Below are 230686 nucleotides of genomic sequence, written 5' to 3' on the forward strand. Positions count from 1 at the left end.
GGCAATTTTGACTGGGAAGCATACGCAGATAAGTTCCCGGGACTTACGACTCCGGACGAGACCTATCACGGAATCGTTTATACCCGGAAATTTGGCAAAGGCGCCTACATCACCAAGGCAACCGCTCAGCTGATGCGGGATCTTGGATCCATCCAGTCTCCCCAGAACGCATTTTTGCTTAACCTCGGTCTGGAAACCCTTCATCTGCGGATGGAACGCCATTGTCAGAATGCCAGAAAAGCTGCCGAATATCTGAAGAACCACGAAAAGGTAGCCTGGGTCGAGTGCCCGTCGCTTCCGGGAGATAAATATTATGAGCTGGCACAGAAATATATGCCGGACGGTACCTGCGGAGTCATTACTTTTGGACTCAAAGGCGGAAGAGAAGCTGCTGTCCGCATGATGGACAGCTTAAAGATGATCGCGATCGTAACACATGTGGCGGATGCCAGAAGCTGTGTCCTGCATCCGGCAAGTCACACGCACCGTCAGATGAACGACCAGGAGCTTATGGAAGCCGGCGTACGTCCGGATCTGATCCGTTTCAGCGTAGGGATCGAAAACATCGAAGATATCATCGAAGATCTGAAACAGGCATTGGAAGAGGTATAAAATCATCCAAACACCTCCATACTAAGAAAAAAGTATGGAGGTGTTTTTGTGGAAAAAAACGAAACAGACGAGCAGATCCGGGAAACCGGGAGCCTGGACCTTGGCAGCGAAACCGGGCGCCACAGGATCCGTCTGCTAACCATTATCGGCGAGATCGAAGGCCATGAGACCGTATCCGGCAATACCAAGGCCACAAAATACGAACATCTTTTGCCAATGCTTGCGGAAATTGAAGACAGTGACCAGATCGACGGACTTTTAATTCTGTTGAACACCCTGGGCGGCGATATTGAAGCAGGGCTTTCGATTGCTGAAATGATCGCTTCCTTAAGTAAACCGACGGTTTCTCTGGTCCTTGGCGGCAGCCATTCCATTGGCGGCCCGCTGGCAGTATCTGCAAAGTATTCATTCATCGTGCCAAGCGGCACCATGATCATTCACCCGGTCCGGTCCAGTGGAATGTTTATCGGAGTCGCTCAAAGCCTGCGGAACATGATCCGCACACAGGACCGTATCACACGTTTTTTATCCGAACATTCCCGGATGACTCAGAAACGCATCGAAGAACTGATGCTTAATCCCAAAGAGCTTGTAAAAGATGTAGGAACCATGCTGGAAGGACCGGAGGCTGTCAGGGAAGGATTGATCGACGAAGTCGGCGGCCTTAGCAATGCTTTGCATAAACTGCACGAAATGATAGAGAAAGAGCATCAGAAAAAGTGTAAAAATATGTAATGACATGCCTTTTCAAAAATGATATACTAATATATAGTATTGCCAATTGTAAGGGGGAACTGATCCATGGCTTCTAAATCTAAAAAGAGAAGAAGCAGACAGACATCCAAACAGAAACAGACCTTTTTAAAAGATGAGATCATAATCTGGCTGACGTTAGCCATCAGCATTCTGATGTTAGTCAGTCTTTTTGGATTCGGAGGATTCATAGGGGAGGGATTTTCCGACATCCTGTTTCTGATATTTGGAATCGCCGCATATGTGATTCCGTTTTTATTGTTTGGCGGAGTTACATTTCTCATATCAAACAAAGAAAACCATCAGGCGCATGTAAAAGCAGCTGCATGGGTGGTGCTGTTGGTTCTTGTATGTACGTTCCTGCAGCTGATCCATCAAAAGGGAGGATTTCTCGGAAGCCTCCTTGCGGATATTCTGACTCCTGCCATCGGCGTGGCAGGTACATACGTTGTGATCCTTATCCTGATGATCATCTGTATTGTGATCATCACCGGGAAATCCGTACTTAATGGCGTGAGAGCCAAAGGCGGAAAAGCATACGACAAAGCCAGACAAGACGCGGTAAGGCTCAAAGAACGCACCCAGTCTATGAAGATACCGCAATCCGCTGCAAAGACACAGAACCGCAGAAAAAACCGCAGGGACCATTATGTAGAAGGCGTGTCTTTTGACACTACGCTTTCTAAAAAATCACCGGAAGTACGGGAACTGACTCCCGGCAGCGAAGAGAAAAAGACGCAGGACTTCCCCATATACAGAGGTCTGGACGACAACCTTGTGAAAACGGAGGAAATAGCAGAAGAGACCCCGTCAAAAGGAACAGAAGCGCGTACAGAGGATGCTCCTGCTGTTGAGGAACCGGGAGGAAAGAAAAAGAAACTGACTGCGCGGGAAATCGAAAACGAGACCCTGGCTGTTACCCGGGCGGCAGCCGAGCCCAGAAAATCTGCGGCAAAAGCTTACCGGTATCCGCCCATCTCTCTCTTAAAAAAAGGCGGCTCCCACAGCGGTGAATCGGATGCTTCCTTAAGGGAAACCGCCAGAAAACTTCAGCAGACGCTTCAAAATTTCGGCGTTCAGGTGACCGTTACCAATGTAAGCTGCGGCCCCTCTGTCACCCGGTATGAACTGCAGCCGGAAATGGGTGTAAAAGTCAGCAAGATCGTAGGTCTGGCAGATGACATCAAATTAAATCTTGCAGCTGCTGACATCCGGATTGAAGCGCCGATCCCCGGGAAAGCGGCGGTTGGTATTGAAGTGCCCAATAAAGAGAATTCTCCGGTCATGCTCCGTGATCTGTTGGAATCTTCTGAATTTAAAAACAGTGTTTCCAGAGTGTCTTTTGCTGTAGGAAAGGATATTGGCGGTAAAGTCGTAGTGGCAGATATTGCAAAGATGCCGCATGTTCTTATTGCCGGAGCCACCGGTTCCGGTAAATCCGTCTGCATCAATACGCTGATCATGAGTATTTTGTACAAAGCAACTCCCCAGGAGGTGAAGCTGATCATGATCGACCCCAAGGTGGTAGAACTTAGCGTATATAACGGAATCCCGCATCTGATGATTCCGGTCGTGACCGATCCGAAAAAAGCGGCGGGCGCTCTGAACTGGGCAGTGGCAGAAATGACAAGAAGATACCAGGCCTTTGCAGATTATCACGTCCGTGACATGAAAGGATATAATGAAAAAATCCGTACGCTGCCTGACAACGGGGACGGAACCGCTCCTTCCCTGATGCCGCAGATCGTGATCATTGTCGACGAGCTGGCGGATCTTATGATGGTGGCGCCCGGAGACGTGGAAGAGGCCATCTGCCGCCTGGCACAGCTTGCCCGGGCAGCCGGCATCCATCTTGTTCTGGCAACACAGAGGCCTTCCGTCAACGTCATCACGGGACTGATCAAAGCCAATATGCCTTCCAGGATCGCTTTTGCCGTTTCCTCGGGCGTGGATTCAAGGACGATCATTGATATGAACGGGGCAGAAAAGCTTCTTGGTAAAGGAGACATGCTCTTTTATCCCTCTGGTTATCAGAAACCTGCCCGGGTACAGGGCTCATTTGTCAGTGACAAAGAGGTGCAGGATGTGGTCGAATATTTGAAAGACCGAAATGAAAGCACCAGTTATGATGAAGAAATCGTCAACCATGTAAATACCGCCGCACTCGGGAATAGTTCCTCCGGGGCCGCGGTTTCGGAAGAAAACGAAAGAGATGTTCATTTTATTGATGCAGGCCGCCTGATCATTGAAAAGGAAAAGGCATCCATCGGGATGCTGCAAAGAGCTTTTAAGATCGGGTTCAACCGGGCGGCAAGGATCATGGATCAGCTGGCGGAAGCCGGCGTAGTGGGGCCGGAGGAAGGCACCAAGCCAAGGAAGATCCTGATGACATCGGCAGAATTTGAACAATATATTGAAGAATCTCTATAAAAGTTGTTTCCAAAAGAAAAATCTGATGAAAATAGATATTCGGGAGGATTTCGCAGTATGAAATGTAGAAATTGCGGTCACGAAATACCGGATGGAAAACTATATTGTGAGTTTTGCGGAGTAGAAGTACAGATCGTTCCAGATTATAACCCTTTAGAGGATATGCTGACTGCACAGATCAAAGTATCTTTTGATGAAGACGGAAATCCCAAAAAAGATACGGATCCCAGAGAAAACTCCGTCCAGAATACGGCCCGTCGAAGTACCAGAGCTTTATCTCCGGAGGAAGAAAGAAAACGCCGCCGCCAGAGAGCCGCCAGAAAAAAAGCGGCGCTGCGAAGGAAAAGGCGAAGGCTTCTGACGATTATGGGGATCCTTCTTTTTCTGATCCTTGCAATTATTTATTTCCTGTACGCCAATTCTTATACCGGAATTGTCCGCAAAGGAAACCGGGCGCTTTCAGCGGGAGATTATCAGGAAGCGCTGGATCTTTTTGACCGTGCAGTTACAAAAAACCATGAAAAACCGGAGGCGTATACCGGCCTTTCCCAGGTCTATCTGGGCGAGGATGATCCGGATGCGGCTGAAGCGGTATTTCTGACCGCTCTTGAAGATCAACGGGACAACGCCGACCTTTATGAGGCATGCATCCAGTTCTATATGGATACTAAACAGCCGGAGCAGATCCCGCTGCTTTTGGAAGACGCAGGGGATACTGCAAGAAAATCTTTAAGCGATTATATTATTTCCAGGCCCAAATTCAGTCTGGATGATGAAGAGACCTTTGAGGATGTACAGGAACTGACGCTTACTTCCGAGGACGGGACAACGATCTACTACACTACGGATGAATCCGATCCCACCACATCCTCTGAAAAATATACGGACCCCATACAGATTCGTGAGGGTAGTACCGTCATCACAGCCATAGCCGTGGATGAAAGAGGAATCCCAAGTCTCCCGGCCAGAAGAAATTATGTAGTGGAATTCCCTATTGTAGACGCTCCTGCTGTGTCTCCTTCAACCGGTCAGTATGAGGAAGCCAGACAGATTGAGATCAAGGTGCCGGAAGGATATGACGCCTACTATACCATGGATGAGTCCGATCCCACCACTGCTTCTGCCAAATACACCGGCCCCATTGACATGCCGGAGGGGACTACGATTTTTAAAGCGATCCTGGTAAACAGTGAAGGACGATCCAGCGGGATCACCACCCGGAATTACGAACGGGTATCCCAATAAAGTGACTTGATATTTTTTGCCAGATATTTTATTATGAAAGAAGTATAAACTAGATTTAGGAGGAAATGAGATGTACAAGATATTAAAAGCCGAAAAACTGGCTGATATGATCTATCTTATGGATGTTGAAGCTCCTCGCGTGGCAAAGCACTGTATGCCCGGTCAGTTTGTCATTGTGAAGATGGACGAAAAAGGGGAGCGTATTCCTCTGACCATCTGCGACTATGACAGAGAAGCCGGAACGATCACGATCGTATTTCAGACTGTGGGAGCCTCTACGCATAAGATGGCTGAATTAAAAGCCGGAGATTCCTTCCGTGATTTTACAGGTCCTCTTGGATGTCCTTCCGAACTGGTGGAAGAAGATCTTGAGACACTGAAAAAGAAAAAAATTCTGTTTGTCGGCGGCGGTGTCGGCGCGGCGCCGGTTTATCCACAGGTAAAGTGGATGCATGAACATGGAATCGACGTAGATGTAATCATCGGTTCCAAGACCAAGGATATGCTGCTTCTGGAAGATGAAATGAAGGCTGTAGCCGGCAATTATTATCCCTGCACAGACGACGGTACATACGGACATGCGGGAATGGTTACTTCCATGATCGAAGAACTGCATGCACAGGGCAACCGGTATGATGTCTGTGTTGCCATTGGTCCTATGATCATGATGAAGTTTGTCTGTCTTCTGACTAAAAAACTGGAGATCCCTACGATCGTCAGCATGAATCCGATCATGGTAGACGGAACCGGCATGTGCGGAGCCTGCAGACTCCATGTGGGAGATGAGATCAAGTTTGCCTGCGTAGACGGTCCGGAATTTGACGGTCATCTGGTCAATTTTGACGAGGCGATGAAGAGACAGCAGATGTACAAGACCCAGGAGGGCCGTGCAATGCTGAAATTACAGGAAGGCGACACCCATCACGGCGGATGTGGCCATTGCGGAGGTGACAACTAATGGCTGATATGTTGAAAAGAGTTCCTGTAAGAGAACAGGACGCAAAGGTAAGAGCAACAAACTTTGAAGAAGTATGTTACGGATATAATCAGGAAGAAGCCATGGAAGAGGCTTCCCGCTGCCTGAACTGTAAAAATGCCAAATGTATCCAGGGATGTCCGGTATCGATCAATATTCCCGGATTTATCGCAAAGATCAAGGATGGCGATATCGAAGGCGCTTATCATGTGATCAGCGAATCCTCTGCACTTCCGGCTATCTGCGGACGTGTGTGTCCCCAGGAATCCCAGTGCGAATGCAAATGTATCCGCGGTATCAAAGGAGAGCCGGTATCTATCGGTAAGCTGGAAAGATTTGTTGCCGACTATGCGCTGGAGCATGATATCAAACCGCAGAAAGCCGAGAAGACCAACGGACACAAGGTTGCGGTGATCGGTTCCGGTCCGTCCGGACTTACCTGTGCCGGCGATCTTGCAAAGCTCGGATATGAAGTTACTGTATTTGAGGCTCTTCACGAACTGGGCGGCGTACTGGTATATGGTATTCCGGAATTCCGTCTTCCCAAAGAGAAGGTTGTAAAGAAAGAGATTGAAAAGGTAAAAGAACTTGGCGTTAAATTTGAGACCAATGTAGTAATCGGAAAATCCACGACCATCGATCAGCTGATGGAAGAGGAAGATTTTGAGGCTGTTTTCATTGGCTCAGGAGCCGGACTTCCTATGTTTATGGGAATCCCGGGAGAAACTGCCAACGGCGTGTTCTCTGCGAATGAGTACCTGACCAGAAGCAATCTGATGAAGGCTTTTGATGATTCCTATGATACACCGATCGCAGCCGGCAAAAAAGTTGCCGTAGTAGGCGGCGGAAATGTTGCCATGGATGCTGCAAGAACTGCACTTCGTCTTGGCGCAGAGGTACATATTGTATACCGCAGAAGTGAGGCTGAACTCCCCGCCAGAGTAGAAGAAGTACACCATGCTAAAGAAGAAGGCGTGATCTTTGATCTGCTTCGGAATCCGAAGGAGATCCTGGTAGATGAGAACGGCTGGGTAAAAGGCATGAAGGTGATCAAGATGGAACTTGGCGAACCGGATGCATCCGGCAGAAGACGTCCGGTAGAGATTCCGGGATCTGAGTATGAGATCGAGGTTGACACCGTGATCATGTCTCTTGGAACTTCCCCGAATCCGCTGATCGCTTCCACCACAAAAGGACTGGAGACCAACCGCAGAAAATGTATCGTGGCAGAAGAAGAGAACGGTCAGACTTCCAAGGCATGCGTATTTGCCGGCGGAGACGCGGTAACAGGAGCTGCTACAGTAATCCTGGCCATGGGCGCAGGAAAAGCAGGTGCAAAGGGAATCCACGAACTGTTATCTGCAAAATAAAGCATGAAATTGTTACGGTCAGATAAGATATAAGATGAACTGACCATGAACAGGGACGTATTCTTTTTAACAGGAAGCAAAAGTATGATGCAAAAGGAATACGTCCCTGTTTTGTTGTATATATGTAACTAGAATCATACATTGGAAAGGAAGCAGGAAATGAGACGTGAATCCAGATTATCAGTAACAGACGTCTGCTATATTGCCATTATGGCTGCCGTAACAGCAGTGCTGGCACAGATTGCGATCCCCATGCCCATGGGAGTCCCTATGACCATGCAGACCTTTGCCGTTACGCTTTGCGGGATTTTACTCGGATCCAGAAAAGGCGCCGTCTCCATGGTGATCTACCTGTTGATCGGCACCGCCGGGGTTCCGGTATTCTCTGCTTTTACAGGCGGGGTGCAGTGCCTTGTTGGACCTACAGGCGGATTCCTGGTGTCTTTTCCTGTTATGGCCTACCTGATCGGACTGGGTGTGGAATGGAAGAAGAAAGGCGCCTTTCTTATCTTTTTACTTCTGGGAACCGCGTTCAATTATGTGGCCGGAGTCCTGTTTTTTGTGGTGACGATGGACAGCACTGTCTGGGCAGCTCTGACGGCCTGCGTGCTTCCGTTTCTTCCCACGGCGGTACTGAAGGCAGTACTTGCTTCGATATTCGGGCTTCAACTCAGAAAACGGCTGCAGCCTTTCTTGCTGTATTAATAATAGTGGACAGAAGGAGAACCTGTTTATGGAACTGGCATTCGTAACGGCGCTTGGTGTAGGCGGCGCAACTATTATCGGAGTCCTGATCGGATTCTTATTTCAAAAAATTCCTCATGAATTCAATGATGTGATCCTTGGTTTTGCGGCCGGTATCATGTTTGCGGCTGCAGTCATCGGTCTGATCATCCCTTCTCTGGAAGAAGGCAATATCTGGGTGACACTGGCAGGGATCCTGGCAGGAGCCGTTTTTCTGAATCTTGCAGACTACCTGACCCCGCATCTGCATCATCTGACGGGAATGGATCAGGAGGCACATACGGGAAAACAGAGTCATATCAACAAAGTCATGTTGTTCGTCCTGGCGATTGCCATCCACAATCTGCCGGAGGGAATTGCGGCAGGCGTTGGCTTTGGAAATGAAAATATCGGAAATGCCATCACAGTAGCCGTCGGAATCGCCCTCCAGAATATTCCGGAAGGTATGGTGATCGTATCGCCTTTGATCCTAGCAGGTGTTCCAAAGCTCAGAGTTTTCTTCATTGCCAGTTTTACAGGCATCATTGAAGTCATAGGCACCATGATCGGATTTGGCGCAGTCAGTATCGCAACGGCCATTCTTCCGTTTGCGCTTGCCTTTGCGGGCGGTACGATGGTCTATGTGGTCAGCGATGAGATGATCCCGGAGACACACAGCCATGGGTATGAGCGCCAGGCAACCTATGCATTGATCCTGGGGTTTATGACCATGCTTCTTATGGATCATTATATCGGCGGATAAGGGAGTAGGAGGAACAGATGAAGATCACACTGGTCACAGTAGGAAAAATCAAAGAAAAATATCTAAGAGACGCGATCCATGAGTACAGCAAACGGCTGAGTCGTTACTGTAAGCTGGAGATGGTTGAGGTGGCGGATGAAAAAACTCCGGATCAGGCCAGCGAAACAGTGGAAGAGCAGATCCGGGATAAGGAAGGCGAACGGATCTTAAAATATCTCAAAGACGATATGTATGTAATCACGCTGGAGATCGCTGGAAAGATGCTTTCCTCAGAGGAACTGGCAGACAAGACAGAGAAACTGGGGATTCAGGGACATAGCAGCATCGCTTTTGTGATCGGCGGATCCATTGGACTTGGACGGGAAGTGCTGAAGCGGTCAGACTACAGCTTAAGTTTTTCAAAGATGACCTTTCCCCATCAGCTGATGCGGGTGATCCTGTTAGAGCAGGTGTACCGGAGCTACAGGATCATGAACGGGGAACCATATCATAAATAAGGGCGGTTTGGGAGGAACTGTTTAGTTCCTCCTTATTTCATACCATAATGCAATCAGAACCTGATGTCATTCTTTCTTCCGTGTTAAGAAAACTCCAATGATCGTAATAATAAAGATAATTGGTGCTACTCTGACAAACAACCATTCAAATGAGTGAAATGCCACTCCAAGAACAGCGGTTTCAGGGTTACTATAATTCCAATCCAGATAAGGACTATTGAATATTACTAAGGCTGCAAAAACCACTATTATGATGGCGGATAATGAAATAAGAAGCCAATGAATAAATTTTCTTCTCGTATTTTTTCTCTGTGCCAGTTGCCAATTTATCACGGCCAGCTTTTCAGAAATGGCTTTTATGTTATCAACCTCCGTTTCAATAACAGTTTCTCCAAGTAACGTGTCAACAGGTGTTTCGAGCGCTTCCGATATGGAGATTAACATATCAGAATCGGGGACCGACAATCCGGTATCACATAGTTAAAGATATTGGTATCATTCAATCAATTTTGCCGATAAAGCGGTAGAAGATTTCTACCTCCTGTTCCCGGCTTCCGTCCTCACCTTTGGCCGCTTCATGGACAACGATTTTTTCAATCAGCGTATTCAAAAGTTCGGCGGTCAGTTCTGTTGGATTGACGCACTCTTTCATCAAGGCAATCCATTTTTCTGCGTCTGCGGCGTTCTGGCTTTCAGTGGCGATAGCAGATTGAAGCTGTTCAATCTTTTCGTCCAGTTCAGCCTGTTCGCTTTGATACTTCCCGGACAGCATAGAGAAGTTGTATTCCGTGATACGCCCCGCCGCCCAGTCCTCATACATCCGGGCAAACAGGGTATCGACTTCGGCTTTCCGCTTCTCTGCCTTTTTCAGTTCTGCGGCCTGCTTCTTTCTTGCGGCGGCCTGTCCCTTATCAGTGGCATTTAACAGCCGCTTCAAGAGCCGTTCTTCATCATGCTGTACCAGCCCCGACCAGTATTGCAGACGGGAGAGGACATAGGCATAAAGCACATCATAGCGGATATAGTGCATGGAGCATTGGCGTGTGCCCTGTCCGTACTTGCTACAATGATAATGGCCGTAAGGCTTGCTGTTCTGCCTGTTTTCCCCATAGGACAGCGACCAGCCGCAATCCGCACATTTTACCAATCCGGAAAAAATCTGCGTCGTACCATCCTTGCACTTCCTGCGGCGGTTTGCTATCTGCTCCTGTACCTGCCGGAAAACCTGTTCGCTGATAATCGGCTCCTGCGTGTTCTCCACCCGCACCCATTCACTTTGGGGCTTGCGTATCCTCCGCTTGTTCTTAAAAGAAATGTTCGTTTCCCGGTAGTGGATGGTATGACCGATATAGGTTTCGTCTTTCATAATGCTCTTGACCTGCGCTATCGTCCATGCGTAGCTTTTTTCCTCCGGCGCACCCGCATAGATGTTTGCGAAAGTCCCGTCACGCTGGAAGTTGATAAATCCCGGCGTAGGAACCTTTTCCTCAATCAGTATTCTTGTGATACTGGCCGCCCCTCTGCCATGAAAGGCAAGGTCAAAAATCTTCTCCACTATCCAGCGGGTTTCCTCGTCGATTATCAGCTTGTTTTTGATTTCCGGGTGTTTCCTGTACCCGATGGGAGCATAGGCGCCGATACGCTGTCCTGTGGCAAACTTTGCTTTGAAAGCGGCCTTTACCTTGCGGCTTGTATCTTTTGCAAACCACTCGTTGAACAGGTTTTTGAAAGGGACGAAATCGGACAGCCCTTTTTCGGTGTCCTCGTTTTCTGCAATGGCGATGTAGCGCACACGCTTCTCTGGGAACAGAAATTCCAGATAGTAGTCCATCATCACATGTTCCCGCCCGAAACGGGAAAGGTCTTTCGTGACAATGCAGTTTACTTTTCCGGCTTCCACATCGTCCATCATGCGCTGAAAATCCGGGCGTTCAAAGTTCGTCCCCGACCAGCCATCGTCCACATATTCACCGACTACATGAAGCCCCTGTTCCTTTGCGTACTGTTGCAGGATTGTCCGCTGTGTTTCAATGCTTACGCTGTCACCATAGTTTTCATCGTCCCGGCTCAATCTCATATAAAGCGCCGTGTTGTAAATCGTAGTATTGTAAGGTTGTTTCATCGTTAAAAATCCTCCTTCTAAAGAAACAACCCACGCTTACAATACTTTTGCTCTATGGCAATTATATCATAAGCGTGGGCGTGTTATCAATGATGGGCTATCAGGTTGAAGCGGCTTTTTCTGCGGTATGCCGCACCACATCTACAATCAGATCACCGAGGGGCTTCCCGCCTGCGGCGAAGTGTTCGGAGATTTTTATACGGTTATTCCCACATACAAAATACTGCGTGCCGTTCTCTGTTTGTATGACCTGCCCTGTCCGGGGTGTAAAAATATCGCTTTCGCTTTTTGCCATCCAGTGTCCTCCATATTCAGTTTTCAAGGTACAATGCCGCACAAGGGCGGCGAAATTTTCTGCTTATATCTATCACCTTTCCTTTACCGTGTGCCGCTGCTGCCGTTTCAGTTCCGCCAGTATATCCGGCGGGATACGGTTAACCAGCCGCTGTAAATTGTCCAGTTCGCTTTTCAGCTTTGCCCGTTCCATCGTATCTTTCATCTTTCCTTTTTCGCTGGCCTTTGCCCTTGCTTCCAACTTCTCATTCTCCGCCAACAGGTCATTGATCGTGACCTTGTACTTTTTCAACTGCCCGGAGAAGTTCTCCATCTGCGGGAACCACTTTTTCAGCATGGAGAGGGCTTCCTCTTTTTTCTTTCCGGCGTTCAGCGGGTTAATGCCGTCAAGGGCGGCTTCAATGGCTCTGGCCTGTTTGGAGAGGGAAACCGTCTGTTTGAAAAGCCGGGTGGGGATATGTTTCCGGCCTGTCTTGCTGGCACTTTCCCCACGCTCCAAGTCAGGATATTTCTCCACCATATAGGCGTGAAAATCATCCTGCCACTTCGTCAGGTTTGCCCGGTTGCCGATAATCTCCTTTGCACACAGGCGGTTGTCCTTTGTCAGCGGAACAAAGGTCAAATGCAGGTGGGGCGTTTTCTCGTCCATGTGTACCACCGCCGACACAATATTTTCCCGTCCTACCCGGCCAATGAGGAACTCCGCCGCCCGCTGAAAGAACGCCTGTATCTCCTTTGGAGATTTCCCCTTGAAAAACTCCGGGCTGGCGGTTATCAGCGTATCGACAAACCGTGTGCTGTCTTTCCTTGTCCGGCATCCGGCCTGCTCGATACGGCTCTGAATGAAGTGGTAATAGCGTCCCGACCGCTTGACGATATGGAAGTTGTATTTACTTCGGCTTGTGTCAATGTCGGGGTTGCTGGCGTATTGTTCTTTCTGTCTTTCGTGATGGGCTTCCAGTGGCCTTGCCGGGTTGCCCTTGTGCTTCTCAAAGCGCAAAATTGCGTGTTGTGCCATTCTGCTCCTTTCCCCATTCCGTTCCTATCCGGGGTTTTCCACAGGGAAAATCCCGCCGGAATTATCTCTGATACGATAGGAATGGAATGGATATAAATAAATCATTTTAATCTTTGTATTTCTATATACCGTCTGGTTTTCGTACTTCTCAAGATTGATTTCCGTACTTCAAAGGTACGGTTTTCAGTCCTCCGGCGTACCAGAACGGGATTTCTTGAAGTCGGTGTTTGGAACCGCTTCATAGGATTTTGGGAAAATGCGGTTGGGTTTTCCACAGCCCTGCTTCTGGATCTCCACCAGTCCGGCGTATTGCAGTTCCCGCAGGGTGTTCACCGCTTTCTGCCGCCCACAGTGGAGCAGGTCAACCACCTCACAGATAGGGTAATACAGGAAAATCCGTCCGCAGTCATCCGCCCACCCATTCTTGCGGGATAACTCTGTCCGGCGCAGGATAAAGGCGTACAGAACCTTTGCCTCGTTGGACAGGGGCTTGAATGTGGGGGCTTCAAAGAGGAAATTCGGGAGCCGGGTGAAGCTGAACGCCTTTTCCGGCTGATGGATATAGATGGTATTTGTCATAGTGCGTTTTGTGGACGGTTAGAAGCCCGTTTTCCGGGGCGGGCGATACTTTATACCACCTGCCCCGGTTGGGGGCTTGCAAAGCCTGATAAATCAAGGCTTTTTTCGCTCCTAACTGTCCACAGCAGACCTCCTTTTCCGTTCACTTTCTGTTTTCTGCCGCCTGTGAACTCTGGCGGCACAGCCGGGGCAGTATTTTGCCCGGTTGGATTTAGGGACGAACACGCCGCCGCAGACCGCACAGCGTTTCAAGTCCTTATCCCGGAAAATCTCCGCTTCCAGCGTTCCGTCCAGCGGCAAGACCGCCCAGCGGAACCACTTACAGCAGATCGAGAAAGAAACCGTCTGCGGGCAGGTGCAGGTGTCCCCATCGTCAAGGACAATGCAGTTGCCATCCTCACAGCAACTGCACTCCCGGCGTATCAGGCTGGCCGCCTGTTTCCTCTGCGCCGGTGTCATGCGGTAAAGGGAACCGTCCGGCCTGCGTTCCAGCGGCGGCAAGTCTTTATAGGGGTTATCTCTCATGCGTTCCCTCCATTTTGCTTTCCGTTGCCGTTCTCCCCGAAAAGGTTTCCTGCCTCGTCGTCGCAAGCTGCGTATCGTTCGTTTCACCGCAAGCGGCAAAACTCACTCGCTCCGCTGCTCCTCCTCTCCCCACAAAGCCATACGGCTTTGCGGGGGCCCCGACAATAGCGGCGTGTTCCGGCGTTGGCACGCTCCCCATACTTCGGGACATTTTGTCCCGAAGTCCGGCTCCTTGCGGTGCTTCCCCAGCCGGGGTATTCCTTTTTGGACGGTCATTCTGTTTTCAAGGTGCTGTCCATCGATGAACTACCCTAAGTCTACACCTAAATGACCATCCGTCCCGTATATCCGAAAGGTAGGAAATCAGCATAAAAAACAGGCTATTTCCACGCTCTCGGAATTGTGGTAAAATGATAAGTACAAAGAGACAAAGCTGGATTTAGTGAAAGAACGCAGAGATGAGGAATACTATGAGAAAGAGAAAAAGAGTTATGAAAATATTTTTTACTGTGATTGTTGCAATGCTTATATTGCTGCTTATTATATACATCAATCATCAAATCCATTTAAAAGGAGAAAATGAATTGCGGTTGCCGTTAGGAAAGATGGTTGAAGTTGATGGACACAATATGAGCGTCTATATTGAAGGCACAGGTGATACAACGCTTGTTTTTATGTCGGGTGGGGGGACTTGTTCTCCCATACTGGATTTCAAATCTCTCTATTCTCTTTTAAGTGATAAATATCAGATTGCCGTTGTAGAAAAATTTGGATATGGTTTCAGTGATGTTGTCGATAAAAACAGAGATATTGATTCCATACTTGAAGATACAAGGGCAGCGCTTACATCAGCGGGATTAACCGCACCTTATATCCTATGCCCGCACTCTATGTCAGGGCTTGAAGCATTATATTGGGCGCAAAAATATCCTGATGAGGTGTCTGCAATTATTGGGCTTGATATGGCAGTTCCAGAGTATTATGGAAGCATGAACATAAATATTCCGCTTATGCGTATTGCAAGTTGGGCGGCAAACATAGGTGCCACTCGTTTTATTCCTGGGCTTTCGGACAGCGATGCCGTAAAGTACGGCACATTATCGGAGAAAGAAAAAGAAATCTATAAAGCAGTTTTCTACAGTCGGACGGCAACTGTAACTATGATAAATGAAACTGAATGGGTGAAGGAAAACGCTGAAACAGTGCATAACATGGGAACCCCGCAGCTTCCAATGCTGTTATTTATTTCGGACGGTTCTGGCGGAACGGGATTCGATAAAGAAACATGGCGGGAAATCCCTATAGAATATATATCACAGATTGATGAAGGGGAATATATAGAATTAAACTGCCCGCATTATGTTCACGACTACGAATACAAAGCAATAAGTGAAAGTATCATTGAATTTCTATCGAAACATTAACTTCCCATTTATCGGGCAGACAAGGAGGGAGAGCATGGAACTATCCATACAAGAACGGCTGAAAGACCTGCGTGTGGAGCGTGGCTTGACGCTGGAGCAGCTTGCGGAGCAGACCCATCTCTCCAAGTCTGCTTTGGGCAGTTATGAGGGGGACAAGTTCAAAGACATCAGCCACTATGCCCTTATTGAGTTGGCGAAATTCTATGAAGTGACCGTTGATTATCTGCTGGGCCGTTCTCAAACAAAAAATCACCCAAACGCCGATCTTGCAGACCTGCGTTTGAGTGACGCTATGATTGAACTATTGAAAAGCGGGTTGGTGGACAATTCTCTTTTATGTGAACTGGCGACCCACCCGGATTTTCCTCGGCTCATGGCCGACCTTGAAATCTATGTGAACGGCGTAGCGGGAAAGCAGGTGCAGGGCGCAAACGCCATTGTGGACGCTGTGAGCGCAACGATTATGAAACAGCATAATCCCGGCTTGACCGACCCGCAGTTAAGGCAGCTTATCGCCGCCCACATTGACGACGACAGCTTTTGCCGCTATGTGATACAGCAGGACATAAACAAGATAGCCCTCGACCTGCGGGAAGCCCATAAGGACGATTTTTTCAGCGTCCCGGAGGACAATCCTCTGGAAGATTTCTTACAGACCGCCGAGGAAACCGCCAGCCCGGACAGCGACCCGGAACAGGCGGCTATGATGTTTATCTGCAAGCGGCTCAAACTGAATTACAAGAAGCTGTCCGAGGAAGAAAGGAAATGGCTGAAGCGGATTGCGCAGAAGTCAGATTTACTGAAAAATCCAAAGCCGCAGCGGGGGAGAAAGTAAGAGAGCGACAAATTTGAATTTGTGGAGGAAAAACGTGTTATGAATTTAGAGGATTTAAGAATAGATTGTGCTATCAAGCAAAAGAGAGGTATTCATTTTATTTCAGCTTCTATTGTGATTTGGCTTTTGGTGATGATGGTACAATTCTTAGATTTACCGATTCTTACCAAGAATTTGCTAACATTTTGTTGTACCGCACCACTATTGCCTTTAGCATTTTTGATGTCCAAATTATTAAAGATCCAATTTCAGGACAAAAGCAATCCACTGAATAATCTAGGTATATTATTTTCGATAAATCAAATCTTATATTTATTGATTGCAATGTGGATTTATCCAACAGTACCAGAAAAAATGCTAATGGTTATTGCTATGATTTTTGGGGCGCATTTGTTACCATATAGCTGGTTATATAAATCAAAAACTTACATGATTATGTCAGTTCTTATCCCTATAGCTTCATTGATTGTTGGATGTAATTCTACACGTTTGATATTAGCGTTAATGATGCTTGTTTTTGAAATTATATTTACAGCATTGCTCATAATAGAAAATAGAAAAATATAATGTCTTGCACAACAACTCCCAGTTTATCGGGGAAATAGCAAAGCCACAAAATGGCTTCCCGCCCATTTCAATTTTGAGGAAAAGAATGCTCCAAAATGAAAGAGAGTGCGGCCAAGCACTTTGAGGGATTGGCCGCCTTGTCTGCTTGTTCAGCGGGACAGTGGGCAGCGGTCAAGGCCGGGTGTAAACCCGTTCATTTCAGCCTTGACGGTTGCCCGCTGTCCTGCTGCTTTTCCGGGAGTGTGGCCACAACTTCGGGACACTTTGTCCACAAGTCGGAGCGTAGGACGAGGGACGGGGGCTTTCATATACGCCCTGTCTGCTGATGAAAACAGACCTGCGCTTGCGGCTCCACGCCACACAAGCACAGCCTGTTTTCCTGCCGCTTCAAATGCCCTTGCCCTCCCCAGCGGCAACCTCATTTTCACGGCAACGCCGACAGAGCGTATAACACACTACACTTTGCTCCGCAAAGTCGTGTGCCAAATGGGGGCGTTGCCCCCTTTGGAAACCCCCACAAGAAAAGGCGGTACGCTACCCCTCCACGGGGCGCATACCGCCTTTTCTTGTTATCCAGCTCTCTGGCTGTATCGGTTGAGCAAAAGTCAGCGTGGGATTGGTGTGGTATCTTTATCTAAGTGATACCCCTTGCTCCCATTTAGAAACTGTTTGTCGCACAACGTTTAGTTTGACAGCAAGATCCTGTTGCGAAAGTCCTTTTGATTTTCTGATTGCTTTAATATTTTCGTTGAGCATTAGGGCTAGACTCCTTTCTTGTTATCGTTACCATTATTGTAGTCGGAATTGCCCGTTGCCACAAGCAACGCATCTTAACATCTTTAGAAAAACTGTATAAAATAGTTGTTTCAAAATTTATTGAACGATATAATGAGAAGTAATAATTGATGAAATATTAAAGAAGTATTGTGACTAATAAATAGAAAACCATTTGTGAAAGGGTTATTTTATGTGTACCAAAAAGGAATTACAATTTAGTATTTTTCTTATTTATAATCTGGCGGAAAAATGGCAGAAAAAACCTACTGACGTTTATAAAATTTTAAATGAAACGCATATATTGGACGATTACATTTTTGTATGTTATGATACTCTGCATACGTTAGGAACAGAATATCTGGTTGAAGATATCACAGAGTATGCAAGAGAAAAAGGTGTTGCTGTATGATTTTATTTCATGGTACAACTGAAATTATAGAGAAACCAAATGTATCGTTCTCAAAAAATTATCTGGATTTTGGAAAGGGATTTTACTTAACGACTTATCAGAAACAGGCTGAAAAATGGGCGTTACGTAAAGCCTTGAGAAAACAGAAGTCTGCAATTGTAAATGCATACGAATTATCCGCTGATCTGGGAACGTATAAAGTATTACAGTTTAAACAGGAGAATGAAAAATGGCTGGACTTTGTATGTGCCTGCCGAAAAGGGGATAATATTTATAAGAACTATGATATCATAATAGGTGCTGTGGCAAACGATGATGTTTTTAAAACGGTAGATATGTATTTCCGAGGAATATGGAGTAAAAAGAAAGCTTTAGAAGAGCTACGTTATTATAAAATGAATGATCAGATCTGCATTATTAATCAGAATGTTTTAGATGAAAAATTAGTTTTTCAGAAAGCGTATCAGGTGAGTCAAAATGCGAAGTAAGAAAGTTATCGACTATGTATATAAACAAAATTTGGAAGAATCTATTATTGAATATTTATCAAAAGAAAAGAAATTGGAATTGAGGCAGGCAATGGATATTTATTATCAGAGCAGATTGGCAAAACAGATTGAACAGGGAACTTATGGGATAGAAAATATGGATTATAAATATCTTGCTCTGGATTTGATTGAGAATGAACCGGAGTTGTTTTTAAAATTGAATTAATATCCGTACTTGGAGATGTTATGGAGAACCGTATCATAAGTGAAGCCCCGGGCAGGAACCCAGGCGGATCAGATCACAGATTTACAAACATACCATATGGCATACCATTTATAACACAAAGGAAAGGTGACGGAAAGATGCAGGCAGTTGTTTATAAGGGAAAGGGACAGATCAGGGTGGAGGAACGGCCGGTGCCGGTGATCCAGGATCCGAAAGATGCGCTTGTCCAGGTGACGATGACAACCATCTGTTCCAGCGATATCCATATCAGACACGGGGCGGTTCCAGGAGCTGTGCCGGGCGTCATACTGGGCCATGAGTTTGTCGGAAGAGTCGTGGAAACCGGGAGCGCAGTGACAAACGTAAAGCCCGGCGACCGGGTGGCAGTCAATGTGGAGACTTTTTGCGGAGAATGTTTCTTCTGTAAAAGGGGATTTGTCAATAATTGTACGGATCCCCAGGGCGGCTGGGCGCTTGGATGCCGGATTGACGGCGGCCAGGCGGAATATGTGCGTATCCCCTTTGCGGATAACGGATTGACACGGATTCCCGACCATGTAAGCGATGAGCAGGCCCTGTTTAACGGAGATCTTCTGTCTACCGGCTACTGGGCTGCAAAACTGGGAGAGATAAAGACCGGCGATACTGTAACTGTCATCGGAGCAGGACCCGCAGGCCTGTGTACCATGCTCTGCGCCAGGCTTTATGCACCTTCCTGCATCCTTGCCATTGATACAGATCCCTATCGGCTGAGTCTGGCAAAAGAAAAGGGACTTGCAGACATTACGCTGGTTCCGGGGAAAGATCCGGCAGAAAAGGTGATCCGGGAATTGACAGAAGGCCGGGGAGCAGATGTAGTGATCGAAGCAGCCGGGGGAAAGGATACCTTTCAGCTGGCATGGAAGATGGCAAGACCCAATGCAAATGTGGTGATCGAAGCCATGTATGAAGAATCACAGACACTGCCTCTCCCGGAAATGTACGGCAAAAATCTGGTATTTAAAACTGGCGGAGTAGACGGATGCTATTGTCAGGAGATCATGGATCTGACTGCGGAAGGGAAACTGGACGCCAGCTTCCTAATTACTCATCGCTGCGGTTTTGCAGATATTATGAAAGCATACGAGGTATTTGAAAAGAAAGAAGATCATGTAATCAAATATGCCATAACATTTTAAGACGAGAGGGCCGATCAATGAGAATGAATCCTTTTTGCCTGACCTGTCTGATCCAAAGTCAGGAGCTGCAGATCAGGAAGTTTCAAGACGAAGAAAAAAAACTCCGATACATGAAAGAAATCCTTGGATATCTGTCTTCCAGTGATCCGGAAGCCTCGGCCCCGGCTCTGGTGAAATCCATTTCCAGAATATACGAAAAGTACTGGGGAGAAAAAGATGGCATGGAAGATGTCAAAAAAGAATTCAATGATTTTCTTCTGTCAATGGAAAAGGATCTGGAAGCACAGATCCGTACGCATCATGACCCTGTGGAAGCGGCGCTTTGCTTTGCACGGACAGGGAATTATATTGACTATTCTGCAGTGAAGGATGTGTCCAGAGAGAAATTGCTGGAGCTGTTTGAAGATCAGGAAAAAGAGGGACTGGAGCAGACGGAGTATACCTGCTTAATGCAGGATCTTTCGCATGCGTCAACGCTGATCTATCTTGTGGATAATTGCGGAGAGGTTGTCCTGGATAAAATCGCGATCAGGATTCTTAGAGAACAGTTCCCTGATCTGCATATTACAGTCATTGTACGCGGGGCTCCGGTTGTCAATGACGTGGATCTGGACGCCGCTTATTACGTAGGCCTGGAGAAGATAGCTGCGGTCATGGATAACGGAAGCGAGATTGCTGGAACGGTGCTTTCAGATATCAGCCCTGCCGCCCGCGAGGAACTGGAAAACACCGATCTGATCCTTGCAAAAGGGCAGGGAAACTTTGAGACGCTTCACGGCTGCGGGCTCAATATCTATTATCTTTTCTTATGTAAATGCGACTGGTTTATGAATCGCTTTGCAGCAAAACGGTTTCAGGGGATGTTGATCAACGAAAGGCGGATGCCTGCTAAACGGCAGTAGCATGTAAAATTTACAAAGTCCGGAGATGAAAGACATAGTGTTTTACCAATGTCAAACAAGAAATCCGGGCTGACCGTAGCGCTTGGATTCCTTCTTTTCATCACGCAGCTTGCAGCGTTCTTCCAGAGCGGCAACGGGATCGCCGAGATTGTGATCAACATCATTCTGCTTGCAATCCCATACTACTATCTGCATAATGCGTACAAAAATTATAAAGACTGATCCAACATGCCAAAGAAGGGTATCCAGACCAGGAAAAACCAGTGGTCAGGATACCCTTTTTCTATTGCTCCAATTATGATACAATGATTATCAGTAAAACGATCGTACAAAAATCTATCAGACAGACGGAGCGTAAAAACAGCATGGACAGAGCAGACAAAAAGAAAGAAAGCACAGACTTTCTGGCAGATCTTGTAAAAAAAATAAACAGTAAACTGGCCAGAACCGATCAGTCTCTTCTGGCCGGACAGAAAGATATTGAACGTATGCATGATTATTACTGGGAAAACTATACAGAAATGGATCAGTATGGTTATGAGAATTATGATAATCAGCAGGCGCTTTTAAATCAGACAAACGCAAATGCAGAGCGGATCCGGATGCAAAACCGCCTTCAGAAGATGTTGGATTCTCCCTTTTTCGGCCGCGTAGACTTTCGATATGACGGCGAATCCACTGCGGAAACGTTTTACATCGGCATTGCCAATTTTGCAGAGAAAACGGGGGAAACGCCTCTGATCTATGACTGGAGGGCTCCGGTCAGCGCGCTGTTTTATGATTATGACAGCGGCCCCGCCGCCTATCAGGCTCCGGCCGGCATCCTGGAAGGAGAGATCCTGTCCAAATGGCAGTATAAGATCCGCCGCGGGAAACTGGTCTACGCCTTTGAAAGTGACACGAAAATTGATGACGAGATCCTGAAGCAGGAACTGGGAAGCACTAGTGATGTAACACTGAAAAATATTGTGCGTACCATCCAAAAAGAACAAAATGCCATTATCCGTAATACAAAGGATAAGATTCTTGTAATCCAGGGTACGGCCGGAAGCGGAAAGACTTCGGTTGCCCTTCACCGGATCGCCTATCTTTTATATCACGACCGTGATAATCTGAAGTCTTCCGATGTCCTTATCCTGTCCCCGGGAGGTGTATTTGCAGACTACATTTCGCATATCCTGCCGGAGCTTGGTGAAGAACCGGTGCAGGAGATGAGTTTTGACCTCTTTACCTACCGGGAACTTAAGGATGTGGCTCCTGACTGTGAAGACCGGTATCATCAGCTGGAACGTCTGATGAAGTTTCCGGATCCGGAAGCTTATGAAAGATATCTGAATAAACAGTCGGAATGGATGTCCGGACAGATGGAAGGATTTCTTGCCACACTGGAAGACAGCCTGATGGATTTCCACGACCTTTCCTGGAACGGTCTGTACAAACGAGAAGCGGAACTGATCCACTTGTTTTATTTCCGCTTTCAGAATGTACCCTTGCTTGCGCGTATGGATGCGGTTATGGAGTATGTGGCAGACGAATACGAAACTCTGAAAGGACGGGACCTGTCCGAAGAAGAGTCCGCGTATCTGCGGCAGAAATTTGACAGCATGTATGTGACAAAAGATATCTATCAGATCTACAGCCGGTTTCTGGAAAGCTGCGGATGGCAGCCCCTGCCGGACGTCCCCTATGAGCGCAGGCTGGTGGAGTATGAGGACGCGGCGCCCATGCTGTATCTGAAATACCGCCTGCTGGGAAAAGGTTCCCATAAAAGGATCAAGCATCTGGTAATCGATGAGATGCAGGATTACTCCTATATCCAGTATCTGATCCTGGCAGAGTTGTTCTCCTGCAGTATGACGATCCTGGGAGACAAATATCAGACACTGGATGAAGAGATGCGGGATGTGACTGCTTTTTTGCCCCGGATCTTTGGAAGCCATGTGAAAAAGATATCCATGAATAAAAGTTATCGTAACACAGTGGAGATCGCGGCCTATGCTTCCGGTCTTTTACATCCGGAGAAAAAGGAAGCAGCCGAATACCTGGAACGGCACGGGAAGCCGGTGGAAGAAGAAACCTTTCCGACGATCGACGAGATGCTGGATACCCTCTGCGGGAAACTTCGGATACAGGGGGAGAATAGTTTTGAGACAGCCGCTCTTCTGTCGATGACAGAAGCAGAAGCTTATGATCTCTATCAGCTGTTAAAGAACAAAGGCCTGTCCGTTTCTTATATTGACAGAGACACCAGCGCTTTTTTGCCCGGCCTTTCTGTAACAACTTTTTATCTGGCAAAGGGACTGGAATTTGATCAGGTATTCATGGCCTTTCGGGAGGATGGAAATCCATTCCTGCCACAGGCAAAATATATCTGTGCAACAAGAGCACTCCATGAACTCTATATGTTTGAGATACCATAACTTTTAGGAAAAGGAGGATCAGAATATGAAAAAAATAATATTAGGAAAAACGGGGATTGAAGTCAGCAAGAACAGCTTCGGAGCTTTGCCTATCCAGAGGATCAGCAAAAAAGACGCGGTATATCTGCTTCAGAAGGCTTTCTACAATGGGATCAATTATTTTGATACGGCAAGAGCCTATTCCGACAGCGAAGAAAAGCTTGGAGCGGCATTTTCTTATATCCGCGAGAAACTGATCATCAGCACCAAGACTGCGGCGCAGACAGGCGAAGAGTTGAAGAAAGATCTGGAAGAAAGTTTAAGAATGCTTCAGACCGATTATATTGACATTTATCAGTTCCATAATCCGGCATTCTGCCCGAAGCAGGGGGACGGAACCGGACTTTATGAAGCGGCCGAAGAAGCAAAAAGAGAAGGAAAGATCCGGCATATCGGTATCACCAATCACCGGATCGCCGTGGCAAAAGAGGCAATCGCCTCCGGGCTCTATGAGACGATGCAGTTTCCGTTCTCTTATCTGGCGGCGGACACGGATCTGGAAATCGTAGAAATGTGCAGAGAAGCGAATATGGGATTTATTGCTATGAAGGCCCTGGCCGGAGGATTGATCCACAACTCTGCATGTGCCTATGCATTTATGGATCAGCCGCAGTTTTCCCATGTTGCACCCATCTGGGGCGTGCAAAGAGAATCGGAGCTGGATGAATTTCTTTCTTATCAGGTCTGTCCTCCAAGTCTCAATGCTGAACTGAAGGCAGAGATGGAAAAGGATAAACAGGAGCTTGCCGGTGATTTCTGCAGAGGATGCGGATACTGTATGCCCTGTCCTGCAGGAATTGAGATCAACAACTGCGCCAGAATGAGCCTGATGCTCCGCCGTGCGCCGCAGGAGGGGTGGCTTTCACAGGAATGGCAGGAAAAAATGAAGAAGATCGAAGAGTGTAAAAACTGCGGGCACTGTAAAAGCAAATGTCCGTACGGGCTGAACACACCGGAATTACTGAAAAAGAATTATGAAGACTATAAAACCTTTTTATAGGGGGATGGCATGTTTGGATATGTGACAATCCTGGAGCCGGAACTGAAGGTAAAAGATTTCCGGCGTTATAAATCTTTTTACTGCGGGCTTTGTCAGGAATTAAGAGAACGGTACGGACATCTGGGACAGCTGACGTTGACTTATGATATGACGTTTGCCATTCTTCTTCTGACCTCGCTCTATGAGCCGGAAATCCATGCGAAGGAGATCCGCTGTAAAGTACATCCCGTGAAAAAGCAGCAGATCCTGCAGGATGTATTTACCGGTTATGGAGCAGACATGAATCTGATCCTGGCTTATTATCACCTGAAGGACGACTGGGTGGATGAAAAGAAAGTATCCGGTTTTCTTGGCACCTGCGCGCTGAGACGCCGGGTAAGAAAAGTCATCCGCAGGTATCCGCGCCAGTGCCGTGTGATCCAAAAAGAGTTGAAAAATCTGGCAGACTGTGAAAAACGGAATGTTATGGAACTGGACGAACCGGCCGGCTGTTTTGGCCGGCTGATGGCGGAACTTATGGTATGGAAAAAGGATCACTGGGAAGAGACGTTACGCGCGCTTGGATTTTTCCTTGGGAAATTTATTTATATCATGGATGCTTATGACGACCTGGAGAAAGACCGGAAAGAAGGAAATTACAATCCTTTAAAGTCCATCTGCGGAGAACCGGGTTTCCATGAGCGGTGCAGGGAAATGCTGTGTATGATGATCGCCGAATGTACCGCGCAGTTTGAGAAACTTCCCTGCATTCAGGATATAGACATTTTGCGGAATATATTATATGATGGTGTCTGGAATAAATTCCGAAAAATAGAAATAGAACGACAGAAAAGTGAGGATGAATCAGAATGAGCAGTAATCCATATGATGTTTTAGGCGTATCTCCTAATGCGTCGGATGACGAGATAAAAAAAGCCTACCGGGAGCTTTCCAGAAAATATCACCCGGACGCAAATGCCAATAATCCGCTGGCGGATCTGGCAGAAGAAAAGTTTAAGGAAATCCAGGAAGCTTATGACACGATCATGAAAGAACGCCAGAACGGCGGAGGATATCAGTATGGTTATGGTTCTTCCGGCGGGTTTGGCGGTTATCAGAGACAAAGTTCCGGGGATTCCCAGAATGTGGAAATGCAGGCGGTTTACAATTTTATCAACAACCGCAGGTTCCAGGAGGCTGTAAATCTTCTGAACCGTATGCCCAACCGTACAGCGGAGTGGTATTATTTAAGCGGCGCAGCCAATGCAGGTCTTGGCAATAATATTGTGGCCAGAGATCACGCTGCCCAGGCCGTGAATATGGAGCCGAACAATCCCAGATACTGTCAGCTTTTAAATCAGCTAAGCTGGAACAGCCAGAGATATCAGGGAAGCCCCTACGGTGGAGGATATGGAATGGGAGGATCTTCCTGCGGAACCGGAAATATCTGCTGTGACCTGTGGTGTGCAGATACGTTGTGTGAATGTATGGGAGGAGATCTTTGTTCATGCATGTAAAAGCAAAAATCATAGCATTCGGCGGCCTTTTACTGGCGCTGACAGTGCTGTTCATGATGCTCGGAGGAATCATAGAAACCAACACCCTGTTCCTTCTTGCCGCAGCGTCCTATTTTGCAGGGATCATGATACGGGAAACCGGACTGCGGATGGGAGCGGCCTTTTATCTGGCCGGTGTGCTGCTGGGATTTTTTCTTGTACCGAACAAATTTTATGTACTTTCCTATGCGGCTATGGGATTCTACATCGTGGCGGTTGAGTTTATCTGGAGAAAGATGGGAAACCTGCCCGCAAGATATCGGAAAAAGCAGGTGTTCTGGATCATGAAATACCTGATCTTTAATCTGATCTATCTGCCGGCGCTGCTGTTTTTCCAGGAACTTCTTTTTTCCGGGAAGCTGTCGGCTCCTCTGTTGATCGGCGCTTTTCTTGCCGGGCAGATCGGCCTGCTGATTTATGACAAGGCCTACGAATATGTCCAGGGACATATCTGGACCCGGATGCGGGGCAGATTTTTGAACTAAAGAGCAGTCAAAAATAAAAGGCGGGGCTCCTATTGAAGGAGTCCCGCTATTGTTGTTGCCACATCTTCACTGGCTATGATAGAAATATTGTTCATCATGATCAGATCCTGCACCTGATGCTCTTTCACGAAATCCATAACATTATTCTGGGTATACCGGAAATCCAGAACGTATACGGTCTGATAATGATCCACCAGAAACGGCACGAAACAATTGCCGTAGGATTCTTTTACCACTACACAGGACGACCCGTCGTCAATCTGTGGATTTTCAATCACTGCAAGCGGCTTGTCTCCGCCGATAAAACAGGAATATCCGGAATTGATATTCCAGGTGCTGACGTCTTCGATCACATGCCAGTCAACCTGTGTGCCGTCATTGTCGGTATACGTCATATCATTGGTGCCCATAGGAATATATGCTTCTACAGAATCCGGATTTGCCGCCATATCCGCGTTCTGAAGTTTCTGATAGAAAGTTCCCAGGAAAGGAGAGAAGGTCATCTTCTCAAAATCCGACAATTGATTCGGTTTCCATCCTTTTTCCTCGCAGAAATTCTCATATACATAATAAGCCGCAAGCTGCGTCCAGTGGTGATCAGAACGGAAGTACAGATATTCGTCATTATGTTTGCGAAGCGTATTGATCGTATCAATGGTTTTGCAGCCTTCTGACAGACTGTAATAATAATCAATGGCCTGTGTCTGATCTGCTCCGCCCAGGTCTTCCAGTTCCTGCTCAGTCAGCATAGCGCCTGAATTGTTGGGAACCAGGATAGAGTATACGTCTGTCTTTCCTTTCAGTTCTTCCGCCGCTTTACTAAGCGCAGAGGTGTAGATGTCTGCCGCAGCCTGATTGTAATAATAGACTGTATACGCCGCTCCGTCTTTCACATAGAGACTGTCCTGGATCTGATTCTGGATCTCTGCCTCCATGGCCCGGCTGTCCGGCGCTGAAATCTGTTTGACCTCTTTTTCTTTTTTCTCTGCTTTTGCCTTTTTAGAAGCCTTCTTATCCGGAATATCATCGGTTTTCTTTTGATTTCCCACCATCATTTTCGATGTGGTGATCCCGAATTTACTCTCTACCTTCTGATCAGCGGCAATCAGCGTATCCCGCATGGGATAAGTATCCGAATACCAGAGAGAAAGTTCCGAGAAAAATTCTCCGTTCCAGAGAGATGAGAGGGTGATTTTCGGAAATTCTGTCAGCTTTCTTTTTTCCACTTCTGAAGTGTCCGGCCGGACAAAGAACAAAAGTCCCAGCAGACAGCCAAGCACCATGATCGCCGCAAAGATCCGTACGCTTAACGCACGACACATGGAAACAATTCTTTTTTGTTTTTTTGTGATTTTTTGTTTTCTCATTTTTTATCTTCCCCTTAAAATTGAAAGTATAAAAACGGGTTGTAACTGTTTCCGATCAGCGCCAGCACAGAGAGGATCAAAAGGAGAGGCGGCACGATCATTTCTGTGATATTAAAGACAGCAAAGGTCACCGGCGTTCTTGCTCCGTACCGTACAAGGATCTGCCGGATCGTCTTTCCGAGCGGCGTACATGCGATCACCGAAAAAAGCAGCAGGAATATATTGCTAAGGAAAACGGTGGTCACATCCATTCCGGAAAATCCGGAAGTACCGATGCCAAAAAGACCGATGAGAACGCTGCCAAGTTCTCCGACATTTTCAAATTTAAAGATAACCCAGCCAAAGAAAACGACCAGAAGCGTATACACATGCTTCAAAGGCCCCGGGATCTTATCGCCGACCACAAACCGCTCCAGGAGCAGGAAGACCAGATAGTAGATTCCCCAGAAAATATAATTCCAGCTGGCTCCGTGCCACATACCGGTCAGAAACCAGACCACCGCCATGTTGCGGATGATCTTCCCCTGGGAACAGCGGCTCCCGCCCAACGGAATATAAACATAATCCCGGAAAAATGTACTTAAAGAGATATGCCATCTTCTCCAGAAATCCTGCACAGATCTGGCAATATAGGGATAATTGAAGTTTTCCAGATAATGGAAGCCCACCATGCGTCCCATTCCAATGGCCATATCCGAGTAAGCCGAAAAGTCCAGATAAATCTGCAGCATATAGGCAAACATTCCAAGCCACAGTCCCATGGTAGACTGAGCGGCCAGCGCATCGCTTCCCGGAAGGATCAAAGAATCCGCGATCTCAGCGCAGGCATTTGCAAGAATTGCCTTTTTTGCAAGCCCGATACAGAATCTACGCACACCCATATATATATCCGTCTGATTGACAGTCCGGTGATCGATCTCATCCGCAACTGTCTCATAACGGACGATCGGTCCGGCAATACACTGATGAAACAAACTGGAATATAAAAGAAGCTTCCAGTATTTAGGCTGTGCATGGATTTCCTCTCTGTACACATCCACCACATAAGAGAGAAGCTGGAAGGTATAAAAGGAGATACCAATGGGAAGTACAATATTAGGGATTTCTTTCGGAATACCAAAAAGGGCATGAAAGTTTTCCGCAAAAAACACGGCGTATTTAAAATACCCGAGAAGGCCAAGAAGAACTACACATTCTCCCAGCATAAACAGTTTTCGCTTCTGTCTGTTTCCGGTATTTTCGATCAGAAGCGCAAAGAACCAGCTGGCAAACGTTTCTCCCGCAAGCAGTATCAGATATTTGGGTCCTCCCCAGGCATAGAAAACCAGTGAAAAGGCCAGCAGTACTTTGTTTTTGTATCTGTCGTCCACCAAAAGGTAGATCGTCAGATTTAAAGCAAGAAAGACAAATAAAAAAATCAGACTTGAAAATACCATAATTTCTCCCCTCTATATCCTTGTAAAGCAATGATTTCTCACATAAATTCTTACAAAATTCCGCAATAACAGACATTACTAGTATACTGTTAAGACCAGGGAAACTCAAGGAAAATATTATTAATAAGTAAAAATTATAAAAAGTAAAATCAACAGACATATTTTTTGTTTTCTCTTACATATGTTTTAATAACATTTGCCGGCGGTATTTACAAAATGATTATGAGACAGAAAGAAGCAGATCATCGCAACAGTAAAATCGCCGAGTGGGCGGAAATCCCAAAAGACATAACCCCGGGAGTCCCTGTCCTTACCATAACCGGGCATTCCGAACTTAGACTGGAAAACTACAGAGGCATCCTGGAGTATACGGATACCCTGATCCGGGTTGTGATCTGCGACGGATTTCTCCATATCGGCGGAGAAAATATACAGATTCGCTCCTATGGTGAATATGAAATGACCGTTTTCGGGAAAATAACCTCTGTTCTCTATCTGCGCCGGGAGGATATATAAAAATGGCCGGCCGTTTTCAGCAGTACCTCTTTGGATATGTAAGGATCCGGATATCCGGCCCTTTCACAGAGCATTTTCTAAACAACTGCGTACGCCGGGGGATCCGTCTGTGGGATCTTTGTCCGGTCCGGGCAGGAGAATATGAACTCTGTCTTTTTGTCAGAGATTTTTTGAAAATCCGAAAGCTCGTCCGAAAAACAGGAACCAAAGTAACTGTGACACACCGGGCGGGCCTTCCCTTTTTCCGGTCCAGATACCGCAAAAGGAGAGGGCTGATCCTTGGCTTTTTTCTCTGCATTTTCCTGCTTCATCTTCTTTCCGGACGCATCTGGAGCATTGAATTTAGCGGAAATCAAACCTGTACTGACGAAGCGCTTTTAAAATACCTGGGGGAAAACAATATTTCCTGCGGCATGAAAAAAACACAGATCAACTGTTCCCGGATCGCATCCGAAATCAGAAAGACTTACGATGAGATCCTGTGGGCGTCTGTTTCCATAGACGGATCCCGCTTAAGGATACAGATCAAAGAAAATGAATACAGGGCAGATGCCGGCAAAGAGACAGACGACGATCCCTCTTCGGCTTCCTGGAAAGGCTTTGATCTTGTGGCCGATCTGGACGGAATAATCCGGGAGATCGTGACACTGGAAGGCGTCCCCCTGGTGGAAGCGGGAGATTCGGTAAAAAAGGGAGAAATCCTGGTGTCCGGCCAGGTGCCGATCCTGAACGATGCAAAAGAAGTAACCGGATATCAGTTTCGAAGAGCCGATGCCAGGATCACAGCCGAAGCACAGATTGTTTATCATGACACGGCAGCCATGTCTTCCGTTGAGAAAACCTATGATTCTGTGCAAAAAAGAGAAAATTTTCTCCAGGTGGGATCCTTTCGTTTTTCTTTTGGAGGAATTCAAAACAACTATAAAAACTGGACCTTTTGGGGTTATGAGAGACATCTTTCCATCGGGAGCCTGGACCTTCCGGTCTCTTACGGCTGTCGTCTTGCAAGCCCTTATACTCCCCGCCGTAAAACACTGGGCCTGCAGGCTGTGCAAAAGATCTTAAGCGCCTCGTTTTCACGCTATAAAGAGGATTTGGAGAAAAAAGGGGTAGAAATTATTGAGAATAATGTTAAAATATACACAGAGTCTCAGGAGGCGGCTGCCTCAGGAAAGCTTAAAGTCCTCACACCGATCGGCGTCTCAAAGCCTGCGAAAGCTCCGGCATCATCGGAAGAGGAAAAGGAGAAGAATACATGGGATTTACAGAAACAGTAATCGAAATACCTGCCGAACACCAGCGTAATGTATTCGGCCAGTTTGATGTTTATGCAAAGAAGCTGGAAAGAGCCTTTCGCGTCACCCTGATCGCCAGAGAAGAACATGTAAAGATCATGGGAGATGCGGCCCTTGCGGAAAAAGCAAAAAAGGTGCTCCTGCAGCTTACAGAACTCTCAAAACGGGGAAACACGATCCAGGAACAGAATGTGGATTATGCGATCTCTCTTACCATGGATGACAGTGAAGACAATGTTCTGGAGATAGATAAGGATATTATCTGTCATACGCTTCAGGGAAAGCCGATCAAACCAAAAACCATCAATCAAAAAAAATATGTGGACGCCATCCGCCGGCAGATGATCGTGTTCGGTCTTGGACCTGCCGGTACCGGCAAGACTTATCTTGCCATGGCTATGGCGATCACGGCATTTAAAAACAACGAAGTCGGACGCATCATCCTGACCCGGCCGGCCATTGAAGCAGGAGAGAAGCTGGGCTTCCTGCCCGGCGATCTGCAAAGTAAGATCGATCCATATTTACGACCACTCTACGATGCGCTTTACCAGATCATGGGCGCGGAAAGCTTTCTGAAAAATTCTGAAAAAGGATTGATCGAGGTGGCTCCGCTGGCATATATGCGCGGACGAACGCTGGACAATGCGTTTATCATCCTGGATGAAGCCCAGAACACAACGCCCGCACAGATGAAAATGTTCCTGACCCGGATCGGATTTGGCTCCAAGGTCGTTGTGACCGGCGACGCCACCCAGAAAGACCTGCCCCAGGGACAGATCTCCGGACTTGACGTAGCTGTATCTGTTGTAAAAAATATCGATGACATCAGCATCTGTAATCTGACCAGTAAAGATGTTGTACGACATCCCCTGGTGCAGCAGATCGTTAAGGCATACGAAGAATATGAGAGCCGGGAAAGCCGGGGACGGGGCGGACGGAAAACTTCCAGAGAAAAAAGGAGACGCTCATGACCATTTATTTTGATGAAGAAGGAGCGGTGAAACTGCCGCTCTCCTGTGAAGAAACTGCAGAGTTTGCCGCCAGGACCGCGCTGGATGTGCTGATGTGCCCCTATGAAGCGCAAATTAATCTACTGCTGACTACCAATGAAGAAATCCGCAGGATGAACAAAGAATTTCGGCAGATAGACCGGGAAACTGACGTTTTGTCTTTTCCAATGATCGACTTTCCTTCGCCCGGGGATTTTAGCCGTCTGGAGGAAATGGAAGACTGTTTTGATCCGGAAACAGGCGAGCTGATGCTGGGCGATATTGTGATATCCAAAGATAAAGTATTGGAACAGGCCAAAGATTACGGTCATTCCATTTTACGAGAATTTTCTTTTTTAATCGTGCATTCTGTGTTACACTTAACAGGGTATGACCATATGAAAGAAGATGAACGCGCCTGCATGGAAGATCTCCAGCGGATGATCATGGAAAAAGCAGGCATCCCTCGCTGACCGAAGGCAAATAACAAAAGATAGTTGGAGTAATATATGGGAGCAAAACAAAAAGAAAAAAATTTCATGGTTCAGGGTTCCATTCTTGCCATCGCCGGTGTGATCACAAAGATCATCGGCGCTGTCTATCGTATTCCTCTGATGAATATTGTAGGCGATGAAGGAATGGGCTATTATAGTGTCGCTTTTTCTATTTATACCGTAGCTCTCACCCTGACTTCCTACAGCCTTCCGCTGGCAGTTTCCAAACTGGTCTCTGCCAGGATTGCCGTGGGCCAGTACCGGAATGCCTATAAAGTGCTCAAAGGCGCTTTTGCCTTTGCGTTGCTGTCCGGTGGACTGGTTGCGCTTATTATTTTCTTTGGCGCCGAATTTATTGCGTCAGATATTATGTCAATGGATATGAGCGTCTATGCGCTTAGAATACTTGCGCCCTGTATTCTGGTAGTCGCGCTTCTGGGTGTTCTTAGAGGTTTTTTCCAGGGAAACGGATCCATGGTGCCGACGGCTGTTTCCCAGATTCTGGAGCAGATTGTCAATGCAGTTGCCTCTGTTGCCGGAGCATACCTTTTGCTCCAGGTTGGTCTTGATCTTGCAAAAAGCAGCAAAAACCAGTCTTTTGGTCCTGCATACGCAGCTGCAGGAGGAACTGTGGGAACCATTGCCGGCGCTTTCTTTGCCCTGCTTTTTATCGCCCTGCTTGCCTGGGCATATCTTAAAGTATTCCGGCGAAAAATGCGAAGAGATAAAAGCCGCAGAAAAGAAAGTTACCAGCAGGTTTACAAAGTTTTGTTTATTACCATTGTACCGGTCATCTTAAGTGCGACGGTTTCCAACATCAGCGATTTTGTAGACAATGCTCTGTTTAGTAATATTATGGCGGCACAGGGATATAAAAAGACAGAATATGCAAGCCTGCTTGGCATTTTAAGCGGCCAGTATGCCACCATGATCAATGTACCTCTTTCCGTCGCGACAGCTCTTGGCGCTTCTCTGATCCCCAGTCTTGTCGCTACCGTGCAGACGGGCAGCCGCAAGCAGATCCATCAGAAGATCACTTCCGTGGTCCGCTTTAACATGTGTATTGCAATCCCCTGTGCAGTAGGTTTTCTGGTGCTTGCAAGACCAATCCTGGATCTTTTATTCTTTACGCAGGACAACGGAACAGCCGCGCGCATGCTTCAGATCGGAGCCATATCTGTGGTCTTTTTCTGTCTCTCCACTGTGACAACCTCGGTACTTCAGGGTCTGGACGACATGATCTCGCCGGTGAAGAACTCGGCCATCGCACTGGGAATCCATGTCGTTTCCCTTTTGCTTATGATGGTAGTCTTTGAGTGGAATATTTATGCAGTTGTATTGAGTAAGATCGTCTTTTCCGGAGCGCTTTGCATTCTGAATGCACACACCCTCCGGGGACGGATCAGTTATATCCAGGAACAGAAACTGACCTTTATGATCCCGACCGCGGCCTCCGCTGTCATGGGCGTTGTCACCTTGGTGGTACATCTGTTATTTGAACTCTTTGCAGGAGAACATGTGGCAACCATAATTGCCATCCCTGCGGCTGTATTTGCGTATGCAGCGGCTCTGGTCCTGTTTGGCGGAGTGACAAAAGAAGAAGTCCTGGATATGCCAAAGGGCGCGACCCTGGTAAACATCTGCCAGAAACTACACCTGTTCAGAGGAGAGTAAAGCCATCATGAAACCGACGAAAAAAGTTGCGCTGATCCACGACCTTTGCAGCGTGGGGAAAGCCGCTCTGACCAATATGATGCCAATCTTAAGCGCAATGGGAATCGAAGCCTGTCCGGTGCCTACCATGCTCCTTTCCACCCACACCGGCGGATATGGTAAACCGGCCATCGCAAAGATCGATCCCTCCTTTATCCGTGAATGTGCGGATCATTTTATAAGCCAGAAGATTCAGTTTGACGCTATCTTTGTAGGATATCTCGGACATGCAGATATGGTGGACGCCGTGATTTATTTCCTGGAACAGTTCTCCGGAACAAAAATGATCCTGGATCCGATTATGGGAGATAATGGAAATTATTATCAGAACTTTGATGAATCATACAGCCGGGCTGTCAGAAGGCTGCTGCCTTACGCCGACGTGATCCTTCCAAACCTGACCGAATGTTTTCTTCTGACCGGCCGTCCCTATCAGATCACCGGCGATCACCGGAACGTACTCGCCCTGTGTAAAGAGCTTATGGCCTATGGCGCCAGGGATATGGTGATCACCAGTGTCCCCAAAGATGACTGCAAAAAAGGCATGGTCCTCTATGAAGATCAGGCATTTCTCTATCTTGGAAACGGAGAAAAGTTAAGTGATTACCATGGCACCGGCGATGCGTTTGACGGAATGTTTCTTGCAAAGCTATTGCAGGGATATACGCTTCTGGAGAGCATCCAGGCTTCTCACGCATTTGTCTGCGCCTGCATCCGCGACAGCGAAACCTATTCTTACCCGGAACGGGAAGGGCTTCTGATTGAAAAAAACCTTACGAAAACTTGTATAAATCAAATTAGTTCTGACCAATACTGTACTTAAAAAAGGAGTGGATCCTGTGAACCGCAAGTATGGTATTGGTTTTTTTACAATTTCAATCCTTCTGATCCTGGCGCTCACCTGCGCGTATCAGCTGACGTATCACAAGGCAAAAGAAAGGGCCGCCGCTGAACACACCCAGAAAAACGAAGCGGTTGTGACAGAGGGAGCGGCTTCCAAGAAAGAGGAAGAGGGATATTTTCTTTTTGAAGTCAACGGTTATATTGTTGTCTACTTCAGCGACCGCAAAACGCCCTATGAATATACCGACATCTCCTACGATGAACTTCCGGCGCTGATCCGGGAAGAGATCCGAAATGGGAAATATATAAAAAACGAACAGGAATTGTACGGATTTCTGGAAAATTACTCCAGCTAGACAGGAAAACATGGACTTTATCTGCCGGATAGTGTAAGATAAAGAACGTGCGAAAAAATGCAAAGAAATGAGGACTTGTCATGGATGAACAAAAGATTGCAAGGATCAATGAATTATATCACAAATCAAAGGCAGAGGGACTGACTGCGGAGGAAAAGAAAGAACAGCAGATCCTCCGGAGAGAATATGTTGACGCATTTAAGCAAAATCTCCGCAGTCAGCTGAATCAGATCTCAATCCAGGAGCCGGACGGAAGCATCACGGATCTTGGGAAAAAGTTCGGCGGCCGGAAAGGAGATGCCTGATATGTTGCAGAAACTGCCAAAAGATCCGGTTATGCTTCTTAGCGTAGTCAACACCCGTCTTCGGGATCAGTACCCGGATCTTTCTACCCTGTGTGAAGACATGGGAGCCAGTACAGAAGAAGTGAAAAATACATTGAAAGGAATCGGTTATGAATACGATGAATCTGGACATCAGTTTGTCTGATGAAATTCCCGCCGATGAGACGGGCAGACAATACTATTACATAGAAAAAGCACGTCTCTATGTGCAGCAGCTTTCACAAAAACTGGGAAGGCCCCTGACATTCTGCGTTACTACATTCGGATGTCAGATGAACGCGCGGGATTCCGAAAAACTGCGGGGAATCCTGCTGGAGATCGGCTACCGGGAAGCGCCGGAAGAATCTGCCGACTTTGTGATCTACAACACCTGCACTGTGCGTGAGAATGCCAACACCAGAGTCTATGGCCGTCTCGGACAGCTCAAACCCCTGAAAAAGAAACATCCGCATATGATGATCGGACTCTGCGGATGTATGATGCAGGAACCAGAAGTGATCGAAAAATTAAAGAAGAGTTATCCTTTTGTAGACATCATCTTTGGAACCCACAACATTTTTAAATTTGCAGAACTGATCGCAGAAAGATTTGCCACCGGCAGACCTGTAATCGATATCTGGGAAGGGACCGAACAGATTGTAGAAAATCTTCCGAATCAGAGAAAATATTTCTTCAAGTCCGGCGTCAATATCATGTTCGGATGCAACAATTTCTGCAGTTACTGTATCGTTCCTTATGTCCGCGGGCGTGAGAGAAGCCGAAGTCCCCAGGCCATCCTGGACGAGATCCGCCGTCTCGCAGACGATGGGGTTGTGGAGATCATGCTTCTTGGCCAGAATGTCAACTCTTACGGAAAAACACTGGACACTCCTGTGACGTTTGCCGCCCTTTTAGCTGAAATTGAAAAGATCGACAAAATCAGGAGGATCCGTTTTATGACCTCCCACCCCAAAGACCTTTCTGATGAACTGATCCAGGTCATGAGCCGGTCCGAAAAGATCTGCAGGCATCTGCATCTTCCGGTCCAGTCCGGAAGCAGCCGGATCCTTCAAAAAATGAACCGGCACTATACCAAAGAACAGTATCTTGCTCTTGTAGACAAGATCCGAAAAGCGGTTCCCGGGATCTCCCTGACTACAGATATCATTGTAGGCTTTCCGGGTGAGACAGAAGAAGATTTCCAGGAAACGCTGGATCTGGTCAGAAAAGTACAGTACGACAGCGCCTTTACGTTTATTTACTCCAGGCGCACCGGCACTCCCGCAGCCGCAATGGAAGATCAGGTACCGGAAGAAGTCGTAAAAGACCGCTTCCAGCGTCTGCTAAAAGAAGTCCAGGACATCGCGGCAAAGACCTGTTCCGTCCATGAGGGAACTACCAAGGAAGTCCTGGTGGAATCCTTAAGCGAACACGATCCTTCTATGGTAACCGGAAGACTTAGCAATAATCTTCTGGTCCATTTTCCGGGAAATCCGGATCTGATCGGGAAACTGATCCCTGTACACTTAACAGAATGCAGAGGATTTTACTATCTTGGAGAACAGGCAGTCTAGCAATATCTGCCATCTATAATTTTTCAAAAAAACGCTCAAACTATGGTGTATGACGATAGTGGGGGCGTTTTTTATGAGAAAGATCAGCGAATATCTTTTTTTATCCGGACTTGGCGGATGTCTGTATTATAGTTTTGAGCTTTTATTCCGCGGGTTCTCCCACTGGTCCATGTTTCTTCTTGGAGGACTTAGCCTTGTATTCTGTACGGTACAGGCGCAGCTTACCAGATGGGTGGATCCGCTGTGGATCCAGATTATACGATGTACGGTTTTTGTAGTTTCTCTGGAATTTATCACCGGGATCATCTTTAATAAATGGCTGGGGTTTACAATCTGGGACTACAGTGACCAGCCTCTGCAGCTGTTCGGCCAGATCTGTCTTCCTTTTGCCGTTCTCTTTTCCGGCCTGTGTGCCTGCGGCATTCTGATCGGGGGTTATCTGGGATTCTGGCTGTTTCAGGAGATACGGCCCAGCCCTCATTTCCTGTGATGCACGAAAGCGGAATTGAAAAAAATATCCCTTTCTTATTCCATGCAGAAATGCTATAATAAAATGTAAATTTCTTAACAGAAGAGGAGAATAAGAGTGGCTGAATTAACCCCTATGATGCGTCAGTATATGGAAACAAAAAAAGAATATCCTGACTGCATTTTGTTTTATAGATTAGGTGATTTTTACGAAATGTTTTTTGAGGACGCCCTGACCGCATCCAGAGAGCTGGAAATCACTCTGACCGGAAAAAACTGCGGACTGGAAGAACGGGCTCCCATGTGCGGCGTCCCGTACCATGCAGTAGACAGTTATCTGAACCGGCTGGTGTCCAAAGGTTATAAAGTAGCCATCTGCGAACAGATGGAGGATCCGGCCACTGCCAAAGGCCTGGTGAAACGGGACGTGGTGCGTATCGTTACTCCCGGAACCAATCTTGACACCCAGGCGCTGGACGAGACCAGGAACCAGTACATCATGTGTGTGGTCTATATTGCCGACAGGTACGGCGTATCTGTCGCTGATGTGACCACCGGCGACTATTTTGTAAGCGAGATTGCTGACAGTGAAAAACTATTTGACGAGATCTACCGGTATATGCCCTCAGAGCTGATATGCAATGAGGCTTTTTATATGAGCGGAATGGATCTCGATCTTTTAAAAACCAAATTCGGCATTACCATATATACGCTGGACGCCTGGTATTTTGATGATGAGATCTGTGCCGGCACACTGAAAGACCATTTTCATGTAGCTGCGCTGGAAGGGCTAGGCCTGGCTGATTATGACAGTGGAATCATTGCCGCCGGAGCGCTCCTGAAATACCTTCTGGAAACGCAGAAGCAGGATCTTTCTCATATCACAAACCTGACGGTGTACGCAAGCGGAAAATATATGCTTCTTGACAGTTCCACCAGAAGGAATCTGGAACTTTGTGAAACCTTAAGGGAAAAGCAAAAGAGAGGCTCCCTTCTCTGGGTCCTTGACAAGACCAAAACTGCCATGGGCGCCCGGACCTTAAGAAAATATATTGAGCAGCCCCTGATCGTAAAAAAAGAAATCGAGCAGCGTCTGGATGCAGTGGAAGAATTAAAGGATCAGGCCATCTCAAGAGAAGAGATCCGGGAGTATCTATCCTCTGTATACGACCTGGAACGACTGATGTGCAAGATTACCTATCAGTCTGCAAATCCGCGGGATCTGATCGCATTTGAACGGTCCCTGTCCATGCTGCCGCATATCAAATGTATTCTTCAGGACATGCACTCTGAACTGCTTAAAGGCATCTGGCAGGATCTGGATCCCCTGGAAGATCTCTGCGATCTGATCCACAGAGCCATTACCGATGAACCGCCCATTGCCATGAAGGAAGGCGGCATCATACGGGACGGCTACCACGAGGAAGTAGACCGTCTTCGGAACGCAAAATCAAGCGGAAAAGAATGGCTCGCGAAATTAGAGGAGCAGGAACGGGAAAAAAACAGGGATCAAAAATTTAAGGATCCGTTACAACAAAGTATTCGGCTATTATCTGGAAGTTACCAACTCTTTCAAAAATATGGTACCTGAATACTATACCAGAAAGCAGACCCTTGCCAATGCAGAACGCTACATTATTCCGGAACTAAAAGAACTGGAAGACACCATCCTTGGGGCGGAAGATAAGCTGTATGCTCTGGAATACCAGCTGTACAGCGAAGTCCGGGATGCCATTGCCGCTGAAGTCCTCCGTATCCAGAAAACTGCAAAAGCAGTCGCCAGTATCGATGTCTTTGCCTCCCTTGCGCTTGTGGCAGAGCGCGGCCGCTATGTAAGGCCAAAGATCAATGAAAAAGGCGTGATTGATATCAAAGACGGACGGCATCCGGTGGTAGAAAAAATGATCCCGGCAGACATGTTTATTGCCAATGACACCTATCTGGACGACAAAAAAAACCGGATCTCTGTCATTACAGGCCCCAATATGGCTGGAAAATCTACATATATGCGTCAGACTGCCCTCATCGTCCTGATGGCGCAGATCGGATCTTTTGTTCCCGCCTCCGGCGCAAACATTGGTCTGGTTGACCGGATCTTTACCAGAGTCGGGGCGTCCGACGACCTGGCCAGCGGGCAGAGTACATTTATGGTGGAAATGACGGAAGTTGCCAATATCCTGCGAAATGCCACCAGCAAAAGTCTCCTGATCCTGGACGAGATCGGCCGCGGGGACCAGTACGTTTGACGGCCTAAGCATTGCCTGGGCTGTGATCGAACACATCAGCAACAGCAAGCTTCTGGGAGCAAAAACCCTTTTTGCAACTCATTACCATGAACTGACAGAACTGGAAGGCAAAATCAGCAATGTCAATAACTACTGCATCGCTGTCAAAGAAAAAGGCGACGATATTATTTTCCTCCGCAAGATCGTAAAAGGCGGAGCCGATAAAAGTTACGGCATCCAGGTTGCGCGTCTTGCCGGAGTGCCGGAGTCTGTGACCAGCCGGGCAAAAGAGATCGTAGAAGAACTGGTCCAGGCAGATATCACCACCCGGATCAAAGATATCGCCGTCCAGACCGGAGGAACTCCCAAAGGAAAGCCCAGACGCTATGATGAAGTAGATCTGGCCCAGATGTCACTGTTTGATACGGTAAAAGATGACGATGTGATCCAGGAGATCGAAAATCTGGATCTGGCCAACTTAACTCCGATCGACGCATTAAATACTTTATATCAATTGCAGAACAAATTGAAAAACAGGTGGTAGATTATGAGTAAAATACAGGTGCTGGATCCGGTGACGATTGACAAGATTGCCGCCGGTGAAGTGGTAGAGCGTCCTGCGTCCATTGTAAAAGAACTGGCTGAAAACGCCATAGACGCAGGAGCGACTGCCATTACAGTGGAAATTGAAGACGGAGGGATCTCCTATATACGGATCGCAGACAATGGCTGCGGCATCGATCATGCCGAAGTTCCTGCTGCTTTTCTGCGGCATGCAACCAGTAAGATCCGCTCGGCAGAAGATCTTGCCCACATTCACTCTCTGGGCTTCCGCGGCGAGGCGCTTTCCAGTATCGCCGCCGTTTCCCAGGTAGAAATGATCACCAAGACTGCTTCAGAACCCTTCGGGACCCATTACCGGATCGCCGGCGGAAAAGAAGAGGGACTGGAAGAAACCGGCGCAAAAGACGGCACAACTTTTATTATACGTCAGCTCTTTTACAATACGCCGGCGCGCAGAAAATTTCTGAAAACTCCCATGACAGAAGCCGGGCATGTCAGCGATCTGATGATCCATATGGCTTTATCCCATCCGGATATTTCCTTTCAATTCATCAATCACGGACAATCCAGGATCCATACCTCAGGCAACGGCAATTTACGAGATGTGATCTATCACATTTACGGCCGCGAGATCGCCTCCAATCTCCTGGAAATCCACATGCAGGCAGAAGGACTTTCTATCACAGGCTATCTTGGAAAGCCTGTGATTTCCAGAGGCAACCGTAATTTTGAAAACTATTTCATCAACGGACGATATGTGAAAAGCCAGATCCTGTCCCGGGCGATTGAAGACGCTTATAAAGATTTTTCCATGCAGCACAAATATCCGTTTACCGCGCTGCTGATCACTTTGGACACAGATAAGGTGGATGTCAATGTTCATCCGGCGAAAATGGAAGTCCGTTTCCAAAACCAGCAGGCCGTTTATAATACTGTCTATGAGGCAGTAAGCAAGAGTCTGCATTCCCGGGAACTGATCCCTGGAATCGAACTGGACTCCCCGTCTTTCCCTGTACCCGGCGCTGTCCCGGAACAGGAAAAGGCGCCTGCGGCACAGGAAAAAGATTCCGGCAAACCAGCCGCCGGTAAAACAACTGCAGACAGAAATACTGCCATACCATCCAAAGAGCGGGATCTTGATTACTTTATGGAACAGATGCGAAAACGGGTCCAGTCCTATCATGACCGCAGGTCTTCCGCAGAGGTTCCCCAAAAAAACCAGATCTTCCGGCCGGACATCCAGACCGACCGGATCCGGGAGGCTGTCAGCTCTTTCTCACCGAAAGAACAGTCAGAACATCCGAAGCTTTCCGGGCAGAAAAAGCCGGCAGAACCGACCGGAGAGCCTGCACAGACAACCCAGTTAAATCTCTTTCAGGACAGGTTTCTGGAGCCTTCCAGCAGACCGTTTTACCGGATGATCGGGCAGGTGTTTGAAACCTACTGGATGATAGAATTTCAGGATCAGCTTTATATCATAGACCAACACGCCGCCCATGAACGGGTGCTGTACGAACGTACATTAAAAAGCATGCATTCCAGAGAATACACTTCCCAGATGATCAGTCCGCCCATCATCCTCAACCTGAGTATGCAGGAAGCTGCTCTTTTGCGGGAACATCTGAACCGCTTTACAAAGATCGGGTTTGAGATTGAGGAATTCGGACAGGACTCTTTTGCTGTGCGCGCAGTCCCTGACAATTTGTTCGGTCTGGCAAAAAAAGAGCTGCTGATAGAATTGCTGGACTCCTTATCCGAAGAAGTTACAAGAAAACTGTCTCCGGAAGTCCTGGATGAAAAAATAGCTTCCATGTCCTGCAAAGCTGCGGTGAAGGGGAACATGCACCTGTCCGCAAAAGAAGTGGACGCTCTGATCCTGGAACTTCTGACACTGGACAACCCCTATCATTGTCCTCATGGAAGACCGACGATCATTTCCATGAGTAAAAAAGAGCTGGAAAAGAAATTTAAAAGGATTGTGTGATCATGAAGAAACCATTGATTGTCCTGACCGGACCGACAGCTGTCGGGAAAACCAAATTGTCCATCGCTCTTGCGAAAGCCATTGACGCAGAGATCATCTCCGCTGATTCCATGCAGGTCTACCGGCATATGGACATCGGTTCCGCAAAGATCCGTCTGGAGGAAATGAAAGGGATCCCCCATCATCTGATTGATGTGCTGGATCCATGGGAAGAATTCCATGTGCAGAAATTCCAGCAGATGGCGAAAAACGCTATGGATGACATCTACAGCCGGGGGCATATTCCTCTTCTGACAGGCGGGACAGGATTCTATATCCAGTCGGTCATCTATGATATTGATTTTACCGCGGAAGAGTCCTGTGGATCCCTCCGAAAAGAACTGGAAACATACGCCGCCGACCATGGGGCAGAAGCGTTGCATCAGAAGCTTTCTGAAGTGGATCCGCAGGCAGCAAAAGAAATCCACCCGCACAATGTCAAACGGGTGGTGCGCGCCCTGGAATATTACCGGCAGACCGGAGAGTGCATTTCTGCACACAACAGAAGGGAACGGCAGAAAGAATCTCCGTATGCGCTCGCTTATTTTGTGCTGACCGACAAACGTGAAAAAATATATGAACAGATCGATCGCCGGGTAGACCTGATGATGGACGACGGTCTTCTGAATGAAGTCAGGAAACTAAAAGAAATGGGCTGCCGCAAAGAGATGGTATCCATGCAGGGACTTGGATACAAAGAGCTTCTGGAGTACCTGTCCGGCGGCTGCAGTCTGGAAGAAGCGGTCTTTCGTATCAAACGGGATACCAGACACTTCGCAAAACGCCAGCTCACATGGTTTAAGAGGGAGAAACATGTGATCTGGGTGCCAAAAGACTGTTTTCAATATGAAGAAGAAAAGATACTGGCATTTATGCTGGAAGAGATAAAAAAACTGGAGGGAGTATCATGTTTGAAAAATTATTCGGGGGTTCCAAGTTTCTGAAACGAATGAACACACTTATGGAAGTTTATGCCTGCAGCAGAAATCCACAGGCGACCTATCGGGAGCTTGTGAAACTAAAGCCGCTGATCCATACACAGGGAGAACAGGCGCTTTATGAATTAAACCGCGCCTCTTTGCTGTATGATATGAAAAAATTCCGGGAAGCCGCAGATGTGATCATGGAAATCCGGCCGCTGAACCCGGAATTTGATGCCAGATGTGCTGCGGTCCGCACCAAGATCATGGATGCCATGTAACGGCGTATAAAAATGAAATCCATTCCAAAAACAATCAGACAAAAGAGAGGATAAACAGACATGTCAGAACAAATTGATGCTTTATATGAAAAAATGGGAATCCGAAAAAGTGTGGTCACGTATGGAGAAAATATCTGCCGTGAACTAAAAGACCGGTTTGAACAGATCGACCAGACTGCCGAATACAATCAGCTCAAAGTCATCCATGCCATGCAGAAAAACAGGGTCAGCGACGCCTGCTTTCAGTTTGCCAGCGGCTATGGATATGACGATCTGGGCAGGGATACTCTGGAACGGGTATATGCCTCTGTATTCCATACTGAAGATGCGCTGGTCCGGCCACAGATCACCTGCGGCACCCACGCCCTTTCTCTTGCCCTGGCCGCAAATTTAAGACCGGGAGATGAGCTGTTGTCGCCGGCCGGAAAGCCTTATGATACGCTGGAAGAAGTCATTGGCATCCGTCCCTCCAAAGGTTCTCTTTCAGAATACGGGATCACTTATTCACAGGTAGACCTGCTTGCAGACGGATCCTTTGATTATGAAAAGATCCGTCAGGCCATTCATGAGAGAACCCGGATGGTCACCATTCAGCGTTCCAAGGGATATCAGACCCGTCCAAGCTTCTCTGTGAAACAGATCGGAGAACTGATCTCTTTTGTAAAACAGATCAAGCCGGATGTAATCGTTATGGTAGACAACTGCTACGGTGAATTTGTAGAAGAAACAGAGCCCAGTGACGCAGGCGCAGATATGGTGGTGGGATCCCTGATTAAAAATCCCGGCGGCGGCCTTGCACCCATCGGCGGCTATATTGCCGGGAAAAAGGAGCTCATTGAAAATTGCAGCTACCGGCTGACCTCCCCGGGACTTGGCAAAGAAGTCGGCGCATCTTTAGGCGTGATGCAGTCTTTCTATCAGGGTCTGTTTCTGGCGCCAACTGTAACGGCTTCTGCCTTAAAGGGCGCGATTTTTGCTGCAAATGTCTATGAAAAACTCGGATATCCGGTAATTCCTGACGGCAAGGAAGACCGACACGATATCATACAGGCGGTAACGTTTGGAAAACCGGAAGGCGTCATTGCTTTCTGCCGCGGGATCCAGGCTGCCGCTCCGGTAGATTCCTATGTGACTCCTGAACCGTGGGCAATGCCAGGTTACGACAGTGATGTGATCATGGCGGCCGGAGCATTTGTCCAGGGCTCCTCCATTGAACTTTCTGCAGACGGTCCGATCAAACCACCTTACGCCGTCTATTTCCAGGGCGGCCTGACCTGGCCTCATGCAAAACTTGGAATCCTGATGTCTCTGGAATATCTGGTGCGCGAAGGGATCCTGACCGTATAATCTGTTGTAAGGAGAGAGGATATGAAGCATATTGTCATCATCGGCGGAGGCGTATCCGGCATGACAGCCGCCATCACGGCCGCAGAACATGGCCCGTCTGCCAGGATCACAATCCTGGAACACAAAGCAGAACTTGGGAAAAAAATACTGGTTACCGGGAACGGACGCTGTAATCTGACCAACCATCGTATGACAGAAGCCTGCTACCGCAGTGAAGATCCCCGGTGGATCAAACATCTGACAGAGCGGTTCCGGTGGCAGGATACGGTTCGTTTTTTTGAAGATCTGGGGCTTCCGGTCAGAGACCGGGACGGCTATGTATATCCAAGATCCAATCAGGCGTCTTCTGTCCGCAGGATTCTCGTCCGTCGTCTGAAGGAGCTGCAGGTGCAGGTGATCCTGGGCGCACATGTCTCCGGCGTTATCCCCGTTGCCGGCGGATTTGAAGTGTGGTTTTCCACTGGCGGGGTTCGCAAAAAATGCAGCGCCAGTCGGGTCATTCTTTCCAGCGGCGGAAAGGCCGCACCGGTACAGGGATCTGACGGGAGCGGTTACTCCATTGCCCGGTCTTTCGGCCATACCATCGTCCCGGTGGTTCCCGCCCTGGTGCAGCTGAAGATAGAGAACCACCCATTGGCAAAGGCTGCCGGTGTGCGTACCGAAGCAAAAGTGGCAGTTACCATAGATGGAAAAGAAGCGGCCCAGGATACCGGCGAACTTCAGATTACATCCTATGGACTGTCCGGTATCCCTGTTTTCCAGGTCAGTCGCTATGCAGCGCGGGGGCTGCTGGAGCAGAAGAAAGTAGCTGTACAGCTGGATCTTGTACCGGAAATGTCAGAAAACCAGCTTCGACTTTTTTTCCGCCAGAGACAGCAACATCTGGGAAGCATCTGTCAGTCACTTACACTGGAAGACTATCTGTGCGGTATTTTCCCGGACAAACTGATCATTCCTGTCTTAAAACAGGCAAAGCTTTCCGGGCGCATCCGTGTTCCTGATCTGGAACACGGTCAGATGGATCTTCTGGTTTCCGCCTGCAAAAACATTTCCCTTTCCGTAGAAGACACCAATGGCTTTGAAAACGCCCAGGTATGTGCCGGCGGCGTTTCTACCGGAGAGATCCTGCCCGCCACCATGGAATCCTGCCTGCAACCCGGACTGTTTCTTGCCGGAGAAGTTCTGGATGTTGACGGGATCTGCGGAGGATATAATATTCACCATGCGGTCATTTCCGGAATGATCGCCGGGAAATCCGCCTCCGAAGAAGAAAGGAGATCCTAAACTTATGATTCAGATCCAGCAGATCAAACTAAAAATTCCTCATACTGACACAGAACTGAAAAAGAAAATCTGTCACATCCTCAGGATCCGTCCAGACGAGCTGCAGTCCTTTCGGATCCTGAAGCGTTCCCTGGACGCCAGACGCAAACCGGAGCTTTTCTATGTCTATACTGTGGAAGTCAGCATCAGGCAGGAGAACCGCCTCCGAAATCGCCTGAAAAAAAATCCGTCTGTCACGATGCGCGGTTCGCTTCCTTCCTATTCTTATCAGAGTTCCGGTACCAAAACCCTAAGCCACCGGCCGGTTATCTGCGGCACCGGACCGGCCGGTCTGTTCTGCGGCTATGCTCTCGCAAAAATGGGGTATCGTCCGATCCTTCTGGAAAGAGGCGCTGCCGTAGACGAGCGGGTCAAAGAGGTAGAAAATTTCTGGAAAACCGGAAAACTGCTTCCAGAATCTAACGTGCAGTTTGGCGAAGGCGGCGCGGGCACTTTTTCGGACGGAAAGCTAAACACCCTGATCCATGACCCTGACGGAAGGGGACGAGAAGTTCTTCGGATTTTTGCAGAACACGGCGCTTCACCGGAAATCCTTTACGACAGTAAGCCTCATATCGGCACAGATAAACTGATCCAGGTAGTCCGTTCTATTCGGACAGCCATTCAGTCTATGGGAGGAGAATTTTCTTTTCGCACCCGGCTGACCGATATCCTGACAAAAGACACGGAAGACGGGTCTCGCATTCAGGCGGCAGTATCGCAAAACACGCTGGATCCCGCTGTCACAGAAGTCCTTAACACGGAAGTCCTTGTGCTGGCGATCGGTCACAGCGCCAGAGATACGTTCTCCATGCTGGAAAAGCGAAAATTTCCTATGGAAGCCAAGTCCTTTGCTGTCGGCGTCCGCATCGAACATCCCCAGAAAATGATCAACCAGAGTCAGTATGGCGCCGTCGATTCCGGTCTTCCGGCCGCCTCCTATAAGCTGACCGCCAATTTCCCGAATGGGCGCAGCGTCTATACCTTCTGCATGTGTCCGGGCGGATATGTGGTAAATGCCTCCTCCGAACCAGGAAAACTGGCGGTCAATGGCATGAGTTACAGCGGAAGAAGTGGGAAAAATGCAAACAGCGCCGTGATCGTCACCGTTACCCCCGACGACTATCCCGGAGACGGACCTCTTGCCGGCGTAAGCTTTCAGCAACAGTTGGAAGAAGCCGCTTATCGGCTGGGAGAGGGCGCTGTCCCGGTACAGCTCTTTCAGGACTTTTGCGCCGACAGGCCGTCTGCAGGGCCGGGACAGATCACTCCCCAGATCAAAGGCTCCTGCCACTGGACGAATGTGCGCTCCATTTTCCCAGAAGAAATTTCCAAATCCCTTGAAGAAGGCATCCGGGATTTTGACCGGAAGATTCCAGGCTATGCCAGGCCGGACGCCGTGATTTCCGCAGTGGAAAGCCGGACTTCCTCTCCGGTCCGGATCCTGCGCGGCCCTGCTCTGGAGTCTTCCGTCCAGGGCGTCTACCCTTGCGGAGAGGGAGCAGGATACGCCGGTGGTATTACATCCGCCGCCATGGACGGACTTCGGATCGCACGCGCCATCAGTCAGATCTACCGTCCCTTTTCTTCGACAGATCCTGCCTGATTCTGCGGAAGTTTAAGAATTTTTTAATGGGATTTCCCTATACACATTTTCTGAAATATGATAAAATGTATTGAGTTTTGAGTTAGACAGCTTGAAATGAGGAGGAGTACATATGAAGGGAACAGGAAGTAAAAACGCCTGGGCTTTATTTCTGTTGTTACTGGCAGGAATCGTACTTGGGGGATTTATCGGGATGCTGGCGGAAGGCATACCGGCTCTTAGCTGGCTTGCCTACGGACAGTCCTTTGGCCTGGACGAACCGATCGTGCTGAATCTGGGGGTACTGGTTGTTACCTTTGGTCTTTCGATAAAGATTACCATTGCAAGTATCATTGGCGTGATTCTTTCGATTTTTATCTATCGTTTCTTATAGTACAGTTTATTCTGGAATATCGCACGAATCTAAAGAGAAAATGAATCAGTCAAATACCATGAAGGAAATACCTAAGGCAGAACGGCCCTATGAGAAATGCGAAAAACTTGGCGCCGCGGCTCTGACAGACGTGGAGCTTCTGGCAGTTCTGCTCCGTACGGGCACCAGAGGAGAAAATGCGATTTCTCTTGCAAAACGCATCCTTTACAGCGCAGGAGAGACCGGGATCCTGGGAATCCATCAGTTCAGCATGGAACGACTAAAAAAGATCAAAGGCATCGGAAGGGTAAAAGCGATCCAGATATCCTGCATATCAGAACTTTCCAAAAGACTTGCGAAAGCATCTTACAGCAGCGCGCTTAATTTTTCCCGTCCGGATACGATTGCCCAATATTATATGGAAGATCTGCGGCACGAAAGGCAGGAGGTTATGAAGCTTCTGATGCTCAATTCCAAAGCCAGACTGATCGGGGAGACAAATATTTCCAGAGGAACTGTAAATTCCTCTCTGATCACGCCGCGGGAACTGTTTATCGAAGCACTGCAAAAGGATGCAGTGTCTATTGTTCTTTTACACAATCACCCCAGTGGTGATCCCACTCCCAGCCGGGAAGATATGCTGACAACCAAACGCATCCTGGATGCAGGCGCACTGATTGGAATCGAGTTGTTAGATCATATCATTATTGGCAATAATTGTTATATCAGTTTCCGGGAGGAGGGCATATTGCAGAAAGGATTCTGACAAGATGGCTAGAAATATATACGGTCTTGATCTCGGGTCTTATGACATCAAGGTCTATGATAAGAAAAAAGACACTATATGGAAGGAAAAGAACGTCCTGGCTCTTACTGAAAAAAAAGAAATCTTTGCCGTAGGGGACGAGGCCTATGAAATGTATGAAAAAGCGCCTTCCTCTATTGAGGTGGTCTTCCCAATGAAAGAAGGCGTGATATCACGCTTCACAGATATGCAGTTTCTGCTGCAGAGTCTGTTGAAAAAGGACCGCCAGTTTGTCCGGGGTTCCGAATATGTGATCGCTGTCCCTACCGACGTGACAGAAGTAGAAAAAAAGGCTTTCTTTGATCTGGTGATCCATTCCAATGCCAAGGCAAAAGAAGTAAACATCGTAGAAAGAGCGATCGCAGACGCTGTAGGCCTGAATCTGGATGTGGAAAACACAAAAGGTCTGATGATCGCCAATTTCGGCGGCGAGACCACAGAGTTATCTGTACTTGCCGGCGGCGGTATGGTTTTGAACCGCCTGTTGAAAATCGGCGGAAGGACTTTTGACGAAGCCGTGATCAACCTGATCCGGCACAGCCATGATTTTCTGGTGGGACGGCACACTGCGGAAAATCTCCGCAAAAGTTTTGGCGTCTTTACCAGTGAAGTAGATGAAGTCATCCCTGCTGCCGGAAGAGACCTGATCACAAGGGTTCCCATGCAAAAACCCATTTCCATCAACCTGGTACGGGCTGCCATGAAGGAACCGCTTCTGGAATGTATCCGTGCGATCCAGTCTCTTCTTGACCGTACGCCCCCGGAAGTACGGCGGGCAATCGTAGACAACGGGATCTTTCTGACCGGCGGGATCGCGCATACCGCCGGACTTGAGACCTACATTGAAGAAATGACCGGCATCCGCTGCCGGACATCCCTGGAACCTGACATCTGCTCCGTCACTGGTCTGAAAAAAATCATCGGATCTTTGGAGTTGAGAAAACTGGCATATTCCATGCTGGAAGAAAATTATAGGTGGATGAGATAATCATGAAAGTAAAAAATCAGACTTCGATGCCAAGTAAATACTGGTTGTTGATCCTGGCCGTTGTTTGTGTGATCCTTCTGGGCATTGAAGGGTTTGTCGACGGCGGCGGGCCTCTCAGGCTGGTTGCAAACTACACCATTATCCCTATGCAGAAGGGCATTAGTTACGCAGGGCGGTATCTGAGCGACCTGTCCGAAAATTTTGACACACTGGAAGAAGTCCGCACAGAAAATGAGAAGCTGCAGTCAAAAGTGGATGAACTTACCATTGATAATACCAGACTTCGCCAGGAACAGTACGAACTGGAACGGCTGCGCGAACTCTATCAGCTGGACGAAAATTACTCTGATTATCAGAAGATCGGCGCCCATGTGATCGCAAATAACGGCAGCAACTGGTTCAATGACTTTACCATTGACAAGGGCAGCAACGACGGGATCCAGGTAGACTGTAACGTACTGGCAGGCAGCGGACTTGTAGGGATCGTAACAGAAGTAGGCCCGGATTATGCAAGGGTCCGCTCTATCATCGACGATTCCAGCAATATCAGCGCTATGGTCCTGTCCACATCTGATATCTGTATCGTTCGCGGCGACCTGAAGCTTGCATCTGACGGAAGGATTCATTTTGAAAATCTTCCCAATAACGATAATGAAATTGAAGTGGGAGAGCAGGTCGTGACTTCCCATGTAAGCAGCCGCTTTGTACAGGGATTGTTTATCGGATATATCAGCGAGATCCAGGTAGACTCCAACAATCTGACACGGTCCGGTTATATTACACCTGCAGTGGATTTCAGCAATCTCCAGGAGGTACTTGTGATCACATCCACCAAACAGGATCTGATAAACAGCGAAACGGATCAGAACGAAGGAGAATAAAAATGAAAAGAAAGCTCATTACCTTTGCTATTATTCTGGCTTGCTTTTTTCTGGAATGTACGTTGTTTGACCATTTATCCTTCGCGCTGATCAAGCCAAATCTTATGATCATCGTAACTTCTTCTTTCGGTTTTATGCGCGGGAAAAAAAGTGGGATGTTTGTAGGATTTATCTGCGGACTTCTCTCGGATCTGTTCTGGGGTGATTCCCTGGGGCTTTATATGCTGATCTATACAGTGATCGGCTATGCCAACGGAGCATTTCAGAGACTGTTTTATGACGATGACATTAAGCTCCCGATTGGTCTGATCGGCGCAAGCGAACTGGTTTACGGGCTTTGCAGCTATATCTGCCTGCATATGCTCCACGGAGACTTTGATTTTCCGGGATATCTGTTCGAGATCATTCTACCGGAACTGGTATACACCATACTGATCACACTGCTGCTTTATCAGGCGATCTTACAGATCAACAAAAAACTGGAAGCAGAAGAACAAAGGAGTGCAAGTAAATTTGTCTAATTTCTGGAAAAAAATCAAATACGGGATTTCAGAGGTCGTAAGCTCCAGAACTTCCGTTGCCATTATTGTCTTTTGCATCATGGCTTCGATCCTGGTACAACGCCTTTTCTATCTGCAGATCGTCCGGGGCGCGGATTATGCGGAAGATTATGAGCTGCAGATACAGAAGACCAAAGAGATCGAAGGGACGAGAGGCAATATCTACGACCGAAACGGAAATCTTCTGGCTTATAACGATCTTGCGTATTCTGTAACCTTTGAATACAGCAGCGATTATAAAAATAAAGATCTGAACCAGACGGTCGAAACCGTGATCCAGATGGTAGAGTCAAACGGAGACACAGTGATCAACGATTTCGGAATTGTTCTGGACAATAACGATAACTATATTTATATTGCCGAGACAGATACGGAAAAGCTCCGTTTTCTCGCCGATGTTTTCGGCTACCGGACGATCGACCAGCTGACCAAAAAGCAGAGGAATATTTCTGCCGAAGATCTGATCAACTATCTGTGTACCGATGAGGTTTACGGATATGATATTGATCAGAAGAAGTTAAGTCGCGCTGATGTGTTAAAGCTTGTGAACATCCGTTACGCCATTTCTCTTAACAGTTATCAGCAGTGGCTTTCCACAACCATTGCGGAAGATGTCAGCGAAGAGACAGTGGCCGACGTTATGGAACATCTGGATACCCTTCCCGGTGTAAATATTGAAGAAGTTTCCATACGAAGATATAATGACAGCTATTGTTTTGCCAATATTATCGGCTATACCGGACAGATCTCACAGGAAGAATATGACGCGCTTTCCAAAGAAGAGCAGGAAAAGTATGCACTTACAGATACTGTTGGCAAGTCCGGTCTCGAGCAGGTGATGGACTCCTACCTGAAAGGGGAAAAGGGGAGTGAAACCCTGTATGTCAATAATGTCGGACGCGTGATCGAACGGGAGAAAAGTAAAGAAGAAAAGGCCGGGAACGATCTTTACCTGACCATTGACGCAGATCTGCAAAAAGCCACTTATCATATTATCGAACAGGAACTGGCAGGCATCCTTCTTTCCAGGATCCAGAACACACTGGACTTTGACCGCACGAAAGTGGATGACGGAAGTGATGTGATCATTCCGATCGGAGACGTCTATCATGCTTTTATTGACAACGAAATCCTCGATATGACTCATTTTGGCGCAGAAGATGCCGGCGCTGCAGAAAAGGAAGTGTACGGCGCTTATCAGGCACGCAAGGAACAGGTTCTGGCAGAGATAAATGAGATTCTTTCAGATCCGGACGCCAGTGCATATAAGGATGCGGGAAGCGAACAGAAAGCGTATCAGAGCTATATTGTAAATACCGTTCTGAATCAAAATTCCGGAATCCTGATGGGTGATGCGATCGACACCGGAGACGAAACTTACCAGGCCTGGCGCAAGGATGAAACGATCAATATCTACACTTACCTGAATTACTGTATTTCTCAGAACTGGATCGACACCTCTTTGCTGGCAGATTATGTCTCTTCCGAAGAAGATTATTCCGACGCTGCTGAAACCTATCAGGCCATCCTTGCATATGTCATGGACGCCATCAGCGATGATACGGAATTTGACAAAATTATCTATCAGTATATGATCAAGGCCGGGGCCGTTTCCGGAAGACAACTGTGCATGATCCTCTATGAACAGGGAGTTCTTCCCATGGACGAGGCGATGTACAATGCCCTGAACACCGGAAGTATGGGCGCCTATGACTTTGTCCGTTCCAAGATCCAGTCTCTGGAGCTTACACCCGGACAGCTGGGGCTGGAACCCTGTACCGGTTCTTTTGTAATGACAGATCCCGCAACCGGAGAAGTCCTTGCCTGTGTTTCCTATCCGGGCTATGACAATAACAGACTTGCCAATACCATGGATTCGGATTATTTCAATAAACTGGCTAAGGATAATGCAAGTCCTATGTACAATACGGCCACCCAGGAGAAGACGGCGCCGGGTTCTACCTACAAACCACTGGTAGCTCTGGCCGGCCTTACGGAAGGGATCCTGGATACCGGCACCTATTTTAACTGTTCCGGCGAATATCAGAAAGTTGATCCGCATCCGAGATGCTGGATCTATCCAAATGCCCATGGCAGTCTGAACGTGGAAGGCGGGATTCAGAATTCCTGTAACTGCTTCTTCTATGAAGTCGGCTACCAGATGAGTCTGAAACGCAGCGGACCGGATGAAAACGGGGACGGTCAGCCGGATGATGTTGCATTTTCCAGCGATCTGGGTACGGATACACTGAAAAAATACGCCACTGCCTTTGGTCTTGGCGAAACCTCGGGGCTGGAGATCCCTGAATCCTCCCCGCAGATCTCCGATGAAACCTCAGTTCTGTCAGCGATCGGTCAGGGTAACAACAACTATACGACCAGTCAGCTTGCCAGATATATTACCGCTGTTGCCAATAAGGGAACAGTTTACAATTTAAGCCTGCTGGACAAAGTAGTCTCTGTAGACGGAAAAGTTGTCAAAGATTTTACGCCGGAAGTAAAAAATACCCTTTCCGACATTTCTTCTACAAGCTGGACAGCTGTTCACAACGGCATGCGTAATGTGATCGCAGTGTCACAGGCCCGTGTGTTTTCCAAACTGAACGCCAGTGGGATCAAAGTATCCGGAAAAACCGGTACGGCTCAGCAGAGCGAGACCCATCCGGACCATGCGCTCTTTGTAGGTTTTGCACAGAGCGACAGCCCGGAAGTGGCTTTTGCGACCCGTATCGCCAACGGATACAGCTCCACATATGCTGCAGAAGTCGGCAACGATGTGATGGAATACTATTATCAGATCAAGCCGGAAGAAGAACTCATAACTGGAACGGCATCAGAAATTGCCGCAAGTACGACAGGGGATTAAAGATTATAACGATGTAAAACCAGTGACAGGAGGAAGTTATTCATGGGCGAAGTTATTGTTATCACATCAGGAAAAGGCGGTGTGGGGAAAACCACAACTACCGCAAATATCGGCGCAGGCCTTTCAAAACTGGAAAAGAAAGTCGTTGTGATTGACACCGATCTGGGACTTCGGAATCTGGATGTGGTCATGGGACTGGAAAATCTGATCGTATACAATCTGGTTGACGTGATCGAAGGAAACTGTCGTCTGAAACAGGCGATGATCCGGGATAAAAGATATGAAAATCTTTATCTGCTTCCCTCAGCACAGACCAGAGATAAAACAGCTATCTCTCCCGGACAGATGAAAAAGCTGACTTCCGAATTAAAAGAGGAGTTTGATTATGTTCTTCTGGACTGTCCGGCCGGGATCGAACAGGGATTTCAAAATGCTATTGCCGGCGCGGACCGGGCAATCGTCGTAACCACTCCGGAAGTCTCTTCCATACGGGACGCGGACCGGATCATCGGACTAATAGAAAAAACACAGATCAAAAAGATGGATCTGATCATCAACCGGATCCGCATGGACATGGTGAAACGAGGAGATATGATGTCTGTCGATGATGTGACAGAGATTCTCTCTATTCCTCTGATCGGCGTCCTGCCGGATGATGAAAAAGTGGTGATTGCCACCAATCAGGGCGAACCTGTCATAGGACTTGGCGGTCCCGCACAGACTGCTTATATGAATATCTGCAGACGGATCGCGGGAGAGGAAGTCCCGTTTCTGGATCTGAAAGCAGGCGGCGGATTTTTTTCCAGACTTTCCGGAATGTTTAAGCGGGATTAGGAGGGTTCGGTATGATAAGAAGATCTTCTGTTTCAATTGCCCGCCACCGGCTGAAAGCACTGGTCACTTCCGACAGGGTGAACTGTTCGCCTGCCGCCTGCGAGGATATCTGCCGCGGCCTCTACGAGACCCTGTCCAAATACATGGAACTTACAGAAGATAATTTTATTGTAGAAATCAAACGTACACAGATCATCATCACATTTTTAGGAGAAGAATTGTGAGATTACCAAACTTTATCAAAAGATATCACTTAAAAGATTATAAAATGAATCTTGTCATTCTGGTTCTTGCGCTCTCTGTTCTTGGAGTATTCGTCATTGGGAGTGCTGAACCGGACAACCAGTCAAGACAGATCATCGGTCTGGTCTTTGGCCTTTGTGTCATGGTATTCATATCACTGATAGATTATGTATGGCTGATGGATTTTTACTGGCTGATCTATGGCTTTGTCGTACTGATCCTTGCCGCCGTGCTGGTGATCGGTACCGAGGTAAACGGAGCCACACGCTGGATCAACCTGGGCTTCACCCAGTTCCAGCCCTCCGAGCTTGCAAAAATACTTCTGATCCTGTTTTTTGCAAAATTTATCACAGAACACGAAGATGATATCAATGATAAATTTACACTTTTAAAATATGCGGTTCTCTGTGCCATCCCTCTGGCGCTGATCATAGCAGAGCCCAACCTGTCCACAACCATATGTACAGCTCTGGTGTTATGCCTCCTGATCTATATCGGCGGCCTTAGCTATAAATTTATCGGCACAGTACTGGTAATCCTGATCCCGGTTGCAGTGATATTCCTCAGTATTGTAGTGCAGCCCGACCAGCCTTTTCTGAAAGATTATCAGCAGGAACGGATCCTTGCCTTCCTGGAACCGGAAAAATACGCCAGTGACGGCGCATATCAGCAACGCAATTCCGTGATGGCAATCGGCTCCGGACAGCTGACCGGCAAAGGCCTTAACAATAACACGACCGAATCTGTTAAAAACGGAGATTTTATCCTGGAGCCCGGCACAGACTTTATCTTTGCCATAGTAGGAGAGGAACTTGGCTTTGTCGGAAGCTGTATTATTATTGCGTTACTGTTGCTGATTGTGATACAATGTATATTGATAGGAACACGATCGCACAACCTGTCAGGACGTATCATATGCTGCGGCGTAGGCGGCCTGATAGGGATACAGAGTTTTATTAATATAGGAGTTGCTACACAACTGATTCCAAACACTGGGGTTCCGCTACCGTTTGTAAGTTATGGCCTGACATCTCTTGTCAGTCTGTATATTGGTATCGGTCTTGTCCTAAATGTTGGATTACAGCCGAAAAAATATCAATAAGGAGTGAGAAGAATGAATATAGGGCTGATAGCACACGATTCCAAAAAGACACTGATGCAGAATTTCTGCATCGCATACCGGGGAATCTTAAGTAAGCATAATCTATATGCAACCGGGACCACAGGTCGGCTGATCGAAGAGGTTACAAATCTTAACATTCATAAATATCTTGCCGGTCCCCTGGGCGGCAAGCAGCAGCTTGGCGCACAGATTGCCCAGAATGATATAGACGCCCTTATTTTTCTTCGTGAGCCATCCAATCCGAAGCCTCACGAACCGGACCTTAACGATGTGATCCGGCTGTGCGATATGTACAACATCCCGCTGGCAACAAACCTTGCCACTGCAGAGCTCATTATTTTAGCAATTGACAGAGGAGATCTTGACTGGCGTGAAATGTATCGATAAACAGATCCGGCTGATTGCTTCCGTTCTTGCGGGATGCCTGTGTCTGACGGGCTGTTCTCTGTTTGAAGCGGACGATCTGGTCGCAGAATATGAAACAAAAACTTATAATCAGGATATTTACCGGTCCGGTCTTTTTGCGGAAGATCTCTGCGTACCGGATGGAAATGTGGAGATGGCCGGCGCGCCGGATGTCAGCGGTCTGCATGCAGCCGCACTTTTTGATGTAGAGGAATCCTCTGTTGATTTTTCTTATCAGGTATACGACCGGCTCTATCCGGCAAGCACGACAAAGATCATGACAGCGCTGGTAGCAATAGAATCCGGAGATCTTTCTTCACAGGTTACCGTATCGGAAGCTGCTTCCGCATCCAGTTTCGCTGCAGATGAATCGGTCTGCGAGCTAGAAACAGGCGATCAGCTTACACTGAAAGATCTTCTCTACGGACTTTTGCTTTGTTCCGGCAACGATGCTGCCGTCGCCATTGCTGAGGCAGTTGGCGGTGATGTGAATACATTCACAGACATGATGAATGACAAGGCCAGAGAACTGATGGCAACCTCCACACATTTTGAAAATCCACATGGTCTTCACAGTGAAAATCATTATACCACCGCCTATGACCTTTATCTGATCTTCAACGAATGTATCCGGCATGAGGAATTTGTGGAAGTGATCCAGGCCGATGCGTATAAACCGCAGATCACAGGAGCGGATGGAAATCCCAGGGAGGTAGAGTGGGAGCCGACTAATTTTTATGCTACGGGAGAAGCTTCTTCCCCGACAAATGTTTCTCTGATCGGCGGGAAGACCGGTACCACAAAGCTTGCGGGGAATTGTCTGATACTGTTAAGCGAAGACGCCTCCCAAAAGCCTTATATCTCTGTGATCATGGGCGCGGACACAAAAGAGCTTTTATACCAGGATATGACAGCCCTTCTGCAGGCGCTGCCCGCATCCGGAGGCACAGAATAAACACAAAGGGGCATCTCGATCTGATGAGATACCCCTTTACTCTATGGAGAATGATGTGCTTTTGTTATGACGAACCAGTGATCCTTCCGTACAGACTGATCAGATATAAACCGCAAAGCCCCACCAGCGTATAGATGATACGGGAGAGCCAGGACAGATTTCCAAACAGGAAGGCTACCAGATCAAACCGGAATATTCCGACCAGCAGCCAGTTTACCGCCCCTATGATCACCAGGGTCAGCGCGGTATAATCAAACCATTTCATTGCAATTCCTCCTTTTTCCATGCTGCCCTTAGTATTGCCGGATCCGGAAGAATTATACACTTGAAATCGAGGTTTTATCATGCAGGAAACTTTATATTATTATCCCTATTCTCTGTATCTGAAAAAAAAGTACGGAGAAAAAGTATATAAACTGCCCGTAAATCTGCCGGTAAGCTGTCCCAACCGGAAAGGCGGAAACAAAGGATGCACATTTTGCGCGGGCGCCGGCGCCGGATTTGAGTCCCTGGACTGTCACATACCGGTGGCGGAACAGATCGAATTAACGAAACAACGAATCCGGGAAAAATATCACGCCTACAAATATATTGCTTATTTCCAGAATTATACCAATACGTTTCTTCCCCTAGAACAGTTCCGCGCTTATATAAAGGAAGCGGCTTCCTGTACAGATATTGCAGAAATCGCCGTATCTACAAGGCCTGACTGCATCCGCGGCGACTATCTTCAAGTTCTGGATGAGATCCGCCGGGAGTCCGGGATACAGATTACGATCGAACTGGGGCTTCAGACTGCAAATTATCATACTTTACTCTCTGTAAACAGAGGCCATACGCTGGCAGAGTTTGTAGACAGTGTTTTGAAAATACGGCCTTACGGATTCGATATCTGTACGCATGTAATTTTAAACCTGCCGGGAGACAGGATCACTGACGCCATAGAAACGGCTAAACTGCTGTCAGCACTTCAGATACAGACTGTAAAGGCTCATTCTCTTTATATCGCCAAAAACACAAGGTTGTGCGACGCCTGGGAAAATGGTACAATAACGTTGTGTTCCAAAGAGGAGTATTTCCGCAGACTAAAGGCTTTTCTGGAATATCTGTCTCCGGACATCGCCGTAGAACGTCTTTTTGGCCGTATCCCCAAAGAAGATTCCGTATTCTGTAACTGGGGAACCAGCTGGTGGAAACTAAGGGATGAATTTTTAAGTATTATGGAACGAACACAGAGCCGACAGGGAATCCGCTGCAGCTATCTGCATGGCGCAGCTCTGAAGCATATGGATCCCGGGCAGGGGAGGACGTAATCTTTGAGTAGTCAAAAACCGACCAATATACAAATTTATCGAAAAAAATGGAATTTTAACATAGGTATTTTCATTTTCGGAGTTATTTTTATTTATCTGACAGCCACCATTCTTCTTTATCTCACAGGGAACCATGTGTCCATCTATGAAGTACGCGAAGGCTCTATTCAGAGAGACGACGCCTACACCGGCCTGGTGATCCGTGATGAGACGGTTGTACAGGCTGACGCCGAAGGTTATGTTAATTACTTTATTCTGGAAGGCAGCAAAGTAGGCGCACAGACCAGCGTATACTGTCTGTCCCCCCGATAAACTCACGTTTGCAGATCCTTCCGCATCCGATGCCTCGCAGTCTCTGACAGCGGAAGAGCAGGCGTCCATTCTTCAACAGACTAAAAATTTCAGCGACAGCTTTCAAAGTGATAATTTTTCTGATGTCTATACCTTAAAGGACACCATTTCTACCGTCCTTGACAGTAAGTCCAACCAGAGCCGGCGCGCCCAGCTTAATCAGATGGCCGCAGAAGATCCTTCCAGTCTTCGGATTTACCCTGCTGCCAGCGATGGGATCGCCGTTTTTTCGGTTGATGGTTACGAGTCTGTCAAAGCAGAAGACGTTACCGAAGATATGATCGCGAAAACAGATTATAAAGTTACCGGTCTGCCTGACAATATGTATGTCAGGGCCGGCGATCCGGTCTACAAACTGATCCGTTCAGACGTCTGGCAGATCGCGATCCTGCTGGATAAGGAGACCGCAAAGGAGCTTCAGGATGTCAGCCGGATCTCCATTCAATTTTCAAAAGATGAGCAGACTACAACCGCAGGACTTGACATCCGCAAAAAAGGAAAAACCTTTATCGGATTCCTCACAATAGAAGCTTCCATGATCCGTTATGCCGCTGACAGATATGTAGACGTAGAACTGATCCTGGAAGACCAGTCCGGGTTAAAAATCCCCAAGTCTTCTGTGGTGGAAAAAGAGTTCTATATTGTGCCAGAGGATTATCTCACTCTGGGCGGCAACTCTAAGGAAACCGGCGTTTTAGTGGATGACGGAACAGACAATGCCCGTTTTCAGGAAGCCGAAGTATATTACCGGGACAATGAAACAGGCATGGTCTATCTGGATACGGATCTTCTGGAAGAAGGAGTCACCTTGCGGAAGGAAGATTCTGATCATACCTGCCAGTTAAAGGAAAAGGCGTCTTTGCAGGGCGTTTACAACATCAACAAAGGGTATGCGGAATTCCGCCAGGTGAAAATCCTTTGTGCAAGTGATGAGTATTACATCATAGAATCGGGAAACGATTATGGTCTGGCTAATTATGACCACATTGCCCTGGACGGAGACGGGATCCATGAAAACGATGTGATTTTCTAGATTATTAAAAAAAAGAAAAAGGAGTGAAGCTCATGCTTTCTGAAAACCTTGCAGAAGTTGAAAAAAATATTTCCAGGGCCTGCTTAAAGTCCGGACGTTCCAGAGAAGAGGTGACGCTTATCGCCGTCAGCAAAACCAAACCTGTCCATATGCTTCAGGAAGCCTATGATCTCGGGATCCGAACCTTCGGCGAAAACAAAGTACAGGAACTGACCGAAAAATACGACGCCCTTCCTTCTGACATCCAGTGGCATCTGATCGGTCATCTGCAGAGAAATAAGGTAAAATATATCATCGATAAAGCAGCGCTGATCCATTCCGTTGATTCTCTAAGGCTTGCTGAAACCATTGAAAAGGAAGCCCAAAAACATGATCTGACAGCCAATGTCCTGATCGAAGTCAACGTGGCAAAAGAGGAGAGTAAATTTGGTGTTTTACCGGAAGAGTTAGATTCTTTTGTGGATAAAATTGCTCAATTTTCTCATATCCGCGTAAAAGGACTGATGACCATTGCCCCATTTACGGAAAATCCAGAGGAAAATCGCCCATTTTTCGCCGGTTTACGCAAATTATCTGTTGACATCGCAGCCAAAAACATTGATAATATTACTATGAGCATTTTGTCAATGGGTATGACGGGAGATTACCAGGTGGCTATTGAAGAAGGTGCAACTATGATCCGGGTAGGCACCGGTATCTTTGGCGCCCGGGACTATGCTCGATAAGGAAACATAAGATAGGAGATTAAATGATGGGAGTATTAGATAAGTTCTTGGATATCATGAAGCTGAACGATGGAGACGACTATGACGACGATCTCTTCGATGAAGATTATGATGACGATTACGAGGAAGAGAAACCGAAAAAAAGTCTTTTCGGCGGACGATCTAAGAAATATGAAGAGGAAGAAGAGGAGTCTTATGAGTTAGCATCCAAATCATCCAGGACCTCTTCACACTCCGGCAATAAAGTAACCCCGATGCGCCAGCCGGCCAGAAGAAACAATGTAAGCATGGAAGTCTGTGTGATTAAGCCGACCTCTGTTGACGATGCCAGAGAGATTACTGAAACCCTGCTGAGCGGCAGAACTGTTATTTTGAATCTGGAAGGACTGGATCTGGAGATCGCGCAGCGTATCATTGATTTTACTTCCGGCGCCACTTACGCCATCAGTGGAAACCTTCAGAAGATTTCCAATTACATTTTCCTGGTTACACCTACGAATGTTGATATTTCCGGTGACCTTCAGGATCTTCTGAACACATCTTTTGATGCGTCTTCCATGCGTACTAGATTTTAATATTTATTAACAAAGAGTTTTATCGTTATGACTAAAGAAGAGATTATGTTGCAAAAGCGTTTCGGCGAGCTTTCCAGAACTGCCTATAACCGCGGGATTGTCACATTCTCTGATTTTCTTAATCTGAATGAATTAAATATTTTACATACCATTCCAAAGGATCAGCTTTCATCCCGTTATGAAACCTTTGGAGGATATGATTTTTCAGAGCGTCAGATGGCAGCATTTCTACCTGATGCTCTTTATTATGAGTATGAATATCCGATTCAGATTCTGGAAATCCTCCCGGTAAACCGAAAGTTTGCAGAGGAACTGACTCACAGAGATTATCTTGGCGCTATAATGAATCTTGGAATTGATCGTTCTAAGATTGGCGATATCCTGACTCGAAAGGATTCTGCTATATTATTCCTGAAAGAAGAACTCGCCGGATACGTTTCCGGAGAACTTACAAAAGTCAGACATACGGCTGTGAAAGTAAATCTCCTTTCTTCTTTTCAGGAAGATTTTGAACCGGAATACGAAGTTCTGAAAGGGACGGTACCGTCCGTTCGCCTTGACACGATTCTTGCGATCGCTTATCCGCTGTCGAGGAACAAGATTACTTCCTTGATTGAAAGCGCCCGCGTATTTGTAAACGGCAGACTGATCACAAGCAATGGATACCGCCTTCGAGAAGAAGATATCATCTCTGTCCGAAAAATGGGACGGATCCGGTACGATGGCATTCTTTCTGAAACGAAAAAAGGACGCTATCTGATCACTGTCCGAAAGTATACCTAAAACCGATTTCCAGTCATATGTATGACGTCTATGGAGGGAACATGCAGATTGAAACCAAAAAAAGATATATCACTTATCTCAAAGCATTTGCAGCGGCCTTTGCCCTTGTCTTACTGGACCAGTTTACCAAGCTTCTTGCAGTGGAACATCTGAAAGGAAAGGATCCCCTTGTAATCCTGCATCATGTATTTGAACTTCATTATCTGGAAAACAGGGGAGCCGCCTTTGGCATTTTCCAGGGATTTCAGGGCTTTTTCATTCTGAGCGCTGTACTGATTACCGCTGCAGTCATCTGGCTGTTTCTTAGGACTCCTTTGGAGGAACATTTTCTTCCTCTTAGGATCTGCGGCATTCTGATCGTTGCCGGCGCCTGGGGAAATTGTATCGACCGTGTGATCCAGGGCTATGTGGTGGATTTTTTTTATTTTGTGCTGATTGATTTTCCGATTTTTAATGTAGCGGATATCTATGTTACAGTTGCTGCCTTTGCCCTGATCCTGTTACTTTTCTTTTATTACAAGGAGGAAGATCTTGAACGAATACTTCACCGTAGAAAGCCAGGAAGGCGAACGGATTGACCGGTATCTTGCCGAAGAGCTGGAAGACCGCTCCAGATCCTATATCCAGAAACTAATCCGGGATAACCTTGTCCTGGTAAATCAAAAACCGGTAAAGGCAAATTACAGGCTTTCTGCCGGCGATTACATTTCTCTTTCCCTTCCGGATATAAAAGAACCGGATATCCCGGCGGAGAATATCCCTCTGGATATTCTGTATGAAGACCCGGATCTTCTCGTTGTAAACAAACCAAAACAGATGGTTGTACATCCGGCTCCCGGTCATTATACCGGCACATTGGTCAACGCACTGATGTACCACTGCGGAGAAGAGCTTTCCGGCATCAACGGCGTCATGCGTCCGGGAATTGTTCATCGGATTGATATGGATACCACAGGCTCTCTTGTCGTCTGTAAAACAGACGCCGCCCATCAGAGCCTGTCGGCGCAGCTCAAAGAACATTCCATTCACCGTGTGTATGAAGCCATCGTACACGGCAATATCAAGGAAGAAGAGGGAACCATAAACGCGCCCATCGGCCGCCATCCCACAGACCGGAAAAAAATGAGCATCCATGCAAAAAACGGGAAACCTGCCGTCACCCATTACCAGGTGTTGCAGCGTTTCGGCGATTATACCTATATTCGCTGTCAGCTGGAAACAGGACGCACCCATCAGATCCGGGTACATATGGCAAGCATCGGCCATCCGTTGGTTGGAGACGTCGTCTATGGGCCGAAAAAATGTCCCTTCCCCAGACTCCAGGGGCAGACCCTTCATGCAAGAATCCTGGGATTCGTGCACCCGGTCACAGGAGAATATCTGGAAATAGAAGCTCCATTGCCACAATATTTTGTGGAATTATTAGACAAATTGATGTATAATACCTAATATACGATAAAGGAGCGTGAAAAGTATGGCAAAAACTTCAACAATTATTACTATAGGTAGAGAGTACGGCAGCGCCGGACGAGAGATCGGCTACAAGGTAGCAGATGAACTGGGAATCAAATTATATGATAAGGAGATGCTCAACCGGGCAGCCAAAGAAAGCGGCATATGCCAGGAATTGTTTGAGACTCATGATGAAAAGCCCACAAACAGCTTCCTTTATTCACTGGTCATGGACACTTATTCTTTTGGATATTCTTCCGGAAGTTACACGGATATGCCCATCAACCACAAGGTATTCCTGGCACAGTTTGATGCGATCAAAAAGATCGCGGAAGAAGGCCCCTGTATCCTGGTCGGACGTTGTGCCGATTATGCGCTGGAAAATTACGACAATGTATTGAGTCTGTTTATCCACGCAAATCTGGATGCCAGAATCCGCAGAATTGCCAGGATCTATGATCTGACAGACGCAAAGGCAAAAGAACTGATACAGAAGACAGACAAACAGCGTTCCAGCTATTACAATTACTACAGCAATAAGAAATGGTCTGACGCCGACAGTTATGACGTATGCCTGGACAGCTCTGTACTTGGCATTGACGGAACTGCAGAGGCGATCCTCAAACTGGTAGAGATCAAAGAAAAAGACGAGCCAAAGCGCTTATAATTTCGCTCATTATTTTACAGAACAGAATAAAAAAGCTGCCCGGTTCTCCTGCCGGGCAGTTTTTTGCTTTTTACCGGATGTGGGGAATGCGTTCGGGCCATCCCTTAATATTTCCATTCAGGATCGCCGTGAACATCCTTTGTTTTACGCCCGGATGTTCTTTATTTAACGTCCGTACCAACTCCTTTGCATACTGCCGCTTAGTCAGTCCGTCGATGGGGCACCTGCTTTTTACCACCGGAAGCTCATATTTGTGCATAAAGCCAATCACATCCGCCTCATCTACAAACATCATGGGACGAATGACCGTCAGTTCCATACGATCCAGATAAGTGCGGGGAGAGAAAGAATAAAAGCGTCCTTCAAAAAAGAGAGAGAGAAGCATGGTCTCCACAATATCATCTTTGTGATGAGCATAGGCCACCTTATTGCAGCCTATGTTCTTCACAGCCTGATTCAGAGCACCTTTACGCATCTTGGCGCACAAAGAACAGGGATTGGGCTCCTTTCGCTCTTCAAATAAAATATGGGCGATGTCTGTCTTTACAATATGATAAGGAACGTCCAGTTCCCTGCAAAGATCTGCCACCGGCGAAAAATCACAGGCTTCATAGCCAAGATCTACGGTAACTGCGCTAAGCTCAAACCGTTTCGGATAAAAACGCTTAAGACCATGCAGGGCATACAGCAGAGTCAGGCTGTCTTTTCCACCAGAGATCCCAACCGCTATATGATCACCTTCCTCTATCATCTGATATTCATCCACCGCTTTTCTGGTATAACTTAATAACTGCTGCAGTTTCATTGTTACTTAACCCTTTCTGTCATTTAATCCTATTTATATATTTGTAGATAAGACAACTAACTTTCCCGAAGTTTTACAGCCGAAGCAGCCTGACGCCTCCGGTCTTCGTCAATCGCTGCATAGTGTTTTTTGGTCGTGTTCACATCTTTATGTCCCAGAACATCCGCTACCAGGTAGATATCCCCGGTTTCTTTATATAGAGAAGTGCCATAGGTACTGCGAAGTTTATGAGGCGTGATCTTTTTATATGGCGTAACCTGTTTTGCATACTTCTTAACCATATTTTCCACAGCCTGTACACCCATCCGTTTTTTCTGTGTAGAAAGAAACAGAGCGTTTTCATGGCCGGAGAGGGGAGCGGACGCTTTGCGGTCTCCCTCCATATAGACCCGAAGCGCTTTTGCGACTTCATCTCCAAAATATACAACCATCTGGTTCCCGCCTTTTCTTGTGACTGTAATTCCCTGGTTCTTAAAATCCACATCCGTAAGATCCAGTCCCACACACTCTGATACACGGATCCCGGTGCCAAGCAGAAGAGTCAGGATTGCCAGATCACGGTCCCTGGTTTTCTTATAATAGGCAAGCGCCTGTCCGGTCAACTTAGATCCTGCAGATTCCACAAAATCAAGCAGAAGAGCCACTTCATCGGCATCCAGTCGGATAATCGCTTTTTCATGAAGCTTTGGCATATCCACCAATAACACAGGATTCTTTGTGATAATCTGATGTTTATAATAATAGTTATAAAAACTTCTCAAAGCAGACATTTTACGCGCCAGACCCTTTTCACCATTCGTCATCAGTTCCTGATCGGAATCACGTTTGTAAACCTTCAGATACTCCATATATTCCTCAATGTCCACCGGTTCCAGACGTTCCAGATCTGCAGGCACAAACTGATCTATCGTATAATTTTTATAAACCGGATTATGATCCATTAAAAAGTGAAAAAAAACACGGATATCATACGCATAATTCATACGAGTTTTTGCAGAAGAACGCGGTTCCATTGCACGAAAAAAATCCTTCGCAAAATCAGGAAGGGTCTTCAAAACCTCTCTGAGGCGAAGGGTCTGATCGATCCGTGTTTGTTCATGATACGTTCTTGTTTCAGCCATAACAAAACATCCCCTTATTATTTGTTCTCATCTGCCATACGAAAACAGGCGGATTCTGAAAAACCTGTTATATTATAGCATAAGTCCGGAAATCTGTCCATATCTTTTGGAAAAATCGAGATTTGACGTATAGATTGATATATCAGCGTGAAGAAGCTGTAGAACGAAGCAAGTTCGAGCTGTGTGCATGTACACCTGTCTTTCACCGTTCATAGTATAAGATCCGAAGCTCCTCGCTTCGGATCTTATATGGGTGAGTATAATATATATCAAATGCAGATTAACTTAGCAAGCCCGGAATTATACAGGGATCATCCACATTGATATGCCGGATATACTGATTGTTTTTATCAGTCAGCGTAATAAACAACGGTCAGATATTCTCCCGACTGTATAGTATCTGCAGTCATGCCATTGATTTTCATGATTTCGCCTACATAACTGCGGATCTTTTCCTGATTATCTGTTCCTGCATATTCAGAGGCAATGTCCCATAAAGTATCACCGGATTCCACCTCGATGCTTTTATAATATTTCTTTAAAGTGTTTTGAGAATCAACATGTGCATCTGCCATACGACTTCCCGCCAGAACACTGAGGGCATAAAACAAATACAAAAGTTGCAGCACAAAAAAACATTTTCTTTAAATAAACCTGTCTCATTCTTTTTCTCTGATGATGAAGTCTTCTGGTATTCATATTCTCTTTCCTCCCCGAATCATTATTTTTCTCTCCCGTTCTCTCGAACAAACGTTCAAAACTTATGTTCTTATTATATATTCCGAACAGATGTTTGTCAACTGTTTTTACTTGAAAATCGAACATATTTTCCGAAACATTTGTTTGCTTTTTGATTCTCGCTGTGTTAAAATATTTTGTAAGAAATGAACTTAGATCATCTGTATGAACTTATAATTTGGGAGGTATAGCATGACACAGGGAAAAATCAGCGCTAAGCAATTAGAAATTCTGGAATACATCAAATCACAGATTCTGGAGCGTGGTTTTCCTCCATCAGTACGTGATATCTGTGAAGCGGTTCATTTAAAATCCACTTCTTCCGTTCACTCCCATCTCGAAACACTGGAAAAGAACGGATATATCCGCAGGGATCCTACGAAGCCAAGAGCCATTGAGATCCTGGATGAATCATTTAACTTTACACGCCGGGAAATGGTCAATGTTCCAATTGTCGGGCCGTGTTGCTGCAGGTGAACCTCTCCTCGCAGAACAGAATATTGAAAACTACTTCCCTATTCCTATGGAATACATGCCGAATCAGCAGACATTTATGTTGAAGGTTCGTGGTGAAAGCATGATCAATGCCGGCATTCTTGATGGGGATTATGTACTTGTCGAGCAGACGCAGACAGCCAGAAACGGAGATATGGTTGTTGCTCTGATTGAAGACGGCGCAACAGTCAAGACATTTTACAAAGAAGAAGGGATCATCCGTCTGCAGCCGGAAAATGATTATATGGATCCGATTATTGTTCGAGATGTACAGATCATGGGAAAAGTCATCGGTGTATTCCGTTTCTTCTAAGATTAAGATTATAAAACAAGCTTGTTTTCCGGAACTTCGGAAACAAGCTTGTTTTTTCATTCTATTATTTTGTTGTATGATCTCCGATAGCGATAAGCCTTTCGCCAGCTTCTTTTCAATCTGTAATCGTATCTTCTGTGAAAGGGTTATGAAAGTTCCTCTATTTCCACTCTTCTGCCGTCGTTCCAGATCCGTTCCAGATTATAGAAACTCCGGTTTTCCCTGTCAAAGATGTGTACGATCACATCGCCGAAATCCATCAGTACCCAGGTTCCGGAATTACGTCCTTCCTGCTGGCGGACCTCAAAGCCTTCCTGATGCATTTTCTCTTCCACACTGTCCATCAGCGCCTGGATCTGGCTGTCGCTTCCGGCGCTGCAGATAATAAAGTAATCAGCAAGTACAGAAATCTGCGAAATATCGATCATTACAATATCTTCGCCCTTCTTATCCTCTAACGCCTGATACAAAAGCTTCAGCATATACTTTGCCTGCTCCATAGCTTTTCCTCCTTAAAAATAATTTTATCTTCTTTATTTTTCTTCTGATTTCATTTTATAATATTCATATGTTTTTTCTGTCATAGGATCAATCGGCTTTGAAAGATGGTTCAGATATTCCAGGGAATCTTCCAGAATCCGGAGAAGACACCCGTCGATGTCACGAAAAGCCAGATGCCTTACCTCCTCCATATTGGGAAGTTCACGGCGTCCCGGCTCGATATAATCAGCAATAAAAATGATTTTTTCCAGAAGCGTCATATGAGGCCGTCCCGTGGTATGACTCGCGATAGCACAAAGCACTTCTCTGTCCTCGACATGGTACTTTTTCGCTGCCAGAAACGCCCCCAGCTTAGCGTGGAGAAGACTGGGATTCTCCCGTTCTACTTCTGATACGTTCAGATGATACTTCTCACACATTTTAATCTTATTCTCTCCCGGAATACACTTTGCACAATCATGAAGAAGCCCCGCAAGCAGCGCCTGCTCCACATCTTCCCCATGGCACATCGCCATAGAAGCAGCGGTGTACATGACACCAAGCGTATGTTCATACCGTTCTTTATCCAGTTCTGCTATTAATTTACGGCGTATTTTTGTAATCTGCTGATTCATAGACACTCATTCTCTCTTTTCTGATTTCAGGGCCGATATAGACCGTGCTCCTCTATATATTGAACCACCGGCTCCGGCACATATGGGGAGATATCCTTCCCCTCTTTTATAAGCTGGCGAAGTTCATGGGACGCAACGTGCATCAGCGGCGTCACCAAAAGCCGTATGTCTGCATGATATTTTTCCTGCAAATACCAGATTTTTTTCTCCATCATTTTTCTGGAGTTTACCTCATCCCGGTAAGCCGCCAGAATGGTACACCGGGGAAAGATCCGTTCCGGATGAACCCAGCTTTCAATGGAAAAAAGCGAGTCGGCCCCGATAATAAAATACATCTGATCCTTCGGATTTTTCTCATGGAAATATTCCAGCGTGCGATATGTGCAGGAAACCTCTTTGCGGTCAGCCTCATAAGTCTCTACCCGGAAATATGGAATCCCGGAAACTGCAAGCCTTGTCATGGTTACTCTGTCCGACGCATCCGCTTCTATTCCGCTACTCTTTTTATGGGGAGGATTGCCATTTGGCAGGAACCAGATTTTTTCCAGTTCAAATGCCTCATAAGCCGCCTCGCCCAACATCAAATGTCCATTATGGATCGGATCAAAGGTTCCGCCCATTATTCCGATTTTCATATCCCGTCACCTTTGGTTTCTTTTTACTTATGGAAGCTGGATCTTTTTATTTTTATCTTTACCTTCCTTGTAAAGTACTATTTTTTTACCGATCACCTGAACCACCTGGGCATGTGTCCTCTCAGCCATCATCGCAGCCAGTTCTCTTGGATCGTCGGCACAGTTTTTTAATACGCTAAGCTTAATCAGTTCTCTTGCATCCAGCGCTTCCTTTACCGCCTGTGTCAGTTCCGGCGTCATGCTGTTCTTCCCAATCTGGAAAATGGGATCCATAGTCATTGCCAGGCTCTTCAAATATGCTCTCTGCTTTGTTGTCATCTCTTCTGCTCCTTATTTATAATAATCAAACTGAAGTCCGTACATCCGCACAGTATCCCCTTCCTGGATACCGGCTGCCTCAAGCTCCTCCAGGATGCCGGTATCCCTTAGGAACTTCTGGAAAAAGATAAATCCTTTCTCAGAATCCAGATTGGTGTACCCCAGCATTTTTTCAATCTTCGGGCCTTCTACCACATACATACCATCTTCCTTTGTTACCGTATAGGGAAGATTTTCATAAAGAAGCTCTTCCTCCGGAAAATATTCCTGACGGAATGTAATCGGTTCCTGTTCCAGCTTTTCCAGCTGTTCTGATACATAATAGAGCAGCTCCTGCACGCCTTCTCCCGTCACTCCTGAGATCGGAAAGACCGGATATCCCTGCGGTTCAAACTCCTTTTTCAGCCTTTCCACCGGATCTTCTCCCTCCGGATAGATCACGTCTGTCTTATTTGCCGCGATCACCTGCGGGCGTGCAGCAATTTCCGGGTTATAGGCTTTCAGCTCTTCATTGATCTTATAGATATCTTCTACCGGATCTCTGCCTTCTGTTCCTGCAGCGTCCACTACATGGATCATCATGCGGGTACGCTCAATATGACGAAGGAATTCATGACCCAGTCCAAGGCCTTCTGACGCCCCCTCGATCAGTCCGGGGATATCAGCGATCACAAATCCTTTGCCATTCGGCAGGTCTACTACGCCCAGGTTAGGGTTTAAGGTCGTAAAATGATAGTTTGCAATCTTGGGCTTTGCATTGGTTACCCGGGAAAGAAGGGTGGATTTTCCTACATTGGGGAACCCGATCAGTCCCACATCTGCGATGACCTTCAGCTCCAGCAAAACCCAGAGTTCTCTGGATGGCTGGCCTGGCTGCGCGTACTTGGGAATCTGCATCGTGGCAGTAGCAAAATGCTGATTGCCAAGACCGCCTTTTCCGCCTTTTAATATCACCTGTCTGCGGTTATCTCCGGACATATCGGCAATCACCTTACCGGACTCTGCTTCCTTGATCACAGTACCTTCCGGGACCTTTAGCACAATATCCTGTGCATCCGCGCCGTGACAACGCCGCTTCCCGCCCGGTTCCCCATCTTTTGCCGCAAATTTTCTCCGGTGCCGGAAATCCTGAAGCGTATTTAACCCTTCGTCCACTTCAAAGATCACATCACCGCCCCGGCCGCCGTCGCCGCCGTCAGGTCCGCCATTGGGAACATAAAGTTCACGCCGGAAACTGACGTGTCCATCGCCGCCCTTTCCGGATCTGATTAAAATCTTTGCTCTATCTGCAAACATAACTGTTCCTTTCTTTCAATAGAATACAACTTATTATAACAAAAAAGAGTGCTGCCTTCAACTGTCACCAGTCCATGCAACACTCTTCATATCGCTTTGATTACTCAGCTGCCACCGGATAGATAGAAACCTGTTTCTTATCTCTTCCTTTTCTCTCAAATCTTACCACACCGTCTACCAGTGCAAATAAAGTATCATCGCCTCCGCGGCCAACATTGATACCCGGGTGGATCTTCGTTCCGCGCTGTCTGTAAAGGATATTGCCTGCTTTTACGAACTGACCGTCCGCTCTTTTAGCTCCCAGTCTTTTGGACTCGGAATCTCTGCCGTTCTTTGTAGAACCAACACCTTTTTTATGAGCGAAAAACTGAAGGTTTAATTTCATCATGGTTGCTGCACCTCCTTGAATGTTAAATCAATATATTCTGCATAGTTTCCGTCATCTTCCATAGCTGTAAGACCCAAAACCATGGTCTTAAAGAGGAGTTCTGTTTCCCTGTTCGGATCCTGCTTTAATCTCACCGAAAGCCTGCCGTCGTCTTCTCCGGAAGACTGTGAAAGCTTTGCTTTCGCGAAAAGCTCCAACGCATTCAATGTGTTGATCATAAGGACCGACGCCGCAGCGCAGACAATGTCGTCGCCTTCTTCTACATATCCGGCATGCCCTTCTGCGTCAAATCCGAGGTGTTCCCCTTTTGCATTCTGAAAGATGGTTACATGGATCATCGGATACTCTCCAGGATTAAGCGTTGATCTTGTCGATCTTTACTGCAGTATACTGCTGTCTGTGACCATTTTTCTTATGGTATCCAGTTTTTCTCTTATACTTGTAAACAACGACTTTTTTCGCTTTTCCGTTCTCTACAACAGAAGCTTCAACGGTTGCACCTTCAACAGTCGGATTCCCGATCTTCAGGCCGTTATCGCTTACTGCAAGCACCTGGTCAAATGTATAAGTCTCTCCGGCTTCTACACCAAGCTTCTCTACTTTAATGATATCGCCTTCGGCTACTTTGTACTGTTTACCACCTGTTGCTATAATCGCGTACATATGGCACCTCCTATTATCATTACTCGCCAACTTCGGTGTCCGCCCTGCGGACTTTGAAACCTCATTGTGCGGCATACTGTATTATAATAGCATAGGTTTTTTCCCTTTGCAAGCGGTTTTGCCTGCTTTTTCTTCTTTTTTTATTACTTTTTCTGCACAGGCAATTCCAGAAGCCTGCAGGCGTTCCCGGAAAAGATCTGCTCCTTTTCCTGTTCAGACAAAGAACACTCTGACAGATAACGGACAAACTCCTTCTGCCCGGCCCATGGAGAATCTGTACCGAACAGGATCTTGTCCGCCCCGTGATTTCTTACGATCCGCACAAACTGATCTTCCGGAATCTTTCCAAACACAACCGCTGTATCAAAATACACATTTTCACCCACCAGAAGTTCTTCTACCTGATCCCAGCACTGATTTCCGCCCAGGTGAGCAAGCACCAGTTTTTCAGGCTCCACCTCCCGGATCACTTCCAGCGCCATCTTTGGCGTACAGTGGATATCTTCCGGGCACTTGGGATCCAGACCGGCATGAACACTAACGATCAGTCCAAGCTCAGAGGCAAAAGACAGGATTCTTTTATACCGGATATCATTGAAACAGGTGTCCTGGTAATCCGGATGAAGCTTAATCCCCTTCAGGCCGGCGTCACGGATTCCCTTCAGGATTTCTTTATAATTCTCACATGCCGGATGGATCCCTCCAAAAGAAAGGATCGGGCCTTCCTGAAATCCGCAGGCAAACCGGTTGACAGATTCTACCTGGGAAGGTTTTGTCACCGCCGGCAGGGATACCGACAGATCCACGCCCGCTTCCTTTGCCGAACGGATCTGATCTTTTGCCGTCCCCAGAGTACTTGGAGTAGTCTGACAGATTTTCTTTAAAAAATCCAGTGTTCTTTCCGCGATCTGATCCGGAAATATATGGGTATGAAAATCAATGACCATGCTTTTTTTCACACTCCTTTATCTTGTCATAGCAGAAGCTGATAATATCTCTTCTGGTAATAATCCCGATAAAATGAGACTGATCGTCAACTACCGGAACGAAATTCTGTTCCATGGCTCTTTCGATCAGATCTTCCATGTTGGATTCCGCCGACACACTCAGGTAATCCATTCTTCTTTGCACCTTTAGTATACTGATGTCTTCCGCATCCTTCAGATTCAGAAGATTCCACTTCTTTAAGGACCAGAGAAGATCTCCTTCTGTGATGGTGCCCACATACTGTCCCTCTCTGTTTAAAATGGGTACTGATGAATACTTGTGATATTCCATAATCTCCAGCGCCTGGCGAAGCGTATGATAGTCGTAGATATAGGCAACCTCGCTCTTGGGCCGCAGGAAAAATAAAATGTTCATAAACCTCTCCCCTATATATCGTTTCTTAAATCATTGTTGTTACAAAGATGTCGTAAACAGCACGGATCGCATCCTCAAAATCATGATTGCGGACGCCAATGATAATATTAAGGCCGCTGGACCCCTGATCGATCATCTTTACATTCACATTAGCATGTGCAAGGGCAGAAAAAATCCTCCCGGATACGCCTCTGGCTGTCTGCATCCCCCGACCCACAATGGCGATCAGAGCAAGGTCCGATTCCAGCTCCAGGAAATCCGGATGCACCGCCCGGTGGATGCCTGCGATCACTTTCTGCTCTTTTTCCGCGAACTCGTCCTGATGTACAAATACGGTCAGTGTATCAATGCCAGAAGGCATATGTTCGATTGCAATGCCGTTCTCTGCAAACACCTGCAACACCTTTACGCAGAACCCCACCTCTGCATTCATCATTGCTTTTTCCACTGTCACGGAAGCAAAATCTTTTTTCCCGGCAATCCCGGTAATGATAAATCTTGGCTTACGACATGTGTTTTCCACGATCAGCGTTCCCGGATCTGCAGGAATGTTGGTATTGCGGATATTAATCGGTATCCCTTCCTGTCGGACCGGAAAGATCGCGTCTTCATGAAGAACCGTCGCGCCCATGTAAGACAGCTCTCTAAGTTCCCTGTATGTAATGACGTCGATCGCTTTCGGGTTGGAGATGATCCTGGGATCTGCGATCAGAAATCCGGAAACATCAGTCCAGTTTTCGTACATATCTGCATGAACTGCTTTTGCCACAATGGATCCCGTAATATCTGACCCACCTCTGGAAAATGTCCGGATCGACCCGTCCGGCATAGAACCATAAAATCCCGGGATCACCGCCCGTTCATTCCGGGAAAGGGTCTCTGACAGGATCCGGTCTGTTTTCTGTTCGTCAAAACTTCCCTTTTCATCAAAAAAGATCACATCCGCAGCATCAATAAAGGTATAGCCCAGATATTCAGCCATAATCTTTCCATTCAGATATTCTCCTCTGGAAGCCGCATAATCACGGCCAGCTTTTTGCATGAATTTCTCCCGGATCTCCAGAAACTCCCGGTTCAGATCAAGCCCCACTCCGAGACCGTCCAGGATTTCCTGGTAACGCTCCCGGATCGCCTGAAGCCGCAGGTCAAATTCCTCAAAATCGTCTCCTTCATCCGTCAGAGCCGCCGCATAACAGCCATATAGCATATCTGTTACTTTGGTATCATCCGGCGTCCGTTTCCCCGGGGCAGAAGGCACCACATATCTTCTGGAATCTTCCTTTTTAATAATCCGGCCTGCTTTCTGAAACTGTGAAGCGTCGGCAAGAGAACTTCCTCCAAATTTTACAACCTTTATCATCTCTTCTGTAATCCTCCAACTACAATTCGCTAAATGCTATTCTACATCATTTTTAAAGATCCTGCAACGATTTCACTGGCTGATCCTTCGCCCCGCCGCTTCCAGCGGGCAATAACCGCCCTCCGGCGTTCTGGCATAAAGATCTGTCCTGTGGATATGAAAAGGATATGCCTCCGGTTCCAGCCCCATATACTTTATAAACGTTTCCATCACCAGGTCGGGTTTCAGGTTTTCCTCACTTCCTGCCGCAAGGAAAAGAGAAAATTTGTCCTCATCCGCTTCCATCCGGTAGATCATGGGACGGATATTGACTTCCTTTTCGCTTCGTTTTGTCTTTTTCATTACATTGAGCGTAGTCTCATTCAGGAACACTTTAAGAGAATCCTTCCATTCCACAGACACAGGAACCGTCTCATACATAGACTTTCCGGATGCCAGCATCGTAATCTCATAGGCAGCTGCCGCCACGATCGTCATACCGCCTGATTTTTTATCCTCCGGGATCTCTGTAAAACTCACCACATCCATGCCTTCCACCATAACCTGGTTCAGTCTTTTTACCGCCTCATCAGAAGCAACCGGTTCTTTCAGTTCAATATCCAGATACTCCCCGTCGCTGGTAACTCCGATCCCCAGTGGCTGTGCAAAAGACATGATCATATGAGGACTGTATCCTCCCGTAAATGCGATGGGGATGTCTGCCCGCCGCATGGCCTTCTGAAAATACCGCATCACATCCAGATGCCCAATAAAACGCATGATCCCGTATTTACGGAATTTAATTCTTGCCTTCAATGCAGACCCCTCCTTTCCATTTCGCCACACCGCATCCGGAACACCGCATCCGGCAGTTTGGCGTTACTTCTGCGTGCAAAGCCCGCTCCCACTCTTTTTTCAGGAACTCCTTCGTTACACCGATATCAATAAAATCCCAGGGAAGTGTTTCATCCACCGAACGCTCCCGCAGATTATAAAATCCGATATCCACGCCAGTGTTTTCAAACGCCTGCATCCATTTCTCGTTGTCAAAAAGATCGCCCCAGGAATCGTAAAGGCACCCCAGCCGGTAAGCTTCCCGGATTACCCGGCCCACTCTTCGGTCTCCTCTTGCCAGAACGCCCTCCAGCACCGTCACTTCTGCATCGTGCCAGTGATATTTCAGACTTTTTTTGTTGAGCTGTTCCTGAAACGCATGCTTCACCACCGCGGCCTTTGCAATATATTCTTCATTGGTGTACATCTTTGCCCACTGAAATGGCGTAAACGGCTTGGGGATAAAGAAAGAAGTACTGGTAGTGATCTGACACTTGCCATTTCTCTGATCTTTGGGGATCTCATAATACCGTCTGGCAATTTTATCCGCCAGCTCCGGTATTGCCTTCATGTCTTCTTCTGTCTCTGATGGCAGGCCCAGCATAAAGTAAAGCTTCACCTTATTCCAGCCGCCCTCAAAAGCCTCCCCTGCGCCTTCCAGGATCATCTCTTCTGTCAGTCCCTTATTAATGACATTCCGCATTCTCTGGGATCCGGCTTCCGGTGCAAAGGTCAGGCTGCTCTTGCGGATATCCTGGACTTTTTCCATGACATCCAGAGAAAAAGCGTCAATCCTCAAGGACGGCAAAGAGATATTGATCCCTTTGCCCTGAAATTCCTCTATCAGAAATTCTACCAGTTCCTTTAACTGACTGTAATCACTGGAACTTAAGGAACTTAATGAAATCTCTTCATGTCCGGTACTTTTCAACATGGAGTAAGCGTATTGTTTCAATTGTTCCACACTCCGCTCCCTGGTCGGCCGGTAGATCATTCCAGCCTGGCAGAACCGGCATCCCCGGATACATCCCCGCATGATCTCCAGCACCACCCGGTCCTGGGTTACTTTGATGAACGGCACCACCGGTTTTTCCGGATAGGTAATTTCATCCATATCCATCACCACCTGTTTGGTGATCACAGACTTTGCATGTGCATTTACCGGATAAAAATCCCGAATGGTCCCGTCTTCCTGATACGTCACTTCATAAAAGGCCGGAACATAGATCCCTTCAATCTCTGCGGCGGCTTCCAAAAATTCCTTTCTGGAGCCTCCTCTCCCCCGGATCTCTTTATATACATCAAACAGACGGTCATAAACGGTCTCGCCTTCTCCGATATAAAAAAGATCAAAAAAGTCTGCCAGCGGTTCCGGATTATACACACAGGGGCCTCCGCCGATCACAATGGGATCCGCCCAGGTACGGTCCGCTGTGTCAAATGGAATACCGGACAGCTCCAGGATCTGCAGGATGTTGGTATAACACATCTCGTACTGGATCGTAATACCCAGAAAATCAAATTCTTTCACCGGATCCTGGGATTCCAGGGCAAACAGCGGGATTTTTTCCTCTCTCATCATCTTGTCCAGATCGATCCAGGGGGAAAACACACGCTCACACCACACATCGTCCCTGCGGTTGAACATATCGCAGAGGATCTTCATGCCCAGATGGGACATACCGATCTCATAAACGTCCGGAAAGCACATGGCAAAGCGGATATCCACGCTCTCCTTATCTTTATACACCGAATTCACCTCCCCGCCGATATAACGGGCAGGTTTTTCAATCTTCATTAAGATCTCATCATTTAAGGCTAATTTACGCATTTGATTGTATTGATTACTCCTTTAATATTCATGATTTTCAAGACTCGCTACAAAATATTGTATTGAATTTTAGATACACTGTCAATGCGTTTCAGGATACCATTTTCCGAAATACTCCATTTACTTTCCCCCTTTTGTCTATTAAGATAAATCCGTTATCTTTACGAATGAGCTTTCAAAAAGGAGGAACACATGTTAGAAAAAATATTTAAGCTGAAAGAAAACGGCACAGATGTGAAAACGGAAATCCTTAGATGAATACAATGCCCTGAACGGAGTCGAAGCCAGTTTCAGTGATGTGGGGATTACCGTACTTCTCGCGGTCATCGGCATTCTGATCACCGGATTCCTTGTGAGCAAAAATGTAAAGGGAAATATCCTCTGGGGAATCCTGATTACCTGGCTGCTTGGAATCCTCTGCCAGCTGACGGGACTGTATCAGCCAAATGCAGAACTCGGATTCTACAGCCTGCTTCCGGATTTCAGCAACGGACTTGCCTGGTTGTTATTTTTGCCTTTTTATTTGTAGATATCTTTGATACGCTGGGAACGCTGATCGGCGTATCCACCAAGGCCAAAATGCTGGATGAGAACGGAAAGCTTCCGCGGATCAAAGGAGCGCTCCTGGCCGATGCGGTTGCAACTACCGCCGGCGCGGTACTGGGAACTTCTACAGTCACTACTTTTGTAGAGAGCGCATCCGGTGTGACCGAAGGCGGACGGACCGGTCTTACCTCCTTTACAACAGCCATCTTGTTCGGTATCGCGCTCCTCGCCATGCCGTTCTTCTACAGTATCTCCGAAGGGATCTCCATGGGCGTGATCTCCTATGTCGTGCTGAATCTTCTCACCGGAAAGGCAAAAGGCCGGATCAGTATCCTGATGTATGTACTGGCGGTACTGTTCGTGCTGAAATACCTGTTCCTGTAAAAAATCTGTTCCAGATCAAAAGCCTTCCGTGAGGGTTGGATGTCATTTCTTTCCAACCATCATGGAAGGCTTCTTTTCTGTCATTTTGTCTGTTTTGACATTTTATCTGTCTGCCAGTTCCCGGATAATATCCTCCCAGCTGATCCCTTTTTCCACCATCAGCACCATGGCGTGATAAAGAAAGTCGGAAAGTTCGTACTTTACTTCCTCCGGATTGGGATTCTTTGCGGCGATCACGACCTCCGTCGCTTCTTCGCCGACTTTCTTTAAGATTTTATCAATCCCTTTGTCAAACAGATAATTGGTATAAGACCCTTCTTTGGGATTTTCTTTCCGGTCAAGGATTGTATTGTACACGGATTCAAAAATCTTTAACGGATTATTTTCATCATAGTCGGTACCAGCCAGCGGCTGGAAAAAGCAGGTCGGATTGCCGGTATGGCACGCCGCTCCCACCTGATCCACCTTTGCCAGCAATGTGTCCAGATCACAGTCAATGGTCAGGGACTTGACATACTGGAAATGTCCGCTGGTCTCTCCTTTTACCCAAAGGCTCTGGCGGCTTCTGCTGTAATATGTCATCCTGCCGGTCTTGATGGTCTGATTAAATGCTTCCTCGTTCATATAAGCCAGCATCAGTACCTCCTGGGTTTTATAATGCTGGACGATGACAGGGATCAGCCCCTGTTCATTGGTCTTAAACTGGGAGAACTCCATAATGCTTTCAAAAGAAGTCATTTTAATATTCTGTTCGGAACATTTCTCTTTAAAAGCGTGGAAATCCATGTCCGGCCGACTCACATATCTGCCGGATAATCCTTTCACGCCGGGCGCCTTCAGAATCTTATATAATTCCGACTCCTCCATGGTATCCGTCAGGATCACACAGGGAATATCCGTAACATTCATGACGGAATCCAGATCCAGTCTGTGCATGAATACGATTTCTCCGCAGCACTCTTCGATCAGATGCTGATGCTTAAACAATGCGTCAAAGTCCTGCAGAGAAACGGCGATTTTTTCCTTTCCAAACCGTTTCGCCGCATCCTCCATCAGTTTGGGGCTGTCCTGCCTGGAAAAATTAATGATCGCCCGTTTTGCCCCTGCGTACAGGATTTTTTTCACATCCTCCTGCCTTTTCACATTGCCTCCCGCAATCATGGGGATCCGTATGATCCGGTTGATCCGTTTCATCAGATCAATGGCTTCTTCATGCTCTTCATCGGAATCTGAAAGGTCAAAAACAATCAGCTCATCCGCGCCGTGATCACTGTAATATTTTGCAAGCCCGATCACATCCTCCGCTATGGGCGTTTTGTCATCGAACCAGGTTACCGCCTTCCCTCCTGCGATCAGGATACAGGGAATCAGTCTTTTATAGCTAGCAGTCATATTTGATCTATCTCTCCTTTATCTCTGTCTGAGAAACTTTTATAAGCTTCCTTTTGTGGTCCAGGCGCCCCGGATCCTGGGTTCCTCCTGTACCGCCATGTCAAGCGCTTTTCCAAAGCTTTTAAACAGCGCTTCCGCCATGTGATGGTTATTGCCGCCGTCCAGGATCTTCACATGAAGGTTCATCATGGCGTTACTGGACACAGCATAGAAAAATTCCCGGATCATTTCCGTGTCCAGTTCTCCCAGACGGGGCACTGTAAATGCCGCGTCATAATTAAGGTAAGCCCTGCCCGACAGATCTACCGCACACAGAGCCAGCGTCTCGTCCATAGGAAGGATACTGTGGCCATATCGCTTGATCCCGGCTTTATCTCCCAGCGCCTGGCAAAGTGCATCCCCCAGAACGATCCCCACATCTTCTACGGTGTGGTGGCAGTCTACCTCCAGGTCTCCTTTTACACTTATCTCCAGATCAAAAAGCCCGTGTCTTGCAAAACCATCCAGCATGTGATCCAAAAACCCTATCCCTGTTTGGATATTGGTTTTTCCGGATCCGTCCAGATTCAGGCTCATGGCAATCTCGGTTTCTTTTGTTTTCCTTTTACAAACCGCTGTTCTTTCCACGCGTTTTCACCTCCGTTACTTTTCAAACCGCACATGAATGGAATTGGCGTGCGCGGTCAGCTGTTCTGCCTTTGCAAAGGCTTCAATATCTGTATGTACTGCTTCCAGCGCTTCTCTGGAATACGCGATAATACTGGATTTCTTAATAAAATCATCTACGGACAGGGGCGAAAAGAATTTCGCGGTCCCATTGGTAGGTAATACATGATTTGGCCCTGCAAAATAATCTCCCAGAGGCTCGCTGGAATACGCTCCAATGAAAATGGCGCCGGCATTTCGGATCTTCATCATCACATCATAGGGATCTTTTGTCTGGATTTCCAGATGCTCGGACGCAATCTCATTTGCCGTCTCTATGGCCTCTTCCATGGTCTCCGCCACCAGGATATATCCGTAATGATCCAGGGACTTCTTTATGATCTCTGCCCGGGACAGTTCTTTTAAAAATCCGTCGATCTCTTCAGAAACTTTTTCCGCCAGTTCCATACTGGTCGTCACCAGGATCGCGCTTGCCAGCTCGTCATGCTCTGCCTGGGACAGAAGATCCGCAGCCACATACCGCGGATTGGCGGTCTCATCGGCGATCACCAGGATCTCGCTTGGCCCTGCGATCGCATCAATGCTTACATGGCCATATACCGCTTTTTTTGCAAGGGCTACATAGATATTGCCAGGTCCTACGATCTTATCCACTTTGGGAATACTTTCTGTTCCATAAGCCAGCGCGCCGATTGCCTGAGCTCCTCCCACTTTATAGATCACATCAGCGCCGGCTTCCTTTGCAGCCACCAGTGTGTTTGGCGTGATTTTTCCATCTTTTCCGGGCGGGGTGACCATTACGATCTCATCCACACCGGCCACCTTTGCCGGCACGATATTCATCAGCACCGAAGAAGGGTAAACTGCCTTTCCCCCCGGTACATAGACCCCCACACGCTGAAGCGGCGTCACCTTCTGCCCCAGCATTGTTCCATCCGGCCTGCTGTCAAACCAGCTTCTCTGCATCTGTTTTTCATGATAGGACCGGATATTGAAAAGCGCTTTCCTTATTACCCGGATCAGCTCCGGATCCGCCAGCTCATAAGCTTCCCGGATCTCCTCTTCTGTAACCTGAATGTTTTCAGCGCTGATATCAGCATGATCAAACTGGCGGGTCAGTTCAAAAAGCGCCGGATCTCTTTCTTCTTTTACGCGGGAAAGAATCTGCGCCACCCTCTTCTCATATTCCGGATACTGATTGGGGCTTCTCTGCAAAAGATCCTCCAGGATATTCTTTCGGGTGTCCGGATCCAGTTTTATAATTCTCATGATTTTCACGCTTCCTCTCTTTTCTTTTTTATCTGCTACAGGATCACATGTGCGCGAATTCTGTCCAGAAGATCCCGGATCCTGTCATTTTCCATCCTAAGGCTTACCGGATTTACGATCATCCTTGCTGACAGCGGGCAGACCTCTTCCAGAACCTTCAGTCCGTTTTCTTTTAAGGTAGATCCTGTTTCCACAATATCCACGATCACCTCTGAAAGCCCGACAATGGGCGCAAGCTCGATCGAACCGTTCAGCCGGATGATTTCTACGGTCTGGTGTCTGATATTGTAAAAGTAATCTTTGGCAATATTGGGATATTTTGTCGCCACCCGGATCAGTTCATGATGCTGCAGAAAAGATGCCGCCTCCGGAAAACCGCACACACACATCCGGCATTTCCCAAAGCCCAGGTCCAGGACTTCATGCACTTTACGTCCCTCTTCCAGTATCACATCTTTTCCGGTCACTCCGATATCCGCTGCGCCATACTCTACATAGGTAGGCACATCCGGACCTTTTGCCAGAAAGAACTTAAGTTTCATTTCCTCGTTTGTAAAAACAAGTCTGCGGGTATCTTTCTCCCGGATCTCTTCACAGCTGATCCCGATCTTTTCCAGTAACTCCATTGTCTGATTGGCCAGACGCCCCTTGGTAAGGGCAAATGTCAGATAACGCATATGTCAACTCCTGTCCGTTTTATCTATGGTTTTCCGCTCGCCGCTGACCAGATTGACCATCGTGATCTCTCCGGACTTTTTGATATAGATCAGCGTGCCTGCGTAATATTCTTTTCCATACTCTACATACTGCTCCAGCAGTTTATCTTTTGCTTTTTTCAAAAGCTCTGCATTTTTTCCCCTTCCCCGGAAATCTCTGGCTACGGCTATGGCTTCTTTCTGCCGCCCTTCATCATACAGAATGATCGTATTTTTTCTGGGATACAGGATCCGGATCTTCTGACGGGTCAGTGCATTCATCAACTCATCGATCACAATAACACAACCGATAGAAGCAGACTGCTTCCCGAACTTTTCCACCAGATGGTCATACCGCCCCCCTTTTACAATGGCGTCTCCGGTTCCGTATGTATACCCCCGGAAAATAATCCCTGTATAATATCCATACGTCCCCATCATGCTAAGATCAAAGGTGATAAATTTTTCCACTCCGTACAGCTTCAGTATCTCATAAATCTTTTCCAGTCTGCGTACCGCCATCACGCCTTTGGAAGTCGGCGCCGTATTTTTAGCCCGCTCCAGGATCTCTGCTCCTCCGAGAAGTTCATTTAAGGAGCCAAACGCTTCCCTGGTGCTTCGCTTCACCTGAATACTGTCCAGATACTCCTGCACTCCATAATAATTCCGGTTGACGATCAGCTCCCGGATCCGTTCTTCCTCTTCCTCACTCAATGAAGCGTCTTCGATCAGACTCCTGATAAAATCCACATTGCTGACTGTAAGCTGAAATTCTTTCAGCCCCACCGCCTGCATGGACTCGATCACCAGGGCCAGCATCTCTGCATCCGCATCCGCAGAATCATCCCCCAGAAGTTCCGCCCCCATCTGTGTGTTCTCCCGAAGCCTCCCCTGGTAACTGGAGTGGTTCACAAATGTACTGCCTGTATAGCACAAGCGGATCGGAAGCGTCTCTTCCTGAAAAAGAGTAGCCGCCGCCCGGGCAATGGAAGGTGTAAAGTCCGGCCGGAGAACCAGCGTATTCCCTTCTTTATCAAAAAATTTATATAATTCTCTGGACGGGATTGTCCCGATCTCTTTGCGGAAAACATCAAAATACTCAAAGGTAGGCGTCTGGATATCATGATACCCATACATATGAAACACCTTTTTCAGCCGGGATTCCAGCGAAAGCTTTTTCCCGCACTCGACATTGTAAATATCCCGGACGCCTTCCGGTGTATGCAGCAATTTCTTCATAGTCCCTCCCACATTCTTCCGCAGTTTTACTTTAGTATGCTAATACACTAAATTTAAAAGTTTCTTGAATTATACGCATTTTCCTGACTATTGTCAAGATTTTCCCTTTCCTCAAGATCCAGGCTGACTGCATCCAGGTAGGGAATATAATATCCTCTTGTAAAATCCATAAAATATCTTTCTTCCAGCTCATCCAGACGAAAACTCTTGCGCCCGCCCTCTTGCGCCCGCATCCAGAACCTGTAAAGTTCCCGAAATCTAAGATAATAAAGACGGTTTCTGGCAGAATAATAAATCAGAACAAAGGCCACTCCGTCCTGTTTTTCAAAACGATCCATAAAACGGACCTGATGTTCATGGATGTTCTGGAGCGGAAACGTATCCGCCACACATTCTTTTGCGTCAAAACACACCGGGATCCCCTGGACCGCGCCAATATAATCGACGGTGCTTCGCTGATCAAAATAGGCCAGCGTGATCTGTCGGTGTTCCTTATCCATCTTTACTGGTGTGATCGGAGTCGGAATCTTCTGGATCAGCGCCAGTCCTTTTTCCAGATACCACTCGTTGGTCCGGTTGACCATCTCTTCTAATGTAGAACCTCTAAGGCCTCTTGAATTCCATGTTGCCATGTCGTCTCCTTTATAATCTTCCAAAAATCTGCCGGCACAGGCGCCCGGAATGTCTTTTGCGATACCTTCTGCAGCGGTGGTCCCATCACAGGAAAGGTGAGTGAATAAGCGTGCAGCAGCTGATATTTTATCCCGGATTCTTTCCGGTATTTCAGATTAAACTTTGAATCACCGTACTTGGGATCTCCAAGGATCGGATGTCCCATATGGGAAAGATGTGCGCGGATCTGATGTGTTTTCCCTGTGATCAGATGAACGCTTAACAAGGTCATCTCCCGATTCCACGCTACCGGCTCATAGGCAGTCTCTATCTTGGTCCCGGAGGCAGTAAGATCGTCCGCAGCAAGGATCTTTACCTGATTGGTTCTTTCATCCTTCGTAAGCCGGCCTCGTATATGGCCGGAATTTCGGATACAGCCTTTGACAATACAGAGATACCATTTCTCGATGGATCGTTCCCGGAATGCCTGATTTAACATTCGAAGCGCGGCAAGCGACTTTCCTGCCGCAACAAGTCCGCTGGTATTGCGGTCCAGACGGTTGCAGACGGCAGGACGAAACGTATGAAGCTCCTCTTCCTTTAACTGTCCGCTTTGGATCAGATAAAACGTAATCGCCTCCACCAGCGAAATATCTCCGGCATTTGCCTTCTGGGACAAAAGGCCGGCAGGCTTATTGATCAGAAGCACCTGTTCGTCCTCATATACAAGATCCGGCAAGATTCCGGCTTCCTCCTTTGTTTTTGGAACACTTCTTTCCTTCCTCCCCGAAAACTTTTCCATGGTCTCGTCAGACAAGAAGAATTTAACGCAGTCCCCCGCCGCAAGCTTCTCCTTTCCTTCCGCTTTTTTCCCGTTTAAAACAATGTTCTTCTTTCGCAGCATTTTGTAGAAAAAAGAAGCGGGGGCTTCTTTCAGGTATTTTTTTAAAAACTTATCCAGTCTCTGACCGGCTTCTTTTTCTTTGATAATGATTTCTCTCATAGGATTCCTTTTTACTGTTACATGGAAATACTGTAAATGATCTTACGAACGGACCGGTCGCGGCGCTGATCCGGCTGCTGGACTGCGGCTATATTGCCAAGACCTTCCACTCTGGCAAGAAATGCGTGATAGTCATGAAAGATTTTCACCGTCATTTTATCATACCGGTTATTTTTCAGCGTGGTCTTAATATGACGCGCAAGTGTAGTCTCATCCGTCTTTGTGCTGCTGGTATATCCGCACACCACATGTCCGGAAATAACAAGCGCGTCCACAGACATCACTTTTTCTTTGCTGGTAATGATCAGGTCATACGCTCTGGTAAGAAGAGCTGCTTTTTCTTCCAGTTCCAGATATTTTTCCCTGCTGATACTCTGATATGGCGCCATCGTGATAAATTCCACCAGCATTTTGGCAGCCGGCAGGCATCCCACAGCAGCAGCCACTGTAAACAGATTCATCCGGCTTCCTGTCTGCTGATATCCCAGAAAAAACACCGCTGCAACGATTGCAAATTCCCCCACAGCGAACATCAGATACCTCATTTTTCTCGCCTTGATATATCCGGGCTGTCCCTTTTCAATTTTCATCCTTCTACTACTCCTCTTTCTTTTGATATGATCCTCCGCTGAACTCTAGGAAGAAGCATGCTGTTTTCCGTCTGATTCCGATATATGATTGACCCTTGCCATCACAGCTGCCAGCAAAACGTCCGGCAGCAGTTTGCAAAGAACTCTTGCCGCCTTCATAGATGTTCCGTATACAGACACGCTTTTTCCTCTTGCCGCGTCTTTCAGAGCCTGCCGCACCACGCTGGCAGCATCTGCCCGGACCGTTTTTTTCAGATTTCCCGGAAGTTCTCCGGAAATCCGGAAAAATTCTGTCTCCACCGGTCCCGGACACACGGCGGTCACCAGGATCCCTTTCCTCTTTAACTCTTCCCGAAGAGCCAGGGAAAAGCGATACACATAAGATTTCCCTGCTGCATACACGGCAAAACCGGGCTGTGGACAAAAAGCCGCGGCAGACGAAACATTCACGATCCTGCTGCCCCTGTCCATAAACGGCAGACAGATCCCTGTCATCTTCGTCAGCGCTTTCAGATTCAGGTCCACCATTCCCAGCTGCTCTGACAGAGGAATGGCGTCAAACGCGCCCATTTTCCCGTATCCGGCCGCATTGACCAGCATGCGTATCTTTCCAGATCTTCGGTCCAGCTCTTTTTCGATCCTCTCATAAATATAATCTCTTTTCAGATCTCCGTCAAAGATCCTAACCGGGACCGTACTTTCTTTTTCCAGTTCTTTCAGCCGATCTGTTCTTCTTGACACCACCCAGATCTCATCCAGCTGCCGGTAAAGCATCGGGATCTGTCTTGCGAACTCCCTTCCCATCCCGGAAGAAGCTCCTGTGATCACTGCAATTTTCATGATTTCTCCTTCTTTTTTTTATGCACATTCCGAATGGTTTTTTTCCTGGTGTGCGCCTTCTTTTTTTCGCTCACGGCCATCCCCGTTTTCGGGCGGATCAGACAGCGCCTGTCATATCCCACCAGATCCATCCGCCCCGTCTTTTTCAGCGCCTCCAGGACAAGATCGTAGTTTTTGGGATCCCGATACTGGATCAGGGCTCTTTGCATCGCTTTCTCATGAGGATTTTTCGGCACATAGACCGGTTTCATATCCCTGGGATCCACACCGGTATAATACATGCAGGTAGAGATGGTGGAGGGCGTCGGATAAAAATCCTGCACCTGCTCGGGCATATAGCCCAGATCCCGCAGGTATTCCGCCAGCTTCACCGCTTCCTTCATCGTAGATCCCGGATGCGACGACATCAGGTAAGGCACCAGATACTGATCTTTTCCCAGTTCCCGGTTTATCTTCTGATATTTCTTTACAAATGCCTGATAAACTTTATTTTCCGGTTTTCCCATCCTGGCAAGCACTGCGTCCGAAATATGTTCCGGCGCCACTTTCAGCTGGCCGCTCACATGATAGGCACACAGCTCCCGCAGGAAGGTGTCGTCCGGATCTGCCATCACATAATCAAACCGGATCCCGGACCGGATAAATACTTTTTTTACACCTGGAATCTTCCGCAGTTTCCTAAGAAGAGCCACATAATCCCGGTGATCCGCCGTAAGGTTTCTGCAGGGCTCTGGGAACAGGCACTGCCGGTGGCTGCACACTCCATGCTCCAGCTGCTTTTTACAGGAAGGCATCCGAAAATTCGCCGTTGGTCCTCCTACATCGTGAATATACCCCTTAAAATCGGGCTCCTCCGTCATAGACTGCGCTTCCCGGATCAGCGATTCGTGGCTTCTGGTCTGCAAGATCCTGCCCTGATGGAAGGCAAGGGCGCAGAAACTGCAGCCTCCAAAGCAGCCCCTGTTGCTGACCAGAGAAAACTTCACTTCAGATATTGCCGGAACCCCTCCGTCCTTTTCATAAGAAGGATGATACGTCCGCATATAAGGATAGGCATAAATATCGTCCATCTCTTCCTGGCTAAGCGGCTTTGCCGGAGGGTTCTGCACTACAAAAAGATGCTCTCCGTAAGGTTCCGCCAGGCACTTCCCGGCGATTGGATCTGTATTACAGTACTGGATGTAAAAGCTCCTTGCATAAGCCAGCTTATCCTGTGTCAGCTCCTCATAGGCAGGCAGGATAACCGGTTCGTAAACACTGTCCAGAGACCTGGCCTTAAACACTGTTCCGGCAATGAATGTAAGATCCTTTACGTCAATACCGGCGTCAAGAGCATCCGCGATTTCCAGGACAGAGCGCTCCCCCATGCCATAGGAGATGATATCTGCTCCGGAATCCAGAAGAACCGATCGCTTAAGCCGATCCGACCAGTAGTCGTAATGAGCCATTCTCCGCAGGCTTGCCTCGATCCCGCCCAGGATAATGGGCACGTCTTTGTACGTCTGCCGGACCAGATTGCTGTACACGGTTGCCGCGCGGTCCGGTCGTTTTCCCATCACTCCTCCCGGCGTATAGGCGTCCGTCTTCCGCCGCTTTTTCGATACCGAATAATGATTCACCATGGAATCCATGTTCCCTGCAGAAATCAGAAATCCAAGCCTGGGGCGTCCGTATTCTGTCACAGAAGACCGATCTTTCCAGTCCGGCTGTGCGATCACTCCCACTTTATAACCGTGAGCCTCCAGATGCCTGGTAATGATTGCATGACCAAAGGACGGATGATCTACATAGGCATCCCCGGATATATAGACAAAATCTACCTGCTCCCAGCCTCTCTCTTCCATATCTCTGCGGCAGAGAGGCAAAAATCCCTGTCTCATGGCAGCACCTCGTATGTTTCATTTGGTATATCATGATAGTCCTGTATATAATAATCTGCCAGTTCTCTCTTTCGCATTCTCTGCGGCTCTGAAAAATCATCCTTCACCGCGCAGACACGCATCCCTGCATTTTTGCCTGCCAGAATCCCCATCGGAACATCTTCAAACACCAGACATCTCTCCGGAGAAACCTCCATCTCTCCGGCTACCATCAGGTATACATCCGGCGCAGGCTTTCCGGCTCCCGCCTCTCCGGCAGTACGCACAACATCAAACAGCCCGCCGATCTTCAGTGCCTCCAGCGCGTCTTCGGTCAGTTCCCTGGCGTTGCTGGTGGCAATCCCGATCTTTTTCCCCTGGGAACGCATCTCACAGATAAATGCATGAGCGCCTTCTTTCATCGCCACCTGAGTACGATATTTTTCTCTCGCCATCACAAGCCATTCATCCATCACTTCCTGGCGGCTCTGTGAAAGCTGCGGAAATGTATCCAGAAAAAACTGAGCCACTTCCGCATAACTCATGCCCTCCATGGCTTCATGAAACCCTTCCGGCTTCTCCAGATCATATTTCCTTAAATAATCATCATCAATGGACGGCCAGATCCACATGGAATCCAACAGGGTTCCATCCATATCAAAAATAATCCCATCAATATTTTCCAGCATTTTCGTCTGTAACACTTGCAATCTCCTCTTTGGTCAGCGGCCGGTATTCCCCGGGCGCCAGCGCCGGATCAAGCGTCAGTTTCCCCATAGACAGTCTCTTTAAGTAGAGCACCTGCATACCTACAGCCTGAAACATCCGCTTGATCTGATGATATTTTCCTTCCCGGATCGTCAAAAGGACCTGGGAAACCGGGCCGCTTGCAAGGATTTCCATTTTGGCCGGTCTCGTCCTTTCTTCCGTCCCATTTTCCCCAATATCCACTCCTGCTTCCAGGATCTTTTTTTCTGCCCCGGTTACCTTTCCTTCTACACGGACAAAATACGTCTTATCCACATGATGGGACGGGGAAAGCAGCCGGTGTGCCAGCGCCCCGTCATTGGTGATCAGAAGAAGCCCTTCTGTGTCTTTATCCAGTCTGCCTGCAGGAAACAGGTCTTTTCTCTTTTTTTCCCGGATCAGGTCTACCACCACGGGGTCTCGCCTGTCTTCTGTAGCGGAAACCACGCCGGCCGGCTTGTTCAACATATAGTATTCATATTTTACATAAGATACTGGCTTCTCCTCAAAGCAGACCTGGTCACTGGTTTCACTGACCTTTTCTTCCGGGCGAAGAGCCGGACTTCCATTGACCGTTACCATGCCTTTTCTGATATATTTTTTTACTTCCTGCCGGGTTCCGATCCCCATCTCAGCTAGGAATTTATCCAGCCGCATCATCCGCAGATCCTCCATCCGGGCAGATATTTATTCTTCAAAGTTCCTTTGTTCAGTTTCCCGAATCCCAGAGGAAATCCGTCCACACAAACCAGATACCATCCAGAAGCGCCGGCACCTGTAAGATCTTCCACTTCCAGAGTTTCTCCCTTCAGATACCGGAGTACCCGCTCGTCTTTGGAAGAAAGATCGATGCAGGCGTCATAAGTCTCCTTCTGAAGCGTCATGGCAAAGGCCTGGCTTGGCTCAAACCGGTTCTTTTTCAGTTCTCCCAGCAAGAGGCCTGTACGTAAAAACCTAAGACCTTTCAGATCCGGCAGGCCTTCCGGCAACTCATAGATCCGGTCTCCCCGGATGTCCAGATATTCCTCCCTAAGGGGCCTGGAAACATGCTGCCAGAATTCCAAAAGCTCCTGCGGTACTTTTTTCTTCCGCATCCCTGCGCCGGAAAACGACTCCGGATCCCTTTCCTTTTTGCCCTTCTTCTTTAAAAGCGCAAGGTAATGCCCCTCCCCTTTCATCCGGTGAGGAAAGATCCGCACGGTTTTCTTAAGATCTGCCGGGCATTCAGGCGCTTCGTCCGGTATCCCCGGCGCAAATCCCTCGTAGGGCTCTATAGGAAGGATCTCAAAGTCCGGAAGCGTCCGGAGCAGATGGGCAATGACCTGCTCATTTTCTCTCCCGTCAAACGTACAGGTAGAATAAAGGAGCATTCCGCCCGGTCTTAACATCGATGCAGCCTGTAAGATCACATTCTTCTGGATATTACTGAAAAATTCCGGGCCATGTTCCTCCCAGGCGCGCACCATTTTCCGGTCTTTTCGGAACATCCCCTCCCCGGAACAGGGCGCATCAATCAGGATCTTATCAAAATATTCCGGAAAATATTCGGAAAGCTTTCCCGGCTCCTCGCAGGACACCAGCACATTTCCGATCCCGAATACTTCCAGATTTTTCAAAAGTCCCTTAGCTCTGGAGCTGCTGATGTCATTGGCCACCAGAAGTCCCTGTCCCTTTAATCTGGCTCCCAGTTCTGTCGCCTTACCGCCGGGCGCCGCGCACAGATCCAGCACCCGCTCTCCCGGCTCCACCGGAAGACGGCTTGCCGGCGTCATGGCGCTTGGCTCCTGCAGGTAATAAAGTCCCGCATAATAATACGGATGTCTGGCAGGCGCACAGGTCTCTCCGTCATAATAATATCCATTGGGGATCCATGGCACAGGCCAGATCTCAAAAGGACAGATCTTTTCAAATTCTTCTGGCGTTATTTTCCCTGTATTTACGCGCAGCCCATAATACCTGGGCTCTTCATAGCAGCCAATATAAGCCGCAAATTCCTCTTTCAAAAGGCGTCTCATTTTATCTTCAAATGCAAGAGGCAGATGCATGGTATTCCTCCTGTTCTTTTGTTTATCCGCTTTTGAGCACATACATATTTTAGTATATCACATTCCCAGCCAGAACTCTAGAAATATGAATAGATTAATTTGTGTTTTTCCAGATGCCGCAGCAGATAGTAAGGATTCAGGCTGATCTCTGTTCCGTCCCGATACAGATAGATTCCCAAATGCAAATGTACGTCAAACTTACCTGTCGTTCCTTCCGGTCCATATCCGGAATCCCCCATATACCCTAACAGTTCCCCGGCCCTTACACGTTCTCCTTCTTTTAGATTCCCATAGCTGTCCAGATGTGCGTAGTAATAATAAGTACCACTATCAGATGTGATCCCGATGCGATATCCGCCTTTTTCCAGCCATCCCAGATTTGTCACCACCCCGTCGCAGATACTCAAAACAGGATACACTCCTCTCTCATTACAGGAAGCCATAAGATCGGTTCCCTCATGCCCAGAAACACCCTTGTAACTTCGCTCTTTCATCCAGGAATCGGTATAACTGATCTGCAGCGATCGATCCGCACTGGATAGGGGAATCGGAAAATAAACCGCTTCTTTTTCCACATTTTCGAGGAGGTTTCTGCACTCCCTCGACAGAAGCTCCGTCTCCCGGCGCATGTCATCACAAAAAAACTCCCTGCGATATTCCGGATCCTCCGGCGTCAGCGCTCTTCTTTCATTTTCTTTTCCTTTCTCTTCCAGAGTTCTTATTCCTGTCGCGCAGAACAAAGCCAGAAGAGCCAATAAGACCATAAGATTTCTCCCGCTGCGATATTGCATGGACTGTCTCCGGTTTTCATTTTTCATCAATATATGAAAGCAGACGCAAAATAAGACCGGCGGCTTTTGATCGGCCGCCGGTCTGAAACAGGTTTTACTCTTTCCAGACAAATTATTTACATTTCTTCAGAATTGCCAGAAGATATTCCCAGGTTCTCTGCACAGATGCGATATCCAGATGTTCATTAAAAGAATGAATATCCAGAAGGTTGGGTCCGCAGGATACACAGTCCAGATCCGGACGCTTCCCTAAGAAAAGTCCGCACTCAAGTCCGGCATGCACTGCAGATACCACCGGTTCTTTCCCATACAGTTCTTTATAAGTCTCTACCATGATCGGACGCAGTTTGGAGTCCAGCTTAAACTGCCATGCCGGATACTCTCCGGTCGTCTCTCCTCTGGCTCCCACCAGGATCGCACACTGTTCTACCTGCTCTCTCATCTGCTGTTTCCTGCTTTCTACAGAGCTGCGGATCAGGTACTGTGAGGTAACAGAGGTATCGTCACACTCCAACACGCCCAGGTTCAGGGAGCTTTCCACGATCCCTTTTAATTTGCGGCTGTATTCCTGCAGTCCGCTGGGCGCGATTTCCAGATATGCAATGATCCTTCTGGTAGAATCCTTGTCATAAGCATCCATGTGAACCTCTTTATCCGTCTCATAATCTACGGCAAGTCCGGGCTCTTCCCCCATAAACTCATCTGCCCAGATCTGACGCATCTCGTCGGTCATCTCCGCCACTTTTTCTGCCTGGTCCGCAGGCACCAGCACGCCTGCAGTAGCATTCATTGTAATCACATTGGACTTGCTTCCGCCAAAAATCTCTGTCAGACGCAGGTCTGTCTCCTTCCCCATACGGTACAGAAGCCGTCCCATCATTTTAATCGCATTTCCTCTTTGTTTATGGATCTCGTTTCCGGAATGCCCGCCCAGAAGCCCGTGGATATGTATCTTTACCAGTGTTCCCTGCGCCGCTTCCTTCTTTACCGGGATCACAGTCTTATAAAAAATGCCTCCGGCACATCCTGTAGTCAGGATTCCTTCTTCTTCCGAATCAATGTTGATCAGCATTTTTCCTTTTAACTGGGACAGATCCACTGCCTCGGCTCCGCCCATTCCCTGCTCTTCATCCACGGTAAATACCGCCTCAACAGGAGGATGCGGGATATCCTTACTGTCCAGGATCGCCATAGCCATGGCAACTGCGATACAGTCATCCCCTCCAAGGGAAGTGTCTCTTGCTCTTACATACCCGTCTTCCACATAAAGATCCAGTCCGTCCCTGCTAAAATCGTGAGTCGAGTCCGGTGTCTTCTCACAGACCATGTCCAGATGCCCCTGCAGGATAACCGGCTCACTGTTCTCATATCCGGCAGTCCCCGGTTTTTTTATGATTACATTATTGGTGTCGTCCTGAGCGACTTCCAGCCCTCTTTCCTTTGCAAACGCCACGCAGTAATCACTGATACGCTTGGTATCGAAGGTTTCATGGGGAATTTTGCAGAGCTCCTCAAAAAAATGGAACACCTGCTTTGGTTCAAGATTTTCTAATACAGCCATTTCTTTTTCCCTCTCTTCATTAGATTTTTACTCTACGCTTATTATGGAACATTTGTGATAAAAATTCAAGCTTCCCCATAAAAATGAATTAAGAATTCCAAAGGGAAGGAGATCCCCCTTGAAACACCTCCAGACTGCTATACTGCCGACGCTTTGCTTCCTCCTCCTTTTATGCTTTCCCGGCACAGTATTCCAGGGAGCAAAAAGCGGACTTCTTCTCTGGTTCCACACAGTTCTTCCCACACTGCTTCCTTTTTTTATCGCAGCAAATTATCTGATCCGCACAGACGCGGCCGGATGGATTTCCCGGCTCACCGCGCCGGTTTTCTGCCGTCTCCTGAACATAACTCCTTACGGCTGTTTCGTCCTGATCTGCGGATTCCTCTGTGGATACCCGACCGGCGCCAAAACTGCCGCGGACCTCCTAAGAGCCGGCAGGATCTCTCCTTCTGAATGCTGCTATCTGTTATCCTTCTGTAACAATGCAAGCCCTGGATTTATCCTGAACTTTCTGGTCCTTCAGTGTCTGAAATCCCCGGATCTTGCACTGCCTTCTCTCGTACTCCTCCTTGGCGTTCCTCTTCTGTTTTCCGCCGTCTTCTACCGCCTGCATTTCCCCCTTGCCCACCGGCGTTCCGGGACATCTTCCAGACCCGAAATACCGGCGGACAACACTGCAAATAAGGCGTTGCGCGCTTTATCTTTCAAACCAGACAAAGGCTCCGCCGGCATGGCAGACCTCTGTATCATGGACGGCATCAGCTCGATCACCCGGATTGGCGGATACATCATGTTATTTTCTATCTTTTTTTCCCTTCTCCAAAGAATCCCGGATCCGCCTCTTTTTGTGAAGTTTCTGATCTCCACTGTAGAAATGACTACAGGCGCCATGTATCTGTGCAGCCTTGGAGCAGATGGCGCCCTGGAATATGCAGCCGCTATTTTTCTGATTTCTTTTGGCGGGCTTTGCTGCGCCGCCCAGACATTCTCTGTCATCAGGGATGCCGGGATTCCCCGTTTCCCTTATATCGCAGAAAAGCTGGCCACCGCATGTGTGACCAGCCTGATCGCTTATTTCTATTATGTTGCAATATATAACTAGGATTACTCCGCTGCCCCATTGTCAACGAAATCAAAAGATTCCTGCTTTTCTTCTTCCTGATCCCCGCCGAACTCTGCCTCCAGACCTCTTGCCGACTGCTCCGGAATCTCCAGTTCAGAACGATTGTTCCGCACCATATCGTAGCACTCCTGCAGAGAATTTACCAGTCCGTCATATTTGGTCGTATAACTGTCCAGTGTGTGCCCGATGATGCTCTCCGCGTTTGCCAGCAGATCATCGGTATACTGCATTGCCCCGATACGGATGTCATTGGCATCGCTGGTGGCATTGTCCAGGATCTGCTGCGCCTGCTCAGTAGCGGCGGTTACGATCTCATTTGCCTGTGCATAGGCCTGCTGCATGATCTCATGCTCGCTGACCAGCTCGTTGGTATGGATCTGCGCCTCTTCGATCATGCTGTCAGCCTTTGCCTGTGCGTCAGCCAGGATGGCGTCCTTATTTGCGATGATCTTCTGGTAGCGCTTTATCTCATCCGGAGTCTTCATCCGCAGTTCCCTTAACATCTCGTCCATCTGGTCTTTATTTACAATAATCTTGGATGTGGACAGCGGCTGAAACTTACAGCTGTCGATGTACTCCTCGATTTCTTCAATGATCTGTTCAATACGGCTGCTCATAATTTACACTCTCCTTTTACATTCATTTTCTCTTTTATGCAGTCTGATACATAATCAGGTACAAACTGAGAAATATCCCCTCCAAAAGCTGCCACTTCCTTTACCATGGTAGAACTCAAATACGAATATTCCAGGCTGGTGGTCAAAAACACTGTCTCCACTTCCGGCTCCAGTTTATGATTGGTCTGGGCCATCTGCAGCTCATACTCAAAATCCGTAATCGCGCGCAGCCCGCGGAACACTATGTCCGCCTTTGATCTTCTTGCAAAATCTACCAACAGCCCCTCAAAGGGCTCTATTTTGACATTTGGCATATCTTTTGTTACTTCTTTTAACATTCTAACACGTTCTTTTACAGAAAACAACGGGGTTTTTGCTTTATTATAAAGCACTCCGACAATTAATTCATCCACCAGTCTGGAAGATCTGCGGATGATATCCAGATGCCCCAGCGTTACCGGGTCAAAACTTCCCGGATAGATTCCTCTTAACATACTTCTTTCCTTCCCGCAGGCGTCAGAAACACATGCTTGTTTGTCTTGTATTCTTTGATTTTTAAAATATCGTATCCCAGATCCTCCGCATAAGACAGATCCGTGTCTTTCGAGGCTTCGACGATCACCACGCCCCGGTCCGCGATCAGATCAGAATCCGCCAGATAAGTGAGGACTTTTTTCTCCCATTCCTGCCCATAGGGCGGATCCATAAAGATATAGTCAAACTGCTTTTCCCCCTCCAGCTTATACAATGCAGTCATCACATCCATAGACATGGTCATTCCTCTGGATTCCAGATGGGTTTTTTTCAGATTCTCTTTGACACAGGCCATTGCCCTGGGATTCTGTTCTACAAAAACAGCTTCCATGGCTCCTCTGCTTAAAGCCTCAATGCCGATTGCTCCGCTTCCTGCAAACAGATCCAGGAACACACAGTCATACAGGAAGGGGGCGATCACATTAAAAAGCGTCTCTTTGATCCTGTCAGTGGTCGGTCTGGTGCCAAGTCCTTCTATCGTTTTCAGTTGAGTGCGTTTTGCACTTCCGGCGATCACTCTCATCTGCATCTGCTCCTTTTTCTTCTGGTTTTACTTTTCCGGCAATCCCCTTATCCTGTGATTTACAGGTGCAGTCCCCGGTAACGGTTGATACAGGCAAACAGTTCCTGTTTTCTGGGAAGGCAGAGATTCCCTGGAATCATCCCGGCTCCTGTCAGCGCCTTCCATCCATCCAGGTCCACCCTCTGATAGATATTGTCAACGATCTGACGAATAGCAGTCTTTCCGTCCATCAGCTCCTCTTCTGCATATTTCATCATATATCCCAGGCATTCCAGCTGCTCGCTGTCCGCCAGCTGTTCCACATATCGTAAGTCGATATGCTCCTGTCCCAGAGTCACTGCGTCTCTTCCCATAGTCTTGATCTTGATCCGTCCCTTATGGTAAATCCCCGGATTAGATCTGGGACAACGGTCAAATCCCGGCCTCTTTACAGCTCCTTCTGGAAAATGCAGAGCCGGATATCCTTCCGCCGCTTTTTTGGCCATCTCCGTAATATCCTTTGGCACATAGTGATCCATCTGGATGATATGATCGGCGATCTGAAAATAAGCGCCGGAACTTCCTGCCACCAGGATTGTGGAGATCCCGCATGTGCGGTATAACTCTCCCGCCCGTTCAATAAACGGAGTGATCGGTTCCATCTCCCTGCATATCACCTGCTGCATCAGTTCGTCCCGCACCATAAAATTCGTAGCGCTGGTATCTTCATCAATCAGAAAGGCCGAAGCTCCGGCTTCCATGGCCTCCACCACATTAGCGGCCTGTGAAGTACTGCCGCTGGCGTCTTCTGTATCAAAAGCTTCTGTATCCTTTTGATTTGGAAGATTTGTGATAAACATAGAGATATCCGTATGTTTGATGGAACGTCCGTCTTCCGCCCTGATCTTAACTGCATCCGCATCTGTCACCACATATTCTCTTCCGTCTCCCGCAATGTGAGGATACACACACAGCTCCAGCGCCTTTAACAGTGTGGATTTCCCGTGGTAACCTCCTCCTACGATCAGCGTAATCCCTCTGGGGATCCCCATCCCAGTGATCCTGCCCCGGAAAGGAAGATCCATTTCCACTTTCATAGATTCCGGAGACACAAACGGCACGCCGCCCTTCATAGGACGCTGAGACACACCGGACTCTCTTGGGAGAACCGACCCGTCCGCCACGAAGGCCACCAGCCCACGTGCCTTTAGCTGTTCCCTGATATACGCCTGATCCTCTGCCAGTTCCATGATCCGTTCCGTCCGCTTCTGATCCAGATTGCGGCAGATACAGGAGTTTCTGACACACTGTGGAAGAAAGTCAAAAATAATTTTTACAAGCTCCCTGGCATTAATGGTGCGCCCATTGGCCGGGAATCCCACTGCAAACCTGATCACGATGTCCCCGGTCAAAGGATCAATACTGCAGGCGCTTCGCTCCAGCACCTCCTGCCCGCATCTGGTCACAGACAAAAGTCCGCTTTTGCCTGATCCTTTTGCCTGAAAAGAATACTTCCCCGCGGTTTCCCCGAATCTGCGGATCAGCTCATCCTGAAGCGCAACCCTCTTATGGGGCTTATCATAAAGCTTTTCCGGGAATCCTGCTGTCCTTCCTTTCACCTCAATGTGAAGCGCGGATGGACCGGCAAAAGGGTCTCCCTGAACATGGTCGATCCCCAGTCGGTACCCCGGAAACTGATACAAACCTTTCGTCTCTTTATATGCCGGATATCCTTTTCTGTCGATCCGGCCCAGTAATTGTCTTAAATCTTCTGCTGTTTTCATATTAATATGCCTTCGCCTCTTCCCTTGTCATCCAGAAATGAATGCCTGTGGTGGAATCCATCCACCGATCCTCATTAAAATCTCTGACTTCCACCCATTCTCCTTTTTTATAGATGAAATTTTCATCCACCAGAGACCAGGCCTCGTCAAATTCTTCTGTATAATCAAAGCTTTTAATTGTCAACACCTTCGCCCTGCTGCAACGGCAGGAAGGCAGTGTGGCGGAAGTACGTTTTGCGTCCGCCGGGATCAGAAGCTGTACCAGACGGTCATTGAAACATTTTTTATATCCGAGAAATGCTCCTGTTTCCGGACAGCGCATCCGAAACCACTGCGTGTCTGCATCTGACCGGATACCCTTCAGATCCGCATGCTCCAGTATGGCGCCAAAAAGATTGGCTCCGCTGATATTACTGTTCCGAAGATCACAGTACCGGAAGGACGCCGTTTTCAGATTGGCATTCTGGAAATCAGCGTCTTTTAACGGACATCCGTCAAAAAGAGCGTTTTCAAGACTGCTCCCGGAAAAATCCACCTGATTTAAAGTCGATCCCTGAAAAGAAGACAGCGTAAAATCTATATTACTTAAATCCCAGCCGGTAAGATCCGCATGCTCCAGTTCCCGTTCCCGAAAAAGAAGCCTCTCTCCCGTCTGTCTTTGCACTAACGCTTTCTTTAATTCTTCCTTTGACAGCCACTTCATTGCTCCTGCCATGGTCACCGCCCCTTTTTCCTGTTTTCAAAAGCAACTCATTCCTGTATACTGTATTTTAACATATAATCTATGTTTTTCAACATGCTTATTTTCAACAGGTCTCGACATGCGTACCACCAGGATTTATAATAGAGAGCAGTATCTATCTTTGCAGAAAGGAAAATCAGTCATGAAATATATTTTAGCTTCTGCGTCTCCACGCAGAAAGGAACTGCTCACCCAGGCAGGTCTTGCCTTTGAAGCAGTTCCTTCTCATATAAAAGAAATCATCAGAAAAGAAGATCCGGCAGAGATCGTGATGGACCTGTCTCTCCAGAAAGCCGAAGATGTTTACCGGACTCTGCAGCCGGTAAACCGCACAGTGATCGGCGCGGATACCATCGTCGTCTATCAGGGCGAGATCCTTGGAAAACCGGCCGATGCTTCCGAAGCTATGGATATGTTAAGCCTGCTGGCCGGCCGGACCCATCAGGTGTACACCGGCGTCACCCTGATCTTAAACAGAGGCGGTGATCCGACTGTGCGAAGTTTTTATGAAAAGACCGATGTGACTTTCTATCCCATCGACCGTTTTGATCTGCAGGATTATATCGCCTCCGGCGATCCTCTTGACAAGGCCGGAGCCTATGGCATCCAGGGCCCCTTCGCCATCCATGTGAAAGAGATCCACGGAGACTACAATAACGTAGTGGGGCTTCCCATCGCCCGTCTTTATCAGGAACTGAAAACCTTTCCGGATTAACCGGCCATCTTCATATCCAGATATTTCGCCGCTGCTTCGTCAATGGATTCTCTCATTACGCGGATCAACTGATCTACGTCTTTTTTCGAGGCGATCAGCGGCGGGATCATCCGGTTGACACGGTCGCCGATCGCTGTAAACAGTACTTTTCGCTCCAGCGCCTCATGCTTTACCTCCGCCGCGATCGGAAGATCATACTCGCATCCCACCAGAAGACCTTTTCCACGAGCTTCTTTTACATGAGGGAGTTTTGCAAGTTCCTGTCTCAGATACCGTCCTACTCTTCTTGCATTTCCGCTTAAATCTTTGTCAAGAATCTCTGTAACCGAAGCGAGCGCTGCCGCACAGGCAACCGCGTGGCCCGCATAAGTAGAGCCGTGAGTTCCCGGCGTAAAGGCTCTGGCAACCTCATTTGTCGCGCAGCAGGCGCCAATTGGCATGCCGCCTCCCATAGCCTTTGCCATAGAAACAAGATCCGGTTTCACGCCATACCCCATATATGCCATCGGAGTTCCGGTGCGTCCCCATCCGGTCTGCACCTCATCCAGAAGAAGCAGCAGGCCTTTCTCATCGCACAGTTTCCTAAGTCCTTCCATAAATTCCTGGGTAGCCGGATATACTCCGCCTTCTCCCTGTACAGGCTCAATCATGATCGCAATAGTATGGTCTGTGACCTTTGACGCAAAATCCTCCAGGTTATTATATTCTGCATAGGTAAATCCTTCCAGCATAGGGCCGAATCCCTGTTGGATCGCGGTGTCCGGCTGACCTGTTGCCGCCATGGATCCAAAGGTTCTTCCATGGAATCCTTTCTGTGCTGTAATGATATGATATTTATCCGGTCCATAATGGTCGATCCCGTATTTTCTTGCCATTTTGATCATACATTCATTGGCCTCTGTACCGGAATTCTGATAAAAAATCTTATCCATTCCAATGGTATCACAGATCTTTTTTGCCAGCAGTGCCTGCGGAATCGTGTACGGATAATTGAAGGTATGCATGATATCATCCATCTGATCTTTGGCCGCCTTTACCACTTCCGGATTGCAGTTTCCGGGGCTGTTGACTGCTACGCCGCCGTAGAAATCCAGATATGGTGTCCCTTTTTCATCATACAGGTACATGCCTTCGGCCCGCTCTGCGATAAAATCATACCGCTCATAAGTTTCCACCATATACTTGTTTACCATTGCCTTTAATTCCTCTGCTGTAAGTCCCGTATCTCTTAATCTCATGATATACTCCTTTCTCTTCCCTTGTTGCGGTTATCCACTGCCGTTTTCATAAGAAGGAATCCTGCTTTGCACGATTTCCTATGAAGCAAAAAAGGTGCCGTATCCTAAGATACGGCACCTTTGCCTGACATATTTCGTATAACTTTATGTTCTTATTTTTAAAATCCTTTTCTAGTTATACTTACGCTTTCTAGCAGCTTCAGATTTCTTTTTACGTCTAACACTTGGTTTTTCGTAATGTTCTCTTTTACGAATTTCCTGCTGAATGCCGGCTTTCGCGCAGTTTCTTTTGAATCTGCGTAAAGCACTATCCAATGTCTCGTTTTCTTTCACGATTACATTTGACATACTCTCACACCTAACCTCCCTCCAGTCCTATATTGTGCATCATATGACTGTTCGGGTATATTTCTTGCACACATAGAATTATAGCACATATTTCGTCTACGTCAACATTTTTCGTATTTTTTTATGACAATTGTTCTTTTAAAACCTCCGGCACCTTAGCGACAGCGGCCTCCATGCCTTCCGGATTCTTTCCTCCGGCCTGGGCCATATTCGGGCGTCCGCCCCCGCCTCCGCCTACAAGTCCGGCAACCGCTTTGATCAGATTGCCTGCATGGGCGCCTTTCTTCACGGCTCCATCCGTGGCCATAGCCATCAGGGACACCTTGCCGTCTGTAGCGGATGCCAGTACGATCACACCTTCACCCAGCTTTTCTTTCATCTGATCGCCCAGATCCCGCAGACCGTTCATGTCTACGCCGTCCAGTTTCACTGCCAGAAGCTTCACGCCGCAGACCTCTGTCACCTGATCGGTCACATCACCCATGGCGTCTTTTGCCAGCTTGCTCTTTAAGCTCTCTACTTCGCTGTGCAGTTCTTTATTTTCACTCTGCAGGTGAGCGATCTTCTCTTCCAGCTTATCCGGATTGGTCTTCAGTAATCTGGCGGCCCGGTTCAGCTTTTCTTCCAGTGCGCGGTAATAATCATCCAGTCCCTTAGCCGTCAGGGCTTCGATTCTCCGCACGCCTGCCGCCACACCGGTCTCGGACAGGATCTTGAATGCCCGGATCTGTCCGGTATTTGGTACATGTGTACCGCCGCAGAACTCAATGGAGAAATCTCCCATGCTGACTACCCGGACGATATCGCCGTATTTCTCTCCAAATAATGCGGCTGCCCCGGTTTTTCTGGCCTCTTCGATCGGCAGGTTCTCAACTTTTACCGTGAGATTCTTACGGATCTGTTCATTCACGATATCTTCCACCTGCTGCAGTTCTTCCTTAGTCAAAGCGGAAAAATGAGTAAAGTCAAACCGCAGTCTCTCTGCATTCACAGAAGATCCTGCCTGTTCTACATGGGTGCCCAGTACGCTGCGGAGCGCCTTGTGGAGCAGATGGGTTGCGCTGTGGTTATTGGCAGACAGGGTACGATTTTCTTCATCCACCAGAAGTTCCGCCTGATCGCCTGCTTTCAGCATTCCCTTTGTCACATGACCTACATGGCCGATCTTGCCGCCGTGAAGCTTGATCACATCCTCTACCTGGAATTCTCCCTCTGCAGTGCGGATCACACCTTTATCGGCCTCCTGACCACCACTGGTGGCATAAAACGGAGTCTCGTCTACAATGATCGTGCCTGCCTGTCCCTCAGTCAGCGCCTCCACGATCTCAGTCTCTGTAGTCAGAACCGTGATTTTCGATTCACAGGATAACTGATCATATCCTACAAATGCAGAGGTGATCGCCGGGTCAATGGACTCATATACCGTCACATCCGCGCCCATATAATTGGTGACTTCGCGGGCATTACGTGCAGTCACTCTCTGCACTTCCATGGCTGCCTTAAAGCCTTCTTCATCCACAGAGATTCCCTTCTCCTCCAGGATCTCCTTCGTCAGATCCAGCGGGAATCCATAGGTATCATACAGTTTAAATGCCTGATCTCCGGAAAGGACTTTCTCGCCTTTTTCCCGGATCTCTGCTTCCATCTCGCTTAAGATAGATAGACCCTGGTCAATGGTTCTGTTAAACTGATCTTCTTCCTTATCAATGACCTTCAGGATAAAGTCTTTCTTCTCTTCCAGTTCCGGATACCCATCCTTGGATCCTTCGATCACAGTAACGGCCAGGGTAGTCAGGAATTTCCCCGGAATATTCAGAAGTCTTCCATGACGGCAGGCGCGTCTTAAAAGCCGGCGCAGGACATAACCTCTTCCTTCATTGGAAGGCATGATGCCATCAGAGATCATAAAGGTAACGGAACGGATATGGTCAGTAATAACACGGATGGATACATCCGTTTCATAGTCCTTGCCATACTCTGCATTTGCCAGACGGCTTACATGCTCCCGCAGTTCCTTAATCGTGTCTACATCAAACATGGATTCTACATCCTGGACGATGCAGGCCAGACGCTCCAGGCCCATGCCGGTATCGATATTTTTCTGCTCCAGTTCGGTATAGTTGTTATTGCCATCATTATCAAACTGGGTAAATACGTTATTCCAGATCTCCATGTACCGGTCGCAGTCGCAGCCTACGGTACAATCCGGTTTGCCGCACCCAAACTCCGGCCCTCTGTCATAGTAAACTTCCGAGCAGGGACCGCAGGGGCCGCTTCCGTGCTCCCAGAAATTGTCCTCTTTTCCAAAACGGAAGATGCGCTCCGCCGGGATGCCGATGTCTTTATTCCAGATCTCCCACGCTTCATCATCATCCAGATAAACCGACGGATAGAGTCTGTCCGGATCAAGGCCTACTACCTCGGTCAGGAACTCCCAGGTCCAGCCGATGGATTCTTTCTTGAAATAGTCGCCAAAAGAAAAGTTTCCCAGCATTTCAAAAAATGTACCGTGACGGGCTGTCTTTCCCACATTTTCGATATCTCCGGTACGGATACATTTCTGGCAGGTAGTCACACGCTTGCAGGGCGGGATCTCCTGTCCGGTAAAATAAGGCTTAAGCGGTGCCATGCCGGAATTGATGAGCAAAAGGCTCTTATCATTATGAGGTACCAATGAAAAACTCTTCATTGCCAGATGTCCCTTGCTCTCGAAGAACTCCAGGAACATCCTTCTTAATTCATTTACTCCGTATTTTTGCATAATTTCCTCCTGTATTTAGGCTATCTTTTAATTATAAAGAGAGCCCCGGCGTTTGTCAACGCCGGGGATTTTAAAAATCACATCAATGAAAGTTACACTGTATCACATATAATCACTCTGCAATACTTCTACCAGATCACACTTCAGGATCTGCCTGCCGCCCAGGTAATATGCCAGCCCCACAAAGCCAAAAAGCACTGCGATAAAAAGCGCGACAGGAACGATGGGAGCCGCCGACCAAAATTCCATCGGGTTCAGGTAGCTTGCCCGTATCATCAGCCACACAAACACAGCGGTGACCGGCAGCGTGATCAGAACAGGACGGCCTGCGATGACGAGGGCCTCGACACAAAACATTTTTCGCATACCTTCCGGCGTCATGCCGATGGACATATATCTCGCAAATTCTCTTTTTCTCTGCCGGACAAATCCCAGTGTGTTGGAAAATACATTGGCGATCCCGATGAGGGCCAGCAGCACACACAGCGCCCCAATGATCAGTTTGTATCCGTTCAACATGGCATTATTGTCTATCTTTTCCTGAATCCGGTTTTCTACCTCGAAAGAAATGTCATGCCCCAGCACATTCGTCAGCTCGTTCTCGATCGCGCTCAGTTCTGTCAGGGTTCTATCTTTTTCTGAAAGAATGCGAATATAGGTGTCTGGCTGGGCGTTTCCAATCGTTCCCTGGATTTGTTTCCAGGTGGAGAGGGATACAAACTGGACTAATGCATAGTTGTCATATTCCTCTCTCAAAACCGGCGGTTCCTGTGTAAGGCTAAGAACCGGGATCGCCACAGCCGCAGCGGCATCTTCCAAGTTCCGCAAAGTCACCGCGTCCTGGTTCCCTGACAAAAACGGAACGTATTCCTTGTATCTGAAATTGCTGTTTCTGTTATCCCAAATGCGGTTCAGAGCAACGCTCCCGTTCTCCGGCGAAGAGACGCCGATCTGTTCGCAGTATGCGGCAAAACTGCTGTCATCCATGATGACGATGGGAGCCTGAATGGCATAGATCCCATCCGCCATACTGACCTCACTTCCGGCTATTCCATCAAGACCGCCCAGGCTTTTGACCTCTTCGCTGAGGGCGTCCGCCCCAATAGAACAAACGGCGTTTGCCTTTTGATAGATCACACTGTCTGTATCAGCCAAAGCATGGATTTCATCCGTGTGAGAAAAGTCCCCGATCTCTGTGTCCTTGAGGGTTGCCATCACATCCCATGCATCCTGGTAGCGCTCAAAGTAAGTATGGTTTGTGCTGATCCCGGATAGAGTAAAAAAGCTCAGCATGAGAGCAAAGCCCAGAAAAGAGAGGGTCAGCGACAGCGTGGCGGTCCGCAGAGATTTTCTCTGTGCTTTCAGCGCATTCCCGGCAAGCTCCCCTTCGGTTCCAAATAAATGCGCAAGAATACGGGATTTTTTTCTCCGTTTTAGCTGTAATTCTCCCGTGTTTTTTATGGCTTCCAGTGGGGTCATCTTGCTCAATTTCCTGGCTGGCAGCCAGGCAGAAATCAGTACCGTCAAAAACGAGGTCAGAATCGTGACTGCAAACACCAGCGGATGATAGGCAAAGGCAGCTTCATGTCTGCCGATAATACCATCGGCGAGAATATTGACTGCCTGGATGGCTCCGAAGGTCAAAGCGATTCCGACAAAACTTCCGATCAAAACAGGAATCACACAAAGCATCGCCGCTTCCTGTAAAAGACAGGTGCGAATTTGCCCCGGCGTCGCCCCAATGCTGGAAAAGATGCCAAACTGATGTACACGGGCATTCATAGATACAGAAAACGAGTTATGAATGATTAAAATCAACGACACCGACACAAGCAGGAGTACAAAGAGATAAAAAGCCATCAATAAGGGCGGATGGCTGTCCTGCGGATCGTTAATGAAATAACTTGACAACAGTGTTTCATGATATGATACGGAACTTTCGGGAACGCCTAACTGCCGGGCGATCAGAGGCATATCCTGATACACGGCCCTCATGTCATCGAAGCAGATATCGACTATAAGAGTCTGGCCGTCTGATAAATCCTCATTAATCACAGCCGTTTTTACATTGGCGAAATTTTCAATTTCAGACACTTCATCTTCTTCGAACGCTCCACTAATGCGTCCCTGCCAGTTTCCTTCTTCTAAAACAACGGATTCTATTTCATAATTCCAGAAGTTATAAAATAAACCGCACAGTAAAGAAAGAAACAGAGCAGAAATAAACGCAGAGGTGAGAACGGATACGCTGGAAGCCCGATTCTTTTTGATAAATCCTATCGAATAGTCTTTCCACATATCCTTCACCGACCTTTCTCCTCGAGGATCCCTTTGTGCCACTTAGCTGTATCGCGGAAATGATCGCCGACGATTTTCCCATCTTCTATGGTAATGATGCGATCCGCCTCCAATGCGATCTTTTCATCATGGGTAATCAAAAGAATCGTCTGTTCCAGGTTACGGTTAGATAATTTTAGCAAGTCAATAATTTCCTCTCCGTTTTTCCGATCCAGGTTGCCTGTCGGTTCATCGGCAAGCAGGAGAGCCGGGCGATAGATCAGAGAGCGGGCGATGGCGACGCGCTGCTGCTGTCCGCCGGAAAGCTGGCCTGGCAGTGATTCCAGTTTGTCTTCGATTCCCAGGGAATGTACAATCTGCTCAAAGTATTCTTGATTGGGTCCTCGTTTGTCTAACAAGAGCGGCATAAGTATATTTTTCCGGACAGTCAGGGTGGGGATCAGGTTATAAAACTGATAGACCAGCCCGACCTTTCTGCGCCGGAAGATGGCTGCCTGCGTCCGGTTCATGGCAGATAGTTCTGTCCCCTCTATCAGGACTTTCCCTTCTGTCGGCTGATCCACACTTCCCAAGATATGCAACAGTGTAGATTTTCCCGAACCGGATGCCCCTACGATTGCTACAAATTCTCCTTTTTGTACGGACAAGTTAATGTGGTTAAGCGCCACGACCTGATTGTCTCCGGAGCCATACACCTTACGGACATTTTCGCATCTTAGTATTTCCATGTCACTTTCTCCTTCCTCTGTCCCCCGCGCGTTCCACAGCATAAAGGGACCGCTTTGCGTACAGTATAGCAAAGTAAAGTGACATCTCAGTGACTGTATATCCTTATTTCAAAACAAGCGCCGCCAGTTTGCAGATTGCGGGCGGTTATGGTTCCATTCTGCAATTCAAAAATGGAACGGGCAAGAGCCAGGCCAATTCCGATTCCATCGGGAGCAGCACACCTTCCCCGGTAAAAACGATCAAAAAGATGAGGTAAGTCCTCTTTATCAAAACCCGCCCCGTCATCCCATACACGAATTTCTACATAGAGAGGGTTGCCAGAGTATTCACAATGGACTACGCCGCCCGGTTTGGAATGTTCCATACAATTCTTTATGAGATTGATGAGGGCTTCCATTGTCCACTCCAAATCTCCCAAAAATTCGATACAGCCATTTTCCGGAATGTCAACAGTAATATGATTATTCCGCAATAGGTCGTTTAGATTATCTGACGCCAGATTTAACACAGTATAAAGATCAACCTTTTCCCGCTTGAGCGGCAGCGTTCCGGCATCAATTTTAGAAAGCATAAGCAAGGATTCTTCCAGACGGTTTAATCGTTTCAACTGCTGTCTGACCTGTTCTGCGTAAGTTCCGGGAACCTCTTTTTCCATAAGCTGCAACGACAAAAAGGCCGATGTGATCGGTGTTTTCAGTTGGTGTGCGATATTGGCCAGGTTCTCTGCGAAATTTTTCCTTGCGGCAACTGCCATTTCTCTTGTTTGGTAAAGCGATGTAACTGTTTTGTATATCTCGTCCTGCAGATGGGAATATTCATCTTCCTGCGTTTGTACCAGCGTCCCCCCTGCGCCAATGTTGACCTGCTCCAAATAGGCCGTCAGATCGACGATCCTCTTTCGATTTTTTCTGCGGAACAGAAAGATTGCGGCCGCAAAGGCGCAGGCAGTCACAAGAAAAAACAGAATCGGGAAAAGCACTGTATCCGGCGGGAAATCATAGCAAAAATCATCGGCCCGGTATCCGTATTTTTCCAGATAATCGTTCCCCTTAAGTTTTTCTTCCGTCAATGAATGATACTCTTTCAGTGCCGCTAATAACTGCGGCTCTGCTTCAGGAACGTTTGCCAATATGGTTTCGCACAATGCCGAAATATGTTCAAATGCAATCTGCCAGTACGTATGCAAGAAAAAAGCGGCGGTAAATATCGTGCCCGCCGCAAAAACAACAAACGGAAAAATCAGAAGTATATTGTGTTTCCACTTTTTACTCATTGTGTGTCCTCCATACGGTAGCCAAAACTTCGGATCGTTTTTAAGCAGGCTGGATAGTTCAGCTTTTCCCGCAGTCTTTTCATTGTGACCGTCAGCGTATTATCGTTCACATAATTTCCGCTGCAATCCCAAACCTGCTCTAATAACAGGTTTCTGGTAATCGTTTTTCCCTTGTTTTCCATCAGGATCAGGAGAAGTCTGTACTCCGGCTGGCTTACAACAATTTCCTTCTGCCCGTCATAGACAGCTGTTTTCTCCTTATCCAACATCAGGTCATCACAGAATAGCTTTGTATCGGTTACGGTTTTGGTTCTCCGTAGCAGAGCCAGAATACGGGAATACAAAACAGCAAGATCAAAGGGCTTTACCACATAATCATCCGCCCCGTTTTGGAAGCCGGTAACAATGTCATGGGAATCACCGCGAACCGTCAAATAGATAACAGGCAGAGTTTTCCATCTTTCCCGGATCCAGAGGCACAATTCATTTCCCTGTCCGTCCGGCATATTCCAGTCCAGCAGGACGATCATAGGCAAATGACCGATCAGGGCTTTCTTGACATCGGCAATCCTATCAAAAACATTCACTTTGCAATTCTGCTGCTCCAAATATTCTTTTACAGACTTACCAATTGTTTCGTCATCTTCCACGTAATAAACTTCAATCATGATAGTTCCTTCACAAGCCTTTGGATAGTATCTTCCTCTTCTTCCAGAGCCTCTGCAATCTCGGAGACAGATTTACCCTTTGCGAGCTTTTTTTGAATCTGATTCTTTAATTTATTCTCTTCTCCCTTTCGCACGCCAACCTTCTCGCCGGCCTCCCACGCTTCCTCACGTTCCTGTCGGATATGTTTTTCCTGATCGTATTCATAAATACTCACGTTCTTCGCCTCCCTGCGATTCTTCTCCAAGAACTCCTTTAAGACCCCTTCCCGAATGCACTCTGTAATAGCACGCTCTACCGCCTCCGCAATGGGCTGGTCTTTGGCATACTTTCTCACCCGACCTGTATATTCCGCATACTCCCATAACGTATGGCAGGCTTCCATCAACTCCGGGTTATGTCCCTGATTCACATTCAGCATCAATATTTCCATCTCCAGCTTCGGGACTTCTTCCTTCACCGCATATAGTTCGGAAAGTTTCAGAATCTGTCGGTCCGGCTGTTCTTCTTCTCCGTTATAAAAAACCACGAACCGGGGCGCCGGAATTTGTACTTTTTTCGTTCCATAGAGGTTGGCATCCGCTGTCATCCCCGACAGAATATCTGACAGATAAAACAAAAAACGCAATGCAAGGTTTGGACTATACGTGGATTGATGCTCATAAAGCGACAACCTAGCGTCAATAAGAAAAGACAGATCATTTCTCATCGACATATAGATGGCGTTTTCCAGGGTGTTGATCTCCAGAAGTTCCGGATCTTCATAATGTTTTCCACTGACTGCATTATACAATTCTAACAGTTTCTTCTTATCCTCGAAAATCATAACGAATAGGCGCGCCTTATACAGACGATTCAGTCTTTTTTCCATCCTGTTTCCTCCTTTAAAATGAATGATTCGCAGGAGGCATCCGCCATCTGGAAACCTCTCTGCATTGTTTGATTAGGATACAAAGCATTGAGATTTCTTTTGACGAATAAAGTCAGAATGTTCGATGCGGCAGACACCGCCAAGAGGTGAACCATTAGAAATGAAAATGCTTTTATTGTGATAAAACTATCACCGATTTTATTCCATGTCAACTCTTTTTAAGAGGATTTTCCAGGAACTAATATACTTGTTTAGTCACTATCCTAAAAGTCTATTTCGTACTCCAGATACCTTCTGGATTCATTCTGTGTCTCGCTTACAAGAGTCGCATTTCCTCCGCATTTCATTCCTTTTATAACAGCATCTATTTTTACTGCCTCACTCTCCTTCAAACCAGAAGAATTACTGAGTTTAATCATAAGTTTTTGATGCAATATAGGACTGTGTTCATTTATTCGCATTTCTATGAGATTATTGATACTGGGATCATATTTTAAATGTTTCAATTTTGGTTTCACTGGATCGTGTCCTGGAAAGCTCATCTCTGCTGCTATTTCTGCCGCTATGTAATCCCTGCCTTCAATGTTTTGTTCTGCGTTTACAGCTGTAATTCCTTCCTTTGCTTTTCCTTCTTTTTTCTTCTTTGAAAATGAAGCTTTCTGTTCTTTATATGTGACTTTAAAATGTTTTGCCCCAAGATCCTGGGCGATTTTTTGTAATTCATTAATGCGTGCTTGTTTTAAGTAGTTAAAATATTCGTCAAGTGCAATATACATTTCATGATCACTTGGATTTACATAGTAAAATTCTTCATTGCAGTCTGGATAGAATGACAACCCGAACTTATCTATAGAATCGCGAAAAATATTTATCATGCGAAGATCTTTTTTATCAGATCGGAAGCCAATCGAATTTTGACAAACTTCGCTTTCCACATATTTTTTATCTTTTTCAGTCAACCTGATAAACTTAGGTATTACAAAATCTGTATCATTCAACTCCTCTAAAAATAGCGGCTGCAATGTTTTCAATTCCAACTGCCGTGCTTTCTCGTCTACAGTTTCTTTCAAAGCATGCGCTTTCTTCTTTACCGTATGTCCGACATTTCCAGCCACAATAGTCACATCTTCCAGATCAAATTCACCATCTTCATTCTGATCAGCCATACGAATGGTAATCTCTTTGGATTTCTCCAGGATATTTTTTGCATTTTCTCCAACATTTGAAACTAATTTACTGATCTTTCTCTCCATTTTTTCTCACGGGACAACTTTCGTTATCCTTCTCCTCATACTATTGTAGTAGTGTTTTTTGTCCCTCTCCAAGGACTGCGAATTCCATATGAAATATATAAATATATACGGTTACTAAATATACTGTATTTTATTATACACTGATCTCTTATGATTGAAAATATTTTACTCTCACATTTTGTTTTGCAAAAAGGGCCATTGCTTATGCAACAGCCCTCTTCCCTTACTCTTCCACTAATGACAGATGTAGTTCTACTTCTTCTATATTCTGATTTTCGGTAAGATTATCATATTCTTCTCCATTACTGTCTTTTTGCAATGTGAAGTTTATTTCTGTATTAGGAGCAATATTTTGTTCTGTAACTTTGTATTTTTTTAGTTGCTCTTCATCTGTGGGATCAATATAGCTCCCGTCGTCCGGAATCAGCACAAACTTAACAGTTGCCGCGCCGTAAGCATCCCGGAAGTCTCCGGCTAAAGACAAATATCCGCATTCCTCCAGATTTCTCCCGACATAATCCCTGATATAATATGTATATGCATCCGGAGCTGTTTGGATTGGAGTCAGCGTTATTTCCGTATCGTCTGTGTTTCCGACTTCTTTCACATAGAGTAATATTTCCTCCACTGTCTGACTGGAAATCAGCCCATTCTCATCATTCCCTTCTTCATCTTTTTGGAATGTGTATTTTATTTCCGTATTGGGTTCTAAATTTTGCGCCGCCACATAATACTTTTTTAATTCATCTTCATTCTCAATGTCAATATACTTCCCGCTTTGATTGATCAGAGCCAGTTCGATATATCCCTCGCCATAATGATCCATCCTGTCTCCGCCCAGAGACGTATATCCAAATGATGCCAGATTTTTCCCCACATAATCTTTCACATACCAGGTATATTTATCTGGTGACGTTTTAATGGTTACTTCTTCATGTTTGGATATCGCATTCTTCGTCTTTGATTCTTTTCCATTCTTTTCTGCATCATCTTGATTTACATTCTGATTGCAGGCCGTCATCAATAATACCATGATAAATGCCAGGATCAACGTATACTTTTTCTTCATCTTTTTATTCTCCTCTGTCCTTTATTTTATAAACTTTTCATGGATAATTCTCTTTATTTCTTCTATTCTGTCCACATAGGTCATCCCCTCCTCCTGATTCGGCTTTTCCGGCATCCCCCGATTTTTCACCATGGATATAAATGCAGTCTGGACTTCCAGTTCTGACATCTGGCTTCGGATTCTTTCTTTTTGCTCATCCATTTTCTGTTTTCTTTGTTCTTCTGGAAGAGACAATAGCTGTTTAATCTCCCGCAGTTCAAAATCCATCTCTTTGTAGATCAAAATCTCCCATATCCGTTCCAGATCCGAATCTCTGTACAGCCGGTAATTCTGTGAAGATCGTTCTAACGGAAGCAGTCCTTCATCATCATAATACTGCAGCGTCCTCCTGCTCACTCCTGCCAGCCTGCTTACATCATTTGTCTTTTTCATTACGGCCTTTCCTTTCTCCGCATACAGAAAGCATACGCTATCACGCTTCCGTAATAGCAATACTCTTTTGCGGTACAACCTGTTTTTTGTGTCGTGAAAGGCCATGTAAATTTCGCGAATGACAGACAAAAAAATCCCGGTTGTCCCAAAATGATTTTTTGGACAACCGGGATTTTCTCCTGAAGTCTTACTTTATTCTATATTCTATTGCCAGAGTATGCGGATTAATCCAGCTCAATCTCTTCCAGCTCTTTGGGCGGGATCTGTCTGGAGGACGCTTTCACAAAGTCCTTAATCTTCTTCTGAGCCTTTGCAACCGGAATATTGGTTCCCGCGCCGGCCACACAGCCGCCGGGGCAGCCCATGCCTTCAATGAGGCATCCGTTCATTTTGCCTGCCTTGGCAAGAGCCAGTACTTTCTTACACTCTGCCAGACCTTCTGCATGCTCGATGTTTACTTCCACATCCGGATAATACTCGCGGATACATTTGTCAATGGCTTCCGCCACGCCGCCGGCCACCGCATAGCCTCTTCCGGCTCCGGTCGCGTCATGGAAGGAGGATTCTGCCTCGTACTTGGTCAGGTCAATATCTTTGGCGTCAAACATCGCCTGCAATTCTTCAAAAGTAATGACAAAGTCCACGTCGCTGCGGACGGTTCTTCTCATGGCTTCCAGTTTCTTTGCGGCGCAGGGCCCGATGAATACCACCTTGGCATTGGGATGCTGCTGCTTGATGGTGCGGGCTGTCGCCACCATAGGCGTCAGTTCCTGAGACACCTCATCCACCAGATCCGGGAAGTATTTCTTTGCCAGCATCGCCCAGGAGGGGCAGCAGGAAGTCAGGAGGAAGGGAAGTTCCCCTGTGGTTACTTTTTCCACATAGTGGTGCGCTTCCGCGATCGCGCCGATGTCTGCGCCAAGTGCTACTTCATAGAACGCGGAAAAGCCCATTTCCTCCAGAGCCGCTTTCAGATTCCTGGGGGTGATATTATCTCCAAACTGTCCGTAAAATGCGGGAGCGATCTCCGCAACAATTTCCTCTCCTTCGCTCAAGGCTCTTGCAAGCTGGAAGATCTGAGACTTATCAGAAATAGCGCCAAAGGGGCAGTTTACCATACACATTCCACAAGACACACATTTGTCCGGATCCACATAAGCCCGTCCCATCTTATCGGAAGTGATGGCGCCGACTCCGCAGGCCTGGGCGCAGGGGCGCTCCTTCTTTGCAATGGCGTCATAAGGGCAGACAGATTTACACTTTCCGCACTTGATACATTTGGACTGATCAATATAGGATTTCCCCTTTACCATGGAAATCGCTCCTTTTGGGCAGACTTCCATACAGGGATGAGCCAGACATCCTTTACACATATTGCTGACTTCGTAGCCCTTTTCCTCGCAGGCCTCACAGGCAGACGGGATCACCTGCATCAGCGGCGGCTCGTAATATTTATCGGAAATATTGCTTGCCTCCATTCCTGCTGTCAGATGAACAGGCTTATCCTCCGGCCGCAGAGAAAGTCCCATGGCAAGTCTCAGTCTTTCGCTTAAGACTGCCCGCGCCCGGTATACGCTTTCCCGGTACCGTTTTTCATCATTGACCATCCGGTAGGGGATCGCCTCCACCTCGTCATTGAGCGTCTCTGCAAAGTTTTCCTCATTGGCGCGGAAGCCAAGTCTTGCGACCTCTTCAAAGACCTTCCTTCTTAATTTTCTTACTGTGGTATCCAAACCTCTTACCATCGTATGCTCTCCTTTGTCTTGTTTTTATACTCATACTATGGACAGGCTGTCCTGTCTCTATGTATTTTACCCTGTTTTACAGCAAAATGATATGGTGTTTTTTGCAGGTTTCCCGCATCTCTTCCGGCCAGATGCTTGCCTGTACCTCGCCGATATGGGCTCTGTCCAGAAGCAGCATGCAAAGTCTGGACTGGCCGATGCCGCCGCCGATAGTATAGGGAAGTTCCCCGTTTAACAGCATCTTATGATAAGGAAGTGCTTTCCTGTCTTCACAGCCTGCTTTCTTCAGCTGCTCTTCCAGGGACTTTTCGTCCACGCGGATTCCCATACTGGAAATCTCCAGCGCACATCCAAGCGTATCATACCAGAACAGGATGTCTCCGTTCAGTTCCCAGTCATCATAGTCCGGCGCCCGCCCGTCGTGGGGCTTTCCACTCTTTAACTTGTCGCCGATCTTCATCAGGAACACACAGCCGTATTCTTTGGTGATCAGATTTTCCCGTTCTTTTGGCGTATGATTTGGATATCGGTCTTCCAGTTCCTGAGTCGTGATAAAAGCCACTTTATCCGGAAGCTTTTTCACTGCATGCGGGTATTTGTACCACACTTCATGTTCCATATGTTTGATGATCTTAAACAGCGTCTTTACCGTTTCCTTCAATACTTCTTCGGTACGCTCCTCTTTTGTGATCACCTTCTCCCAGTCCCACTGGTCCACATAGCAGGAATGAAGGTTATCCAGCTCTTCATCTCTGCGGATCGCGTTCATATTGGTGTACAGACCTTCTCCCGGCTGAAATCCATACTCATGCAGAGCCATTCTCTTCCATTTTGCCAGGGAATGTACCACTTCCATGGTTTCTCCTTCAATGGCCGCCATATCAAACTGCACCGGACGCTCCACGCCGTTCAGATCGTCATTGAGGCCGCTGCTTTTTGCCACAAAGAGCGGAGCGGAAATCCTCTCCAGATTCATTTCTTTTCCCAGTTCCTTCTGAAAGGTATCCCGGATATATTTGATCGCTTCCTGTGTGGTCCGCACATCCAGTCTCGGATCATACGCATTTGGTATTACAAGTCCCATCTTTCCTCTCCTCCTTGTTGTTATTTACTTTTTGTGAAAAACTTCCTGTGCATAATAGACGGACTGCATGGCGTCTTTTCCATAAAAATCCGCGCCGATCATATCCGCATATTCCTGGTTCATCACCGCGCCTCCTACCATGACTTTGCAGTCCGGTTTCTCCCGGCGCAGCAGGCGGATCGTCTCCTCCATACTGGCGACCGTTGTGGTCATCAGAGCGCTTAAACCCACCAGTTTCACATCTTCCTCCACCGCCGCTTTTACGATCACTTCCGCAGGCACATCCTTTCCCAGATCGCGCACATCAAAGCTGTAATTTTCCAGCAACACTTTTACGATATTCTTTCCGATATCATGAATATCCCCTTTTACAGTTGCCAGGATTACCACCGGCCGTTCTTTTGCTTCTCTTTCCTGATCGGAGAACGCATTTTTCAGAACCCCAAATGCACTTTTGGCCGCATCCGCGCTCATCAGAAGCTGTGGGAGAAATACCGTTCCTTGTTCAAATCCTTTTCCTACCCGGTCGAGTGCCGGGATCAGATACTGATTGATGATGTGCAAAGGATCCATCTTTCCAAGCAGCTCTTCTGCGCCTTTGGAAGCTTCTTCCTTCAGACCTCTTTCAATGGCTGTCTGCAGATCCATTGCGCGGCCTTCTTTTCTGGCTTCACAGACATCTGCATTCCCGTATGCTTTGATATAGGAAGCAAAGTTTGGATCCTGACCGGTAAGCGCCCGGAAAGAATGGTAAGCGCGCATCATATCGTCGGACATGGGATTGATGATCCCTGCGTCAAGTCCCGCCTGCATCGCCATAATATAAAAGCCTGCATTTAACGCAGCCCTTGCGGGAAGTCCGAAAGATACGTTGGATACGCCAAGCACAGTAGCCACTCCGTACTGTTCTTTGACGCCCCTCAGGGCCTCCAGCGTTACAAGCGCACTGTGTTTATCAGAACTTACGGTCATGGTCAGCACATCGATCACAATATCTTTTCTCCGGATCCCGTATTTTTCCGCTTCCGCTATGATCTTCCCGGCGATCTGGATCCTGCCTTCTGCCGAATCCGGGATCCCCGATTCATCCAGGGTAAGCCCCACGACAACGCCGCCATATTTCCGGATCAGTGGAAATACCTGATCCATGGACTCCTGTTTGCCACTGACCGAATTGACCATGGGCTTACCATTGTAAATACGCATGGCCGCTTCCATGGCTTTTCCATCCACCGTATCAATCTGCAGCGGAAGACTGGTGACACTCTGAAGCTTTTCTACGACCTCTTTCATCATGGAAACTTCATCAATATCCGGAAGTCCTACATTCACATCCAGAATATGGGCTCCTCTGTCCTGTTGTTCAATCCCTTCTTTCAGAAGATAGTCCAGATCCCGTTCCTTTAACGCCTGCTTCAGCCGCTTTTTCCCGGTGGGATTGATCCGTTCCCCGATGATCACCGGCGTCTTCCCGAGGATTACTGCTTTTCCGTAAGATGACACCACCGTTTCCTCTTCTGTGTCAACCTGTGACACCTCTCTTCGACCGATCCGCTTTGTCATCTGCCGGATATGTGCCGGTGTGGTGCCACAGCATCCGCCGATCACAGCGGCGCCGTCTCCCACGATCCTTTCCATCACTTCCGCAAAATCCTCCGGCGTCACATCGTAGTAAACTTCACCGTCCCTTTGCCTGGGAAGTCCCGCATTGGGTTTTACGATCACCGGCAGCGAAGTATGACGCACAATTTCCTGAAAAATGGGCAACATCTGTTCCGGCCCCAGACCACAGTTAATACCAAGCGCATCCACCCCGAGACCTTCCAGCATAGCCATGGCAGAACGTACGTCTGCGCCTGTCAGCAACCGTCCCTTTTCATCAAAGATCATCGTCGCAAATACCGGAAGGGCAGTCTGTTCCTTCGCTGCCAGCACTGCCGCTTTCATCTCATAGGTATCGCTCATGGTCTCAATATGGATCAGATCTGCTCCTGCCGCCTCACCCCATCGCATCACCTGTGCAAATGCCTGATAGGCCTCTTCAAAACCCAGATCTCCCAGCGGTTTTAAAAGTCTCCCGGTTGGTCCGATGTCCAGGGCAGTGTATACTTCCCTGTCATCATGAACACCCAGATAAGCCGCTTCCTTTACATGGATCACCGCAGCCGTCACAATATCTTCCAGATCATATTCTGAATCATGAAACTTCAGCGCATTGGCGCCAAAAGTATTGGTCAGCACAATATCGCTGCCCGCCTCAAAATAACTGCGGTGGATATCGATCACCTCTTCCATATGCGTAAGGTTCCACGTCTCCGGCAATTCGCCGGCTTTCAGGCCCTTTTCCTGAAGAAGCGTCCCCATCCCTCCGTCAAAATACAACACTTCTTTTCCCAGTCGTTCTTTTAGCATTCTCCCGTATTCCTCCGATAGATACAGTCTTTCTTTTCACATTCCTCACAGCCGCTTCCCGGACATGCAAGATCGGTTCCTCCGATACCGATCACTGCCGTCACGGACTTGGATGGCGTCAACATATATCCGTCTGTCATGGTAAGTCCGATCTTCCTTGGCGCATCCAGCATCCGAAGGATCTGTTTCTGACACAGGACGGAAAAATCTCCATATCCCGGGCTGAATCTCGGCCGCAGATACCATCCTTTTTCCTTCATTTCTCTGCCAAACTCTTCCTGCCATCCGTCCAGATATTCTTCCAGCAGTGCTGCGGCGCAAGCCTGCATAACGGCAGCCCTTGCCATTTCTGTAAGAGCAGCCCGCCTGATCTGAAGATCCACCTGTCCGCCAAGCGTAGCCCCTAAAAGGACCACTTTCTCACATCCCCGCAGGTTGCGGAAAAGATGACGGCTGTCGATCCGGTAATCATCAATAAAAACCTGTCCGTCATCCGGCGTATGTAAGTCAAAAATGCGATAGACGATTCGTTTATCCGCCGCTTCCGAAAGCTCCAGAAAGGAGCTTTCGACCAGGGCAAGAGTTTCCTCATCTACCGCATGGTTTCCATACCCCAAATAACGAACAGCCTCTCCTGTTCTTTTGTCCATACGAGTATCCCTATTCTTCTTCCATTTTTACAATATGTGAAAGATTATTCATAATCGCTTCCGCCACTTCCGGCTTATTCATCGAATACACATGCACATGATTGACTCCATTGGCAAAAAGATCGATGATCTGATCGGTGGCGTATGCGATCCCTGCCTGCTGCATGGCCTGCTGGTCATCTCCAAATCTGTCTACTACAGCAAGGAACCGCTGCGGAAGCATAGTCCCGGACAAAAAGCCGATCCTCTTGATCTGCTTTGCGCTGGTGACGGGCATGATTCCCGGCACTACCGGAACTGTGATCCCCTTTTCCCGGATCCTGTACAGGAAATTATACAAGATTGCATTGTCAAAAAACATTTGTGTAGTCAGGAAATCCACACCGCAGTCTACCTTATGCTTTAAGTGGATAATGTCGTCCGCCTTGTGTTCTGTCTCTACATGCCCTTCCGGATAGCAGGCAGCGCCGATGCAAAAATCCCCCAGCCCTTTGATCTCTGTGATCAGCTCACTGGCATACCGGTAATGATTGGGCAAAGGAAAATCCGTGTCCTGCGGAATATCCCCCCGCAGAGCCAGCACATTCTCAATCCCCTGCTCTTTCAGCTCCTCCACCACTTTATGTACCATATCTCTGGTAGACGATACACAGGTCAGATGGGCAAGACTCGTAACTCCCATATCGTGCTTCAGATGAGAAGCAATCTTCACCGTATTTTTACTGGTGCCGCCGCCGGCTCCGTAAGTCACACTGATGTAAGACGGATGAAGTCCGGCGATCTGATCTGCCGCCCGCACCACGCTGTCAAATCCCGCATCTGTCTTTGGCGGGAATATCTCAAAAGAAATGTGCGGCTGACTGCTCTTTAATATCTCTTTTATCTTCATAAGTCTTCTCCTTGAAATCAGGGTTTACATATTATCATATAAATCTTCGTACTGTTTTGCAGAATTGCCCCAGGAGAAGTCTTTTTGCATACCTCTTTCTGCAATCTTATTCCAGTCTCTCTTCTTGTCATAGAAGATCCGCTCCGCATAACGTACTGTACCAAGCATTTCATGGGCGTTATAATTCATAAAGGAAAAACCGGTCCCCGTTTTCTCGTATTCATTGTATGGTTCCACAGTATCCTTCAGTCCTCCGGTCTCACGGACGATCGGCACCGTTCCGTAACGCAGACTCATCAGCTGGCTTAAGCCGCAGGGCTCAAACAAAGAGGGCATCAGGAAAGCGTCGCTGCCCGCATAGATCTTGTGAGACATGGCCTCAGAATAATAAATATTTGCAGATACCTTTCCCGGATATTTCCATGCAAAATGCCGGAACATATTCTCATACTGTTCTTCTCCGGTTCCAAGCGCCACAATCTGTACTGCGTCCTGGCACAACTCGTCCATTACATAAGCCACCAGATCAAAGCCCTTCTGATCCGTCAGTCTGGACACGATCCCGATCATCATCACCTTGTTGTCCTGATCCAGATTCAGCTCTTTCTGAAGCGCCAGCTTGTTCTTTACTTTTTCCTTGCGGAAACTTTCCACATCGTAATTCTTTTCAATATATTTATCCGTTGCCGGATTGTAATCTTCATAGTCAATTCCATTGACAATCCCGGACAGACAGTTGGAACGGGCGTTCATCAGGCCGTCCAGCTTTTCCCCGTAAAAGGGCATCTTAATCTCTTCCGCATAAGTATGACTTACCGTAGTGATACGGTCTGCATAAACCATACCGCCCTTCAGGTAATTGGCGTCCTTGTATGCTTCCAGTTTATCCGGAACAAAATAATACTGGGGAAGTCCGGTGATATCTCTCACCCGCTTGGTATCCCAGATGCCCTGGAACTTCAGGTTATGGATCGTCATAATGGTCTTGATCCCCCTGTAATATTCATTGCCATAGCGGAAGTTGTCAAGGAATACCGGGATCAGTCCGGTCTGCCAGTCGTGACAGTGGATGATGTCCGGCCGGAAATCGATCAGCGGCAGGGAACTTAAAACCGCCTTGGAGAAAAACGCAAATTTTTCAATATCTGCATACATCTCTCCATATGGCGCAAAACCATTGAAATAATATTCATTGTCGATGAAATAAAACAGAATTCCATCATATTCCAGTTCCAGGATCCCTACATACTGTTTTCTCCAGTTCAGATCCATGTAAAAATGCGTGCGGTATGTCAGTTTATCCTTCCACTCCTGCTTCATGCACATATATTTTTGGCAGCATCACCCGCACATCATACTTTTCTTTATCAAAATACTTCGGAAGGGAACCGACAACGTCTGCCAACCCTCCTGTCTTAATAAAAGGTACTGATTCAGAAGCTGCAAATAGTATTTTTTTCATGGCTTTTCCTCCCAACCTCGCGATATACATCTATTATATCCTATTTTTTATCAGAAGAAAAGCATTAGTTTTTCGTTTCTAACCGGATCGTATCTGCGATCAGCGCAATAAATTCCGAATTCGTCGGTTTTCCTTTTCCGTTACTGACCGTATACCCAAACAAATGGTCCAGTGTATCCAGCTTTCCCCGGCTCCAGGCCACTTCGATGGCGTGCCGGATCGCCCGTTCCACCCGGCTTGCCGTAGTCTGATGCATCTTGGCCACTGTCGGATACAGTACTTTGGTGATAGCGTTCAGGACATCCATATCCTCCACCGCCATCATGATCGCGTCCCGCAGATAATGGTATCCTTTGATATGGGCAGGGATCCCGATCTCATGGATCATATCTGTCACCCGTGTTTCCAGATTTACTTTCGGATCTCTGGGCGCAAAATCTGCTGCTCCCGTTTCCATATGCCCGCTTCTTGCCGGCTGACCGGTCTGTTTGATCCGGCTGACGATCATATCGTTTTGAAACGGCTTTAAAATATAGTAATTTGCTCCTTTTTTGAAGGCATCTTCTGTAATCCTCTCCTGTCCTACTGCAGTGATCACAATAAATCCAGGCCTCTTTTTCAGATCTTTGTCCCGGCTTACCGTTTCCATCACACTAAGCCCGTCCATCTTCGGCATGATCAGGTCCAAAAGAACCACATCCGGCTGTTTTTCCCGGATCAGACGGTACGCATCCTCTCCGTTATTGGCTTTTCCCACCAGCCGGAGTTCTTTATCGCTTTCAACGATTTCGCCAAGCAGATCCAGTATTCGCTCATTGTCGTCGGCGATTGCCACGCTTATTTCGCCCATTTTGCCTTATGCCTCCTTCTCCTTACATCAAAAACCGTCGAGATAAATTATATAGTTCTGCCAATGGCAAAGCAAGAAATTGCTGTCGGGGGGGGAAAGCAGGAACAATTCTCGACATTTTCAGGGGGAGTCGACATTTTCCAACATCTCATCAATAAAGATCCCATACCCTTTCGCCGCGTCCTTTACAAAGACGTGCGTAACCGCTCCCACCAGCTTTCCATCCTGGATAATGGGGCTTCCGCTCATTCCCTGCACGATTCCTCCCGTGGCCTCCAGCAATGCTTCATCTGTCACTTCCAGCTCCAGACCTTTGTTGCATTCCCTGGCATATTTGTCAACTTTTGTAATACGGATCTTATATTCTTGTTACCTCCCCTTCCACTCCACAGCGGATTACAGCCTCACCTTCCCGGATCTCTTCCTTTTTGGCTGTCCGCAGGGGTGTCTGGTCGCTAAAAAGTGCATCAATCCGGTCAATTTTTCCATAGATGCCATCTTCTGTATTTTTTATAATACTCCCCAGGACATTGTAGTTGTTGTAGACAATTATCCCCTCCATACCGCCCGGCTCCCCGCTTTTTCCTTTCTGTACGTCCCGGATACTGGTCTCATAAACCCTTCCACCGGAAGTCTCAAACAGCAATCCGGTATCCACATCGTGAATGCCATGCCCCAGAGCCCCAAACCGGCTGTCTCCATCGAGAAATGTGATCGTCCCAAGGCCCTGGGCATTGTCTCTCACCCAGATCCCCAGCTTATAATTTCTCTCCTTATCCAGGACTGCACTGGTCCGGACATCAATGGTTCCATCTCCCCTCTTTAATGTCAGCACCACCTCTTCACTCTCCAGTTCTTCTACCTCATGAATGAGCCCGGATTTGTCCTTTACTTTTGTCCCATTCACCGCAAGGATATAATCCCCGGGGCTGACCAGATTTCTGGAAGGTTCTCTGGCGATTCCGTCCGTCCCGCAGATTGCCTCTGTCCCCAGCACCATCACTCCTTCTGTTTCCATATAAATGCCAATAGGCATGCCTCCGGGGATCACCAGCTCCTCATCTCCGGCTCCGGCGCTCACCTCACGGCGGAACGCTTCCTGTCTTCCGCGGATCAGCTCATAACTTCCGCCTACCGCCAGGATAAACACCACCCACATGATCAGAATTCTTTGACACCAGTATTTTTTCATTTTTCATCCCTCACAAAAAAAGATAGATGTCATTGTTTCCGACATCTATCTTAGTATGTGAATCTTTTTTGATTTTTACCCGGCATTTCGGAGTTCATTTTTCTTCTGGACAGCCAGCGCTTTCATTTCTGAAGCGCTCTCCATGACTTTATCTGTGATCTTTGCTCCGCCCAGGATCCGGGCAAGCTCTTCAACAGAACCCTCCTCGCTCAAAGGCGCGATCGATGTTCTTGTCTCGCCATTTTCCACCGACTTTTCAATTCTGAAATGATGATCCGCCATGGCCGCGATCTGCGCCAGATGCGTAATGCAGATTACCTGATGGACGCTTCCGATCAGCGCCATCTTTTCAGATACCTTCTGTGCGGTCCTTCCACTGATCCCTACATCGATCTCATCAAAGATCAGAGTTTCGATCTCATCTTTTTTTGCCATCACTGTCTTAATAGCCAGCATGATCCTGGACAATTCTCCGCCGGACGCCACTTCCGACAGCGGCCTTGCCGGCTGGCCGGGATTCATGGAGATCCTAAATTCAATCTCATCTGTCCCCTCTTCTGTATACTCTTTTGTCTCCTCAAAGTGGATCTCAAAGCGAACCTTTTCAAAATTCAGTTCCCGAAGACCGTCTTCAATCTCTTTTTCCAGAAGCAGGGCCTGCTTTTTCCGAAGTCCGGACAGTCTGCCCGAAGCGCTGACAAGCTCTTTTTCGGCTTCTTCCAGCCGAATCCGCAGATCCTCCAGATACCGGTCATAGTCCTGAAGGACTTCGATCCTCTCTTCCCGTTGTTTCAGATATTCCAGGATCTCCGGGATCTGATTCCCATATTTGGTCTTTAAACGATTGATCTCATTCAACCGGCTTTCTGTCTCGTAAAACTCTTCTTCTGAAAACTCACAGCTTTTCTGATACTCGGAAAGATCCCGGTTAAAATCATTCAATAAACTGTCAATCTGAGTCAGCTGACTTAGGATCGCATCAGCCTCCTCGTCATACTGGGAGGCATCAGACAGCGCGCGGATCGCACGGCTTAGCGCGTCGCTTGCATTGCCAGGTCCCAGGCTGGTATAATGATAAGCCTCTTCGATCCCTTCTGAAATCTTTTTTGCCGCATTCATCTTCCTGTAAAGGCTTTCTAATTCCTCGTCCTCTCCAGGCCTTAAATCCGCATTCCGGATCTCCTCTGCCTCAAACTTCAGGAAATCCAGTTCTTTTGCTCTTCCCGCCTCGTCCAGCACTGATTCCTGCCACTCTTTTTTCAGTTTCTGATACTTTCGGAAGGATTCTTTTGTACGCTGCTTTTCTTCCGCGATCACGTCTTTTGCGTAGGCATCCGTGATCCCCAGATGATTTTTCTTATACAGCAACGACTGATGCTCATGCTGGCCATGGATGTCAATCAGCACGCAGGCCGCTTCTTTCAAAACAGCGATGGACACCGTCTCTCCGTTGATCCTGCTGATGCTTTTCCCGGGCATCAGCCTCCGGGACAACGTAACCATCCCCTCCTCTGGAAAAATGTCCAGATCTTTTAACCGCTGAATCTGTGCTTCTCCTTCCAGCTGAAAAGTAATTTCCACCAGCCCGTAATCTGCTCCCGGTCTTAGGATTTCTTTGTGATATCTGGCGCCCAGCGCAAGATTGACCGATCCCAGGATGATCGACTTTCCGGCTCCGGTCTCGCCGGTCAGGATATTCAACCCGTCCTGGAACTCCACTTCAATCTCATCAATCAGAGCCAGATTTTTCACATGTAAATACTGTAACATCCTTCCTCCTATACGATCCTGCTGATCTTATCCATCACTTTCACCGTATCTTCCGCACTCCGGATGGCGCACATAATGGTATCGTCTCCGGCAATGCACCCTACCACTTCCTGCCATTTCATGGCGTCCAGAGCAGCTGCCACTGCCATGGCCATTCCTGCCACGGTCTTGATCACCAGGATATTCTGCGCCATATCCATGGAAACATATCCGTCTTTCAGGACGCGCATATACTTTTCATTGATGCCGTTTTCCGTCCCCTGGTGAACTGCGTAGCGCTGTCTGCCGTTTTCTGCCGGGATCTTGGTAAGCTTCAGATCACGGATGTCTCTGGAAACCGTAGCCTGAGTCACCTTAAACCCTTCCTTTGTCAGATAATCCGCAAGCTCCTCCTGGGTTTCGATATGATATTTATGAATCAGTTCGATGATTTTTGCATGTCTGTTTACTTTCATATATAATATCCCCTTTTCGTTAATTCCCCTTCATCTTTCTTCGCAGGGTTTCCAGAAAGCTGACCTTACTTAGCTTCACAAATTTGGTTGAGGCATTGGCCTTGCGGATCTTCACCCATTCTCCGGTTCTTAATGTCCTTGCGTCCGCCCCGTCAAAACTTACGGATGCCTCTTCTATGACGCCACCCCGTCCCATGCCGATCTCTACGGTGATCTCATCTTCCGGGGACAGCACGATACTGCTGGTGTTCAATGCATGAGAACAGATTGGCGTAATGACGATCAGAGAAGCCGTAGGTTCTACGATCGGCCCTCCTGCCGACAGATTATAGGCCGTAGATCCGGTTGGAGTAGAGATAATAATCCCGTCCGCCTCATAAGAATTCAGCAGAGAACCGTTGACATAAAGATGAAAATGAATCACATGAGGTTCTCCCTTCCGGCTCACCACAATGTCATTCAGTGCCACATCGCTTCTCTGTTCTTCAAAGGTTCCTTCCAGCATCATCCGCTCTTCCAGCTCATAGTTTCCCTCCGCGATCTTGCGGACTGCCTCCTCGATATGCGTAACCTCTACTTCCGTCAGATATCCCAAAGTTCCCATATTGATCCCCAACACCGGGACATCCCGCTTCCAGAAGCCCCTTGCCACTTCGATCAGGCTGCCGTCCCCGCCGATCACCACGGCGCAGTCCAGATCCCCGGGTATGGAATCTCTGATAATTTTTTTCTTTTCATCCTTCCTGCAAAGTGTACAGGTTTTCCCCTCCTGCTCCAACAGGCGACGAACTTTCGCGGTCACCTGATGGTCCACGTCTTTCCCGTCGTTTGTCACAATCAAAAAATGATCCATAATATCTGTTCCTTCTGTCTATTTTGCCAGCGTCTCAAATGCAAGGTCTACTGTTTCCGCCTGCCTGTCTGTATCTACCTGGGATCCTGGCCGGTCTGTTTTTTCAAGATGAACCAGGTACTCTATATTTCCTTCCGGGCCTTTGATCGGAGAAAATTCCAGGCCGCGGACCAAAAATCCGATCTCCACCGCATAGTCGATGACTTTTGCGATCACTTCCCGGTGCGTACTTTTTTCGCGCACCACGCCCTTTTTTCCCACTTTTTCTCTGCCAGCCTCAAACTGCGGCTTGATCAGAGCCACAACCTGTCCCGTCGGTGTCAGATAATCCCGAATCGGGGAAAGCACCTTGGTCAGTGAGATAAAAGACACGTCAATGGAGGAAAAATCTACCGGTTCTCCCAGATCCTCCGGCGTCACATAACGGATATTCGTCTTTTCCATACACACGACCCGGGGATCCTGCCGCAGCTTCCAGTCCAGTTGTCCCCTTCCCACATCTATGGCAAATACCTTTCTGGCGCCGTTTTGCAGCATACAGTCCGTAAATCCTCCGGTAGAAGATCCCACATCCGTGCACACCTTTCCCTCTACACTCACGTCAAAGTTTTTCATTGCCTTTTCCAGCTTCAGGCCGCCCCGGCTGACATAGGGCAGTGCATGCCCGCGGACTTCGATCGACACATTCTCCGGAAAAGATGTGCCTGCTTTATCTTCTCTTTGTCCGTCTACAAATACATTTCCAGACATAATAATTGCCTTTGCCTTCTCCCGGGAAGCAGCCAAATTTCTTTTTACCAATAAAACATCCAATCGTTCTTTCATCATCTCTCCTGTCCTGCCCGAACCGCTTCCAGAATATGCTCTGCCACAGATGCCGCGTCGATGCCCGCCGCCTGACGCAGAACGGCTACGCTTCCGTGTTCAATGTAAGCATCCGGCAATGCCTGGATCAGTACTCTTGCAGGCAGTTGTTCTCTGCACACAAAGGCGGACACTCTCTGCCCGTATCCTCCGGCTTCTATATTTTCTTCCAGCGTAACGATCCATTCATGATCTTTTGCCAGCTCCCGGATCATCGCTTCATCCACGGGTTTTACAAACCTTGCGTTCACAAGGGTGCAGTTAAGGCCTTTTTCTTTTAAGATCTCCCGTACCTTCAGCGCCTCCTCAAACATATGTCCTACGCTCAAAAGAGCGATTCCTTCTTCCCGCAGGATCATCTCACTTTTTCCATAAGAAACCGGGGCCCGGTACTCCTGTCCGCCGTCAAAGGCAGTCCCCCTCGGATAACGAATGGCCACCGGCCCCTCATAGTCCAGTGCAAATCGCAACATATCTGCCAGCTCCCACTTGTGCTTGGGAGCCATCACTGTCAGGTTCGGCACACTGCCAAGATAGGACAGGTCAAAAATCCCCTGGTGGGTCTCCCCGTCGCTTCCCACCAGTCCCGCACGATCTACGGCAAACACAACCGGAAGATTCTGCAGCGCCACATCGTGAATGATCTGATCGTATCCACGCTGGAGAAAAGAAGAATAAACGGCAAACACCGGCTTCATCCCCCCGGCCGCAAGCCCGGCCGCAAAGGTAACGGCATGTTCTTCTGCAATCCCCACATCAAAGAAGCGCTCCGGATAACGTCTGGCAAACCGTTTCAGTCCGGTCCCGTCTGCCATGGCCGCCGTCACAGCGATGATCCTGTCATTTTTAGCCGCGCAGTCGCACAGTACCTTACCAAACACATCCGTATAGGTGTCCTTTTTCTTCTCTTCCAGGATCTCCCCGGTCTGCACCTGAAACGGTCCGACGCCATGGAATTTATCAGGCTGTTCTTCTGCCGGCCTGTATCCTTTTCCTTTTTTTGTCATCACATGGACCAGTACCGGTCCTTCCACCCGCTCTGCCTCCCGGAAGGCCCGGCAAAGAAGGGACAGATTGTGTCCCGGGATCGGCCCCAGATAAGTGATTCCCATATCTTCAAAAAACATCCCCGGCACCACCAGCTGTTTGATGCTGCTCTTGGTCTTCCGGATCTGGCTGATCATATGGTCTCCCACCACAGGCACCGTATGAAGCGCATTGGTAACTCCTTTTTTCAGCCCTGTATAGATATCTGCCGTCCGCAGCCTTGCAAGGTAGGCGGACATCCCGCCCACATTTTCAGAGATGGACATGTGATTGTCGTTTAAGACAATGATATAATTCGTCTTTAATGCCGCCGCATTGTTCAGCGCCTCATAGGCCATTCCTCCGGTCATGGCGCCGTCTCCGATCACCGAAACCACATGGTAGTCCTCTCCTCTCAAATCCCGGGCGCGCACATATCCAAGCCCCGCGGAAATAGAGGTAGAACTGTGCCCGGTATCAAAAGCGTCACAGGGACTTTCCTTGCGTTTGGGAAACCCGCTCATACCGCCATACTTTCTAAGATCATCAAACCCTTCCCTCCGGCCGGTCAGAAGCTTGTGTGTATAGGACTGATGTCCCACATCCCAGATGATTTTATCCTCCGGCAGATCAAAGATCAGATGCATGGCCATGGTCAGTTCCACCACGCCCAGATTGGAGGCAAGATGTCCGCCTGTCATACTGACCTTTTCCAGAAGGAATTCCCGGATCTCGCCTGGAAGCTTTTCAAGTTCTTCTTCTGAAAGTTTCTTGATATCGTTTGCTTTTTGTATCTTATCTAATACCATAGACAGCCCTCTCTATCTGTCTCTGTGAATCAGCGCAAGCAGCAGCTGTTCCAGAAAATCATGTTCTCCCGGCAGCTGACGGAGCAAGGAGACCGCCTCGGCAGACCGCTCTTTTACGATCCGGCCGCACGCCTCGATCCCCATCAGTGTCACATAGGTACTCTTTTCATTTTTTTCATCGCTTCCGACCGGTTTTCCCAGCGTCTCACTGGTACTGGTCACATCCAGAATATCGTCCTGGATCTGAAATGCCACGCCCACGTTGCGGGCTATCTGCTCGGTTTTTCTTACTTCTTCCTCAGTTGCTCCGCCCAGGATGGCGCCAATCATCATGGCTGCCTCAATAAGCGCAGCTGTCTTCAGCTCGTAGATGGTATCCAGAACCTCTCTTGGCACAGCATGTCCGGTTTCCTTAACATCGACCACCTGTCCGCCGATCATCCCGTAGATCCCCGCCTTTCTCCCCAGAACCTGCAGAGCCTTCCCGATGGTCAGGCTCTCAGCGGGAGCAAGGTCAAAGGCACGGAAAGCAGTCTCAAATGCGTAATTCAAAAGAGCGTCGCCTGCCAGGATCCCCATATCTTCTCCATATACCACATGGGTGGTTTTTCTGCCTCTTCGATATTCATCATTATCCATAGCCGGCAGATCATCATGGACCAGAGAATAAGTATGGATCATTTCCAACGCCGCCATAAATACCGGAAGCGCCCGGGACTGTCTGGGAAACAGAGCGCATACTTCCTGCATCAGAAGCGGTCTTAAGCGCTTTCCGCCTGCCATCAGACTGTAGCTCATAGCTTCCATGATCATCTCCTGACGGCCTTCCGGCTCTGGCAGGTACTGCCTGAGTATATCTTCTACCGCCTGTACTTTCTCCTTCATCTGCACTTGAAAATCACATTTCAAACTCATGGGCTTCTCCTTTTTCATCTAAGACCAGCATTTTCTTTTCTACCTGGTCAATGGTGTCGTTACATTTTTTTAACAAATCCATTCCCCTGCGGTACATGGCAAAGGAATCTTCCAGAGACAGATCTTCCGTCTCCATCCTGGCCACCGTCTGATCCAGAGCGGCAAACATCTCTTCGAGAGATTCCTTTTTATCTGTTTTCCCCATGATTTTCCTCCTTCATCCCCGTTGCCACAGCAAGGATTTCCCCGTCCGTCACGCAGATGGACAGCGTATCGCCTCGCTTTACATCCCTGATACTCCGGATTCCCTTTCCACTGTCTCCTCTCACATAAGCGTACCCCTGATTCAGCTTCTCTATAGGAGACAATCCTTTCATTTTCTCAATATAGAGCGCCAGACGGTGTCTTGCATCGCGCATCTTTTCCTCCATGGCGCCGCGCAGTCTGTCTTCACACTCCACCGCCCGCTGCCGCTGTTCCTGAAGTCTGGTCCTTGGATGCAGAGCCAGCAGGCGTGTCTGATGCTGTGCAAGACGCATCCTGTAAAACTTAAGCGTCTGTTCCTGCATTCTCCTTAGCTTCATCGACACCTCACGCATCCTGTCCCTGACCTGCCGGACGTCGTAGACCGCAAGTTCTGCGGCTGCAGAAGGCGTAGGCGCGCGCAGATCCGCCACATAGTCCGCGATGGTCGTATCCGTCTCATGCCCAACTGCAGAGATCACCGGAATCTGGCAGTCAAAAATGGCTCTGGCCACAGATTCCTCATTAAATGCCCACAGATCCTCTATCGAACCGCCGCCTCTTCCGACGATGATCACATCCACCTGTTTTTCTTCCAGGACCCGGATCCCCCGAACCACACTGTCCGCCGCCCCTTCTCCCTGTACCTTCGCAGGATAGAGGATCAGCTGCACATAAGGATTCCTTCTGCCCGCAATATTCATAATATCCCGGATCGCCGCTCCCGTAGGAGCGGTTACGATCCCTACCGACTTTACATAAGCCGGGATCGGTCTTTTATACTCCGGCGCAAACATTCCCATTTCTTCCAGGCTCTTTTTCAACGCCTGAAACTTCTCGTAAAGCGCCCCCTCTCCATCCAGCCGGATCTCTCTGGCATAGAGCTGATAGGAACCGCCTCTTTCATAGACACTGACAGAGCCAAACACAATGATCTGCTGTCCCTCGGCCAGACGAAAAGCGAGCCCGCCCCGCTGCCCCGCAAACATAACGCAGGCAATCGTTCCGGACTCGTCCTTTAACGAAAAATATATATGTCCTGATGTATGATACTTGCAATTGGAAACTTCACCTTTGACATAAATGCGGTTCAGCATATAATCCTGGGTGAACATGTTCTTAATGTAAGCATTTACCTGCTTTACCGTATATACATTTTTTATCATGACATCCCTCTGGTCAATCTGCAAGTTTCGCAAGCACACCGTTGACAAACGCCGGGCCTTCTTCACTGCTGTACTTCTTGGCAAGCTCTACAGCCTCGTTGATGGCCACTCCTGTAGGAACCGTATCATCCCACTTCATCTCATAAACGGCAAGCCGCAGGATCGTAAGATCCACCTTGTTCATTCGGCTGGTCTTCCACCCCTTTGTATGAGTGTTCAGCAATTCGTCAATGGCTTCGATCCGATCCGCTATCTTCTGTACTTTTGTCCTTACATATTCCCGCTCGGCGGCGTCCGCGTCCTCCATCTCTTCTGCATAAGACTTCACCTGCTCTGTGAAATCAGCCCCGGTACAAAATTCAATGCCGAACAGGATCTTAAATATCTGCTCCCGCAGTTCTGATCGCTTCACTTAATTTTCCTCCGGAACTTCCACGCCTGCCACACGGATATTCACATCCGCCACTTCCAGTCCGGTCATATTTTCAACGGCCGCCTTTACCTTCTCCTGTACTTTTGTGGTAATATCCTTAATGGCATAGCCATACTTCAGATTCAGGGATAAAGATACGGTCACAATGCCTTCCAGCACATCCACTTTTACCCCTTTGGAAAGAGACTTCATCCCCAGTTTGCTGATCAGCTCTCTGGTGGCATTTCCTGCCATGGACGCAACGCCTTCTACTTCCATAGCCGCCAGTCCTGCGATCATGGCAACCACTTCATCTGCAATCTTTACTTCGCCCAGGTTTTCATCCGCCTGGATCGTATATGTGCTTCTTTCCTCTTTACTCATAACTGGAAACCTCCTGTCTGGTTTAACACTTCTATACATTATAACAAATTAATCTGCGTTTGCCTAGACTCTTTACCGCCCAAATTCTGACAGTACCAGTCCCTCATTCCGCTCCTCTGTCATGCGGATGCTCCACTCATTTACAAATAAAAGCAGGGGACGTCCTTTTAAGTCTTTTACCTTTTTCATATCCGAAGTGCCGGTGATCTTTTCCACCTCTGTCCTGCTGCTCTCGATCCACCGGATATATTCATAGGGAAGGCTGTCCATCCGTATCTCTACATTATACTCATTTTCTAGCCTGTACTTTAACACGTCGAACTGCAGGACGCCCACCACGCCCACAATGATCTCTTCCATACCAGTGTGAAACTCCTGGAAGATCTGGATCGCCCCTTCCTGAGCAATCTGATTGATCCCTTTTACAAACTGCTTGCGCTTCATGGTATCTACCTGCCTTACCCTGGCAAAATGCTCCGGCGCAAACGTAGGGATCCCTTCATAGGCAAACCGGTCGGAAGACGTGGTCAGCGTATCTCCGATGGAAAAGATCCCCGGATCAAAAACGCCGATAATGTCCCCTCCATAAGCCTTATCAATCATCTTTCTTTCACTCGCCATCAGCTGCTGTGGCTGGGAAAGCCGCACCTTTTTTTGCCCCTGCATATGCCATACATCCATGCCGGCCTCAAATTCTCCGGAACAGATCCGCATAAATGCGATCCGGTCCCGGTGCGCCTTGTTCATGTTCGCCTGGATCTTAAAAACAAAAGCAGAAAAATCAGGCTCTGTCATGGGATCGATAAGACCGGCGTCAGACATCCTGGGAAGCGGAGGAGTCGTCATTTTCAGAAAATGTGTAAGAAAAGTTTCCACACCAAAATTCGTAAGGGCAGAGCCAAAAAACACCGGGGAAAGTTTTCCCTGGCTGACCAGTTCCTGGTCAAAAGCAGCGCCTGCCCCATCCTGCAGCTCAATCTCTTCCTCCAGCTGAAGTTTCTGCGAATCAGTGATCAGCCAGGATATCTCCGGATCGTTGATCGACACCTTTTTTACTTCTCCCTGTGTAGTTCCTTTCTGTGTTCCTGAAAAGATCTCCACCTGCTTCTCGGCCCGGTCATATACGCCGCGGAATTCCTTTCCGGAACCGATGGGCCAGTTGATGGGGCAGGTGGCGATCCCAAGCTCCTGTTCAATATCATCCAGAAGTTCAAAGGTATCCATGGCTTCCCGGTCCATCTTATTAATAAACGTAAAGATGGGAATATGACGCATGGTACATACTTTAAAAAGTTTACGGGTCTGGGCCTCTACGCCTTTGGACGCATCGATCACCATCACCGCCGAATCTGCGGCCATCAGCGTACGGTAGGTATCTTCCGAAAAGTCCTGATGCCCCGGAGTATCCAGGATGTTAATGCAGTAGCCTTCATAGTGAAACTGCAGAACGGAAGAGGTAACGGAAATTCCTCTCTCCTTTTCAATCTCCATCCAGTCGGATACCGCATGTCTTGCTGTCGCCTTTCCCTTCACGCTTCCCGCCTGGTTAATGGCTCCTCCGTACAACAGAAACTTTTCTGTCAGTGTCGTTTTCCCCGCATCCGGGTGTGAGATGATCGCAAATGTCCTGCGCTTTGCGATCTGCTGCTTTACTTCTTCCGAAATTTGTGACATATATGATACACTCCTGTTTATCTGTGATAGCTGTGTTTATGCGCTATTAGTCAGTATATCATACCTGTCTGGAATCCTCAAATCCTTTTTACGGATTCTCTTCCCTCTCGCTGTTCACCGGCGTGATCACCACATTCTGCGCCGGTACTCCGGTCTTTCTTGTGACGATATCCTCTATCTGTGCCAGGTCTGCTTCGTTTAACTGCGCTTCTGCGACCACCACATCCGCAGAATCTGCCGTCATACTCACAACTGCATCTGCAAATCCTTTAGACGCCAGAAGAGTCTCCGCCGCCGCTTCCTTCTCTGCATAGTCTGTCATGGCCACCATCTGATCCAGGGCGTCCTGCTTTTGTGCATCGCTTAGGTTTTCATTGTCAATAATGGCAAGCAGAGATTCTTTGTTCTGCGCCCGCACCTGCTCTCTTGTAACCTTTGCCTCTGCCACGATCCCTGCAATCTCGCCGCTGGTCAGTACTGCCTCTCCAGGCGTCCCTTCTACATTTCCGTCCTCGCCATCCTGTCCGGGCTCGTTGTCCTGGCTCTCGATATCCTCCGCAGAAGCCTCCAGATCCTCCTCGGAAATATCCAGAAGTTCCTGACTTGCAAGATCTGCGTTTGCCTCTTCTGTATCCGTTCCAGACGGAAAGATCCGGTCAGAAAAATTTAAGTATCCTGCTGCCGCGATCATGACAGCCAGCGCTGCAATGATGATCTGATTCTTTTTAAATAGCTTCTTCAATGTTTACTCCTCCTGCTCTTTTATTGTCTTGCAACCTGCCTCTTCATTATCCTAATCTTATGCGCTTCTATCCCAAATAATGCCTCTACCGCATCTGCAAGCTCCTGTTTGACCGCACTGTTTCCTCCTCCGGTTGCCACAACCAGAACTCCCCGGATCCCCGGACTTAGTTCTTTGCGGACATAAGGGACTTCTTCCTGCCCCTCTCCTGCGGTATAGACTGTAGTTTCCTCCCTGCTGCTGTTTCTCGTGATCCTTTCGCCTCCCTGGCTGTCGGACTCATTTACCGATTCTTCCGCAGAGGAACTGTCTTTTTCAATTACCTTCTCTGCGGAAGATTCCAGTGTAATCATAACTGACACCTGCCCTGCTCCTTCCACCTGGGACAGGATCCTGGACAGCCGCCCTTCCAGGTCCCGGATCTGCGCGCTTTCCTCTGCGCTGTCTTTTGCCCCTTGCGTGGCATCGGATCCTTCCTTCGTCCCTCCGTCCCCGGAAGGGTCCTGATCCCGGACAGGCAGGGCAACTACTGCCAGTAAAACTCCGGTCAGAAAAAGGATCAGGAGCTGATCTTTTTTCAGTTTCCCCGGAGACCAGCCGGTTATCATTTCTTTGATTTTTTTAAGGTCCAATTGCTATCTCCTCCACATCAATCCCTGCTTTTTCCTCCTGCTCTTCTTCCGGCGCGATCTCCCACAAGATTTCTGAAGCCTGCCGGATCTTTTCCACCTGGGTCTGGTACTCCCTGCTTTTCGATGGTTCTGTCAGGTTCTTCTCCATTCCAAGCAGCTGAAGGGCTGGTGTGAGAAGAAGGATCACCAGGACCATTCCTGTAAAAAAACGGATATATTTTCGATAATCTGACTCCGGCAGAACCTGCATTGCCGCAGTGACCATTACCATATAGAATGCCAGATTTCCCATCCACTCACAAAAAGCATCCAACCACATCCCTCCTTATATCCTGCCTGTCGCCGCCGTCACCACAGCCACTGTTAAAAGAAACAACACTCCCGCTGTAAAAATCACCCGCATCAGAAGTCTGCACCCCTCCCCCACCGTCTCTACCAGCCCGGTGATCCTGGGATCTGACACTGGCTGGATCACTGCTGCCGCAAGTTTATAAAGCAAAGTCATAAACGCCATCTGAAAAAGAGGGACCAGACAGACCGCCACGCAGATCAGCGCCCCTGTCATGCCAATCCCATTTTTCACAAGCACCGCCGTCCCTGCCGCCACCTCGGCCATGCCCCCAAATATCTCTCCCACTCCCGGGATCGCCTGAACCCCGCGGGTAACGATGCTTCGTTTGACCGCGTCGATCGCCGGACTGATCATTCCCTGTACAAGATGGATCCCGGCCACCAGTGCAAGCAGTGTTTTCAATCCCCAGGATATAACAAGAAAGACCAGTTCCGCCGCCCTGGTCAGATAATGATCCAGGGACAGATCATTTAATACCCGAAGGACGATGTAAATGTGGATCATCGGAAGTGCCACTCCGACGATCAGAACTTCTGTCAGATAAATGGAAAACAAAACAAGATTATAAAATGCCACTGCCGTCACACTGCCTCTAGCTACAGAAACCGCCGCAAAAAAGAGCGGACTGAACACACCCATAAACGACGTCAGCGTCCGGATCCCTTCCTCTGTCCAGTCCATCACTGCCTGAAGGGTCTTTAGCGTCAGGGCTGTCATCATAAGATACGCCGCGTAAAAACTGATCTGGGAAAGCTGACTGCTTTGAAACACTCTGGAAAAATTAGTAAATATGGCAGCAATTACTGCCAGCAGAAGGATCGGGCCAAGCGCTTCTTTGCCGGTGCGGATCACATAAGCCAGCTGATCCTTTGCCACTCCAAGGATCAGGTCTGCTGTCAGTTCCAGGTTCCCTTCCAGCACTTCCCCAAGCACCTGACGAAAGGACAGATGTTTCTCCGGAAAGAGTTCCTGCAGCATAGCGTCCACCTCATCATCCTCCATCTGCGCGAGGATCTGTTCCTCCCACTCCTTTTGCCTGCGCTCCCGCTCCTCTTCCTGGTCACCCAGGCTTTCTTCTTCCTGTCCGACAGCTTCGTCGGAACCTGCTTCCCTGTCCGAAAGGCTTTCTTCTTCCTGTCCGGAAACGGCAGACGCATCTGCTGCAGGCGCCGAAAAAAAAGAAAGAGACAGGACACACAGAAAAATCCGGAACCATCTCTGTACAGCATTTCTCCTCCTCATAACAAAAAATCCTGGATGGTGGACAACAGTGTTGTGAGGATCGGCAGACTTAAAACCAGGATCGCCAGCTTGCCGAAGATTTCAATCTGCACCGCTATGGTCTGATAGCCTGCGTCTTTACAGATCCCGGAAGAAAATTCCGCCACATAAGTAATCCCCAGCATCCGGATCAGAGTTCCCACATATGCAGTATCCATGTTGATATACTCTCCCAGCACCGCAAGAGATTCCACCATCACACCCAGCTTTTTTAACACTGCAAAGAAAATAAACAGGCTTAAAAAAATACTAAGATAGATCCCATACTCGGGTTTTCCACTTTTAAACGGCACCGCAAGAAGCACGCCCGCCACCCCCAGAACACCGATCTGTATCATGTCCATCTTCCGTCCCTCCCAAACTACAGCGAAAACAACTCCTGAATCTGCGTAAACAGATCATAGATATACGGGACAATCCAGAAAAGCACAAGCAAGAGCCCGGCAAGACTGGTTAAAAAGGCCTGTTCCTCCCGGCCGCTGTGCTTTAGCACCTGGCTTAAGATTGACACCAGGATCCCCACTGCCGCAATTTTAAACAATAGACTGATATTCATATTCGCCTCCTTCAAATCAGCAAGATAGAAAGGAACAACCCGCCCATCAGGCCCAGGCAGCGGCAAAGGCGGATCCTGGTCTTCATCCCTTCCCTTTTTTCTTCCATAGACAGCCGAAGCTCTTCCAGATAAAGATCCAGACTGCGGATCTGCGCCTCCATATCAATACTGCCAAGCTCCATTCCCAGCATTTCCAGCCGTTCTTTTTCCTTCCCTGGAAGTCTGGATCCGGCAGAAATCACCGACATTCCATTTTTCCAGATTACAGAAAAAGGAATCCCATCCCGTTCCTGCATCTGCTCCGCCATGCCAGAGAGCCACTGATCAAAAGGCGCCCCGACTTCGCCCGCGATTTTTCCAAAGGCTTCCCCCAGGCAGGATCTGCTATATAAGATCTCGCTTCTAAGGGCATACAATACTCCCCGGATATGACGCATTGCCTCGTATTCGTCCTGTACATGTTCCGCAGCAGACATTCCTGCAAGAAGCGAAGCCGCCATGATCAGGACGGCTCCGGCCAGCTTCAGCATACCGGCTCCTCTCTGTACAGCAGCGTTCCACGATTGTCATAGATTCCCAGTATCTGTCCGGCTCTCTTCTGGCTGCCAAGCAGGATATATCTCTCAAAACTGCCGCTTTTGACCAGCTTTTGAAGGAGGGGTTTTCTCCTTAGCTCTTCCATAGAAGCCGCGTGAACCGTCGCCAGGATCCTGCAGCCACAGTGCATGGCGTATTCCATCGCATGTACATCCCGGGCCGTTCCAATCTCATCAACAGCAATGACTTCCGGGCCCATGGAGCGGATCAGCATCATCATTCCCTCTGCTTTGGGACAGCCATCCAGAATATCTGTCCGTCTCCCCAGGTGGTTCTGGGCCACCCCGCGGTAACAGCCGCCAAGTTCCGACCGCTCGTCCACAACCCCTACAGACCTTCCCTGACAGTCTTCATTCCCATCGGAAATCTGCCGGATCATATCCCTCAAAAGAGTGGTCTTTCCACAGCGGGGCGGGGAAACCACCAGTGTATGGTACAGCTGTGTCCTGCCGCTAATATAAGGCATCACCGCATCCGCGCACCCGGGGATCTCATGAGACATCCGAATATTGACAGAAGACACATATTTCAGATTCTTCACCCTCCCATTCTCCATGATCACCTGCCCTGACATCCCTACCCGGTGTCCGCCGCAGGTAGTGATAAATCCCTGCCGCATTTCCTGCTCATAAGCATACAGCGAATAATTGCTGACATACTGTAAAGTTTCCTTCAGGTCCTTCTCCGTCACCACAACAGGTCTCCCCTGACATGTTGGAACCCGCTCCCTTCCGCGATAGATCAGGATCAGGGGCTGTCCGGCCCGCATACGGATCTCCTGAAGAAACGAATAGTCAAGCTTCGCCCCTTCCACTGCGCTTCGAACACTTCCGGACAGCAAACATAAAATTTGATTCTCCCGCATCTTTGTCCACCTCTTTCTACATCAATATATGCCCGGATCAGCAGGATATTCCTGGCAAAATAACAATTTGGGACGTAGACCTTTTGCAAAGGTCTACGTCCCAAATTGCGTTTCAGGGTGTCCCTTTTCGTCAAACACCCTGTACCTTTTTGATTTTATTCTGCCACATCTTTGATGCTGAAGGAGAATCTTCCCATTTTATCTTTGCCAAGGCATACGACTTTTACTACGTCGCCAAGTGTCAGCACGTCTTCTACGCGGTTGACTCTTTCTTTGGCAATCTTGGAAATGTGTACCATTCCTTCTTTTCCCGGAGCAAACTCCAGAAACGCTCCAAATTCTTTGATGCTTACGACTTTCCCTTCCAGTACCTGTCCGGCTTCAAAGTCTGTAACGATGGTATAGATCAGTTTTCTTGCCTTTTCCATACCTTCTGCCTCTGTTCCACAGATGGATACGGATCCGTCGTCCTCAATATCAATCTTCACACCAGTCTGCTCGATGATCGCATTGATGGTCTTTCCTCTTTGTCCTACGACATCGCCGATCTTCTGCGGATCGATCTGCATCTGGATAATCTTCGGCGCGTATTCGCCTACTTCCGGTCTCGGCTCTGCAATCGCCTGATTCATTACTTCGTCAATAATGTATGTTCTGGCCTTCTTGGTCGCTGCGATCGCTTCTTCGATGATCGGTCTGGTCAATCCGTGGATCTTGATATCCATCTGGATCGCAGTGATACCTTTATGTGTTCCGGCTACCTTAAAGTCCATATCTCCAAAGAAGTCTTCCAGACCCTGGATATCTGTCAGTACCAGATATTCATCGTCCGTCTCTCCGGTCACAAGACCTGCGGAAATACCTGCCACTGCGCTCTTGATCGGCACACCTGCAGCCATCAGTGACATAGAAGATGCACATACACTGGCCTGTGAAGTGGAACCATTGGATTCAAAGGTCTCGGATACGGTGCGGATCGCATACGGGAACTCCGTCTCACTGGGCAGTACCGGGATCAGGGCTCTCTCTGCAAGCGCTCCGTGTCCGATCTCGCGTCGTCCCGGTCCTCTGGAAGGTCTGGTCTCACCTACAGAATAAGACGGGAAATTGTAATGATGCATATATCTCTTGGAAGTCTCGGTCTCATCCAGTCCGTCCAGCCTCTGTGCGTCGGACAGCGGCGCCAGAGTGGTAATGTTGCAGATCTGAGTCTGTCCGCGTGTAAACATGGCAGATCCATGTACTCTCGGGATCAGATCCACTTCTGCCGCAAGGGGACGGATCTCATCGATCGCACGTCCGTCCGGACGCTTATGATCCTTTAAGATCATCTTGCGGACGGTCTTTTTCTGATACTGGTAAACAGCTTCGCCTAATTTTTCAAGCCATTCTTCCTTCTCTGCAAATGCTTCTTCCAGTCTCTCTGTAATCTTGCGGATATTTTCTTCTCTGGTCTGTTTGTCATCCGTAAATACGGCTTCTTCCATCTCTTCCTGGGGAACGATCTCACGGATCGCATCAAACAGCTCTTCCGGCACTGCAAAACTTTCGTAAGCATGCTTTGGCTTCCCGCACTCTGCAACAATCGTTTCAATAAATGCGATCACCTTCTGGTTCAGCTCATGTGCCGCAAAGATCGCGTCGATCATCTGCTGCTCCGGCACCTCGTTGGCGCCCGCCTCGATCATGATCACCTTTTCTTTGGTGGATGCAACCGTCAGAGCCAGTTCTGAAGCGGTCTTCTGGGCCTCTGTAGGATTGAATACAAATTCTCCGTCTACCAGTCCCACCTGTGTAGTGGAGATCGGTCCGTCAAACGGGATATCAGAAATGCAGGTAGCGATCGCCGCGCCCAACATCGCCGTAAGCTCTGGTGAACAATCCTGGTCTACAGAGAGCACCAGATTTTCCAGCGTCACATCATTGCGGTAATCCTTCGGGAATAACGGACGCATAGGACGGTCGATCACTCGGTCAGTCAGGATTGCGTTTTCAGACGCCTTTCCCTCTCTCTTGTTAAATCCGCCCGGGATCTTTCCAACCGCATACATCCGCTCATTATATTCTACACTTAACGGGAAAAAGTCGATTCCTTCTCTCGGCTTTTCCGATGCAGTGGCCGTACACAGAACCGTAGTATCGCCATAGTGCATCAGTACCGCGCCATTGGCCTGTTTTGCCACCCGGCCGACATCTACACGCAAGGTTCTTCCGGCCAGTTCCATTTCATACTTTTTGTACATATTTTTCTCCTCTTTTACAAAATATTTCTGCGGACAGCCGCCACCGAAACTACTGAAAAAAGCACTTGCAGCTTCTCAAATGCACTTTTCAGTGGTCTCGGCTCTCACACAGCCGCCCACAATCTTAAATATTATAGCACACCCACCAGAAATATTCCACTACAAAAATCAGCATCTATCAAGACCTTATCTTTGATACAAAAGAAAAAGCCTTCTCCGGTGTGAAAATACCGAAAAAGGCTTGATTTTCTGGACTTTCACGAGCATTTGCTGTCTGTGGAAGCCCAGCTTTTTTATTCTATTGTCGTTGTTTTACCCGAAGCGGACGGTGCCGGAAGTCAATCCAGCAGGCCCGGAATAGGTAAAATTAAAAAGTATGCCAAAATTAAAAGGTTTAAAATCAACAATTGATTCCTTTTCGGAAGCACCATAAAAGAGTATCCTCAACGAATCTGAATAGCAGCAAAGCATCTTCCCGTGAGGGAATATCTTCGTGATGAGGCCCTAATCCAGACATAGCACTATACATCGTCTGAAATAGACGGAAACGATTTGCGCCAGATTTATTATTTATCCAATAGGTGTATATCTTTTTTATGGAAGTTAGTGATGCACCATTGTCAATCACAGTTTCTCCTGTTGCCGCCAAAATCCCCTTTACATAATCATTATCTACCGGATCTAATTTTTTGAAGAAACTCTCAAATAAGGAACGGCAATTATCAATACAGCTTATATACTGTGCATTCCCAAAATTCGTTGTTGCCTCATCATATAGGTGAAGCAACTCACTATGATGCATAGATAGCATAGAACGCAAATAAGATATATCACTACTTCTTTCCGTTGTTCCGTCTGACGAAGGTATAAGAGAATATGTGTAAGTCGTCCAATACTCATCTTCTACTGCTTTAACATCGATTTCGTAACCGATTATTCCGAGATAGTTTGTGAGTTTATCCATCTCACCATCTTCGATACGATGAGTATGGCTCAAAATTACATTAAGAAATCTGAGTAATGCATCTTCTGATGCTTCGATTTCTTGGCATAACAACAAGCATACATATTCAGGATTATACTGGTCATTGTTATTTTGGTATCCTCTATTATACCAATAGGGATTTAATCTGAACGCATAATCCTCGACCAAGCTTGACAATCCTGCTTCGCAAAGAAGAACCTTTCCATCGTCATTTTTCTGGGTACAGCGGCGGAGCAATTTGCCAAAAATCGAATAGATATTTGAACGTGTAATGCGCTCCTTGCTGTCAAATGTTATGCTCAATACTGTCACCTCCTAAGTCTCTATCTATTTCTCAATCATCGTCTGTTTCTTCATCCAGTTCTATTCCGAGCAGCTCTTGAAATCGGTCAAAATTATATGGATACGCATTATCTCCGTAGATTTTCACTGCCTTGTGGTCATTAGAAAAGTATATCTCCAATTCCCACTGTGTTCCATCTAACACCATACAGCCAAATCTATGCAGATCGTATTTGCTGCGCCACTCTCCAATGTGCAACTCACGAAGACCGTCAAGGAACTCATCTTTGCTACAAGGATAATCTGGCTCAATATCGAGATTGGTCGGTTTCAGAAACAGCGAATGTTCAACATCCAAATACAGCCGTTCCTCATCCAATGTGTAAGTGCGAGTTTCATAGCCACCAAAATAACCACCGATTGAAAATACCAGTTTCTTAATATTCGGAATATTAGCATCGAAATCGGCGGCCTTCAACTCACCCTGTGATGGTTTGTATGTTCCTCCCGCTGCTGTTAAGGCTTCCTTAGCCCTCTCAAGATACAAGCGAGCACACCACAAACGGGTAGATTCGCTCGGATGAATTACCGGCTGTTCACCATAGTCTGGATGCTCCATCGTATTTTTCAGGTGGCCCATCTCTTTCTTTAAGCCACGAATAGCTGTCATTATTTGTTCTGCTGATTTTCCTTTTAGGTATTCCTCGTAGTATCCTTCTGGACTTATCATCATGATTGGCCACCTCCTATCATTTTACTTAAACATTTCGTCGTTCCAAACCAAGCGTACCAGCTGCACCAGCAGGGCAACACGCTCCGTAATTTCGGCTTTACCAAACTGGTCATAAGCCTTGAAATTCAGGCCGTTGTCAGCAATAAATTTCTTGAATTTCGGATTGTTCTGATATGCAAGTTGGCCCAAAGACTCGGTATAGATATTACCTTCGTTTGAGCAATATTTACTCAACTTGTAGCCATAGCGGGAATCGTTCAAGCTGGCATTGATGCTCTTATGCAGTAACAACAGAGCGCCAATACTATTTCTCCAGCGTCTGAAATCTTCCTGATCTGTATACTCATCAGTAAACCACTCATAGTGGTCAGTGATGATATGCTCAATTTCAAACGGATTTTTAGTTTGAGTGTTCATGTAGTTGCAGTAGTTGGACGCAACGCCAGTGCTTTCTTCGATAAATCCGGTAACACGGGCCAGAATGTTTTTGATGTACTTCTTGGTAAAACTGTTCAGTCCCAAATCCGGCAGTGCCACTTCAGGCTTGAAATCCAGATTATCGTATTGCTGCTGCAGCTTCTGTTTCAGTGTAGCCACATCGCACATACGAATATCCTTCGTCACATTGAATACAAAATTCTTGATGGTACTGTAGTCCACGGAACGATAATTAGTTACTCTGGATACGATAAGAATATCGATAAATCTTGCTGTCAGGTTGATTTTTTCAATAATTACAGGCCAAGAATCCTCGTAGCATATAGGCGCAAGAAGCATCTGGGGCTGCAAGGTGAAATTCACCTGAGCGTTATAGTATACGTATTTTGTGTTCTCGGCGAAAGTAGTCTCTGCCTGACGGATACGCTGATAAACCTCTGCAAATTTAGCAAATTTCTTTATAAACAATTCAAAATCTGCAGAAGAATCCAATCCCAGCTTATCACGTTCATCACGGACCCATTTGTGGAAGGAGCCACCAATGATATCAAAATCCTTGTTGACCGCACCGGCCTTGGTTTCACGGATGGTTTCTGCATAATGCGCACGAAGCCATGCCTTGATAAAAGTCTCATCGCCTTTGTCGTCGTCCTTTTTCAGAACGAGGACCATGTCTTTCCACACGCCATTCATCTTTTCACGAACGGCATCATCTCTGATTTCAGACAGAATATATCCTTTCAACATTTCTGTAGATGTCAGGCTCAAACCACGGTCGTTCATTGTAACGAAAACTTTATGAGCGTCCTGTTCTGTGGTGGCCACGATCTCAATGAAGAAAACCTTCTCCGCAAGCCAATCACAAAAATGCAGGAGCATATCGTCCGTAATGTCTGCCGGGAATACGTCAACGATATCTGTGTAGCGACCATACAAATTACGAACGGATTCTCCGCAATTTGTTATGTCAAAATCCTTGTTGTTGAAGATGGCCTCCATGCATTCCTGACGGTCATCCACATTGATGTTAAAGGACTTCGTACCAAAAGACTCCGAAAAAATCATAGTCTCGATCATGTTGTAGCTCTGACCGATTTTCTTCAAGCGATTGTTCAAATACATCAGCAGCAATGTCAAAGACGAAAAGCGCTGCTGGCCATCGATAATAGCATTCTCACGTCCAGCTAAAACGATGGACCCCATAAAATATGCGCCATAATCCGCTACAGCCGGACGAGAATCACCCGGCTTATAGTTATCCAGAAATTCAGAGGTAAGGTCGTCGATAAGCTCTTCGATATGCTTACGCTGCCACATATACTCTCTCTGATAATAGTGGATGGAGTATTTCGTATTTTGCAATAATTGTTTTAGATTCTTCGGTGAACCTTCTATCTTTTTCATCGGTGTTCTCCTTGTGTTATTCTTCGTCTTCAAAAAGTTCAACATCGATTTCTTCGGAATCCACTATTCCTATTGGGTATTCACGAATCCATCCAGTAATATGAAGAGTTTTGCCGCAGTACGGGCATTCGCAATCAGTATCGCTATCAAAGCTGTATACAGCATCAGGACCCATACCGTTTTCCTTTTCAAAACTACTTACATCTTGAAGATATTCTTCTAAATCGACTTCAAACTCAATCCCACAATCCGGGCATTCGATAGTTCTGATAAACGAAAGCTTCCAATTTTCCGGATCGTCTTCGTTGTCGGTGAATAATCCGGGAGCATTATATTTAATATCGGCAGCTTCCATTTCTACGCTTGTGTTACCACACGATAGCAGTTCGTTCTTCAGTCTTAACCTTCCGGTACTACCATCTTCTTCGACAAACTCACGATGGTCACGAATGAACGTTGCAGCTTCACGAGAGAAGCCGTTTCTCTGCAGCAGTATGGTCAATGGATTGGTGGTACCAAACTCCACATACTCATACCAATTGTTTTCGAATTCGGTCACATTGTGAATCTTTTTATACTCATTCGAAAATCGCAGAAAGTAGTTAGAAATACTAAACAAGATAATATTTTCAATAACTTCCAGCGTTTCTGCAAAAACGACGTTTCGGTGTTCCTTGGAACGGTCGTTATATGTAGTCGGCGGTTGATACATGGACACACGGAAATTTTCCGGATGATCTCTGCGATATTCTATGGCCTTCTTCATAATAAAACTAAGGCCCGTTCCCTCCATCCACTGACAGAGAATTACAGCATACCATCTGCGCAATGACTCCTTGCCAAGGGAAGATCTTTCATAGGTGTCCCACTCAAAAATAGTGGCGAGCTTGTTTAGAAACTCAATGACATCAGCATATCTGAAGCCGCCGTTGATGCACGGAGGGTATTCCAATCCGTCTCTAATGGCCTTTATAAGCCTTTTTGTCTGGTCGACCGAAGTGTTAATGTCATCATCAGGTAACGTTGGAGAATCCGAAAACTTCGCCCTAATGTCATTCTCATCAGCGACAGACAGCAGATCAGAAAACTCCCTGCGGACAAGGCTGTCTCTGTCTTCCATGATATCCCTGAGCAAAATCAATCCGAATTTGCGCATCATAACATATGATTCTTCTGATTGAAGGGCCTCACCCTCTGCATTCACTCGCTGTGGGATGACAGAACTTCCACTTTTTAAGATATCGACAACATATTGCTTCTCTACTTTTTTCAGGCCTTTTGGATTTGTCGTTATAGAAAGTTCCTGCTCCGGTACCGGTGTTTGCAGCATTTCGATATAATCTTCCGGCTTTACAGATTTTTCTTCGGAAACGAAAAACACATTTCCGTATAGATTGTAGCTGATTCGACCTACACGGCCTATCAAATTTCTGAAATCAACCGGACTCATTGCACTACGGAAAATCTTATTATCAGTAATGAATAGGTTATCCGCCGGTAAATTGACACCTTCAAGCAAGGTGCTTGTGCAAAACATTGTAGTAATTTTTCCAGACTGGAAAAGCGTCTCTATTCTTGTTCTTATAGAGGCGGGCAAATAACCAATATGGTATGCTACGCCTTTTTTGATCATCCCTGCCAGATAATAATCGCCATGAACTTCCCGTGTAATATCACGTGATAAAGCATCAAGCTCTGGATCGTGTTTCTCCAACACTCCCTGTGAGTCAGCAAAATCTCTCGCCGCAGCGATTGCCTTTGAACGACCGTTGTAATACACGATAGTCTGCGATCTTTCATTCTCTGGTAAACGCATATTCTTTGCTTCAAAATAAAGCAACATAGTTTTCAAAGATGTATTTGCTGCTTTTATATCAGCGACCTTTATAACCGATTGCGTATGTTCATTATAAACGCTAACCTTCTGGCCCAATAAATCAAGCAAAAACTTCACTTGTATAACCGGTGAATACGTGGAGGCCAGCTTGCTCTCATCGTTGTTCTCGATTACATCATTCATCAAACGCAAATATACCTGTGGATTAGGTATATTCGGAGAAGCGAAAATGAAATGTGGCTTCTTAGGCCGCTTCAGCAGCATGTCGACCACTTTGTAATAGAATGGGCCACGGCTGTTTTTACCTGAGAGCTTGTGTGCCTCATCCAAAAACAAGTAATCAATTTGCAGCTCCGGCCTGCTGATAAGCAAGTAAAGCAAACGCTCTGGCGTTAGCACAAAAATATAGTTGTGATCTTCTTCCAACGCTATGTCGCTTGCTGCGCTGACAACACGGTAGTTTCGCTTTTCCAGATTGTCATTTAAATCATTTATAATGCTGCTACGAACTTCGTTTATCAAAGCCTTTGTCGGAACAATCAGCGCATAATTTTTCTGAGCGCCCTGAAGGATGATCTCATCCTTAATGAACATGCGCATGATAAACGATTTACCCATTGAAGTAGGCCCAGAATAACTAAAGCATGGGTCATCCAAATGGTCATAGGCAATTTTTTGTTCGCTAAAAAATTTCTTATCTGTGTCTGCCGGTATTGTAAGGTAATCACTTCTATATTGCGCAAAAACACGCTCAAATGTAGAAATGTCCTTGTAGTCAGCATTAATCTTCTGCAAGCCTCTATGGTTTCCAACGCTGGAGAACACAGAGCCTGCATATAATTTGACCAAAGAATTATCCGGGTACAGTTCGTTCAAAAGAACAATAATCTCCTGCGCCCACATTTTATGTCTGACACTGGCTTCCGGATGATTTGACTTGGACAGCAGATCTGCAAAGCGCAGTGCGTCCAAGAGGTCAAATTCTTTAACTTTTCCTTTCGCTTCAAGCTGAAATAGGCGCAACGCATAATTAAAAAGTATCTTCTCATGAATTTCGTTTAGATACTCGTTGCTATCGATGTCAACGAATATGGCGTCGCCTAATTTTTTCTTTTCTTCGCTCATATCAAGTCAACATCTCCTTCCAGCACCGCCTCCATGATGGATTTCTTTTCTTCCTCGGCATCGTTAAAAGGTAGCACATAAATATAAAACGAGTGCATTCCCAAGCCGCAATCCTGAATCTTCTGGAGAATATACGGAATATAACGCTTTATGTCAGCCTGCATTTTCTGTTCGGCAAGTTCCTCGTATTCGTGAACCGGATAGTCTTTACCAAGGCCCAAAGTGTATCCAAGGAACACGCCATACGATGTGTTGTATCTATTGGTTTTTGAAGGATTCGGAACAAGAATATCTTTCACAAGTGCAGCTTCTTCATCTGTAGCCATGCGTTCAAAAATAAGCTGATTGGCCATGTGAATTTCCTGTACCTCGTGCTGTTCGATACGGCAAATTTTCTCGAAAGCACCGTCAATGGCATAACCGAGGTCACCGACAATATTGGAAGAGCCAAACACCACTTGATGGTACGGGCGTCCTGACACACCACTGGTTAAAAGATGAATGCTGTCAGCGATGCTGTCATACTGCTTTCCGTCAGTGCTAATTTCGACTCTGCTCATCAATTTCGGTGCATGGAGCTTTTCTTCCATGAAAGTGTAATTTAGCACCTCGCCCAATTCGCCACCAGTACCCTGAACATCAGCACCGCCGTTTTTCTTAATCACACGCAGCGCCTGCGATACAACAGCATCTCTATTTCCGGCCTGACTGAACTTTTCGAGCTTTGCTCTGGAAAACACATAGTCTCCCATGCTCATATACAGATAAGCCTTCAAATCCTCCACATTGATTTTGTTATTACGAATTACAAGGTGAAAAAGGCGCAGTTCTCCCTCGGTGGTCCAGCTAACCGTTTCCGGCTGCTGAACTTCCTGAAAGACCGAATCGAAGTCACCATGTGTTAATGTTTTCGATAGCGCTTCTGCCATACTGCGCCTCCTCACCCTAAATTATTTCTTGTCCGTTCCGTAAGGAGCCGTTTCTTCAGCAACCTTACTTGCCGGAGCTTGATAATCTGAATAGTTTATTGTTTTCTTTGCGCCTTGCTTTTTACCCTGCGGCTCATAGGTCATATTAAATACCAAATCAGAGAGCCACTTCTTGAAGGACGGATTATCTTGGAATTGCTTAAACAGTTCCATATTGTCTGCCATGATTGCAAAGATAACCTGCTGCAATGCACGTTCACTTTCCATACGGGCATTCTGCTCGTCGGAGTTCTTCATTGCATTTTGATAGCGCTCATCCTTTGCCACCATATCAGGAATTTCAAGAATCTGTCTGCGGACATTGTCTGCATCGTTCCAGTTGATGTTGCCGAACATATCGTTGAAGTCATTCAGAATGATAGACAGCAGGTCCATTTCAGGATTGACGATATGTCCGGTCTTACCAGCCGGTACCGGTGCTACCTCAGAATCCGCATCTTCCAGCTTAATAGACATACACTCCTGTGCTTCCAGACGATAGCTATCCAAATCAATAACGTCAAGAATGCCTTCGGAGAAGTCATCGTCACGAGGCGACGGCAGCTTCGGAATCAACAGATTCAGGAAAATGGAGAGACGTTCCCAATCTGCGTTTCCATAAGGAAGAATTGCACCAAGGAAACCGTATGTACGGCAAAATGCCTTAGCAGCGCTCTTAAACTTAATCTGATCTTCTGTGTCAAGGTCCTTATAAATAGCTGCACAAGCATCCAGAATCGGATCGAGTCTATCACGCTCTGCGCCATTCAAATACAGGTCAACCAGCTTTTCAACGTGGCTCTCAGAATAAACCTGATAATCTTCCATCGTTGCGATAAGATCATACAGCTTATTCGGGTCCGTTTCACCGGAAAGCAAAGTGGTTCTGTAATATCTCGAAAATGCCTCTTCAATCATTGCAGGCTTGTTATAGAAGTCTAATACGAAGGTATCATGCTTCTGCGGATGGCAACGGTTGAGACGAGACAAAGTCTGCACAGCACGGATGTCATACAACATCTTATCCACATACATCGTATGAAGCAGAGGCTCGTCAAAGCCAGTCTGGAACATATCCGCTACAATCAACAGACGATAAGGGTCTGTCTTAAATGTAGCCGGAATCTTAGCATCCGGGAAGCCATTCATAGCTGCAGAAGTCAATGCAGGCTCCTGTCCCTGATACTTGTGTTCTCCAGAGAATGCCACGATTGCCTTGTAAGAGCTGTGTCTGTTTGCAAGGCACTTATTGATTGCATAGTAGTATTCGATACAGCGAGGAATGCTGGAGCTGACCACCATAGCACGGGCCTGTCCACCAATCTTTCCTTTAGAGATGACCTGCTCGTGGAAATGCTCAACCATCATTTCTGCTTTTTGTGCGATGGTATAAGAATCACTTTCTACAAATGAACGCAGCTTCTTTTGCGCTCTCTTCTTGTCGAACATCGGGTCATCCTGCACCGTCTTCATGAGTTTATAGTAGCTGGCAATCGGTGTGTAGTATTTCAGCACGTCGAGAATGAAGCCTTCTTGAATGGCCTGCTTCATCGTGTACACGTGGAATGGGCGATGTTTTACATCGTCGCCATCCTGATACGGAACACCGAAGGTCTCCAGCGTTTTATTTTTCGGAGTGGCTGTGAAGGCAAAGTAGCTGGCATTAGTCAGCAGCTTACGGCCTTCCATCATTGCATTGATTTTATCCTCATTATCCATCTCATCTTCGGAGGCAAGGCCGGAAAGAGCCAAGTTCATCTGGGCAGAGTTACGTCCACTCTGGCCGGAATGGGCCTCGTCAATGATAACTGCAAAACGATTCTGCTTATGGGACGCACCGATGTCCGGCACGACATAAGGGAACTTCTCAATTGTTGTGATAATAATGCGCTTTCCATCTTGAATTGCTTTACGCAAATCACCGGAATGTTCAGCCCAAGCTACCGTATTTGCCACCTGCATAAACTGCTTGATGTTATCACGAATCTGCTTGTCCAGAATACGGCGGTCGGTAACAACCAGCACAGAGTCGATCATCGGATGACCGTCCTGCTCCAATCCAATCAGCTGGTGGGCCAGCCAAGAGATAGAATTTGACTTACCGGAGCCAGCACTGTGCTGAATCAAATAACGCTTGCCGATACCGTTTTCCTTTACATCAGCCAGCAGTTTTTCCACGCAATCCAGCTGGTGATAACGAGGGAATATTTGCTTTACAGACTTCTTCTTTGTTTCTGAGTCCTCTTCAATAACAACCTGCGCATAATTTTCAATGATGCGACTGAGCTTCAGCTTGGTAAGAATATCCTTCCAAAGATAGTCTGTCATCAGGCCATCTGGATTCGGAGGATTACCGGCACCATCATTGTAGCCTTTATCAAAAGGCAGGAACCAGCTGTTCTTACCGTCCAGCTTTGTGCAGAATTTGATTCGTGCGTCGTCAACGGCAAAATGCACCATGCAGCGCTTGAATTGGAATAACAGTTCTCTTGGGTCACGGTCAGTCTTGTACTGCTCAACTGCATCGTCCACATCCTGCTTTGTAAGCTGATTCTTCAGTTCAAAGGTGATGACCGGCAGGCCATTGATGAACAAGCAGATATCCAGCGCCAGATAGGTAGCATCCATAGAATACTGCAGCTGTCTGGTGACACTGAAAACGTTCTTTTCAAACATCTCCTTAGCCTTGGCGTTATTCTCGGTCGGTGTCAGATAGAACATGATCAGATTTGCCGGATAGATTTTCACACCATTGCGTAGCACATCAATAATGCCACGCTTAGCAATCTCACCCTGCAGGCGATTTAGAAATTGCTTCTTTTTCAAAGCAGATTTGAAAACGCCTAACTTCTCAAGCGCATCAGGCTGCGTGTCCTGTAAAAACCTAAATAGGCGTGTTTCATCCACGGCATACTCACGATTATAGTCAGCATTCGTGCCTTGCTCATATCCATTGTGATCTACCAGCCATTTTACGATAAGGGTCTCAAGACCACTTTCTTTTGTGTTGGTAAATGCCATGTTTTACACCTCCTCTGTCACACCCTCATCTTCTTCAGCCTCTGCTTCAGCTTCATCCTCAATATACTCATACTCAGGGATGATAATATCTCGTACATCAATTTGACCGGTTACAGCAGCCGAAATAAGACTCGTTCTGTATTCATCAATCAACATCATTTCTCTTGCCAGCAACGATTTACTCGAAGCAATGATGTTTCCTTTTGTAATCGCTTTTTCGGGAATCAATCCATTGAAAACCGAAGTTTTCCATCTCAAAAACTCAAGAATCTGATTTTGTTCTTCGATTGTAGGAAATGGCACATATATGTTTTTCATTTCGCTATATCGTGTGGTCCACAAGTCAGCTACAATACCTCTACCGTTTCTATAAAATTCCTCGATAAAAGTGTGGCTACGTAACAGATAATGATAATATAGTGACGTATTCTCTCTCGGCGAAAGAATTATATTAATCAAAGATACTGACCCGTCATACTTTGAGAATCCACTTGATCCTCGCCTGTCCGAACGACTATTAATAACAAAATCGCCTGCAAGTACCTTTTTTCTGTTTTCACTATCCTTGGATTTAGCTGCGGTATCGAGCTGAGGAACAACACCAAACTTGGTCACAGAAAGAGGCATATATTCCAAAGCCGAACATTTTTCAGATCGTTCTGTGAACAAATCATTGATCTTTTTCATTTCCCAGTGTTTGGGGATTTGTGGAATCCATTCAATTCCCGTTTCTTTGTAATCCGGATACTTTCTATATTCGCTCATGATAACACCTCACTCAAAATTCCTGCCATCTGCATTTCAACATCTTTGATATCAACGGCAATTGTATCAATATCTCTGATTTGTCGAGGCTCAAAGAAATATTTTGTAAAAGTCAATTCATAACCGATCAGTGTTTTCTTTTCGTCTACCCATGCATCCGGAGTATACGGAAGAATTTCTGTCTTCATATATCCATCAATCCCACCCTCGTATTTAAAAGGAACGATTGCTGTATTGGTTCTTGTTTTATCGACAATCGGGCGTCCCTTCTTGTCTTTTTTGACATTTCCTTCTGAATCGTACTCAGGCAGAAGAATGGTAATTCTCCAGTGACCGAACTCGTCGTTATCAAAACATTTGCTCACAGCACTTTCTTCCATACTCATGAATATGCGAATAATCTCGTTTCTAAGAGCAGGGGTAATTTCAGCATTCTTTTTTCCCATATTCTTCCACATGGATGACTTCATTTCAGTGGCATTAATAAGCTGAACTTTTCCTTTTCTTTCTTCTGTTTTTTTATTTGACAACACCCAGATAAATGTCCCTAACGGAGTGTTGTAAAACATGCCATCTGGGAGAGCAATAATAGCTTCTACCAAATCATTCTCGAAAAGAAATCTTCGAGCATTACTTTCGCCACTACCAGCATCACCAGTAAACAATGAAGAACCGTTATGTACTTCTGCAATACGGCTTCCCAGAGGAGTGTCTTTTTTCATTTTTGCTACATTATTTAATAGGAATAACAACTGGCCGTCACTAACTTTGGGCAACATAACCAGCTGAGTTCCATCTTCGAGGTATGCATTAAATCGGCTATCCAGAATATCTTTTTTGCCACCCATTTTTTCAGCATCAGTTTTCCAGCTTTTTCCGTAAGGCGGATTTGCCAACATAAAGTCGAACTGACGAGTAGCATGGCCATCTGCGGAAAGAGTAGAGCCGTATGCAATGTGTTCAGCCTGTTCGCCGTCACCTTTCAAAAGCATGTCTGCCTTACAAATAGCGTAGGTTTCCGGCTGTACTTCCTGACCAAATAAATGAATAGAAACTTCCTTTCCTCGACGCTTCGCTAAAGTTAAAAGTCTGTCTTGAGCCACTGTGAGCATACCACCCGTACCACAAGCTCCGTCATAACAGGAATAAGTTGCATCCATCAATCTGTCGGCAATGGGAAGAACAACTAAATCGGCCATTAAATCAACAACGTCACGGGGAGTCCAGTGTTCACCAGCCTCTTCATTGTTTGCCTCATTGAATCTCCTAACCAATTCTTCAAAGACGGTACCCATACCGTGGTTATCCAATGCAGGCAGCTTGATTTGTGTTTTCGAGTCATCCTTATAAACCGGATTAGGACTGAGGTTGATATCATGAGAAATAAACTTCTCAATGACAGCACCGAGAATATCGGCCTCAATCATCGTATCGATCTGATTTTTGAACTGGAACTTTGCCAGAATCTCCTGTACATTAGGTGAAAAGCCATCCAGATAGGCTTCAAAGTCTGCCTTTAATGTCTGCTTCTTTGCACGGCTGGTAAGATCACGCAAGCGGAATGGCGAAGCGTTACAAAACGCCTGTCCAGCAGTATTGCAGAGTGCAGGCCACTGATTTGTGATACCCGCATCATCCAACATTTTCTTCATTTCTAGAACTGCCGGTTTGGTATCTTCCAACATGGCGTCCAAACGGCGAATGACCGTCATTGGCAGAATAACATCACGATACTTACCACGAACATAAATATCTCTCAAGCAGTCGTCTGCGATTCCCCAAATAAAATTAACAATTGCATTATGCACTTGATTATCCATAATTTTTCGTTCCTTTCTGATTTGTATGAGCAGCTACTTGCACTGCACCATACTAATTAAATCATATCTCCTGTCCGATATTTGGGACTTATTCTTCATTTTTTGCATTTTCTGCGGCACCACCGGAGCGAATCCATTCATCCACTTCGGATAATTTAAACTTCCACAGACGTCCAACCTTGTAAGCAGGCATATTTCTTTTTGCAATCCACTGCAGGATCGTTTCACGGCCTACACCAAGATGTTCCTGCACTTCTTTCAAGGTTACCCATTTTTCTACTACTTGCTCGTTCACGCTATTTCCCTCCATACTTACGTGCGTTTGAATTTAGCATCAATTGTTACTGAGAATAATGAATCTCTTTTCGGGAAGCAGTTTTCTCCATCGGAGTCCTGCATCTCCCAAAAACAATGAAAAACTCCATCAAAGCCACGGCCATCAAAGGTCGTGGTTATTTTTACGCTTTCTTGCGGTTTGACGGTCGGAATTGGAATTTCTGAAGGCGCAGCCTCCGGTCTATCCTTCGGCCCACGACGGTACACAAGTTTTCTGTTTACCCACATGACCTTGCCAGCATTCATAATCGACCACGTGTGACTCACGGTCTGGTGGCTCTGAATCTTATATGTTGGATTTGTGCCTACATACACATCGTCACCCGGATACAGAGGCTTAAAGACCGATACTGTCGTTTCATTATCTGGTGACGCAGCTTTGGCTTCCTGATAGGCAGCTAATATAAGGTCGTCAGCTTCTTCGTCATCGCCACAATCAATCAGTGCCTTCATCTGCAGCGCTAAGGCTGTGGAGAGGACTTTTTTATTTGGCTCGCTTTTTTCGGGAACGCTAAACGCCAACAACACATCCATGACCTTGCCATCGGCGATGTTTTCATAAAAGAAATCTTCCAACGCTTTCTGATTGTCATGGCCTCGAAGATCTGCTTTCTGGGCCTCTACAAAAACTTTATCTCCACTGTACAACTGTCTTTTGTAACTGACAGATATATACGCAGTTCCACCTGCTGCCTTAAACAATCCATCTATGAAATTCTCTCGATTAGTGATTGTGGGACAGGATGGATATATCCCTTTACAAAAGTTTTCGAGTACCACTGCGTCACCTCATTTCTCCATGCTGCAAGTCGCAGCTACACTTATATATTATTTATTATATCACATAAACCCACAAAAAACAACACTTCAAAGGCATCGAAAGTTCTAACAAGTTGTAAACTCACTAAAACTCACTCCTCAAAAAAGCGTTATTCGAAGTGTTAAAAGTGTTATTTCGCCTGCATTTGACCTTATTTGAAGTGTTATTGTCGACTGGTATCCTTTTAGTAGATCGATGAAAGGCAGGTGAAATTCATGAAATTATCCAAGAGAGACTGGATCATTAACATCGAGAATGCCGCTTCCAGAGTGGCAGCCGAGTACGGCAAAGCCGTGGTTGATTCTGTGTTCCGTCGTTACGGCGCTCACAGCCTCAGCGATTTAGCCTCTTGCTACTACAGCGAAGTTTTCGCCGATTTAGAGCAGATCGCCAACGACTAAAACAAAAAACGTCCTGAGCAAGACGTTAAACTACTTTCTCCGAAATCAGCTCACCTTCTTCGTGGCCACGAGGTGTGTTCGCAGCTGATGGACGAGAGAACTTTAATATAGAGTGCCAGCTTGCGAACGGCTGGTCACCGGAATGAAGCGGAGAAATCCGCATGAGGTGACCATCTATGACAATCAGAACTGGCAGCCATACCGGTTATCTCCGCTTCGGTTTAACAGCCGAAAGGAGTAAATCGTATGGCAAACAAAGAAAACCAGAGTAAAACAGAAACCCGTCGTATCTACATCCGCAGCCAGCGTCGCTGGCAGGAAGTACCCGAAGAAATCTATCAGGAACATACCCGCTTCCATGATACCTACCGTCACAGAATGCAGGACCGTGGCCTCTGCTGCTGCCCTCGCAATAAATGGTGGGTCTGCAATGCCGACTGCTTGACCTGCGAATACCGCAACGCCGACGTCATCGCTTCATTGGATGCACCGATTGGTGAAGAGGACGATGACCTTGTTCTAATGGATACCATTGCTGATGAAAGCGTGGCCGTATCTGAACTTGCTTCCGACCGCATCGTGTTGGAGCAGCTGTTCAAACGCCTCGCTGACCTGATGCCGGAAGCCGAAAACATCGGTAAGCTGCGCATGCAGGGCCTCTCCGATGAAGCCATCGCCAAGGAAATCGGTATCCCTCGCACCACGTTTCTGTCCCGCATCAAGGCAGCAAAGAAGCTGCTGGCGCAGGAATACCCGGACTTCTTTTAATAAGTAGACAAGCACTCTGGCCGCTGGCAAAACCGGCGGTCAGAAACTTTTTCAAAAAAATCTTCCTTCCCTTCGTCAAAAGCCATCGCTCATCTCCAAAAGGGAGTGTAAGGAGCAGAAAACAAGCTGCTCCACCACGAACAGGAGGTGAACAACATGAGCAAAATGAGCGAAATGGCTATGACCATCGAAGAGTTACGCACTGCTGCCGCTGCTATTACTGATGCCGCCAACTATCTGGCGCAGCTGTTTTCCGGTGAGGAAACAGATAAGCAGCCGGAGACATCCGCACCGGTGCAGAAGCCTGCATTGACGCTGGAACAGGTACGTGCAGTTCTTTCTGAGAAATCCCGTGCCGGTTATACAGCAAAAGTGCGTGAGCTGCTCCAGAAATATGGTGCCAGCAAGCTCTCTCAGGTGGACCCGTCCAATTATGAAGCGCTGCTTCGTGATGCGGAGGTGATCGGGAATGCCACCTAAAGCACACGCTATTTTATCAGCGTCCTCATCCCATCGCTGGCTGCACTGCCCGCCTTCTGCAAGGTTATGTGAAACCTACGAAGACAAAGGCTCCGATTACGCTGCCGAAGGGACCGACGCACACAGCCTCTGTGAATACAAACTCCGCATGGCACTGGGCATGGAGGCAACAGACCCGACCGAGCATCTGACTTGGTATAACGAAGAAATGCTGGACTGCGCCAACGGCTATGCTTCCTACATCTTAGAACTGGTGGAAGTTGCCAAAGAAACCTGTGCCGATCCAGTGGTCCTCATCGAACAGCGAGTAGACTTCTCCTGCTGGGTAGAACAGGGATTTGGTACATCAGACGCCATCATCATTTCTGACGGGACGCTCCGTGTAGTGGATTATAAGCACGGCCTTGGCGTTCTGGTGGAAGCAGATAACAATCCGCAGATGATGTGCTACGCACTCGGTGCCTTGGAGCTGTTCGATGCCATTTACGACATCGATACCGTGGCAATGACCGTGTATCAGCCAAGACGCCAGAACGTATCCACTTTCGAGATGTACAAGGATGACCTTTACCGCTGGGCTGATGAAGTCCTGAAACCGACCGCAGAGCTTGCCTTTGCCGGTGACGGAAACTTCCTCTGCGGCGAGTGGTGTGGCTTCTGTAAAGCCAAGCATGAGTGCAGGGTCAGAGCCGAAGCAAACCTGATGCTGGCGCAGTACGATTTCAAGCTGCCTCCTCTATTGGAGGATACAGAGATCGAGGTCATTCTCTCCCGTGCAGACCAGCTGGTTTCTTGGGTCAACGATATCAAAGAGTACGCACTCCAGCAGGCTATCTTTGGTAAGGAATGGACCGGCTTCAAACTGGTTGAAGGCCGCAGCAAGCGTCGCTACACCGATGAGGCTGCTGTTACCCAGACCGTAACCGACGCAGGCTTTGACCCGTATGAGCGCAAGCTCCTCGGCATCACTGCTATGCAGAAGCTGCTCGGCAAGAGCCGATTTGACGAACTCCTGTCGGCCTATATCGAAAAGCCACAGGGCAAACCCACACTTGTACCGGAAAGCGACAAACGCCCGGTCATGAATAATGCAAAAACTGATTTTATGGAGGAAAACAATTATGAGTAAGAATGTAAAACCTGTAAATCCCATGAAGGTCATCACTGGCCCTGAAACCCGCTGGAGCTACGCAAATGTCTGGGAGCCTAAGTCCATCAACGGCGGCACTCCTAAGTATAGCGTGAGCCTTATCATCCCTAAGTCCGATACTCGCACTGTTGCCAAGATTAAGGCTGCTATCGAGGCTGCCTATAAGGAAGGCGAAGCGAAGCTCAAGGGCAACGGTAAGACCGTACCTGCGCTCTCCATTTTGAAGACTCCTCTTCGTGATGGCGACCTTGAGAGACCTGACGATGCAGCCTACGCCAATGCATACTTCATCAACGCCAACGCTACCACTGCTCCCGGCATCGTGGACGCAGACCGCAATCCTATCATGAGCCGTTCCGAGGTTTACTCCGGTGTCTACGGTCGTGCCAGCATTACCTTCTACGCTTTCAATAGCTCTGGTAACAAGGGCATCGCCTGCGGCCTCAACAATCTCCAGAAGATTCGTGACGGTGAGCCTCTCGGCGGCAAGGCCAGCGCTGAGTCCGATTTCAATACGGATGAAGATGAGGATTTCCTCGACTAATGACCTGATTTCCCAGCAGGGCGGCGGAGCAATCTGTCGCCCTGTTTGGGTATGGAAAGGATGTGACAACGCATGAAAACACTCAGTATTGATATAGAAACCTACAGCAGCACTCCACTGCAAAAGTCTGGTGTTTACCGTTATGTGGAGGCTGAGGATTTTGAAATTCTGCTCTTTGGCTATAGCGTGGACTCCGGTCCAGTGCAGATCGTCGACCTTGCCTGTGGAGAACACATTCCAAAGGAAATCCTGCAGGCGCTTGAAGATGAAGCTGTCACCAAGTGGGCCTTCAATGCCACTTTTGAACGCATCTGCCTCTCTCGTTTCTTGGGCTATCCTACCGGCGATTACTTAAATCCCGAAAGCTGGTGCTGCTCCATGATCTGGGCCGCTACTATGGGACTGCCTTTGTCGCTGGAAGGTGTCGGTGCCGTTTTAGGCCTTGAGAAGCAAAAGCTCACTGAAGGCAAAGACCTCATCAAGTATTTCTGCCAGCCTTGCGCTCCTACCAAATCCAACGGCCAGCGTACCAGAAACAGACCGTTCCATGCGCCAGACAAGTGGGACGCCTTCAAGAAATATAACCTTCGAGATGTGGAAACGGAAATGGGCATCCAGCAGCGTGGTGTGGTATAAAAAAAGTTGACAGCTTATTCTCAAGGATTTCATAATAAAACCAAGAGAATAAGGAGGTATTCAAAGTGGCACGTAAATATGACCATGAATACAAAGTACAGGCAGTAAAACTTGCCAAAGAAATCGGCGGCGCTAAGGCTGCTAAAGAATTAGGGATTCCCGAAGGAACCATCCATACATGGCTGAAAGCCGTAAGGGCCGGTAAGCTGGATATTGGGGAAGGTTCCCATACCCCTGCCAGTGCAATGAGCCTGTCAGAAGAGATTACCATGCTGCGTAAGCGGGTTAAGGAACAGGATAAAGAAATCCGTCGCCTGAAGGAAGAAAACGAATTTCTAGAGGAAGCCAGCGCTTTTTTCGCCGCCAGCCGTCGGAAGTCAGTAAAAACCAGAGAATGATATTTCTGGCTTTGAAAACAGAGGACGGCAGGATTACCGGAAAATTTCATTTTATTGCCGGATGCTTGGTATCAGCCGGCAGGGCTTCTATAAATATCTCGCAAACAAAGACCGTCCATGGAAGTACCAGGATCTGGCGGATGCCATGAAAGAAATCATCAGCGAGGATGAATGTAACGATACTTATGGACGGATCCGGATGTATCAGGCGCTGTTGCTGAAGCAGCCGGAGGGCGTACATATACCCAGTGAACGGACCGTATACCGGGTTATGGATCAGATCGGCCTGAGCCATCGGCCAAAGAGAAAGCCGAATGGACTTACAAAGGCAGACCGGGAAGCCATGAAATCGGATGATCTGTTGAAGCGGGATTTCCATTCAGATGCCCCATTAGAAAAATGTATTACAGATATCACGGAGATCCCGGCGCGCAATGGGAAACTGTATGTATCTGCGATTTTCGACTGTTTTGATCTTAGTGTCCTCGGTCTGTCAATGGGGACAAACATGAAAGCAGATCTGTGTATCCAAACACTGGAAAATGCCCTGACTGCATATCCCGCATTGGAAGGAGCGATCATCCACAGTGACCGTGGGACACAGTATACCAGTGAGTCTTACCGCCAGACCATCCGGGAGCACCACATCCATCAAAGCATGAACCGTGCAGGAGGACGCTGCCATGATAATGCACGATGTGAGAGTATGTGGGCCAGAATGAAGACAGAGCTCCTTTATGACCGCTATGACACAAGGCAGATGACGGTAGAGGAATTAAAGGCGCTCATTTGGAGATACTTCCTCAGCTACTGGAATAACCGGAGGATCTGCTCTGCCAATGGCGGGCTTCCTCCCATGATAAAACGCAGGCAGTATTATGAGGATTTGGAACTGGCAGCATAGTCAGTGATATCCTTGAGATAAATGTGTCAACTAATCTTGACAATATCAGATGCAGACCCAGAGAGCCGACATTGAAGCCTTCATTGAGAGCTTCGAGGCCCTGCCGGAAACGCTCACCGAGTTCAAACTGGAAAACTGGCACTCGCTGGTGGATTATGCCACCGTCTACAGCATCGACGATATCCGCTTCACCTTCAAGCACGGACAGGAAGTACAGGCATAAACCCATAGACGCAGAAACGCCTCACCACTGGATTTGATTCCGGCGGCGAGGCGCTTTTTTCTGTTAATCTTTGTAATTGTACTTTTCTGCTTCAGATTCCGGCACATATTTAGCACAGCCTTCACCTCTATCGTATACGATTACCGTTCTTTCTCTGCCATCATCCTCATCGTAAGGATGGCAATATGGGCAACGAGAATATTCGGACTCATCATAAACACGATCGCAATTTGGACACATCTGCATTCTTTTCACCTCCTCGATTTCACTGTGAAGCGTTTTTTACTTTACGCAGCGCACTTCGTATATGTATCTACAAGTGTTTGATTCGGTAATAGCGTTATGCCCAAGGCCGCAGCCTCCGCAGCTTTTTCGATTGAATGATGTCTTCCACCAGATAGATTTCTGATGTGTTGACAAACGTCAAACGGCCCCTGTGGAGAAGTATACAGGCGAACTGGCGTAACTTCCTCAAGTACCGGTTGAGCTGTTTGCACTATGGTGACAGGCTCAGATATCTTATCTGGTGTTTTACTTAAGCTGTTTTCAAGAGCATCCCACAGTTCTTTAATGGCATCCTTGTTCTTAAGGCCAAGAATGATCCCGATAATTGCTGTGGCACTGACTCCTGCGATGATCAGCTCAGTTTTGTGGGCCTTCACCCAGCTGATAAATTTATTATTTTCACTCATGGTGCGTACCTCCTGTTCCTTTTGTACTCACAGTATAGCATACATATCAGAAGCCAGAGTTCGCATTTTGAGAACTATCATTTTTCAGAGAGACAGGCTTTGCAGAAGGTAAAGGCGTGACTGTTACCCAGCGTCATAAACGACAGCATCATCTGCATTCCAACCGCAGAGTTCATTTCTGTCGACAAATCAGTATCAACCATACCTACCACATAACGCAGAGCAAGATAATAATCGGCCAGATCGGACCATTCCTGTTCCGACTTTAAGGCTTTCAGCGCTTCAGTGACAATACCATCAAAATCCGAAACAAAACCAGCTTTTTTCTCTGTAATAGAACTGTCTTCCGTATCCTTGAGCGACATATAGTCTTTAATGTTCAATTTTTTGGAGAGCAATTTGTTTTGCAATGATAGAAGTTTGTTTGTATCGGCTATCTGGGACCACCATACAAAAACACTCCAAACAAGGTTTGCTACAGCTTCTGGGGAGTCTGATTCGTCGGTAGCCTTAACAAATGCCTCAAATATCCTTACAATCATACTGCCTGAAAGTACTTCCGCATTAGAAAAGGCCTCTAACAATCTTTGCGATAAGTCATATCCATTTTTAAAGTTCGGGTTTTTCATGGCTTCTTCAGAGCGATACAAAGGCAAAATCACCCTTAGCAGTTCTGTTGTATGGGCGGATGAATTTAAATCGATAGATATGTTTTCCAATCCGGTCAAATCAGTATAAAGAAGTTCATCTACCGGCTTATTGTAATGTGCCGACAACAATTGAAGCGTTTGTAGATCTGGTTTTCTACTTCCGTTTTCATATCCCTTAACCGTTGACTTCGCACAGTGAATAATGCTGCCCAACTCGTCTAATGTCTCGTTATGGATTATTCGTAAATGCTGAATATTTCTGCCTAATTGGTTATCATCCATTATCAGCATCCTCCTTTGTTTTGAATCCGGGCCAATGTTTCCAGCATATGCTTCCCGATGGCTTCCGGGTCATTTTTATACGCATCGCAGATGAGTCGCAGCCCATCTGGTGTTAATATTCTACCGTTGTTTTTATCATAGCACATTTGCCTATATTCTTCGAGTTCCTTTTTCGTTATTGTGGGCATAGCAAATCCTCCTGAATATAAAAACAGCCGGTTTTCTGCAAAACCGACACCCTAAACGACACCCCGACACCCCTGTGCCTATGCCGCATTTCTTTGTATCAAATAACGAGTCTTAATTTCCTGCAAAGCTTCCTGCAAATCATACTGCACAGATCCTGCAAACCAGCAGTACAGCAAAAAAGACGCCGTGGTTCCAATTAAAACCACGGCGTCTTTTTTGCCATTCTTATTTTCTAAGACCAAGTCTTTCGATCAAAGAACGGTATCTCTCGATATCATTCTTTCTTAAGTATGCAAGAAGACCTCTTCTCTGACCAACCATTTTCAGAAGACCTCTTCTGGAATGATGGTCCTTCGGATTTGCCTTAAAGTGATCTGTCAGGTCATTGATACGTGCAGTCAGGATTGCGATCTGCACTTCCGGTGAACCTGTATCTCCAGGTGTTCTTCCGTAATCTTTTACGATCTGTTCTTTCTGTTCCTTTGTAATCATGTTTTTTTCCTCCTTTTTCTTATATAAACGCCGGATATTAAGCAGCGGTCGGAGTGATCCTGCCACCGAACATCGGCTCACACTTGTGTAGTATACCACGGGCGCCACCAGATGTAAAGACTCTTTTTCAGACTATTTCTTCTGTTGCTTCTGTGTCTCAAAGAACTTCCGTCCGCAGGCAATATCCCGGTCCACCTGCTCTTTCAGAGCATCCACTGTCTCAAATCTTCGTTCCGGCCGGTGAAACGCCATCAACTCTGTCAGGATCTCTTTGCCGTAGGCGTCCCCTTCATAATCCAGCAGATAGCTTTCCACCAGAAGCCGGCCGTCCCGGCTTACCGTAGGCTTCACTCCTACATTGGAAATTGCCGGATGCCAGGAACCGTCCACCCTGACCCTTCCAAAATAAACGCCATTTGGAGGCGCGATCTTCTCCGCAGGCCAGTGAAGATTTACCGTCGGAAATCCCAGTGTTCTCCCCAGCCGTCTGCCGTGTTCCACCACGCCGTCCGCGCCGTAATAATACCCGAGAAGTTCTGCCGCCTTTCCCACATCTCCGGTACGCAGCACTTCTTTGATGTAAGTGCTGCTGATGATGCGGTCCTGATACCGCTCTTTTTCTATCACAAACAACTGATATCCGTAGGTTTCGGCATATGCCGCCAACATATGGACATCTCCTTTTTTTTCATATCCGAAGTGAAAATCTGTTCCGACCACCACATATCTGGCATGCAGTTTCCGGCATATAATCTCTTCAATAAATGCTTCCGCACGCATCCTTGCGAAATCCGGAGTAAACGGACATTCCACCAGCACATCCACCACGCCGTCCAGATGCAGATACCGTTCTCTTTGATCCATGATGATCTGAGGCGTGATTCCCTTTTCCTTCCACAAGGGATGCATATCAAACGCGCAGACAATACTGTTTAAATTTTCTTTTGTGCTTAACTCACGAACCTTTGATACCAGTTTCTGATGCCCCCTGTGGAGACCGTCAAATTTACCAAAGGTTACTGCTGACTCCCTGCCGCTCTGGTATTGCGACAGTTCTTTGATATACTGCATATGACTGTTCCTTCTTTATCAGATCTGCTCCTCCCGCTCCGGGAAGAACATTTTTACAATACCGAATACTTTTTTTTCTTCTTTCCAGGCATACAAAGCGATAAACCGGCCGTCTCTGTCATAGAGTCTGACCCTGCAGCCATCTGCCAGCTCTGCCACAGAGTCTGACTTGGCGGTCCATCCTTCTACCGCCCGGCAGGGAAGTTCCCCGCCATTTCTTGCAAGCTTCTCCCAGTCCGGCTTCACCTGTATCACAGGGTCTTCCGGGAAGACCTGATCCACAGCCAGGATCCGTCCGGCAAGCGTTCCTTCTTCTTTGCGGCTTGCGATCTCCTGAAGCTTCATACTGTCCTTCAATTCAAAGATCCCGGATCTTGTGCGGAGCAAAGACTCCATACACCCGCCGCATCCAAGTTCCTCTCCGATATCATGACACAGGGTGCGGATATACGTCCCCTTGGAACAGGTAATCTCCATCCACACTCTGGGAAGCTCCATCTTCAGGATCCGGATCTGACGGATCGTCACCGGCCTTGCCTCCCTCTCGATGGTCTTTCCCTCTCTTGCCAGTTCATACAGCTTCTTTCCAGCTACTTTTACCGCCGAATACATAGGCGGTATCTGCCAGATATCACCCTCGAACTTCCGAATTGCCGCACGGACGTGTTCTTCTTCCAGAAAAGAAGGATCCGCAGATGTCAGTACTTTTCCGGAAATATCCTGTGTATCCGTAGAGATCCCCAGAAGCAGTACCCCTTCGTAAGTCTTCTCTTTTTCTGTCAGAAGATCACAGAGCCTGGTAGCCTTCCCCAGACATACGGGCAGCACCCCTTCTGCGTCCGGATCCAGCGTCCCGGTATGTCCGATCTTTTTCTGTCCCAGGATTCCCCGTAATTTTGCCACCACATCGTGGGAGGTATAGCCTTTTTCTTTATAAACATTCAGGATTCCGTGCATCATGAGCGGTCCCCTGCTTCTTCTGCTTCTTCCAGAAGCTCAAACTGTTCTTCCAGCTGCCCGGCCAGATTGGTCAGGATATCCTGGGGCGTTCCTGCCATGGAAAATCCAGCCGCCTTCTCATGACCGCCTCCGCCGAAGAACGCAGCCACCTTGCTCACATTGATCCGTTCTTTGGACCGCAGGCTCACCTTATAAAGACTGGAGCCGGTCTCATACATGAAGACCGCCACCTCCACGCCCTTCGTCACCCGGAGCTGGCTGACGATGCCATCCAGGTCCACCGGAGTTACACCGTAAAAGTTCATGGTCTTCTTCGTGATATACGAAGCAATACATCTGCCGTCCATAAAGACAATGCTTTCCAGAAGCGCCCTGCCAAGGATCTGATTCTGGGCATAGCTTTTCTCATAATAAGTATCCTGGATCAGCTTTGCCGCGTCCACACCCTTTTCCAGCAGGTTTGCCGCCGCCCGGAAGGTAGCCGGCCCGGCGCAGGTGTACTGAAACACCCCAGTGTCATGAACAAGACCCATGTAGAGGAGTTCCGCTGTCTTTTTCGATATTTTCTCATCTTCCAGAAAACCATAGACCAGTTCCGACGTAGAACTCGCCTCCGGAACCACATGATTTTCTTCCGCAAATCCTTCATTACTGATATGATGATCAATGCACACGGTATGGGCCGCTCTGTCAAAAAGCGGCATGGAAAATCCCAGTCTTTCTTTGTCGCCGCAATCCAGGCAGATAAAGAGATCGTACTGTTTTTCCTCCTTCGCCTCATGTCGGATCACCCCTGCCGGCACCCATGGTTCAAAAGCTTCCGGAATCTCCTCCAGATAAACATCCACCTGTTTTTCCGGCAGGTTCTCTCTAAGATACTGATACAGTCCCATGCAGGAACCCACACAGTCCCCATCCGGGTGCAGATGCCCGCCGATCGCAATTGACGCAGCCTCTTTGATCCTATTCTTCCACATCCTCATCACCTTCCGATGTTGTCATGCCTTTGGTTACTTCGTCAATCTTTTTAGACATATTTACTCCATATTCAATGGACTGATCTAATACAAATGTGATCTCCGGCGTATTTCTAAGATTGAGCGTGCGCGCCAGCTCCCTGCGGATAAATCCCTCTGCGCTTTTCAAACCCTCCATGGTGTTTTTCTGCGCTTCCTGATCCCCCAGCACACTGATGTATGCCTTGCAGGTCTTAAGATCCGGAGCCACTTCCGCCGCCACCACAGACGTCCAGGGGGCTACGCGGGGATCCTTGATCCCGCTGCGGATAATATTACTAAGCTCTCTTTGCACCTCGGTGTTGACTCTGGTATTCTTGATACTTCTTTTTTTCATGCTCCATCCTTCTTTCATTCAGGCGGAGAAGACCCCTATCTTGGGATCTCCACCATCTTAAATGCCTCTACCAGATCGCCTTCCTTCACATCATTAAAGTTATGGAAGACAAATCCACATTCATAGCCTGCCCTTACTTCCTTCACATCATCCTTAAACCGTTTCAGGGATGCCAGCGCTCCCTCGTATACCACCACACCGTCTCTGGTGATCCGGACAGAACAGTCTCTTTCAAAAGTGCCGTCCAGCACATAAGAACCTGCAATGGTACCAACGCCGGAAGCTTTGAACAGCTGGCGTACCTCTGCATGACCAAGCACTTTCTCCTCGAAGATCGGATCCAGCATACCTTTCATGGCTGCCTCCACATCCTCGATGGCATTGTAGATCACCCGATACAGACGGATGTCCACGCCTTCTCTCTCAGCAGTCTCTTTTGCGGTCGCATCCGGGCGCACATTGAAACCGATGATGATCGCATTGGATGCAGATGCAAGGCTGACGTCAGATTCATTGATGGCTCCCACGCCGCCATGGATGATCTTGACTACCACCTCATCATTGGAAAGTTTGAGAAGACTCTGTTTGATCGCTTCCACAGATCCCTGCACATCCGCTTTTACAACAATGCCAAGTTCTTTTAAGTTTCCTTCCTGGATCTGTGTAAACAGGTCATCCAGAGAAAGTTTGGACTTGGTCTCTTCCAGAAGCTTCACTTTGCCCTGTGAGATAAAGGTATCGGCAAAATGTCTTGCCTCTTTTTCATTGGCACAGCATACAAATACTTCGCCGGCATTGGGCACGTCATTTAAGCCCAGGATCTCTACCGGAACAGAAGGTCCGGCTTCTTTGACTCTTCTTCCCTTATCATCCATCATTGCGCGGACTTTGCCGTGGGCGCTTCCTGCCGCAATGGCGTCGCCCACGCGAAGAGTTCCTTTCTGTACCAGCACAGTAGCCACAGAACCTCTTCCCTTATCAAGCTGCGCTTCCAGCACCAGACCACGGGCCCGGCGGTTCGGATTGGCCTTTAATTCCATCATCTCTGCCGTCAGAATGATCATTTCCATCAGGTCTTTCAGACCTTCGCCGGTCTTTGCAGATACCGGTACAAATACGGTGCTTCCGCCCCAGTCTTCCGGGATCAGCTCATATTCTGCCAGTTCCTGTTTTACACGGTCGATATTGGCACTTGGTTTATCAATCTTATTAATCGCCACCACGATCTCTACGCCTGCAGCTTTCGCATGGTTGATCGCCTCTACGGTCTGCGGCATCACGCCGTCATCTGCGGCTACCACAAGGATCGCGATATCGGTAGAGCTGGCGCCACGCATACGCATGGCCGTAAATGCTTCATGTCCCGGAGTATCAAGGAAGGTAATCTTTTCCCCATTGACATCAACCACATAAGCGCCGATGTGCTGGGTAATACCGCCTGCCTCCCTGTCAATCACATTGGTATGACGGATCGCATCCAGAAGAGAAGTCTTGCCGTGGTCAACGTGTCCCATGACGCAGACAACCGGCGGACGCTTCTTCATCTTGGACACATCTTCTTCATCTTCCTTCAGAAGCTCCTCGATCACATCCACCACTTCTTCTTTTTCACACAATACGTCAAACTCCAGAGCGATCTCCTCTGCAGTCTCGTAGTCAATCTCCTGATTCACCGTTACGATCTTGCCCTGCAGGAAGAGTTTCTTTACGATCACCGACGGAACCACTTTCATTTTGTCCGCCAGCTCCTTAATGGTCAGCGCCTCCGGGATCACGATAGATTTTACTTCTTCTACCTTCTGTTCTTTCTGCTGAGGCTTCTGAAGCTGCTGTTTTGGCTCATTTTTCTTTTTGCCCTTTCCGCTTCTTTCCTCTTCATCCTCCCGGCGGTAATCCTTCTTCTTATAATCTTCTTTTCCCTTGCCTTTGGAACGCTGCGGCTTCTGCCCTTCCATGGCCGGCGCCGGAATGCTGCCGCCGCTTCTTCTGTCATTTCGCTCTCCAGGCTTTCTTCCCTGACGGCGGTCTCTGTCATGGTCGCGGGTTCTGTCGCGATCCTTTTCATGATCCCGACCCTGCTCCCGGTCTCCTCTTGCCGGACGTCTGTCCGTTCTTCCGTCTCTGGTCTCTCTGGTCTGGGCGCCTCTGTCCTGACGTCCCTCATTTTTTCTCTCCGGTCTTTCTGCCCGCTCCGTTCTTCTCTCCGCCGGTTTTTCCATTCTCTGGGGCTGCTCTGCTTTTGGAGCCGCCGCCTGTTTTGCCGGCTCTGCCGGTTTCACCGGCTTCGCCTCCGGTTTGACGCTCTCAGTCTTTGCCGGAGCTGCCTGCCGCGCCGGACGTCCATTATTTACCTGCATGGGCTTCCCCTGGATCACCGGACGACCTCCCTGCGGACTGCGTCCCATAGCCCCTCCCTGTGCGCGGTTTCCAGGCCTTCTTCCCTGCTTTCCCGCATTTTGCGTATTCTGGGGCCGGAATACATGCACGATATTTTTCTTCTTTGGAGCCTCTGCTTTCTCCTGAGCCGGAGCCTCACTCTTTGGAGCCTCCTTCCCAAGTCCACGTCTTACCAGCTCTGCTTCACTTTCCTCAATGCCGCTGCTGTGACTTGTTACTTCTATCTGATTTTTGCCAAGGAACTCGATGACCTCTTTGCTGTCCACTCCCAGCTCCTTTGCCAGCTCATATACTTTTACTTTCGCCATACTTTCTACCTCCTCTATGCAGTTTTAAAATCCACTTACCTCTCCAAATGTTTCATGATCCCTTTTGCAAATCCCTCATCCAGTACAGCAAGAGATGCGCGGAACTGCTTTCCCATTGCATGACCCAAGGTATCTTTATCTCCGTAAAAAAAGACCGGTACATGATAATAATCACACATATTGCGAAATTTCTTTCTGGTATTTTCAGACGCATCTTCCGCCACGATCACCAGCGCCGCCTTCCCGGACTTCACATCCCGTTCAGTGCAAAATTCTCCGCTGGAAACCTTTCCGGCTTTGGTCGCAAGACCAACCAGCGACAAGGCTTTATTTCCTGTCAATTTCTTCCATCTCCTTTTCCAGCATTTCGTACACTCCGGCAGGGATCGACTGTTTAAAGGAACGCTCCAGCCCCTTATTTTTCACAGCCTTTTCCAGACATTCCCGGGTAGGACAGATATATGCTCCGCGGCCGTTTTTCTTTCCGGTAGCGTCCAGAAGAAATTCTCCTTCCGGCGTGCGGATCACACGGATCATTTCTCTTTTATTTTTCATCTCCTGGCAGCCCACACAGCGGCGCACAGGCATTTTTTTATTCATCGTCCTCTTCTCCCGGCTCTTCGTAATCTACTGGACTCGTCATAAACCTCTGTCTCGTCGTAAGCGTCTGTTTCCTCATAAGCGTCCTCATACGGCTCTTCATACTCTTCCTCATAGACGCCCTCGCTTAATTCCATATAATTCTCCGGCAGTTCTCCGGACTCGATGGCCTGGGTCTCACTCTTGATGTCAATCTTGTATCCGGTCAGACGGGCTGCAAGCCTTGCGTTCTGTCCCTCTTTTCCGATCGCCAGCGACAGCTGATAATCCGGAACGATCACACTGGCTGTCTTCTCATCCGGATCGGCCATTACAGAGATCACCTTGGCCGCGACTTAACGCGTTTTCAATAAAGATCGCCGGGTTATCGCTCCAGTTGACAATGTCGATCTTCTCTCCGCGCAGCTCCCGCACGATCGTATTGACTCTGGCTCCGTTCATTCCCACGCATGCGCCTACCGGATCCACATCCGGATCGTTGGACCACACTGCGATCTTGGTACGGCTTCCCGCCTCTCTGGCAATACTCTTGATCTCCACAATACCATCTTTTACTTCGGTAACCTCTGCTTCAAACAGTCGTTTCACCAACTCCGGATGTGTTCTGGACACCAAGATCTTGGGACCCTTGGTGGTATTCTTTACTTCCACCACATAGAGCTTGATTCTTTCCGTAGGCTTGAACACTTCGCCTTTCACCTGCTCATTTTCCGTCAGCATGGCGTCTGCCTTGCCTAAATTAATGCTGATGTTCCTTCCTACATATCTCTGAACGATACCGGTCACGATATCTTTCTCTTTTTCAAAATACTGATCATAGACTACCTTGCGCTCTTCCTCCCGGATCTTCTGCAGGATCAGGTTCTTTGCATTCTGTGTGGCGATCCGGCCAAAGGATTTGGATTCCACAGGAATCTGCACAATATCGCCCAGCTCATATTTCCCGTCGATCTGTCTTGCATCCTCCAGGCTGATCTCTTCCAGAGAGTCCTCTACATCCTCCACCACTGTTTTTTCTGCAAACAGCTGGTAATCACAGGTTTCCCGATCCATGATCAGCTTGATGTTATCAGCCTTTCCAAAATGGTTTTTACAGGCATTCATCAGAGAGTTCTCAATAGCGTCCAGGATGGACTCCTTGCTGATCTCTTTCTCCCTTTTCCAAAATATTGAGCGCTTCCAGTAATTCAGTGTTCATGATCTTATCTCCTCCTATCACCCTTAAAAATCAAATGCCAGGCGGATCAGCGCAATCTCGCCCTTGTCAAATGTTTTTTCTGTCCTGTCTTCCAGTTCTATGGTCACGGTATCCTGGTCAAAAGACTTAAGAATCCCCGTAATCTCCTTCTTTTTATCTACCATCCGGTAAGTGCGGATCTCTACCTCTTCTCCCAGACTTCTCTGGAAATCCTTCTCCTTCTTTAAAGGCCGGCCAAGCCCGGGGGAGCTGACTTCCATAATATAAGAATCGTCAATATAATCTTCCCGGGTCCAGGATATCCGAAAGCCTGCGGCTCACCATCTCACAGGTCCATCCACTGTGATCCCGCCCGGTTTGTCAATGTAAGACCTAAGATACCAGGTGCCGCCTTCTTTCACATATTCTACGTCCACCAGTTCAAATCCATACTCGTCTACGATCGGCTGCAGAAGTTCTTCTGTCTTGGCTTCGTAAAATTCTCTTTTTGACAATGTAAAATTCCTCCCTTATCAACAAAGAAGAGTGAACTTTTCGTTCACTCTTCTGCCGATTTACTTATGCAACTATAGGAAGTATAGCACCATTTTCCCGTGAAATCAAGGTCTTTTTCATATTTCCCCGGCTTTTTCCCCTGCTTTTCTTCCAAACAGACGGATAAAAAGCAAAATGATAAGGATCCCGAAAAGGACACCTCCGCTGTCGATCAGCACATCCGTAAACTGACAACTTCCGCCCTGGTACAAACCTTTGATGAAATTCATCGCCTGCCGCATAGAGCGCGCCTGCTGCCAGCGCTATCCCCACAGAAAGCCGCTGTTCCAGCGCCAGCAGGCAGGAGCAGCGCCCCAAGCACCGCATACTCGCCGGCATGGGCGCATTTACGCACCGGGGTAGTCGATCCGCTCTGCAAAAGCCTCCTTACGGGCCTCGCTCCAGTCATCGTATTCCGGTACAACACACCGCGCCAAGGAAGGCCCCCACCGACAGGCTCATCCGGGAGGACTCATCTGCGGGCTTCGCAGAAAAGCCAAAGATCACAGCCATCCAGCAGAGCACAAGCGCCGCAAGGATCTTCCCCCGTCTGCCAAGCGGAAAGAGTTTCCCCTTCCGGCTCACCGCCTCCCGCCCCTTCATGGCCGCTCTCCTTTCTGGAACGCCAGCATCATTTCATTGGTCAGACTGATCTGGTCTGCTGTCACCTGCATATCTTCCCGCTTCAACCCCATTCTGCCAGAGAAAGTTCTTCCTCATCCAGACGGATCTGATCGGAACCGTCCAGCTCGCAGAAAAATCCCATCAGCAGGGTATCCGAAAAAGACCAGGGCTGGCTTTTGTAATAGGTAAGATTTTTGACCTTTAAGCCCACTTCCTCCATGACCTCTCTTTGCACCGTCTCCTCCAATGGTCTCCCCCACCTCTGCGAATCCGGCGAGCAGCGCGTAAGAAGTATATTCCCCCGTCCTGCATATTTGCTCATAAGGATCCGGTCGTGATCCGTCACCGCAACGATCACTGCCGGGCAGATCTTCGGAAACTCCATCAGACCGCAGGCCGGGCAGCGCATCATCCGCTCCTTCTCATCATGGATCATCGGTTTCCCACATCTCCCGCAGAAACGCCGGCTCTCATACCACTCCTGCAGCTGACGGCCGGTAATCCCTGCAAACCGGAAATATTCCGGTCTTGCCGTTCTTAAGATCCAGGTATCTTCAAACCCGTACCCCATCTCCAGAAGTGCGGGAAAATCCTCCGGTCTCCCCAGATAAAATCCTTCCTCGTCAATGGAAAACAGATACCTCCGGGTCTCCGGCCTTTGCATCTGCAATGGTGGGAAACTGAATCTTTCCATCCTCTTTTTTGATCAGAATCTTTGCGATCCTGATAGCAAAGAAGATAATCCCCGGATTTTGCCGGCGCCGGGCGGTATGTATTCTTATATCTTTTTGGCGCAATATCCTGTATCATCTGATTCCTTCCTTCTTTCTATGCCATATGCTGTACCTAGCCGCGGGTCCTGGTTCCGTTTCCGTCCCGCTTTGCCATCTTCAGCCGGTTCAGCGACACTTCTGTTTTCGCCGTAAACGACTTTCGTCTCAGTTCCCTCTTCAAAGAGATAGGCGTGCTCCAGCCTCATCCTTTTTCTTCAGCCGGATCCCCCGTACGCCAATGGCGCCCTTTTTCTTTTTCTGGACACTTCTTCAGCCCGCGACATCCTTAAGAAATATCCTTCTTTTGTCTGCAGCACCACGTTCTGATTGTCATGGATCAGCGCCACCGTCACCACCGCGTCGTCCGGCCTGCAGTTTGGTGGCCATGATCGTCCGCTTGGGCCACCTGGAATCCCCGGCCTTCCACCTTCTTGGACCATCCCCTGCCGGGTGGCAAAAAGGAGCATGGAACAGCGCAGCTGTCTCTTCCTCGCACAGGTAGACCGCCTCTTCCTTTGTGCTGTCAAAGTTGCTCACATTATCCACCGGAATTCCCCTTATCCCGGAACTTGCCAAAGGGCAGATCCAGCACCTTGATCTGGTGCATTTTCCCCGCCGTCCGTAAAGAGACAGATCCGCCCCCGTATTTTTTACAGGTAATGACTTCCCCGGTTCTCTGCGTCCGCCGCTTCTTTATTTCTCTCATAAGTGCTAACGTCTATCGTCCCTTGCGTAGCCAAAACGATCCATCAAAAAGACCACATCCTGCTCTTCGATCTTATTTTCCTCATAGACCGCTTCTTCCGCATTCTCGATCTTCGTCCGCCGCTTTTTTCCAAAAACCGTCTTGATCTGATCCAGCTCCTCCATGATCACTTCTGCCATGGAATCATAATGATTCAGGATATCCTCATACCTCGCTATATTTTTCAGCGTGTCCTGATGCTCCTTCATCAGCGCTTCAATTTCCAGTCCGATCAGCCGGTAGAGGCGCATTTCCAGGATGGCGGTAGCCTGACGTTCGGTAAAACGCAGCATCGCCGCCATTTTTTTTGATACTTTTGACTTAAACGTAATATGTTCGGTCTCCCCTCTGGTCAGACAGTCTTTGGCGTCCTTCACAGAACGGCTGCCCCGCAGGATCTCAATAATCAGGTCGATCACATCACAGGCCTTGATAAGACCTTCCTGGATCTCTTTTTTATCCTGCTCCTTTGCCAGCAGCGTCCGGTACTTCCTGGTGGCAAGCTCAAACTGAAAATCCACATGATGTTCGATGATCTTCTTAAGCCCCATGGTCTCCGGCCTGCCGTCCGCAACTGCCAGCATATTTACGCCAAAGGTATCCTCAAGCCGGGTCTTTTTGTAGAGCATATTGGTAAGATTTTCCACATCCGCGCCCTTTTTCAGCTCCAGTACGATGCGGATGCCTTCCTTGGAAGACTGATTGGAAATATCCGTGATGTCGCTGGTCTTTTTGGACTCTACCAGGGCGGCGACATCATTTAAAAACTTACCGATCCCGGCGCCGATCATCGTATAAGGGATCTCCGTGATCACCAGTCTCTGCTTTCCACCTTTGCCTTCCTCAATCTCCACTTTTCCCCGGAGTCTGATCTTGCCGACGCCCGTCTCATAAATTTCCAGCAGATCGTCTTTATTGATAACAATGCCTCCGGTCGGAAAATCCGGGCCTTTGACATAACGCATCAGCTGTCTGGTGCTGATCTCGTCATTTTTCATATACGCCTTGACCGCGTCAATGACCTCGCCCAGATTGTGCGTGGGAATGCTGGTGGCCATACCAACCGCGATGCCTTCCGCTCCGTTGACCAGCAGATTCGGGATCCGCACCGGCAGCACGGAAGGCTCCTTCTCCGTCTCGTCAAAGTTGGGAACAAAGTCCACGATATCCTTGTCCAGATCCGCCAGGAACACCTCCTGCGTCAGCCTCTCAAGCCGGGCTTCCGTATAACGCATGGCCGCGGCCCCGTCCCCCTCGATCGATCCGAAATTACCGTGGCCGTCCACCAGGGTCATGCCCTTCTTAAACTCCTGGGCCATCACCACCAGAGCTTCATAGATTGAACTGTCTCCATGCGGGTGATACTTACCCATGGTGTCCCCCCACGATACGGGCGCACTTCCGGTAAGGCCTGTCATAGCGGATCCCCAGCTCATACATATCATAGAGCGTTCGCCGCTGCACCGGCTTCAGGCCGTCCCGCACATCCGGCAGCGCACGGGAAATAATCACACTCATCGCATAATCAATGTAAGACTTCTTCATCACATCAGAATATTCCGTTCTGATAATCTGCGTATCCTGCATAATATTCTCCTCATCCGGGGACGTAGACCTTTTGCAAAGGTCTACGTCCCAAATTGCGTTTCAGGGTGTACCAAATTGAATTTCAGGGTGTACCCTGTTAAATATCTAACTCTGCTTCTGTCGCATTTTCGTATATGAACGCCCGCCTGGGCGGCACTTCTGTTCCCATCAGCATTTCTGTTACAGAGGACGCCATTCTTGCATCCTCGATCTCTACCAGTTTCAGCATCCGGGTCTCGGGATTTAATGTGGTTTCCCACAACTGTTCCGCGTCCATCTCCCCAAGGCCCTTGTATCGCTGCAGGGTGAATGGCCCTTCGTGAGTTTTTCGGTATTTTTCCAGGGCTTTATCGTCGTACAAATATTCTTCCTCACCTTTCTTTGGCATGGCTTTATAAAGGGGCGGCATGGCAATGTATACATGCCCTTCGTAGATCAGTTCCGGCATAAACCGGTAGAAAAGTGTCAGAAGAAGTGTGGATATATGGGCGCCGTCCACATCTGCGTCGGCCATAATGATGATCTTGTCGTACCGAAGTTTCGTAATGTCAAAGTCATTGCCATACCCTTCGGAAAATCCACAGCCAAAAGCATTGATCATGGTCTTGATCTCGGCATTTGCCAGGATCTTGTCAATGCTGGCCTTTTCTACATTGAGGATCTTTCCCCGGATGGGAAGAATGGCCTGGTACATCCGGTCTCTGGCCGTTTTTGCCGATCCGCCGGCGGAATCTCCTTCTACAATAAAGATCTCACACCTGGACGCATCCCGGCTCTCACAGTTGGCCAGCTTGCCGTTGCTGTCAAAGGAATACTTCTGCTTCGTCAGAAGATTTGTCTTTGCCCGCTCTTCGGTCTTGCGGATCTTCGCCGCCTTTTCCGCGCAGCCGATCACTTTCTTAAGATTCTCTACATTCCGGTCAAAGTAGCGCACCACTTCCTCGCCAGTCACCTTCCCGGTAGCCTTTGCCGCATCCGGATTATCCAGTTTTGTCTTGGTCTGTCCTTCAAATCTGGGATCCGGATGTTTGATCGACACGATCGCCGTCATCCCATTGCGGATATCCGCCCCTGTAAAATTCGCATCTTTTTCCTTCAGAATGCCCAGTTCTCTCGCATACTGATTGATCACCGTGGTAAATGTAGTCTTAAAACCAGTCAGATGAGTGCCGCCTTCCGCATTGTATATATTGTTGCAGAACCCCAGCACATTTTCATGGAATTCATTGACATACTGAAACGCCGCCTCTACCTCGATACCGTCACTTTCGCCTTTAAAATACACCGGCTCATGGATCACTTCTTTTTTTTCATTCAGTTCCCGGATAAATCCCAGGATCCCGTCCGGCTCATGATACTCAATATGCTCCGGCGTCTCGCCTCTGAAATCTTCAAAAATAATGGTAAGCTTGGGATTTAAGTAAGCCGTCTCATGCATCCGGCTCTTAATCTCCTCCGCCCGGAATCTGGTCTTTTCAAAAATAGTGTCATCGGGCAGGAAATTTACGCGGGTTCCCGTTTTCCTGGTCTTTCCGATCACTGGCAGGAGCCCGTCCTCCAGCTCGATCACCGGTTTGCCCCGCTCATATCTGTCATGAAAAATCTGGCCGTCCCGACTGATCTCTACATCCATATGGGCAGACAGAGCGTTGACCACCGACGAGCCCACTCCGTGAAGGCCTCCGCTGGTCTTATAAACCGAATCATCAAATTTTCCTCCGGCATGCAGCGTAGTATACACCACACGGGCCGCCGACACCCCGGTAGCGTGAAGATCCACCGGCACCCCGCGGCCATTATCCGCCACAGTAGCCGAGCCGTCCCGCTCCAGCGTCACCCGGATCTCACTGCAAAATCCAGCCAGATGTTCATCCACCGCATTATCCACCATCTCATAGACCAGATGATTCAGTCCTTTGGTCGATACGCTGCCGATATACATTCCCGGACGCTTTCTGACCGCTTCCAGCCCTTCTAATATTGAAATACTATCTGCATCATATGTATTCTTCTTCGCCATTGATCTGTTACCCTTTCTTTCCATCTTTTGCGAACCCGCTCTTCCAGGCAGACTTTTCCATACTGCACCTATCTTAGCACAAAATGTGGTATGAATCAAACATATTTTATCCTGTCAGTACAGAATCTAGTGTATCTGCCAAAAGTTCCATGGCATTTCGCATCTCCTCCACGGTATTGGTCTGAGCTCCCGCTTCTACCAGAAGAGTCCTGGGCGCCAGGTGCATATTATAACGGTAGGCCCGAAGATAAATGTGCCTGGTAAATCCGGGATACTTCCTGGCCGCCTGGATCTGCATCTGCAGGGAAAATGCCAGGTTGTCTTCAATATAGGGATTGGGAAGATAGCTGATCGTTCCATTGGCCCTGCTGCGGCTTAACCCGTTAAAAAACATGATCTGGGCCACCTGCTTCCCTCCGATTTCTGTCACCAGATGCGTCCCTTCCGCCACTCCGTCCCTGTGCAGATCGATCACCACCTGGATACTCGGATGTTCCTGCAGGATCTTCGCAATCTCAGGCTCCGCCATCTGATAGGCCATGCTCCGGTCCAGTTTCCCGTCGATCAGATCATAGACCCCCTGATGATGCAGTGTTTCTATCTGATAAGTATCGTTTAAAAGCGACGCCAGATACGCTCCAATCCCCACGATTGACGTGTTCACATCTCCCGGGACGGAATCCGCAAATGTCTCCTGGGAATGCGTATGATAGATCAGGATCTTAGGCCCGTTTACCTCCCGGTCAATCTTCAGATCCTTTCCCAGCAGTTTCTCTGCATTCAGGAGCTCTGCGTCCGCCATAGTGCTGCTGTCTACGGTATAAAAATTCCCCAGCAGATATTCATAATTCTGCAGTTTTTCCATAGACGTATCTATGGCAGGCAGCGCCGGGGCAGCCGATGCCTGGGCAGTTTTATTTTCCCCCACAAGATTTCCTTCTTCATCCACTACATTCTCATCATTCTCCTGTCCCGCAAGGATCATCTGGTAGGTCTTCCCATCTTCCACCTCTGTTCCCGCAGCCAGGCATTTCTCTGTGTACACGCAGGCCGGGATCAGTTCCATTACCCGGCGAAGCAGCCAGGCCTCCGGATCTGCTTCCGCCTGATCCGCTTCATAAACCACCCCGGCAAGGCAGGTACGGGCTGCTCTTTCCAGCAGCAGCCGGTTGACTGCGCTTCCTGCAGCCGCCGCTCCTTCCCCCGGGAACTCTTTGATAAGCGCCGCCGTCAAAAGCGCCGCCACAACAGCCAGAAAAAAACGGCTGATCCTGTGCTTCCGGCCCAAATGATCCCCCTCTTCTTAATGATGTCTTAACACTATATGAATTTTTCAGATGGATTATGAGCATGTCCGGAAGAAAAAACCAGATTCAGCGCCTCCGATATCGTATAGCTGATCCGTTTTACCGTTTCATCAATGTCCTTTGGGGTCACAAACATTCCATGAAGCTGCGGCGAGATCAGCTCCTTTACCAATTCATACTTTTCCGCAGCGCTATATCCCTGCAGCACCACACCCACGCCGCGCAGCGTCTCGGAATGTTCCATGGCGCAGATCAGATTCTCCATCGTATCATTTACAATGGTCGCCGCATCCACCACGGTAGGCACCCCAATGGCAACCACCGGAACACCTGTGGTCTCTTCCGTAATCCCGTTCCGGCAGTTCCCTACGCCTGCCCCCGGGTGGATCCCTGCGTCACTGATCTGGATCGTCCGGTTCAGCCTTCTTGAACTTCTGGCCGCCAGCGCATCGATTACCACCAGAAGATCTGGCTTCGTCTCTGACACAATCCCCCGGATGATTTCTGCCGTTTCCATCCCCGTCTGCCCGGTCACCCCCGGCGCCACGGCGCTTACCATTTTGATCCGATCCTCTCCCATGGCATAACGCCCATATTCCTTTATAATGTGCCTGGAAATATTCAGATTATCCACGACATAAGGGCCTAGCGCGTCCGGCGTCACCTTCCGGTTGCCAAGACCTGCAACCAGCACCGAATACTCCTCCCGGTCCGGCCGCAGAAATCCTTCCAGATACTTTGCCAGCTCCACTGCAATCTCCCGGTGGTAATCCTCATCCGGCACCGCCATCCCAGGCGCTTCCATGGTAATGTATGTTCCCACCGGCTTCTTCATGATCTTTGCTCCATTTTCCGTCTCGATCCGTACCGTAGTGATCTTAATCTCCCGCTCTGCATCCTCCTGCTCTTCCACCACCACACCAGGAATCTCCACATGATCCGCCTCAAACCGCTCCTTTTGCTCCAGCGCCAGATCTGTCCGGATACTATACTTCTCAATCATGCCTCTCATCCTCATTTCCGTTTCCTTTTATTTGCTAGTTTTTACAATTATTACGGAAATATGTATTGACAGGATTCATTCTCTGTCCTAAAATAAACTAGTATGTTTCGTTAGAACGTCCGTGTCCGGATCTAACGAACTGGCAATCGATCAAAAACAATCGAAATACACGATATCGGAGGTGGACAAATTGGCTAACATCAAATCTGCAAAGAAGAGAATCTTAGTAAACGAAACAAAAGCTGCAAGAAACAAAGCGATCAAATCCAAAGTTAAAACTTGCGTAAAGAAAGTTGAGGCGGCTGTAGAAAACAAAGACGTTGAAGCAGCAAAGGCAGCTCTGAAGGTTGCTACCGTTGAGATCAACAAAGCAGGAAGCAAAGGCGTTTACCACAAGAACACCTGCTCCAGAAAGATCTCCCGCCTGGCAAAAGCCGTAAACGGAATCGCTTAATCAATAAATGAAAAAGGCATAAAAAAACAGCCAATCCGTCACTGGCTGTTTTTTTGTTACCTGTTTTCTTTTATCTGTCCACAAAGGCCCTCACCTTTTCCAGGATTCCCAGCTGACCGGCATAGGCCATAAGCCTGGGGACATTTGCCTTCGGCGACTCCAGATATTTCTGAAACAGCTGTTCTGTCCTCTGGCTGTCTGTATTGCGCCAGTCCCTCACCACATCACAGAGCGTCCGCTCCAGATCATAGAGCCTGACCGGATGCCCCTGTGGCGTCACTCCCTTAGTAGCGCCGACCTCATAATGCTCCTTTTTCACCTGATACACATGCACGTCCCGGCTGCGAAGATGGGAAGCATTATAGCCCTCCCGCACAGTTACCTCCATCCTCGGCGGCTGCTCCTTCTCCATTCCCAGCAGCCACAGAGAAGTTGCGTGGGAAAAATAGATCTTTTTATTTCTTAAATATAAAATATAGAAAGGATCCGGCGTGGTATCCTTTGTACAATACACGCCGTGGGCAGCTTTTATCATCTCAAACCGTTTGACGTATGCTGCCAGGGTCGGCTTGGAGATCCCGTGGCTCACCACCTCACAGGTCAGGAGATACCCGCCCCCGTCATGCACCAGCCAATCCAGTTCTTCTCGCTTTCCCATGGTTACGACCTCCTATCAGTCCTCTGGATTTAAGATTCGTCTGTCACCAGAACGCCCCACTGCGGAATACCGACTCCCCATCCTTCTTTATCGGGGAAATAATTCGCCCACTGTCCCGTTCCTCCGTAGACATCGTAAGAAACGATGATCCCTTTATCATAGGGAACCACTTTCCCATTTCCATAGTAGATAACCAGTTGTGCTCCTTCTACCGGCGGAACCGTAAGGTCGGATTCCGTAACCGACGGATAGCCGGAAGACAGATAATGGTTCAATGCCTCATCCTCTGTAAGAAGAATCCCGCTTAATGCTTCTCCATCATTAATATTCAGGCGCTTTATACTTTCTTCCGCATAGGGATCCGCAAGCTCATAGAAATACTCCAGATCAAAATACTTATGGAACCAGTCGCTGAAGCTTAATCTCTCATCGGAAGACATGGCCCACCAGGTCCATCTGGCAAAAAGCGGACTGTCCGTGCCCGGCATAATTCCTTCCAGATCTCCCTCCCAGGATGCCACACCTCCCCACAATGTCTCTTCTAGATTATTGCTGACCCATTTATGACATTTCCTAAGATCCCGCTCCCAGTTAATCCCTTCATCCGGCGCCGCGATCAGATAGCCGCCTGCAGCGGTCGCTATGGTAATGCCCTTCCGTATCTTAATATTTCGTTCTGTCAAAGATCCGCCTTCTTCATCCTGGAAGACCCAGTAAGATTCCGCAGGTTCCTCCGGTGTATCCGGCTCTGTAGATTCTCCCGGTTCTTCCGGTTCTTCCGGTTCTTCCGGGACATCCGGCGCCGGTTCCTGCTCTTCCTCTGCATATTTTCCCTGGTATCTGGAAATAATGGCCGCACATTCTGCCCGGACAAGAGGGCCCGTAGGCTCCAGAAGCCCAGTGCCCTTTCCCTGAATGATGCCTGCTCCGATCGCCCACTTCATCGCATCAGACGCCCAGGCAGACACCTGACCGCCATCCGGATAACCAGCATAACTGCCTGCAGGCGCAACATCTTCGCCCTTGCTCTGTGCATACCGGTACATGATCGTCACCATCTGCTCTCTGGTAATCTGATCTGCCGGCCCAAAGCACCCGTTGTCATATCCGGTCAGTATGTCAGTCTCTTTCCCCCAGACAATCGGTTCCGAGAAGTACCATCCGTCCGGCACATCCGGAAAAAGCTTCTGATACTCTGTCTGCGGCTTTCCCTCCATATTATAAAGTACTGTCGCAAACTGTCCTCGCAACAGGACATCGCCAGGCCCAAAATAGCCGGTATCATATCCATTCATATATCCTTTTTCTGTCACATCTGTGACCACCTGATAAAACCAGGCTCCCTCTCCCACATCCGGATAACTGTCTGCTCCCTTTGCCTGTACCGGAACAGACAACATACTGACTGCCAGCGCTGCCACCACAGCAAGCATTCCCAATCTCTTTTTCATCTTCTATTCCTCCTCGTATCCTCATAATCTCTGGAAATACTATACACCCTTCTTTTTCTCTTTGCAAGAAAGATAAAATCAACCATTCTCCGTCTCGCCGGCCAGCCACTGCTGCACCACCGCAGCAGTCTCTCCCACCGCCTGGGCGATCTTATCTACCGTCATCCCCATACTGGCAAGATTGAAGGCAACCGCCTGTCTGCCACGAGCTTCTCCTCTGGCTTCTCCTCTTTTCTCAATTGCTTCTGTTAATTCACACATATATTCTATGCCTCCTTCCTCGCACTTCAGGTAATGGACTCTCCTGGACAGATCCCCCTGGCTGTCATCCTCCGGGTCTGCCGTCTTAAAATACTTCATCAACGCCGCGATCTCCGACCCGTCGTCCACCTCGGTATTCACATAGGTGACACTGCTGCCGTCGTCATATGCCAGTCCCTCATCTCCCAGGTACTTCCGTACCGGATAAACTGTCTGAAATGCTTTCCAGATGTCTTTGTCACTGACGTAATAGATCTGCAGGCCGGGCAGTTCCTGAAATGTCCGTCCCTTATCCAGGAACTGACTGTCCGCCATAGCCCCGTAAAACCGGGTCCGGCGGGGCGGATAAAAAAGCATCGCTCAAAAGCGTAAACTGCAGTGCAAATGTCAACCACTTTTTTACATTGTTAGGTAAGATGTTTTTTACACCGTATGGTAAGGAGTTTTTTACATACCTTAGTAAGCAGATTTTTACATCGTAAGGTAAGCACTTTTTTACTTTACCCGGTAAGCAGTTTTTTACATCCCTGTTTCTCCCTGTGGGTAAAGGTCAGGGTGCTTCAGCCGGTAGGATTCCCCACGGAAAGAGTAACACTTGGCATGGTGCAGGATCCGGTCCAGCATTGCAGTGGTAAGTACCGGATCCCCCATCATCTCAGCCCAGTCAACGATCTCTTTGTTGGTGGTAAAGATGATGGAACTGGTTTCATAGGTATCACTGATAAATGTGAAAAACCTGTTTGCCTGTCCGCGGCTGATCGGTGTGTAGCCGATCTCATCAATTATGACAAGCTGCGCTTTCTTGATATTTTTGAGCCGGAATCCGGCTGCACGCTCTGTCTCTGCGGTATCAAGGATCTTGATCAGGCTGGTCATCTTCTCAAAACATACAGTATAGCCGCTGTTGACAGCCTGTAGGCCAAGGCCACAGGCAACCATGGTCTTACCGAGGCCCGGAGGCCCCGCAAAGACAAGGTTTCCGCAGTTGTCCAGCCAAGATAATTCTTTTAAAACGGAGAGTTGTGCGTGGGTGATACCTGACTCCAGCTCTTCCGGATCAAACTCTTCCAATGGTCGGATATTTGGTGGAAAATGCGCTGCGGAATAGTTGCGCTTCCGACGCCGTTCATTCCGACCTTTGACTTCGGTCTCAAGAACAGCCAGAAGGAATTCCCTGCAGGAGGAGACCTGCAGATCTGCAGTTTCCAGAAGATCCGGAAGCATACGCGCCGCGTGCTTCAAGGCGAACGTTTCAAGCAGGGCCGTGAGCCGCTGTACGGGGATATGGCCGGTATCCATACTTTTTAAGATTTCACGGTTCATCGAGCAGCAGCCTCCTTCCTTTCTGTGCGTTCCTGAAAGGCTTTTGCATAAACGGAAAGATCCGTATAGCTGACACTGCCGGATGGAACCTGGGCACGGCAGTCGTCTGTGGCCAGTTCCCGGCCGGCTTTTGCAAGGCTGTAAACAACTTTAAACTGTGAGAACTGATACCGGTATTTCTGGCAGCATTCTTTCATCACCTGCGCTACCAGGGATTTATCCGGATTCTCAGAATCAAGGAACTGTTCAATTGCCCGAAGCTGTTTGGAGATATGCCGTGGATTTTCCTTTTTCACACCATTGATGAAGTGCTGGAAGTCATAGCAGTTCCATTTCCCACGGAGACGTTCCATGATCTCGATCCAGTCTCCGGAGTCCTGTTTCCGGTGTTCCGGGAGCTGATTGACACTTCCTTTCCTCTCGCTGAGATTATGGGAACAGATATAGTTCAGCTGATCGTCATAAATGTGGATTTTCCCACTGACAACTTTGAATCGTACCGTTTTGAAAGCATAATCACGTGGAACCGAATACCTGCAAGATTTATACAGGACGTAAGGCATTGCCGCGATTTCATAAGTGCGGAACGTATTCGGAGATGTTTCATACACGGATGGAAGAAGAGGCTGCATGGCTGACCGTTCAACGCTGTCGTAGACTGCTTTTGGGACCCGTAAGGTGGAACGGTGGATCCGCTGGTTTTTGCGTTCCAGCCATCCGGGAAGGGAACGCCATACATCATCAATACAGGTGACCTTCCGCGCACTGAAGAAGTTTTTCTTCACGAACCCAACAGAGTTTTCGATAGGTCCCTTGCTTTCCGGGTCCGCCTTATTACACACCCAGAGCCGGATATCCTGTTCTGTACAGAAATCTTCAAAGGTCCTGGTCTTGATGACTTCACCATAGGTTTCACTGGAGACAAACACGGCGTCCTGATCGATGACCAGTTCTTTAGGGCGCCCTCCAAGCCTGCAGAAACTATGATAGATCGCCTTACAGGCTTCTTCCGAGTTATACTTGTGATCCTGTGCATAAACGCATAAAAAACGACTGTAACGCAGCAAAAGGCAGATGAAATGGATGTGCGTTGTTTTTGAGAGAGTCTCCTCACCGAAGTCGATGAGCATCTGTTCCCCGGGCGGTGTATCAAAAACATAATCATAGATACGGCGGTGCTCCGGTTCCCTGTTGACCTGTCCGGAATCCTCAAGATAATGGATGTAGTTCCGGAGAGTCTGCTGGTTACCGGGAAGTTTTTCATAGTCTCCGTTTTCGATGAATTTTTCTTCCAGGACATCGTAAACAGATGACATACAGAAACTTTTCCCACTGTTCGCCTCAAGGATCCTGATAATCGTGCTGCGGAAAGGTTCTGCGTCAAAGGTTTTTGGTTTTGCGAGCTTAGCGCCGGGATCATCCGGGAGCACATCCATGTCATAATACTTGCTGATCGTGGGACGGCTGGGAGGCTTGCGCCCCTGCGCTTCATAGTATCTGATAATATCAGCTTTTGTGTAACCTTGCAGTTTTAGATCCTGTATTTCCTGCATTTTTGTTTTTGTCAGCATAAAGGTCTCCTCTCTTGTGTACTGCTTACAGTATACAAAATCGGATGAACCGCTGACTCCTCCTGTGATAAAACTCGCCGCAGGGGATGTAAAAAAGTGATTACCGGACGATGGAAAAAACTCCTTACCCTGTCATGTAAAAAAGTCGTTACCGCGTGATGTAAAAAACTCCTTACCGTACCATGTAAAAAACTCCTTACCCTGTGGCTGTAAAATCACCTTACCACGCACACTGCAGGTTCTCCCGTATCCGTTCCTCTTTCGTAAGCTGTCGTGGTACTCTGCTGCTTCTGTTAATGATCTGATCCCTCTCTTTTATCGGTAAGTTGTAAACGGTTGCTCTTTGATTCCTATCATTGCCGGCAAATGATCTTACTGGTATTATGTCATACAACAGCGAAAAAGTAAAGATGTGTTTATAAAAAATCGCCACTTCATTTGAAGTGACGATCATAACACTACCTGCTTCTATCTTCTGCCATTTCTTACATTGTGTAAGAAATCTACTATGAGACTATTTTTCATAAGAATAAGTATACCCCCATAAGCAATAATCGATGAAACAATTGAAACCCCTAGCCGAATATACAAATTCATAAAATTGTGTCTACAAAATACACATATAACTATTATCAACACACTCCCAATTATAACAGACGCTATATCTTTCCTTTTTGCGTTTGGCGAAAAAAAATCTTTTGCATATTGATAACTTATTACCATACCGATACCTTCAGCAAACATAGTAGCTATGGCTGCCGCATTCTCTTGCATAACAGGAATACAAATACAATTTACGCTTATATTAACAACAGCACAAATAGTAGTAGTCCGAAAAACCTTCTTTTCATTTTTTGTTGGAATTAAAATACAAGATGTAAAAAACCAGTTAAATATACTTAAAATGAGGGCGAAGCATAATATAATTAACGAAGTTTGTGCTGGTAAATAGTTCGCATTTGATATCAGTAGAATAATATCTCTACTTAGAGCTGTTAATCCAATAACTGCTGGTAAAACCAATGAAATGAGCACGATAAAAATCTGATTTAATGTCTTTCTAAACAAATCTTTTTTTGCCGTTCCCCAATAATTAGATAATCTGGGAACAGATACAATTATAATAGCCGCCAGAAGATTTTTTACTACCGAATATACTTTTGACGATACCGAATACAAGGCAACATGATACTCCGTGGATAACAATCCTAAAACCAATACCCCTGAATTAACAAAAATATTGGTCGTAACTGTATTTCCAAATATCATTAAAATTGGTCTAATATGATTTTGAAAATGAATTTTTTTTAAATCCCATATAATTTTAATTTTACAATATTTTGTTCTCGAATACATATAGAGCAAATTAGCTCCACCTGTTGATACCGTCGTAACAATTGCATAGTTGATTAAATCATCTGGTTTTTTTACTAACACAAAAAGTAATATGAGTGAAAAAACATATGCCAAAATTGCTCTTATTGTAATATACAAATATTCTTCATATATAGAATAGACCCATTCACAACCCAAAGTAGTCGTCAAAATCACACCACTTAAAATAAATAAGACTACTCCATACCCCTGAAACTGTGGCAATATTAAAATAGTTATCCCCAAAATAATATAGGCAAGAATTGTAGACAAAACATTAATTGTGAAAACTTCCGATGCAAACTGGCTGATTTTTTTATAATCAGATCGTAATTTAGCGCCCTCACGTATTGCATATGTATTAATCCCTAAGGCAGCAAACAACTGAAAATATGTAATCACTGAATATGCAAAGTTATATCTCCCCACATTATCCATCGCCAGAACTTTTGACACATACGGAAAGGTAATAAGCGGAAAAACAACCGACAGAGCTGTTCTAAACATATTTAAAACAGCATTTACACTTAATGATTTCTTCTTCATTTTTGTCATCCCGAGAACCTATAAAATTTGCTCTTTTCTTATTCGAAATTTAATTTTATTCAAAGCAAATCTTTTCATAATCAAAACTCCCCCTACAATTATAATAAGATTCGTAATTGTAAATGTACTGGAAAGGAATGAAAATGGTGTTGACCTAGGAGCATAAAACAGTCGCATAAGTATAAAAATAATAAATGTACTTCCTATAATGCTTTTCCCATACCTATTATTCGAAAATTGCAAAAGCCATCCATAAATAAAATTAATAATGATTACTCCTAGAATACCAAAATTTTGAAACATTTCTGCTATATAGCATGACCCCAATCCGAAACCTTGTGAATAATTATAAGGTATCACAAGATACGATATTGTATCCCCATACGAATTCCCATACAATGCCTGCTCTACTGATTGAGGCGCGTAAGATGAAAAATCACAAAACAGTTGCGTTATTTCATTGTATTTAAAAAAATCAATTATCGTACCAAACGCATACCATTGTTTTGGAATTTGATCCATCAACTCCTTGCCATACTCAATGACAGTAATACTTACACCTTGATCTCTAAAAAATTTGATGATCCCACTTCCAAGCGAAAAACCCGTTGAATCTCCAGATCTAATATTACTAACATAGACCAGAAGCAAAATTAAAACTGGTACACCTATTGCAATTGCCAACAACTCCTTTTTCCCAATCCATTTTTCTTTTGGCGTAATAAAATTACGAATTAGGAAATAAAAAAACACAACCATGAGCGACAAAACAAAATCTGTCCTTCTCCCTGTAGCTAAAGTTGTACTTTGTACACCAAGATAAAGTAATGTAGGGAAAATAACACTTTTTTTGCTTGGTTTGGTAGACAAAAATAAAAAAAAAGCAATCGGAAAAATTTGTTCCAATTTATTTATTACAAAAGGTAAATTATTGTCGGCTCTTAAATATAAGTTCTCATAAGACGTTGCAGAAACATAACGAATATTATTAATGGATACACTTAATGCAGGAATTGTAGAAATAAGCATAATTATTAAAGCATAATACCGGATATTTATATTGGTCTTATCATTGGAATCCTCAATAAATTTCATTACTGGTTCTTTATGCTTCATTTCTGACCATCTATATCCTATATACAAAATTAATTGCGACAAATATAATAAGCAATATGTGTGAAGCAACGTATCATTATTAAAAATAAAAAGAGGCTGACTTTCAATCAAATAACTAAAAAAAGTTCCTCCCAACAAAAAAACAAAATAAGTAATTTCAAAACACAATAAACTTGCCCGTTTTCCCTGACCATCAATAGAGTATAGTAAAATCAGAAACCAACTGATAAATGTTCCCATATATAATAAAGTCGAATCCTGCAGCAAGAAAAACAGCCCTTGTAGTACAAAAACAATACTTATTCCTAAATCAAAATATATTGTTTTTTTATTAATATTAACCATGCTTATATCCTCTGATTTCTTCATAAATAAGAACTAAAAGTGGAGATCCTAATTTTAATAGAACATAAGAAATACCTATGTTTTTTATTCCCTGGAAAACACCTATTTGTCTTTTAATATTCACTAAATTCTTATTATTAAGTACAACTTTAACTCTTCTATAATTGCCTTTTTCTCGTTTCAACCTGCAAATATTTTCCAGTGCATTCAGTGCATATATCAGAAATCTCATATTCAATCTTTCTTTTAATTTCTTATTATTATGAATCCTATCAAACAAATATAAATCATCAAAAATTTTTTCTATCATTTTCCAGTATTCCACGGTATATCCATGAGTAATAGAAGAATCTATCTGGCGGTACGCATACAATTTCTTTGAATATATAGAATATAAATTTTTAGAATACAAATGAACCTTAACCAAAAATTGAAAGTCCTCGGATCTCCTTACACTTTCGTCATATCTTAAATGATATTTATCAATAATATTACGCTTAATAATTCTTAAACAAGAATATGACGGTACATTCTTACCCTTCGGTGAAAATATCATATTTTCCAGAAAACTTTCATAAGATTCCCCTTGCAAAAAACCATCCTGAACATAATTAATGCTATTTTGTTTTTTATGCCCTGAACAATCTGTAATATAATAGCCAAAAAGTATAATATCGGGAGTGTTATTTTCTAATTTACTAATAGCCAGTCTATATGTATCAATTTCCAAATAGTCATCTGCATCAACAAATGTAATATATTCTCCCTTCGCTTTTTCTATCCCTAAATTCCTAGCTGCACTTGGTCCTTGCTTTTTACAATGAAGCACCTGAATTCTATCATCCCTCATTTTATATGATTCAGCTATTTGAATGGTCCGATCAGATGAATTATTGTCTACTAAAATAATTTCTATATTGGAATAAGATTGATTTATCAAACTCTCTATACAGTCACCGATATAAGTTTCCGCATTATACATAGGCACAATAACACTAATTTTGTAATTCATTATATTTATTTGACCTCTTCTAACACTTTTTTATATTTATACCATTTTCCAACTTGATCAGGCATCTGGGTAATATCCGGATCTGCAGTGCAATTCCCCTCTACGATGCAAATCTCTCCACTATCCTTTATGGCTATATCCCACCCAACAAACTTAACATTCTTTCTAACCATTGCAGCTTTTTTCACAACATCTACAACCTGATTCCAAAAAGGAATATTAAAGCCTATAATCTGTTCATGCGATTTTGGATGAATATAAAATTTGCGATTCAACTTATCTACTGCGGGAGTAATTACAACCCCTGTTTCCGGATCAATAATCGCAGCCATTCCAAAATGATGAAAATTATCTGTGCACTTTTCTCCATTTCCGCATCTGAACACCGCATCCATAATTTTCACTTCATTATTTGGTAAAACAAGAGTTATTACTCGTAAAGTATTTACTGATTTGGGATTAAATTTTCCCATCTCTTTATGCTGATGAATAATCTCTTCTGCAATTATATGTTTTCTTTTACATTCTTTATATAACTTGGATAAATCATGTCCGTCAGCAGAAATTAATTCTATTCCATTACCGCCACTTCCTTCTTTAATTTTTGCCATAAACGTATCATTTTTCATGACAAATTCATTGAATTCTTTTTCCGAACATTCATCTAAATCTATCCAACTTCTTCCCAAGTAGTTATTGAATATTTTATTGAATCTACATTTATCATCAAAATCCGGCTGCTTTATAGAACCGTTAAATATCTTTATAATTTGCTTTCTATTCCTTGCCACAATAAAACTTTTACGATCTACGGCTTTTCGACGATAAAAATTGTATTGAAAATAGTCGTTTATTCCAACTCCATATCGAAAAACAGACCATGCAAAATCGAAAGAAATCATAGCTTTCTGATAGAACTTAAGATCTGATGAAATAAATGTCTTCATTAGTAGATTGTATTTTTTTATATGTAAAATGATATATTGTATGCCATTACTTGTCGTATACCCCATCAATCTTTGATGTTCGTTCATCACAAATCCTCCTCCTACTTTTCAATCCATTGCCCTGCCCCTAACTTTATAGCCCTTTCGTAGATTCGATTAGCAAATAAAATATCTTCAACAGCAAGTCCTACCGAATTAAAATAAATAAATTCAGCATCTGATTCTCGTCCCGCTTTTTCTCCGGTAATGATTTTCGCAATATCTGCGTATATGTCATTATCCGTCAATTCTCCGTCTTTATACATCTGAACGATCGTTTGACTTCGATGTTTAACACATTCCCAACAATCACAAACAATTTTCGAAGCTTTTTTTGCCACAGCATATTCATCTTCAATTCCGGCAACATGAATATACAGTGCCCCTTCTTTAATCCATTTTGCCTTTAACACCTGCTCTTGAGAACTGATTGCTGTAACAATGATATCCGCACTTTTCACTGCGTTCTCAAAATTATTTCCACAATCAACAAACACAACATCTGGATATTTTTTTTGAAATTCATCAATAAACTGTTTTACACTGTTACAAGTTCTCGAAGAAACAAAACATCTTTTTATATTTTTATTAATAAATTTTATTAATTTAAAATGTGCCTTTGCTTCTTCCCCTGCTCCTATAAATCCAATAGTTTCAGAATTCTTTTTTGCCAAATACTTAGCTGCAACAGCGCCAACCCCTGCCGTTCTAAGACTCGTAAGCTCCGTAGCGTTCATTGCACACTTTAATTTTCCTGTGTTAATTTCAGAAAGCAAAACAAACCCTTCAACATTTTCAATTCCCTTCTTCTTGTTTTCCGGGAAAACCGACACCCATTTCATTCCGCATGTGTCAGTCTTTCTCAAGGTGGCTGACATACAATTTATCCGATTCTGATATGTTGTATCAAATATTTGAGAATTTTTGTCTGGTTGAATAGTTGTTCCCTCATTCATCATTTTTATCGAATCTTCCACTGAATCGAGCACCAACTGATAATCATCCTCCAAAACCGAATGAACTTCCGAAGATGACAAATATAAAAAATTACTCTTGTTCATATTACTAATCCCTTTCTATTTCAGTGAAACATTTTTTATGTTTAACATTCTCTCAATCATATTGTTACCATCTTGATCTAAGACTTTATACACATTATGTATTTTTTCAATAGTACCTTGTAATTCGTTTATATCATCAAACACAAAATGTATAAGCGTAACAGCTTGAGAAAATGTTCCTGACTCCTTAATCTCATCTTGCAAACTAATTTTTGAAATTACTGTTACAATTTCTGGAGATTTTTGCAAAGTTAGATATCCACTGATTTCTGAAACTTTACCAGCTCTCGAATAAAGTGGATATACTGCATAATATTTCTTTTTCATTACTTTTTCAGGTATGATAGAAATAAAATTTTTTATCTCGCTCTTTCCTGTTAATGCGTAAAAGATATCTGCTGCAACTTGATTAATCCCATACATATAATTAATCGGATAAATAGATGCTGAACCGCCATAACGATATCCTGCTTCATTAAAATAAAAATCTGATCCGTCGTAAAATACTTCAATCCAAAAACTACCTTCCTTAATCCCCAAATCAGCGACTAAATCAGAAATATTCTTTTCAAATTTTTCACGAAATATCTCTTTTAAGCTACTTTCAAAAACAAATAATCCTCCCACATAGCTTCCATGCTCTTTGTAACGAACAGGATATTTATCTTCCAAACCCGAAAAATAAAGCTTTCCTTTAGATATCGTATAAAATACTACTACCCCATCATTCTTGACAAATTTTTCTACAATAACCTGTTTTGTCGGAGAATTTGTTCTTGCTTTAGTAATTCCTTCTTTTAATTCTTTAGCATTATGACATACTTTGAACCCACTGCTTCCACAACCGTCTGCTGGTTTAGTTATAACGGGAAATTCAACATTTTCCTCACACACCTGCTCCAGCTTCACTTCGGGAACACACGGCAGATTATGTCTAATACATAATTCTTTAAAGATTCGTTTATCCTGTAAGGCATCCCATTGATTCTTTTTACAATAACAAGGTAGTCCTAATTCATTTAAGTATACACAAGCCGCAGATATAACTGCTTCATTTCCCCCCATATACACGCCATCTATCTTTTTTTCGATTATTAATTTTTTCATCTCTTCTGCATCAGTCGAATTAACCTGATATTGTTCAGAAGCAATCTCAAAAATACCTGCATTTTGTGAATTCCCCGTTGCCACCAATACAATCTCATATTCATCTGCAATCTTCTTTATTGCGTCTTTCCATAAACTTCCACCCAAAAGAAGAAGACGTTTCCCTTTAAGCTGATTCTTTATATGTTTATCCACGTTTTATTCTCCACTTCCACTATTTTTATATACATTTTTCCTTCGCAAAACTGTATCTATTGTTTTAATAAAAATAACCAAATCCATTCTTAGACTTACTTTTCTTGCATATTCTGCATCATATTTCAGTCTAGTCTTTGTATCTATTGAATTTCTAAAAAAAGCCTGCGAATATCCTGTTAAGCCTGGTCTAACTTCAAGCCTTTGTATCTGAACACTGGATAAATCTTGTAACTGTTTATCTGCTGTATCTGGTCGTGGTCCGATAAATGACATATCCCCCTTCAGAATATTAATCACCTGCGGCAATTCATCAATAGATGTTTTTCGTAATACTTTTCCTATCTTTGTGACACGAGTATCATCTGGTGAATTAAATGTTGAGTTATCTGCATTTCGTATATCAGGAGCATTCATCTTCATAGAACGAAACTTAAGCATTTCAAACACATTGCCTTTATACCCTCTCCTTTTCGCCTTGTAAAAAACGCTTCCCCGATCTTCTAAATATATCAATGGACCTAATATCAAAATGCTCAATCCGACTATAGGCATTAAAATAACAGAAAACATAATATCCAATAATCTCTTAAAACATTTCTTGTACATTTTCCCTCTATTTCCCCCTAAATTATTTCTTCGGCAAAAGAAATATTAACTGAACTGATTTATGATACATTGACTTTAATTTCTTCTAGCGCTTTTTCACAATTCATTATTGCATCTTTGTTACTTTCTCCCTGTGCAATTACACACCCTATCCGATCAAGGCTATTGTGAACATTTGTAATCCTACTTCCATCATCCTTAAATCGTAAAACCTCTTTAACGCCCTTTATTGAAAGTGCTCTTTCTATTCCTGATACGTCTTTTAATTCTCCTGCTTTCCCTGTGAAAAATCTAATTGCACTTCCATAATTCTGTTTTTGTGGAATATCTAACCTTTCTCCACAGGCATTCTGTATTACTAATTTCATCATATCTATTCCTGTAGACAACGGCACCAAATGAGTCGTAATAAAATCACCACCCATTCTCGCCCCTAATTCAATCATCTTTGGAATTCCTTCTGGTATCTTCATTTCTACATGTACTGGCCCATTCTGAATTCCAATTGCGCGAATTGCCTGGGCAGCTACATTTTTAATTTTGTTTTGAATTTCTACATCCAGAGCAGATGGTTGGCAATGTCCCATTTCCACAAAAAAAGGAGCCCCTGTTGTCAATTTGTCCGTAATGGCAAGAATATGAACCTTCCCATTTTCGCAAATCACTTCTACGCTTACTTCTGGTCCTTCCAGATATTCTTCTACAAGAATTTTCCCTGTTTTACTAAACTTTTTTGCATATTCATAAGCATGTTCTGCTTCTTCTGCTTTATTTACAAGAATTACCCCTCTGCTCCCCGAATTTTCTTGTGGTTTAAAGATAACAGGATATGTAAACTCCTCTTTTTGATTCATAAAGTCCTCATAACACTCGACTATCCAAAACGCAGGAGAAGGAACTTTATTCTCACTAAAACTTTTAATCATTTCAATTTTATCCGTTGCTTTAATCGCAACATCTTGTGTTAATCCTGGAATTCCTAATTTTTCAGATAGCACTGCTGCTGTTCTAACCGGCATATCAGTTGCAACTGTCACAACTCCATCAATTTTGCATTTTTTCGCCACTTCTAATACAGCATTTGTATCAATCGTACTAACTTCATAAAATTCGTCTGCCAGATCTTTACCTAGCGCTTTTTTATCATAATCAACTGCAATAATACGGTATCCTATCTCCTTTGCTTTTTTTATTGCCTCAACCTGCATAATTGATGCTCCGAGACACAAAATCGTTTTCATGATTTTATCTCCTATTTTGTAACAAATATTATATATTTACTATTCTACAGATACTGCCTATAAATCGCTGTTCCCACTTCCACCACATACTCTACTTCCTCATCTGTTAATTTTGTATGCAGCGGCAATGTGATCTCATTGGCAAATTTCTGATATGCATTCGGATAATCTTTGATATCAAATCCCATCTTCCTATACGCTGTCATCATGGGCATGGGTTTATAATGCACATTGCAGGCAATTCCTGCCTCTGCCATTTTTACAATCATTTCCTGTCTCTGTTCCGGCGTAATCCCTGGTACTCTTGTAAGATACAAGTGCCCCGATGACTGATGCTCTTCGTTATAATGATCCAGTACTTCCACACCCAACGGGCGGAAAGCCGCGTCATATTTCCCAATGATTTCTTTTCTTCTTGCCAGCAGATCCGGGTAACGTCTCATTTGCGCCAGACCAATCGCTGCTGCCACATCCGTCATATTGCATTTGTACCAGGGTCCGATGATGTCATATTCCCAGGCCCCGAGCTGAGTCTTGGCCAGTGCGTCCTTAGATTGTCCATGCAGGGACAATAGCTGATACCGGCGATAAATCTCTTCACTGTCGATACCTTCAATCTCCCGCCATGTTACGGCTCCGCCTTCCGCAGTCGTGAAGTTCTTCACTGCATGAAAACTGAAATTACTAAAGTCCGCGATACTTCCTGCCGGTTTGCCATGCCAGGTTGCGCCGAACGCATGCGCTGCATCCGCCACAATGATTACCCGTCCGATGGCTTTCTGGATGGGATTGGCCGCATGAAAAAGTCCTTTCTTTCGCTGGACAATCTCATATATCCGGTCATAATCACAGGGAATTCCGCCCAAATCTACGGGAATAATCGCCTTTGTCTTTTCTGTAATGGCTGCTTCCATCTGCTCATAATCCATTTCCAGAGAATCTTTCTGTGTATCGACCATGATCAGTTTTGCACCAACGTGACATACCACCGAAGCGCTGGCCGTATATGTATAGGCGCAGGTAATTACTTCATCCCCTTCGCCGATTCCCAATAACCTTAATGTCATCTCTGCACAAGCCGTCTGTGAATTCAGGCATACTGCACGACGAACGCCGCAGAAATCAGCCACCTGCCGTTCCAGTTCCTTTGTTTTCGGCCCGGTTGTGATCCAGCCGGAGCGAAGCGCTTCTGCTACTTCTTCTATTTCCGCCTCTGTGATATCCGGCGGTGAAAATGATATATTCATAACCCTTTTCCTCACTTTTTTTCATATAAAAAAGCCGGCGGTTATTTTTTCGCCAGCTCATCTTCTTCTGTTCTGATCCCAAACAGAATCTTCCTTTTTTCTCCCAGCAGCTCTTTCTCGATCAGCACATACCGCTTTCGTATCCGCTGTCTGACGATATGGTCAAAATACCGTCCCACAGCTCCGTCCGCCCAGATGATCTCTTTTTCTTCATTGAGCCTGACCAGGGATCTTTTTACCACATGACCTTCGCTCTGGATTTCTTCCAGAAATTCCTGCTCTTCTTCCGACACGCCAAGAAAGACCTGATCCTCTTTCAGTAGCTTTGTCAGCTTCGGCACCTGCCTTAGCATAACGTACAACCCTTGCGGGTCTCTGGTGTCTGCAAACAGATATCCGGGAAACAAAGGCGCTTCCTGGATCCGCCAGACGTTTCCTTCCTTCCGGGCACATTCCCTTCGGATGTAAAAACATTCTTCATACAGCTCTCTGGGGATCACGGTTCGGATCATCTCCAGCACCTTTTCTTCTCTGCCTGTCTGAATCTGGATCACATACCACACGTTTCTCGTCTCCTTTTTGGGTGCGCTTCGCCATTCCGCGGTTTTCCCCGGATCTTCTTTCGCATCCACTCTTACAAATATCCCCGTCACCCATGGCACAGACCACAGGCAATGGTCCTGATCTTTGTGTTTTTCTGAACGTATTTTTCTCGTCTTTCCCCTGGATGTCGTTTGTCAGCTCTTGGAAATGATCTCAAGCCCGGCCTGCACAGGCGCTTCCATCCCATGCAGCGGAGCTGCGATATCCGCCAGCCGTTTATGCCGGTCAATCTTTCGGATCCTGCGCTCCATACCCACCAAAGGGCCGCTGCTTACATGGGTGATCCCGTCCCGGATATAGCCGCTGGACATAGGCAGGTGATGTGCATCTCCACAGAGACGCCGCAGAAAATCTTCCGCCTCCGGCGGGACACTTTGAAGCATCTCTCGTTTCCCGCCTGCACAGGCATACGCCCGGTAAGGCTCCAGTTCTCTGGCCAGTTGCTCCGGATCTTCCGTCTCGAGAAACAGACAGTCCGGAAACATCTGCCGGGTCTCCAGGTGCCAGCTTCCCTGATATCGCTTCATTCGTTCGCAAGTGAACATAAAAACATCCTGCAATGCCTGCCTGGACAGATTTGCCTTGCAGGATTCCATGACTTTCTGCGCTTCTCCGGGAAGACATTTCATAACACACCACATCAAAATCACCCCTGTTTTTTTCGTAGAGGAATCAACTCTACGAAAAAACAAGGGTGTTTTTTGTAAGAATCACCGAAAAACAAAGGGATTATTTATAGAAACAAACAGATTTTTTGAGATTTTTGTTGTAGAATATAGCTAGTTTGGTATATGTTGTGTTGGGGTACAATAGATAGGTAACAAAATAAAAACAAGGACCCACCTTGATGTGATATATTGGAATTGTCGAGAAACCAATAGTCCGATCAAAAGGAGAATCCTTGTATGTCGAGTTTATCACACCCCAAATATCAGCGTCAACGTATTGTTAAATATGCTCAGAATCATTCTGTAACAGAAACGGCGATCCGTTATAAAGTAAGCCGAAAAACGGTCTACAAATGGCTTTCTCGATACGATGGGACAACAGCCAGTCTGGAAGATCGTAGCCACAGGCCTAAAACATCGCCAAAAAGTCATACAGAGCTGGAACTACGGCAAATCCGGCGCCGCCTAAAAAAATATAAATGGACAGACCTGATCCTGGCATATCAGGAACTGGTAGAAAAAGATGGGTATAGGCGCAGCTACGGGGGATTTAAACGAGTCGCTGCCCGGCTGAAAGCCTTGAAACCAGTGAAAAAGAAGAAAAAGAAACGAAAGATCAAGCCTTATCAGCGTGCAGATTACCCAGGGCAGAAAATACAGATAGATGTGAAGTATGTTCCTTCCTATTGCGTGACAGATGGCAGGAAATACTATCAATATACAGCGGTAGACGAATGTAGCAGATGGACTTATCGGGAAATGTATGATGAACACAGTACCTATAGTTCCAGAGATTTCCTGGTGAAGCTAATCAAACATGCCCCTTTTCCAATCCGGGAAGTGCAGACGGATAACGGATCGGAGTTCACCAATCGGCTGTTGGTAATTAAAAGTACGCATTTAACAATGTTTGAAGAGGCACTTAAGGAGTTGGAAATCCTGTATCACCGGATTCAGATCGCAACTCCGCGACACAACGGGAAAGTGGAACGGCAGCATCGAACAGATGAAGCAAGGTTCTATAAAAAAATGCGTATGTATAATCTGGAAGATGGGAGAAAACAGCTAGCCGTATATCAGAAGAAATCAAACACTTATATCAAAACCTGTTTAGGAATGAGAAGTCCGAATACGATAGTAAGAATGTATCAGGGAGTTATGTTTTAAAGCAGACAAGGGCGACAGCAAAGGATGCTGCCGCCGCACACCATTATATCACAAAGAGAATGTCAAGGTCAGGTAGTATTCCCTGCGGGAATCTCCACCTTACCCTTGACATTCCTTTCGGGGTGAAGTGTTACCAATCATTGACACCTATACAAATATAGCTAGTTTGGTATATGTTGCCTATTGAATAATAAAACCTAATGTGTTATAGTATTAAAGGTTTCGTAGAGTTGATTCCTCTACGAAACCTTTTCTATTTTAGGCTCTTTACCATGTCTCCTGCAGCTTCTGCATATGTTCCCGCTTCCGCTCCATGGACGAATGTACATACCGGTTCAGCGTAATATTTACACTGGCGTGCCCCAGGATCTCGCTTAATGTTTTCACATCGAATCCCCTCTCGACACAGCGGGTGGCAAAGGTGTGCCGCAGGGCATGATAATTGATCTCTTCCATCTGACACTCTTTCAAATACCGCTTGAATATATTTTCCAAAGTTCTTGGCTCAATAAAGCGTTCCTCGCTTCCAGTGAGCAGATACGCCCGTTCCGGCAGATTTCCAAGGTCGGTCAGTCTTTTTTGCAAAATAGGCGGAATAGGAATGTCTCTTAATGATTTTCTGCTCTTGGGAGTGGTCAGGATCACTTTTGTCTTTTTGTCACCGACACTTCCCGGGGTCTGGATCCGCTGCATGGTCATCCGCACCTGCACCACCTTTTCTCCAAAAAGGATGTGTTCCTTTTTCAGGGCGCAGACCTCCCCCAGTCGCAGGCCCATATACAGGCTCAATAGAACGCCTGTTTTGGTAAGGCTTCCGTCTCTTAATAGAAATCTTCCAAGAGTCTCCTGTTCCGCCCGGTTCAGGATCCGCACCGGGGACTCTTCCTGACGCATGCGGATCTGATCAAAACGGCAGGGACTCTCTTCGCCGCAGGCTGCGCCGTAAAGGCAGATTTCTCTTAGTACACTGATAATGTCTTTGACGGTTTTTTCTTTCAGGCCGCCTCTCTGGTCCTTTCTTCCTTCTTTTAATTTTTTCCGGACAAATGCTTCTACCTGCAGAGTAGACAGGCCGGACAGATAGGTAGTTCCTAGTTCCGGGAGAATATGATTGTACAGAAGATTTCTGTATTTGATATAAGAAGTTTCTTTCAGGTGCCTTTGGATCATATCCAGCCAGTTTTGGGAAATATCCGCCAGCACCCCAGTGTTGTTTTGTGTCTCAGATGTAATTTTGTCATTGCTCATAGCAGTCGACCGCCCTCTCTTTTTGAGTAAATTATAGGACGATTTTTCCTGCTTTACCGTTATTTCAGCTCGGAGTATCCAAAGCTGTTGACAATCGCCTCCACCCGCCTTCCTTCCTGGCACATGGGGCAGTCTGCAGGCTCGTAAGCCCGGTAATCCGGCAGATCTCTGCTGGTAAATATAGTCTTGATCTCCATGCCCGCCACTTTTGTAACCGCGCTGAAGATGGCGCAGACCGCGCAGACAGTTCCGCCATAATAGAGGACAGATTCGATGGCTCTTAGGATCGTCTTTCCGGTGGTCACAGACGCTGCCAGGATCATTACCTGCTGGTCTTTGATCATCCGCTGTTTATTGTCCCGGAAAAGCATCTGTCCCATGGAATGGTACTCAGGGGTAACTACAGAAATGTTGTTGCCCGCGCTTAGGGACATCCGGTTGGAGTCTGCCAGCTGTTCTGCCAGAAAGGTGCCGATGACCTCTGTCTCGTCCAGGCAGACGATCGTATTTACATAAGTATTCGTCAGATATTCTTCCGCCAGCACCTTTGCCGCCTCTCTGGAGTTATTGTGCCGGGTCTTCACCGTAGACATGTCAATGTAGGTGTTAAGATGGGAGTTGCTGGTGGCAAAGTGGCCTTTTAAAATCTTAATCCTGGCCTTCGGATTTTTTGCCGACCTAAGATCCGCCATTTCTTCGATTCTGCTGTTCATCCCTCTTCCTCCTTTTCCTTCTGTCAGTTTTTATACGTTCCGAAGATTTCTGTATTTATTCTATCACGCAGAAAACGGCGCCGCAACAGTTTCTCTGCCGCGGCGCCGCCTGTACTTCTCTATGTTTCTCTGTATTTCTCTGTCTTTTGTTCTGACTAGTTGTTGATCAGTTTTGCAGAATCGCTCCAGCTGTAAAGGCTTCTTACTTCCTCTCCTACCTTTTCCATCTGATGCTCTGCAGCCAGTTTCCGAAGTGCACGGAAATGTGCTCTTCCGCCGGCGTCGCTCATCTCCAGCAGGAAGTCTTTTGCAAAGGATCCGTCCTGGATGTCTGCCAGGATCTTTTTCATTGCTTTCTTGGTATCCTCAGTGATGATCTTCGGTCCTGTGATGTAATCGCCGTACTCTGCGGTGTTGGAGATGGAGTATCTCATGCCGCCGAATCCGGATTCATAGATCAGATCTACGATCAGTTTCATCTCATGTACGCACTCAAAGTATGCGTTTCTCGGGTCATATCCTGCTTCTACCAGAGTCTCAAATCCGGCTTTCATCAGAGCGCATACGCCGCCGCACAGAACTGCCTGCTCACCAAAGAGGTCTGTCTCTGTCTCGGTGCGGAAGGTGGTCTCCAGGACGCCTGCTCTTGCTCCGCCAATGCCCAGAGCGTAAGCCAGGGCTCTGTCCAGTGCCTTTCCGGTGTAATCCTGCTCAACGGCAACCAGACACGGAGTTCCTTTTCCTGCAAGGTACTCGCTTCTTACTGTGTGGCCCGGAGCCTTCGGAGCGATCATGGTCACGTCTACATTTGCCGGAGGTACGATCTGCCCGAAATGAATGCTGAAGCCGTGTGCGAACATCAGCATATTTCCTTCCTCAAGATTTGGCTCAATGTCTTTTTTGTACATTGCCGCCTGCTTTTCGTCATTGATCAGGATCATGATAATATCTGCCTGTTTTGCCGCTTCTGCTGCTGTATATACCTTCAGCCCCTGTGCCTCTGCCTTTGCCCAGGACTTGCTTCCCTCATACAGTCCGACGATCACGTCGCATCCGGATTCCTTTAAGTTCAGCGCATGTGCGTGTCCCTGGCTTCCGTAGCCGATGATCGCGATCTTCTTTCCTTCCAGTAAGGATAAATTACAATCTTCCTGATAATAAAGTTTTGCTGCCATTTTTATCATTCCTCCTAAATAAATATAAAAATGAATTATGTATTGTTAAACAGCGGCAGAACCTGTCATTCTGTCTCCATTTAATAATCTTTGGTTCAATTTTTAAGCTTTTCGATGTTACCTTCCTGATCGATGAGCGTTACGTCCTTGATGCCCCGGTTCAGTCCTGTGATGCCGGTTCTGGCAAGTTCCAGGATCTCATAACCCTCCAGAAGATTTAAGAAAGCTTCCAGCTTAGACTGGGTTCCTGTAAGCTCTACGATCAGAGATTCCTGCTCAACGTCCACGATCTTAGCCCGGAAAATATCCGCCACAGAGATGATCTCTGCCCGTTCCTTTCTATCGGCACGGATCTTCACCATGATCAGCTCCCTGTAAACCGACTCCACCGGATCCAGAACCTTGATCTCGATCACATCCTCCAGCTTGCGGACCTGCTTCTCAATCTGAGATAAGATCAGCTCATCGCCGCTGGCAACGATCGTAATGCGGGTAAACCTGGGATCCGCGGTCACGCCGGCGGTAATACTGTCAATGCTGTAGCCTCTGCGGCTGAACAGACCGGCGATCCGGCTTAACACACCTGCGTTGTTATCAACCAATAAAGAATAAACTCGTTTCATAACTGCACCTCTTTCTTTGTTTTCGATTAAAAACAGAGTGCGTTCTGTTTTTAAATCATAACAATATTTTCTCTTTTTGTCAATACTATCTGAAAAACAAATCCATTTTATAAACAATACTCCAGGATTCCTTCCACCGTAGCCGTAATCCCGGACGCTCCCGCCGTCAAAAGCTCCTCCTCTGTCCCAAAGCCATAGAGTACACCCAGGCAGTCGATCCCGGCCTTTTTCGCGCCAAGCACGTCATGCTCCCGGTCGCCGATCATCAGTACCTTCGCCCGGTCCGGCACCTTGCATGCCTCCAGGGCATATTCGATCACCTCGGCCTTCGTCCCTCTCCCGCCGTCCAGCTCCATGCCGGCCACATATTCAAAATACGGATCCAGATGGAAACAAGAGATAATCTGTCTTGCGAACACCTCCGGCTTAGAAGTCGCCACAACCAGATGCCTGCCCGCTTGCTTCAGCATTTTCAGCACCTCTTCCATCCCGTCATAAACACAGTTTTCGTAAATGCCCCGGTCCCTGTAATATTCCCGGTAATACCTGACAGCCTCCAGACACCGCTCCTCGGAAAACCCATAAAACTCCCGGAAGGACTCCGTAAGCGGCGGCCCGATAAACCGGTACAATTTCCTTCGGTCCGGCTCCCGGATCCCATATTTATCAAGCGCATACCTTACCGCATTGGTAATCCCGGAAGAAGAATCCGTAAGCGTTCCATCCAGATCAAAAAAACAATACTCATAACTTTTATTTCCCGCCTTTTCCACTCTCTCCTCCTGCCTTTCCATTTCTTCACAAACACACAGATATTATACTACAGATTCCGGAAAAATCATTCGGGTACACCCTGAAATTCAATTTGGGACACCCTGAAACGCAATTTGGGACGTAGACCTTTGCAAAAGGTCTACGTCCCAAATTGTTACCGCAGCAGTGATTTTCCTGTCATTTCTTTCGGCTGCTCCATGCCCATCAGCTCGATCAGCGTGGGGGCGATGTCCGCCAGGCAGCCGCCTTCTCTTAATTGATATTTGGGATCGGCGTTGATCAGGATGAACGGCACCGGATTGGTGGTGTGTGCAGTGAAGGGCTCGCCGGTCTCTTCATCGATCAGCTGCTCTGCATTTCCGTGATCCGCGCAGAGGAACATCTGGCCGTCTGTTTCTTTGATGGCTTCTACGGCTTTTCCAACGCATTCGTCTACAGCCTCTATAGCTTTGATGGCAGCGGCTTCTACGCCGGTATGGCCGACCATATCCGGGTTTGCAAAGTTGATGATGATCACATCGTATTTGCCGGAGCGGATGGCTTCGGTCAGCTTATCGCAGACTTCATAAGCGCTCATCTCCGGTTTCAGATCGTAGGTAGCCACCTTGGGGGACTTCACCAGGATGCGGTCTTCGCCTGCATTGGGCTCTTCCACGCCGCCGTTAAAGAAGAAGGTGACATGCGCGTACTTTTCTGTCTCGGCGATCCTTGCCTGTTTCAGACCATGAGCCGCCAGATATTCTCCAAATGTATTGGTAATCTCTTCTTTCACAAATGCGATCTGTTTATTCGGGATCGTCACATCGTATTCAGTAAAGCATACATAAGTGGTCTTTATTCTTTCTCCTCTGTCAAATCCGCTGAAGTCGTCCTCGCAGAAAGTGCGGGTGATCTCTCTTGCCCGGTCCGGACGGAAGTTAAAGAAAATGATGGAATCATTGTTCTTTATGGTTGCCACCGGATGCCCGTCTTTTTCCACCACAGTTGGCAGCACAAATTCATCGGTAGTGTCTTTGTCATAGGAGGTCTGAATGCCTTCCGGACCGCTCGCCGCTTTTTCACCTTCCCCATATACCAGCGCTCGATACGCCTTCTCCACACGGTCCCAGCGATTGTCCCGGTCCATAGCGTAATACCGGCCCATAACAGTGGCCACCTGGCCCACGCCGATTTCCTGCATCTTTGCTTCCAGCTGCTCTACATATTCTTTTCCGGAAGCCGGAGGCGTATCTCTGCCGTCCAGGAAGCAATGTACATAAACCCTGGAAAGGCCCTGTCTCTTTGCCAGTTCCAGCAGTCCGTAAATGTGCTCGTTATGACTGTGAACACCACCGTCAGAGACCAGTCCCATCAAATGCAGGGAGGAATCGTTGGCTTTTGCGTTCTCACAGGCGGCAAGAAGCGCCTTGTTTTCAAAGAAATCACCATCCTGAATCGCTTTTGTAATCTTTGTCAGATCCTGATATACAATGCGTCCTGCGCCCATATTCAGATGTCCCACCTCGGAATTGCCCATCTGGCCCTCCGGAAGTCCGACTGCCATGCCGCTGGCATTTCCTTTTACAAATGGATACTCCTGCATCAGCCGGTCCATGACCGGCGTCTTCGCTTCTGCCACCGCATTTCCTTTTACACTTTCATTCAATCCGTATCCGTCAAGGATCATAAGAACTGTTGGTTTTTTGCTCATTTTCCTTTTCCTCCCTATATGCTATATGAAAATCTTTTTTACTGCTGCCTGCGGATCCAGTCGCAGGCAAGCTCCATCCAGGACCTGCTGGCTTCATTAACGCCCGTGCCGTCCGCCCGGCGCACCTGCTCTGTTCCCAGGCTTAAACCGTGCACTCCTTCCGGATAAAGATGAAGTTCCACCGGAACTTTCTTTTCCATCAGCGCCTGCGCCATCAGAATGGAATTCGCCGCAGGCACCGTCTGATCCGTGGCCGTATGCCACAGAAAAACAGGCGGCGTCTCTGCTGTCACCTGTGTTTCCAGGGAAAGTTCCATCCGTTTTTCCTCAAATGCCTCTCCAAGCAGGTTGCGGAAGCTTGGCAGATGGCCCGTCCCCTCCAGGGAAGTGATCACAGGATAACTTAAGATCAGTCCTGCAGGCCTCAACACGTCGCAGGTGGTTTCCAGCATATCTGCCAGCCATTTCTGATTCCAGAACACTCCCAGCATTCCTGCCAGATGCGCTCCCGCGGAAGCGCCGCTTACAAAAATGTGATCGGTATCGATAAACCATTCTGCCCCGTGGCTTCGCAAAATACGCATCACCTGTCCCAGTTCCAGCAGCGGCACCGGATACCTGGCCGGCGCCACAGAATAACGAAGCACGCAGGCGTGATACCCCTTCGCCAGAAACTGCATGGCCACAGGCTCTCCTTCCCGGAAGCTTAGCTTTTCGTAGCCGCCGCCCGGACAGATCACTACCATAGGCCGCCGTTTGATCCTGATCTTCTCAGTCGGCGTATCCAGAATATAAGTCTCAAGTCTTGCGCTCTCTACAGATCCATGGACCTCAATTGGTATTTCCAGATATTTCATAACTACTCCTTCAAACTATATCTCTCATTTCTGCTGAAAATATGATACACCGGTAAAGCTCTCATACACCAGTAAAACTCCTCTTTCCGGCAAGTAAATGTTTCCATACTGTACCTGTCAGAAAGAGGAGCCTGACTGCGGATCCTTTTGCCCCTGATCCGATTATTTGTAATTTACGATCTTGCCAAAGTCTGCTTTCAGAGAAGCTCCGCCTACCAGACCGCCATCAATGTCCGCCTGTGCAAACAGCTCTGCAGCGTTTCCTGCATTGACAGATCCGCCGTACTGGATACGGATAGCTTCTGCAGTTGCCTCGTCATATACTTCTGCCACACACTCACGGATGCCCTTGCAGACTTCCTCTGCCTGCTCGGTGGTAGCAGTCTTGCCGGTTCCGATGGCCCAGATCGGCTCATAAGCGATGACCATAGCCTTTGCCTGGTCAGCTGTAACATTCTGAAGGCCTACCTTTACCTGCTGACGAATGAAGTCCATGGTCACGCCCTGCTCTCTCTGCTCCAGAGTCTCGCCGCAGCACATGATCGGAGTGATGCCGTGCTCGAAAGCTTTCAGCACTTTTTTATTCACGTCTTCGTTGGTCTCTCCAAAATAATCTCTTCTCTCGGAATGTCCGAGAACCACATATTTTACGCCTGCGTCCACCAGCATCGCCGGAGAAATCTCTCCGGTATAAGCTCCGCTTTCTTCAAAATACATATTCTCTGCGCCAACCTGGATATTGGTTCCCTTACATGCCTCAACAACAGGAACGATGTCGATAGCCGGCACGCAGAAAACAACGTCCACTTCTTCATTTGCTACCAGTGGTTTTAACTCTTCTACCAGGGCAACTGCCTCACTTGGAGTCTTATTCATCTTCCAGTTGCCTGCGATAATTTTCTTTCTTGCCATTTTTTTGTCTCCTTAAAAATTCTATCATCAAAATATACTTCCGCATGCAAGGCGGGTATGTTCGCCTCCGATATAACTCACGCTTCGCATTTCATGCTCGCATTCGTCAACTACGGCGAACTAAGTAAACGCCAGCTAAGGAAGTTCTTCGGGACTAGGTTCGAAAAAACCTCACCAAGTGCTCTATTTATCATTAGCGGCTGCTACGCCCGGCAGTTCTTTTCCTTCCAGGAATTCCAGGGATGCTCCGCCGCCGGTGGAGATATGTGTCATCTTGTCTCCATATCCCAGCTGGTTGACTGCAGCCGCGGAATCTCCGCCGCCGATGATGGTGGTGGCGTCTGTCTCTGCCAGCGCTTTGGCAACAGCCTCTGTGCCGTGTGCAAAGTTTGGCATCTCAAATGCGCCCATGGGTCCGTTCCATACAACCGTCTTGGCGTCTTTTACGGCGTCGCAGAAAATCTTCTCTGTATCCGGTCCGATGTCCAGGCCTTCCCAGCCTTCCGGGATCTCGCCTGCTTTTACCACTTTCTTATTGGCATCGTTGGAGAAATCGTCTGCGATTACGGTATCTACCGGAAGCAGCAGTTTTACGCCTTTCTCCTCTGCTTTTTTCAGCATGTTCAGCGCATACTCGCAGTAATCCTCTTCCAGAAGAGATTTTCCTACGCTTCCGCCCTGTGCCTTGCTGAAGGTATAAGACATTCCACCGCCGATGATCAGAGTATCTACTTTATCAAGCAGGTTTTCGATCACGGAGATCTTGCTGGAAACCTTTGCTCCTCCCAGGATCGCCACAAAAGGTCTCTCCGGATTGTTTACCGCATTTCCGAGGAAATCGATCTCTTTCTGCATCAGATATCCGACTACAGCAGTATCTACGTACTGGGTTACGCCTACGTTGGAGCAGTGTGCGCGGTGCGCGGTTCCAAAGGCGTCGTTTACAAATACGTCGCAAAGAGAAGCCAGCTCTTTACTGAACTCTTCGCCGTTCTTGGTCTCTTCTGCCCGGTAACGGGTGTTCTCAAGAAGGATCACGTCGCCGTCCTGCATCGCTTCTACTGCTGCCTTTGCGTTCGGTCCCACCACTTCCGGATCAGCAGCAAACTTCACTTCCTGTCCGAGGAGCTCGGAGAGACGCGCTGCAACCGGAGCCAGGGAAAGTTCCGGAACCGGCTGTCCCTTCGGCTTTCCAAGATGAGAGCACAGAATAATCTTTCCGCCGTCAGCGATCAGCTTTTTGATGGTGGGAAGCGCTGCCACCAGACGGTTTTCGTCTGTGATCTTTCCGTCGATCAGCGGCACATTAAAATCGCATCTTACCAGTACTCGTTTTCCTTTCACATTGATATCATCGACTGATTTTTTATTAAGCATCTTTTTGCCTCCTAAAGCTTATTTTAGAGAAACTTCTGTTTCTCCTTACAAAAAGGGTCCGGCCCACTTAAGACCGGACCCTTACTTGAGTCTTAGCTGATCTCTGAATTATGCTAACTCAGAGAAGTATTTGATCGTTCTTACCATCTGGCTTGTGTAAGAATTCTCATTGTCATACCAGGAAACAACCTGAACCTGTGTGGTTCCGTTGTCAAGCGGCAGTACCATGGTCTGTGTTGCATCGAACAGAGAACCATATCTCATACCAACGATATCGCTGGATACGATCTCATCGGTGTTGTATCCAAAGGACTCGTTGGAAGCAGCCTTCATAGCCTCGTTGATCTGATCTACGGTAACAGTTCCTTCTACAACTGCAGTCAGGATGGTGGTAGATCCGGTCGGGGTCGGAACACGCTGTGCAGCGCCGATAAGCTTGCCGTTCAGTTCCGGGATTACAAGGCCGATTGCCTTTGCAGCGCCTGTGCTGTTAGGAACGATGTTCACAGCAGCTGCACGGGATCTTCTAAGGTCGCCTTTTCTCTGCGGTCCGTCCAGAGTCATCTGGTCGCCGGTGTAAGCGTGAATGGTGCACATGATACCGGTCTTGATCGGAGCCAGGTCATTGAGGGCTTTCGCCATCGGAGCCAGGCAGTTGGTAGTACAGGAAGCTGCAGAAATCACAGTATCCTCCGGTTTCAGTGTGTCGTGGTTTACATTATATACGATCGTTGGCAGGTCATTACCGGCCGGTGCAGAAATAACTACCTTTCTTGCGCCTGCTTTGATGTGTGCAGAAGCTTTTTCTTTGGATGTGTAGAATCCGGTACACTCCAGAACAACGTCAACGCCAATCTCTCCCCAGGGAAGTTCTTCAGCCTTAGCCATTGCATAGATTTTGATTTCTTTGCCGTCTACGATAATAGAATCATCAGTAGCTTCAACTTTATCAGCCAGAGCGTATTTACCCTGGGATGAATCATATTTTAATAAATGTGCAAGCATCTTCGGGGAAGTCAGGTCGTTGATCGCAACTACTTCATACCCCTCTGCTCCAAACATCTGTCTGAATGCAAGACGTCCGATACGTCCGAATCCATTAATCGCTACTTTTACTGCCATGATTAATTCCTCCTAAAGTTTTTTTCTTGATCCCTTCAATTTGTTAAAGAATCATCAACCAAGAATCATTGTACTAAATATGTTTCAAAAATTCAAGTGCTTTTCCCTTTTTTGAATACGGTTTTTACAGGATCTGACGGAAAACCGGTTTTCTTCCTGCAAATTCTGTATAATAGCGGAATCCGCAGCTTTTCAGGATCTCTGATACCTTCCCGTAATCGTAGGCAATGTGCTCCGGCCGGTGCCCGTCGGCTCCTACGGTAAGGATCTCTCCGCCCAGTTCCCGGTATCTTCTTAGCACATCCGGATGGGGATGGGCAAACGGAAGTCCGTACTTGAATCCCGCCATGTTTACTTCGATACCTTTTCCCTTCTCGATCACTGTACGCAGGATCTCATCGATCAGGTCCGCGTATCTGGCATATGAATATTCTTTTTCCCGTTCTTTGCCGTACCGCACCATATAATCCATGTGTCCCAGCACGTCAAAATCCCGGCTGACTTTCACATCCTCCAGCATCTCTTCCAGCGTGATCCGGTAGAATTCCCGGTCCGTCATCTGCCGGAATTCGGGATTGTGTTCCATTCCGTATACAATATCCTCCCGCCGGATGCTGTGCAAAGATCCGATTACAAAATCAAAGGGATACTCTGCCACAAACTCATGATAAAAATCCCCAGATGGGGCTGCAGGCCAAGTTCCACACCGATCCGGACATCGATCCTGTCCCGGTATTTTTCCTGGAGAGGCCTAAGTCCTGCGAAATAGGCTTCCGGCTCAAAGATGTCTTCCGGTCCCCAGGACAGATTGTCTTTGTCATAATGATCGGTAAAACAGATCATTTCCAGACCTTTTGAGATTGCCCCGCGGATCATTTCTTCCGGGGTTGCCTGAGAATCATGGGAAAAATTGGTGTGCATGTGAACGTCTGCTCTCATCTTGCTTCCTCCTTCACAATCGTTCCTCCGCCCAGCACATAGTCTCCGTCATACAGCACCAGCGCCTGGCCGGGCGTCACTGCCCGCTGCGGTTCTTCAAACGTACAGAGGATCTCGTCTTCTCCGGTTTTTTCTGCAAGACACCAGGCTCCTTTATGGTTATAACGGATCTTTGCCCAGACTCTTTTTTTCTCCGTAAGGTCAGGAACCGACATAAAATTGATCCGTCTGGCTCTTACCATCGTGGTCATGGATTCTTCTGCGCTTCCGATCACAACCTCGTTGGTCCCGGGGCGGATCTCCAGTACAAAGACCGGATGTCCAAGCGCAAGTCCCAGACCTTTTCTCTGGCCTACGGTATAATGGATAATGCCCCTGTGGGTTCCCACTACCGTACCGTCTGACAGCACAAAATTTCCCGGAAGGCTTCCCGCCTCGGTCCGGTCTTCAATAAAGGACGCATAATCTCCATCCGGCACGAAACAGATGTCCTGACTGTCCGGCTTATCTGCCACCAGAAGCCCCATTTCTTTTGCCGCCTGCCGGATCTGATCCTTGGTATAATCCCCCACCGGCATCAGCGTGGACGCCAGCTGATCCTGGGTCAGGCTGTAAAGCGCATAGGTCTGATCCTTGGCTCCTGTGGCCGATGTCTTCAGCGTGTAACGGCCGTTTTCCAGCCGGCAGATCCTGGCATAATGACCGGTAGCAATAAAATCTGCGCCAATCTGCCTGCTCCTTTCCAGAAGCGATTCCCATTTCACATAACGATTGCAGGCAATGCAGGGGTTTGGCGTCCGTCCGTGAAGATACTCCTCCACAAAATAATCTATGACATGTGCCTGAAATTCTTTCCGGAAATTCATCACATAATACGGGATCCCCAGAGAGTCCGCCACTCTTCTTGCATCCTCCACTGCGCTTAACCCGCAGCACCCGCCGTTTTCTTCTGCCGTCTCTTCATCTTTCTGCCAGATCTGCATGGTCACACCGATCACGTCATATCCCTGTTCTTTTAAAAGCCAGGCCGCCACGGAGGAATCCACGCCTCCGGACATCCCCACTACTACCTTTTTCCCTTTCATCTCTGATCCTCGGTCTTAATATTCTTCTTCCTCTTCTTCTTCGCCCTCATGGATATCAGACTTGGGTTTCGTCAGTCCTTCGATCCGGATCCCGTGCTTTTCCGCATAGTCCCACAGGGCCGCATGGATGGCTTCTTCTGCCAGTAAAGAACAGTGTACCTTAACCGGCGGCAGTCCGTCAAGAGCTTCCATAACCGCCCGGTTGGTTACCTGCATGGCCTCCTGAACAGATTTTCCCTTCACCAGTTCCGTAGCCATACTGCTGGTAGCAACCGCTGCGCCGCAGCCGAAAGTCTTAAATTTCACGTCCCGGATGATCTGATCCTCGTCAATATCCAGATAGATCCGCATAATATCTCCGCACTTGGCATTTCCTACTGTTCCCACGCCACTGGCGTTTTCAATCTCTCCTACATTTCTTGGATGCTCAAAATGATCCATTACTTTTGCTGAATACATCGTTTATTCCTCCTGACTGATGTTATTTATCTGTTTTACTCTGACACCCGGCCGGCCTGCTTTTTCAGAAAATCCTCATAAAGGGGCGACATCCTGCGGAGCCCTTCTACAATCTCCTTTAAGCTTTCCACCACATAATCGATATCATCTCTGGTAATCTCTTCATTTAAGGTAAGCCTTAAGGAACCATGCGCGATCTCATGAGGCAGTCCAATGGCCAAAAGGACATGGGACGGATCCAGGGATCCGGATGTGCAGGCAGAGCCGCTGGAACCGCAGATGCCTTTCATATCCAGCCGGATCAGCAGAGATTCTCCCTCGATAAACCGGAAGCTGAAGTTGGCATTGTTCGGCAGCCGGTCCGTAGGATGCCCGTTCAGCCGAGTATAGGGGATCTCCGCCAGCACCCGGCCGATCAGATAGTCTCTCAATTCCTTCTCCTTTGCAGTGCGCTCTTCCATAGTGGCAAACGCCCGCTCCACAGCCTTTCCAAGTCCCACGATCCCCGGGACATTTTCCGTGCCTGCCCGGCGCTTCCTTTCCTGGGCGCCGCCGTGGATAAAGGAGCGGATCTTAACTCCCGTCCGGATATACAAAAATCCGATGCCTTTTGGCCCGTTCAGCTTGTGGCCGCTGGCGCTTAACATGTCGATGTGACACTCGTCCACATGAATGGGAAGATGTCCGTATGCCTGTACCGCGTCTGTATGGAACAGGATGCCGTGCTCATGGGCAATGGCGCCGATCTCCCGGATCGGCTGAATGGTGCCGATCTCATTGTTGGCATACATCACAGAGATCAGGATCGTATCCGGACGGATGGCCGCCTCCAGGTCAGAGAGACGGATCCTGCCGTTCTCATCCACATCCAGATAAGTCACTTCAAATCCCTGCTTTTCCAGATACTGGGCAGTATGAAGGATGGCATGGTGTTCGATCTTTGTCGTAATGATATGTTTTCCCTTCTCTTTGCAGGCTTCAGCCGCTGCTTTCAAAGCCCAGTTATCCGCCTCTGATCCCCCTGCTGTAAAATAGATCTCCTTTCCTTTCGCGCCAAGAGTTTCGGCGATCCGGTCTCTTTGCTCGTCAATGACCGTCTTATTTGCCGCGGCAAACTGATAGACGCTGGAGGGATTTCCAAACTTTTCCGTAAAATAAGGAAGCATAGCCTCCACAACCTCAGGCGCTGTCTTTGTCGTTGCTGCATTGTCAAGATAAATAAATCTGCTCATTTTCAAGTCCTCCTGTTCCCGTCTTCCATCGGTATTTTTGATTTCCGGCCTTTATGACCGGCCGCATTCGGAATCTTTACACTCTCCGGCGGGATTTTTCTCCTTACTTTCCTGCACCAGCTCGTCCAGCATAATATGATCTACGGTATCACGGATGCTTTCATTGATCTTCTGCCAGACGTATTTTGTTACGCATCCGTCCGCGGCCTGACAGCCTTCTTCTGAATAAAAGGCCGCGCATCTTACCGGCTCCAGGCTCCCTTCCAGCGCTCTTAGGATATCTCCTGCCGAGATCTCTTTCGCGTCTCTGGCAAGCACATATCCGCCGCCTGCCCCCCGGATGCCTTCCACCAGTCCCGCCTTTTTCAGAAGGGCCACCAGTTGTTCCAGATATCCTTCCGACAAAGACTGACGGGCGGCGATACTGTTTAACGCCACCGGTTCTTTTTCACTGTATCTTGCCAGGTCGATCATGGCCCGCAGCCCATATCTTCCCTTGGTTGAAAGCTTCATGTAATCCACCTCGTTTTTAATTCCTAGTAATTCACTTGGATTTCTTTCTGTAGAATATCACCGCTATCGGGTTCTGTCAAGGGTTCTGCGCGAATATTTAATAATAATACCTTTCCGGAGAGTATATCCATGTCCCGTAAATCTATGCTCATCAGAGGAACTTTGATCCTTACCCTGGCCGGCATTGCCACGCGTGTGCTGGGCTTTTTTTACCGCATTTTTCTAAGCCAGACCTTCGGCGCCAGGGCGGTAGGCGTCTATCAGCTGGTGTTCCCCGTCTACGCCCTGGGATTTTCTCTTTCCTGCGCCGGCATCCAGCAGATCCTCTCCCGTCTGACCGCAAAATATCTTGCCCAGGGAAAGGAAAAAGAAGCCAGAGAGCTTCTTTCCTGCGGCCTCTTTCTGACTGTGAGTATTTCTGTGGTTCTGACGCTGCTGCTGCAGAATTATGCAGACCAGGCGGCCCGCGTCCTGTTGCAAGAGCCAGACGCCGGCCGTCTTTTGCTCCTTCTTTCTTATGCGTTTCCATTCGCCGCCGTCCACAGCTGTATCTGCGGATACTATTATGGCAGAAAAAGAACCGGCATTCCGGCGCTTTCACAGCTCCTGGAGCAGATGGTTAGGATCAGCGCCGTATGCCTGATCTTCTGTCTTGGCGCAGCAGGAGGCACCCGTTTTGGTATCTCCTTAGCCGTGGCCGGGATGATCGCCGGCGAATGTTCCTCTTCTTTTTTCTGTCTGTATCAAATAAAAAAAGAAGATAGAAAAGATCCTGTAAAGGTCTCTCCTTCTTCTTTCATACGCCACATTCCGCTGCTTCTTTTCCCGGCTCTTCCCCTGACCGGCAGCCGGGTTCTTCTGCATGTTTTTCAGAGCATAGAAGCCATCTCCATTCCTCTGAAACTACAGGACTCCGGCATGGCCCGCCCGGAAGCGCTGGCCCTCTACGGTGTACTGACCGGCATGGCTCTGCCCTGTATTCTGTTCCCATCCGCTCTCACAGGCGCGGCTTCTTCGCTGCTTCTTCCGGAAGTAGCAAGACTTCAGGCCATGGAAAAAGAACGCACCTTTCTTACCCTGGTAAAAAACGCCACCTGCCTGTGCATTGCCCTGGGAAGTCTGTGCTGTTTCTTTTTGTTTTTTCTGGGACAATGGATCGGAACCGTTCTCTTTCAGGACCGCCTTGCCGGAGAGCTGATACAGGCGCTGTCCTTTTTGTGTCCCTTCCTCTACACTAACAACACCCTGATCAGCATGATCAATGGGACCGGAAAGACCGGGCTTACGTTTGCCATCCATCTTCTTGGTCTGGTCGTCCGCATCCTTGGTATCTTTTTCCTCATCCCCCTCGCCGGGATCCGGGGCTATCTGTGGGGACTTCTCGCCAGCCAGATCCTTACATTTCTTGCCTGCCTCCTGGTTTTTTACAGGGAGCGAAGGAACAGCTCCAGCAGCAACGGGTTCACATAACACTCCAGCAAAAGCCCGCACAGGAAAAACAAAACGACCGCCGCAGTTTTTGCATAATTCCAGCGGATCTGTGGATATTTTAACAGATGCCACAAAAGGATCAGGTATCCTGCCCCGTAGAAAAAAAGATGGGGTGTAAAGGCGGCCAGACAAAGCGCCAGGCCTTTTACCCCCATTTTAATGACCGCCGCAGCCATAATAAGTCCAAAGCCAAAGCCTGTCCAGACCAACATCCCGACCGCAGCTGCCTTCCGGAACCTGGTAATCCCAAGAAACGCCAGGAGAACCGCCGGAAGAAACCGGACTTTTGCAACGAACAGGAAAAATTCTGCAGAAAGGAAATCTGTCTGCGTAAACCGGGTCAGAAAATATTCCTGAAAGATCCCCATGTCCACGATCTCATCTTTTGCGATCAGATTGGAGTATATAATCCCCACCAGGAATCCGGCCATGCAGATCCACAGGACATACGCTCCCTTTTCCCGTATCTTCACCTAACCCCTCCCACACGAAAGATACTTCATTATATGCAGTATTTTGCTTCGTATGCCAGGATTGCCGCAATGGTTTTGGAGTCTTCAATCTCACCCCGGAAGATTTTCTCCTTTAATTCTTCCAGCGTATAAGCTTTTACCTCTACATATTCGTCCTCGTCCAGATGTTGTCCGGTCTTCTTAAGATCCCTGGCTGTAAAGATTTCGATCTTCTCATCACAGAATGCCACTGTTGTCCGAAGGGTCAGCAGCCATTCCAGCTGATCCGACCGGTATCCGGTCTCTTCCTCCAGCTCTCTTGCCGCGCAGCGGATCCCTTCCTCACCCGGCGCGTCCAGTTTACCCGCAGGGATCTCCAGCGTATCCCGCTCCAGCGCATTGCGGTACTGTCTGACCATCAGGATCCTTCCGTCCGGAAGCACCGGCACCACCGCAGCCGCTCCATCATGATGGATAAAATCAAATACCGCTGTATTTCCATTGGCAAATTCCATATAATCCCTGTACACATTCAGGATCGAGCCCTGATAGGCGAGTTCTCTTCCGGTTCGTTTTACATTTTCACTCATTCTCATCCCTCCGTCTTTCCTGTTCCGGCTTGTCGCCGGTACAAAAAAACAGAGCCGGCATAAGCCGGCCCTGCTGTAATTTATCCTCTACTTGGCGTAGTCTGTTACCCTTGATTCACGGATAACATTGACTTTGATCTGCCCGGGGTATTCCATCTCGTATTCAATCTTCTTAGCAATATCCCTGGCCATCAGCACCATATCTGCATCAGATATCTGCTCTGGAACTACCATTACACGAATCTCTCTACCTGCCTGAATAGCAAAAGATTTATCAACACCCTTAAACTGGTTGGTGATATCTTCTAATTGTTTTAACCTGTTTGTATATGTTTCTAATGTTTCTCTTCTCGCGCCCGGTCTTGCCGCGGAAATCGTATCCGCCGCCTGTACCACGCATGCGATCAGAGTCTGCGGCTCTACATCACCATGATGAGCCTCCACTGCATTGATCACAGTGGCTGATTCTTTGTACTTTCTGCAAAGATCCACACCGATCTGGATATGAGAACCTTCCACATCATGATCGATGGATTTTCCAACATCATGCAGAAGCCCTGCCCGCTTGGCGACTCTGACATCAAGCCCGATCTCGCCTGCCAGAAGTCCCGCCAGCTGCGCTACTTCAATCGAATGTTTCAGAGCATTCTGTCCATAGCTGGTACGGAATTTCATGCGGCCCAGAAGTTTGATCAGTTCCGGATGGATTCCGTGAACCCCAACTTCCAGCGCAGCAGCCTCTCCTTCTTCCCGAATCATTGTGTCGACTTCTTTCTGGGCTTTTTCCACCATCTCTTCAATTCTGGCCGGATGGATGCGCCCGTCGACAATTAATTTTTCCAGCGCGATCCTTGCGACTTCTCTTCTGATCGGATCAAATCCGGACAGCACAACAGCTTCCGGGGTATCATCTATGATCAGTTCCACACCCGTCAGCGTCTCCAGGGTACGGATATTCCGCCCTTCACGCCCAATGATCCTTCCTTTCATCTCGTCGCTTGGAAGCTGTACGACGGAAATCGTCGTCTCCGCCACATGATCGGCCGCACATCTCTGAATGGCAGTCACTACATACTCTTTTGCCTTTTTGTCTGCCTCTTCCTTCGCCTGGGCCTCCAGTTCTTTGATCATTTTGGCGGTGTCATGTTTCACATCATCTTCAACAGTTTTTAACAAATACTCTTTTGCCTGTTCGGAGGTAAGTCCTGAGATTCTTTCTAGTTCCTGTACTCTTTGCTTGCTCAGCTCTTCCACTTTCGCTTCGCGCTGCTTAAGCTGCTCTTCTTTTGCTGCAAATCCTGCTTCCCGCTTTTCGATCGCGTCCGCCTTCTTGTCTAAAGCCTCTTCCTTGGATAATACTCGTTTCTCGTAACGCTGCAGTTCTGCTCTGCGTTCCTTGGTTTCCTTTTCGAGCTCATTTTTGTTCTTAATGGACTCTTCTTTAATCTCCAAGAGAGACTCCTTTTTCTTGGCCTCTGCGGTCTTTACGGCATCATCGATAATTTCTCTTGCTTTGCTCTCGGCATTTCCGATCTTGGACTCTGCATTTTTCTTCAGATTGGAAACCGTTGCAAAATGACTGATGACTGCCGCTGCGATGATCAGCACAACTGCCACAGCAATTATGATTCCACTCGGCACAGGAGCACCTCCTTATTTAGTTTTCATTGTACAAATACAACACTTAAATTCTATACTGTTTTCACAAAGATGTCAAGTATTCCACTTAGAAACTTGTATCACCTGACGGATGTCCTCATAACGAAAGCCTTTCCGCATCAGATATCCCAGTACTTTCCGGGTTTCCTCCGGTCCGGCGTTCTCCGGATCGTAATGCTTTTTTCTCAGAAGCTCCCGGATCGCTGCCTGGGAATCCTCTTTTTCATAGCATTCTCCCACCGCCTGTTCCAGGAGATCCTCAGGAACTCCTTTTTCCAGCAGCATCCCCCGGATCTCCCGGATGCTTTTCTTTTCTTTGCGCCCCAGAATAAAACTTTTCGCATATTCCAGGTCATTGATATATCCGAATGATTTTACATAGGCGATTGCTGCCCGGGTCACTTCTTCGGGATAGCCTCCCTGGAGAAGTTTGTCGCGCAGCTGCTTTTCTGTCCGCCCCATCTGGTTCAACAGATGCATGGCCCTTAGCTTCGCCCTTTTCAACAGGGTTTCCTCGCAGATCTTTTCATAGGTCTCCCCGGATAAAAATTCTCCCGGTACCAGATGGTACCGGGAAACTTCACCCTGATAAAGACAAAACGCCGGCTTTTCGTCCAGATAGATCCGCACTCTGGTTTTAGAAACCGGTTCTATCCTGGTAATGATCATTTTTCTGCATCCTCATTTTTTTCTTCCTGTCCATCCGGTCCGAAATGGTAATGTTCCCGGATCTTCTGATCCAGTGTCTCCAGAAGTTCCGGATGCTCGGCCAGATATTTTTTCGCATTTTCCCGGCCCTGGCCGATCTTCTCTCCTTCATAGGCGAACCAGGCTCCGCTCTTATTCACCAGATCAAGCCCCACGGCCAGATCAAGGATATCGCCTTCTTTTGAAATGCCCTTTCCGAACATGATGTCAAACTCTGCCTCTTTAAACGGCGGAGCAATCTTATTCTTTACCACCTTCACTCTGGTGCGGTTGCCCACGATCTCCCCGCTCTGCTTGAGGGTCTCGATCCTGCGGACATCCATGCGGATAGAGGCATAGAACTTCAGGGCACGCCCTCCGGTGGTCGTCTCCGGATTGCCAAACATAACGCCCACTTTTTCACGAAGCTGGTTGATAAAAATAACCACGCAATTGGACTTGCTGATCACCGGAGTCAGCTTTCTTAAAGCCTGTGACATCAGTCTCGCCTGAAGTCCCACATGACTGTCTCCCATATCGCCTTCTATCTCCTGCTTGGGAACCAGCGCGGCCACAGAGTCTACAACCACAATGTCCATCGCGCCGGAACGCACCATCGTCTCTGTGATCTCCAGAGCCTGATCTCCGCTGTCCGGCTGTGAAATATAAAGCTCATCAATATCTACGCCGATATTCTTTGCATAGACCGGATCCAGAGCATGCTCTGCGTCGATGAATCCCGCAATGCCCCCTCTTTTCTGCACTTCGGCGATCATATGAAGGGCAACGGTGGTCTTACCGCTGGACTCAGGCCCGTAGATCTCTACCACACGTCCCTTGGGAACGCCACCCAGGCCCAGCGCGATATCCAGGCTAAGAGAGCCTGTGGGGATAGTCTCCACTGCCACCTGGGCTGACGGATCTCCCAGCTTCATCACCGTGCCTTTTCCAAAATCTTTCTCTAACTTTGCGATCGCTGCTTCCAGCGCCTTCTTCTTATCTTCATTACCTGCCATGATACAATCTCCTTCTCGATGCCGAACGGATGTTCGCTTCTCTAGTCAATATACTATTATACTTGCCTTTTCTTGTCAAGCTTTTCCTGAAAAAACTGTTCTGAACTTTTTATTCATCATTCTTACAGGCTGATTCTTCTGCCGAATGGCAAATGTACAGAAAGAAGCGCAGATCTGCATGTTCTGTATGTGAATTTCAGTATACCTTATTTTTCTCCAAAAGTAAAGGGACTGCATGGTGCAGTCCCTTCTTTTATCCATCCCTGTAAAACCAGATGGTTTCCTTCCTGCAGATGATTAAGGTGTGTCATCAATGATGGGAAGACGTTCGCCGTTTTCATCTTCGTATGCAGACCATCCGCACCAGCCGTCGGCAAAGAGGGACGTATTCTCAAGCCCCATCGCTCTGGCATCCCAGAGAACTTCTGCCGCCCGATATCCGCCGCCGCAGAAGAAAGAAAGATGTTTGCTGGTATCCACTCCTGCTTCTGCCCACATTGCAAGGATTTCATCTGCATTTCGCATAGTCACATCCAGATTATCGTAATAGAACATGGAACTGGAATTATTGATACCCGCATATCCAAATACGGCATCCGGGATCCTTCCTTCATACGGGAAGTAAGCATAACCAGATGTTGCTCCGGAATACTCTTCATATCTGCGGTTGTCCACCAGCAGGAAATCATCGTTTTCTTTCAGCTGTGCCGCTTCTTCCACCGTGTCGATCAGATCCGGATTCAACGGCACTTCTGTGCCAAAGTCTTCCACTGGAGTTACCTGCGCGCTTCCGGTTTCCAGTTCATAACCTGCATCCGTCCATCCGTCATATCCGCCGCTCATTACATAGACATTCTCAACGCCCAGATACTGCAGGATTACTGCATAACGGCAGGCAAAGATCGGAGATCCCACTGTAACCACGGTACTTTCTGTCGTGATTCCCTGGGACTTCGCCAGATTAAATAATTCCTCATCGCTGCGGAGCAGATAATAATAGTCCGCAATATCAAAGTCATCGCTGTTTACATGGATCGCTCCGGGAACATGTCCGTCCAGGAAGCCGGACTGTTCTTCTGTTCCCCAGCTGACTTCCACGATCTTCAGATCATTGACCGGACCTACTTCTGCCACTTCCTTACCATCGATCAGGTCTTTGACTGCTGACGGCGGGATCCACAGTTTATAATTTGCATAACCGGTAAGCTCTCCGGTCCACTCCTTCAGATCAAAAGTCTTTACCTCTTTTACATAGGAAGACAGGAAATTCGCTACAACAGCAGATTCCGTCTCATCCTCGCTGTAGACGATAACTGAAGTTTCTTCTGTCAGATTCTTGTCATAAAGCGCTTTCCAGAGATGCTCTTTACGGGAAACCTCATCAATATTCCCGTTCTCATCAAAGGTACAGGTAAGCCAGTTGGCGGAGAAATCGGTCGCCCCCTCAATATGTCCGCCCATGGTATTCTTTCCGGACGCCCATCCAATATAGGCATCATTGGATCTTGCGTCAACAACAACCGCGGATCCGTCTGCCAGCGCCGCCTGCACGTCAGCTTCTGTCACCTTTTCATAACTTCCCGGAGCAGACACATAGGAATAATCTGCAAACCGGTCGATGATGGTGGCTGTCTGTGCACGGACCGCGCTTCCCTGCGGATCCAGATACCCGTTATTTCCGGAAATCTGGCCGGATCCCACTGCCCATTCCATTGCTTCTTTTGCAAATGTATTAACATTTGCAGCATCCGGATAACCGGAGAGATCTCCTTCCACAACTGCATAATCTTTGTACTGTGCATACCGGTACATCATAGTTGCAATCTGCTCGCGGTTGATCGGGTCAGAAGTTCCAAAAAGGCCCGTATCTTCGTAACCGGTCACGATCTCATTTTCACTTGCCCAGCAGACTGCGTCCGTGTACCATTCTCCTTCCGGTACGTCCGGGAACGCATCCGTATAGGCAACCTCCGGGGATCCCTCCATCCGGTAAAGGATCACGGCAAACTGCGCGCGGAAAAGATCTTCATTCGGGCCAAAGGTCTGTTCATCAAGACCCGTCATCAGTCCGCCCTGCAGCTTGTATACGTCTTTTACATAATTGTAATACCAATCGCCTTTTGCCACATCTGTATAAGGGAGCTCATCCGGCTGATATTCTGCTGCCTGCGCCACTCCTGCAACGCCAAAAGCCGTCACCATCGTAAGCAGCAAAACCACAAGTTTCTTTTTCATACTTGTTTCCTCCTTTCACAAAACTTTATGTCAGATTTATTATAAAAAGGATTGGAAAGGAGACAAATTGATATTTCGCATAATCAGCAGTACATATTGATGTCTTCAATAAACATCCGGAAGGTCCCGTCCCTGCGCTTTATTCTTTGCAGACGTCCACCCAGGCAAGGCTTCTGCCGTATTGCTCCAGCTCCGGGATGGTCAGTTCGATCATACTGTTGCCGCTGCCTGCCGCCGGGAACACCGTCTCAAACCGCCGCAAAGATTCATCCAGATACACCTGTACGCCATCATTGACGGCAAAGGGGCAGACTCCGCCCACCGCATGGCCTACCAGCGCTTCCACCTCTTCAAACTTCAGCATCTTCGCTTTACAGCCAAACTGCTGCCTGTACTTTTTATTGTCCACCTTCCGGTCTCCGGCAGTCACCACCAGCACCACATGCTCCGGCGTCTGAAAAGACAGGGTCTTGGCGATCCTTGCGGGCTCGCATCCGATCGCTTCTGCCGCCGCTTCCACAGTGGCACTGGAATGTTCTTTTTCCATCACCCGGTCTTCCATACCGTACTGGCGAAAATAAGCTCTGACTTTTTCAATAGACATCTTGATTCCTTCCTCCTTTGTGTGTTCTTTTTGCTTTATAACAGAAAGGTCTGAAACAGCACCGCATATCCTCTTCCAAAATCATATTCCTCGATCTGTTCTGCTGCCGTCAGCGTATACTGCGCCACTTCTTCCCCGTTCAGAACGCAGCCGATCTTTCCCACCCGGGCGCCTTTCTTTACCGGCGCCTCCACAGCGTCCGGCACTTCTGTCTGAAATTTTGCCTCTTCATCCTCTCGCATCAGGATGCGGACAGGCGTGCTGTCTTCCACCTCCGCCCGCACAACTGTTTCTCTTGCATACGGATGTTCCGGATCCACGCCGTTTCTCACGGGGATCTCCAAAAAGGCGCCTCCGTCCACAGTCTTCTTGTTACCAGCTCCGCCCGCCGCATCTTCCGGACCAATCTCCCGGTATTCATAAGCGGTCAGTCCGTATTCCATAAGTTTCCGGGTATCTTCCCACTTGTAATTTTTATGCCCCGGCCAGCCACAGCCAAGAAGCGCCACAATGAAGGTCCTCTCATCCCGGCGCAGCGCGCCTACATAGCAGTAGCCCGCGTCTGCGGTAAATCCGGTTTTGCCGGTGAGCGCCCCTTCCATCATATCCAGAAACGCATTGTGATTGTGGCAGGAAAAGGTTCTCTTGCCAGACACATCCGTAAAGGTATACTCCTTTGTCTGTGTAATCGCAAGGAATTCTTCTTTTTTCGGAGACTCCCGGATACAGTACCGCATAAGCAGGGCCAGTTCTCTTGCCGTTGTGGCATGCACTCCGTCTTTGTCTGCTCCGTCCAGCCCGTTTGGCGTAACAAAATGCGTATCTCTTAGCCCCAGCTCCTCTGCCCTGTCGTTCATTTTTTCGACAAATGCTTCCACACTTCCGGCAAGGCTTTCTGCAATCACTACGGCGCTGTCATTGTAAGACTCCAGCATCAGGGCATAGAGAAGATCCTGAAGCCGGTAAGTTTCCCCTTCTTCTACTCCCAGCCGGACTTTCGGCTGCCCTGCCGCCTCCTCACTGACCCTTCCGGTCTGATCTTCCTCCATCTCTTCCAGCGCCAGGATGCACGTCATGATCTTGGTGGTACTGGCCATAGGGCGGATCGCCGTCTCCTCTTTGCCAAATAAAACACGCCCGCTGTCGGCATCCAGCAGCACTGCCGACCGGGCGTAGAGATCCTTCGGCTGCGCCGGATCCTCCTTTGCCCGGACCGGTAGCAGAAAGGTCCAGGAAAGCACAAGAAATATCCCGGCTGCGCCTGCGATATATTTGTTCCACTTCATAGCAGCCTCTGAAGAAATAGCCTTGCTCTATCTATATGCCTTTCGTTCTGCCGCTATAACCTAAATATCCAGTTTTAACTGTGCCTCTTCCTCAGCTTCTTCCTTAAAGGTCTCCACCTGATCCGGATTAAGGGCCGGCAGATCCTCTGCAGACTGGATACTGAATCTTCTTAAGAATTCTTCTGTGGTGCCAAACAAAATGGGCTTCCCCGGCGCGTCCAGCCGGCCCATCTCGCACACCAGATCGTATTCCACCAGTTTGTTTACCGCATGGTCGGATTTGACGCCGCGGATCTTTTCGATTTCCAGCTTGGTAACCGGCTGTTTATAGGCAATGATGGACAGGGTCTCCAGAAGCACGTCTGTCAGCACATATTTCCTGGGCTGTCTGGCCACCCGGATCAGATAATCATACATTTCCCGTTTGGTGCACATCTGAAATGCGTCTTCCAGCTCAATGATCCGTATCCCGCGGTCCTGCCGGTCATACTGGTCCATCATCTGGTGAATGATCTTTCTGGTAGTTTCTTCGTCGTGTTCAATTGCCGCCGCAATCTTGCCAATCTCCACAGAATCGCCCATGGCAAACAGGATCGCCTCTATGATTCCTTCTATTTTCTTTATCTCCACGGTATTCCAACAACCTTTCTATTGCGATTCCTCTACATTGGAATCGATCATAATATCTTCAAAGGGCTGCTCCTGCCGGATGGTGATCGTACCTTCCTTCATCAGCTGCAGGATCGCCAGAAATGTTACTACCAGCTGGGTTTTTGATTTCTGCTTTTTTAAAAGCTCCCGGAAGCTGAATCTGCGGTGGCTTTTTGCATAGTCCGTCACATAGGAAAGTTTGTCTGGCAGCGTAACCTCTTCTTTCTCAATCTTTCCGAATTTGCTGCGGACCGGATCGACTTTATCCGCCTGGCGCTTCATCACTTCCTGGAAAATGGCGTTAAGTTTTATCAGTGTCAGATCTCCCAGAAGATCGTCCAGATCCACAGGTTCTACATAGTCTCTGACTTCTTCCGGGATGGTCGGCTCTTTGTAGAGGGTCTGATCTCCCATCATCTCCCGGTCCCGAAGCTCGTATGACATATATTTGTACATTTTGTACTCCAGAAGCTGTTCCACCAGCTCCTGCCTGGGATCTTCTTCTTCCTCTTCCTGCTCCTCCCTGGGAAGCAGCATCTTGCATTTGATATCCAGAAGCGTGGCCGCCATGACAAGAAATTCGCTCATCACGTTAAGGTCTTCTCGTTCCATGGCCCGGATATACTCCATATACTGACTGGTGATCTCTACGATCGGAATATCGTAAATGTCGATTTTATTTTTTTCGATCAGATGAAGCAGCAGATCCAGCGGACCTTCAAAGGCTTCAAGCTTAACCGGAATCCCCATACGCGTTCCCCTTGTTTTTTGCACATTTCTCCCGGAACTGAAACGGCCGTCCCTGCAAGACTCGGCGTTTCAGATACCGCTAACATTTTATTATACAGGATATCCTTAAGTTTCTCAAGCTTTTACAGTTCGTTAAATCCATGAAGTTCCAGCACGACCAGTTCCGCGGGATTCAGAAAGCGGATCGGCACGGAATGTGTGCCCAGCCCCCTGCTTACCACCACATCGGCCTTCGGCTCCCGGTAAATCCCCGCAGAGTATGCGGGAAACAGGCGGAAATCCGGCGATATGACGCCGCCCACCCCCGGGATCCCTACCAGGCCTCCGTGGAGATGGCCACAGAGGATCAGCTCCGCGCCCCACTCCTCGTACTGGCGGACGTAGGCGGGATTATGAGCCAGAAGGATCTGGAAAGAAGGATCGGCTCTCCCAATCCTGTCTTCGATCTGACGGACCGAAAGACCGCGTTTTCCCAGCTTTTCATAACTTGAAAGCGGGATCTCCAGACCGCTGATCCGAATGCGGACATTGTCCGGTCTCCAAAGGACCGCTTCATTTTCCAAAAAGATTACGCCTGCCTCTGTGAGGCTTTTTTTATAAGCCGCATAAGACTGGTCATAGCGGCCGGTCTCTTCTTTCAGCTTCTGCTCATGGTTGCCATTGGCATAATACACCGGTGCGATGGAGGTAAGTCTGGACACAAAACGCAGCGTATCTGCGTAGGAGCTCCCGTTTCTCCGCACCAGCATATCTCCGCCGATCAGGATCAGATCCGGTCTTTCCTTTCTTACCGCCGCCAAAAGCCTTCCGTTTCTTTTACCGTAACTGCAGTTGTGGAGATCGCTTAAAAAAACGATCTTCCTGTTTTTGATTCCATTTAATTTATGGGAAGTGATCCGGTATGTTTTTACCCGGAATGTCCGAAGTTCTCTGACATTTTCAGCGATAAAGATCAGCCCCAGGATACACAGGATAAAAATCAGCATCTGTTCACGATTTCTCCTCTCAAATTCAGGTCAATTATATAATTATTCCTGTTCATTTGTAAACAGATATGTTAAAATCAATACGGCAAATATAGTTTTTCAAAGGAGGTTTTACCATGAATGTACCTGAAAGAATCAGCGCTCTGCGTGCTTTGATGGCAGAAAAAGGGTATGACGCTTATGTTGTTCCTACTGACGACAACCACCAGAGTGAATATGTTGGGGAACATTTTAAAGCCAGAGCATTTATCACAGGATTTACTGGTTCCGCCGGAACCGCTGTTATCACAAAGGATGAAGCGGGCCTTTGGACCGACGGCAGATACTTCATCCAGGCAGGCCAGCAGCTCGCCGGCAGCGGTGTGAAGCTGTTCAAGATGGGCGAGCCGGGCGTTCCTACCGTTGCAGAGTACCTGGAGGAGGTTCTTCCCCAGGGAGGAACTCTTGGATTTGACGGACGGGTTGTCGCTATGGGCGACGGACTGGAATATGAAGCAATCGCGACAAAGAAACAGGGTGTGATTCATTATGCGGAAGATCTGATCGACCGGATCTGGGAGGATCGTCCGGCGCTTTCCACAGAGCCTGCATTTGCTCTTTCTGAGGAATATACCGGAGAAAGCACCGCCTCCAAGCTTGCAAGAGTACGGGAAGCCATGAAGAACGCCGGCGCAGACGTGCATGTGATCGCAGCTCTTGACGACGTATGCTGGATCACCAACCTGCGCGGAAATGATATTGAATTCTTCCCTCTGCTTCTCTCCTATGCTGTCATCACGATGGACGAGATGAAACTGTATATTGATGAGAACAAGCTGACTGATGAAATGAAGAAAAATCTTGCAAAGGATCACATCACGCTGCATCCTTACAACGCCATTTACGAGGATGTAAAATCTCTTCCTGCAGACGCTTCCATCCTGGTGGATTCCGCGCGCCTGAACTATGCGCTGTACAATAATCTTCCGAAAACAGCAAAGATTATTGATGAGATGAACCCGACCGTTGTTATGAAAGCGATCAAAAATGATGTTGAGCTGAAAAATATTATCAATGCTCATGTCAAAGACGGCGTTGCTGTCACCAGATTTATGTACTGGCTGAAGAAAAATGTAGGAAAGACCAATCCGCCGATCACCGAGATCAGCGCCGCTGAAAAGCTGGAAGAGTTCCGGAAGGAGCAGGAAGGCTATCTGTGGCAGAGTTTTGAGCCTATCTGTGGTTCCGGCGAGCATGGAGCGATCGTACACTATGCAGCCACTCCGGAGACCAATATCCCGGTCGTGACCGACGGCCTGTTCCTGACCGACACCGGCGGCGGATATATCGAGGGCTCCACTGACATCACCAGAACTTTTGCTTTCGGCAGCCTGACCCGGGAAATGAAAGAAGATTTCACCACCGTTCTGCAGTGCAACATGCACCTGGCAAACGCCGTTTTCATGGAAGGAACCGCTGGCTACAACCTGGACATCCTGGCCAGAATGCCTGCATGGAAGCGCGGCATTAACTTTAACCACGGCACCGGCCACGGCGTTGGATATCTGATGAACATCCATGAGGCACCCTGCGGATTCCGCATTGCCGTCCGCAAACGGGAAAAGCAGCCGCTGATGCCCGGACTTGTCATCACCGACGAACCGGGAATCTACATCGAAGGCTCCCACGGCGTCCGCACCGAAAATGAGCTGGTGGTACGAAAAGGCGAGAAGAACGAATACGGACAATTCCTGTACTTTGAGCCCATCACCTACGTTCCCATCGATCTGGACGCCATCCTTCCGGAAATGATGACCGAAGAAGACAAAGAACAGCTCAATACCTATCACGCAAAAGTATACGAGGTAGTGGCACCTCATCTGAACGAAGAAGAACGCGAGTGGCTGAAAGAATACACACGCGCTATCTAATCCAATAGGGGACGGGGGATTTCCAGAAATCCCCCGTCCCCCTATTTCGCAACCACACAGTTATCACCCAAATGCGGATTACACATGTGGATAACGTGTGGATATTTTTTGCCATAGGGAAAGGGGACGGGGGTTTTCTGAAAAACCCCCGTCCCCTTTCCCTATGGCAAAAAGTTATCCACTGCTTTTTCCACAGCGTCGATATATTTCATGTGAGGAACTGTTTCTGCTATTCGAATCTTGCAACTGCCGATTTTTTCTCCTTCCAGATAATATACTGCCTCCCCGGCTTCCTGTCCTTTCTTTACCGGTGCTTTTATGGATGGCTTCATCTGTATTTTTCGTTCGATGTCTGCTAGATTTGATCCTTTTGTGTCTACATAAGTAAATGTTTTCTCCTGTGCTGTGAGGGCGTTTTCTTTTACCCCGCCACGGACTCTGATCTTTGGCGTGGCCTCGATGTTCTTCTCCTGATAAACGCTGCATTTCCCGAATCCATAGTTTAGAAGTGCAATGGCGTCTCTGGTCCGGTCTTTGCTGGTTTCTGCCGCCATAATGACTGCAATCATTTCTACCTCATTTTTTTCGGCAGTGGCAGAAATGCAAAATCCCGCCTGGCTGGTGGATCCGGTTTTCAGCCCCGTGGTATATTCATAATGGCGAACCAGCTTGTTGGTGTTGGTCAATCCAAATTCTGAACTGCCTTTTGGGGTGGTATGTGTAATATTTTCCATCCATATCATGGCGTAATCCCGAATCTGTGGGTAGAGGCGTAGCAATTCCGCAGACATCCGGCCAATGTCCCTTGCAGTTGTCAGGTGTCCCTCTGCATCCAATCCATTGCAATTGACAAAATGTGTGTGTGTCATCGAAAGCCCGGCAGCCCGTTTGTTCATCCGTTTTACAAACTCTTCTTCGCTCCCTGCGATATGCTCCGCCATGGCCACGCAGGCGTCATTGGCGCTGGCCACCGCAATACACTTGATCAGAGTATCTACTGTCTGTGTTTCTCCGGATTCCAAAAACACCTGTGACCCGCCCATGGATGCCGCATACTCCGAGGTCGCCACCGTTTCATCCAGGCTGATCTGTCCGGCTTCCAAAGCATCAAAGATTAAGAGCAACGTCATGATCTTTGTCACACTGGCCGGCGGACGCTCTTCATCCGGATTCTTTTCATAAATGACCTGCCCGGTAGACGCTTCCATTAAAATAGCAGATGGCGCGCTGATATCCGGTCCTTTCTCTCCTTCATCCGAGCCTTTTTCTCCGCCATTCTCTCCTCCGTCCGCATTCCCCTGTTCTACAGACTTTTCTCCGCCATTCTCTCCTTCGCCCTCATTCTCCTGCTCTGCAGACACTTCTGCAGCAAATGCGGTCGGCACAGACTGTGCAATAAGTAACAGACACAAGCATACTGTCAATAGTTTTCTCACGTCCTGATCTTCCTCATCCATCCCTGACTATTACTTCTATATTAGTTTTCAAAACTGCAAAATATGATTCTTTTTCAGATATTTCATTTCCTCATTCTTGACATTTGGCTACCATGTGGTACAATGTAGTCAGGAACTATTATGTACTGCATAGTAGTAACAAAAGATAGAGATGCTTATGCACGGTATACCAGTAAAGAAAGTGAGTGATGCTTATGTACGATAAATCACAATTGATGCGCGGCACGCTGGAGGGCTGCATTTTAAAATTTCTTTCAGAAGAAACCACTTATGGATATGAACTGGTAGAACGGCTGGAACAAAACGGTTTCCGTGATATGAAAGAAGGTACGATATACCCACTTCTCGTGCGACTGGAAAAAAAAGGGATCATTTCTTCCGAATTCCGCCCCTCCCCACTTGGCCCGAACCGGAAATATTACTCTCTCACCCGGGAGGGCTTTGCATATCTGCAGGAATTTACTGAAAACTGGAAACAGGTTGAAATGTCTGTGAACAAAATATTACGATTGGAGGAATGATTTATGACAGCAACAAACTCTCTGGAAACTCTAAAATCACAAAACTATTCCCGACAGTCAGAACTTACGGCAAAAAATCAAAAAATACTAGAAAAAATGTTTCAATATATCCATACATTTTCTCTGGACGAATATCAGATAGAATGTATTCACCAGGATCTGATCGGCATGGCGCAAGAAGCGGAATTGCGGCAGGAGTCATTCTCCGAAATGCTGGGGCAATCCCCTCTTTCCTTCTGCGATGATCTGATCCTTGCCTCCGGGCAGATTTCCATCCCGGCAGGCCGCAGGATGCTGCAAAGCGCCGGATGGTATTACTGCATCGTCGGTGGAATCTTCGCACTTGTCGGCGGAATAAATCTCACAGGCCTGATACTGGGCGCACTGACCGGATCACGTTTTTGGATATTGAAATTCATAAACGGAAATGACAATTTCTTAACAGGTTGCCAGTTTGCCACACTGGCGCTCGGGATCCTGTATCTTGCAGCCGGGGTCTACGCCAGACGATACAGTAC

At 47.4% G+C, this 230686-nt stretch carries 229 protein-coding genes and 11 pseudogenes (2 of these 240 only partly in view); 80 read left to right on the forward strand and 160 right to left on the reverse strand.

From position 1 onward, the window contains the following. From ABGT54_RS07285 to rlmH, 9 genes are all read left to right on the forward strand, one after another. On the forward strand, positions 1–612 hold the final stretch of the coding sequence (locus tag ABGT54_RS07285; RefSeq protein ID WP_346663484.1) for an O-acetylhomoserine aminocarboxypropyltransferase/cysteine synthase family protein. The gene continues 669 nt to the left of window position 1, outside the view; the window shows 612 of its 1281 coding nt (coding positions 670–1281); its start codon lies beyond the left edge, outside the window; its stop codon occupies positions 610–612. Positions 613–660: 48 nt separating this feature from the next. Next, positions 661–1347, forward strand: a complete 687-nt coding sequence (locus ABGT54_RS07290; protein WP_346663485.1) for an ATP-dependent Clp protease proteolytic subunit — start codon at positions 661–663, stop codon at positions 1345–1347. A 66-nt stretch (positions 1348–1413) separates the two neighbouring features. Then, positions 1414–3795: a DNA translocase FtsK 4TM domain-containing protein gene (locus ABGT54_RS07295; RefSeq protein ID WP_346663486.1), complete on the forward strand. Its 2382-nt coding sequence runs from the start codon at positions 1414–1416 to the stop codon at positions 3793–3795. A 57-nt stretch (positions 3796–3852) separates the two neighbouring features. After that, the gene (locus ABGT54_RS07300) at positions 3853–5040 is read left to right on the forward strand and encodes a chitobiase/beta-hexosaminidase C-terminal domain-containing protein (RefSeq protein ID WP_346663487.1); all 1188 of its coding nucleotides are present in this window, start codon (positions 3853–3855) and stop codon (positions 5038–5040) included. A 70-nt stretch (positions 5041–5110) separates the two neighbouring features. After that, positions 5111–5998 (forward strand): sulfide/dihydroorotate dehydrogenase-like FAD/NAD-binding protein, encoded by an 888-nt coding sequence (locus ABGT54_RS07305; protein ID WP_346663488.1) that lies wholly within the window; start codon positions 5111–5113, stop codon positions 5996–5998. Continuing rightward, entirely contained in the window at positions 5998–7386 is a 1389-nt protein-coding gene (gene gltA, locus ABGT54_RS07310) for an NADPH-dependent glutamate synthase (RefSeq protein ID WP_346663489.1), read from the forward strand. The genes ABGT54_RS07305 and gltA overlap by 1 nt, the downstream gene beginning before the upstream one ends. A gap of 159 nt (positions 7387–7545) precedes the next feature. Further along, on the forward strand, positions 7546–8091 hold the full coding sequence (locus ABGT54_RS07315) for a biotin transporter BioY (protein ID WP_204908936.1): 546 nt from the start codon (positions 7546–7548) through the stop codon (positions 8089–8091). Positions 8092–8119: 28 nt separating this feature from the next. After that, positions 8120–8872: a ZIP family metal transporter gene (locus ABGT54_RS07320; RefSeq protein WP_346663490.1), complete on the forward strand. Its 753-nt coding sequence runs from the start codon at positions 8120–8122 to the stop codon at positions 8870–8872. Between the two features lie 17 nt (positions 8873–8889). Next, positions 8890–9369, forward strand: a complete 480-nt coding sequence (rlmH, locus tag ABGT54_RS07325) for a 23S rRNA (pseudouridine(1915)-N(3))-methyltransferase RlmH (RefSeq protein ID WP_346663491.1) — start codon at positions 8890–8892, stop codon at positions 9367–9369. 66 nt (positions 9370–9435) lie between these two features. Here the strand turns inward: rlmH and ABGT54_RS07330 are convergent, their stop codons facing one another. The 6 genes from ABGT54_RS07330 to ABGT54_RS07355 form a co-directional block, all read right to left on the reverse strand. Continuing rightward, a complete protein-coding gene (locus tag ABGT54_RS07330; protein WP_346663492.1) occupies positions 9436–9834 on the reverse strand; it encodes an XRE family transcriptional regulator in 399 nt (132 codons plus the stop codon). A gap of 34 nt (positions 9835–9868) precedes the next feature. Further along, on the reverse strand, positions 9869–11491 hold the full coding sequence (locus ABGT54_RS07335; RefSeq protein WP_346663493.1) for a recombinase family protein: 1623 nt from the start codon (positions 11489–11491) through the stop codon (positions 9869–9871). Positions 11492–11591: 100 nt separating this feature from the next. Further along, entirely contained in the window at positions 11592–11786 is a 195-nt protein-coding gene (locus tag ABGT54_RS07340; RefSeq protein WP_015536347.1) for a hypothetical protein, read from the reverse strand. 72 nt (positions 11787–11858) lie between these two features. After that, positions 11859–12803, reverse strand: a complete 945-nt coding sequence (gene mobV, locus ABGT54_RS07345; RefSeq protein WP_346663494.1) for a MobV family relaxase — start codon at positions 12801–12803, stop codon at positions 11859–11861. A gap of 183 nt (positions 12804–12986) precedes the next feature. Next, the gene (locus ABGT54_RS07350) at positions 12987–13382 is read right to left on the reverse strand and encodes a replication initiator protein A (RefSeq protein WP_002584984.1); all 396 of its coding nucleotides are present in this window, start codon (positions 13380–13382) and stop codon (positions 12987–12989) included. 111 nt (positions 13383–13493) lie between these two features. Next, positions 13494–13907: a cysteine-rich VLP domain-containing protein gene (locus tag ABGT54_RS07355; protein WP_289543270.1), complete on the reverse strand. Its 414-nt coding sequence runs from the start codon at positions 13905–13907 to the stop codon at positions 13494–13496. 470 nt (positions 13908–14377) lie between these two features. Here ABGT54_RS07355 and ABGT54_RS07360 point away from each other — a divergent pair, with 470 nt between their 5' ends. The 3 genes from ABGT54_RS07360 to ABGT54_RS07370 are packed head-to-tail and all read left to right on the forward strand — an operon-like array spanning position 14378 to position 16733. Further along, complete coding sequence (locus ABGT54_RS07360) at positions 14378–15331, forward strand: alpha/beta hydrolase (protein ID WP_242955048.1); 954 nt, start codon at positions 14378–14380, stop codon at positions 15329–15331. A gap of 34 nt (positions 15332–15365) precedes the next feature. Next, positions 15366–16166 (forward strand): helix-turn-helix transcriptional regulator, encoded by an 801-nt coding sequence (locus ABGT54_RS07365; RefSeq protein ID WP_289543269.1) that lies wholly within the window; start codon positions 15366–15368, stop codon positions 16164–16166. 39 nt (positions 16167–16205) lie between these two features. Beyond that, positions 16206–16733, forward strand: a complete 528-nt coding sequence (locus ABGT54_RS07370; RefSeq protein WP_087172014.1) for a hypothetical protein — start codon at positions 16206–16208, stop codon at positions 16731–16733. Between the two features lie 639 nt (positions 16734–17372). Here the strand turns inward: ABGT54_RS07370 and ABGT54_RS07375 are convergent. Then, a pseudogene (locus tag ABGT54_RS07375) lies at positions 17373–17489 on the reverse strand (helix-turn-helix transcriptional regulator); the annotation flags it as partial. A 211-nt stretch (positions 17490–17700) separates the two neighbouring features. Here ABGT54_RS07375 and ABGT54_RS07380 point away from each other — a divergent pair. The 11 genes from ABGT54_RS07380 (at position 17701) to ABGT54_RS07430 (ending at position 26192) form a co-directional block, all read left to right on the forward strand. Then, positions 17701–17919: a DUF3791 domain-containing protein gene (locus tag ABGT54_RS07380; RefSeq protein WP_204932577.1), complete on the forward strand. Its 219-nt coding sequence runs from the start codon at positions 17701–17703 to the stop codon at positions 17917–17919. Continuing rightward, complete coding sequence (locus ABGT54_RS07385; protein ID WP_346663495.1) at positions 17916–18407, forward strand: DUF3990 domain-containing protein; 492 nt, start codon at positions 17916–17918, stop codon at positions 18405–18407. The genes ABGT54_RS07380 and ABGT54_RS07385 overlap by 4 nt, the downstream gene beginning before the upstream one ends. Beyond that, positions 18397–18633 carry a hypothetical protein gene (locus ABGT54_RS07390; RefSeq protein WP_346663496.1) on the forward strand — a complete coding sequence of 79 codons (237 nt, stop codon included), beginning with the start codon at positions 18397–18399 and terminating at the stop codon, positions 18631–18633. Before ABGT54_RS07385 ends, ABGT54_RS07390 begins: the two co-directional genes overlap by 11 nt. 137 nt (positions 18634–18770) lie before the next feature. Then, a complete protein-coding gene (locus tag ABGT54_RS07395; RefSeq protein ID WP_346663497.1) occupies positions 18771–19811 on the forward strand; it encodes an alcohol dehydrogenase in 1041 nt (346 codons plus the stop codon). 17 nt (positions 19812–19828) lie between these two features. Further along, positions 19829–20713: an ARMT1-like domain-containing protein gene (locus tag ABGT54_RS07400; protein WP_346663498.1), complete on the forward strand. Its 885-nt coding sequence runs from the start codon at positions 19829–19831 to the stop codon at positions 20711–20713. A gap of 48 nt (positions 20714–20761) precedes the next feature. After that, positions 20762–20935, forward strand: a complete 174-nt coding sequence (locus ABGT54_RS07405) for a hypothetical protein (RefSeq protein ID WP_346663499.1) — start codon at positions 20762–20764, stop codon at positions 20933–20935. A gap of 143 nt (positions 20936–21078) precedes the next feature. Beyond that, positions 21079–23133: a UvrD-helicase domain-containing protein gene (locus ABGT54_RS07410; protein ID WP_346663500.1), complete on the forward strand. Its 2055-nt coding sequence runs from the start codon at positions 21079–21081 to the stop codon at positions 23131–23133. A gap of 25 nt (positions 23134–23158) precedes the next feature. Continuing rightward, complete coding sequence (locus ABGT54_RS07415; protein WP_346663501.1) at positions 23159–24172, forward strand: aldo/keto reductase; 1014 nt, start codon at positions 23159–23161, stop codon at positions 24170–24172. A 9-nt stretch (positions 24173–24181) separates the two neighbouring features. Continuing rightward, complete coding sequence (locus ABGT54_RS07420) at positions 24182–25024, forward strand: DUF5685 family protein (RefSeq protein WP_346663502.1); 843 nt, start codon at positions 24182–24184, stop codon at positions 25022–25024. Further along, complete coding sequence (locus ABGT54_RS07425) at positions 25021–25668, forward strand: J domain-containing protein (protein ID WP_346663503.1); 648 nt, start codon at positions 25021–25023, stop codon at positions 25666–25668. The genes ABGT54_RS07420 and ABGT54_RS07425 overlap by 4 nt, the downstream gene beginning before the upstream one ends. Continuing rightward, complete coding sequence (locus ABGT54_RS07430; RefSeq protein WP_346663504.1) at positions 25659–26192, forward strand: hypothetical protein; 534 nt, start codon at positions 25659–25661, stop codon at positions 26190–26192. The genes ABGT54_RS07425 and ABGT54_RS07430 overlap by 10 nt, the downstream gene beginning before the upstream one ends. A gap of 29 nt (positions 26193–26221) precedes the next feature. Here ABGT54_RS07430 and ABGT54_RS07435 read toward each other — a convergent pair whose 3' ends face one another. Both ABGT54_RS07435 and ABGT54_RS07440 read right to left on the reverse strand, forming a co-directional pair. Beyond that, complete coding sequence (locus ABGT54_RS07435; RefSeq protein ID WP_346663505.1) at positions 26222–27559, reverse strand: DHHW family protein; 1338 nt, start codon at positions 27557–27559, stop codon at positions 26222–26224. Between the two features lie 14 nt (positions 27560–27573). Then, positions 27574–28995 (reverse strand): MBOAT family O-acyltransferase, encoded by a 1422-nt coding sequence (locus ABGT54_RS07440; RefSeq protein ID WP_346663506.1) that lies wholly within the window; start codon positions 28993–28995, stop codon positions 27574–27576. A gap of 216 nt (positions 28996–29211) precedes the next feature. On the opposite strand from ABGT54_RS07440, the gene ABGT54_RS07445 reads away from it, so the two are divergent. The 29 genes and pseudogenes from ABGT54_RS07445 to ABGT54_RS07585 all read left to right on the forward strand — a co-directional run bounded on the left by ABGT54_RS07445 (position 29212) and on the right by ABGT54_RS07585 (position 57867). Beyond that, the gene (locus tag ABGT54_RS07445) at positions 29212–29511 is read left to right on the forward strand and encodes a YabP/YqfC family sporulation protein (protein ID WP_346663507.1); all 300 of its coding nucleotides are present in this window, start codon (positions 29212–29214) and stop codon (positions 29509–29511) included. Positions 29512–29513: 2 nt separating this feature from the next. Next, entirely contained in the window at positions 29514–30788 is a 1275-nt protein-coding gene (locus tag ABGT54_RS07450) for a sporulation protein YqfD (protein WP_346663508.1), read from the forward strand. Next, the gene (locus ABGT54_RS07455; protein WP_346663509.1) at positions 30767–31777 is read left to right on the forward strand and encodes a PhoH family protein; all 1011 of its coding nucleotides are present in this window, start codon (positions 30767–30769) and stop codon (positions 31775–31777) included. Before ABGT54_RS07450 ends, ABGT54_RS07455 begins: the two co-directional genes overlap by 22 nt. Further along, a complete protein-coding gene (gene ybeY / locus ABGT54_RS07460) occupies positions 31774–32268 on the forward strand; it encodes an rRNA maturation RNase YbeY (RefSeq protein WP_346663510.1) in 495 nt (164 codons plus the stop codon). The genes ABGT54_RS07455 and ybeY overlap by 4 nt, the downstream gene beginning before the upstream one ends. A 36-nt stretch (positions 32269–32304) precedes the next feature. Continuing rightward, the gene (locus ABGT54_RS07465) at positions 32305–33963 is read left to right on the forward strand and encodes a polysaccharide biosynthesis protein (protein ID WP_346663511.1); all 1659 of its coding nucleotides are present in this window, start codon (positions 32305–32307) and stop codon (positions 33961–33963) included. 7 nt (positions 33964–33970) lie between these two features. Next, positions 33971–34825 (forward strand): pyridoxamine kinase, encoded by an 855-nt coding sequence (locus ABGT54_RS07470; RefSeq protein ID WP_346663512.1) that lies wholly within the window; start codon positions 33971–33973, stop codon positions 34823–34825. A gap of 16 nt (positions 34826–34841) precedes the next feature. Further along, entirely contained in the window at positions 34842–35201 is a 360-nt protein-coding gene (locus tag ABGT54_RS07475) for a hypothetical protein (protein WP_346663513.1), read from the forward strand. 80 nt (positions 35202–35281) lie between these two features. Then, a complete protein-coding gene (locus tag ABGT54_RS07480; protein WP_346663514.1) occupies positions 35282–35506 on the forward strand; it encodes a DUF896 domain-containing protein in 225 nt (74 codons plus the stop codon). Between the two features lies 1 nt (position 35507). Beyond that, positions 35508–35690 carry a DUF4250 domain-containing protein gene (locus tag ABGT54_RS07485; RefSeq protein ID WP_346663515.1) on the forward strand — a complete coding sequence of 61 codons (183 nt, stop codon included), beginning with the start codon at positions 35508–35510 and terminating at the stop codon, positions 35688–35690. Next, on the forward strand, positions 35656–37098 hold the full coding sequence (miaB, locus tag ABGT54_RS07490; protein ID WP_346663516.1) for a tRNA (N6-isopentenyl adenosine(37)-C2)-methylthiotransferase MiaB: 1443 nt from the start codon (positions 35656–35658) through the stop codon (positions 37096–37098). The genes ABGT54_RS07485 and miaB overlap by 35 nt, the downstream gene beginning before the upstream one ends. Before the next feature lie 73 nt (positions 37099–37171). Then, positions 37172–37588, forward strand: coding sequence for a hypothetical protein (locus ABGT54_RS07495; protein ID WP_346663517.1), 417 nt, complete (start codon positions 37172–37174; stop codon positions 37586–37588). A 114-nt stretch (positions 37589–37702) separates the two neighbouring features. Further along, positions 37703–40335, forward strand: a pseudogene (gene mutS / locus ABGT54_RS07500) (DNA mismatch repair protein MutS). A 3-nt stretch (positions 40336–40338) separates the two neighbouring features. Beyond that, positions 40339–42339: a DNA mismatch repair endonuclease MutL gene (gene mutL, locus ABGT54_RS07505; protein ID WP_346663518.1), complete on the forward strand. Its 2001-nt coding sequence runs from the start codon at positions 40339–40341 to the stop codon at positions 42337–42339. 2 nt (positions 42340–42341) lie between these two features. Continuing rightward, positions 42342–43322, forward strand: a complete 981-nt coding sequence (miaA, locus tag ABGT54_RS07510; protein ID WP_346663519.1) for a tRNA (adenosine(37)-N6)-dimethylallyltransferase MiaA — start codon at positions 42342–42344, stop codon at positions 43320–43322. Further along, positions 43286–43579, forward strand: coding sequence for a hypothetical protein (locus tag ABGT54_RS07515; RefSeq protein WP_346663520.1), 294 nt, complete (start codon positions 43286–43288; stop codon positions 43577–43579). Before miaA ends, ABGT54_RS07515 begins: the two co-directional genes overlap by 37 nt. 60 nt (positions 43580–43639) lie before the next feature. Continuing rightward, positions 43640–44926: a methionine gamma-lyase family protein gene (locus tag ABGT54_RS07520; protein ID WP_346663521.1), complete on the forward strand. Its 1287-nt coding sequence runs from the start codon at positions 43640–43642 to the stop codon at positions 44924–44926. A gap of 21 nt (positions 44927–44947) precedes the next feature. Continuing rightward, positions 44948–46210: an NAD(P)/FAD-dependent oxidoreductase gene (locus ABGT54_RS07525; RefSeq protein WP_346663522.1), complete on the forward strand. Its 1263-nt coding sequence runs from the start codon at positions 44948–44950 to the stop codon at positions 46208–46210. A gap of 4 nt (positions 46211–46214) precedes the next feature. After that, the gene (locus tag ABGT54_RS07530; RefSeq protein ID WP_346663523.1) at positions 46215–47855 is read left to right on the forward strand and encodes an FAD-dependent protein; all 1641 of its coding nucleotides are present in this window, start codon (positions 46215–46217) and stop codon (positions 47853–47855) included. Positions 47856–47967: 112 nt separating this feature from the next. After that, positions 47968–48228, forward strand: coding sequence for a DUF4321 domain-containing protein (locus tag ABGT54_RS07535; protein ID WP_346663524.1), 261 nt, complete (start codon positions 47968–47970; stop codon positions 48226–48228). Positions 48229–48268: 40 nt separating this feature from the next. Then, the gene (gene radC / locus ABGT54_RS07540) at positions 48269–48973 is read left to right on the forward strand and encodes a DNA repair protein RadC (RefSeq protein WP_346663525.1); all 705 of its coding nucleotides are present in this window, start codon (positions 48269–48271) and stop codon (positions 48971–48973) included. A 4-nt stretch (positions 48974–48977) separates the two neighbouring features. Then, positions 48978–50000 carry a rod shape-determining protein gene (locus ABGT54_RS07545; protein WP_346663526.1) on the forward strand — a complete coding sequence of 341 codons (1023 nt, stop codon included), beginning with the start codon at positions 48978–48980 and terminating at the stop codon, positions 49998–50000. 2 nt (positions 50001–50002) lie between these two features. Beyond that, the gene (gene mreC / locus ABGT54_RS07550) at positions 50003–50881 is read left to right on the forward strand and encodes a rod shape-determining protein MreC (protein WP_346663527.1); all 879 of its coding nucleotides are present in this window, start codon (positions 50003–50005) and stop codon (positions 50879–50881) included. Positions 50882–50883: 2 nt separating this feature from the next. Beyond that, entirely contained in the window at positions 50884–51402 is a 519-nt protein-coding gene (gene mreD, locus ABGT54_RS07555) for a rod shape-determining protein MreD (protein WP_346663528.1), read from the forward strand. Further along, entirely contained in the window at positions 51395–54307 is a 2913-nt protein-coding gene (locus tag ABGT54_RS07560) for a penicillin-binding transpeptidase domain-containing protein (RefSeq protein WP_346663529.1), read from the forward strand. Before mreD ends, ABGT54_RS07560 begins: the two co-directional genes overlap by 8 nt. Before the next feature lie 42 nt (positions 54308–54349). Further along, a complete protein-coding gene (gene minD / locus ABGT54_RS07565; protein ID WP_346663530.1) occupies positions 54350–55141 on the forward strand; it encodes a septum site-determining protein MinD in 792 nt (263 codons plus the stop codon). Positions 55142–55152: 11 nt separating this feature from the next. Then, on the forward strand, positions 55153–55365 hold the full coding sequence (locus ABGT54_RS07570; protein ID WP_346663531.1) for a cell division topological specificity factor MinE: 213 nt from the start codon (positions 55153–55155) through the stop codon (positions 55363–55365). Beyond that, positions 55362–56486, forward strand: coding sequence for an FtsW/RodA/SpoVE family cell cycle protein (locus ABGT54_RS07575; RefSeq protein ID WP_346663532.1), 1125 nt, complete (start codon positions 55362–55364; stop codon positions 56484–56486). The genes ABGT54_RS07570 and ABGT54_RS07575 overlap by 4 nt, the downstream gene beginning before the upstream one ends. Before the next feature lie 12 nt (positions 56487–56498). After that, positions 56499–56894 carry a methylglyoxal synthase gene (mgsA, locus tag ABGT54_RS07580; RefSeq protein ID WP_346663533.1) on the forward strand — a complete coding sequence of 132 codons (396 nt, stop codon included), beginning with the start codon at positions 56499–56501 and terminating at the stop codon, positions 56892–56894. Continuing rightward, positions 56878–57867: a serine hydrolase gene (locus ABGT54_RS07585; protein WP_346663534.1), complete on the forward strand. Its 990-nt coding sequence runs from the start codon at positions 56878–56880 to the stop codon at positions 57865–57867. The genes mgsA and ABGT54_RS07585 overlap by 17 nt, the downstream gene beginning before the upstream one ends. A gap of 64 nt (positions 57868–57931) precedes the next feature. Here ABGT54_RS07585 and ABGT54_RS07590 read toward each other — a convergent pair whose 3' ends face one another. Further along, a complete protein-coding gene (locus tag ABGT54_RS07590) occupies positions 57932–58132 on the reverse strand; it encodes a DUF378 domain-containing protein (RefSeq protein WP_346663535.1) in 201 nt (66 codons plus the stop codon). A gap of 79 nt (positions 58133–58211) precedes the next feature. On the opposite strand from ABGT54_RS07590, the gene ABGT54_RS07595 reads away from it, so the two are divergent. The 9 genes from ABGT54_RS07595 to ABGT54_RS07635 all read left to right on the forward strand — a co-directional run bounded on the left by ABGT54_RS07595 (position 58212) and on the right by ABGT54_RS07635 (position 64766). Beyond that, positions 58212–59180 (forward strand): TIGR01212 family radical SAM protein, encoded by a 969-nt coding sequence (locus tag ABGT54_RS07595; RefSeq protein ID WP_346663536.1) that lies wholly within the window; start codon positions 58212–58214, stop codon positions 59178–59180. Positions 59181–59183: 3 nt separating this feature from the next. Next, positions 59184–59492, forward strand: coding sequence for an HlyD family efflux transporter periplasmic adaptor subunit (locus tag ABGT54_RS07600; RefSeq protein ID WP_346663537.1), 309 nt, complete (start codon positions 59184–59186; stop codon positions 59490–59492). Between the two features lie 67 nt (positions 59493–59559). Next, positions 59560–60564, forward strand: a complete 1005-nt coding sequence (locus tag ABGT54_RS07605; RefSeq protein WP_346663958.1) for an HlyD family efflux transporter periplasmic adaptor subunit — start codon at positions 59560–59562, stop codon at positions 60562–60564. 32 nt (positions 60565–60596) lie between these two features. Next, positions 60597–61289: a YggS family pyridoxal phosphate-dependent enzyme gene (locus tag ABGT54_RS07610; RefSeq protein ID WP_346663538.1), complete on the forward strand. Its 693-nt coding sequence runs from the start codon at positions 60597–60599 to the stop codon at positions 61287–61289. A gap of 26 nt (positions 61290–61315) precedes the next feature. Further along, positions 61316–61864, forward strand: coding sequence for a cell division protein SepF (locus ABGT54_RS07615; protein WP_346663959.1), 549 nt, complete (start codon positions 61316–61318; stop codon positions 61862–61864). Positions 61865–61891: 27 nt separating this feature from the next. After that, positions 61892–62647 carry a YlmH/Sll1252 family protein gene (locus ABGT54_RS07620; protein WP_346663539.1) on the forward strand — a complete coding sequence of 252 codons (756 nt, stop codon included), beginning with the start codon at positions 61892–61894 and terminating at the stop codon, positions 62645–62647. 41 nt (positions 62648–62688) lie between these two features. Next, positions 62689–63225 carry a signal peptidase II gene (gene lspA, locus ABGT54_RS07625; protein ID WP_346663540.1) on the forward strand — a complete coding sequence of 179 codons (537 nt, stop codon included), beginning with the start codon at positions 62689–62691 and terminating at the stop codon, positions 63223–63225. Then, the gene (locus ABGT54_RS07630; protein WP_346663541.1) at positions 63179–64096 is read left to right on the forward strand and encodes an RluA family pseudouridine synthase; all 918 of its coding nucleotides are present in this window, start codon (positions 63179–63181) and stop codon (positions 64094–64096) included. Before lspA ends, ABGT54_RS07630 begins: the two co-directional genes overlap by 47 nt. A 25-nt stretch (positions 64097–64121) precedes the next feature. After that, the gene (locus ABGT54_RS07635) at positions 64122–64766 is read left to right on the forward strand and encodes a cytidylate kinase-like family protein (protein ID WP_346663542.1); all 645 of its coding nucleotides are present in this window, start codon (positions 64122–64124) and stop codon (positions 64764–64766) included. 70 nt (positions 64767–64836) lie between these two features. Here ABGT54_RS07635 and ABGT54_RS07640 read toward each other — a convergent pair whose 3' ends face one another. The 3 genes from ABGT54_RS07640 to ABGT54_RS07650 all read right to left on the reverse strand — a co-directional run bounded on the left by ABGT54_RS07640 (position 64837) and on the right by ABGT54_RS07650 (position 67267). Next, positions 64837–65571 (reverse strand): ATP-binding protein, encoded by a 735-nt coding sequence (locus tag ABGT54_RS07640; RefSeq protein WP_346663543.1) that lies wholly within the window; start codon positions 65569–65571, stop codon positions 64837–64839. Positions 65572–65627: 56 nt separating this feature from the next. Further along, positions 65628–66692 carry a tyrosine-type recombinase/integrase gene (locus ABGT54_RS07645; RefSeq protein WP_346663544.1) on the reverse strand — a complete coding sequence of 355 codons (1065 nt, stop codon included), beginning with the start codon at positions 66690–66692 and terminating at the stop codon, positions 65628–65630. Between the two features lie 350 nt (positions 66693–67042). Further along, positions 67043–67267, reverse strand: coding sequence for a LysM peptidoglycan-binding domain-containing protein (locus ABGT54_RS07650; protein WP_346663545.1), 225 nt, complete (start codon positions 67265–67267; stop codon positions 67043–67045). Positions 67268–67622: 355 nt separating this feature from the next. Between ABGT54_RS07650 and lexA the strand changes: the two are divergent. Continuing rightward, a pseudogene (gene lexA, locus ABGT54_RS07655) lies at positions 67623–68238 on the forward strand (transcriptional repressor LexA). A gap of 146 nt (positions 68239–68384) precedes the next feature. On the opposite strand, the gene rsfS reads toward lexA, so the two are convergent. The 13 genes from rsfS to ABGT54_RS07720 form a co-directional block, all read right to left on the reverse strand. Next, entirely contained in the window at positions 68385–68738 is a 354-nt protein-coding gene (gene rsfS / locus ABGT54_RS07660; RefSeq protein ID WP_346663546.1) for a ribosome silencing factor, read from the reverse strand. Positions 68739–68771: 33 nt separating this feature from the next. After that, positions 68772–69353 carry a bis(5'-nucleosyl)-tetraphosphatase (symmetrical) YqeK gene (gene yqeK, locus ABGT54_RS07665; protein ID WP_346663547.1) on the reverse strand — a complete coding sequence of 194 codons (582 nt, stop codon included), beginning with the start codon at positions 69351–69353 and terminating at the stop codon, positions 68772–68774. Between the two features lie 26 nt (positions 69354–69379). Next, entirely contained in the window at positions 69380–69988 is a 609-nt protein-coding gene (gene nadD, locus ABGT54_RS07670) for a nicotinate-nucleotide adenylyltransferase (RefSeq protein WP_346663548.1), read from the reverse strand. A gap of 27 nt (positions 69989–70015) precedes the next feature. Further along, positions 70016–70306, reverse strand: a complete 291-nt coding sequence (yhbY, locus tag ABGT54_RS07675; RefSeq protein ID WP_346663549.1) for a ribosome assembly RNA-binding protein YhbY — start codon at positions 70304–70306, stop codon at positions 70016–70018. Positions 70307–70318: 12 nt separating this feature from the next. Beyond that, positions 70319–71602: a GTPase ObgE gene (gene obgE, locus ABGT54_RS07680; protein ID WP_346663550.1), complete on the reverse strand. Its 1284-nt coding sequence runs from the start codon at positions 71600–71602 to the stop codon at positions 70319–70321. Between the two features lie 100 nt (positions 71603–71702). Beyond that, positions 71703–71990, reverse strand: a complete 288-nt coding sequence (gene rpmA, locus ABGT54_RS07685; protein WP_346663551.1) for a 50S ribosomal protein L27 — start codon at positions 71988–71990, stop codon at positions 71703–71705. Next, positions 71987–72328 (reverse strand): ribosomal-processing cysteine protease Prp, encoded by a 342-nt coding sequence (locus tag ABGT54_RS07690; protein ID WP_346663552.1) that lies wholly within the window; start codon positions 72326–72328, stop codon positions 71987–71989. Before ABGT54_RS07690 ends, rpmA begins: the two co-directional genes overlap by 4 nt. Positions 72329–72344: 16 nt before the next feature. Next, positions 72345–72653: a 50S ribosomal protein L21 gene (gene rplU / locus ABGT54_RS07695; RefSeq protein WP_346663553.1), complete on the reverse strand. Its 309-nt coding sequence runs from the start codon at positions 72651–72653 to the stop codon at positions 72345–72347. Between the two features lie 143 nt (positions 72654–72796). Then, complete coding sequence (locus tag ABGT54_RS07700) at positions 72797–73600, reverse strand: amidohydrolase family protein (protein ID WP_346663960.1); 804 nt, start codon at positions 73598–73600, stop codon at positions 72797–72799. Beyond that, positions 73590–74015 carry a CBS domain-containing protein gene (locus ABGT54_RS07705; RefSeq protein WP_346663554.1) on the reverse strand — a complete coding sequence of 142 codons (426 nt, stop codon included), beginning with the start codon at positions 74013–74015 and terminating at the stop codon, positions 73590–73592. Before ABGT54_RS07705 ends, ABGT54_RS07700 begins: the two co-directional genes overlap by 11 nt. Positions 74016–74040: 25 nt before the next feature. Then, complete coding sequence (locus ABGT54_RS07710) at positions 74041–75375, reverse strand: aspartate kinase (protein WP_346663555.1); 1335 nt, start codon at positions 75373–75375, stop codon at positions 74041–74043. Between the two features lie 72 nt (positions 75376–75447). Next, entirely contained in the window at positions 75448–76170 is a 723-nt protein-coding gene (locus tag ABGT54_RS07715) for a TIGR03936 family radical SAM-associated protein (protein WP_346663556.1), read from the reverse strand. Then, positions 76154–78019, reverse strand: a complete 1866-nt coding sequence (locus ABGT54_RS07720) for a TIGR03960 family B12-binding radical SAM protein (RefSeq protein WP_346663557.1) — start codon at positions 78017–78019, stop codon at positions 76154–76156. Before ABGT54_RS07720 ends, ABGT54_RS07715 begins: the two co-directional genes overlap by 17 nt. A 247-nt stretch (positions 78020–78266) precedes the next feature. On the opposite strand from ABGT54_RS07720, the pseudogene ABGT54_RS07725 reads away from it, so the two are divergent. Next, positions 78267–78949, forward strand: a pseudogene (locus ABGT54_RS07725) (NCS2 family permease); the annotation flags it as partial. A gap of 102 nt (positions 78950–79051) precedes the next feature. On the opposite strand, the gene hisIE reads toward ABGT54_RS07725, so the two are convergent. The 15 genes from hisIE to ABGT54_RS07800 form a co-directional block, all read right to left on the reverse strand. Beyond that, positions 79052–80341 (reverse strand): bifunctional phosphoribosyl-AMP cyclohydrolase/phosphoribosyl-ATP diphosphatase HisIE, encoded by a 1290-nt coding sequence (hisIE, locus tag ABGT54_RS07730; RefSeq protein WP_346663558.1) that lies wholly within the window; start codon positions 80339–80341, stop codon positions 79052–79054. A 39-nt stretch (positions 80342–80380) separates the two neighbouring features. Then, the gene (gene hisB, locus ABGT54_RS07735; protein ID WP_346663559.1) at positions 80381–80968 is read right to left on the reverse strand and encodes an imidazoleglycerol-phosphate dehydratase HisB; all 588 of its coding nucleotides are present in this window, start codon (positions 80966–80968) and stop codon (positions 80381–80383) included. Between the two features lie 15 nt (positions 80969–80983). Next, a complete protein-coding gene (gene hisD / locus ABGT54_RS07740) occupies positions 80984–82276 on the reverse strand; it encodes a histidinol dehydrogenase (RefSeq protein WP_346663560.1) in 1293 nt (430 codons plus the stop codon). Between the two features lie 35 nt (positions 82277–82311). Next, on the reverse strand, positions 82312–82953 hold the full coding sequence (gene hisG, locus ABGT54_RS07745; RefSeq protein ID WP_346663561.1) for an ATP phosphoribosyltransferase: 642 nt from the start codon (positions 82951–82953) through the stop codon (positions 82312–82314). Positions 82954–82956: 3 nt separating this feature from the next. After that, positions 82957–84210: an ATP phosphoribosyltransferase regulatory subunit gene (hisZ, locus tag ABGT54_RS07750; protein WP_346663562.1), complete on the reverse strand. Its 1254-nt coding sequence runs from the start codon at positions 84208–84210 to the stop codon at positions 82957–82959. Between the two features lie 53 nt (positions 84211–84263). Beyond that, entirely contained in the window at positions 84264–84842 is a 579-nt protein-coding gene (locus ABGT54_RS07755; RefSeq protein WP_346663563.1) for a Holliday junction resolvase RecU, read from the reverse strand. Next, positions 84800–85825 (reverse strand): RluA family pseudouridine synthase, encoded by a 1026-nt coding sequence (locus ABGT54_RS07760; RefSeq protein WP_346663564.1) that lies wholly within the window; start codon positions 85823–85825, stop codon positions 84800–84802. Before ABGT54_RS07760 ends, ABGT54_RS07755 begins: the two co-directional genes overlap by 43 nt. 17 nt (positions 85826–85842) lie before the next feature. Further along, a complete protein-coding gene (locus ABGT54_RS07765; RefSeq protein WP_346663565.1) occupies positions 85843–86415 on the reverse strand; it encodes a hypothetical protein in 573 nt (190 codons plus the stop codon). A gap of 45 nt (positions 86416–86460) precedes the next feature. Further along, positions 86461–87255, reverse strand: coding sequence for an SDR family NAD(P)-dependent oxidoreductase (locus ABGT54_RS07770; RefSeq protein ID WP_346663566.1), 795 nt, complete (start codon positions 87253–87255; stop codon positions 86461–86463). Then, the gene (locus tag ABGT54_RS07775) at positions 87252–89135 is read right to left on the reverse strand and encodes a YgiQ family radical SAM protein (RefSeq protein WP_346663567.1); all 1884 of its coding nucleotides are present in this window, start codon (positions 89133–89135) and stop codon (positions 87252–87254) included. The genes ABGT54_RS07770 and ABGT54_RS07775 overlap by 4 nt, the downstream gene beginning before the upstream one ends. Next, complete coding sequence (locus ABGT54_RS07780) at positions 89132–89803, reverse strand: HAD family phosphatase (RefSeq protein WP_346663961.1); 672 nt, start codon at positions 89801–89803, stop codon at positions 89132–89134. The genes ABGT54_RS07775 and ABGT54_RS07780 overlap by 4 nt, the downstream gene beginning before the upstream one ends. After that, entirely contained in the window at positions 89787–90521 is a 735-nt protein-coding gene (locus ABGT54_RS07785) for a pseudouridine synthase (protein ID WP_346663568.1), read from the reverse strand. Before ABGT54_RS07785 ends, ABGT54_RS07780 begins: the two co-directional genes overlap by 17 nt. Then, a complete protein-coding gene (locus tag ABGT54_RS07790; protein ID WP_346663569.1) occupies positions 90518–91906 on the reverse strand; it encodes an RsmB/NOP family class I SAM-dependent RNA methyltransferase in 1389 nt (462 codons plus the stop codon). Before ABGT54_RS07790 ends, ABGT54_RS07785 begins: the two co-directional genes overlap by 4 nt. A gap of 77 nt (positions 91907–91983) precedes the next feature. After that, positions 91984–92670, reverse strand: a complete 687-nt coding sequence (locus ABGT54_RS07795) for a M23 family metallopeptidase (protein ID WP_346663570.1) — start codon at positions 92668–92670, stop codon at positions 91984–91986. 139 nt (positions 92671–92809) lie between these two features. Then, the gene (locus tag ABGT54_RS07800) at positions 92810–94258 is read right to left on the reverse strand and encodes an aminoacyl-histidine dipeptidase (RefSeq protein ID WP_346663571.1); all 1449 of its coding nucleotides are present in this window, start codon (positions 94256–94258) and stop codon (positions 92810–92812) included. A gap of 118 nt (positions 94259–94376) precedes the next feature. Here ABGT54_RS07800 and ABGT54_RS07805 point away from each other — a divergent pair, with 118 nt between their 5' ends. Then, positions 94377–95360 carry a transporter gene (locus ABGT54_RS07805; protein ID WP_346663572.1) on the forward strand — a complete coding sequence of 328 codons (984 nt, stop codon included), beginning with the start codon at positions 94377–94379 and terminating at the stop codon, positions 95358–95360. 2 nt (positions 95361–95362) lie between these two features. Here ABGT54_RS07805 and ABGT54_RS07810 read toward each other — a convergent pair whose 3' ends face one another. Genes ABGT54_RS07810 through ABGT54_RS07830 form a run of 5 tightly spaced genes read right to left on the reverse strand, consistent with a single transcriptional unit; the run spans position 95363 to position 99533 of the window. After that, entirely contained in the window at positions 95363–95998 is a 636-nt protein-coding gene (locus tag ABGT54_RS07810; RefSeq protein ID WP_346663573.1) for an ATPase, read from the reverse strand. Further along, positions 95995–96492 carry a pantetheine-phosphate adenylyltransferase gene (gene coaD / locus ABGT54_RS07815; protein ID WP_346663574.1) on the reverse strand — a complete coding sequence of 166 codons (498 nt, stop codon included), beginning with the start codon at positions 96490–96492 and terminating at the stop codon, positions 95995–95997. Before coaD ends, ABGT54_RS07810 begins: the two co-directional genes overlap by 4 nt. After that, the gene (rsmD, locus tag ABGT54_RS07820; protein WP_346663575.1) at positions 96486–97061 is read right to left on the reverse strand and encodes a 16S rRNA (guanine(966)-N(2))-methyltransferase RsmD; all 576 of its coding nucleotides are present in this window, start codon (positions 97059–97061) and stop codon (positions 96486–96488) included. Before rsmD ends, coaD begins: the two co-directional genes overlap by 7 nt. Positions 97062–97114: 53 nt before the next feature. After that, positions 97115–98818, reverse strand: a complete 1704-nt coding sequence (locus ABGT54_RS07825; protein ID WP_346663576.1) for an ABC-ATPase domain-containing protein — start codon at positions 98816–98818, stop codon at positions 97115–97117. 1 nt (position 98819) lies between these two features. Then, positions 98820–99533: a pentapeptide repeat-containing protein gene (locus ABGT54_RS07830; protein ID WP_346663577.1), complete on the reverse strand. Its 714-nt coding sequence runs from the start codon at positions 99531–99533 to the stop codon at positions 98820–98822. A gap of 169 nt (positions 99534–99702) precedes the next feature. Here ABGT54_RS07830 and ABGT54_RS07835 point away from each other — a divergent pair, with 169 nt between their 5' ends. Further along, positions 99703–100275 (forward strand): Maf family protein, encoded by a 573-nt coding sequence (locus ABGT54_RS07835; protein WP_346663578.1) that lies wholly within the window; start codon positions 99703–99705, stop codon positions 100273–100275. On the opposite strand, the gene ABGT54_RS07840 is transcribed toward ABGT54_RS07835, so the two are convergent. From ABGT54_RS07840 to ABGT54_RS08085, 50 genes and pseudogenes are all read right to left on the reverse strand, one after another. Then, a complete protein-coding gene (locus ABGT54_RS07840; RefSeq protein WP_346663579.1) occupies positions 100272–101513 on the reverse strand; it encodes an acetylornithine/succinylornithine family transaminase in 1242 nt (413 codons plus the stop codon). The genes ABGT54_RS07835 and ABGT54_RS07840 overlap by 4 nt on opposite strands. Positions 101514–101684: 171 nt before the next feature. Next, positions 101685–101861, reverse strand: coding sequence for a 30S ribosomal protein S21 (gene rpsU, locus ABGT54_RS07845; RefSeq protein WP_004054229.1), 177 nt, complete (start codon positions 101859–101861; stop codon positions 101685–101687). Positions 101862–101982: 121 nt separating this feature from the next. After that, positions 101983–104622 (reverse strand): alanine--tRNA ligase, encoded by a 2640-nt coding sequence (gene alaS / locus ABGT54_RS07850; RefSeq protein ID WP_346663580.1) that lies wholly within the window; start codon positions 104620–104622, stop codon positions 101983–101985. A gap of 102 nt (positions 104623–104724) precedes the next feature. Further along, the gene (locus ABGT54_RS07855) at positions 104725–106920 is read right to left on the reverse strand and encodes an ABC transporter permease (protein ID WP_346663962.1); all 2196 of its coding nucleotides are present in this window, start codon (positions 106918–106920) and stop codon (positions 104725–104727) included. 5 nt (positions 106921–106925) lie between these two features. Beyond that, positions 106926–107648, reverse strand: coding sequence for an ABC transporter ATP-binding protein (locus tag ABGT54_RS07860; protein WP_204909567.1), 723 nt, complete (start codon positions 107646–107648; stop codon positions 106926–106928). Positions 107649–107734: 86 nt separating this feature from the next. Next, positions 107735–108922 (reverse strand): HAMP domain-containing sensor histidine kinase, encoded by a 1188-nt coding sequence (locus ABGT54_RS07865; RefSeq protein ID WP_346663581.1) that lies wholly within the window; start codon positions 108920–108922, stop codon positions 107735–107737. Continuing rightward, on the reverse strand, positions 108919–109590 hold the full coding sequence (locus ABGT54_RS07870) for a response regulator transcription factor (RefSeq protein ID WP_204931228.1): 672 nt from the start codon (positions 109588–109590) through the stop codon (positions 108919–108921). The genes ABGT54_RS07865 and ABGT54_RS07870 overlap by 4 nt, the downstream gene beginning before the upstream one ends. Further along, positions 109587–110459: a hypothetical protein gene (locus ABGT54_RS07875; protein WP_346663582.1), complete on the reverse strand. Its 873-nt coding sequence runs from the start codon at positions 110457–110459 to the stop codon at positions 109587–109589. The genes ABGT54_RS07870 and ABGT54_RS07875 overlap by 4 nt, the downstream gene beginning before the upstream one ends. A gap of 263 nt (positions 110460–110722) precedes the next feature. Beyond that, positions 110723–111712 carry a hypothetical protein gene (locus ABGT54_RS07880; RefSeq protein ID WP_346663583.1) on the reverse strand — a complete coding sequence of 330 codons (990 nt, stop codon included), beginning with the start codon at positions 111710–111712 and terminating at the stop codon, positions 110723–110725. Positions 111713–111935: 223 nt separating this feature from the next. Further along, a complete protein-coding gene (locus ABGT54_RS07885; protein WP_346663584.1) occupies positions 111936–112781 on the reverse strand; it encodes a hypothetical protein in 846 nt (281 codons plus the stop codon). 21 nt (positions 112782–112802) lie between these two features. Next, on the reverse strand, positions 112803–113213 hold the full coding sequence (locus ABGT54_RS07890) for a MerR family transcriptional regulator (protein WP_346663585.1): 411 nt from the start codon (positions 113211–113213) through the stop codon (positions 112803–112805). Between the two features lie 224 nt (positions 113214–113437). Next, positions 113438–114958: a 4Fe-4S dicluster domain-containing protein gene (locus ABGT54_RS07895; RefSeq protein ID WP_346663586.1), complete on the reverse strand. Its 1521-nt coding sequence runs from the start codon at positions 114956–114958 to the stop codon at positions 113438–113440. A gap of 76 nt (positions 114959–115034) precedes the next feature. Beyond that, a complete protein-coding gene (asnA, locus tag ABGT54_RS07900; RefSeq protein WP_346663587.1) occupies positions 115035–116042 on the reverse strand; it encodes an aspartate--ammonia ligase in 1008 nt (335 codons plus the stop codon). Between the two features lie 24 nt (positions 116043–116066). Beyond that, complete coding sequence (locus ABGT54_RS07905; RefSeq protein WP_346663588.1) at positions 116067–118454, reverse strand: homocysteine S-methyltransferase family protein; 2388 nt, start codon at positions 118452–118454, stop codon at positions 116067–116069. Next, a complete protein-coding gene (locus ABGT54_RS07910; RefSeq protein WP_346663589.1) occupies positions 118448–119104 on the reverse strand; it encodes a Vitamin B12 dependent methionine synthase activation subunit in 657 nt (218 codons plus the stop codon). Before ABGT54_RS07910 ends, ABGT54_RS07905 begins: the two co-directional genes overlap by 7 nt. A 10-nt stretch (positions 119105–119114) precedes the next feature. Then, positions 119115–119993, reverse strand: coding sequence for a methylenetetrahydrofolate reductase [NAD(P)H] (gene metF, locus ABGT54_RS07915; RefSeq protein ID WP_346663590.1), 879 nt, complete (start codon positions 119991–119993; stop codon positions 119115–119117). Between the two features lie 24 nt (positions 119994–120017). Next, a pseudogene (glgA, locus tag ABGT54_RS07920) lies at positions 120018–121455 on the reverse strand (glycogen synthase GlgA). 64 nt (positions 121456–121519) lie between these two features. Further along, positions 121520–122305, reverse strand: a complete 786-nt coding sequence (gene spo0A, locus ABGT54_RS07925) for a sporulation transcription factor Spo0A (protein ID WP_346663591.1) — start codon at positions 122303–122305, stop codon at positions 121520–121522. A gap of 120 nt (positions 122306–122425) precedes the next feature. Further along, entirely contained in the window at positions 122426–122662 is a 237-nt protein-coding gene (locus tag ABGT54_RS07930) for a SpoIVB peptidase S55 domain-containing protein (RefSeq protein WP_346663963.1), read from the reverse strand. Between the two features lies 1 nt (position 122663). Next, complete coding sequence (locus tag ABGT54_RS07935; RefSeq protein ID WP_346663592.1) at positions 122664–123497, reverse strand: SpoIVB peptidase S55 domain-containing protein; 834 nt, start codon at positions 123495–123497, stop codon at positions 122664–122666. Positions 123498–123572: 75 nt separating this feature from the next. Beyond that, complete coding sequence (gene recN / locus ABGT54_RS07940; protein WP_346663593.1) at positions 123573–125267, reverse strand: DNA repair protein RecN; 1695 nt, start codon at positions 125265–125267, stop codon at positions 123573–123575. An 8-nt stretch (positions 125268–125275) separates the two neighbouring features. Then, positions 125276–125722 (reverse strand): arginine repressor, encoded by a 447-nt coding sequence (gene argR, locus ABGT54_RS07945; protein ID WP_346663594.1) that lies wholly within the window; start codon positions 125720–125722, stop codon positions 125276–125278. A gap of 19 nt (positions 125723–125741) precedes the next feature. Then, positions 125742–126575: an NAD(+)/NADH kinase gene (locus ABGT54_RS07950; RefSeq protein WP_346663595.1), complete on the reverse strand. Its 834-nt coding sequence runs from the start codon at positions 126573–126575 to the stop codon at positions 125742–125744. Positions 126576–126593: 18 nt separating this feature from the next. Then, entirely contained in the window at positions 126594–127400 is an 807-nt protein-coding gene (locus ABGT54_RS07955; protein ID WP_346663596.1) for a TlyA family RNA methyltransferase, read from the reverse strand. Further along, positions 127400–129274: a 1-deoxy-D-xylulose-5-phosphate synthase gene (dxs, locus tag ABGT54_RS07960; RefSeq protein WP_346663597.1), complete on the reverse strand. Its 1875-nt coding sequence runs from the start codon at positions 129272–129274 to the stop codon at positions 127400–127402. The genes ABGT54_RS07955 and dxs overlap by 1 nt, the downstream gene beginning before the upstream one ends. 12 nt (positions 129275–129286) lie before the next feature. Continuing rightward, positions 129287–130189 (reverse strand): polyprenyl synthetase family protein, encoded by a 903-nt coding sequence (locus tag ABGT54_RS07965; RefSeq protein WP_346663598.1) that lies wholly within the window; start codon positions 130187–130189, stop codon positions 129287–129289. Continuing rightward, positions 130173–130394 carry an exodeoxyribonuclease VII small subunit gene (gene xseB / locus ABGT54_RS07970; protein WP_346663599.1) on the reverse strand — a complete coding sequence of 74 codons (222 nt, stop codon included), beginning with the start codon at positions 130392–130394 and terminating at the stop codon, positions 130173–130175. Before xseB ends, ABGT54_RS07965 begins: the two co-directional genes overlap by 17 nt. Beyond that, entirely contained in the window at positions 130378–131598 is a 1221-nt protein-coding gene (gene xseA, locus ABGT54_RS07975) for an exodeoxyribonuclease VII large subunit (RefSeq protein ID WP_346663600.1), read from the reverse strand. The genes xseB and xseA overlap by 17 nt, the downstream gene beginning before the upstream one ends. 13 nt (positions 131599–131611) lie before the next feature. Next, complete coding sequence (gene nusB, locus ABGT54_RS07980; protein WP_346663601.1) at positions 131612–132010, reverse strand: transcription antitermination factor NusB; 399 nt, start codon at positions 132008–132010, stop codon at positions 131612–131614. Continuing rightward, positions 132011–132394, reverse strand: coding sequence for an Asp23/Gls24 family envelope stress response protein (locus tag ABGT54_RS07985; protein WP_346663602.1), 384 nt, complete (start codon positions 132392–132394; stop codon positions 132011–132013). Between the two features lie 72 nt (positions 132395–132466). After that, a complete protein-coding gene (locus tag ABGT54_RS07990; RefSeq protein ID WP_346663603.1) occupies positions 132467–134068 on the reverse strand; it encodes a peptide chain release factor 3 in 1602 nt (533 codons plus the stop codon). 88 nt (positions 134069–134156) lie between these two features. Then, complete coding sequence (locus tag ABGT54_RS07995; RefSeq protein ID WP_346663604.1) at positions 134157–134810, reverse strand: SpoIIIAH-like family protein; 654 nt, start codon at positions 134808–134810, stop codon at positions 134157–134159. Between the two features lie 20 nt (positions 134811–134830). Then, positions 134831–135442: a stage III sporulation protein AG gene (locus tag ABGT54_RS08000; RefSeq protein WP_346663605.1), complete on the reverse strand. Its 612-nt coding sequence runs from the start codon at positions 135440–135442 to the stop codon at positions 134831–134833. Beyond that, complete coding sequence (locus ABGT54_RS08005) at positions 135432–135755, reverse strand: stage III sporulation protein AF (protein ID WP_346663606.1); 324 nt, start codon at positions 135753–135755, stop codon at positions 135432–135434. Before ABGT54_RS08005 ends, ABGT54_RS08000 begins: the two co-directional genes overlap by 11 nt. A 12-nt stretch (positions 135756–135767) precedes the next feature. Next, on the reverse strand, positions 135768–137036 hold the full coding sequence (locus tag ABGT54_RS08010) for a stage III sporulation protein AE (RefSeq protein WP_346663607.1): 1269 nt from the start codon (positions 137034–137036) through the stop codon (positions 135768–135770). Next, positions 137033–137419 carry a SpoIIIAC/SpoIIIAD family protein gene (locus ABGT54_RS08015; RefSeq protein WP_346663608.1) on the reverse strand — a complete coding sequence of 129 codons (387 nt, stop codon included), beginning with the start codon at positions 137417–137419 and terminating at the stop codon, positions 137033–137035. Before ABGT54_RS08015 ends, ABGT54_RS08010 begins: the two co-directional genes overlap by 4 nt. A 17-nt stretch (positions 137420–137436) precedes the next feature. Further along, complete coding sequence (gene spoIIIAC, locus ABGT54_RS08020; protein WP_346663609.1) at positions 137437–137631, reverse strand: stage III sporulation protein AC; 195 nt, start codon at positions 137629–137631, stop codon at positions 137437–137439. Between the two features lie 11 nt (positions 137632–137642). Continuing rightward, positions 137643–138161, reverse strand: a complete 519-nt coding sequence (locus tag ABGT54_RS08025; RefSeq protein WP_346663610.1) for a stage III sporulation protein AB — start codon at positions 138159–138161, stop codon at positions 137643–137645. Next, positions 138155–139093: a stage III sporulation protein AA gene (gene spoIIIAA, locus ABGT54_RS08030; protein WP_346663611.1), complete on the reverse strand. Its 939-nt coding sequence runs from the start codon at positions 139091–139093 to the stop codon at positions 138155–138157. The genes ABGT54_RS08025 and spoIIIAA overlap by 7 nt, the downstream gene beginning before the upstream one ends. Before the next feature lie 155 nt (positions 139094–139248). Next, positions 139249–141336 carry a polyribonucleotide nucleotidyltransferase gene (locus ABGT54_RS08035; protein WP_346663612.1) on the reverse strand — a complete coding sequence of 696 codons (2088 nt, stop codon included), beginning with the start codon at positions 141334–141336 and terminating at the stop codon, positions 139249–139251. A 400-nt stretch (positions 141337–141736) separates the two neighbouring features. Further along, a complete protein-coding gene (locus ABGT54_RS08040) occupies positions 141737–142624 on the reverse strand; it encodes a hypothetical protein (protein WP_346663613.1) in 888 nt (295 codons plus the stop codon). Positions 142625–142655: 31 nt separating this feature from the next. Next, positions 142656–143336 carry a hypothetical protein gene (locus ABGT54_RS08045; RefSeq protein ID WP_346663614.1) on the reverse strand — a complete coding sequence of 227 codons (681 nt, stop codon included), beginning with the start codon at positions 143334–143336 and terminating at the stop codon, positions 142656–142658. Between the two features lie 21 nt (positions 143337–143357). Then, on the reverse strand, positions 143358–145178 hold the full coding sequence (locus ABGT54_RS08050) for a DUF262 domain-containing protein (RefSeq protein WP_346663615.1): 1821 nt from the start codon (positions 145176–145178) through the stop codon (positions 143358–143360). A 16-nt stretch (positions 145179–145194) separates the two neighbouring features. Continuing rightward, complete coding sequence (locus ABGT54_RS08055; protein WP_346663616.1) at positions 145195–148140, reverse strand: DEAD/DEAH box helicase; 2946 nt, start codon at positions 148138–148140, stop codon at positions 145195–145197. Beyond that, the gene (locus ABGT54_RS08060) at positions 148137–149069 is read right to left on the reverse strand and encodes a DUF1837 domain-containing protein (RefSeq protein WP_346663617.1); all 933 of its coding nucleotides are present in this window, start codon (positions 149067–149069) and stop codon (positions 148137–148139) included. The genes ABGT54_RS08055 and ABGT54_RS08060 overlap by 4 nt, the downstream gene beginning before the upstream one ends. Before the next feature lie 21 nt (positions 149070–149090). Continuing rightward, entirely contained in the window at positions 149091–152129 is a 3039-nt protein-coding gene (locus tag ABGT54_RS08065; RefSeq protein ID WP_346663618.1) for a type I restriction endonuclease subunit R, read from the reverse strand. A 3-nt stretch (positions 152130–152132) separates the two neighbouring features. Beyond that, positions 152133–152894, reverse strand: a complete 762-nt coding sequence (locus tag ABGT54_RS08070) for a restriction endonuclease subunit S (RefSeq protein ID WP_346663619.1) — start codon at positions 152892–152894, stop codon at positions 152133–152135. Continuing rightward, entirely contained in the window at positions 152891–154714 is a 1824-nt protein-coding gene (locus tag ABGT54_RS08075) for a class I SAM-dependent DNA methyltransferase (protein ID WP_346663620.1), read from the reverse strand. Before ABGT54_RS08075 ends, ABGT54_RS08070 begins: the two co-directional genes overlap by 4 nt. Before the next feature lie 88 nt (positions 154715–154802). Then, a complete protein-coding gene (locus ABGT54_RS08080) occupies positions 154803–155009 on the reverse strand; it encodes a helix-turn-helix domain-containing protein (RefSeq protein ID WP_346663621.1) in 207 nt (68 codons plus the stop codon). Between the two features lie 17 nt (positions 155010–155026). After that, on the reverse strand, positions 155027–155830 hold the full coding sequence (locus ABGT54_RS08085; RefSeq protein WP_346663622.1) for a hypothetical protein: 804 nt from the start codon (positions 155828–155830) through the stop codon (positions 155027–155029). Between the two features lie 255 nt (positions 155831–156085). Between ABGT54_RS08085 and ABGT54_RS08090 the strand changes: the two genes are divergently transcribed. The 9 genes and pseudogenes from ABGT54_RS08090 to ABGT54_RS08130 all read left to right on the forward strand — a co-directional run bounded on the left by ABGT54_RS08090 (position 156086) and on the right by ABGT54_RS08130 (position 161374). Further along, positions 156086–156271 (forward strand): hypothetical protein, encoded by a 186-nt coding sequence (locus tag ABGT54_RS08090; RefSeq protein WP_195484610.1) that lies wholly within the window; start codon positions 156086–156088, stop codon positions 156269–156271. Between the two features lie 246 nt (positions 156272–156517). After that, positions 156518–157039 (forward strand): sigma-70 family RNA polymerase sigma factor, encoded by a 522-nt coding sequence (locus tag ABGT54_RS08095; protein WP_346663623.1) that lies wholly within the window; start codon positions 156518–156520, stop codon positions 157037–157039. 156 nt (positions 157040–157195) lie between these two features. After that, positions 157196–157519, forward strand: a complete 324-nt coding sequence (locus tag ABGT54_RS08100; protein ID WP_346663624.1) for a DNA ligase — start codon at positions 157196–157198, stop codon at positions 157517–157519. Then, positions 157509–158648, forward strand: a complete 1140-nt coding sequence (locus ABGT54_RS08105) for a DUF2800 domain-containing protein (protein WP_346663625.1) — start codon at positions 157509–157511, stop codon at positions 158646–158648. The genes ABGT54_RS08100 and ABGT54_RS08105 overlap by 11 nt, the downstream gene beginning before the upstream one ends. Next, positions 158641–159213 carry a DUF2815 family protein gene (locus ABGT54_RS08110; RefSeq protein WP_346663626.1) on the forward strand — a complete coding sequence of 191 codons (573 nt, stop codon included), beginning with the start codon at positions 158641–158643 and terminating at the stop codon, positions 159211–159213. The genes ABGT54_RS08105 and ABGT54_RS08110 overlap by 8 nt, the downstream gene beginning before the upstream one ends. Before the next feature lie 72 nt (positions 159214–159285). Beyond that, positions 159286–159837: pseudogene (locus tag ABGT54_RS08115) on the forward strand (hypothetical protein); the annotation flags it as partial. Positions 159838–159914: 77 nt separating this feature from the next. Continuing rightward, positions 159915–160247 carry a transposase gene (locus ABGT54_RS08120; RefSeq protein ID WP_055159092.1) on the forward strand — a complete coding sequence of 111 codons (333 nt, stop codon included), beginning with the start codon at positions 159915–159917 and terminating at the stop codon, positions 160245–160247. 61 nt (positions 160248–160308) lie between these two features. Next, complete coding sequence (locus ABGT54_RS08125) at positions 160309–161151, forward strand: IS3 family transposase (RefSeq protein ID WP_346663627.1); 843 nt, start codon at positions 160309–160311, stop codon at positions 161149–161151. Between the two features lie 49 nt (positions 161152–161200). Continuing rightward, the gene (locus ABGT54_RS08130; protein WP_346663628.1) at positions 161201–161374 is read left to right on the forward strand and encodes a hypothetical protein; all 174 of its coding nucleotides are present in this window, start codon (positions 161201–161203) and stop codon (positions 161372–161374) included. A gap of 63 nt (positions 161375–161437) precedes the next feature. On the opposite strand, the gene ABGT54_RS08135 is transcribed toward ABGT54_RS08130, so the two are convergent. The 21 genes and pseudogenes from ABGT54_RS08135 to gpr form a co-directional block, all read right to left on the reverse strand. Next, entirely contained in the window at positions 161438–161620 is a 183-nt protein-coding gene (locus tag ABGT54_RS08135) for a hypothetical protein (RefSeq protein ID WP_346663629.1), read from the reverse strand. Between the two features lie 41 nt (positions 161621–161661). Then, complete coding sequence (locus ABGT54_RS08140; RefSeq protein ID WP_346663630.1) at positions 161662–162066, reverse strand: hypothetical protein; 405 nt, start codon at positions 162064–162066, stop codon at positions 161662–161664. A 77-nt stretch (positions 162067–162143) separates the two neighbouring features. Then, a complete protein-coding gene (locus ABGT54_RS08145; RefSeq protein ID WP_346663631.1) occupies positions 162144–162998 on the reverse strand; it encodes a helix-turn-helix transcriptional regulator in 855 nt (284 codons plus the stop codon). 2 nt (positions 162999–163000) lie between these two features. Continuing rightward, the gene (locus tag ABGT54_RS08150; RefSeq protein WP_346663632.1) at positions 163001–163186 is read right to left on the reverse strand and encodes a cytochrome C; all 186 of its coding nucleotides are present in this window, start codon (positions 163184–163186) and stop codon (positions 163001–163003) included. 226 nt (positions 163187–163412) lie between these two features. Continuing rightward, the gene (rpsO, locus tag ABGT54_RS08155) at positions 163413–163679 is read right to left on the reverse strand and encodes a 30S ribosomal protein S15 (RefSeq protein ID WP_346663633.1); all 267 of its coding nucleotides are present in this window, start codon (positions 163677–163679) and stop codon (positions 163413–163415) included. 132 nt (positions 163680–163811) lie between these two features. Further along, positions 163812–164750: a bifunctional riboflavin kinase/FAD synthetase gene (locus ABGT54_RS08160; RefSeq protein ID WP_346663634.1), complete on the reverse strand. Its 939-nt coding sequence runs from the start codon at positions 164748–164750 to the stop codon at positions 163812–163814. Between the two features lie 18 nt (positions 164751–164768). Next, entirely contained in the window at positions 164769–165710 is a 942-nt protein-coding gene (gene truB, locus ABGT54_RS08165) for a tRNA pseudouridine(55) synthase TruB (RefSeq protein ID WP_346663635.1), read from the reverse strand. Then, on the reverse strand, positions 165707–166687 hold the full coding sequence (locus ABGT54_RS08170) for a bifunctional oligoribonuclease/PAP phosphatase NrnA (protein WP_346663636.1): 981 nt from the start codon (positions 166685–166687) through the stop codon (positions 165707–165709). The genes truB and ABGT54_RS08170 overlap by 4 nt, the downstream gene beginning before the upstream one ends. Continuing rightward, positions 166674–167063, reverse strand: coding sequence for a 30S ribosome-binding factor RbfA (gene rbfA, locus ABGT54_RS08175; RefSeq protein WP_346663637.1), 390 nt, complete (start codon positions 167061–167063; stop codon positions 166674–166676). The genes ABGT54_RS08170 and rbfA overlap by 14 nt, the downstream gene beginning before the upstream one ends. A gap of 35 nt (positions 167064–167098) precedes the next feature. After that, positions 167099–169768, reverse strand: a complete 2670-nt coding sequence (gene infB, locus ABGT54_RS08180) for a translation initiation factor IF-2 (protein ID WP_346663638.1) — start codon at positions 169766–169768, stop codon at positions 167099–167101. A 35-nt stretch (positions 169769–169803) separates the two neighbouring features. Next, on the reverse strand, positions 169804–170109 hold the full coding sequence (locus ABGT54_RS08185; protein WP_346663639.1) for a ribosomal L7Ae/L30e/S12e/Gadd45 family protein: 306 nt from the start codon (positions 170107–170109) through the stop codon (positions 169804–169806). After that, positions 170096–170368 (reverse strand): YlxR family protein, encoded by a 273-nt coding sequence (locus tag ABGT54_RS08190; RefSeq protein ID WP_346663640.1) that lies wholly within the window; start codon positions 170366–170368, stop codon positions 170096–170098. Before ABGT54_RS08190 ends, ABGT54_RS08185 begins: the two co-directional genes overlap by 14 nt. Beyond that, positions 170365–171566: pseudogene (nusA, locus tag ABGT54_RS08195) on the reverse strand (transcription termination factor NusA). The gene ABGT54_RS08190 and the pseudogene nusA overlap by 4 nt, the downstream one beginning before the upstream one ends. 23 nt (positions 171567–171589) lie before the next feature. Continuing rightward, positions 171590–172060: pseudogene (gene rimP, locus ABGT54_RS08200) on the reverse strand (ribosome maturation factor RimP). 117 nt (positions 172061–172177) lie between these two features. Next, a complete protein-coding gene (locus ABGT54_RS08205; RefSeq protein WP_346663641.1) occupies positions 172178–172342 on the reverse strand; it encodes a hypothetical protein in 165 nt (54 codons plus the stop codon). A gap of 163 nt (positions 172343–172505) precedes the next feature. After that, a complete protein-coding gene (locus ABGT54_RS08210) occupies positions 172506–172703 on the reverse strand; it encodes a hypothetical protein (protein ID WP_346663642.1) in 198 nt (65 codons plus the stop codon). Next, positions 172700–173534 (reverse strand): annotated as a pseudogene (gene nudC / locus ABGT54_RS08215) (NAD(+) diphosphatase). Before nudC ends, ABGT54_RS08210 begins: the two are co-directional and overlap by 4 nt. A 36-nt stretch (positions 173535–173570) precedes the next feature. Beyond that, positions 173571–175829, reverse strand: a pseudogene (locus ABGT54_RS08220) (DNA topoisomerase (ATP-hydrolyzing)). A 97-nt stretch (positions 175830–175926) separates the two neighbouring features. Beyond that, on the reverse strand, positions 175927–177849 hold the full coding sequence (locus ABGT54_RS08225) for a DNA gyrase subunit B (protein ID WP_346663643.1): 1923 nt from the start codon (positions 177847–177849) through the stop codon (positions 175927–175929). A 106-nt stretch (positions 177850–177955) separates the two neighbouring features. Continuing rightward, the gene (locus tag ABGT54_RS08230; RefSeq protein WP_346663644.1) at positions 177956–179137 is read right to left on the reverse strand and encodes a stage II sporulation protein P; all 1182 of its coding nucleotides are present in this window, start codon (positions 179135–179137) and stop codon (positions 177956–177958) included. Positions 179138–179169: 32 nt separating this feature from the next. Next, on the reverse strand, positions 179170–180159 hold the full coding sequence (gene gpr / locus ABGT54_RS08235) for a GPR endopeptidase (RefSeq protein WP_346663645.1): 990 nt from the start codon (positions 180157–180159) through the stop codon (positions 179170–179172). Positions 180160–180349: 190 nt separating this feature from the next. Here gpr and rpsT point away from each other — a divergent pair, with 190 nt between their 5' ends. Continuing rightward, positions 180350–180613: a 30S ribosomal protein S20 gene (gene rpsT, locus ABGT54_RS08240; RefSeq protein ID WP_346663646.1), complete on the forward strand. Its 264-nt coding sequence runs from the start codon at positions 180350–180352 to the stop codon at positions 180611–180613. 70 nt (positions 180614–180683) lie between these two features. On the opposite strand, the gene ABGT54_RS08245 is transcribed toward rpsT, so the two are convergent. From ABGT54_RS08245 to ABGT54_RS08320, 16 genes are all read right to left on the reverse strand, one after another. Then, positions 180684–181271, reverse strand: a complete 588-nt coding sequence (locus tag ABGT54_RS08245; RefSeq protein WP_346663647.1) for a type IV toxin-antitoxin system AbiEi family antitoxin domain-containing protein — start codon at positions 181269–181271, stop codon at positions 180684–180686. Positions 181272–181300: 29 nt separating this feature from the next. Beyond that, complete coding sequence (locus tag ABGT54_RS08250) at positions 181301–182722, reverse strand: S-layer homology domain-containing protein (RefSeq protein ID WP_346663648.1); 1422 nt, start codon at positions 182720–182722, stop codon at positions 181301–181303. A 78-nt stretch (positions 182723–182800) separates the two neighbouring features. Further along, positions 182801–183340, reverse strand: a complete 540-nt coding sequence (locus ABGT54_RS08255) for a hypothetical protein (protein ID WP_346663649.1) — start codon at positions 183338–183340, stop codon at positions 182801–182803. Between the two features lie 162 nt (positions 183341–183502). After that, positions 183503–184306 (reverse strand): IS21-like element helper ATPase IstB, encoded by an 804-nt coding sequence (gene istB, locus ABGT54_RS08260; protein ID WP_206415744.1) that lies wholly within the window; start codon positions 184304–184306, stop codon positions 183503–183505. Then, positions 184303–185877: a hypothetical protein gene (locus tag ABGT54_RS08265; protein ID WP_346663650.1), complete on the reverse strand. Its 1575-nt coding sequence runs from the start codon at positions 185875–185877 to the stop codon at positions 184303–184305. The genes istB and ABGT54_RS08265 overlap by 4 nt, the downstream gene beginning before the upstream one ends. 468 nt (positions 185878–186345) lie before the next feature. Then, a complete protein-coding gene (locus tag ABGT54_RS08270; protein ID WP_346663651.1) occupies positions 186346–187797 on the reverse strand; it encodes a flippase in 1452 nt (483 codons plus the stop codon). Between the two features lie 18 nt (positions 187798–187815). Continuing rightward, the gene (locus ABGT54_RS08275; protein WP_346663652.1) at positions 187816–189258 is read right to left on the reverse strand and encodes an O-antigen polysaccharide polymerase Wzy family protein; all 1443 of its coding nucleotides are present in this window, start codon (positions 189256–189258) and stop codon (positions 187816–187818) included. Then, positions 189251–190270: a glycosyltransferase family 2 protein gene (locus ABGT54_RS08280; RefSeq protein WP_346663653.1), complete on the reverse strand. Its 1020-nt coding sequence runs from the start codon at positions 190268–190270 to the stop codon at positions 189251–189253. Before ABGT54_RS08280 ends, ABGT54_RS08275 begins: the two co-directional genes overlap by 8 nt. A 5-nt stretch (positions 190271–190275) precedes the next feature. Beyond that, positions 190276–191304: a sugar-transfer associated ATP-grasp domain-containing protein gene (locus tag ABGT54_RS08285; RefSeq protein ID WP_346663654.1), complete on the reverse strand. Its 1029-nt coding sequence runs from the start codon at positions 191302–191304 to the stop codon at positions 190276–190278. Between the two features lie 14 nt (positions 191305–191318). Continuing rightward, positions 191319–192317 carry an ornithine cyclodeaminase family protein gene (locus ABGT54_RS08290; protein ID WP_346663655.1) on the reverse strand — a complete coding sequence of 333 codons (999 nt, stop codon included), beginning with the start codon at positions 192315–192317 and terminating at the stop codon, positions 191319–191321. Positions 192318–192332: 15 nt separating this feature from the next. Beyond that, positions 192333–193619 carry an ATP-grasp domain-containing protein gene (locus ABGT54_RS08295; protein ID WP_346663656.1) on the reverse strand — a complete coding sequence of 429 codons (1287 nt, stop codon included), beginning with the start codon at positions 193617–193619 and terminating at the stop codon, positions 192333–192335. A gap of 3 nt (positions 193620–193622) precedes the next feature. Then, complete coding sequence (locus ABGT54_RS08300) at positions 193623–194228, reverse strand: sugar transferase (RefSeq protein ID WP_346663657.1); 606 nt, start codon at positions 194226–194228, stop codon at positions 193623–193625. 59 nt (positions 194229–194287) lie between these two features. Further along, positions 194288–195469, reverse strand: a complete 1182-nt coding sequence (locus ABGT54_RS08305; protein ID WP_346663658.1) for an ATP-grasp domain-containing protein — start codon at positions 195467–195469, stop codon at positions 194288–194290. 44 nt (positions 195470–195513) lie between these two features. Continuing rightward, positions 195514–196716 carry a DegT/DnrJ/EryC1/StrS family aminotransferase gene (locus ABGT54_RS08310; RefSeq protein ID WP_346663659.1) on the reverse strand — a complete coding sequence of 401 codons (1203 nt, stop codon included), beginning with the start codon at positions 196714–196716 and terminating at the stop codon, positions 195514–195516. A 41-nt stretch (positions 196717–196757) separates the two neighbouring features. Beyond that, entirely contained in the window at positions 196758–197279 is a 522-nt protein-coding gene (locus ABGT54_RS08315) for a transcription termination/antitermination NusG family protein (RefSeq protein ID WP_346663660.1), read from the reverse strand. 174 nt (positions 197280–197453) lie between these two features. Beyond that, the gene (locus ABGT54_RS08320; protein WP_346663661.1) at positions 197454–197960 is read right to left on the reverse strand and encodes a hypothetical protein; all 507 of its coding nucleotides are present in this window, start codon (positions 197958–197960) and stop codon (positions 197454–197456) included. A gap of 264 nt (positions 197961–198224) precedes the next feature. Between ABGT54_RS08320 and ABGT54_RS08325 the strand changes: the two genes are divergently transcribed. Beyond that, positions 198225–199154 carry a DDE-type integrase/transposase/recombinase gene (locus tag ABGT54_RS08325; protein ID WP_346662884.1) on the forward strand — a complete coding sequence of 310 codons (930 nt, stop codon included), beginning with the start codon at positions 198225–198227 and terminating at the stop codon, positions 199152–199154. A gap of 267 nt (positions 199155–199421) precedes the next feature. On the opposite strand, the gene ABGT54_RS08330 is transcribed toward ABGT54_RS08325, so the two are convergent. From ABGT54_RS08330 to ABGT54_RS08400, 15 genes and pseudogenes are all read right to left on the reverse strand, one after another. Beyond that, complete coding sequence (locus tag ABGT54_RS08330; protein WP_346663662.1) at positions 199422–200402, reverse strand: tyrosine-type recombinase/integrase; 981 nt, start codon at positions 200400–200402, stop codon at positions 199422–199424. A gap of 59 nt (positions 200403–200461) precedes the next feature. Beyond that, a complete protein-coding gene (locus tag ABGT54_RS08335) occupies positions 200462–201115 on the reverse strand; it encodes an orotate phosphoribosyltransferase (RefSeq protein ID WP_346663663.1) in 654 nt (217 codons plus the stop codon). A 155-nt stretch (positions 201116–201270) separates the two neighbouring features. After that, on the reverse strand, positions 201271–202290 hold the full coding sequence (gene ilvC, locus ABGT54_RS08340; RefSeq protein ID WP_346663664.1) for a ketol-acid reductoisomerase: 1020 nt from the start codon (positions 202288–202290) through the stop codon (positions 201271–201273). Between the two features lie 95 nt (positions 202291–202385). Continuing rightward, a complete protein-coding gene (gene ilvN / locus ABGT54_RS08345) occupies positions 202386–202913 on the reverse strand; it encodes an acetolactate synthase small subunit (RefSeq protein WP_346663665.1) in 528 nt (175 codons plus the stop codon). Between the two features lie 107 nt (positions 202914–203020). Next, entirely contained in the window at positions 203021–203686 is a 666-nt protein-coding gene (locus ABGT54_RS08350; protein WP_346663666.1) for an HAD-IA family hydrolase, read from the reverse strand. Between the two features lie 155 nt (positions 203687–203841). Beyond that, entirely contained in the window at positions 203842–205377 is a 1536-nt protein-coding gene (gpmI, locus tag ABGT54_RS08355) for a 2,3-bisphosphoglycerate-independent phosphoglycerate mutase (RefSeq protein WP_346663667.1), read from the reverse strand. 38 nt (positions 205378–205415) lie between these two features. Next, the gene (locus ABGT54_RS08360; protein ID WP_346663668.1) at positions 205416–206234 is read right to left on the reverse strand and encodes an alpha/beta hydrolase; all 819 of its coding nucleotides are present in this window, start codon (positions 206232–206234) and stop codon (positions 205416–205418) included. 162 nt (positions 206235–206396) lie between these two features. Further along, complete coding sequence (gene tpiA, locus ABGT54_RS08365) at positions 206397–207146, reverse strand: triose-phosphate isomerase (RefSeq protein ID WP_204908610.1); 750 nt, start codon at positions 207144–207146, stop codon at positions 206397–206399. 183 nt (positions 207147–207329) lie between these two features. After that, positions 207330–208523 (reverse strand): phosphoglycerate kinase, encoded by a 1194-nt coding sequence (locus tag ABGT54_RS08370; RefSeq protein WP_346663669.1) that lies wholly within the window; start codon positions 208521–208523, stop codon positions 207330–207332. A 108-nt stretch (positions 208524–208631) separates the two neighbouring features. Further along, a complete protein-coding gene (gene gap / locus ABGT54_RS08375; protein ID WP_346663670.1) occupies positions 208632–209645 on the reverse strand; it encodes a type I glyceraldehyde-3-phosphate dehydrogenase in 1014 nt (337 codons plus the stop codon). A 124-nt stretch (positions 209646–209769) separates the two neighbouring features. Next, positions 209770–210584, reverse strand: a pseudogene (locus ABGT54_RS08380) (histidinol-phosphatase HisJ family protein). Beyond that, positions 210581–211669 (reverse strand): tRNA 2-thiouridine(34) synthase MnmA, encoded by a 1089-nt coding sequence (mnmA, locus tag ABGT54_RS08385; protein WP_346663671.1) that lies wholly within the window; start codon positions 211667–211669, stop codon positions 210581–210583. The pseudogene ABGT54_RS08380 and the gene mnmA overlap by 4 nt, the downstream one beginning before the upstream one ends. 15 nt (positions 211670–211684) lie before the next feature. Beyond that, positions 211685–212128, reverse strand: a complete 444-nt coding sequence (gene nifU, locus ABGT54_RS08390) for a Fe-S cluster assembly scaffold protein NifU (protein ID WP_346663672.1) — start codon at positions 212126–212128, stop codon at positions 211685–211687. A 35-nt stretch (positions 212129–212163) separates the two neighbouring features. Continuing rightward, the gene (nifS, locus tag ABGT54_RS08395; protein WP_346663673.1) at positions 212164–213360 is read right to left on the reverse strand and encodes a cysteine desulfurase NifS; all 1197 of its coding nucleotides are present in this window, start codon (positions 213358–213360) and stop codon (positions 212164–212166) included. A 51-nt stretch (positions 213361–213411) separates the two neighbouring features. Then, positions 213412–213873 carry an Rrf2 family transcriptional regulator gene (locus tag ABGT54_RS08400; RefSeq protein ID WP_346663674.1) on the reverse strand — a complete coding sequence of 154 codons (462 nt, stop codon included), beginning with the start codon at positions 213871–213873 and terminating at the stop codon, positions 213412–213414. A 129-nt stretch (positions 213874–214002) separates the two neighbouring features. On the opposite strand from ABGT54_RS08400, the gene ABGT54_RS08405 reads away from it, so the two are divergent. Beyond that, the gene (locus tag ABGT54_RS08405) at positions 214003–215343 is read left to right on the forward strand and encodes a polysaccharide biosynthesis protein (RefSeq protein WP_346663675.1); all 1341 of its coding nucleotides are present in this window, start codon (positions 214003–214005) and stop codon (positions 215341–215343) included. On the opposite strand, the gene ABGT54_RS08410 is transcribed toward ABGT54_RS08405, so the two are convergent. The 11 genes from ABGT54_RS08410 to ABGT54_RS08460 form a co-directional block, all read right to left on the reverse strand. After that, positions 215298–215837: a stage II sporulation protein M gene (locus ABGT54_RS08410; RefSeq protein WP_346663676.1), complete on the reverse strand. Its 540-nt coding sequence runs from the start codon at positions 215835–215837 to the stop codon at positions 215298–215300. The two genes, ABGT54_RS08405 and ABGT54_RS08410, sit on opposite strands and share 46 nt — an antisense overlap. 29 nt (positions 215838–215866) lie before the next feature. After that, a complete protein-coding gene (locus ABGT54_RS08415) occupies positions 215867–216406 on the reverse strand; it encodes an NUDIX hydrolase (protein ID WP_346663677.1) in 540 nt (179 codons plus the stop codon). A gap of 87 nt (positions 216407–216493) precedes the next feature. Then, positions 216494–218047 (reverse strand): ribonuclease Y, encoded by a 1554-nt coding sequence (gene rny, locus ABGT54_RS08420; RefSeq protein WP_346663678.1) that lies wholly within the window; start codon positions 218045–218047, stop codon positions 216494–216496. A gap of 72 nt (positions 218048–218119) precedes the next feature. Continuing rightward, positions 218120–218734, reverse strand: coding sequence for a regulatory protein RecX (locus tag ABGT54_RS08425; protein WP_346663679.1), 615 nt, complete (start codon positions 218732–218734; stop codon positions 218120–218122). After that, positions 218731–219768 carry a recombinase RecA gene (gene recA, locus ABGT54_RS08430; RefSeq protein ID WP_346663680.1) on the reverse strand — a complete coding sequence of 346 codons (1038 nt, stop codon included), beginning with the start codon at positions 219766–219768 and terminating at the stop codon, positions 218731–218733. The genes ABGT54_RS08425 and recA overlap by 4 nt, the downstream gene beginning before the upstream one ends. A 297-nt stretch (positions 219769–220065) precedes the next feature. Next, positions 220066–222003, reverse strand: coding sequence for a rhodanese-like domain-containing protein (locus ABGT54_RS08435; protein ID WP_346663681.1), 1938 nt, complete (start codon positions 222001–222003; stop codon positions 220066–220068). A 139-nt stretch (positions 222004–222142) separates the two neighbouring features. Further along, positions 222143–222607 carry a YbaK/EbsC family protein gene (locus ABGT54_RS08440; RefSeq protein ID WP_346663682.1) on the reverse strand — a complete coding sequence of 155 codons (465 nt, stop codon included), beginning with the start codon at positions 222605–222607 and terminating at the stop codon, positions 222143–222145. Between the two features lie 35 nt (positions 222608–222642). Continuing rightward, positions 222643–223893: a D-alanyl-D-alanine carboxypeptidase family protein gene (locus ABGT54_RS08445; RefSeq protein WP_346663683.1), complete on the reverse strand. Its 1251-nt coding sequence runs from the start codon at positions 223891–223893 to the stop codon at positions 222643–222645. Positions 223894–223953: 60 nt separating this feature from the next. Further along, the gene (gene scpB / locus ABGT54_RS08450) at positions 223954–224523 is read right to left on the reverse strand and encodes an SMC-Scp complex subunit ScpB (RefSeq protein ID WP_346663684.1); all 570 of its coding nucleotides are present in this window, start codon (positions 224521–224523) and stop codon (positions 223954–223956) included. An 18-nt stretch (positions 224524–224541) separates the two neighbouring features. Further along, positions 224542–225294: a segregation/condensation protein A gene (locus ABGT54_RS08455; RefSeq protein WP_346663685.1), complete on the reverse strand. Its 753-nt coding sequence runs from the start codon at positions 225292–225294 to the stop codon at positions 224542–224544. A 122-nt stretch (positions 225295–225416) separates the two neighbouring features. Beyond that, positions 225417–226280 (reverse strand): metallophosphoesterase, encoded by an 864-nt coding sequence (locus ABGT54_RS08460; RefSeq protein WP_346663686.1) that lies wholly within the window; start codon positions 226278–226280, stop codon positions 225417–225419. 116 nt (positions 226281–226396) lie between these two features. Here ABGT54_RS08460 and ABGT54_RS08465 point away from each other — a divergent pair, with 116 nt between their 5' ends. Then, entirely contained in the window at positions 226397–228190 is a 1794-nt protein-coding gene (locus tag ABGT54_RS08465; protein WP_346663687.1) for an aminopeptidase P family protein, read from the forward strand. Positions 228191–228351: 161 nt separating this feature from the next. Here ABGT54_RS08465 and ABGT54_RS08470 read toward each other — a convergent pair whose 3' ends face one another. Beyond that, on the reverse strand, positions 228352–229626 hold the full coding sequence (locus ABGT54_RS08470; RefSeq protein WP_346663688.1) for a D-alanyl-D-alanine carboxypeptidase family protein: 1275 nt from the start codon (positions 229624–229626) through the stop codon (positions 228352–228354). A 215-nt stretch (positions 229627–229841) separates the two neighbouring features. Between ABGT54_RS08470 and ABGT54_RS08475 the strand changes: the two genes are divergently transcribed. After that, positions 229842–230168, forward strand: a complete 327-nt coding sequence (locus ABGT54_RS08475) for a PadR family transcriptional regulator (RefSeq protein ID WP_346663689.1) — start codon at positions 229842–229844, stop codon at positions 230166–230168. Positions 230169–230171: 3 nt separating this feature from the next. Continuing rightward, positions 230172–230686, forward strand: the 5' portion of a protein-coding gene (locus ABGT54_RS08480; RefSeq protein ID WP_346663690.1) for a hypothetical protein. Its footprint extends 229 nt past the window's final position; the window shows 515 of its 744 coding nt (coding positions 1–515); its start codon is at positions 230172–230174; its stop codon lies off the right edge, out of view.

This window comes from uncultured Merdimonas sp., from assembly GCF_963929015.1.
Lineage (GTDB): Bacteria > Bacillota > Clostridia > Lachnospirales > Lachnospiraceae > Merdimonas.

Bases quoted from the DNA above. Each gene is read 5' to 3' on its own strand.
- ABGT54_RS07470 (WP_346663512.1), top strand. From the start codon at position 33,971: ATGAAACCGACGAAAAAAGTTGCGCTGATCCACGACCTTTGCAGCGTG.
- ABGT54_RS07990 (WP_346663603.1), bottom strand. From the start codon at position 134,068: ATGTCACAAATTTCGGAAGAAGTAAAGCAGCAGATCGCAAAGCGCAGG.
- ABGT54_RS07590 (WP_346663535.1), bottom strand. From the start codon at position 58,132: ATGAAATGGTTTGATTATACCGCGCTGACCCTGGTGATCATAGGGGCG.
- ABGT54_RS08105 (WP_346663625.1), top strand. From the start codon at position 157,509: ATGCCACCTAAAGCACACGCTATTTTATCAGCGTCCTCATCCCATCGC.
- gpr (WP_346663645.1), bottom strand. From the start codon at position 180,159: ATGATTGAGAAGTATAGTATCCGGACAGATCTGGCGCTGGAGCAAAAG.
- ABGT54_RS07610 (WP_346663538.1), top strand. From the start codon at position 60,597: ATGCTTTCTGAAAACCTTGCAGAAGTTGAAAAAAATATTTCCAGGGCC.
- ABGT54_RS07400 (WP_346663498.1), top strand. From the start codon at position 19,829: ATGAGAATGAATCCTTTTTGCCTGACCTGTCTGATCCAAAGTCAGGAG.
- ABGT54_RS07545 (WP_346663526.1), top strand. From the start codon at position 48,978: ATGGCTAGAAATATATACGGTCTTGATCTCGGGTCTTATGACATCAAG.
- recN (WP_346663593.1), bottom strand. From the start codon at position 125,267: ATGTTACAGTATTTACATGTGAAAAATCTGGCTCTGATTGATGAGATT.
- ABGT54_RS08300 (WP_346663657.1), bottom strand. From the start codon at position 194,228: ATGTACAAGAAATGTTTTAAGAGATTATTGGATATTATGTTTTCTGTT.
- ABGT54_RS08290 (WP_346663655.1), bottom strand. From the start codon at position 192,317: ATGAACAAGAGTAATTTTTTATATTTGTCATCTTCGGAAGTTCATTCG.
- ABGT54_RS07780 (WP_346663961.1), bottom strand. From the start codon at position 89,803: ATGCTGGAAAATATTGATGGGATTATTTTTGATATGGATGGAACCCTG.
- ABGT54_RS07790 (WP_346663569.1), bottom strand. From the start codon at position 91,906: ATGCATCTGCCTCTTGCATTTGAAGATAAAATGAGACGCCTTTTGAAA.
- ABGT54_RS07420 (WP_346663502.1), top strand. From the start codon at position 24,182: ATGTTTGGATATGTGACAATCCTGGAGCCGGAACTGAAGGTAAAAGAT.
- asnA (WP_346663587.1), bottom strand. From the start codon at position 116,042: ATGGGACTTGTAATACCAAATGCGTATGATCCGAGACTGGATGTGCGG.
- ABGT54_RS07840 (WP_346663579.1), bottom strand. From the start codon at position 101,513: ATGAGATTAAGAGATACGGGACTTACAGCAGAGGAATTAAAGGCAATG.
- ABGT54_RS07495 (WP_346663517.1), top strand. From the start codon at position 37,172: ATGAGAAAGATCAGCGAATATCTTTTTTTATCCGGACTTGGCGGATGT.
- ABGT54_RS07620 (WP_346663539.1), top strand. From the start codon at position 61,892: ATGACTAAAGAAGAGATTATGTTGCAAAAGCGTTTCGGCGAGCTTTCC.
- lspA (WP_346663540.1), top strand. From the start codon at position 62,689: ATGCAGATTGAAACCAAAAAAAGATATATCACTTATCTCAAAGCATTT.
- ABGT54_RS07650 (WP_346663545.1), bottom strand. From the start codon at position 67,267: ATGGCAGATGCACATGTTGATTCTCAAAACACTTTAAAGAAATATTAT.
- rsmD (WP_346663575.1), bottom strand. From the start codon at position 97,061: ATGCAGATGAGAGTGATCGCCGGAAGTGCAAAACGCACTCAACTGAAA.
- ABGT54_RS08455 (WP_346663685.1), bottom strand. From the start codon at position 225,294: ATGGGGATTCCGGTTAAGCTTGAAGCCTTTGAAGGTCCGCTGGATCTG.
- nadD (WP_346663548.1), bottom strand. From the start codon at position 69,988: ATGAAAATCGGAATAATGGGCGGAACCTTTGATCCGATCCATAATGGA.
- ABGT54_RS08050 (WP_346663615.1), bottom strand. From the start codon at position 145,178: ATGAAAAAGATAGAAGGTTCACCGAAGAATCTAAAACAATTATTGCAA.
- ABGT54_RS08125 (WP_346663627.1), top strand. From the start codon at position 160,309: ATGCTTGGTATCAGCCGGCAGGGCTTCTATAAATATCTCGCAAACAAA.
- ABGT54_RS08270 (WP_346663651.1), bottom strand. From the start codon at position 187,797: ATGAAGAAGAAATCATTAAGTGTAAATGCTGTTTTAAATATGTTTAGA.
- ABGT54_RS07795 (WP_346663570.1), bottom strand. From the start codon at position 92,670: ATGGTCTTATTGGCTCTTCTGGCTTTGTTCTGCGCGACAGGAATAAGA.
- ABGT54_RS08210 (WP_346663642.1), bottom strand. From the start codon at position 172,703: ATGAAGGGGCGGGAGGCGGTGAGCCGGAAGGGGAAACTCTTTCCGCTT.
- ABGT54_RS07645 (WP_346663544.1), bottom strand. From the start codon at position 66,692: ATGGCTGAAACAAGAACGTATCATGAACAAACACGGATCGATCAGACC.
- infB (WP_346663638.1), bottom strand. From the start codon at position 169,768: ATGGCGAAAGTAAAAGTATATGAGCTGGCAAAGGAGCTGGGAGTGGAC.
- ABGT54_RS07300 (WP_346663487.1), top strand. From the start codon at position 3,853: ATGAAATGTAGAAATTGCGGTCACGAAATACCGGATGGAAAACTATAT.
- mreC (WP_346663527.1), top strand. From the start codon at position 50,003: ATGAAAGTAAAAAATCAGACTTCGATGCCAAGTAAATACTGGTTGTTG.
- ABGT54_RS07705 (WP_346663554.1), bottom strand. From the start codon at position 74,015: ATGAACATTTTATTTTTCCTGCGGCCCAAGAGCGAGGTTGCCTATATC.
- ABGT54_RS07390 (WP_346663496.1), top strand. From the start codon at position 18,397: ATGCGAAGTAAGAAAGTTATCGACTATGTATATAAACAAAATTTGGAA.
- ABGT54_RS07965 (WP_346663598.1), bottom strand. From the start codon at position 130,189: ATGAGTTTGAAATGTGATTTTCAAGTGCAGATGAAGGAGAAAGTACAG.
- ABGT54_RS07395 (WP_346663497.1), top strand. From the start codon at position 18,771: ATGCAGGCAGTTGTTTATAAGGGAAAGGGACAGATCAGGGTGGAGGAA.
- ABGT54_RS08360 (WP_346663668.1), bottom strand. From the start codon at position 206,234: ATGAAATATCTGGAAATACCAATTGAGGTCCATGGATCTGTAGAGAGC.
- ABGT54_RS08435 (WP_346663681.1), bottom strand. From the start codon at position 222,003: ATGAAAAAGAAACTTGTGGTTTTGCTGCTTACGATGGTGACGGCTTTT.
- ABGT54_RS07875 (WP_346663582.1), bottom strand. From the start codon at position 110,459: ATGGAAAAAAGACTGAATCGTCTGTATAAGGCGCGCCTATTCGTTATG.
- obgE (WP_346663550.1), bottom strand. From the start codon at position 71,602: ATGTTTGCAGATAGAGCAAAGATTTTAATCAGATCCGGAAAGGGCGGC.
- ABGT54_RS07895 (WP_346663586.1), bottom strand. From the start codon at position 114,958: ATGGTAAGAGGTTTGGATACCACAGTAAGAAAATTAAGAAGGAAGGTC.
- ABGT54_RS07340 (WP_015536347.1), bottom strand. From the start codon at position 11,786: ATGGCAAAAAGCGAAAGCGATATTTTTACACCCCGGACAGGGCAGGTC.
- ABGT54_RS07315 (WP_204908936.1), top strand. From the start codon at position 7,546: ATGAGACGTGAATCCAGATTATCAGTAACAGACGTCTGCTATATTGCC.
- ABGT54_RS07905 (WP_346663588.1), bottom strand. From the start codon at position 118,454: ATGCTAAAAGAACGACTGGGAAAAGAAGTGTTGTATTTTGACGGAGGG.
- hisIE (WP_346663558.1), bottom strand. From the start codon at position 80,341: ATGACTGCTAGCTATAAAAGACTGATTCCCTGTATCCTGATCGCAGGA.
- ABGT54_RS08160 (WP_346663634.1), bottom strand. From the start codon at position 164,750: ATGCAGTATATCAAAGAACTGTCGCAATACCAGAGCGGCAGGGAGTCA.
- ilvN (WP_346663665.1), bottom strand. From the start codon at position 202,913: ATGAAACGAGTTTATTCTTTATTGGTTGATAACAACGCAGGTGTGTTA.
- hisG (WP_346663561.1), bottom strand. From the start codon at position 82,953: ATGCGTTATCTGACATTTGCCCTTACCAAGGGGCGTCTGGCCAATCAG.
- ABGT54_RS07440 (WP_346663506.1), bottom strand. From the start codon at position 28,995: ATGGTATTTTCAAGTCTGATTTTTTTATTTGTCTTTCTTGCTTTAAAT.
- ABGT54_RS07785 (WP_346663568.1), bottom strand. From the start codon at position 90,521: ATGATGCGGCTGGATAAATTCCTAGCTGAGATGGGGATCGGAACCCGG.
- ABGT54_RS08320 (WP_346663661.1), bottom strand. From the start codon at position 197,960: ATGTGGTGTGTTATGAAATGTCTTCCCGGAGAAGCGCAGAAAGTCATG.
- coaD (WP_346663574.1), bottom strand. From the start codon at position 96,492: ATGTTAAGAGGAATCTATCCGGGAAGTTTTGACCCGGTAACGCTGGGG.
- gap (WP_346663670.1), bottom strand. From the start codon at position 209,645: ATGGCAGTAAAAGTAGCGATTAATGGATTCGGACGTATCGGACGTCTT.
- ABGT54_RS08405 (WP_346663675.1), top strand. From the start codon at position 214,003: ATGTCCCGTAAATCTATGCTCATCAGAGGAACTTTGATCCTTACCCTG.
- ABGT54_RS08280 (WP_346663653.1), bottom strand. From the start codon at position 190,270: ATGAATTACAAAATTAGTGTTATTGTGCCTATGTATAATGCGGAAACT.
- ABGT54_RS08205 (WP_346663641.1), bottom strand. From the start codon at position 172,342: ATGCGGCAGGCGATGAATTTCATCAAAGGTTTGTACCAGGGCGGAAGT.
- ABGT54_RS08255 (WP_346663649.1), bottom strand. From the start codon at position 183,340: ATGCTTTTTTATCCGCCCCGCCGGACCCGGTTTTACGGGGCTATGGCG.
- ABGT54_RS07825 (WP_346663576.1), bottom strand. From the start codon at position 98,818: ATGAAAACAGCAGAAGATTTAAGACAATTACTGGGCCGGATCGACAGA.
- ABGT54_RS08145 (WP_346663631.1), bottom strand. From the start codon at position 162,998: ATGGATGATAACCAATTAGGCAGAAATATTCAGCATTTACGAATAATC.
- ABGT54_RS08425 (WP_346663679.1), bottom strand. From the start codon at position 218,734: ATGATCATTACCAGGATAGAACCGGTTTCTAAAACCAGAGTGCGGATC.
- ABGT54_RS07595 (WP_346663536.1), top strand. From the start codon at position 58,212: ATGCAGGAAACTTTATATTATTATCCCTATTCTCTGTATCTGAAAAAA.
- ABGT54_RS08045 (WP_346663614.1), bottom strand. From the start codon at position 143,336: ATGATGATAAGTCCAGAAGGATACTACGAGGAATACCTAAAAGGAAAA.
- ABGT54_RS07755 (WP_346663563.1), bottom strand. From the start codon at position 84,842: ATGGCAACATGGAATTCAAGAGGCCTTAGAGGTTCTACATTAGAAGAG.
- ABGT54_RS07335 (WP_346663493.1), bottom strand. From the start codon at position 11,491: ATGAAACAACCTTACAATACTACGATTTACAACACGGCGCTTTATATG.
- ABGT54_RS07770 (WP_346663566.1), bottom strand. From the start codon at position 87,255: ATGAAAATTGCAGTGATCACAGGAGCTTCTTCCGGGATGGGAAGGGAG.
- truB (WP_346663635.1), bottom strand. From the start codon at position 165,710: ATGATGCACGGAATCCTGAATGTTTATAAAGAAAAAGGCTATACCTCC.
- ABGT54_RS08465 (WP_346663687.1), top strand. From the start codon at position 226,397: ATGAATGTACCTGAAAGAATCAGCGCTCTGCGTGCTTTGATGGCAGAA.
- ABGT54_RS08400 (WP_346663674.1), bottom strand. From the start codon at position 213,873: ATGAAGCTTTCAACCAAGGGAAGATATGGGCTGCGGGCCATGATCGAC.
- rplU (WP_346663553.1), bottom strand. From the start codon at position 72,653: ATGTACGCGATTATAGCAACAGGTGGTAAACAGTACAAAGTAGCCGAA.
- ABGT54_RS07720 (WP_346663557.1), bottom strand. From the start codon at position 78,019: ATGCGTAAATTAGCCTTAAATGATGAGATCTTAATGAAGATTGAAAAA.
- hisZ (WP_346663562.1), bottom strand. From the start codon at position 84,210: ATGAAGAAATTGCTGCATACACCGGAAGGCGTCCGGGATATTTACAAT.
- ABGT54_RS07860 (WP_204909567.1), bottom strand. From the start codon at position 107,648: ATGGAAATACTAAGATGCGAAAATGTCCGTAAGGTGTATGGCTCCGGA.
- ABGT54_RS07435 (WP_346663505.1), bottom strand. From the start codon at position 27,559: ATGAGAAAACAAAAAATCACAAAAAAACAAAAAAGAATTGTTTCCATG.
- yqeK (WP_346663547.1), bottom strand. From the start codon at position 69,353: ATGAATCAGCAGATTACAAAAATACGCCGTAAATTAATAGCAGAACTG.
- hisD (WP_346663560.1), bottom strand. From the start codon at position 82,276: ATGAGAATTATAAAACTGGATCCGGACACCCGAAAGAATATCCTGGAG.
- rlmH (WP_346663491.1), top strand. From the start codon at position 8,890: ATGAAGATCACACTGGTCACAGTAGGAAAAATCAAAGAAAAATATCTA.
- ABGT54_RS07305 (WP_346663488.1), top strand. From the start codon at position 5,111: ATGTACAAGATATTAAAAGCCGAAAAACTGGCTGATATGATCTATCTT.
- ABGT54_RS08250 (WP_346663648.1), bottom strand. From the start codon at position 182,722: ATGAAAAAGAGATTGGGAATGCTTGCTGTGGTGGCAGCGCTGGCAGTC.
- ABGT54_RS08135 (WP_346663629.1), bottom strand. From the start codon at position 161,620: ATGCAGATGTGTCCAAATTGCGATCGTGTTTATGATGAGTCCGAATAT.
- ABGT54_RS07385 (WP_346663495.1), top strand. From the start codon at position 17,916: ATGATTTTATTTCATGGTACAACTGAAATTATAGAGAAACCAAATGTA.
- miaB (WP_346663516.1), top strand. From the start codon at position 35,656: ATGAATACGATGAATCTGGACATCAGTTTGTCTGATGAAATTCCCGCC.
- miaA (WP_346663519.1), top strand. From the start codon at position 42,342: ATGAAGAAACCATTGATTGTCCTGACCGGACCGACAGCTGTCGGGAAA.
- ABGT54_RS08245 (WP_346663647.1), bottom strand. From the start codon at position 181,271: ATGGGAAAGCGAGAAGAACTGGATTGGCTGGTGCATGACGGGGGCGGG.
- ABGT54_RS08015 (WP_346663608.1), bottom strand. From the start codon at position 137,419: ATGGACATGATACAGATCGGTGTTCTGGGGGTGGCGGGCGTGCTTCTT.
- ABGT54_RS08335 (WP_346663663.1), bottom strand. From the start codon at position 201,115: ATGAACAGCAGAATCGAAGAAATGGCGGATCTTAGGTCGGCAAAAAAT.
- ABGT54_RS08285 (WP_346663654.1), bottom strand. From the start codon at position 191,304: ATGAACGAACATCAAAGATTGATGGGGTATACGACAAGTAATGGCATA.
- ABGT54_RS08445 (WP_346663683.1), bottom strand. From the start codon at position 223,893: ATGAAGTGGAACAAATATATCGCAGGCGCAGCCGGGATATTTCTTGTG.
- ABGT54_RS08010 (WP_346663607.1), bottom strand. From the start codon at position 137,036: ATGAGGAGGAGAAATGCTGTACAGAGATGGTTCCGGATTTTTCTGTGT.
- ABGT54_RS08130 (WP_346663628.1), top strand. From the start codon at position 161,201: ATGCAGACCCAGAGAGCCGACATTGAAGCCTTCATTGAGAGCTTCGAG.
- ABGT54_RS07485 (WP_346663515.1), top strand. From the start codon at position 35,508: ATGTTGCAGAAACTGCCAAAAGATCCGGTTATGCTTCTTAGCGTAGTC.
- ABGT54_RS08035 (WP_346663612.1), bottom strand. From the start codon at position 141,336: ATGTACAAAAAGTATGAAATGGAACTGGCCGGAAGAACCTTGCGTGTA.
- ABGT54_RS07835 (WP_346663578.1), top strand. From the start codon at position 99,703: ATGAAATATATTTTAGCTTCTGCGTCTCCACGCAGAAAGGAACTGCTC.
- spo0A (WP_346663591.1), bottom strand. From the start codon at position 122,305: ATGGGCGAAATAAGCGTGGCAATCGCCGACGACAATGAGCGAATACTG.
- ABGT54_RS07380 (WP_204932577.1), top strand. From the start codon at position 17,701: ATGTGTACCAAAAAGGAATTACAATTTAGTATTTTTCTTATTTATAAT.
- ABGT54_RS07800 (WP_346663571.1), bottom strand. From the start codon at position 94,258: ATGGCTGTATTAGAAAATCTTGAACCAAAGCAGGTGTTCCATTTTTTT.
- ABGT54_RS07360 (WP_242955048.1), top strand. From the start codon at position 14,378: ATGAGAAAGAGAAAAAGAGTTATGAAAATATTTTTTACTGTGATTGTT.
- ABGT54_RS08055 (WP_346663616.1), bottom strand. From the start codon at position 148,140: ATGAGCGAAGAAAAGAAAAAATTAGGCGACGCCATATTCGTTGACATC.
- ABGT54_RS07880 (WP_346663583.1), bottom strand. From the start codon at position 111,712: ATGGAGAGAAAGATCAGTAAATTAGTTTCAAATGTTGGAGAAAATGCA.
- ABGT54_RS08070 (WP_346663619.1), bottom strand. From the start codon at position 152,894: ATGAGCGAATATAGAAAGTATCCGGATTACAAAGAAACGGGAATTGAA.
- ABGT54_RS07865 (WP_346663581.1), bottom strand. From the start codon at position 108,922: ATGAGTAAAAAGTGGAAACACAATATACTTCTGATTTTTCCGTTTGTT.
- ABGT54_RS08140 (WP_346663630.1), bottom strand. From the start codon at position 162,066: ATGAGTGAAAATAATAAATTTATCAGCTGGGTGAAGGCCCACAAAACT.
- ABGT54_RS07530 (WP_346663523.1), top strand. From the start codon at position 46,215: ATGATTCAGATCCAGCAGATCAAACTAAAAATTCCTCATACTGACACA.
- mutL (WP_346663518.1), top strand. From the start codon at position 40,339: ATGAGTAAAATACAGGTGCTGGATCCGGTGACGATTGACAAGATTGCC.
- ABGT54_RS07690 (WP_346663552.1), bottom strand. From the start codon at position 72,328: ATGATCCATGTAACCATCTTTCAGAATGCAAAAGGGGAACACCTCGGA.
- yhbY (WP_346663549.1), bottom strand. From the start codon at position 70,306: ATGACAACAAAGCAGAGAGCATATTTGAAGAGCCTGGCAATGACTATG.
- ABGT54_RS08100 (WP_346663624.1), top strand. From the start codon at position 157,196: ATGAGCAAAATGAGCGAAATGGCTATGACCATCGAAGAGTTACGCACT.
- rpsU (WP_004054229.1), bottom strand. From the start codon at position 101,861: ATGTCAAATGTAATCGTGAAAGAAAACGAGACATTGGATAGTGCTTTA.
- rpsO (WP_346663633.1), bottom strand. From the start codon at position 163,679: ATGATTACAAAGGAACAGAAAGAACAGATCGTAAAAGATTACGGAAGA.
- ABGT54_RS07950 (WP_346663595.1), bottom strand. From the start codon at position 126,575: ATGGATCATTTTTTGATTGTGACAAACGACGGGAAAGACGTGGACCAT.
- mnmA (WP_346663671.1), bottom strand. From the start codon at position 211,669: ATGAAAGGGAAAAAGGTAGTAGTGGGGATGTCCGGAGGCGTGGATTCC.
- ABGT54_RS08025 (WP_346663610.1), bottom strand. From the start codon at position 138,161: ATGCTGAAGCTGGCCGGAGCCGTCCTGATCATGGCGGCTTCGCTTCTT.
- rbfA (WP_346663637.1), bottom strand. From the start codon at position 167,063: ATGAAAAAAAGAAGTATCAAGAATACCAGAGTCAACACCGAGGTGCAA.
- ABGT54_RS08265 (WP_346663650.1), bottom strand. From the start codon at position 185,877: ATGCTGACAAAAACAAAAATGCAGGAAATACAGGATCTAAAACTGCAA.
- spoIIIAC (WP_346663609.1), bottom strand. From the start codon at position 137,631: ATGAATATCAGTCTATTGTTTAAAATTGCGGCAGTGGGGATCCTGGTG.
- radC (WP_346663525.1), top strand. From the start codon at position 48,269: ATGAATCAGTCAAATACCATGAAGGAAATACCTAAGGCAGAACGGCCC.
- ABGT54_RS08325 (WP_346662884.1), top strand. From the start codon at position 198,225: ATGTCGAGTTTATCACACCCCAAATATCAGCGTCAACGTATTGTTAAA.
- ABGT54_RS08370 (WP_346663669.1), bottom strand. From the start codon at position 208,523: ATGCTTAATAAAAAATCAGTCGATGATATCAATGTGAAAGGAAAACGA.
- ybeY (WP_346663510.1), top strand. From the start codon at position 31,774: ATGACCATTTATTTTGATGAAGAAGGAGCGGTGAAACTGCCGCTCTCC.
- ABGT54_RS08090 (WP_195484610.1), top strand. From the start codon at position 156,086: ATGAAATTATCCAAGAGAGACTGGATCATTAACATCGAGAATGCCGCT.
- ABGT54_RS07955 (WP_346663596.1), bottom strand. From the start codon at position 127,400: ATGAAAGAACGATTGGATGTTTTATTGGTAAAAAGAAATTTGGCTGCT.
- ABGT54_RS08460 (WP_346663686.1), bottom strand. From the start codon at position 226,280: ATGCTGATTTTTATCCTGTGTATCCTGGGGCTGATCTTTATCGCTGAA.
- mobV (WP_346663494.1), bottom strand. From the start codon at position 12,803: ATGGCACAACACGCAATTTTGCGCTTTGAGAAGCACAAGGGCAACCCG.
- ABGT54_RS07350 (WP_002584984.1), bottom strand. From the start codon at position 13,382: ATGACAAATACCATCTATATCCATCAGCCGGAAAAGGCGTTCAGCTTC.
- ABGT54_RS07450 (WP_346663508.1), top strand. From the start codon at position 29,514: ATGGCCGGCCGTTTTCAGCAGTACCTCTTTGGATATGTAAGGATCCGG.
- ABGT54_RS08330 (WP_346663662.1), bottom strand. From the start codon at position 200,402: ATGAGCAATGACAAAATTACATCTGAGACACAAAACAACACTGGGGTG.
- spoIIIAA (WP_346663611.1), bottom strand. From the start codon at position 139,093: ATGCGGGAGAATCAAATTTTATGTTTGCTGTCCGGAAGTGTTCGAAGC.
- ABGT54_RS07515 (WP_346663520.1), top strand. From the start codon at position 43,286: ATGTTTGAAAAATTATTCGGGGGTTCCAAGTTTCTGAAACGAATGAAC.
- ABGT54_RS08170 (WP_346663636.1), bottom strand. From the start codon at position 166,687: ATGTGGAAGAATAGGATCAAAGAGGCTGCGTCAATTGCGATCGGCGGG.
- ABGT54_RS08310 (WP_346663659.1), bottom strand. From the start codon at position 196,716: ATGAATATATCATTTTCACCGCCGGATATCACAGAGGCGGAAATAGAA.
- ABGT54_RS08275 (WP_346663652.1), bottom strand. From the start codon at position 189,258: ATGGTTAATATTAATAAAAAAACAATATATTTTGATTTAGGAATAAGT.
- ilvC (WP_346663664.1), bottom strand. From the start codon at position 202,290: ATGGCAGCAAAACTTTATTATCAGGAAGATTGTAATTTATCCTTACTG.
- xseB (WP_346663599.1), bottom strand. From the start codon at position 130,394: ATGGGGAAAACAGATAAAAAGGAATCTCTCGAAGAGATGTTTGCCGCT.
- ABGT54_RS07445 (WP_346663507.1), top strand. From the start codon at position 29,212: ATGATTATGAGACAGAAAGAAGCAGATCATCGCAACAGTAAAATCGCC.
- ABGT54_RS08440 (WP_346663682.1), bottom strand. From the start codon at position 222,607: ATGTCTATTGAAAAAGTCAGAGCTTATTTTCGCCAGTACGGTATGGAA.
- ABGT54_RS07775 (WP_346663567.1), bottom strand. From the start codon at position 89,135: ATGAGACAGGGATTTTTGCCTCTCTGCCGCAGAGATATGGAAGAGAGA.
- mgsA (WP_346663533.1), top strand. From the start codon at position 56,499: ATGAATATAGGGCTGATAGCACACGATTCCAAAAAGACACTGATGCAG.
- ABGT54_RS07410 (WP_346663500.1), top strand. From the start codon at position 21,079: ATGGACAGAGCAGACAAAAAGAAAGAAAGCACAGACTTTCTGGCAGAT.
- ABGT54_RS07910 (WP_346663589.1), bottom strand. From the start codon at position 119,104: ATGGACAAAAGAACAGGAGAGGCTGTTCGTTATTTGGGGTATGGAAAC.
- ABGT54_RS07320 (WP_346663490.1), top strand. From the start codon at position 8,120: ATGGAACTGGCATTCGTAACGGCGCTTGGTGTAGGCGGCGCAACTATT.
- gltA (WP_346663489.1), top strand. From the start codon at position 5,998: ATGGCTGATATGTTGAAAAGAGTTCCTGTAAGAGAACAGGACGCAAAG.
- gpmI (WP_346663667.1), bottom strand. From the start codon at position 205,377: ATGAGCAAAAAACCAACAGTTCTTATGATCCTTGACGGATACGGATTG.
- ABGT54_RS07935 (WP_346663592.1), bottom strand. From the start codon at position 123,497: ATGAAAAAATACTGGTGTCAAAGAATTCTGATCATGTGGGTGGTGTTT.
- ABGT54_RS07855 (WP_346663962.1), bottom strand. From the start codon at position 106,920: ATGTGGAAAGACTATTCGATAGGATTTATCAAAAAGAATCGGGCTTCC.
- nifU (WP_346663672.1), bottom strand. From the start codon at position 212,128: ATGTATTCAGCAAAAGTAATGGATCATTTTGAGCATCCAAGAAATGTA.
- dxs (WP_346663597.1), bottom strand. From the start codon at position 129,274: ATGGTATTAGATAAGATACAAAAAGCAAACGATATCAAGAAACTTTCA.
- tpiA (WP_204908610.1), bottom strand. From the start codon at position 207,146: ATGGCAAGAAAGAAAATTATCGCAGGCAACTGGAAGATGAATAAGACT.
- ABGT54_RS07700 (WP_346663960.1), bottom strand. From the start codon at position 73,600: ATGGTCATTGATTTTCATACCCATATATTTCCGGATCAGATCGCGGAA.
- ABGT54_RS07830 (WP_346663577.1), bottom strand. From the start codon at position 99,533: ATGGCAGGAGCAATGAAGTGGCTGTCAAAGGAAGAATTAAAGAAAGCG.
- alaS (WP_346663580.1), bottom strand. From the start codon at position 104,622: ATGCAAAAATACGGAGTAAATGAATTAAGAAGGATGTTCCTGGAGTTC.
- ABGT54_RS07430 (WP_346663504.1), top strand. From the start codon at position 25,659: ATGCATGTAAAAGCAAAAATCATAGCATTCGGCGGCCTTTTACTGGCG.
- ABGT54_RS07760 (WP_346663564.1), bottom strand. From the start codon at position 85,825: ATGAGAGAAATCATTATCAAAGAAAAAGAAGCCGGTCAGAGACTGGAT.
- ABGT54_RS07525 (WP_346663522.1), top strand. From the start codon at position 44,948: ATGAAGCATATTGTCATCATCGGCGGAGGCGTATCCGGCATGACAGCC.
- ABGT54_RS07355 (WP_289543270.1), bottom strand. From the start codon at position 13,907: ATGAGAGATAACCCCTATAAAGACTTGCCGCCGCTGGAACGCAGGCCG.
- ABGT54_RS08190 (WP_346663640.1), bottom strand. From the start codon at position 170,368: ATGAATAAAAAAATGCCTGTGCGCCGCTGTGTGGGCTGCCAGGAGATG.
- ABGT54_RS07415 (WP_346663501.1), top strand. From the start codon at position 23,159: ATGAAAAAAATAATATTAGGAAAAACGGGGATTGAAGTCAGCAAGAAC.
- ABGT54_RS07465 (WP_346663511.1), top strand. From the start codon at position 32,305: ATGGGAGCAAAACAAAAAGAAAAAAATTTCATGGTTCAGGGTTCCATT.
- ABGT54_RS07455 (WP_346663509.1), top strand. From the start codon at position 30,767: ATGGGATTTACAGAAACAGTAATCGAAATACCTGCCGAACACCAGCGT.
- xseA (WP_346663600.1), bottom strand. From the start codon at position 131,598: ATGATAAAAAATGTATATACGGTAAAGCAGGTAAATGCTTACATTAAG.
- ABGT54_RS07405 (WP_346663499.1), top strand. From the start codon at position 20,762: ATGTCAAACAAGAAATCCGGGCTGACCGTAGCGCTTGGATTCCTTCTT.
- istB (WP_206415744.1), bottom strand. From the start codon at position 184,306: ATGAACCGTGAAATCTTAAAAAGTATGGATACCGGCCATATCCCCGTA.
- ABGT54_RS07480 (WP_346663514.1), top strand. From the start codon at position 35,282: ATGGATGAACAAAAGATTGCAAGGATCAATGAATTATATCACAAATCA.
- ABGT54_RS07535 (WP_346663524.1), top strand. From the start codon at position 47,968: ATGAAGGGAACAGGAAGTAAAAACGCCTGGGCTTTATTTCTGTTGTTA.
- metF (WP_346663590.1), bottom strand. From the start codon at position 119,993: ATGAAGATAAAAGAGATATTAAAGAGCAGTCAGCCGCACATTTCTTTT.
- rpmA (WP_346663551.1), bottom strand. From the start codon at position 71,990: ATGATGAAATTAAACCTTCAGTTTTTCGCTCATAAAAAAGGTGTTGGT.
- ABGT54_RS07295 (WP_346663486.1), top strand. From the start codon at position 1,414: ATGGCTTCTAAATCTAAAAAGAGAAGAAGCAGACAGACATCCAAACAG.
- recA (WP_346663680.1), bottom strand. From the start codon at position 219,768: ATGGCAGGTAATGAAGATAAGAAGAAGGCGCTGGAAGCAGCGATCGCA.
- minD (WP_346663530.1), top strand. From the start codon at position 54,350: ATGGGCGAAGTTATTGTTATCACATCAGGAAAAGGCGGTGTGGGGAAA.
- ABGT54_RS07365 (WP_289543269.1), top strand. From the start codon at position 15,366: ATGGAACTATCCATACAAGAACGGCTGAAAGACCTGCGTGTGGAGCGT.
- ABGT54_RS08225 (WP_346663643.1), bottom strand. From the start codon at position 177,849: ATGGCGAAGAAGAATACATATGATGCAGATAGTATTTCAATATTAGAA.
- ABGT54_RS08475 (WP_346663689.1), top strand. From the start codon at position 229,842: ATGTACGATAAATCACAATTGATGCGCGGCACGCTGGAGGGCTGCATT.
- ABGT54_RS07985 (WP_346663602.1), bottom strand. From the start codon at position 132,394: ATGAGTAAAGAGGAAAGAAGCACATATACGATCCAGGCGGATGAAAAC.
- ABGT54_RS07810 (WP_346663573.1), bottom strand. From the start codon at position 95,998: ATGAGCAGCCGTATTGAACAGATCATTGAAGAAATCGAGGAGTACATC.
- ABGT54_RS08110 (WP_346663626.1), top strand. From the start codon at position 158,641: ATGAGTAAGAATGTAAAACCTGTAAATCCCATGAAGGTCATCACTGGC.
- ABGT54_RS07890 (WP_346663585.1), bottom strand. From the start codon at position 113,213: ATGAAAAAGACAAATGATGTAAGCAGGCTGGCAGGAGTGAGCAGGAGG.
- rsfS (WP_346663546.1), bottom strand. From the start codon at position 68,738: ATGGAGCAGGCAAAGTATATGCTGAAGCTTTTGTATCAGGCGTTAGAG.
- ABGT54_RS07870 (WP_204931228.1), bottom strand. From the start codon at position 109,590: ATGATTGAAGTTTATTACGTGGAAGATGACGAAACAATTGGTAAGTCT.
- argR (WP_346663594.1), bottom strand. From the start codon at position 125,722: ATGAAAGTAAACAGACATGCAAAAATCATCGAACTGATTCATAAATAT.
- ABGT54_RS08150 (WP_346663632.1), bottom strand. From the start codon at position 163,186: ATGCCCACAATAACGAAAAAGGAACTCGAAGAATATAGGCAAATGTGC.
- ABGT54_RS08075 (WP_346663620.1), bottom strand. From the start codon at position 154,714: ATGGATAATCAAGTGCATAATGCAATTGTTAATTTTATTTGGGGAATC.
- ABGT54_RS08305 (WP_346663658.1), bottom strand. From the start codon at position 195,469: ATGAAAACGATTTTGTGTCTCGGAGCATCAATTATGCAGGTTGAGGCA.
- ABGT54_RS07570 (WP_346663531.1), top strand. From the start codon at position 55,153: ATGATAAGAAGATCTTCTGTTTCAATTGCCCGCCACCGGCTGAAAGCA.
- ABGT54_RS07765 (WP_346663565.1), bottom strand. From the start codon at position 86,415: ATGAAAATTGAAAAGGGACAGCCCGGATATATCAAGGCGAGAAAAATG.
- ABGT54_RS08415 (WP_346663677.1), bottom strand. From the start codon at position 216,406: ATGAGTGAAAATGTAAAACGAACCGGAAGAGAACTCGCCTATCAGGGC.
- ABGT54_RS08095 (WP_346663623.1), top strand. From the start codon at position 156,518: ATGGCAAACAAAGAAAACCAGAGTAAAACAGAAACCCGTCGTATCTAC.
- ABGT54_RS08065 (WP_346663618.1), bottom strand. From the start codon at position 152,129: ATGGCATTTACCAACACAAAAGAAAGTGGTCTTGAGACCCTTATCGTA.
- ABGT54_RS07615 (WP_346663959.1), top strand. From the start codon at position 61,316: ATGGGAGTATTAGATAAGTTCTTGGATATCATGAAGCTGAACGATGGA.
- ABGT54_RS07635 (WP_346663542.1), top strand. From the start codon at position 64,122: ATGGCAAAAACTTCAACAATTATTACTATAGGTAGAGAGTACGGCAGC.
- ABGT54_RS07425 (WP_346663503.1), top strand. From the start codon at position 25,021: ATGAGCAGTAATCCATATGATGTTTTAGGCGTATCTCCTAATGCGTCG.
- ABGT54_RS07520 (WP_346663521.1), top strand. From the start codon at position 43,640: ATGTCAGAACAAATTGATGCTTTATATGAAAAAATGGGAATCCGAAAA.
- ABGT54_RS07370 (WP_087172014.1), top strand. From the start codon at position 16,206: ATGAATTTAGAGGATTTAAGAATAGATTGTGCTATCAAGCAAAAGAGA.
- ABGT54_RS08060 (WP_346663617.1), bottom strand. From the start codon at position 149,069: ATGGCAGAAGCGCTATCGAAAACATTAACACATGGTGACTTCGATTCG.
- ABGT54_RS07710 (WP_346663555.1), bottom strand. From the start codon at position 75,375: ATGATAAAGGTTGTAAAATTTGGAGGAAGTTCTCTTGCCGACGCTTCA.
- mreD (WP_346663528.1), top strand. From the start codon at position 50,884: ATGAAAAGAAAGCTCATTACCTTTGCTATTATTCTGGCTTGCTTTTTT.
- ABGT54_RS07885 (WP_346663584.1), bottom strand. From the start codon at position 112,781: ATGAAGAAAAAGTATACGTTGATCCTGGCATTTATCATGGTATTATTG.
- ABGT54_RS07640 (WP_346663543.1), bottom strand. From the start codon at position 65,571: ATGAAACTGCAGCAGTTATTAAGTTATACCAGAAAAGCGGTGGATGAA.
- nifS (WP_346663673.1), bottom strand. From the start codon at position 213,360: ATGAGCAGATTTATTTATCTTGACAATGCAGCAACGACAAAGACAGCG.